This is a genomic window from Streptomyces goshikiensis (assembly GCF_014650555.1).
Classification (GTDB): domain Bacteria; phylum Actinomycetota; class Actinomycetes; order Streptomycetales; family Streptomycetaceae; genus Streptomyces; species Streptomyces goshikiensis.
The window spans coordinates 227,410-454,372 of sequence record NZ_BMVE01000004.1 but is presented as its reverse complement, the minus strand read 5'-3'; the positions used below and the strand labels follow the sequence as shown (position 1 = coordinate 454,372).

At 72.4% G+C, this 226,963-nt stretch carries 208 protein-coding genes, 4 tRNA genes and 5 pseudogenes (2 of these 217 running past the window's edge); 121 read left to right on the top strand and 96 right to left on the bottom strand.

Annotated elements, in window-relative coordinates; all coding sequences use genetic code 11:
* Window positions 1-47, bottom strand: the 5' portion of a protein-coding gene (locus IE248_RS15420) for an aspartate aminotransferase family protein (protein ID WP_073797881.1). Its footprint begins 1,306 nt before the window's first position; 47 of the gene's 1,353 nt are visible here — the first part of the coding sequence; its start codon is at window positions 45-47; its stop codon lies off the left edge, out of view.
* 200 nt (window positions 48-247) lie between these two features.
* Between IE248_RS15420 and IE248_RS15415 the strand changes: the two genes are divergently transcribed.
* From IE248_RS15415 to IE248_RS15405, 3 genes are all read left to right on the top strand, one after another.
* Entirely contained in the window at window positions 248-883 is a 636-nt protein-coding gene (locus IE248_RS15415; RefSeq protein ID WP_190030975.1) for a DJ-1/PfpI family protein, read from the top strand.
* Window positions 876-1,352 carry a MarR family winged helix-turn-helix transcriptional regulator gene (locus IE248_RS15410; protein ID WP_190030974.1) on the top strand — a complete coding sequence of 159 codons (477 nt, stop codon included), beginning with the start codon at window positions 876-878 and terminating at the stop codon, window positions 1,350-1,352. Before IE248_RS15415 ends, IE248_RS15410 begins: the two co-directional genes overlap by 8 nt.
* 657 nt (window positions 1,353-2,009) lie before the next feature.
* On the top strand, window positions 2,010-2,408 hold the full coding sequence (locus IE248_RS15405; protein WP_073797879.1) for a nuclear transport factor 2 family protein: 399 nt from the start codon (window positions 2,010-2,012) through the stop codon (window positions 2,406-2,408).
* Between the two features lie 7 nt (window positions 2,409-2,415).
* On the opposite strand, the gene IE248_RS15400 is transcribed toward IE248_RS15405, so the two are convergent.
* A complete protein-coding gene (locus IE248_RS15400; protein ID WP_073797878.1) occupies window positions 2,416-2,919 on the bottom strand; it encodes an HIT family protein in 504 nt (167 codons plus the stop codon).
* Between the two features lie 177 nt (window positions 2,920-3,096).
* Between IE248_RS15400 and IE248_RS15395 the strand changes: the two genes are divergently transcribed.
* From IE248_RS15395 to IE248_RS15365, 7 genes are all read left to right on the top strand, one after another.
* Window positions 3,097-4,050: an alpha/beta hydrolase gene (locus IE248_RS15395; protein ID WP_190030973.1), complete on the top strand. Its 954-nt coding sequence runs from the start codon at window positions 3,097-3,099 to the stop codon at window positions 4,048-4,050.
* Entirely contained in the window at window positions 4,043-5,257 is a 1,215-nt protein-coding gene (locus tag IE248_RS15390) for an acyltransferase family protein (protein ID WP_190030972.1), read from the top strand. Before IE248_RS15395 ends, IE248_RS15390 begins: the two co-directional genes overlap by 8 nt.
* Before the next feature lie 22 nt (window positions 5,258-5,279).
* Window positions 5,280-6,611 (top strand): sensor histidine kinase, encoded by a 1,332-nt coding sequence (locus IE248_RS15385; protein WP_229895333.1) that lies wholly within the window; start codon window positions 5,280-5,282, stop codon window positions 6,609-6,611.
* Window positions 6,608-7,279 carry a response regulator gene (locus tag IE248_RS15380; protein ID WP_190030970.1) on the top strand — a complete coding sequence of 224 codons (672 nt, stop codon included), beginning with the start codon at window positions 6,608-6,610 and terminating at the stop codon, window positions 7,277-7,279. The genes IE248_RS15385 and IE248_RS15380 overlap by 4 nt, the downstream gene beginning before the upstream one ends.
* Before the next feature lie 136 nt (window positions 7,280-7,415).
* Window positions 7,416-8,708, top strand: coding sequence for a sensor histidine kinase (locus IE248_RS15375; RefSeq protein WP_078899720.1), 1,293 nt, complete (start codon window positions 7,416-7,418; stop codon window positions 8,706-8,708).
* Window positions 8,705-9,364, top strand: coding sequence for a response regulator (locus tag IE248_RS15370; RefSeq protein WP_037797930.1), 660 nt, complete (start codon window positions 8,705-8,707; stop codon window positions 9,362-9,364). Before IE248_RS15375 ends, IE248_RS15370 begins: the two co-directional genes overlap by 4 nt.
* Before the next feature lie 63 nt (window positions 9,365-9,427).
* Window positions 9,428-10,630 carry a cytochrome P450 gene (locus IE248_RS15365; protein ID WP_190030969.1) on the top strand — a complete coding sequence of 401 codons (1,203 nt, stop codon included), beginning with the start codon at window positions 9,428-9,430 and terminating at the stop codon, window positions 10,628-10,630.
* 34 nt (window positions 10,631-10,664) lie between these two features.
* On the opposite strand, the gene IE248_RS15360 is transcribed toward IE248_RS15365, so the two are convergent.
* Together IE248_RS15360 and IE248_RS15355 are read right to left on the bottom strand one after the other, a co-directional pair.
* Window positions 10,665-12,257 carry an ABC transporter permease gene (locus IE248_RS15360; protein WP_190030968.1) on the bottom strand — a complete coding sequence of 531 codons (1,593 nt, stop codon included), beginning with the start codon at window positions 12,255-12,257 and terminating at the stop codon, window positions 10,665-10,667.
* A complete protein-coding gene (locus IE248_RS15355; protein WP_190030967.1) occupies window positions 12,254-13,150 on the bottom strand; it encodes an ABC transporter ATP-binding protein in 897 nt (298 codons plus the stop codon). Before IE248_RS15355 ends, IE248_RS15360 begins: the two co-directional genes overlap by 4 nt.
* Window positions 13,151-13,225: 75 nt before the next feature.
* On the opposite strand from IE248_RS15355, the gene IE248_RS15350 reads away from it, so the two are divergent.
* Window positions 13,226-13,705, top strand: a complete 480-nt coding sequence (locus IE248_RS15350; RefSeq protein ID WP_047961074.1) for a GbsR/MarR family transcriptional regulator — start codon at window positions 13,226-13,228, stop codon at window positions 13,703-13,705.
* A 106-nt stretch (window positions 13,706-13,811) separates the two neighbouring features.
* Here IE248_RS15350 and IE248_RS15345 read toward each other — a convergent pair whose 3' ends face one another.
* Window positions 13,812-14,603 (bottom strand): diacylglycerol kinase family protein, encoded by a 792-nt coding sequence (locus tag IE248_RS15345; RefSeq protein WP_037793147.1) that lies wholly within the window; start codon window positions 14,601-14,603, stop codon window positions 13,812-13,814.
* Between the two features lie 184 nt (window positions 14,604-14,787).
* On the opposite strand from IE248_RS15345, the gene IE248_RS15340 reads away from it, so the two are divergent.
* Together IE248_RS15340 and IE248_RS15335 are read left to right on the top strand one after the other, a co-directional pair.
* A complete protein-coding gene (locus tag IE248_RS15340; protein WP_008741383.1) occupies window positions 14,788-16,071 on the top strand; it encodes an adenylosuccinate synthase in 1,284 nt (427 codons plus the stop codon).
* Between the two features lie 279 nt (window positions 16,072-16,350).
* On the top strand, window positions 16,351-17,622 hold the full coding sequence (locus tag IE248_RS15335; RefSeq protein ID WP_190030966.1) for a hypothetical protein: 1,272 nt from the start codon (window positions 16,351-16,353) through the stop codon (window positions 17,620-17,622).
* Window positions 17,623-17,700: 78 nt separating this feature from the next.
* On the opposite strand, the gene IE248_RS15330 is transcribed toward IE248_RS15335, so the two are convergent.
* Window positions 17,701-18,117, bottom strand: coding sequence for a hypothetical protein (locus tag IE248_RS15330; RefSeq protein ID WP_190030965.1), 417 nt, complete (start codon window positions 18,115-18,117; stop codon window positions 17,701-17,703).
* Window positions 18,118-18,539: 422 nt separating this feature from the next.
* Here IE248_RS15330 and IE248_RS15325 point away from each other — a divergent pair, with 422 nt between their 5' ends.
* Both IE248_RS15325 and IE248_RS15320 read left to right on the top strand, forming a co-directional pair.
* Window positions 18,540-19,277: a GntR family transcriptional regulator gene (locus tag IE248_RS15325; RefSeq protein ID WP_190030964.1), complete on the top strand. Its 738-nt coding sequence runs from the start codon at window positions 18,540-18,542 to the stop codon at window positions 19,275-19,277.
* Complete coding sequence (locus IE248_RS15320) at window positions 19,274-20,491, top strand: MFS transporter (RefSeq protein WP_190030963.1); 1,218 nt, start codon at window positions 19,274-19,276, stop codon at window positions 20,489-20,491. The genes IE248_RS15325 and IE248_RS15320 overlap by 4 nt, the downstream gene beginning before the upstream one ends.
* A 23-nt stretch (window positions 20,492-20,514) precedes the next feature.
* On the opposite strand, the gene IE248_RS37380 is transcribed toward IE248_RS15320, so the two are convergent.
* From IE248_RS37380 to IE248_RS15285, 6 genes are all read right to left on the bottom strand, one after another.
* Entirely contained in the window at window positions 20,515-20,880 is a 366-nt protein-coding gene (locus tag IE248_RS37380) for a hypothetical protein (protein ID WP_073774206.1), read from the bottom strand.
* Between the two features lie 387 nt (window positions 20,881-21,267).
* Complete coding sequence (locus tag IE248_RS15310; protein ID WP_073774205.1) at window positions 21,268-21,504, bottom strand: DUF397 domain-containing protein; 237 nt, start codon at window positions 21,502-21,504, stop codon at window positions 21,268-21,270.
* Window positions 21,504-22,337 (bottom strand): helix-turn-helix domain-containing protein, encoded by an 834-nt coding sequence (locus tag IE248_RS15305; RefSeq protein ID WP_190030962.1) that lies wholly within the window; start codon window positions 22,335-22,337, stop codon window positions 21,504-21,506. The genes IE248_RS15310 and IE248_RS15305 overlap by 1 nt, the downstream gene beginning before the upstream one ends.
* A gap of 530 nt (window positions 22,338-22,867) precedes the next feature.
* Window positions 22,868-23,758, bottom strand: coding sequence for an alpha/beta hydrolase family protein (locus IE248_RS15295; protein ID WP_037793150.1), 891 nt, complete (start codon window positions 23,756-23,758; stop codon window positions 22,868-22,870).
* 234 nt (window positions 23,759-23,992) lie between these two features.
* Window positions 23,993-25,198 (bottom strand): kynureninase, encoded by a 1,206-nt coding sequence (kynU, locus tag IE248_RS15290; protein WP_073797864.1) that lies wholly within the window; start codon window positions 25,196-25,198, stop codon window positions 23,993-23,995.
* Complete coding sequence (locus tag IE248_RS15285) at window positions 25,191-26,036, bottom strand: tryptophan 2,3-dioxygenase family protein (protein ID WP_008741393.1); 846 nt, start codon at window positions 26,034-26,036, stop codon at window positions 25,191-25,193. Before IE248_RS15285 ends, kynU begins: the two co-directional genes overlap by 8 nt.
* A gap of 246 nt (window positions 26,037-26,282) precedes the next feature.
* On the opposite strand from IE248_RS15285, the gene IE248_RS15280 reads away from it, so the two are divergent.
* Together IE248_RS15280 and IE248_RS15275 are read left to right on the top strand one after the other, a co-directional pair.
* The gene (locus IE248_RS15280; RefSeq protein ID WP_008741394.1) at window positions 26,283-26,702 is read left to right on the top strand and encodes a DUF3151 domain-containing protein; all 420 of its coding nucleotides are present in this window, start codon (window positions 26,283-26,285) and stop codon (window positions 26,700-26,702) included.
* Window positions 26,703-26,831: 129 nt separating this feature from the next.
* Window positions 26,832-28,013, top strand: a complete 1,182-nt coding sequence (locus IE248_RS15275; RefSeq protein WP_434093855.1) for an IS701 family transposase — start codon at window positions 26,832-26,834, stop codon at window positions 28,011-28,013.
* Between the two features lie 143 nt (window positions 28,014-28,156).
* Here IE248_RS15275 and IE248_RS15270 read toward each other — a convergent pair whose 3' ends face one another.
* From IE248_RS15270 to IE248_RS15230, 9 genes are all read right to left on the bottom strand, one after another.
* A complete protein-coding gene (locus IE248_RS15270; protein WP_190030960.1) occupies window positions 28,157-29,932 on the bottom strand; it encodes a helix-turn-helix domain-containing protein in 1,776 nt (591 codons plus the stop codon).
* A gap of 46 nt (window positions 29,933-29,978) precedes the next feature.
* Window positions 29,979-30,671 (bottom strand): AfsR/SARP family transcriptional regulator, encoded by a 693-nt coding sequence (locus tag IE248_RS15265; protein WP_073797860.1) that lies wholly within the window; start codon window positions 30,669-30,671, stop codon window positions 29,979-29,981.
* Between the two features lie 90 nt (window positions 30,672-30,761).
* Window positions 30,762-31,472 (bottom strand): ScbR family autoregulator-binding transcription factor, encoded by a 711-nt coding sequence (locus IE248_RS15260; RefSeq protein WP_073797859.1) that lies wholly within the window; start codon window positions 31,470-31,472, stop codon window positions 30,762-30,764.
* Between the two features lie 186 nt (window positions 31,473-31,658).
* The gene (fbaA, locus tag IE248_RS15255; protein ID WP_008741395.1) at window positions 31,659-32,690 is read right to left on the bottom strand and encodes a class II fructose-bisphosphate aldolase; all 1,032 of its coding nucleotides are present in this window, start codon (window positions 32,688-32,690) and stop codon (window positions 31,659-31,661) included.
* Window positions 32,691-32,872: 182 nt separating this feature from the next.
* Window positions 32,873-33,412, bottom strand: a complete 540-nt coding sequence (gene pyrE, locus IE248_RS15250) for an orotate phosphoribosyltransferase (protein ID WP_037797925.1) — start codon at window positions 33,410-33,412, stop codon at window positions 32,873-32,875.
* A gap of 21 nt (window positions 33,413-33,433) precedes the next feature.
* On the bottom strand, window positions 33,434-34,219 hold the full coding sequence (locus tag IE248_RS15245) for an aldose epimerase family protein (protein ID WP_037797923.1): 786 nt from the start codon (window positions 34,217-34,219) through the stop codon (window positions 33,434-33,436).
* Window positions 34,220-34,250: 31 nt separating this feature from the next.
* Window positions 34,251-35,078, bottom strand: coding sequence for an SRPBCC domain-containing protein (locus tag IE248_RS15240; RefSeq protein ID WP_190030959.1), 828 nt, complete (start codon window positions 35,076-35,078; stop codon window positions 34,251-34,253).
* A gap of 102 nt (window positions 35,079-35,180) precedes the next feature.
* Window positions 35,181-36,824: a polyamine aminopropyltransferase gene (locus IE248_RS15235; protein ID WP_229895332.1), complete on the bottom strand. Its 1,644-nt coding sequence runs from the start codon at window positions 36,822-36,824 to the stop codon at window positions 35,181-35,183.
* Window positions 36,825-36,949: 125 nt separating this feature from the next.
* On the bottom strand, window positions 36,950-37,492 hold the full coding sequence (locus IE248_RS15230; RefSeq protein ID WP_073774192.1) for a DUF2617 family protein: 543 nt from the start codon (window positions 37,490-37,492) through the stop codon (window positions 36,950-36,952).
* Window positions 37,493-38,181: 689 nt separating this feature from the next.
* On the opposite strand from IE248_RS15230, the gene IE248_RS15225 reads away from it, so the two are divergent.
* Both IE248_RS15225 and IE248_RS15220 read left to right on the top strand, forming a co-directional pair.
* Complete coding sequence (locus tag IE248_RS15225) at window positions 38,182-39,369, top strand: pyridoxal phosphate-dependent aminotransferase (RefSeq protein ID WP_190030958.1); 1,188 nt, start codon at window positions 38,182-38,184, stop codon at window positions 39,367-39,369.
* Window positions 39,366-40,493, top strand: a complete 1,128-nt coding sequence (locus IE248_RS15220; protein ID WP_124289099.1) for a putative hexosyltransferase — start codon at window positions 39,366-39,368, stop codon at window positions 40,491-40,493. Before IE248_RS15225 ends, IE248_RS15220 begins: the two co-directional genes overlap by 4 nt.
* 10 nt (window positions 40,494-40,503) lie before the next feature.
* Here IE248_RS15220 and IE248_RS15215 read toward each other — a convergent pair whose 3' ends face one another.
* From IE248_RS15215 to clpB, 4 genes are all read right to left on the bottom strand, one after another.
* Complete coding sequence (locus IE248_RS15215) at window positions 40,504-41,055, bottom strand: type III secretion system chaperone family protein (RefSeq protein ID WP_008741403.1); 552 nt, start codon at window positions 41,053-41,055, stop codon at window positions 40,504-40,506.
* Between the two features lie 100 nt (window positions 41,056-41,155).
* A complete protein-coding gene (locus IE248_RS15210; RefSeq protein WP_190030957.1) occupies window positions 41,156-41,755 on the bottom strand; it encodes an RloB family protein in 600 nt (199 codons plus the stop codon).
* The gene (locus IE248_RS15205) at window positions 41,730-42,977 is read right to left on the bottom strand and encodes an AAA family ATPase (RefSeq protein ID WP_190030956.1); all 1,248 of its coding nucleotides are present in this window, start codon (window positions 42,975-42,977) and stop codon (window positions 41,730-41,732) included. Before IE248_RS15205 ends, IE248_RS15210 begins: the two co-directional genes overlap by 26 nt.
* Before the next feature lie 142 nt (window positions 42,978-43,119).
* Window positions 43,120-45,705, bottom strand: a complete 2,586-nt coding sequence (clpB, locus tag IE248_RS15200; protein ID WP_190031036.1) for an ATP-dependent chaperone ClpB — start codon at window positions 45,703-45,705, stop codon at window positions 43,120-43,122.
* A gap of 126 nt (window positions 45,706-45,831) precedes the next feature.
* On the opposite strand from clpB, the gene IE248_RS15195 reads away from it, so the two are divergent.
* Window positions 45,832-46,263: a pyridoxamine 5'-phosphate oxidase family protein gene (locus tag IE248_RS15195; RefSeq protein WP_037793156.1), complete on the top strand. Its 432-nt coding sequence runs from the start codon at window positions 45,832-45,834 to the stop codon at window positions 46,261-46,263.
* A 142-nt stretch (window positions 46,264-46,405) separates the two neighbouring features.
* On the opposite strand, the gene IE248_RS15190 is transcribed toward IE248_RS15195, so the two are convergent.
* Together IE248_RS15190 and IE248_RS15185 are read right to left on the bottom strand one after the other, a co-directional pair.
* Complete coding sequence (locus tag IE248_RS15190; protein WP_037793158.1) at window positions 46,406-46,720, bottom strand: Rieske (2Fe-2S) protein; 315 nt, start codon at window positions 46,718-46,720, stop codon at window positions 46,406-46,408.
* Entirely contained in the window at window positions 46,720-46,977 is a 258-nt protein-coding gene (locus tag IE248_RS15185) for a hypothetical protein (RefSeq protein ID WP_190030955.1), read from the bottom strand. The genes IE248_RS15190 and IE248_RS15185 overlap by 1 nt, the downstream gene beginning before the upstream one ends.
* 102 nt (window positions 46,978-47,079) lie before the next feature.
* Here IE248_RS15185 and IE248_RS15180 point away from each other — a divergent pair, with 102 nt between their 5' ends.
* A complete protein-coding gene (locus IE248_RS15180; protein WP_008741410.1) occupies window positions 47,080-48,108 on the top strand; it encodes a regulatory protein in 1,029 nt (342 codons plus the stop codon).
* A 105-nt stretch (window positions 48,109-48,213) separates the two neighbouring features.
* Here the strand turns inward: IE248_RS15180 and IE248_RS15175 are convergent, their stop codons facing one another.
* Genes IE248_RS15175 through dnaK form a run of 4 tightly spaced genes read right to left on the bottom strand, consistent with a single transcriptional unit; the run spans window position 48,214 to window position 52,440 of the window.
* Window positions 48,214-48,678, bottom strand: a complete 465-nt coding sequence (locus IE248_RS15175) for a heat shock protein transcriptional repressor HspR (RefSeq protein WP_008741411.1) — start codon at window positions 48,676-48,678, stop codon at window positions 48,214-48,216.
* A 1-nt stretch (window position 48,679) separates the two neighbouring features.
* Window positions 48,680-49,870: a molecular chaperone DnaJ gene (gene dnaJ, locus IE248_RS15170; RefSeq protein WP_008741412.1), complete on the bottom strand. Its 1,191-nt coding sequence runs from the start codon at window positions 49,868-49,870 to the stop codon at window positions 48,680-48,682.
* 39 nt (window positions 49,871-49,909) lie between these two features.
* Complete coding sequence (gene grpE, locus IE248_RS15165; RefSeq protein ID WP_008741413.1) at window positions 49,910-50,596, bottom strand: nucleotide exchange factor GrpE; 687 nt, start codon at window positions 50,594-50,596, stop codon at window positions 49,910-49,912.
* Window positions 50,596-52,440, bottom strand: a complete 1,845-nt coding sequence (gene dnaK / locus IE248_RS15160; protein ID WP_008741414.1) for a molecular chaperone DnaK — start codon at window positions 52,438-52,440, stop codon at window positions 50,596-50,598. The genes grpE and dnaK overlap by 1 nt, the downstream gene beginning before the upstream one ends.
* A gap of 229 nt (window positions 52,441-52,669) precedes the next feature.
* Here dnaK and IE248_RS15155 point away from each other — a divergent pair, with 229 nt between their 5' ends.
* Window positions 52,670-53,257 (top strand): sugar transferase, encoded by a 588-nt coding sequence (locus IE248_RS15155; RefSeq protein WP_073797855.1) that lies wholly within the window; start codon window positions 52,670-52,672, stop codon window positions 53,255-53,257.
* A 119-nt stretch (window positions 53,258-53,376) separates the two neighbouring features.
* A pseudogene (locus tag IE248_RS15150) lies at window positions 53,377-55,584 on the top strand ((Fe-S)-binding protein); the annotation flags it as partial.
* Window positions 55,585-56,287: 703 nt separating this feature from the next.
* Here IE248_RS15150 and IE248_RS15145 read toward each other — a convergent pair.
* Window positions 56,288-57,004 carry a hypothetical protein gene (locus tag IE248_RS15145; RefSeq protein ID WP_190030953.1) on the bottom strand — a complete coding sequence of 239 codons (717 nt, stop codon included), beginning with the start codon at window positions 57,002-57,004 and terminating at the stop codon, window positions 56,288-56,290.
* A 262-nt stretch (window positions 57,005-57,266) separates the two neighbouring features.
* Here IE248_RS15145 and IE248_RS15140 point away from each other — a divergent pair, with 262 nt between their 5' ends.
* Window positions 57,267-58,190 (top strand): Yip1 family protein, encoded by a 924-nt coding sequence (locus IE248_RS15140; RefSeq protein ID WP_190030952.1) that lies wholly within the window; start codon window positions 57,267-57,269, stop codon window positions 58,188-58,190.
* 112 nt (window positions 58,191-58,302) lie between these two features.
* Here IE248_RS15140 and IE248_RS15135 read toward each other — a convergent pair whose 3' ends face one another.
* Both IE248_RS15135 and dcd read right to left on the bottom strand, forming a co-directional pair.
* Window positions 58,303-58,803 carry a phosphoribosyltransferase gene (locus IE248_RS15135; protein ID WP_008741418.1) on the bottom strand — a complete coding sequence of 167 codons (501 nt, stop codon included), beginning with the start codon at window positions 58,801-58,803 and terminating at the stop codon, window positions 58,303-58,305.
* Complete coding sequence (dcd, locus tag IE248_RS15130) at window positions 58,800-59,387, bottom strand: dCTP deaminase (protein WP_008741419.1); 588 nt, start codon at window positions 59,385-59,387, stop codon at window positions 58,800-58,802. Before dcd ends, IE248_RS15135 begins: the two co-directional genes overlap by 4 nt.
* A 454-nt stretch (window positions 59,388-59,841) precedes the next feature.
* Here dcd and IE248_RS15125 point away from each other — a divergent pair.
* A tRNA-Gly gene (locus tag IE248_RS15125) sits at window positions 59,842-59,912 on the top strand.
* 162 nt (window positions 59,913-60,074) lie between these two features.
* Here the strand turns inward: IE248_RS15125 and IE248_RS37370 are convergent.
* Window positions 60,075-60,599, bottom strand: coding sequence for a DDE-type integrase/transposase/recombinase (locus tag IE248_RS37370; RefSeq protein ID WP_229895331.1), 525 nt, complete (start codon window positions 60,597-60,599; stop codon window positions 60,075-60,077).
* Between the two features lie 560 nt (window positions 60,600-61,159).
* Here IE248_RS37370 and IE248_RS15115 point away from each other — a divergent pair.
* The 11 genes from IE248_RS15115 (at window position 61,160) to IE248_RS15065 (ending at window position 74,084) form a co-directional block, all read left to right on the top strand.
* Entirely contained in the window at window positions 61,160-61,492 is a 333-nt protein-coding gene (locus IE248_RS15115; RefSeq protein WP_190030951.1) for a hypothetical protein, read from the top strand.
* Between the two features lie 19 nt (window positions 61,493-61,511).
* Complete coding sequence (locus IE248_RS15110; RefSeq protein ID WP_190030950.1) at window positions 61,512-61,826, top strand: pore-forming ESAT-6 family protein; 315 nt, start codon at window positions 61,512-61,514, stop codon at window positions 61,824-61,826.
* 43 nt (window positions 61,827-61,869) lie between these two features.
* The gene (locus IE248_RS15105; protein ID WP_190030949.1) at window positions 61,870-62,253 is read left to right on the top strand and encodes a DUF6507 family protein; all 384 of its coding nucleotides are present in this window, start codon (window positions 61,870-61,872) and stop codon (window positions 62,251-62,253) included.
* Window positions 62,250-64,592 (top strand): EndoU domain-containing protein, encoded by a 2,343-nt coding sequence (locus IE248_RS15100; RefSeq protein ID WP_190030948.1) that lies wholly within the window; start codon window positions 62,250-62,252, stop codon window positions 64,590-64,592. The genes IE248_RS15105 and IE248_RS15100 overlap by 4 nt, the downstream gene beginning before the upstream one ends.
* 23 nt (window positions 64,593-64,615) lie before the next feature.
* Complete coding sequence (locus tag IE248_RS15095; protein ID WP_190030947.1) at window positions 64,616-65,035, top strand: hypothetical protein; 420 nt, start codon at window positions 64,616-64,618, stop codon at window positions 65,033-65,035.
* 48 nt (window positions 65,036-65,083) lie between these two features.
* Complete coding sequence (locus tag IE248_RS15090) at window positions 65,084-65,311, top strand: pentapeptide repeat-containing protein (RefSeq protein ID WP_350875071.1); 228 nt, start codon at window positions 65,084-65,086, stop codon at window positions 65,309-65,311.
* A gap of 391 nt (window positions 65,312-65,702) precedes the next feature.
* Complete coding sequence (locus IE248_RS15085; RefSeq protein WP_190030945.1) at window positions 65,703-66,068, top strand: hypothetical protein; 366 nt, start codon at window positions 65,703-65,705, stop codon at window positions 66,066-66,068.
* 13 nt (window positions 66,069-66,081) lie between these two features.
* Window positions 66,082-67,494 (top strand): type VII secretion integral membrane protein EccD, encoded by a 1,413-nt coding sequence (gene eccD / locus IE248_RS15080; protein WP_190030944.1) that lies wholly within the window; start codon window positions 66,082-66,084, stop codon window positions 67,492-67,494.
* Between the two features lie 17 nt (window positions 67,495-67,511).
* Window positions 67,512-68,642, top strand: coding sequence for a MinD/ParA family ATP-binding protein (locus tag IE248_RS15075; RefSeq protein WP_190030943.1), 1,131 nt, complete (start codon window positions 67,512-67,514; stop codon window positions 68,640-68,642).
* Entirely contained in the window at window positions 68,639-72,640 is a 4,002-nt protein-coding gene (eccCa, locus tag IE248_RS15070; protein ID WP_190030942.1) for a type VII secretion protein EccCa, read from the top strand. Before IE248_RS15075 ends, eccCa begins: the two co-directional genes overlap by 4 nt.
* Before the next feature lie 16 nt (window positions 72,641-72,656).
* Window positions 72,657-74,084: a DUF6177 family protein gene (locus tag IE248_RS15065; RefSeq protein ID WP_190030941.1), complete on the top strand. Its 1,428-nt coding sequence runs from the start codon at window positions 72,657-72,659 to the stop codon at window positions 74,082-74,084.
* Window positions 74,085-74,087: 3 nt separating this feature from the next.
* Here IE248_RS15065 and IE248_RS38690 read toward each other — a convergent pair.
* From IE248_RS38690 to IE248_RS15055, 3 genes and pseudogenes are all read right to left on the bottom strand, one after another.
* Window positions 74,088-74,343 (bottom strand): annotated as a pseudogene (locus IE248_RS38690) (IS701 family transposase); the annotation flags it as partial.
* Between the two features lie 272 nt (window positions 74,344-74,615).
* The gene (locus IE248_RS15060) at window positions 74,616-75,095 is read right to left on the bottom strand and encodes a hypothetical protein (protein WP_190030940.1); all 480 of its coding nucleotides are present in this window, start codon (window positions 75,093-75,095) and stop codon (window positions 74,616-74,618) included.
* Between the two features lie 330 nt (window positions 75,096-75,425).
* On the bottom strand, window positions 75,426-75,629 hold the full coding sequence (locus IE248_RS15055; RefSeq protein ID WP_073797835.1) for a DUF6243 family protein: 204 nt from the start codon (window positions 75,627-75,629) through the stop codon (window positions 75,426-75,428).
* Between the two features lie 265 nt (window positions 75,630-75,894).
* On the opposite strand from IE248_RS15055, the gene IE248_RS15050 reads away from it, so the two are divergent.
* The 12 genes from IE248_RS15050 (at window position 75,895) to IE248_RS14995 (ending at window position 89,202) form a co-directional block, all read left to right on the top strand.
* Window positions 75,895-76,737, top strand: coding sequence for a CAP domain-containing protein (locus tag IE248_RS15050; protein ID WP_190030939.1), 843 nt, complete (start codon window positions 75,895-75,897; stop codon window positions 76,735-76,737).
* A gap of 126 nt (window positions 76,738-76,863) precedes the next feature.
* The gene (locus tag IE248_RS15045) at window positions 76,864-77,529 is read left to right on the top strand and encodes a molybdopterin-dependent oxidoreductase (protein WP_229895354.1); all 666 of its coding nucleotides are present in this window, start codon (window positions 76,864-76,866) and stop codon (window positions 77,527-77,529) included.
* A complete protein-coding gene (locus IE248_RS15040) occupies window positions 77,471-78,151 on the top strand; it encodes a cytochrome b/b6 domain-containing protein (RefSeq protein ID WP_190030937.1) in 681 nt (226 codons plus the stop codon). The genes IE248_RS15045 and IE248_RS15040 overlap by 59 nt, the downstream gene beginning before the upstream one ends.
* Before the next feature lie 106 nt (window positions 78,152-78,257).
* Window positions 78,258-78,842, top strand: a complete 585-nt coding sequence (locus IE248_RS15035; protein ID WP_073797831.1) for an LURP-one-related family protein — start codon at window positions 78,258-78,260, stop codon at window positions 78,840-78,842.
* 165 nt (window positions 78,843-79,007) lie between these two features.
* Window positions 79,008-79,190 (top strand): hypothetical protein, encoded by a 183-nt coding sequence (locus IE248_RS15030; protein ID WP_037793209.1) that lies wholly within the window; start codon window positions 79,008-79,010, stop codon window positions 79,188-79,190.
* Between the two features lie 146 nt (window positions 79,191-79,336).
* On the top strand, window positions 79,337-80,599 hold the full coding sequence (locus IE248_RS15025) for a lanthionine synthetase LanC family protein (protein ID WP_190030936.1): 1,263 nt from the start codon (window positions 79,337-79,339) through the stop codon (window positions 80,597-80,599).
* A 64-nt stretch (window positions 80,600-80,663) separates the two neighbouring features.
* A complete protein-coding gene (locus IE248_RS15020; protein WP_190030935.1) occupies window positions 80,664-83,906 on the top strand; it encodes a lantibiotic dehydratase in 3,243 nt (1,080 codons plus the stop codon).
* Window positions 83,903-85,780 (top strand): ABC transporter ATP-binding protein, encoded by a 1,878-nt coding sequence (locus tag IE248_RS38175; RefSeq protein WP_190030934.1) that lies wholly within the window; start codon window positions 83,903-83,905, stop codon window positions 85,778-85,780. Before IE248_RS15020 ends, IE248_RS38175 begins: the two co-directional genes overlap by 4 nt.
* Before the next feature lie 68 nt (window positions 85,781-85,848).
* Window positions 85,849-86,892, top strand: coding sequence for an LLM class flavin-dependent oxidoreductase (locus IE248_RS15010; protein ID WP_229895329.1), 1,044 nt, complete (start codon window positions 85,849-85,851; stop codon window positions 86,890-86,892).
* 62 nt (window positions 86,893-86,954) lie between these two features.
* Entirely contained in the window at window positions 86,955-87,356 is a 402-nt protein-coding gene (locus IE248_RS15005) for a hypothetical protein (RefSeq protein ID WP_037797913.1), read from the top strand.
* A gap of 149 nt (window positions 87,357-87,505) precedes the next feature.
* A complete protein-coding gene (locus tag IE248_RS15000; RefSeq protein ID WP_229895328.1) occupies window positions 87,506-88,336 on the top strand; it encodes a response regulator in 831 nt (276 codons plus the stop codon).
* A gap of 98 nt (window positions 88,337-88,434) precedes the next feature.
* Window positions 88,435-89,202: a class I SAM-dependent methyltransferase gene (locus IE248_RS14995; protein ID WP_190030931.1), complete on the top strand. Its 768-nt coding sequence runs from the start codon at window positions 88,435-88,437 to the stop codon at window positions 89,200-89,202.
* Window positions 89,203-89,213: 11 nt separating this feature from the next.
* On the opposite strand, the pseudogene IE248_RS38565 reads toward IE248_RS14995, so the two are convergent.
* The 4 genes and pseudogenes from IE248_RS38565 to IE248_RS14980 form a co-directional block, all read right to left on the bottom strand.
* Window positions 89,214-89,792 (bottom strand): annotated as a pseudogene (locus tag IE248_RS38565) (sensor histidine kinase); the annotation flags it as partial.
* Window positions 89,793-90,458: 666 nt separating this feature from the next.
* A complete protein-coding gene (locus tag IE248_RS14990) occupies window positions 90,459-91,325 on the bottom strand; it encodes an immunity 49 family protein (protein ID WP_190030930.1) in 867 nt (288 codons plus the stop codon).
* A gap of 20 nt (window positions 91,326-91,345) precedes the next feature.
* Complete coding sequence (locus tag IE248_RS14985; RefSeq protein ID WP_190031035.1) at window positions 91,346-92,200, bottom strand: immunity 49 family protein; 855 nt, start codon at window positions 92,198-92,200, stop codon at window positions 91,346-91,348.
* Window positions 92,201-92,239: 39 nt separating this feature from the next.
* Complete coding sequence (locus IE248_RS14980) at window positions 92,240-93,748, bottom strand: alpha/beta hydrolase (protein WP_190030929.1); 1,509 nt, start codon at window positions 93,746-93,748, stop codon at window positions 92,240-92,242.
* Window positions 93,749-94,197: 449 nt separating this feature from the next.
* Here IE248_RS14980 and IE248_RS14975 point away from each other — a divergent pair, with 449 nt between their 5' ends.
* Window positions 94,198-95,370 (top strand): IS701 family transposase, encoded by a 1,173-nt coding sequence (locus IE248_RS14975; protein WP_229895326.1) that lies wholly within the window; start codon window positions 94,198-94,200, stop codon window positions 95,368-95,370.
* Here the strand turns inward: IE248_RS14975 and IE248_RS14970 are convergent.
* Window positions 95,346-97,259 carry a helix-turn-helix domain-containing protein gene (locus IE248_RS14970; RefSeq protein WP_037797910.1) on the bottom strand — a complete coding sequence of 638 codons (1,914 nt, stop codon included), beginning with the start codon at window positions 97,257-97,259 and terminating at the stop codon, window positions 95,346-95,348. The genes IE248_RS14975 and IE248_RS14970 overlap by 25 nt on opposite strands.
* Window positions 97,260-97,589: 330 nt before the next feature.
* Here IE248_RS14970 and IE248_RS14965 point away from each other — a divergent pair, with 330 nt between their 5' ends.
* On the top strand, window positions 97,590-98,270 hold the full coding sequence (locus IE248_RS14965; protein ID WP_229895325.1) for a methyltransferase domain-containing protein: 681 nt from the start codon (window positions 97,590-97,592) through the stop codon (window positions 98,268-98,270).
* Window positions 98,271-98,297: 27 nt separating this feature from the next.
* Window positions 98,298-100,556, top strand: a complete 2,259-nt coding sequence (gene pabB, locus IE248_RS14960) for an aminodeoxychorismate synthase component I (protein WP_190030927.1) — start codon at window positions 98,298-98,300, stop codon at window positions 100,554-100,556.
* 53 nt (window positions 100,557-100,609) lie between these two features.
* On the opposite strand, the gene IE248_RS14955 is transcribed toward pabB, so the two are convergent.
* Window positions 100,610-101,581, bottom strand: coding sequence for a transaldolase family protein (locus tag IE248_RS14955; RefSeq protein ID WP_190030926.1), 972 nt, complete (start codon window positions 101,579-101,581; stop codon window positions 100,610-100,612).
* A gap of 235 nt (window positions 101,582-101,816) precedes the next feature.
* Between IE248_RS14955 and IE248_RS14950 the strand changes: the two genes are divergently transcribed.
* From IE248_RS14950 to IE248_RS14895, 13 genes and pseudogenes are all read left to right on the top strand, one after another.
* Window positions 101,817-102,983, top strand: a complete 1,167-nt coding sequence (locus IE248_RS14950; RefSeq protein WP_190030925.1) for a 3-deoxy-7-phosphoheptulonate synthase — start codon at window positions 101,817-101,819, stop codon at window positions 102,981-102,983.
* A 17-nt stretch (window positions 102,984-103,000) separates the two neighbouring features.
* A complete protein-coding gene (locus IE248_RS14945; protein ID WP_073797820.1) occupies window positions 103,001-103,771 on the top strand; it encodes a 2,3-dihydro-2,3-dihydroxybenzoate dehydrogenase in 771 nt (256 codons plus the stop codon).
* A 46-nt stretch (window positions 103,772-103,817) separates the two neighbouring features.
* Window positions 103,818-104,462, top strand: coding sequence for an isochorismatase family protein (locus IE248_RS14940; RefSeq protein WP_100581245.1), 645 nt, complete (start codon window positions 103,818-103,820; stop codon window positions 104,460-104,462).
* Window positions 104,459-106,348: an anthranilate synthase family protein gene (locus IE248_RS14935; RefSeq protein WP_073797818.1), complete on the top strand. Its 1,890-nt coding sequence runs from the start codon at window positions 104,459-104,461 to the stop codon at window positions 106,346-106,348. The genes IE248_RS14940 and IE248_RS14935 overlap by 4 nt, the downstream gene beginning before the upstream one ends.
* The gene (locus IE248_RS14930) at window positions 106,345-106,692 is read left to right on the top strand and encodes a hypothetical protein (RefSeq protein WP_073797817.1); all 348 of its coding nucleotides are present in this window, start codon (window positions 106,345-106,347) and stop codon (window positions 106,690-106,692) included. The genes IE248_RS14935 and IE248_RS14930 overlap by 4 nt, the downstream gene beginning before the upstream one ends.
* A 272-nt stretch (window positions 106,693-106,964) precedes the next feature.
* On the top strand, window positions 106,965-108,251 hold the full coding sequence (gene aroA / locus IE248_RS14925; RefSeq protein WP_190031034.1) for a 3-phosphoshikimate 1-carboxyvinyltransferase: 1,287 nt from the start codon (window positions 106,965-106,967) through the stop codon (window positions 108,249-108,251).
* Window positions 108,252-108,257: 6 nt separating this feature from the next.
* Window positions 108,258-109,439: a 3-hydroxybenzoate 6-monooxygenase gene (locus IE248_RS14920; RefSeq protein ID WP_190030924.1), complete on the top strand. Its 1,182-nt coding sequence runs from the start codon at window positions 108,258-108,260 to the stop codon at window positions 109,437-109,439.
* Window positions 109,436-110,113: an SDR family NAD(P)-dependent oxidoreductase gene (locus tag IE248_RS14915; RefSeq protein WP_190030923.1), complete on the top strand. Its 678-nt coding sequence runs from the start codon at window positions 109,436-109,438 to the stop codon at window positions 110,111-110,113. Before IE248_RS14920 ends, IE248_RS14915 begins: the two co-directional genes overlap by 4 nt.
* A 22-nt stretch (window positions 110,114-110,135) precedes the next feature.
* Window positions 110,136-111,320, top strand: a complete 1,185-nt coding sequence (gene aroC / locus IE248_RS14910; protein WP_190031033.1) for a chorismate synthase — start codon at window positions 110,136-110,138, stop codon at window positions 111,318-111,320.
* Complete coding sequence (locus tag IE248_RS14905) at window positions 111,317-111,850, top strand: shikimate kinase (RefSeq protein WP_229895324.1); 534 nt, start codon at window positions 111,317-111,319, stop codon at window positions 111,848-111,850. Before aroC ends, IE248_RS14905 begins: the two co-directional genes overlap by 4 nt.
* Window positions 111,847-112,956, top strand: a pseudogene (gene aroB, locus IE248_RS14900) (3-dehydroquinate synthase); the annotation flags it as partial. The gene IE248_RS14905 and the pseudogene aroB, both read left to right, overlap by 4 nt.
* On the top strand, window positions 112,930-113,415 hold the full coding sequence (gene aroQ / locus IE248_RS37350) for a type II 3-dehydroquinate dehydratase (protein WP_229895352.1): 486 nt from the start codon (window positions 112,930-112,932) through the stop codon (window positions 113,413-113,415). The pseudogene aroB and the gene aroQ, both read left to right, overlap by 27 nt.
* Window positions 113,416-113,484: 69 nt before the next feature.
* Window positions 113,485-114,561, top strand: a complete 1,077-nt coding sequence (locus IE248_RS14895) for a CE1758 family FMN-dependent luciferase-like monooxygenase (protein WP_190030921.1) — start codon at window positions 113,485-113,487, stop codon at window positions 114,559-114,561.
* A gap of 88 nt (window positions 114,562-114,649) precedes the next feature.
* Here the strand turns inward: IE248_RS14895 and IE248_RS14890 are convergent, their stop codons facing one another.
* Complete coding sequence (locus IE248_RS14890; protein ID WP_073797812.1) at window positions 114,650-115,057, bottom strand: SHOCT domain-containing protein; 408 nt, start codon at window positions 115,055-115,057, stop codon at window positions 114,650-114,652.
* Between the two features lie 397 nt (window positions 115,058-115,454).
* On the opposite strand from IE248_RS14890, the gene IE248_RS14885 reads away from it, so the two are divergent.
* The 3 genes from IE248_RS14885 (at window position 115,455) to pucL (ending at window position 119,070) form a co-directional block, all read left to right on the top strand.
* Window positions 115,455-116,333 carry a SigB/SigF/SigG family RNA polymerase sigma factor gene (locus IE248_RS14885; RefSeq protein WP_229895323.1) on the top strand — a complete coding sequence of 293 codons (879 nt, stop codon included), beginning with the start codon at window positions 115,455-115,457 and terminating at the stop codon, window positions 116,331-116,333.
* 197 nt (window positions 116,334-116,530) lie between these two features.
* The gene (locus IE248_RS14880; RefSeq protein WP_100581249.1) at window positions 116,531-117,883 is read left to right on the top strand and encodes an aspartate aminotransferase family protein; all 1,353 of its coding nucleotides are present in this window, start codon (window positions 116,531-116,533) and stop codon (window positions 117,881-117,883) included.
* A gap of 269 nt (window positions 117,884-118,152) precedes the next feature.
* On the top strand, window positions 118,153-119,070 hold the full coding sequence (pucL, locus tag IE248_RS14875) for a factor-independent urate hydroxylase (protein ID WP_073797807.1): 918 nt from the start codon (window positions 118,153-118,155) through the stop codon (window positions 119,068-119,070).
* A 3-nt stretch (window positions 119,071-119,073) separates the two neighbouring features.
* Here the strand turns inward: pucL and IE248_RS14870 are convergent, their stop codons facing one another.
* Window positions 119,074-119,532 (bottom strand): histidine phosphatase family protein, encoded by a 459-nt coding sequence (locus IE248_RS14870; protein WP_229895322.1) that lies wholly within the window; start codon window positions 119,530-119,532, stop codon window positions 119,074-119,076.
* A gap of 252 nt (window positions 119,533-119,784) precedes the next feature.
* Here IE248_RS14870 and IE248_RS14865 point away from each other — a divergent pair, with 252 nt between their 5' ends.
* The 7 genes from IE248_RS14865 (at window position 119,785) to IE248_RS14835 (ending at window position 123,877) form a co-directional block, all read left to right on the top strand.
* Window positions 119,785-120,000, top strand: a complete 216-nt coding sequence (locus tag IE248_RS14865) for a CbtB domain-containing protein (RefSeq protein ID WP_037792220.1) — start codon at window positions 119,785-119,787, stop codon at window positions 119,998-120,000.
* Between the two features lie 56 nt (window positions 120,001-120,056).
* The gene (locus IE248_RS14860; RefSeq protein ID WP_073797805.1) at window positions 120,057-120,806 is read left to right on the top strand and encodes a CbtA family protein; all 750 of its coding nucleotides are present in this window, start codon (window positions 120,057-120,059) and stop codon (window positions 120,804-120,806) included.
* 21 nt (window positions 120,807-120,827) lie between these two features.
* On the top strand, window positions 120,828-121,073 hold the full coding sequence (locus IE248_RS14855) for a hypothetical protein (protein ID WP_008740095.1): 246 nt from the start codon (window positions 120,828-120,830) through the stop codon (window positions 121,071-121,073).
* Window positions 121,074-121,145: 72 nt separating this feature from the next.
* Window positions 121,146-122,207: a PucR family transcriptional regulator gene (locus tag IE248_RS14850; protein WP_190030920.1), complete on the top strand. Its 1,062-nt coding sequence runs from the start codon at window positions 121,146-121,148 to the stop codon at window positions 122,205-122,207.
* Between the two features lie 210 nt (window positions 122,208-122,417).
* A complete protein-coding gene (locus tag IE248_RS14845; protein WP_190030919.1) occupies window positions 122,418-123,140 on the top strand; it encodes a class F sortase in 723 nt (240 codons plus the stop codon).
* A gap of 112 nt (window positions 123,141-123,252) precedes the next feature.
* Window positions 123,253-123,615 (top strand): hypothetical protein, encoded by a 363-nt coding sequence (locus IE248_RS14840; protein WP_124289077.1) that lies wholly within the window; start codon window positions 123,253-123,255, stop codon window positions 123,613-123,615.
* A 58-nt stretch (window positions 123,616-123,673) separates the two neighbouring features.
* Window positions 123,674-123,877 carry a hypothetical protein gene (locus tag IE248_RS14835; protein ID WP_037797901.1) on the top strand — a complete coding sequence of 68 codons (204 nt, stop codon included), beginning with the start codon at window positions 123,674-123,676 and terminating at the stop codon, window positions 123,875-123,877.
* 87 nt (window positions 123,878-123,964) lie between these two features.
* On the opposite strand, the gene IE248_RS14830 is transcribed toward IE248_RS14835, so the two are convergent.
* The gene (locus tag IE248_RS14830; protein WP_037792218.1) at window positions 123,965-124,375 is read right to left on the bottom strand and encodes a hypothetical protein; all 411 of its coding nucleotides are present in this window, start codon (window positions 124,373-124,375) and stop codon (window positions 123,965-123,967) included.
* A 183-nt stretch (window positions 124,376-124,558) separates the two neighbouring features.
* On the opposite strand from IE248_RS14830, the gene IE248_RS14825 reads away from it, so the two are divergent.
* The 4 genes from IE248_RS14825 (at window position 124,559) to IE248_RS14810 (ending at window position 129,569) form a co-directional block, all read left to right on the top strand.
* Complete coding sequence (locus tag IE248_RS14825; RefSeq protein WP_229895321.1) at window positions 124,559-125,386, top strand: hypothetical protein; 828 nt, start codon at window positions 124,559-124,561, stop codon at window positions 125,384-125,386.
* A gap of 73 nt (window positions 125,387-125,459) precedes the next feature.
* Window positions 125,460-127,466 carry an FUSC family protein gene (locus IE248_RS14820; RefSeq protein ID WP_190030918.1) on the top strand — a complete coding sequence of 669 codons (2,007 nt, stop codon included), beginning with the start codon at window positions 125,460-125,462 and terminating at the stop codon, window positions 127,464-127,466.
* A 118-nt stretch (window positions 127,467-127,584) separates the two neighbouring features.
* A complete protein-coding gene (locus IE248_RS14815) occupies window positions 127,585-128,295 on the top strand; it encodes a hypothetical protein (protein ID WP_229895320.1) in 711 nt (236 codons plus the stop codon).
* A 14-nt stretch (window positions 128,296-128,309) separates the two neighbouring features.
* Window positions 128,310-129,569: a sensor histidine kinase gene (locus tag IE248_RS14810; protein WP_037792215.1), complete on the top strand. Its 1,260-nt coding sequence runs from the start codon at window positions 128,310-128,312 to the stop codon at window positions 129,567-129,569.
* 81 nt (window positions 129,570-129,650) lie between these two features.
* Here the strand turns inward: IE248_RS14810 and IE248_RS14805 are convergent, their stop codons facing one another.
* Window positions 129,651-131,741, bottom strand: a complete 2,091-nt coding sequence (locus IE248_RS14805; RefSeq protein ID WP_073797799.1) for a PhoX family protein — start codon at window positions 131,739-131,741, stop codon at window positions 129,651-129,653.
* Between the two features lie 407 nt (window positions 131,742-132,148).
* Between IE248_RS14805 and IE248_RS14800 the strand changes: the two genes are divergently transcribed.
* Window positions 132,149-133,684, top strand: a complete 1,536-nt coding sequence (locus tag IE248_RS14800) for a VWA domain-containing protein (protein ID WP_229895319.1) — start codon at window positions 132,149-132,151, stop codon at window positions 133,682-133,684.
* A 94-nt stretch (window positions 133,685-133,778) separates the two neighbouring features.
* Here the strand turns inward: IE248_RS14800 and aspS are convergent, their stop codons facing one another.
* Window positions 133,779-135,605, bottom strand: a complete 1,827-nt coding sequence (aspS, locus tag IE248_RS14795; RefSeq protein ID WP_008740074.1) for an aspartate--tRNA ligase — start codon at window positions 135,603-135,605, stop codon at window positions 133,779-133,781.
* Between the two features lie 218 nt (window positions 135,606-135,823).
* Here aspS and IE248_RS14790 point away from each other — a divergent pair, with 218 nt between their 5' ends.
* Window positions 135,824-138,004, top strand: coding sequence for an ATP-binding SpoIIE family protein phosphatase (locus IE248_RS14790; protein WP_073797796.1), 2,181 nt, complete (start codon window positions 135,824-135,826; stop codon window positions 138,002-138,004).
* 120 nt (window positions 138,005-138,124) lie between these two features.
* Entirely contained in the window at window positions 138,125-139,189 is a 1,065-nt protein-coding gene (locus IE248_RS14785) for an AI-2E family transporter (RefSeq protein WP_037792213.1), read from the top strand.
* Window positions 139,190-139,204: 15 nt separating this feature from the next.
* On the opposite strand, the gene IE248_RS14780 is transcribed toward IE248_RS14785, so the two are convergent.
* Window positions 139,205-140,167, bottom strand: a complete 963-nt coding sequence (locus tag IE248_RS14780; RefSeq protein ID WP_008740071.1) for a pirin family protein — start codon at window positions 140,165-140,167, stop codon at window positions 139,205-139,207.
* A 173-nt stretch (window positions 140,168-140,340) separates the two neighbouring features.
* Entirely contained in the window at window positions 140,341-140,805 is a 465-nt protein-coding gene (locus IE248_RS14775; protein ID WP_008740070.1) for an SseB family protein, read from the bottom strand.
* Window positions 140,806-140,991: 186 nt separating this feature from the next.
* On the opposite strand from IE248_RS14775, the gene IE248_RS14770 reads away from it, so the two are divergent.
* The 4 genes from IE248_RS14770 (at window position 140,992) to IE248_RS14755 (ending at window position 145,564) form a co-directional block, all read left to right on the top strand.
* On the top strand, window positions 140,992-142,818 hold the full coding sequence (locus IE248_RS14770; RefSeq protein WP_008740069.1) for an acyl-CoA dehydrogenase: 1,827 nt from the start codon (window positions 140,992-140,994) through the stop codon (window positions 142,816-142,818).
* A gap of 136 nt (window positions 142,819-142,954) precedes the next feature.
* Window positions 142,955-143,692 carry a hypothetical protein gene (locus tag IE248_RS14765; protein ID WP_073773937.1) on the top strand — a complete coding sequence of 246 codons (738 nt, stop codon included), beginning with the start codon at window positions 142,955-142,957 and terminating at the stop codon, window positions 143,690-143,692.
* Between the two features lie 102 nt (window positions 143,693-143,794).
* Window positions 143,795-145,087: a M18 family aminopeptidase gene (locus tag IE248_RS14760; RefSeq protein WP_073773938.1), complete on the top strand. Its 1,293-nt coding sequence runs from the start codon at window positions 143,795-143,797 to the stop codon at window positions 145,085-145,087.
* Window positions 145,088-145,276: 189 nt separating this feature from the next.
* Window positions 145,277-145,564: a hypothetical protein gene (locus IE248_RS14755; protein WP_073797794.1), complete on the top strand. Its 288-nt coding sequence runs from the start codon at window positions 145,277-145,279 to the stop codon at window positions 145,562-145,564.
* A gap of 30 nt (window positions 145,565-145,594) precedes the next feature.
* On the opposite strand, the gene IE248_RS14750 is transcribed toward IE248_RS14755, so the two are convergent.
* Window positions 145,595-147,418 carry an NHL domain-containing thioredoxin family protein gene (locus tag IE248_RS14750; protein ID WP_190030916.1) on the bottom strand — a complete coding sequence of 608 codons (1,824 nt, stop codon included), beginning with the start codon at window positions 147,416-147,418 and terminating at the stop codon, window positions 145,595-145,597.
* Between the two features lie 102 nt (window positions 147,419-147,520).
* Here IE248_RS14750 and IE248_RS14745 point away from each other — a divergent pair, with 102 nt between their 5' ends.
* Window positions 147,521-148,075, top strand: coding sequence for a Uma2 family endonuclease (locus IE248_RS14745; protein WP_008740062.1), 555 nt, complete (start codon window positions 147,521-147,523; stop codon window positions 148,073-148,075).
* Here IE248_RS14745 and IE248_RS14740 read toward each other — a convergent pair.
* Together IE248_RS14740 and IE248_RS14735 are read right to left on the bottom strand one after the other, a co-directional pair.
* Window positions 148,072-148,596 carry a DUF4240 domain-containing protein gene (locus IE248_RS14740; protein ID WP_037792205.1) on the bottom strand — a complete coding sequence of 175 codons (525 nt, stop codon included), beginning with the start codon at window positions 148,594-148,596 and terminating at the stop codon, window positions 148,072-148,074. The genes IE248_RS14745 and IE248_RS14740 overlap by 4 nt on opposite strands.
* A gap of 30 nt (window positions 148,597-148,626) precedes the next feature.
* A complete protein-coding gene (locus IE248_RS14735; protein WP_008740060.1) occupies window positions 148,627-149,433 on the bottom strand; it encodes a hypothetical protein in 807 nt (268 codons plus the stop codon).
* Between the two features lie 32 nt (window positions 149,434-149,465).
* Between IE248_RS14735 and IE248_RS14730 the strand changes: the two genes are divergently transcribed.
* Entirely contained in the window at window positions 149,466-149,984 is a 519-nt protein-coding gene (locus IE248_RS14730) for an LURP-one-related/scramblase family protein (RefSeq protein ID WP_008740059.1), read from the top strand.
* Here IE248_RS14730 and IE248_RS14725 read toward each other — a convergent pair.
* Window positions 149,956-150,267 carry a hypothetical protein gene (locus IE248_RS14725; RefSeq protein WP_037799757.1) on the bottom strand — a complete coding sequence of 104 codons (312 nt, stop codon included), beginning with the start codon at window positions 150,265-150,267 and terminating at the stop codon, window positions 149,956-149,958. The genes IE248_RS14730 and IE248_RS14725 overlap by 29 nt on opposite strands.
* Before the next feature lie 178 nt (window positions 150,268-150,445).
* A complete protein-coding gene (locus IE248_RS14720) occupies window positions 150,446-151,225 on the bottom strand; it encodes a carbon-nitrogen family hydrolase (RefSeq protein WP_008740056.1) in 780 nt (259 codons plus the stop codon).
* 137 nt (window positions 151,226-151,362) lie between these two features.
* Here IE248_RS14720 and IE248_RS14715 point away from each other — a divergent pair, with 137 nt between their 5' ends.
* Window positions 151,363-152,187, top strand: coding sequence for a maleylpyruvate isomerase family mycothiol-dependent enzyme (locus IE248_RS14715; protein WP_008740055.1), 825 nt, complete (start codon window positions 151,363-151,365; stop codon window positions 152,185-152,187).
* On the opposite strand, the gene IE248_RS14710 is transcribed toward IE248_RS14715, so the two are convergent.
* From IE248_RS14710 to IE248_RS14695, 4 genes are all read right to left on the bottom strand, one after another.
* Window positions 152,162-153,514 carry an MFS transporter gene (locus tag IE248_RS14710; RefSeq protein ID WP_190030915.1) on the bottom strand — a complete coding sequence of 451 codons (1,353 nt, stop codon included), beginning with the start codon at window positions 153,512-153,514 and terminating at the stop codon, window positions 152,162-152,164. The genes IE248_RS14715 and IE248_RS14710 overlap by 26 nt on opposite strands.
* Window positions 153,511-154,170, bottom strand: coding sequence for a GntR family transcriptional regulator (locus IE248_RS14705; RefSeq protein WP_190030914.1), 660 nt, complete (start codon window positions 154,168-154,170; stop codon window positions 153,511-153,513). Before IE248_RS14705 ends, IE248_RS14710 begins: the two co-directional genes overlap by 4 nt.
* A gap of 71 nt (window positions 154,171-154,241) precedes the next feature.
* The gene (locus IE248_RS14700; RefSeq protein ID WP_190030913.1) at window positions 154,242-154,544 is read right to left on the bottom strand and encodes a hypothetical protein; all 303 of its coding nucleotides are present in this window, start codon (window positions 154,542-154,544) and stop codon (window positions 154,242-154,244) included.
* Window positions 154,545-154,564: 20 nt separating this feature from the next.
* On the bottom strand, window positions 154,565-156,454 hold the full coding sequence (locus tag IE248_RS14695) for a C1 family peptidase (RefSeq protein ID WP_190030912.1): 1,890 nt from the start codon (window positions 156,452-156,454) through the stop codon (window positions 154,565-154,567).
* Window positions 156,455-156,750: 296 nt separating this feature from the next.
* On the opposite strand from IE248_RS14695, the gene IE248_RS14690 reads away from it, so the two are divergent.
* From IE248_RS14690 to IE248_RS14680, 3 genes are all read left to right on the top strand, one after another.
* The gene (locus IE248_RS14690; protein ID WP_008740046.1) at window positions 156,751-157,512 is read left to right on the top strand and encodes an SDR family NAD(P)-dependent oxidoreductase; all 762 of its coding nucleotides are present in this window, start codon (window positions 156,751-156,753) and stop codon (window positions 157,510-157,512) included.
* Between the two features lie 132 nt (window positions 157,513-157,644).
* On the top strand, window positions 157,645-158,874 hold the full coding sequence (locus IE248_RS14685) for a DUF1266 domain-containing protein (RefSeq protein WP_073797789.1): 1,230 nt from the start codon (window positions 157,645-157,647) through the stop codon (window positions 158,872-158,874).
* 85 nt (window positions 158,875-158,959) lie between these two features.
* Window positions 158,960-159,376 carry a PPOX class F420-dependent oxidoreductase gene (locus IE248_RS14680; RefSeq protein WP_037792198.1) on the top strand — a complete coding sequence of 139 codons (417 nt, stop codon included), beginning with the start codon at window positions 158,960-158,962 and terminating at the stop codon, window positions 159,374-159,376.
* 10 nt (window positions 159,377-159,386) lie between these two features.
* On the opposite strand, the gene IE248_RS14675 is transcribed toward IE248_RS14680, so the two are convergent.
* The 5 genes from IE248_RS14675 to pdhA (IE248_RS14655) form a co-directional block, all read right to left on the bottom strand.
* Window positions 159,387-160,157: a hypothetical protein gene (locus IE248_RS14675; protein WP_190030911.1), complete on the bottom strand. Its 771-nt coding sequence runs from the start codon at window positions 160,155-160,157 to the stop codon at window positions 159,387-159,389.
* A gap of 42 nt (window positions 160,158-160,199) precedes the next feature.
* Window positions 160,200-161,138, bottom strand: coding sequence for a GNAT family N-acetyltransferase (locus IE248_RS14670; protein WP_008740039.1), 939 nt, complete (start codon window positions 161,136-161,138; stop codon window positions 160,200-160,202).
* Window positions 161,139-161,285: 147 nt separating this feature from the next.
* Complete coding sequence (locus tag IE248_RS14665; protein WP_190030910.1) at window positions 161,286-162,752, bottom strand: dihydrolipoamide acetyltransferase family protein; 1,467 nt, start codon at window positions 162,750-162,752, stop codon at window positions 161,286-161,288.
* 12 nt (window positions 162,753-162,764) lie between these two features.
* Window positions 162,765-163,745, bottom strand: coding sequence for an alpha-ketoacid dehydrogenase subunit beta (locus IE248_RS14660; RefSeq protein WP_008740035.1), 981 nt, complete (start codon window positions 163,743-163,745; stop codon window positions 162,765-162,767).
* Window positions 163,745-164,938, bottom strand: coding sequence for a pyruvate dehydrogenase (acetyl-transferring) E1 component subunit alpha (gene pdhA / locus IE248_RS14655; protein WP_037792186.1), 1,194 nt, complete (start codon window positions 164,936-164,938; stop codon window positions 163,745-163,747). The genes IE248_RS14660 and pdhA (IE248_RS14655) overlap by 1 nt, the downstream gene beginning before the upstream one ends.
* Window positions 164,939-165,263: 325 nt before the next feature.
* On the opposite strand from pdhA (IE248_RS14655), the gene IE248_RS14650 reads away from it, so the two are divergent.
* Both IE248_RS14650 and IE248_RS14645 read left to right on the top strand, forming a co-directional pair.
* A complete protein-coding gene (locus IE248_RS14650; protein WP_008740031.1) occupies window positions 165,264-165,923 on the top strand; it encodes a response regulator in 660 nt (219 codons plus the stop codon).
* Window positions 165,924-166,008: 85 nt separating this feature from the next.
* Entirely contained in the window at window positions 166,009-166,437 is a 429-nt protein-coding gene (locus IE248_RS14645) for a pyridoxamine 5'-phosphate oxidase family protein (RefSeq protein WP_100581422.1), read from the top strand.
* A gap of 98 nt (window positions 166,438-166,535) precedes the next feature.
* Here the strand turns inward: IE248_RS14645 and IE248_RS14640 are convergent, their stop codons facing one another.
* Window positions 166,536-168,254, bottom strand: a complete 1,719-nt coding sequence (locus tag IE248_RS14640; protein ID WP_190030909.1) for a protein kinase domain-containing protein — start codon at window positions 168,252-168,254, stop codon at window positions 166,536-166,538.
* A gap of 241 nt (window positions 168,255-168,495) precedes the next feature.
* On the opposite strand from IE248_RS14640, the gene IE248_RS14635 reads away from it, so the two are divergent.
* The 10 genes from IE248_RS14635 to IE248_RS14590 all read left to right on the top strand — a co-directional run bounded on the left by IE248_RS14635 (window position 168,496) and on the right by IE248_RS14590 (window position 180,468).
* The gene (locus IE248_RS14635; protein ID WP_190030908.1) at window positions 168,496-170,172 is read left to right on the top strand and encodes a protein kinase domain-containing protein; all 1,677 of its coding nucleotides are present in this window, start codon (window positions 168,496-168,498) and stop codon (window positions 170,170-170,172) included.
* A 159-nt stretch (window positions 170,173-170,331) separates the two neighbouring features.
* The gene (locus IE248_RS14630) at window positions 170,332-170,919 is read left to right on the top strand and encodes a hypothetical protein (protein ID WP_190030907.1); all 588 of its coding nucleotides are present in this window, start codon (window positions 170,332-170,334) and stop codon (window positions 170,917-170,919) included.
* Between the two features lie 140 nt (window positions 170,920-171,059).
* On the top strand, window positions 171,060-171,716 hold the full coding sequence (locus tag IE248_RS14625) for a PadR family transcriptional regulator (protein WP_100581269.1): 657 nt from the start codon (window positions 171,060-171,062) through the stop codon (window positions 171,714-171,716).
* 25 nt (window positions 171,717-171,741) lie between these two features.
* The gene (locus IE248_RS14620; RefSeq protein WP_008740019.1) at window positions 171,742-172,473 is read left to right on the top strand and encodes an ABC transporter ATP-binding protein; all 732 of its coding nucleotides are present in this window, start codon (window positions 171,742-171,744) and stop codon (window positions 172,471-172,473) included.
* 101 nt (window positions 172,474-172,574) lie between these two features.
* Window positions 172,575-175,331, top strand: a complete 2,757-nt coding sequence (locus IE248_RS14615; RefSeq protein WP_229895351.1) for an ABC transporter permease — start codon at window positions 172,575-172,577, stop codon at window positions 175,329-175,331.
* 82 nt (window positions 175,332-175,413) lie between these two features.
* Window positions 175,414-175,950, top strand: a complete 537-nt coding sequence (locus IE248_RS14610) for a bacterial proteasome activator family protein (RefSeq protein WP_008740015.1) — start codon at window positions 175,414-175,416, stop codon at window positions 175,948-175,950.
* Between the two features lie 193 nt (window positions 175,951-176,143).
* Window positions 176,144-177,031, top strand: coding sequence for an NTP transferase domain-containing protein (locus IE248_RS14605; protein ID WP_190030905.1), 888 nt, complete (start codon window positions 176,144-176,146; stop codon window positions 177,029-177,031).
* Entirely contained in the window at window positions 177,028-178,374 is a 1,347-nt protein-coding gene (locus IE248_RS14600; protein ID WP_229895318.1) for a molybdopterin molybdotransferase MoeA, read from the top strand. The genes IE248_RS14605 and IE248_RS14600 overlap by 4 nt, the downstream gene beginning before the upstream one ends.
* Window positions 178,362-179,462: a potassium channel family protein gene (locus IE248_RS14595; protein ID WP_037792181.1), complete on the top strand. Its 1,101-nt coding sequence runs from the start codon at window positions 178,362-178,364 to the stop codon at window positions 179,460-179,462. The genes IE248_RS14600 and IE248_RS14595 overlap by 13 nt, the downstream gene beginning before the upstream one ends.
* Window positions 179,463-179,490: 28 nt before the next feature.
* The gene (locus IE248_RS14590; RefSeq protein WP_073797780.1) at window positions 179,491-180,468 is read left to right on the top strand and encodes an NAD(P)H-quinone oxidoreductase; all 978 of its coding nucleotides are present in this window, start codon (window positions 179,491-179,493) and stop codon (window positions 180,466-180,468) included.
* 102 nt (window positions 180,469-180,570) lie between these two features.
* Here the strand turns inward: IE248_RS14590 and IE248_RS14585 are convergent, their stop codons facing one another.
* From IE248_RS14585 to pdhA (IE248_RS14575), 3 genes are read right to left on the bottom strand one after another with little or no spacing between them, the layout of a single operon-like run.
* A complete protein-coding gene (locus IE248_RS14585) occupies window positions 180,571-181,890 on the bottom strand; it encodes a dihydrolipoamide acetyltransferase family protein (protein WP_190030904.1) in 1,320 nt (439 codons plus the stop codon).
* Window positions 181,890-182,858 (bottom strand): alpha-ketoacid dehydrogenase subunit beta, encoded by a 969-nt coding sequence (locus tag IE248_RS14580; RefSeq protein WP_047961063.1) that lies wholly within the window; start codon window positions 182,856-182,858, stop codon window positions 181,890-181,892. Before IE248_RS14580 ends, IE248_RS14585 begins: the two co-directional genes overlap by 1 nt.
* Window positions 182,859-182,896: 38 nt before the next feature.
* Complete coding sequence (gene pdhA, locus IE248_RS14575) at window positions 182,897-184,030, bottom strand: pyruvate dehydrogenase (acetyl-transferring) E1 component subunit alpha (protein WP_073774137.1); 1,134 nt, start codon at window positions 184,028-184,030, stop codon at window positions 182,897-182,899.
* A 177-nt stretch (window positions 184,031-184,207) separates the two neighbouring features.
* Here pdhA (IE248_RS14575) and IE248_RS14570 point away from each other — a divergent pair, with 177 nt between their 5' ends.
* Window positions 184,208-184,762 carry an Lrp/AsnC family transcriptional regulator gene (locus tag IE248_RS14570; RefSeq protein WP_373301517.1) on the top strand — a complete coding sequence of 185 codons (555 nt, stop codon included), beginning with the start codon at window positions 184,208-184,210 and terminating at the stop codon, window positions 184,760-184,762.
* A 132-nt stretch (window positions 184,763-184,894) separates the two neighbouring features.
* Here IE248_RS14570 and IE248_RS14565 read toward each other — a convergent pair whose 3' ends face one another.
* Both IE248_RS14565 and IE248_RS14560 read right to left on the bottom strand, forming a co-directional pair.
* On the bottom strand, window positions 184,895-185,482 hold the full coding sequence (locus IE248_RS14565; RefSeq protein ID WP_008740000.1) for a TetR/AcrR family transcriptional regulator: 588 nt from the start codon (window positions 185,480-185,482) through the stop codon (window positions 184,895-184,897).
* A complete protein-coding gene (locus tag IE248_RS14560) occupies window positions 185,479-186,993 on the bottom strand; it encodes a 3-hydroxyacyl-CoA dehydrogenase (protein WP_073797778.1) in 1,515 nt (504 codons plus the stop codon). The genes IE248_RS14565 and IE248_RS14560 overlap by 4 nt, the downstream gene beginning before the upstream one ends.
* Window positions 186,994-187,160: 167 nt before the next feature.
* Here IE248_RS14560 and paaN point away from each other — a divergent pair, with 167 nt between their 5' ends.
* On the top strand, window positions 187,161-188,843 hold the full coding sequence (gene paaN, locus IE248_RS14555; RefSeq protein ID WP_037797894.1) for a phenylacetic acid degradation protein PaaN: 1,683 nt from the start codon (window positions 187,161-187,163) through the stop codon (window positions 188,841-188,843).
* Between the two features lie 7 nt (window positions 188,844-188,850).
* Here the strand turns inward: paaN and IE248_RS14550 are convergent, their stop codons facing one another.
* The 3 genes from IE248_RS14550 to IE248_RS14540 form a co-directional block, all read right to left on the bottom strand.
* Window positions 188,851-189,597 carry a TrmH family RNA methyltransferase gene (locus IE248_RS14550; RefSeq protein ID WP_190030903.1) on the bottom strand — a complete coding sequence of 249 codons (747 nt, stop codon included), beginning with the start codon at window positions 189,595-189,597 and terminating at the stop codon, window positions 188,851-188,853.
* A gap of 362 nt (window positions 189,598-189,959) precedes the next feature.
* Entirely contained in the window at window positions 189,960-191,189 is a 1,230-nt protein-coding gene (locus IE248_RS14545) for an HTTM domain-containing protein (protein WP_373301516.1), read from the bottom strand.
* Window positions 191,177-191,860: a DUF5819 family protein gene (locus IE248_RS14540; protein WP_308438146.1), complete on the bottom strand. Its 684-nt coding sequence runs from the start codon at window positions 191,858-191,860 to the stop codon at window positions 191,177-191,179. Before IE248_RS14540 ends, IE248_RS14545 begins: the two co-directional genes overlap by 13 nt.
* 147 nt (window positions 191,861-192,007) lie before the next feature.
* Between IE248_RS14540 and paaA the strand changes: the two genes are divergently transcribed.
* The 6 genes from paaA to IE248_RS14510 all read left to right on the top strand — a co-directional run bounded on the left by paaA (window position 192,008) and on the right by IE248_RS14510 (window position 196,981).
* Window positions 192,008-193,057 (top strand): 1,2-phenylacetyl-CoA epoxidase subunit PaaA, encoded by a 1,050-nt coding sequence (paaA, locus tag IE248_RS14535; protein ID WP_037792177.1) that lies wholly within the window; start codon window positions 192,008-192,010, stop codon window positions 193,055-193,057.
* Window positions 193,054-193,338, top strand: a complete 285-nt coding sequence (gene paaB / locus IE248_RS14530) for a 1,2-phenylacetyl-CoA epoxidase subunit PaaB (protein WP_008739989.1) — start codon at window positions 193,054-193,056, stop codon at window positions 193,336-193,338. The genes paaA and paaB overlap by 4 nt, the downstream gene beginning before the upstream one ends.
* Complete coding sequence (gene paaC, locus IE248_RS14525; RefSeq protein ID WP_008739988.1) at window positions 193,335-194,069, top strand: 1,2-phenylacetyl-CoA epoxidase subunit PaaC; 735 nt, start codon at window positions 193,335-193,337, stop codon at window positions 194,067-194,069. Before paaB ends, paaC begins: the two co-directional genes overlap by 4 nt.
* A 17-nt stretch (window positions 194,070-194,086) precedes the next feature.
* A complete protein-coding gene (paaD, locus tag IE248_RS14520; RefSeq protein WP_073797996.1) occupies window positions 194,087-194,572 on the top strand; it encodes a 1,2-phenylacetyl-CoA epoxidase subunit PaaD in 486 nt (161 codons plus the stop codon).
* Window positions 194,573-195,718: a 2Fe-2S iron-sulfur cluster-binding protein gene (locus IE248_RS14515; protein WP_078489051.1), complete on the top strand. Its 1,146-nt coding sequence runs from the start codon at window positions 194,573-194,575 to the stop codon at window positions 195,716-195,718. It abuts the gene before it with no gap.
* Between the two features lie 120 nt (window positions 195,719-195,838).
* Window positions 195,839-196,981, top strand: coding sequence for an acyl-CoA dehydrogenase family protein (locus IE248_RS14510; protein WP_190030902.1), 1,143 nt, complete (start codon window positions 195,839-195,841; stop codon window positions 196,979-196,981).
* A gap of 7 nt (window positions 196,982-196,988) precedes the next feature.
* Here the strand turns inward: IE248_RS14510 and IE248_RS14505 are convergent, their stop codons facing one another.
* From IE248_RS14505 to IE248_RS14480, 6 genes are all read right to left on the bottom strand, one after another.
* Window positions 196,989-197,333 carry a rhodanese-like domain-containing protein gene (locus tag IE248_RS14505; protein WP_008739982.1) on the bottom strand — a complete coding sequence of 115 codons (345 nt, stop codon included), beginning with the start codon at window positions 197,331-197,333 and terminating at the stop codon, window positions 196,989-196,991.
* A 249-nt stretch (window positions 197,334-197,582) separates the two neighbouring features.
* Entirely contained in the window at window positions 197,583-198,392 is an 810-nt protein-coding gene (locus IE248_RS14500; protein ID WP_100581277.1) for a J domain-containing protein, read from the bottom strand.
* 92 nt (window positions 198,393-198,484) lie between these two features.
* Window positions 198,485-199,921 (bottom strand): DUF2252 domain-containing protein, encoded by a 1,437-nt coding sequence (locus tag IE248_RS14495; RefSeq protein WP_073797994.1) that lies wholly within the window; start codon window positions 199,919-199,921, stop codon window positions 198,485-198,487.
* A 69-nt stretch (window positions 199,922-199,990) separates the two neighbouring features.
* The gene (locus IE248_RS14490) at window positions 199,991-200,638 is read right to left on the bottom strand and encodes a response regulator (protein WP_164496114.1); all 648 of its coding nucleotides are present in this window, start codon (window positions 200,636-200,638) and stop codon (window positions 199,991-199,993) included.
* 20 nt (window positions 200,639-200,658) lie between these two features.
* Complete coding sequence (locus tag IE248_RS14485; RefSeq protein WP_229895317.1) at window positions 200,659-202,341, bottom strand: sensor histidine kinase; 1,683 nt, start codon at window positions 202,339-202,341, stop codon at window positions 200,659-200,661.
* Between the two features lie 277 nt (window positions 202,342-202,618).
* Window positions 202,619-202,701 (bottom strand) — tRNA-Leu (locus tag IE248_RS14480).
* A gap of 293 nt (window positions 202,702-202,994) precedes the next feature.
* On the opposite strand from IE248_RS14480, the gene IE248_RS14475 reads away from it, so the two are divergent.
* The 6 genes from IE248_RS14475 to pknB all read left to right on the top strand — a co-directional run bounded on the left by IE248_RS14475 (window position 202,995) and on the right by pknB (window position 211,074).
* Window positions 202,995-203,816, top strand: a complete 822-nt coding sequence (locus tag IE248_RS14475) for an FHA domain-containing protein (RefSeq protein WP_100581278.1) — start codon at window positions 202,995-202,997, stop codon at window positions 203,814-203,816.
* A 10-nt stretch (window positions 203,817-203,826) separates the two neighbouring features.
* Entirely contained in the window at window positions 203,827-204,333 is a 507-nt protein-coding gene (locus IE248_RS14470; RefSeq protein WP_100581279.1) for an FHA domain-containing protein FhaB/FipA, read from the top strand.
* Window positions 204,334-204,471: 138 nt separating this feature from the next.
* A complete protein-coding gene (locus tag IE248_RS14465; protein WP_229895316.1) occupies window positions 204,472-205,941 on the top strand; it encodes a PP2C family protein-serine/threonine phosphatase in 1,470 nt (489 codons plus the stop codon).
* Window positions 205,942-205,972: 31 nt separating this feature from the next.
* Window positions 205,973-207,397, top strand: a complete 1,425-nt coding sequence (locus tag IE248_RS14460) for an FtsW/RodA/SpoVE family cell cycle protein (RefSeq protein ID WP_008739962.1) — start codon at window positions 205,973-205,975, stop codon at window positions 207,395-207,397.
* Entirely contained in the window at window positions 207,394-208,863 is a 1,470-nt protein-coding gene (locus IE248_RS14455) for a peptidoglycan D,D-transpeptidase FtsI family protein (protein WP_073797770.1), read from the top strand. The genes IE248_RS14460 and IE248_RS14455 overlap by 4 nt, the downstream gene beginning before the upstream one ends.
* 183 nt (window positions 208,864-209,046) lie before the next feature.
* Entirely contained in the window at window positions 209,047-211,074 is a 2,028-nt protein-coding gene (pknB, locus tag IE248_RS14450; protein WP_073797769.1) for a Stk1 family PASTA domain-containing Ser/Thr kinase, read from the top strand.
* Window positions 211,075-211,282: 208 nt separating this feature from the next.
* Here pknB and IE248_RS14445 read toward each other — a convergent pair whose 3' ends face one another.
* The 6 genes and pseudogenes from IE248_RS14445 to IE248_RS14420 all read right to left on the bottom strand — a co-directional run bounded on the left by IE248_RS14445 (window position 211,283) and on the right by IE248_RS14420 (window position 215,258).
* Complete coding sequence (locus IE248_RS14445) at window positions 211,283-212,011, bottom strand: class E sortase (RefSeq protein ID WP_008739958.1); 729 nt, start codon at window positions 212,009-212,011, stop codon at window positions 211,283-211,285.
* Between the two features lie 13 nt (window positions 212,012-212,024).
* Window positions 212,025-212,882, bottom strand: a pseudogene (locus tag IE248_RS14440) (class E sortase); the annotation flags it as partial.
* Window positions 212,837-213,475 (bottom strand): aminodeoxychorismate/anthranilate synthase component II, encoded by a 639-nt coding sequence (locus IE248_RS14435; RefSeq protein ID WP_073797768.1) that lies wholly within the window; start codon window positions 213,473-213,475, stop codon window positions 212,837-212,839. The gene IE248_RS14435 and the pseudogene IE248_RS14440, both read right to left, overlap by 46 nt.
* The gene (locus IE248_RS14430; RefSeq protein WP_037797887.1) at window positions 213,472-213,648 is read right to left on the bottom strand and encodes a hypothetical protein; all 177 of its coding nucleotides are present in this window, start codon (window positions 213,646-213,648) and stop codon (window positions 213,472-213,474) included. Before IE248_RS14430 ends, IE248_RS14435 begins: the two co-directional genes overlap by 4 nt.
* Before the next feature lie 91 nt (window positions 213,649-213,739).
* On the bottom strand, window positions 213,740-214,513 hold the full coding sequence (locus IE248_RS14425) for a class E sortase (protein ID WP_190030901.1): 774 nt from the start codon (window positions 214,511-214,513) through the stop codon (window positions 213,740-213,742).
* The gene (locus tag IE248_RS14420; protein ID WP_037797885.1) at window positions 214,470-215,258 is read right to left on the bottom strand and encodes a DUF881 domain-containing protein; all 789 of its coding nucleotides are present in this window, start codon (window positions 215,256-215,258) and stop codon (window positions 214,470-214,472) included. Before IE248_RS14420 ends, IE248_RS14425 begins: the two co-directional genes overlap by 44 nt.
* Window positions 215,259-215,349: 91 nt before the next feature.
* On the opposite strand from IE248_RS14420, the gene crgA reads away from it, so the two are divergent.
* Window positions 215,350-215,604, top strand: coding sequence for a cell division protein CrgA (crgA, locus tag IE248_RS14415; protein WP_037797883.1), 255 nt, complete (start codon window positions 215,350-215,352; stop codon window positions 215,602-215,604).
* Window positions 215,605-215,733: 129 nt separating this feature from the next.
* On the opposite strand, the gene IE248_RS14410 is transcribed toward crgA, so the two are convergent.
* Window positions 215,734-216,606, bottom strand: a complete 873-nt coding sequence (locus tag IE248_RS14410) for a rhomboid family intramembrane serine protease (RefSeq protein WP_190030900.1) — start codon at window positions 216,604-216,606, stop codon at window positions 215,734-215,736.
* A gap of 119 nt (window positions 216,607-216,725) precedes the next feature.
* A complete protein-coding gene (locus IE248_RS14405; protein WP_100581283.1) occupies window positions 216,726-217,253 on the bottom strand; it encodes a peptidylprolyl isomerase in 528 nt (175 codons plus the stop codon).
* Window positions 217,254-217,429: 176 nt separating this feature from the next.
* Here IE248_RS14405 and IE248_RS14400 point away from each other — a divergent pair, with 176 nt between their 5' ends.
* Window positions 217,430-218,116: a DUF5324 family protein gene (locus tag IE248_RS14400; protein ID WP_037799739.1), complete on the top strand. Its 687-nt coding sequence runs from the start codon at window positions 217,430-217,432 to the stop codon at window positions 218,114-218,116.
* Between the two features lie 65 nt (window positions 218,117-218,181).
* Here the strand turns inward: IE248_RS14400 and IE248_RS14395 are convergent, their stop codons facing one another.
* Both IE248_RS14395 and IE248_RS14390 read right to left on the bottom strand, forming a co-directional pair.
* Window positions 218,182-218,730 carry a LysM peptidoglycan-binding domain-containing protein gene (locus tag IE248_RS14395; protein ID WP_229895314.1) on the bottom strand — a complete coding sequence of 183 codons (549 nt, stop codon included), beginning with the start codon at window positions 218,728-218,730 and terminating at the stop codon, window positions 218,182-218,184.
* Between the two features lie 281 nt (window positions 218,731-219,011).
* Window positions 219,012-219,084: transfer RNA gene (locus tag IE248_RS14390), tRNA-Ala, on the bottom strand.
* Between the two features lie 161 nt (window positions 219,085-219,245).
* On the opposite strand from IE248_RS14390, the gene IE248_RS14385 reads away from it, so the two are divergent.
* The gene (locus tag IE248_RS14385; protein ID WP_008743899.1) at window positions 219,246-219,794 is read left to right on the top strand and encodes a transcriptional regulator; all 549 of its coding nucleotides are present in this window, start codon (window positions 219,246-219,248) and stop codon (window positions 219,792-219,794) included.
* A 38-nt stretch (window positions 219,795-219,832) separates the two neighbouring features.
* Window positions 219,833-221,083, top strand: coding sequence for a serine/threonine-protein kinase (locus tag IE248_RS14380; RefSeq protein ID WP_190030899.1), 1,251 nt, complete (start codon window positions 219,833-219,835; stop codon window positions 221,081-221,083).
* Between the two features lie 38 nt (window positions 221,084-221,121).
* Here IE248_RS14380 and IE248_RS14375 read toward each other — a convergent pair whose 3' ends face one another.
* From IE248_RS14375 to gyrB, 6 genes are all read right to left on the bottom strand, one after another.
* On the bottom strand, window positions 221,122-222,447 hold the full coding sequence (locus IE248_RS14375) for a hypothetical protein (RefSeq protein WP_229895313.1): 1,326 nt from the start codon (window positions 222,445-222,447) through the stop codon (window positions 221,122-221,124).
* A 149-nt stretch (window positions 222,448-222,596) separates the two neighbouring features.
* Window positions 222,597-222,731 (bottom strand): DLW-39 family protein, encoded by a 135-nt coding sequence (locus IE248_RS37345; RefSeq protein WP_208809277.1) that lies wholly within the window; start codon window positions 222,729-222,731, stop codon window positions 222,597-222,599.
* A 236-nt stretch (window positions 222,732-222,967) separates the two neighbouring features.
* Window positions 222,968-223,041 (bottom strand) — tRNA-Ile (locus IE248_RS14365).
* A gap of 95 nt (window positions 223,042-223,136) precedes the next feature.
* On the bottom strand, window positions 223,137-223,889 hold the full coding sequence (locus tag IE248_RS14360; protein ID WP_073773989.1) for a DUF3566 domain-containing protein: 753 nt from the start codon (window positions 223,887-223,889) through the stop codon (window positions 223,137-223,139).
* Between the two features lie 2 nt (window positions 223,890-223,891).
* Window positions 223,892-226,537 (bottom strand): DNA gyrase subunit A, encoded by a 2,646-nt coding sequence (gene gyrA / locus IE248_RS14355; protein WP_037797878.1) that lies wholly within the window; start codon window positions 226,535-226,537, stop codon window positions 223,892-223,894.
* A gap of 40 nt (window positions 226,538-226,577) precedes the next feature.
* Window positions 226,578-226,963, bottom strand: the 3' end of a protein-coding gene (gene gyrB / locus IE248_RS14350; protein ID WP_037795420.1) for a DNA topoisomerase (ATP-hydrolyzing) subunit B. The gene runs 1,678 nt beyond the window's last position; the window shows 386 of its 2,064 coding nt (coding positions 1,679-2,064); its start codon lies beyond the right edge, outside the window; it ends in the stop codon at window positions 226,578-226,580.

Here is a 226,963-nt window from a genome sequence, read left to right as displayed (position 1 = left end):
GCGCGGTCTGCGGCCTTGACGGTCGCGCCAGTGACATGAGGGGTCATGCCGTCACGCTAGAAGTGCGCAGGTGGGGAGTGATATCGGCGGACTGTATGCGGGTCGGGGACCACCCTCGGCACTCTGTCCGCCCGCGCGGCGCCGTACCCGGGGTATGCCCGACCATTGACAGCATCCTGCCGAAATGACAGTCTTCTGTCATAAGAACAGCAGTGGCAGAGCGAGAGCGACTCCGGAGGCGAGCACCATGAGCGAGACCCCGACCCCGCGCAAACCCGTCCACCTCGCGGTCTACGACACGTATGCGGACTGGGAGACCGGCCACACCACCGCGCACCTCACCCAGCGCGGCCACACGATCCGTACGGTCGGCTCCGCCGCCGGAGCGCCGGTCACCACCATGGGCGGCGTCCGCGTCCTGCCCGACCTGGCCCTGGCGGACCTGCGCCCCGGGGACTCCTCCCTGCTGATCCTGACGGGCGCCTCGCTGTGGGACACCGGCGAGGACCTGGCGCCGTTCGCGGCGAAGGCCGGGGAGTTCCTGGCGGCCGGGGTGCCGGTCGCCGCGATCTGCGGGGCGACGGCCGGCCTGGCCAGGGCGGGCCTGCTGGACGGCCGTGCGCACACCAGCGGCGCCTCCTTCTACCTCGCCGGGCAGCCCGGATACGGGGGCGCGGAGAGGTACGTCGAGGCCGACGCGGTCACCGACGGCGACCTGATCACGGCGGGCCCGACGGAACCGGTCGCGTTCGCCCGGGAGGTCTTCGCGCGCCTGGGCGTCTACGGGCCGGAGGTCCTGGACGCGTGGTTCCGGCTCTTCCACGACTCGGACGCGAGCGCGTACCCGGTCCTGATGGCGGCGGCGGAATCCGGCGATGCCTGAGCCGCTGACCCTGCGCGAGAAGCAGGACCTGCTGAGCCGGACGGCCCTCGGGGTGTTCCGGCTGAACGGCCAGTTCCTCGCCGTGTCCGAGGAACTGGCCAAACCGGCGGGCCTGACGGCGGCCCGCTGGCAGGTCCTGGGGGCGGTCCTCACGGAGCCGCTGCCGGTGGCGGGCATCGCCCGGGCCATGGGCATCACCCGGCAGAGCGTCCAGCGCATCGCCGACCTGCTGGCGGCGCAGGGGCTGGCCGAGTACGTCCCGAACCCGGCGCACCGGCGCGCCAAGCTCCTGCGCCCGACGGCGGAGGGCCGCGCCGCGATCGCCCGCATCACCCCGGGCCACGCCACCCTCGCCACCCGCCTCGCGGCCGAACTGGGCGAAGAGGCCTTCGCCCAAACCGCCGAAGCCCTGTCCCGCCTAACGGCGGCCCTGGACACCCTGCACGCCCAGACACCCCCCAGCGCTTAAGGCGCCCCCACCCAACCCGACCGCCCCCTCAGCCCCGCCGCCCCGCCCAGCCCCGCCGGCGTTTGAGGCGCGGGGCCCCGGGGGCCGGCCCCCGCAACGGCGCCGCACCGACACCCCCACCCCGACGGCCCCACCCAGCCCGGCCGCCCCACCCAGCCCCGCCGGCGTTTGAGGCGCGGGGGCCCGGGGGCTGGCCCCCGCAACGGCGCCGCACCGGCACACCCTCCCAGCCCCGCCGGCGCTTGAGGCGCGGGGCCCCGGGGGCTGGCCCCCGCAACGGCGCCGCACCGGCACACCCGGCCACGCCCCCGGCGAAGGCCCGGTCAGATCCAGCCACCCGGCGGAGCCACAGGCAACCTTCGTCCCACCCCCGCCGTCTTCCCCCACCGGAGCCCCGCCCACCGCACTCCGCCGTGGAGGAACCCGCATGGAACCACCGCCCCGCAACCGGCCCCCGACCGCCACGACCGTGTTCCTCCTCCTCGTGGCCCTGGTCGTCGCCGTCGCCGCCTGCGGCTCCGTCTACGCCGTCATGACCGGCAAGCAGACCCGCCGGGGCCCCCTCCCCCCGCGGCCCCCCAGCCCATTTGTGTCGAAGTCAATAAGCCTGCAAGCAAAGCTTGTTGCGTCGAGCGGCCCCATCGCACACTGCCGCACATGGAGCCGTTGAACGTAGTGGCACAACTGTGGGAGCGGATCGAGGCACACGACTGGGACGGCGTGGCCAAGCTCATCGCCGAGGACGCCGTCATCGAATGGCCCGTGAGCGGCGAACGCATCGTCGGCCGCGCCAACTTCATCGCCGTGAACAGCGACGACTGTTACGCGTACACGGACGAACGACAACCCGTCGAGCTGCTCCGCATCCTCGCGGACGGAGACCTCGTCGTCACCGAGGTCGAGATACCTCAGGACCACGTCGTCTACCGGGCCGTCTCCCTCTGGACGGTGCGCGACGGAGAGATCGTCGCGGCCAGGGAGTACTGGACCAGCCCCGGCCAGGACCCGGCCCCCCGCTGGCGCGCGGGCCACGTCGAACCGCTGGTGGCGGACTGACGCGTGCTCACGCGGCCGGGCCGGCGGCTTCCCGGCCGGCGAGCAGGTCGAGCTCCTCCCCGATGGCGGCGCGCAGCGCGTCGTGGCGGGGGGCCAGCGCGTGCCGCTCGCCGCGCCAGTACTCCTCCTCCCCGTACCGCCACACCGGCAGCCGGACGAGGTCGGCGGGCTCCCAGTCGTAGCGGGGCCATACGTGGGCGTGGAGGTAGGGGTCGGTGTTGCCCAGGATCTCGATGTTGACCCGCCGGAAGGCCGGGTCGAGGCGCGCGCAGGCGCGCTCGACGGCCTCGGCGAGCCGTTCCGTGTCGGTGAGGTACGCGAGCCTGCGCGGCCGGGGCAGGTCCGAGAGCCGGGTGACGGCGGGGTCGTCGGTCAGGAGGACCGAGTACCCGGGCAGGAACTGCCGGTCGCCGATCGCGGCGAATCCCGCGTCGAGGCGGCGCATGACGGTGGGGTTCTCGCCCCGGTGCGCGCTGCCGATGCGGTCGCGGCGCCAGTCGGTGTCGATCATTCGGGGACCCTAGCCGAACGCGCCCCGGGCGCCGGTGTTCTGACTCTCAGGTAGCCCTTGTGATACCTGAGAGCTACGGCCAAAGGCGGCTCCGCAGCGTGACGCCGAAGAGGGGGCCGGATTCATAACTTCGGTACCAGAGCAGGACGCCCCTCTGGACCGAAGGAACAACACACCATGACCCGTGCCCGCTTGCACCGCACCCTTCTGGCCGGTCTCGTCGCCGCGGCCGTCGCGTTCCCTCTGTCCGCCGCCGCCTCTTCCCCCAACGCTCCGGCTCCCCAGCCCGTTTCCTTCGCCGCGCACACCGCGCCCCAGGTCCGGTACGCCGAGAACCTCGCGGGCCTCGGCGAGGCGGAGCGAATGGCGCGGGAGGCGGGGCGTACGGGCCGGGCGGCGAAGCTGCGGGAGATGGCGCAGGGCACGCCCGGGGCGTCGCAGGCGCCGCGTTTCCTCTCCTTCGACGGGCGGGGGAAGGGCCGCGCCGTCGAGGTGTTCGGCGATCTGGAGTCCGCCGACCGGGTGACCGTCCTGGTGCCCGGGTCGGACACCACCCTGGACACCTACCAGAGGTTCCGTGCCGGGGCCGTCGCCCTTCAGCAGCGCCTCCAGGCCGAGCACGCCCGCTCCGCCGTGGTCGCCTGGCTCGGGTACGACACCCCCGGCACGGTCAGCGCCACGGTCCTGACGACCGGCCGCGCCGATGAGGCGGCCTCCGCACTGGCGCCCTTCCTGGACGGGTTGGGGGAGTTCACCCCGGCCGGGGCCCGGATATCGGTGTTGTGCCACTCCTACGGTTCGGTGGTCTGCGCCCGGACGGCGACGGGGCCCGAGGTCACCGACATGGTCCTGTTCGGGAGCCCGGGGACCGGGTCCGGCGCCGCCGGCGAGCTGCCGACCGGCGCCCGCATATGGGCGGGGCGGGGCAGCGGTGACTGGATCGGTGGCGTCCCGCACGTCCGGGTCGCCGGGGTCGGCTTCGGCACCGATCCCGTGGATCCCGCCTTCGGGGCCCGTGTGTTCGCCGCCGGGAGCGCCGGGCACAGCGACTACCTCAAGCCGGGCACCACGTCCCTCGACAGCCTGGCCCGGATCGTCCTCGGCACCGCCGCGGAGGCCTCCCATGCGTGAACTCCGTGCCCGCTGGTCCGCGCTCGCGGGCCGGGTGGAGGCCGCCACCCCGGCCGGGCGGGACCGCTCGGTGGACGCACTGCGGGCCCTGGCGATCCTCGGGGTGGTGCTGGGCCACTGGCTGGTCACCGCGCTGACCACCGCCAACGGCGGCCTGAGCACCACCAGTCCGCTGGAGCACATGAGCGTGCTGGCGCCCCTGTCGTGGGTGCTCCAGACCCTGGCGGTGTTCTTCCTCGTCGGCGGCCATGTCGGGGCGCGGAGCCTCGCGTCGGCGCGGGAGCGCGGGGTCTCGTACGGCGCGTGGGTGGGGCAGCGGCTGAGCCGGCTGTTCCGTCCGGTGGCAGCGGTGCTCGCGCTGTGGGCCGTCACGGCGGGGGCGATGCTGCTCGGCGGGGTCGAGCTGAACACCGTGCTGACGCTGCTGAAGCTGGTGCTGTCCCCGCTGTGGTTCCTGCTGGTGTTCGCGGCGCTGACCGCGGCCACCCCGCTGGTGTCGCGCCTGCCCGCGGTGGCGCCGCTGGCGGTGGTGGCCGGGGTCGACGCGTGGCGGTTCGGCTTCGGCGGCGGCCCCGAGTGGCTCGGCTGGGTCAATGTGGCCGCGGGCTGGCTCGTCCCCTACACGCTGGGGGCCGCCTGGTCGCGCGGGGCGTTCGCCCGGCGCACCCCGGCCGCGCTGCTGCTCGGCGGGGGCGCGGCCGCGACGGCCGCGCTGATCCTGTGGGGCGGGTACCCGGCGTCCATGGTGGGTGTCCCCGGGGCCGCGATGTCGAACCTGAACCCGCCGACGCTGGCCGCGGTGGCGTTCGGCCTCGCCCAGTGCGGGCTGGCCCTGCTGGTGCGCGAGCCGCTGGCCCGGGCCATGCGCCGGCCGGGGGCCTGGGCGAAGGTGGCCCTGGTGAACCTGTCCGCCATGACGATCTTCCTGTGGCACCAGACCGCCATGATGGCCGTCACCGCGCTGGGACTGCTGGCGCCCTTCGATCTGCCCGGCCTGCACACCGTGCCCGACTCCCTCGGCTGGACAGCCGCCCGGCTGCTGTGGCTTCCGGTGTTCGCGGCCGCGCTGGCGGTCTGCTGGGCCGCGTTCCGCACGTACGAGCAGGGCGCCCGGCGCCCGAATCCGGCCCGCGCCACCGCCGTTCCCGCCGCTCCCGCCGTTCCCCGCCCCCGGGCGGGGTCCGTAAAGGAGATCAACCGTGTCTAGGAGCCGCCTTAGCCTGGACGGCGTGAAACAGCTGAGCGAGCCCCCCGCCCCCGTCGAAGAACGCACGGTCCGGCGGGTGGTGCCCCGGGAGCTGTTCACCCTGGGGCGCGATCCGCTGCCGAGGATGTCCCGGCCGCGCTGGCTGGCCTGGCTGCCGCATGTGCTCCTCGGCTACGCGGCCATCCCCTGCGGTGTTCTGACGGGGATGCAGCTGAATGACCATTACGGGGTCCTCGGTGCGGGCGTGCTCGGGCTGTCGCTGCTGACCTCCGCATCCGTCCTGCTCAGCATGTTCCGGCCGATCGCCGCCTGGTGGCTCGGTCTCGTCACCGCCGCCCTCATCGCCTGGGCCGTCCACGGGCACGTCGGTCAGGCGCAGTCCTGGCCCTGGACGCCCGCCGGGCCGTTCACGTTCGCGCCGCTGGTCCTGATGGTCGCCCTGCGGGTGCCGCCCCGGGTGACCGTCTGGGTCATCGGGATCACGCTGCTCCTCTCCGGGCTGGCCGAGGCCGTCCTCAGGCCGCCGCAGAGCCAGACGATGATCGCCGCGGCCACCCTCGTCCTCGGGTTCGTGGGGATCCTCGGCTACGCCCTGCGGGCCACCCGGCTGGCCCGCGGCAAGCTCGTCGAGCAGGAAACCCTCACCGAGGAGGAGCGGGCCCGGCGGACCCTGCTGGAGGAACGCAGCCGCATCGCCCGCGAACTGCACGACGTGGTCGCCCACCACATGTCGGTGATCTCCATTCAGGCGCAGGTCGCCCCGCACCTGGTGGAGAACCCGTCCGAGGAACTCAAGGAGAACCTGACGGGCATCCGGGAGAACGCCCTGGAGGCCCTGACCGAACTGCGCCGCGTCCTCGGCGTGCTGCGCTCCGAGCAGCCCGACGATCCGGCGAACCCCCACCACCCGCAGCCCACCCTCGCCGAGCTGGACGGCCTCGTCGACAACGTGCGCGGCGCCGGGCTGGATGTCACCACGACGATCGCCGGCATCCGGCGGCCGCTGACCCCGGGCGTCGAGCTCACCGCGTACCGGATCGTGCAGGAGGCGCTGAGCAACTGCCTGCGCCACGCGCCCGGCTCGCGGGCGGAGGTCGGCCTGGCGTACGGGCCGCGCGATCTGCACCTGTGCGTCGCCAACAGCGCTCCGACCCGGCCGGCCCCGCCCTCGCAGGGTGCGGGGCACGGGCTGCTCGGGATGCGCGAGCGGGCGGGCATGCTGGGGGGCGAGCTGGCCGCCGGCCCGCGCCCCGACGGTGGTTACGAGGTGTCCGCCGTCCTCCCGATGGACCCCCGGACGGATCCCCTTGGCGGCGCCCCCGGCTCCTCCCCCGACCTGAAGAAGGACGCATGAGCACCCCGATCAAGGTGATGATCGCCGACGACCAGATGATGGTCCGGCAGGGCTTCACCGTGCTCCTCAACGCCCAGCCCGACATCGAGGTGGTCGGTCAGGCCGTGGACGGGGCCGACGCGGTGGCGAAGGTCGCCGAGCTCGCCCCGGATGTGGTCCTGATGGACATCCGCATGCCCGGCATGGGCGGCATCGAGGCCACCGCCGTCATCACCGGCGACCCGGCCGGCGCCGTGAAGGTGCTGGTGCTGACCACCTTCGATCTCGACGAGTACGTCTACGAGGCGCTGCGCGCCGGGGCCTCCGGGTTCCTGCTCAAGGACGCGTCGGCCGACCAGCTCGCGGAGGCGGTGCGGGTGGTGGCGGCCGGCGAGGCGCTGCTGTCGCCGAACATCACCAAGCGGCTCATCACCGAGTTCTCCCGGATGGGGGCGCCTCGGGGGCCGTCGAAGGCGAAGCTCGGGGAGCTGACCGAGCGGGAGACGGAGGTGCTGTCGCTGATCGCCCAGGGCCTGTCCAACGCGGAGATCGCGCGGCATCTGATCGTGGCCGAGCAGACGGTGAAGACGCATGTGGGGCGGATCCTGGTGAAGCTGGGTCTGCGGGACCGCACCCAGGCGGCGGTGTTCGCGTACGAGACGGGTCTGGTCCGTCCGGCGGGGTACTGAACGGACCTCGTAGTACTTGAGGGGGATCCGGGGAAATCAGCATCAGCGGCGACGCGGACGACGGGGCGGCCGACCTACGGTTCTGTATGTGAGCGAGACGACCACCGGGGGGACAGCCCGGACACCGGAATTCAGAATGGCTTCGGGGTTGCTGAAGACCCTGCGCCGTGACCTCATCGACGACGCTTTCGCCTTCCGGCCGCTGCCGCAGGCGGTGGCCCGGGGGCCGCTCCTGCGGCTGCTCCCCAAGGGGATACGCCGGAAGGCGGGATGGGCCCCGCATGCCGTGGTGGTCGCGATGGCCGCCATCGCCTTCATGGCGACGGCGACCACGCAGTACACCTTCCTCGGTGATCTGGGCCGGATCCTGACGGGGCTGGTGGCGGCCGTTCCGGTCCTGATGACCCTGGTCCGGCCGATCGCCGCGTGGTGGGCGGCGGTGGCGATGACCCTGCTGCTGGGCGTGCTGGCCGGCCCGTCGCTGACCTGGCCGTGGACTCCGGGCGCCTTCTTCTCGTACATCGCGGTCCTGATCCTGGTGACGCTGCGGACCGGGCCGCGGGTGGCGGGATGGATGTGGTCGCTCACCACGGTGTTCGGCGTTTCCTTCTCGCTGCTGATCGGCAGCCGGTACGACTCCAGCTTCGGGCCGATGTTCGTGGTGTCGGCGATCGCCGTGGCCATCGCGAGCAGCATCCAGATCCGGCGGCACGCGAAGGCGGAGGTCTCCGCGCAGCAGGAGGTGACGGCCGTCGAGCGCGACCGGCGGACGCTGCTGGAGGAGCGCACGACGATCGCCCGCGAGCTGCACGATGTGGTCGCGCACCACATGTCGGTGGTGGCGATCCAGGCGGAGGCCGCGCCGTACCGGGTGAAGAACCCGCCGCCGGAGCTGGAGGCGGCGTTCGTCACCATCCGGGAGAACGCGGTCTCGGCGCTGACGGAGCTGCGGCGGGTGCTGGGCGTGGTGCGCTCGGCGGACTACGAGGCGCCGGACGCCCCGCAGCCGACGCTGGCCTCGCTGGACGGGCTGCTGGCCAATGTTCGGGAGACCGGGCTGGAGGTGGAGAAGACGGTGACGGGTTCGGTGCGGGAGCTGCCGCAGGGCGTGGAGCTGTCGGCGTACCGGATCATCCAGGAGGCCCTGAGCAACACCCTGCGGCACGCGCCGGGGGCGGCGGCCGGGGTGGAGGTGTCGTACGTGCTGGGCGGTCTGGGGATACGGATCGTCAACGGCCCGCCGACCGGGGATGTGCGGCCCTCGCCGGGCGCGGGGCACGGGATCACGGGGATGCGGGAGCGGGTGGCGATGCTGGAGGGGGAGATGACGGCCGGGGAGTCGGCGTCCGGCGGATATGAGGTCGCGGTGTTCATACCGGTCCGCAGCCGGCCGGAGTCCCAGGACGAGCCGGCGGAGGCGGCGCGATGACGATCAGAGTGCTGATCGTGGACGACCAGATGATGGTCCGCGAAGGCTTCTCGGTGCTGCTGAACGCGATGGACGGCATCGAGGTGGTGGGCGAGGCGGTCGACGGCCGCCAGGCCATCGCCCAGGTCGCGGCGCTGGAGCCGGATGTGGTGCTGATGGACATCCGGATGCCGGAGATGAACGGGCTGGAGGCGACGCGGGAGATCGTGGCCGCCGACACGGACGCGAAGGTGCTGGTCCTGACGACCTTCGACCTCGACGAGTACGTGTACCAGGCCCTGCGGGCCGGGGCCTCCGGGTTCCTGCTGAAGGACGCCTCGGCCCGGCAGCTGGCCGAGGGGGTGCGGGTGGTGGCTTCCGGGGAGGCGCTGCTGGCGCCCTCGGTGACCAAGCGGCTGATCTCCGAGTTCTCGAAGCTGTCGGAGGCGCCGAAGCTGGCGGATCCGGCGAGTGTGGGGGAGTTGACCGAGCGGGAGACGGAGGTGCTGGTGCTGATCGCGCAGGGGCTGTCCAACGCGGAGATAGCGGACCGGCTCATCGTCGCGGAGTCCACGATCAAGACGCATGTGAGCCGGATCCTGGTGAAGCTGGGCCTGCGCGACCGCACCCAGGCGGCGGTATTCGCCTACGAGACCCGGCTGGTGACGCCGACGTAGCCGCTCCGGGCCGTCCGGGCCGGGAACCCGCCCCTGACCCTCCGTCGCGTTTAAGGTGCCGGGATGGGCTTTGATCCGTGGGATGCCGCTTTCGTCGCCGATCCGTACCCCGCCTACCGGGAGTTGCGTGAGCAAGGGCGAGCCATCTGGTCGGAGGCGACCGGCCAGTGGCTGGTGCCGCACTACGCCGATGTGAACGCGCTGCTGCGCGATCGCCGGCTCGGCCGGACGTACCTGCACCGCTTCACCCATGAGGAGTTCGGACGCGAGGCGCCGCCCCCGGCGCACGAGCCGTTCCACGTCCTCAACGGGAACGGGCTGCTGGACCTGGAGGATCCGGCGCACGCGCGGGTCCGGCGGCTGGTGGCGAAGGCGTTCACCCCGCGCACCGTGGAGCAACTCGTCCCCTCCGTAAGGCGGATGGCCGGGAAGCTGGCGGCGGGGCTGCTCGCGGACGGCGGCGGGGACCTGCTGACCGCGGTCGCCGAACCGCTGCCGGTGGCGGTGATCGCGGAGCTGCTGGGGGTGCCGGAGTCCGACCGGGGGCCGCTGCGGCCGTGGTCGGCGGACATCTGCGGGATGTTCGAGCTGCGGCCGGACGAGGAGACGGCGCGCCGGGCGGTCCGGGCGAGCGTGGAGTTCAGCGACTACCTGCGCGCGCTGATCGCCGAGCGCCGGGAGCGCCCCGGCAGCGATTTGATCTCCGGACTGATCGCCGCCCACGATGAGGAGGGCCGCCTCAGCGAGCAGGAGATGATCTCCACCTGTGTGCTCCTGCTGAACGCCGGACACGAGGCCACGGTCAATACGACCGTCAACGGCTGGTGGACGCTCTTCCGCCATCCGGACCGGCTGGCGGACCTCAGGCGGAATCCCGAAAAGTTGTCCACAGCTGTGGATGAACTTTTGCGTTACGACACTCCGCTCCAGATGTTCGAGCGCTGGGTGCTCGACGACATCGAGATCGGGGGCGTCACGATCCCGCGCGGGGCCGAGGTCGCGCTGCTCTTCGGCTCCGCCAACCGGGACCCCGCGCGGTTCACCGACCCGGACACGCTGGACCTCGTACGGGCCGACAACCCGCACCTGTCGTTCGGGGCCGGGATCCACTACTGCCTGGGGGCTCCGCTCGCGCGGCGCGAGCTGGAGGCCTCCTTCGGGGCGCTGCTGGCGGACGGGCTCCCGCCACTGCGGCTCGTACGGGAGCCGCAGTGGCGGGAGGGGTATGTGATCCGGGGTCTGGAGGAGCTGCTCGTCGAGTTCTAGCGGGGCCGGCGACCCGCCGGGGCCCCGCGCCGTCCTAGGCGGCCAGGTCCCGGCGGCGCAGGGCGGTCAGAGCCGCCGCCAGCAGGGCCGCCGCCAGCGCCGTCAGGGCGACGAAGGGCGCCCAGGACGGGTCCTGACCGCCCGGCAGCTTCGGCAGGTGGGCGAAGGGCGACAGGTCCAGCACCGCCTGAGGGAGGTTCAGCGCCGGTCCGACCCAGCCCAGGGCCAGCGCGGCGCCCGCCACCGCCCAGGCGGCGACCGCGAACCGCGGGACCGCGCCGTGCAGCAGGGCAGCCAGGGCTCCGATGACCCACACCGCCGGCAGCTGTCCGAGGGTCGCGGCGACCGCCCCGCCGATGTCCTCACCGTGGCCGATGCCCAGCCCGAGCCCGGCCAGCAGCAGGATCAGCGCCGACCCGCCGAAGGCGACGGCCAGATGGCCGCCGGCCCAGCGCAGCCGCCCGACGGCGTTCGCGAGCAGCGGTTCCGCGCGCTGCCCCGACTCTTCGGCGCTCAGGCGCAGTACGGCCGAGACGATGTAGAGGGCGGCGACCATGGCGAGCATCCCGGCCATGGTGGCGAGGAAGGCGTCCGCGAGCACACCCTGACCGGCCTGACCGGCCTGACCGCCCATCCGTTCGATGATCTCCCGGGTCCTGGCGTTGTCGCCGACCAGCTCGGTCGCACCGTCCGTCATCCCGCCGAACACCACGCCCGCGGCCAGGAATCCGAGGCTCCAGCCGAGCAGGGCGCCGCGCTGGAGCCGCCAGGCGAGCGCCCCGGCCGAGCCGAGCCGCCCCCGCGCCGGGCCCGGCCGGGCAGGCAGGAAGCTCATGCCCACGTCCCGGCGGGCCGCCAGGGCGTACGCGGCCACCAGCTGCGCCGCCGAGGCCGCCGCGAACAGGGCGAGCACCCACCAGCGTTCGGCCGCGAAGGCCCGTACGTGTTCCAGCCAGCCGAGCGGCGAGATCCAGGTCAGCGCCGAGCCGCCGTCGGGCGCGCCCGCGTCACCGGCGGCGCGCAGCACGAACGCCGCGCCGATGAACGCCCCGGTGAGCCCCTTCGCGAGCCGCGCGCTCTCGGTGAGCTGCGCCGCGATGGCGGCCAGGGCGGCGAACAGCATGCCGGTGGCGCCTATGCCGAGCCCGAGGGCGAGCGCACCGGCCGCGCCGCGTCCGGCGAGGCCGGCGGTGACGAGCAGGGCGGCCGCCGCGTTGGCGGTCAGAGCGGCGAGGAGCGCGGCCGTCAGCGGGGCGCGTCGGCCCACCATGGCCGCGGAGAGCAGTTCCTGACGGCCCGACTCCTCCTCCTCGCGGGTGTGCCGGACCACGATGACCAGGCTCATGACACCGGCGAGCAGCCCGGCGAAGACCCCGCCGCGCCAGGCGGTCAGGGCGCCGATCGAATCGCCGAAGACCGGGCCGTACAGGGCGCGCAGCGAGCCGTTGGCGGTCATCGTGGCGAGCAGGCGCTCCCGCTCGGCGGCCGTCCCGTACACCGATTCGAGGGAGCCGGGCAGGCTCAGCACCAGCATCGCCACGACCAGGATCCAGACCGGCGCCATGACGCGGTCGCGGCGCAGTGCGAGGCGCAACAGGGCGCCGGTTCCCGCCAGTTGGGTGTTCATCGCACCGCACCCGGGTTCGCGTAGTGCCGCAGGAAGAGCTCCTCCAGGGTCGGCGGGGACGAGGTCAGCGACCGGACGCCCGACTGGGCGAGGGAGCGCAGTACGGCGTCGAGCTTGTCGGTGTCGGCCTGGAGGCTGATCCTCGGCCCCCGGACCTCCACTTCGTGCACGCCCGGCAGCTGGGCGATCGCGCCCGGCGGGCCGGCGAGTTCGGCGCTGATCGACGTACGGGTGAGGTGGCGCAGCTCGGCGAGGGTGCCGCTCTCGACGGTGCGGCCCTTGCGGATGATGCTGACCCGGTCGCAGAGGGCCTCGACCTCGCTGAGGATGTGCGAGCTGAGCAGGATGGTGCGCCCGGCGGCGCGGGCTTCGCTCACGCAGCCCCGGAAGACCTCTTCCATCAGCGGGTCGAGGCCCGAGGTGGGCTCGTCGAGGATGAGCAGCTCGACATCGGACGCGAAGGCTGCGACGAGGGCGACCTTCTGCCGGTTGCCCTTGGAGTAGGTGCGGCCCTTCTTGGTCGGGTCGAGTTCGAACCGCTCGGTCAGCTCGGCCCGGCGGTCGCGGTCGAGGCCGCCGCGCAGCCGCCCGTAGAGGTCGATGACCTCGCCGCCGGAGAGGTTGCGCCAGAGGGTGACGTCTCCTGGGACGTACGCGACGCGCCGGTGGAGCGCGACGGCGTCGGCCCAGGGGTCGCCGCCGAGCAGCTCCGCGGTACCGGAGTCGGCGCGCAGCAGGCCGAGCAGGACCCGGATGGCGGTGGACTTGCCGGCGCCGTTGGGTCCGAGGAAGCCGTGCACCTGGCCCGTGGCGACGGAGAGGTCGAGACCGTCCAGTGCGTGGGTGCGGCCGAACGCCTTGTGGAGGCCGGCAACGCGGATCGCCTTCGTCATGCCCTTGAACGTACGCTACTTTCACAAACTTGTGAAGCTCGGAAATCGCGTAAAGTCGGGAGGGTGGCGGACGACATGGATGTACGGAACGAGGAAGCGGTCTCCCGCTTCGTGGAGCGGTTCGCCGCGCAGCTGACCGAGGCGGGCATGCAGCGCATGGCGGCCCGGGTCTTCGCGCAGTTGCTCGCGAGCGACGGCGGCGCGATGACCTCGGCGGAACTGAGCGAGGCGCTCCGGATCAGCCCGGCGGCGGTGTCGGGGGCGGTGGCGTACCTGACGCAGGTCACCATGGTCAGCCGCGAGCGCGAGCCGGGCTCGCGGCGCGACCGGTACGTGCTGCACAACGAGCTCTGGTACGAGACGTTCACCCGGCGGGACCAGGCGCTGACCCTGTTCGAGAAGACCCTCCGCGACGGCGCGGCCGGCCTCGGCGCGGACTCGCCGGCGGGGGCGCGGATGACCGAGACGGCGGCGTTCTTCGCGTTCCTGCAGGACGAGATGCACGGAATGATGGCCCGCTGGCGCGCCCACCGCGCCACGCTCGACCTCCCCTGACCGCCCGCTGCCGCTCGCGCCCCCCATCGGCGGCGCGAGCGGCAGCGGCAGCGGCAGCGGCAGCGGCAGCGGCAGCGGCAGCGGCAGCGGCAGCAGCGGGCGACCGTCAGCGGGGCAGGGTCAGGCTCCAGGCGGCTCCCCGCAGGGTCCAGGTACGGCGGCGGATGGGCCCCGTCGCGGCCTGGTCGGCGCGGTAGCGGAAGTCCGACCCCGACACCGTCACCGTGGCGGCCCGCTCCGTCACCCGGCGGGCGCCGGACAGCCGGATCACGACCTCCGCCAGCCCGCCCGGCTCCCGCGTCGTCACCGACAGGTCCTCGACCTCGTGGTCCACGTCCGCCAGGACCGCCCCGTCCGCCTCGACCCGCAGCCGGTGCGCCACGCGCACGGTCGGCCCCCCGGCGGGCGACAGCAGCGTGCGCAGCAGCGACCGCCGCACCGTGCGCGACCCGAGCGGCAGGACCCGCAGCCCGCCCAGGACCACGCCGTCGCTGTCGTCCACGAGCAGGTCCCGCGGGTGCGCGACGCCGTCCAGGGCGGCCCGCGCCGCCATGACGGCCGACAGCGGCACGCCGAGCGACCGGGCCAGCCCCAGCGAGCCGACCGGACCGACGGGGATCAGCGACAGCGCCTCCTCCCCCGACAGGTCACGCGATCGGTGCAACAGCGTCACAGCCCGTACCAGCGCTCCGTCGTCCCCCACGATCACGGGCCTGCGATGGCCCCGGCGGGCGAGGGCCCGCGCGAATTCCTCCGGCGAGTCGGGCAGGCAGATCTTCGCCGCCGCCCCGGCTGACAACACATCCTTCGCGATCCGCACAGACTCGCCGTCCAAACGGCGGGCGACCGGGTCGACGAGCACGAGCAGGCCGCCGACCGGCGCGCCCGCATGGCTCATGGTGGGCTCTGGAGCCGACACCTCGGTCCTTCCTCGGGTAGCATCTTTGTGCAAGAGGCCCTTGCGCTATTGCGCCAGGGCCTTCGTCTATTCCGGGGTACCGGTCCGACGGCTCAGCCTGCGGTGTACATCGTCGTACGCCCCCTGACCTTGGACATGCCCCATCCGGAAGAGGTGTACGCCTGTGCCCGCTCTTGTGCTGCTCGGAGCTCAGTGGGGTGACGAGGGCAAGGGAAAGGCCACCGACCTGCTCGGTGGATCCGTTGACTATGTGGTGCGCTACCAGGGCGGCAACAATGCCGGCCACACGGTTGTCGTAGGCGACCAGAAGTACGCACTGCACCTTCTCCCTTCCGGCATCCTCTCCCCCGGATGCACCCCGGTCATCGGCAACGGTGTCGTGGTCGACCCGGCCGTACTGCTGTCGGAGCTCCGTGGGCTCAATGACCGCGGAATCGACACCTCCAAGCTGCTCATCAGCGGTAACGCGCACCTCATTACGCCGTACAACGTGACGCTGGACAAGGTCGGCGAGCGATTCCTCGGCAAGCGCAAGATCGGCACCACCGGTCGCGGCATCGGCCCGACCTACGCGGACAAGATCAACCGCGTCGGCATCCGCGTCCAGGACCTGTACGACGAGTCGATCCTCATCCAGAAGGTCGAGGCGGCGCTGGAGGGCAAGAACCAGCTGCTCGCGAAGCTGTACAACCGCCGCGCGATCGAGGCCGGCGCGATCGTCGAGGAGATGCTCCAGTACGCGGAGCAGATCAAGCCGTACGTCGCCGACACCACCCTGATCCTCAACAACGCGCTCGACGAGGACAAGGTCGTGCTCTTCGAGGGCGGCCAGGGCACGCTCCTCGACGTCGACCACGGCACGTACCCCTTCGTCACCTCGTCGAACCCGACCGCGGGCGGCGCCTGCACCGGTACCGGCGTCGGCCCGACGAAGATCAGCCGCGTCATCGGCATCCTCAAGGCCTACACCACGCGCGTCGGCGCGGGCCCGTTCCCGACCGAGCTGTTCGACCAGGACGGCGAGGACCTGCGCCGCATCGGTGGCGAGCGCGGTGTCACCACCGGCCGTGACCGCCGCTGCGGCTGGTTCGACGCCCCGATCGCCCGCTACGCGACCCGCGTGAACGGCCTGACGGACTTCTTCCTCACCAAGCTCGACGTGCTGACCGGCTGGGAGCAGATCCCGGTCTGCGTCGCGTACGAGATCGACGGCAAGCGCGTCGAGGAGCTCCCGTACTCGCAGACCGACTTCCACCACGCGAAGCCGATCTACGAAAACCTGCCCGGCTGGTCCGAGGACATCACCAAGGCCAAGACGTTCTCGGACCTCCCGAAGAACGCCCAGGCCTACGTGAAGGCCCTGGAGGAGATGTCGGGCGCCCCGATCTCCGCGATCGGCGTCGGCCCCGGCCGGACCGAGACGATCGAGATCAACTCGTTCCTGTAGGACGACCCGGCGGTCAGGTGAAGGGGCGGGGCGCACATGCGCCCCGCCCCTTCGCTGTTGCCGTTCGGTGACAGAGAGCGGATGGTTCCAAGATCGCCGGTGGGCGAGGATGAGCACATCGCAGCAGCCCGGGGGAAGAACGAGAACACCGGCCGAGAGCGACATCCCGCACCACCCGGCCGCTCGGCCGCACCTTCTCTTTCTCTCTTCCGCTTCGCTGCGCCCGCGGCCCGCCGCCGTCCGCCGCAAGCCCTCGTCGATTCCTTGGGGGAGTCCGCCATGTCCGCTCGCACCGCCATCACCGCCACCGCAGTCGTCGCCGCCGTCGCCGGTACGGTCCTGATGCCGCTGTCGGCCTACGCCGCGCCGGCCACGGGCGGCGCCCCCGCGCTGCGGATCGAGCTGGGCGCCCCGGTCCCGAGCGGCCCGCTCACCCGCGGCGGTGCGACCGAGAGCTTCGACCTCACGGTCACCAACCCCGGCGACAAGGCGGCCCCGTTCCACCCCTGGCTCCTCGGCAACCTCGGCAGCCCGATCGCGCTCAAGAAGACCGACGTCGTCTTCAAGGTGGACGAGATCAACGCGCCGGACACCGCGTCCTTCATCGGGCAGCAGGACGGCGGCTGGCAGGGCGTGTTCCACCCGGCGGGCAAGAGCCTCTCGGCCGGCTTCGAGGTCCCGGCGGGCGGCAAGCTGAAATGGAAGGTCACCGTGGGGCTCGGCAAGGGCTACCCGGTCAACAGCGACGCGTTCGAGCTGCGCGCCAACACCACCTCCCACGAGCTGGCACCGGACGGCCAGGCCTCCCTCACCCTCAAGGCGGCCCCGGCGACGGGCCCGGCCGCCAAGCTGTCGACCCACTTCGAGGACAACGGCTCCTGCGACGGCGCGAAGGACGCGAGCCTGTGCAAGCAGCTGAACCTCTGGTACCGGCACGAGGGCGTCGCGTTCAGCTCCGACCTCGTCACCCGCCTGACGGTGAAGTTCCCGAGCGACGTCAAGAACCCCGACACCCAGGTGCGCGTGATGGTCGGCGGCAAGTGGACCGACGTCCACCCCGACCGCAACGGCGACTTCATGCTGCCGAAGATGCCGAAGGACTTCGACGGCGTGTCGGCGGACACGTTCGCCCTCCAGGTCAAGCTCGGCCCCAAGACGCAGATCACCCGGCCCACCCTCGTCACCCTGCAGGCGGGCGTCGCCCTGGACGAGAAGAAGGTCGAGTACATCTCCACCACCGCCACGGACTTCAAGCTGGCCCCCGCCAAGCAGGCCACCACCAAGCCCGAGCAGCCGAAGACGGAGCAGTCCAAGCCCGCCAAGCCGGCCGGCTCCACCACCACTCAGGTGTCCCAGACCGCCTCCTCCTCCGCCGTCACCCCGGTCACCGCGCCCGCGGGCGGCACCCCGCAGGCCTCGGGCTCCCTCGCGCACACCGGCTCCGACTCGAACACCGGCCTCTACGCCGGCCTGGCCGCCGTCCTCGTCGCCCTCGGCGGCGCGGCCGCCTGGCTCGGCGCCCGCCGCCGCGGCGGCGCCACCCGCGCCTGACGTACGCGGAAGGGGCCCGGCACACGTGGTGCGTCCACGCTGTGTGCCGGGCCCCTTCGTCGTACCGGGGTCCCGGCGCTACGGAAGATCGGCCCGCCCGAGCCACCCCGGCCGCTCGGGAACACCGGCGTCCCAGGGCAGGGGCTCCGGCTCCGGTACGGGCTCGGGTGCGGGTACGGGCTCGGGTGCCGGCTCCGGGGCGGGGGCCGGGGCCGGGGCCGCGCTGTCGTACAGCTGCTCCGCCACGGTGAAGCGGCAGTGGAAGACGTCCCACATCCCGTCCAGCACCAGCAGGAAGCCCTCGCCCTGCTGGTACAGCACCCGCCGCTTCACGTTCGCGGGATGCGCGGGCTCGAAGGCCTCGGCGCGCCGGCGCAGCTCCGCGAACGCCTCGTCCCGCGTTCCGTCCACGTGCCCCAGTACCCCGGCGGACCACATCCGCCCGGTACGGCCGTATCCGAGATTCTGCTCGACGAGCAGCCCCCACCTGGCCATGCGTCCCCCTTCGCCGGTGCCCGGAAGGTCATTGTGCCGGGCGGGTCCGGGCGGCCGGATTCACCCGAACGGGATCAAGCAGCCGAGGTGTTGGGGCCGCCCGCCGGCCAAGGGTGTTCACCGGTCCGACCCGTCCCGTCAAGGGCGCTCGCTGCGCTCGCGTCGCTTCGCGATGGCCTTCGGCCACCCTTGACCGGCCGCGCCGGCCCGGCAGGCACAAACGCCTGGCGGACGGCCCCAACGAAAGGACGCCCAGGGGGTTCCGTTCCTCCTGACCGGGACCTCGTCATGTGCCCGGAAGCCGCGGGGCGCACGGGCTCGGAGCGTATTTCTACTCCAGCAGCTTTTTGCAGGTGGAGTAGCTTGCCAACGCCCCTGGAAATGACCGGCTGCCGCAGAGCAGGACGATCGGAGGACCATCGATGCCGCGAGAGGCGCCGTACCTCGCCGTGGCCGACGTCCTGCGCGCGCGGATCCTCGCGGGAGAGTGGGAGATCGGGGAGCGGCTGCCGTCCCGGGCGCGGCTCGCCGTGGAGTACGGGGTCGGGCGCAACGTCATGCAGAGGGCCGTGGACCGTCTGATCATCGACGGTCTCCTCGAAGGACGCGCCGGCTCGGGCACCTACCTCCGCATGCCGCGAGAGCGCCTGCGGCTGGTCCGCTCGCGGCACCACGAACGGCAGGACAGGAGGGAGCGGGGCAGGGCCGACGCCTGGGACTCACACAGCCAGGTGCGCGTCCCGGCCCCCGAGACGATCGCCGAGCGGCTCGCGATCAGTTCCGGGGACCTCTGCGTCCACACGCACTACGAGTTCCTCGCCGAGGGGCAGCCCGTCCAGCTCTCCGCGTCCTGGGAGCCGATGGCCATCACGGACGGAACGCCGATCGTGCTGCCCGAGCAGGGGCCCCTGGCAGGAAAGGGGGTGGTCGAGCGCATGCGTTCCATCGGGGTGGTCATCTCGACCGTGGTCGAGGTGCCGCGCCCGGCCCGTGCCACCCCAAGACAAGCGAACCTCCTGGGGATCAGCGTGGGGGACCTCGTGCTCCAGATCGAGCGAACCATCTTCGACACCGACGGACGCCCGGTGGAAACGGCCGACATGGTCATTCCGGACGCGCGCCGGGAAGTGGTCTACGAGTTCGGAGTCGGCCTTCCATGAGGCTCGGACTCTTACGCGATCGGGATTTCGGGCGGTTGTCCGCCGCCACGGCGCTCGGCCAGCTGGGCGACCGCGTCATCTTCCTGGCCCTGCCCCTGGTCGCCATCGCCGCATTGCGCGCCGACGAGTTCCACGTGGGACTGCTGACCGCGATGACCTCGGCGGGATCGCTCCTGGTCGGATTGCCCGCAGGCGCATGGGTGGACCGCATGCGGAAGCGATCGGTGATGATCACCACCGACCTCGCTCGCGCGCTGCTCCTCCTGACGGTTCCGGTGGCGTCCGCGGCCGGCATTCTGACCATCTGGTGGCTCTATGCCATTGCCCTGGTCCACGGAGTACTGACCGTCTTCTTCGACGTCGCGTACGTCAGCTGTCTCCCGCACGTGGTGGGACGCGGCCGTCTCGTACAGGGAAACGCGAAACTGTCCGCCATACGCTCGGTGACCAGCATCAGCGGGCCGACGGCGGCAGGACCGCTGATCAGCCTGGTGGGGGCGCCTGCGACGCTCTTGGTGAGTTCGGCCGGGATGGCCATGTCGGGGCTGCTCGCGATCACCATGCGCACACGCGAACAGAAGCCGGAGCCGAGTGAGCGGCCTCAATTGGTACGGGAGATCAAGGAGGGCCTGAAATTCACCCTCCAGCACCCTTCCCTACGAGCGATTCTGGCGGGGGACGCGATATTCAGCCTCTCCCTGGCCATGTACCAGACCATGCTGCTGGTCTTTCTGGACCGGGAGATCGGCCTCCAGCCCTCCGGCATCGGCCTCGTCTTCTCGGGAATGGGCTGCGGTGCGCTGCTGGGCTCGCTCCTGGCAACCAGACTCGCCAAGCGGGTCGGGCCGGGCCCGGTCATCTGGATGGCACCGCTGATCACCTGCCCCTTGACCGCACTCATGCCCTTGGCCCGAGCCGACTGGAGCGTATGTGCGGCCGCCATCGGGCTCGCGGCGCTTTCACTGGGCGGAGTCGTCCGCGTGGTGGCCCAATCAAGCCTCCAACAGGCCCTGACACCGGATCGACTTCTCGGCCGGATGAGCGCAACAGCCCGCTTCTTCTCCTGGGGCGGCATTCCCCTCGGCGGCCTTCTGGGCGGCATCTCGGGCTCTGCGATCGGAGCGGCGGGCACCTTGTGGATCGGCGCGGCGGGCATGACGCTGAGCGCCCTCCCCACCTTCCTGTCACCGCTACGAAGGCCGCCCCGGCCGTAGTCACGGCCGGGGCGGCGGGGGTGTCAGTGGACCGAGACGACCTGGTAGTCGCCCCAGCTCTGGGTGGTGTTGATCCAGGCGTTCTTGTAGTAGAACCGCCCGCCACCGCAGTTGGCGTACGAGTACGCGGTGACGTCCACGCTGTTCTTCCACCACCAGCCACCCAGCGGGGTGGAGTTACCAGGGCTGATGTTGAAGCAGTGGCCCACGTACGAGCCGTTCTGGTTGGTGCCCCCGATGTACACCGACCTGGCGCGCCCGGAGGCGTCGTCGATCTGGATCTGCTGCCCGTTCGTACCGGCGAAGGCCGACCCGGTGCCGGCGATCAGGCCGGCGCCCGCCACCGCGACGGTCACGGCTGCGGTCGCCATCTTCCTGCGGATCTGCATACTCGTCCCCCTGAACTCAGGCGCACTCTCGGGCGCCTTGTTGATCATGTGCAGGAGCAACTTTCTCCCGCCGACCGATGCCGTCGCAAGCCGAGCCGTCGACGGAATCGTCCCGATTCCGTCCCCGCTCTGTGACAGCCCTCGGCCGGGCGCCGCAGCGCGGCGGGTGAGGGAGGCGCGGACCGTGGCGCGAACCGGTGTGCCGCCCCGCCGCCCTCCCCCCGGGGGGCCGGACAGTCTGTGGCATTTCGGGGCGGGCCGGCCGGTCAAGGGTGGCCGAAGGCCATCGCGAAGCGACGCGAGCGCAGCGAGCGCCCTTGAGGGGCCGGCCCGGCCCGAGAGGACACTCGGACTGACCGGCTCCCCGGGGGCCCCTTCCCATCCCGCCTAGCGGGCGGCCCACCCGGCGAAGTCCGCCCAGGCCGTGGGCGCTACCGCGAAGGCGGGGCCGAGGTTCTTGGAGTCCCGCACGTGAATGGCGTGCGGACAGGTCGCCACCTCGACGCAGTCGGCTCCGCCGCTCGGGCTGTAGCTCGACTTGCGCCACTCGTAGGCGACTTCGATGCAGTCAGCGCCGCCGCTGTCGCTGTAGCTCGACTTGAACCATTGCAGGGTGCCGCTCATTACTCTTCTCCCGCCAACCGCTCGATGAGGCCCAGCGACTCGTCTGGACTGAGGGCCTGCGCCAGGATCTTTGCATACCGCCGGCAGTAGCCGCTTACCTTTGCCGGGTGGCTGATCAACAGGCTTTCCTCCTGGGGCTCCATGTAGACCACCCGGGTGTGGTCAGGCGTTTCCACCAGTTTCATCTCGCCGTAGAGACCGGCGTGTTCCCCACACCGCCCCTTGTCGAGGGCCAGCACCTGCAACGTGACGTTCCGGCGCCGCGCACAGCTGATGAGGTGCAGCAGCTGCTCGCGCATGATGGCTCGGTTGCCGACCACCCGGTGCAGGACGGACTCCTCGATGACGAGCTCGATGTGCGGTAGCGGCGCCCGGTCAAGGAGGGCCTGCCGGGCCATCCGGGCGGCGACCAGTTCGTCGATCCGCTGGTCCGACAGCGGTGGATAGCCACCACCGATCAGCGCGCGGGCGTACGCCTCGGTCTGGAACAGCCCGTCGATGACGAGCGTGACGTACGAGGAGATGCTGACCGCTCTCTGCTCCAGCATGGCGTAGTCCTTGAACTGCGACGGGTACTTGTCCAGCAGGACCAACTCGCGCGCCACCTCGAAGACACCGAGCCCATCACCGATGACGGCTTCGAGCTTGATCAGCATCTCGTCGCTCGCCGGCTGCGCCCCCGTCTCCAGTGCGCTGATCGCCGCCGCCGAGTAGCCGAGCATCGCACCCAGCTCTTTCTGAGTCAGCCTCTCCCGCTCGCGGAACACCTTCGCCAAGTGGGACACCAGACGTGTCGCCCCACCCGCCGACTCCTTGTTGGCCGCCTTCGCCACAGGCCCACCTCACTCAACCGGACACAACCAGACACAACCGATTCGCGGCACAGACCTACCGATTCGGCGGTAGAGGCCGACCCCTGGAAAACGGTAGACCTGAACCTTCAAGCTGGTCCCATGAACACCGAAAGTCACCGCCGCGCGGTCCCCAACTCCTTCTCCCCCAGCTGGGTTCCGGCCACCGGGATCGGAATTCGCAAGGCAGGAGTGCTATTTGACGCCCTACGCGTGGACGGTGACACCGGACGGGATCTCGCCGATCTGCTCGTCACCCTCACGGGCGGTGACCCCGGCCCGATCCTCACGCAGAGCAACGGCCGCAGGCCGGTCTACTTCCTGATCCCCGTCGGCAGCGCCGCGTACCGGATCTGGCCGCCCGGATTCACCCGGCTGGCCTCCGGGCCCCGCCGGTCCACGTACATCCCCATCCCCGCCCTCGACGGCTCCTGGCCCCTGGCCTGGCGGTGCAGGCCGACCTCCGAGGACCGCTTCGTGCACGCCCTGCTCCTGCACCGCGCCGCCGGGCTCTACCAGGCCAGCTGCGAGATCTCCTCCGAGACCACCGCGCACGCGTCCGCCGCCGGGTCGATCAGCGGGAAGTGCCCGACCCCGTCCAGCAACGTCAACCCGACCAGCTCGCCCGCCTGAGCCGCGGCCGCGACGTACGACTCCGCCACCCGCTCCGGGACCACGATGTCGTCCCGCCCCTGCACCAGGGCCGTCGCGATCCCGGTCGGCAGCAGCGCCGCCGGGTCCGCGTACGGCAGCCGCCCCGCGAAGTACTCCTTGCCACCCAGCAACTGGGCCGACGCCCCGCCGCACACGCCCAGGTCCTCCGCCACCGCGAAGTCCGCGATGGGAGCCAGCGCCACCACGCCGCGCAGCCGCGGCGGGGAAGGCAGCCTCCAGCCGGACGGAGCGTCGGCCGGCAGGACGTGCCGGGCGGCCGCCCACAGGGCGAGGTGGCCGCCCGCCGAGTGGCCCGTCACCACGACCCGGCGTACGTCCGCCTGCGGCAGCGCGCTCTCCGCCAGCCCGGGGAGCGCGTCCATCGCGGCGGCCACGTCGTCGAAGGTCTCGGGCCAGCGCCCGGCCACCGGGCCCTCGCCCCGCTGGCGCGGCAGGGAACTCCCGCGCCGGTACTCGACATTGGCGACGGCGAAACCCCGCCGGGCCAGGAAATCCGCGAAGGGAGTCACGTGCTGCCGGTCGTACGGGGCCCGCCAGGCGCCGCCGTGCAGGAGGACCACCAGCGGGGCCGACCCCATGGCGTGCGTGGTGTCGCCGCGCGGGGCGTAGAAGTCCACCACCTGGTCGGGATGCTCCCCGTACGCGACGCTCGCGTCGGGCTCGACCGGCGGATGGGCGAAGGCCGAGGCCGCCTCGGCGGCGTCCCGTTCGACTGCGGGGTCCGTCATCGGCTCGACCTCTCGGTAACGCGTGGCACAAGGGTGGGACAAGGGAGGCCGGGGCACCGGGGGACACGGGTTCCGGTGTCCCGGCAGAGCGGGACCGTATCAGGCCGGAACCCGCCACTCCGGGGCCGACCGAGCGGGTTCACGCCCCCCGGGCCGGGCGCGGACGGACGCGGGCGGAGCCGGAGGCCCCGCCCGCGCCGGAATCACCCGGTGAGGTGACGTTTCGCCGCTACGTCACCCGAAAACGTGACCCAGTGTCCGCGCGGCACGCTCCACGTCCGCGAAACCGACGTAGAGCGGGGTGAAGCCGAAGCGCAGGACGTCCGGCGCCCGGAAGTCCCCGACGACGCCGCGCGCGATCAGCTCGCGCATGATCTCCGCCGCGTTCTCGGTGCGCAGCGAGACCTGGCTGCCGCGGTGGGCGTGCTCGGCCGGCGTGACCGCCTGGACCTTGCCCTCCGGGACGTACGCCGCGACGCATTCGAGGAAGAAGTCGGTCAGGGCCAGGGACTTCGCCCGGACCTGCTCGACCGAGACGCCGTCCCACGCGTCGAGCGCGGCCTCCAGAGCCAGCATCGAGAGGATGTCGGGCGTCCCGACCCGCCCCCGGACCGCGCCGTCGGCCGGGGTGTAGCCCGGGGTCATCGCGAAGGGCTCCGCGTGACCGTTCCAGCCGGGGAGCGGGGAGTCGAAGGCGGCCTGGTGACGGGCCGCGATGTACAGGTACGCCGGGGAGCCGGGTCCGCCGTTGAGGTACTTGTACGTACAGCCCACCGCGAGGTCGACCTGGTGCTCGTCGAGCCCGACCGGCAGGGCCCCGGCGCTGTGGCAGAGGTCCCAGACGGTGATGGCGCCGGTCGCCCGGGCCGCCCGGGTGAGGGCGGGGAGGTCGTGCAGGCGGCCGGTGCGGTAGTCGACGTGGTTGAGCAGGACGACGGCGGTGTCCTCGTCCATCTCCTCGGCGGCGGTGGCCGGGTCGACCGGGACGACGCGCAGGCCGGTCATCCGGGCGGCCGACGCGGCGATGTAGCCGTCGGTGGGGAAGGTGTTCGCGTCGACCAGCATCCGCGTGCGGCCGGGCGGGGCGAGCCGGGCCGCGCCGACGAGCGCCTTGAAGAGGTTGACGCTGGTGGAGTCGCCCACGACCGTCTGGCCGGGGGCCGCGCCGATGAGGGGGCTCAGCTTGTCACCGATGCGTTCGGGGGCGGTCCACCAGTTGCTCTCGTCCCAGGAGCGGATGAGGAGCTCGCCCCACTGACGGTGCACGACATCGGCCGTGACGGCCGCGACGCCGGCCGGGAGCGCGCCGAGCGAGTTGCCGTCCAGGTAGACGAGGCCCTCCGGGAGCGCGAAGCGGTCGCGGAGCTTGGCCAGGTCGTCGGTGGTGTCGAGGTGCGCCGCCCGCTGCCGGAGCGCGGGCAGGGCCGCGGCGTCAGACATAGCTGCGCGCCGTCCACAGCTCGGGGAAGACGTTCTTCTGCGCCCGCTTCTCCAGCCAGGTCACGCCCGCCGAGCCGCCCGTGCCCGTCTTCGCGCCCATCGCGCGGCGGGTCGCGACCAGGTGGTCGTTGCGCCAGCGCCAGACGAGCTCGGCGACGTCGGTGAGGACCTCGCCGAGGCGGTGCAGGTCGAGCTCGGCTTCCGGCTCCGCGTACAGGGCGGTCCAGGCGGCCTCGACCCGCGGGGACGGCTCGTAGCGCTGGGAGAGGTCGCGGTCCAGGACCTCCGCCGGGACGTCGTGGCCGCGGCGGGCGAGGAGGCGCAGGACCTCGTCGTAGAGGCTGGGCTCCTGGATGGCCTTCTCCAGCTCCGCGTGGACGCGGGGCGCGCCGCGGTGCGGGACGAGCATGGACGCCGACTTCTCGCCGAGCAGGAACTCCATCCGGCGGTACATCGCGGACTGGAAACCGGAACCTTCGCCGAGGGCGGCGCGGTACTGGTTGAACTGGCCGGGGGTGAGCTGGGCGAGCGGGCGCCAGGAGGCGTTGAGGGCTTCCAGTTCACGGAGGGAACGTTTCAGCGCATCCATCGCCACCTGCACGCGGTCCTCGCGCAGCGCCTTGGCGGCGGTTTCCCATTCGTGGACGATGACCGTGAACCACAGCTCCATGACCTGGGTCGTCACCAGGAAGACCATCTCGCCCGGGTCGTCGGAGCGGAGGTGCTGGAGGTGGGTGAGGACATCCGCCTGGACGTAGTCCTCGTACGGGGTCGTGCCATCGAAGTCGAGGTTCGGGGTACCCGAACCGGCTCCGGAGGCATCAAGGTTTTGCGACATCGCTGTCTCCTCGACACGTGCTTCCGGGTAGCGGTCCGCTCCTTCCGGTTGGGTAAGTGGAGCCCCGGTCCCCTGCCCGCATCATAAACACGACCGGGCTGCGCCCTCTAGAGCGCTTTCACGGGGTTGCGACGTACGACACGCCGACTGACCTCGGAAACCTTGATCACCTCGCGGCATCCGGGCGGGGTCCGGGCGGGGTTGCGAGCGGGGTTCCGGGCCCGGGCCGCCTGGCAGACTGGCGCCATGAACAGTCACAGGAACCTGCTGGGCGGACCGGACCCGACGTACCTCCAGGAGAATGAAGAGGCGTACGCCCTCTTCGGCGAGAAGTCCGGCGCGCCGGCCGAGGTCGCCGCCGCCTTCCCCACCTTCTCCCTCGCCTGGGCCGCGCTGGCCGACGAGGCCTTCGAGGGCGGTCGCGTGGTCGAGTCCTACGCGTACGCCCGTACCGGCTACCACCGCGGGCTGGACTCGCTGCGCCGCGCCGGCTGGAAGGGCCACGGCCCGATCCCGTGGTCGCACGAGGCCAACCGGGGCTTCCTGCGCTGCCTGGCGGCCCTGGGCCGCGCGGCCGGGACGATCAACGAGACCGAAGAGTCCGAGCGGTGCTGGCAGTTCCTGAAGGACAGCAGCGAAGAGGCGTACGCCGAGCTCAAGGGCTAGCGGACGGGCCCGCGCCCCCTTCCCCGGCCGGGAAGGGGGTGTGCGCGGCGCACCACCCGGTGGGGGAGGGTGGTGTCCGGCGCACCTCCCGGGGGCGGGGGGCCACGGCCGAATGTGGGTGGCGTGACCATCACCGCCACCGCCGCCACCGCCCCCACCACCAGCGCCGCCGCCGCCGACCGACGGACCTCCTCGGCCGGTGAGATCGCCGACGAGCTGTGCGCCGTGGTGTGTGACTCCCTGCGGCGCCGGGACCAGCGGGAGAAGGCCCGGCGGTACGTGCGCGGGCTGCTGTCCACACCCGGCCGCAAGTCGTTCCGGAACATGGCGGGGGACATCAGCGGCACCGCCTCCGAGCAGAGCCTGCACCACTTCGTCACCGGCTCCACCTGGGCGTGGCAGCCGGTGCGGGCCGCGCTGGCCGGATGCCTGGAGGCGGCGGCGGGGCCGCCCCCGGCGTGGGTGGCGCAGCCGATGGCCATTCCCCGGAGCGGGGCGCACTCGGTGGGAGTGGAGCACCGGTTCGATCCGCACCGGGAGCGGATGTTCCGGGGGCAGCAGGCGTTCGGGACGTGGTTCACCTCGGCCGGGGTGGTCACGCCGGTGGGCTGGGAGCTGCTGCTGCCGGGGAGTTCGTACGAGGAGAGCGCGGTGGGCGCGGTGCTGGCCACCGTACGGCGGGCCGGTGGGGCGGCGGCGCGGCCGGTGGTGCTGGACATCCGGGGGATCGGGACGCGCTCCACCATGAACCGGTTCGCGGAGGCCGGGGTGCCGGTGGTCGCGCGGGTGGCGGCCGGCGTCGGTGCGGGTGCCGGTGCCGGTGCGGGTGCCGGGAACCGGTTCCTGGTGCGGGACGCCGCCGTGCCGGGGTTCGGGGGCGGGGAACGGGGCCCGGCGGAGATCCTGCGGTCGGTGAAGGCGCTGGGGACGCCGGTGGAGTGGACCGACGCGGGGGGCGCGGCGCGGTCGTCGTGGGCGGTGGGGGTGCGGGTGATGATGCCTGATCCCGCGGTGGCGCGCAGGCGGGAGCTGCTGCTGGTCGGGGAGTGGGGGGCCGGGGCCGGCGGCCCGGCGGCGGAGCTGGTGGGGATGTGGGTCACGGACCTGGTGCGGATGCCGGTGGGGGCGGTGGTCCGGCTGACGAAGGGCGGGCTGCGGGTCGAGGCGGTGGCCGGCGCCAGCGGGCGGGCGGTGGGACTGCGGGACTACTCCGGGCGGGGGCTGGGGGGATGGCACAGGCACGTGACGCTGGCGTCGGTCGCCCACGCCGCCGTTGCCCTGGCCGGGCTGGAACGGGACCCCCGCGCGTAGCCCGCGCCCGGGCCTTCACACGCCGGACCGGCTGGAACGTGACCCCCGCGCGAGGCCCGTCCCGGGTCCTCATACGCCGGACCTGGGGCGCCGCCCCGGGCCCGCGCCTCACGGGCCGGCGAGGCCGGAGTGGTCGGGGCGAGTCAGTCGTCCGCGGGGGTGGTGCGGCGGGAGTGGAGGGAGGTGCGGGCTTTGTGGAGGCGGAGGGACATCTGGAGTTCGAGGGCGCGGGAGGGCTTCTGCCAGTCGGGGCCGAGGAGTTCCGCGATGCGTTCCAGACGCCGCCAGACGGTGTTGGGGTGCACGTGCAGCGCCTCCGCGGCGTGCGTCGGGCTGCCGCCCGAGGCGAAGTACGCGCTGAGGGTGGCCGTCAGTTCCGTGAGGCGCTCCGCGTCGTACTCCAGGACCGGCCCGATCGTCGAGGCGATGTACCCCTCCACGTCGTGGTCGGCCGACAGCAGCAGCCCGAGGAAGCCCAGTTCCCGCGGCGACGCGGTGCCCCCGGCGCCGCCGAGCGCGGTCAGCGCGTCCAGGCAGCGGACCGCCTCCGCGTACACCCGCGCCACCTGGCCGGCGCCCGCCGCCGGGCCCGCCGCGCCCGCGGACACCGCGTGTCCGAGGAGCGGCGACAGGTCGGCCGAGACGGCGCGCGCCGCGGCCGAGGCGTCGTCGCCCGGGAGCACCAGCACGATGCGGCCCCGGCGGACGCCCTTGAGCCCGCCCATCCGGTAGGCGTACGAGGAGGCCCAGGCCACCGCCTTGCCCAGTTCGCCGCCCTCCGGCCGGGCCACCACGACGACGTGGGGCCGGTCGAGGTCGATGCCGAGCCGCCGGGTGCGCTCCAGCAGGTGCAGGTCGGTGGAGTGCGGCCGCTCCAGCAGGTCGGTCAGCAGTTCGTCGTGGACCGGCCCTTCCGCGGCGGCCGTTCCGCGCTGGATCAGCATCAGCGAGGCCACGGACTGCGCGGCCAGCTGCAACAGCCGTACGTCCTCGTCGGTGAGCGGCGCCGACGCGCTGAGCAGCAGGACGCCCAGCACTTCCGCGCCCGCCAGCACCGGCGCCAGCCACAGCTCCCCCGGCAGTCCGACCGGGCGCCGGTCGGCGAGGGCCTGGAGGCCCGCCTTGGAGACGGACTCCTCGTCGAGGTCGGGCAGTTCGCCGGTCACCGTCAGCGGCCGCCCGCCCGGATCCCGTACCTGGAGCACGCCGTCCAGCGCGTCGGCGGTGGCCCGCGCGACCGTCGCGAGGCCGGCCCCGTCCAGGACCAGCCCGGCCAGCCGGGCGTGGCACTCCCACAGGTACCGGACCCGGGTGAGCGCGGTGTGGGTGCGCGAGCCGAACCGCTCCAGCTCGATGACCTCGTCCCGGGTCTGCTCCAGCAGCCGGGCCTTCTCGATGGCGATGGACGCCAGGTCGGCGAGGGAGAGCAGCGCGGCGATCTCCTCGGAGGTGAACTTCCGTACGGAGCGCTCGGCTCCGTAGAGCGCCCCGAGGGAGGAGTCGCCGTGCCGCAGCGGGACGGCGACGATCGCGCGCAGTCCCTCGGCGCGGACCACGGTGTCGATGCCCACGCCGTGCGGAATGCCCTCGTCGGTGAGGTAGTCGGCGGTCCAGACGGGTGCGCGGCGTTCCTGGGCGAGGCTGCCCAGGCCGCGGCCGGTGCCGAGTTCGAGGCCCACGTTGAGCGCGCGGGTCTCGCCTTCCGAGGTGCGTACGTACGCCGTGCCGTCGGGCCGGGCCTCGGCGACCCAGGCCATGTCGAAGCCGAGCAGACGGCGGGCCCGCCGGGTGATCATGCGGAGCAGGCCGTCGAGGTCGTACGGGGAGGTCAGGTCGTGCACCGTGTCCACGAGGGCGGCGAGCGTGCCCTCGCGGTGCCGGTCGAGGGCGGCGTCCGCCGCGCAGCCGTTGTCGCTCATGCCCTGCCCCCCGTCTGACCAGCTCTTTTCAGTCAGATGTCCGAAACTAGGCGGCTGGCTGCGGAGCGTCAAACCAGGGGCCGGAGCCGGCGCGGGCCTCGGCGCGCCGCAGCGCCGCCAGGTAGGTGCCGTCGGGGCGTTCACGGGCGCCCTGGGAGGAGATCAGGAGGGCGAGTTCCCGGCGCAGTTCCCGCCCGCGGCCGAGGGCGAGTTCGGCCTCGACCCACTGGCCGAGCACGGAGACGCGGCTGGCGTCGAGGGCGGCGATCCGGCCGCCGAGCCAGGTGCCCGCGGGGATGCCGTCGAGGGCGGGGCCGGTCCACAGACCGAGGGCGCGGCGCAGCCGGCGGGCCGCCTGCTCGTGGTCGCCCCGGCTCATGGCGCGGTAGCCGGCGCCCGCTTCGCGTTCGAACTCGTGGAGGTCGGAGCGGCCGCCGCCACTGTCGAGAAAATACCCGCCGGGCCGTTCGGACAGCACCGATTCGGGAGTACGTACCGAATCGGGGCCCAGGACCTCCGCGAAACGCTCGCGCAGGCGGCGGACTCCGGCCTGGAGGGCCGCGTGGGTGTGCCCGGGCGGGGCGGAGTGGGCCAGTTCGGCGGCGAGGACGGTCACCGGGACGACCCGGTCGGGATGGGCCGCCAGGACGGCCAGCACGTGCCGGGACTCGGGCGTGGGCGGCACGATGGGCATGCCGTTCTCGGTGACCCGGGGTGCTCCGAGTACGTCAATGTCCACAGTCTTCTCCCTGGGCAGGGTCGCGTCGCCGCCGCTAAAAAATAATACCCAGAAGGATTTTATTGTGAACCCTGCGCGACCTTCCTCCGGTCACTCCCCCGGCGACGGCGCCGGGACGCCCGTCGGACAGCCTGCGTCGCAGGGGTGGAGGGCCTGCGGCCCGTACAGCGCCCGAGCCCCGCGCCCGCCCGCGGTGTCCAGCCGGATCGCCACGGCCGGGACCACGACGCTCGGCATCACGTGCGTGTAGAGCGCCGCCACCTGCTCGTCCAGGTCCAGTCCGAGCACCTGGGACATCATGTTCAGCCCCGCGTACGCGCCGACGATCAGCCGTGCCGGCACCACCGGGTCCACGTTCGGCAGCAGCTCGCCGCGCGCCTTGGCCTCCGACAGCACGGCGACGTGCAGGTCGGTCCACGTCCGGTACGGACCCGCGTGGTCCAGGGCGGCCCGGCCGGCCTTCTCCAGCGTGAGCCGGGCACTGGCCCGCATCAGCACGGAGTGCCGCAGCCGGTGGCAGAAGACCATGCCGAAGTCCACGAACTCCTGCGCCTTGTACTCCTGCGCCGGGGGCACCGGCTCCTCCTGGGTCTGCGCGTCGATGACCGCCTGCGCCAGGTCGTCCTTGGAGTCGAAGTGGAAGTACAGCGCGCCCTTGGTGACGTTCGCGAGGTTGACGATGTCGGAGAGCTTCGCCGCGTCGTACCCGTGCTCCTCGAACACCACGGCCGCCGCGTTCAGGATCGCCCGGCGGGTGCGGACCGCCCGTTCCTGCTTGACCTGGGCTCGTTCTGTCTTCATCGCGCGGCGCCTCTCCTGCCCCCGGCCATTACATTCTCTCGGGTATGTTCTTTTGCCAAGCAAGATATCAGGACAAGCGGAAGGGGCCCGCAGGTCCTTGACGGACGTGCGGGCCCCTTCGGGCAGCCCGGCGGGCGGGCGGCCGGACAGCCTCACGGCGCGGGCGGCGCGAACCGCCCGCGGCGCTTACTTCAGCTTGGTACCGGTGGAACGCAGGTTGGCGCAGGCCTCGGCGACACGGACGGCCATGCCCGCCTCGGCGGCCTTGCCCCAGGTGCGGGGGTCGTACTTCGACTTGGTGCCGACCTCGCCGTCGACCTTCAGGACGCCGGCGTAGTTGGAGAACATGTGGTCGACGACCGGGCGGGTGAAGGCGTACTGGGTGTCGGTGTCGAGGTTCATCTTCACGACGCCGTTCTCCAGCGCGGTGGCGATCTCCTCGGCCGAGGAGCCCGAACCGCCGTGGAAGACGAAGTCGAACGGCTGGCTGCCGGCAGCCTGGCCGTACTTCTCGCTCACACCGGCCTGGAGGTCCTTGAGGAGCTCGGGGCGCAGGACGACATTGCCCGGCTTGTAGACGCCGTGCACGTTGCCGAAGGAGGCGGCCAGCAGGTAGCGGCCCTTCTCGCCCAGACCCAGGGCCTCGGCGGTGCGGATCGCGTCGTCGACGGTGGTGTACAGCTCGTCGTTGATCTCGTGGCTGACGCCGTCCTCCTCGCCGCCGGTCGGGGTGATCTCGACCTCAAGGATGATCTTGGCGGCGACGGCCTTGGCGAGCAGCTCCTGGCCGATGGCCAGGTTGTCGGCCAGGGTCTCGGCGGAGCCGTCCCACATGTGCGACTGGAAGAGCGGGTTCAGACCGCGGGCCACGCGCTCGGCGGAGATGTCGAGCAGCGGGCGGACGTAGCCGTCCAGCTTGTCCTTGGGGCAGTGGTCCGTGTGCAGCGCGACCGTGATGTCGTACTTGGCGGCCACGATGTGGGCGAACTCGGCCAGGGCTACGGCGCCGGTGACCATGTCCTTGTTGTGCTGGCCACCCAGGAACTCCGCACCACCGGTGGAGATCTGGATGATGCCGTCGCTCTCGGCCTCCGCGAAGCCCCGCAGTGCGGCGTGCAGGGTCTGGGACGAGGTCACATTGATGGCCGGGTAGGCGAACTTGCCTGCCTTCGCCCGGTCGAGCATCTCGTTGTAGACCTCGGGGGTTGCGATGGGCATCTGTCCGCTCCTTGGATGTGCGGGGAGTGTGCTTATTGCGGGCCCTGACCTGGGGGCGACGTCATCGTCGGCTCCATCTTTCCAGACTCAGCCCCTCACTCCACCCCCCTGTCCACCCCGCATGGCGCGAACCGGGCGGGGTGTTTCACGTGAAACACCCCGCCCGGTGGGAAAAGCGCAGGTCAGGAGAGGCCCAGGTCCTCAAGGAGGTAGCCGGTGAGGTAGGGCAGGCCCGCCTCGGCGATGGCCCCGGCCGCGCCCCGGTCCACGATCGTCGCGACCGCGACGACCTCGCCGCCGGCCTCCCGGACCGCCTCGACGGCGGTCAGCGGGGAACCGCCGGTGGTGGAGGTGTCCTCGACGACCAGGCAGCGCTTGCCCTTGACGTCGGTGCCCTCGATCCGGCGCTGCATGCCGTGCGCCTTCTGCGCCTTGCGGACCACGAAGGCGTCCAGGCGCTGCCCGCGGGCGGCCGAGGCGTGCAGCATCGAGGTCGCCACCGGGTCGGCGCCCAGCGTGAGGCCGCCGACGCAGTCGAAGTCGAGGTCGGAGGTCAGGTCGAGCATGACCTGACCGACCAGCGGGGCCGCCTCGCCGTCGAGGGTGATCCGGCGGAGGTCGATGTAGTAGTCCGCCTCCCGCCCGGAGGAGAGGGTCACCTTGCCGTGTACGACGGCCTTGTCCTTGATCTGCTGCAGCAGCGCATCCCGTACTTCACTCATGGGCCTGAGCTTAATTGCGCCCTAGCCCAGCCGCCGCCAGGTCCACGTGGTGGAGATCTCCAGGGGGTCCACGGGGGTGACCAGCCGGGGCAGGCTGTTGAGGCCGTTCGGCGGGCCGGACTGGGGCTCCACGCAGACGGCCTCGGGCTGCTCGTCGTAGATGACGACCCATTCGTCGCGGCTGCGGACCTTCAGCTCCAGCGCGCCGGGCCAGGTGAGGGTGACGTCCACGCCGTGCGGCATCCCGAAGCAGTCGTCCCAGGGGCCGGGCTTGGGGTCGATGCGGCGCCCGGTGGGGATGTGGTCCTCGCCCCTCTCCTCCTGCCATTCGGCCTGGAAGTCGAGGCGCGCGTCCTCGCCGGTGCCGAGGTTGCGGCGGAACCAGGGGTGCCAGCCCGCCTGCGCCGGGAAGGAGTCGCCGTACGTCTCGATGCCCATGGAGAGCGTGGCGCCGTCGGGGGTCAGCTCGACGCTCTGGGTGACCCGGCCGGGCCACGGCCACGGGGCGGCGAGGTCGTAGACGAACGCCGCCTCGGTGTCGCTGGCGCGCACCCGGCGCCAGGGGTGCTCGCGGCCGAACCCGTGGATGGAGTGCGGGCCGTTGTTGAGCGGGAGTTCATGGACGACCCCGCCGTCCCGGAACCGGCCGCCCGCGGTGCGTCCGCACCACGGGACCATCGGGAAGGCGCCGAAGTCCGGGCCCTGGCGCAGCAGCTCGGTCCCGTCGACGCGCAGGCTGCTGATCCGGCAGCCGTTGTCCTGGTCGATGGTCAGCTCGGCCCCGCCGGCCGTCAGTTGCGTACTCATGTGATCGAGATTAGGGCCTGTACGGCCCCGTTCAGTGGCGGCGGCGCAGGGCGCGGCCCAGGACGACCGCCGAGGCCACGGCGAGGGCCGCGGCCGGGGCCAGCCAGCGCAGGTTCTGGCCGGCGGAGGTGGAGGCGGGCGCGGGGACCGGGGCGTAGCGGCCGCGCGGGGGTGCGTGGTCCACCTCCTCGGCGCTGCGGCCGATCATGGTGCGGCGGGCGTGGGCGGCCTCGGCCGGCGGGCGCGGGGCGGCGAGCTCCTCGATCTCCCCCTCCAGGAAGGGATCCAGGGCCGGCGGCGGCACCTCGGCCTCGAACACGGAGGCGACGACCTCGCCGACGTCCCCGGGATCACCGTCCGCGGCGTCCGCGGCGTCCGCGGCGTCCGCGGCGTCCGCGGCCTCCTCCGCCTCGGCGACGGGATCGCTCAGCACCGCCGCGGCCGCCAGGTGCTCGGCGGCGCGGTCCAGGAAGCGGCGTACGGCGGTCACGGTCGCCTCGGGGGCGAAGGAGGCTGCCCGCCCGTCGGCGGTGGCACCGGCGGTGAAGTCCAGCCGGGACCCGTCCCCCTCCGTGGTCAGCCGCAGCACCACGGAGAGCTTCACGGTCCCGCTGCCCCGGATCTCGGTGCCCTCGCCGTCGACGGCGAACACGTCCGGCTGCCTCTCGGTGATGCTCAGGGCCCCCCGGTAGGTCACGGTGTTCCCGCCGACGCGCACCTTCAGCCGGCCCGACAGCGGCCCGGACTCGGCGTCGGCGTCCTGCTGGAGCCCCGGCACGCAGCGGGCGACCCGGGCGGGATCGCGCAGCACGGCGCGGAGGCTGTCGGCCGGTACCGGAACGAACACCTGATGCTCCATGCGGCCGAGCCTACCGACGAGTCACGCCTGCGCGCCCGGTCCGGCGCGAACCTCTTCGCGCCGGCCGCCCCGGGCGGCCGCCCGGACCGGGGCTCCGGGGGCTCAGGAGTAGCGCGGGTGCGGCAGCGTCGACGGCGGCAGCCCCGGGATCCTGCTGCGTTCCGCGTCACGGGCCGCGTCCCGCAGCGATCCGGTGGACAGCGAGCGCAGCCCGGGGGTGTCCCGGTCCACCCGCAGGGGCGGGGCCCCCTCGTGCGCGGCCAGGACGAAGCCCCAGTCCTGCGGCGGCGCGCCCCTGGAGCCCTGCGCCCGGTCCGGCCCGGCGGCGAAGCCGGAGAGGCGGCCGCCGGCGCTGTACGGGACGGTCCGCAGCCCGGCCGCGCGCAGCGTCGACTCGACGGTCCAGTAGGTCCGGGGCCGGGTCGCGAGGGGCCCCGCGTGCACCGCGAGGCGGCCGCCGGGGCTGAGGGCCCGCGCGGCCAGCCCGTAGAACTCCTGGGAGTACAGCTTCGTGCTGGGGGTGATGCCGGGGTCGGGGAGGTCGGAGACGATGACGTCGAACCGGCCGTGCGCGGCGGGCCCGCGCAGCCAGCGGAACGCGTCCTGCGTGACGACCCCGAGGCGGGGGTCCTCGTACGCCCGGCCGTTGAGCGCGGACAGCATCGGGTCGGTGCGCGCGAGCCGGACCACGCCGGGGTCGATCTCGACGACGGTGACCGAGGTGACGTCCGGGTAGCGCAGCACCTCGCGGGCGGCGAGGCCGTCGCCGCCGCCGAGGACGAGGACCCGGGCGTGCGGGCCGGTCATCGCGGGGTGGACGAGGGCCTCGTGGTAGCGGTACTCGTCGTAGCCGCTGACCCGCAGCCGCCCGTCGAGGAACAGGTCGAGGGAGCGCGGGGAGCCGCTGGAGGGTCCGGTGAGGACGAGTTCCTGTACGCCGGTCTGGACGGCGACCCGCACCTCCCCGCCGTAGACGGCGCGGCGGGCGACCCGCTCGAAGTCGTCGGCCAGCACGGTGGCCGAGCAGAGCGCGGCGAGCACGGTGAGGTTCACGGCGATCAGCAGCCAGCGGCAGCGCCGGCTGAGGTCGTGGCGGAACAGCCACAGCACGAGCCCGCCGCCGACGACCACGTTGATCCCGCCGGTGAGCATGGCGCCGGTGAGCTGGCCGAGCACCGGCAGCAGCAGGAACGGGAAGGCGAGCCCGCCGACGAGGGCGCCCACGTAGTCGGCGGCGAAGAGGTCGGCGACGGCCCCGCCCGCGTCCTGCCGGCGGATCCGCTGGATGAGGACCATCAGCAGCGGGATCTCGGCGCCGATGAGCACCCCGATGGCGAAGGAGAAGGCGACGAGGGCGGGCTGTGACTCCCCCAGCCAGGCGAAGCTCGCGTACAGGGCCATGGCGGAGAGCCCGCCGAGCAGTGCGAGCCCGGCCTCGATGGCGCCGAAGCCGAGCGCGGGGCGGTGTCTGAGCCGCTTGGCGAGCAGCGAGCCGACTCCCATGGCGAAGACCATGACGGAGAGCACCACGGACGCCTGGGTGACGGAGTCTCCGATGAGGTACGAGCCGAGGGCGAGCAGCTCCAGTTCGTAGACGAGCCCGCAGGCGGCACAGATGAACACGGTGGCCAGGACGAGGAGTCGGCCGGTCCGGGGCCGTACGGGCAGGGCGGCCGCCGGGACGGTCGGGGCGCCCCGCGATTCCGGCGCCGGGAGCACCCCGCCGGGGGCGGAACGGTCGATCATGTGGGGAACCGTACGTCACCACCCACCCACACCCGGTCACCCACATGGGTGCAAGTGGCGCACCGTTTAGACCAGTTGGCGTACCCACGACGGCCTTTTCACGCCCCCGGCCCCGGGCCCCGCCGCTACCGCGCGGCCGGCGCCAGGGAGTCGGCCGGCGCGCCCGTCCGTACGCCCACCCGGGTGCGGGTGGCGACCAACTGGCCCTCCTGCGGGTACGCGTGCCAGGTCCGCCAGCGCACCTGCCCCTCGTGACGCTGCGCGAGCAGGGCGGTGAAGGCGTGCGGGCTGCCGGGGAAGGTTCCGGCGAGCCCGTTCGGGTGATCCGCGACGAGGGCCAGCAGCTCCTGGGCGCGCCCGGCGAAGGAGCCGCTCGACAGCTTCTCGACGCGGGCGGCGAACTCGTACTCCCAGTCGCCCAGTCGCTTGGCGACGCCGAGCGGCAGCGGCGTACTGCTGCCGGGCATACAGGCGACCGTCTCCGAGCAGAGCACCTCGCCCTCCTCCAGGAGCACCTGGTGGGAGGCTCCGAGCAGGCGCAACTCCACCTTCGCGCCCGCGAGATCGAGGTTCAGCACGGCCAGGGCGGGCAGCCGCTCCCGTCCCAGGGCCCAGGCGAGATCGGCGGCACGCGTGTCGGTATAGGTGGTCTGGAGGGTCGTGAGCATGAGTCGGCTCCGCAAACGCGCGAGGGAGATGGGCCGGGGCCCGCCAGCGGTAGTCAACGGGTGGGGGGGAACCCGGCACGGGTCCACAGGAAGTCCAGGAAGGTCCGAGGACTGGTCTACTCAACCGAGGGAATCATGAAAGGCACGGCGCTCACAGCGTTTTTACCCAACTTGAAGGGGTTTACATCCCCCCGGGGGCTACACAGTTCACGTGTTCAACCACACCCCCGCGGACATGAGGACGCCCGACGGGATGTGTGCCCGCCGGGCGCCCTTTCACACGGTCCCGGGCTGCCCCGTGTCAGCTGGAACCGCAGCCCCCGCCGCCGCACGACGAAGACGATCCCCCGCAGGACGACGACGAGCCGCAGGAAGAGGACGATCCGCAGGAGGACACCCACGTTCCGCCGTCCGAGTTACTGCGGCGGCCCCGGCTCGCACCGGAACTCACACCGGAACCGGACCGCAACCCGCGGCCGGACGACCCCTTGCTCCGGGATCCCACGGCCACGAGACAGACGACGACCACCACACTTACGAAGATCACGACGGCCAGCAGCATCTGCTCGCCCCTCTCTCACGCCCCGGTCCCCCGGGGAGCGGGATCCCCGCGTCCCGCGTGAGGTGGGGATGCCCACGGGCCATCCGCGCGAAAGCACACTTGAGCAACTCCAGAGGTTCGGCCCAGGATGGCGCCCATGAGCGCACCCGCGGGCAACGACCGCCCCTTCCTCAACCGCCGCCTCGCCGCATTCGGTACGACGATCTTCGCGGAGATGTCGGCGCTGGCCGCCCGCACCGGGTCGATCAACCTCGGCCAGGGCTTCCCGGACACCGACGGCCCGGCCGAGATCGCCGAGGCCGCCTCCCGCGCGGTCCTGGCCGGCCTCGGCAACCAGTACCCGCCCGGCGCCGGCGTCCCCGAGCTGCGCACCGCGATCGCCGCCCACCAACAGCGCTTCTACGGCCTGTCCTACGACCCCGACACCGAGGTCCTGGTCACCGCGGGCGCCACCGAGGCCATCGCCGCCGCCCTGCTGGCCCTCCTCGAACCGGGCGACGAGGTCATCGCCCTCGAACCCTTCTACGACTCCTACGCGGCCTGCATCGCCATGGCCGGCGCCGTCCGCGTCCCCCTCACCCTGCGCGCCCCGGACTTCCGCCCCGACCTCGACGCGCTGCGCGACGCCATCACCCCGCGCACCCGGCTGCTGCTGCTCAACACCCCCCACAACCCGACGGGCACCGTCCTGACCCCGGCCGAACTCGCGGGGATCGCCGAACTCGCCGTCCGCCACGACCTGCTCGTCATCACCGACGAGGTGTACGAACACCTCGTCTTCGAGGGCTCCCACACCCCGCTGGCCTCGCTGCCCGGCATGCGGGAGCGGACGGTGACGATCTCCAGCGCGGGCAAGACGTACTCCTTCACCGGCTGGAAGGTCGGCTGGATCACCTCCACGCCCGAGCTGGTCGCCGCCGTCCGCTCCGTCAAGCAGTTCCTGACCTACGTCTCCTCCGGCCCCTTCCAGTACGCCGTCGCCGAGGCCCTCGGCCTCCCCGACTCCTACTACGAGGGCCTGCGCGCCGACCTCGCCGCCAAACGCGACCTGCTCTCCGACGGCCTCGCCGCGGCCGGCTTCCAGGTCTACCGCCCCCAGGGCACCTACTTCGTCACCACCGACATCGCGCCCCTCGGCGAGAGCGACGGCATCGCCTTCTGCCGCGCCCTGCCCGAGCGCTGCGGGGTCGTCGCCATCCCCAACCAGGTCTTCTACGACGACAAGTCCGCCGGGGCCACCCAGGTGCGCTGGGCGTTCTGCAAGAAGACCGAGGTACTGCGCGAGGCCGTCGACCGGCTGCGACGGCTGGCGTGACCACCGTCTCCGTACGGGCGGTCGGCACGGCCACGCCCGCTGCCTTCCGCGCGCTCGGGGTGTTCGCCGCGGTGCGCGGCGGCGGGGTGCTGGTGCTCGCCGCCGGCGCGTGGTGGGCCGGCAAGAGCCCGGTCAAGGTCCTCGGCGGATCCTGGGACTCCGTCTGGTACCTCCACATCGCCGCCCACGGCTACGGGCGCACCCAGATGTGGCCCGTCACCGGCTCCGTACAGAGCGACTACGCCTTCTTCCCGCTCTACCCCTACCTGGTGGGGCTGGCCGGCGGCACCCCCGCCGCCGCGCTGCTGGTCGCCTGGACGGCCGCCGCGCTCGCCGCCGTCGGCGTGTACAAGATCGGGGAGCGGCTGCTCGGGCCGCGGGGCGGGCTGCTGCTGGTGGCGCTGTGGGCGGTGCTGCCGCACTCGGTGGTGCTGACCCTCGGGTACACGGAGGCGCTGCTGACCGCGCTGGCCGCCTGGAGCCTGTACGCCGTGCTGACCGGGAGGTGGCTGTGGGCGGCGGGGCTGGCGATACTCGCCGGGCTGACCAGGCCGACCGGGATCGCGGTGGCCGCGGCCGTCTCCGTCATGGCCTTCCACGAGGTGCTGCTGCGAAGATCCCGGGCACCCGAGGTCTGGGCGGCCGGGGTGCTCGCGCCGGCGGGCTGGGCCGCGTACGTCGTGGCGGTGGGGGTGCGCACCGGGGATCCGCTCGGCGGCTACTTCGAGGTGCAGAGCCGGTGGGGCTCCCGCTTCGACTTCGGCGGCGGCGCGCTGCGCTCGGCGGAGAAGGTGCTCACCGGCGGGAACGTCCCCCTGGCCACCACCGCGACCGTGTTCGTCCTTGCCGCGGCGGGACTGCTGGCGATCCTGCTGGCCCTGGACCGGATGCCGCTCCCGGTGCTCGTGTACACGGGGGTCCTGATGGTGATCACCTACGGCGGCGCCGGGTTCTTCGAGTCCAAGCCGCGCTTCCTGGTCCCCGCGTTCCCGCTGCTGCTCCCGGTGGCGGCCGTCATGGCGAGAGCCCGGCACGGCACCGCGGTGATGCTCACCGCGGGGCTGGCCGGGCTCTCCTACGGCTACGGGGTGTACCTGCTCCTCGTCGCCAAAGTACCGCTGTGACGGGTGACGGCTAGTTGGTGGCTTCGCCGTCGTCGTCACCCTTGTCGTCGCCGTCGGCGGAGTCGACGTCCTGCTCCAGGCCGAGCTGCTCCACGAGCCACTTGTCGAACTCGATGGACGCGCGGACCCAGCTGACCGTGGAGGAGACGAAGTGCTCCAGGCTGACGCCGGTGCCGATCAGCATCTGCGCCTCGCCGATCAGACGGACGGAACCGTCGTCGTGCGTGTGGCTGTAGACCTTCGGCCACAGGGTGCGGCGGTTCCAGTCGTCGATCGACTCAAGGAGCTGCGGCTTCTCGTCGATCTTGTGCGGGCGGTCGTAGAAGGTCCGCACGGAGAAGACCTGCTGCTCGTCTTCGCCGCGGAACATGAAGTACGTGCGGAAATCCTCCCACGGCGCCGCGAGGTCGCCCTCGTCGTCGACGACGTACTTGAGCTCCATCTGGTCCAGGAGCTGCTTCACCAGGTCCTGGTCGGGGACGACGGGGCCCGCCGGTCCTGTGGCCTGCGGATCGGGCTGCTGCCCTCCGAAGTTCGGAATCGAGGCCGGGTCGATGCTCACCGTGTACTTCCCTTCGTGCGGATGACGTCATCCTCCCCCATCGCTCCTACCCCGTGTCCACCCCCGCACCTACGATCCGCTCCGGGCGGACAGGATCAGGTCAGGGAGCGTCCGGGCGTGTCATGCGGTTCGTCAGCCGCCACACGCCTGACGACGGGTTTCGTGCGTGGTCCTCTCCCGTCGGGTCAAGGCGCTCGGCGCGTTCCGCGGCCGCCTTCAGGCCCTGCCGGTACGCGGCGAAGTCGACCCGGGTCTTGTCGTACGCGGGGACGTGCTTCCGCAGGAGCGGCAGCAGTTTCTTGTACGTTTCGACGTGCACCCGGTGATCCGCGAAGTGCAGGAGCAGCCACACCTCGAAGCACGGGTTCGACACGGCGACCTTGATTCCGGCGCGGCGGGCCTGGGTGACGGCCTCGTCGACATCCGGGAACTGATCGACGTCGAAGACGCACCAGACCTCGTCGTAGCCGTCCGCGAGATCTCGCTGACCGATCGTGTAGGCGACCAGCTGGGTGGGCGAACACGCCTTGCCCAGCACCTTCACCGCCACTGCCGGGTTGCGCAGATGATCGCGCAGCCCTTGCAGGTACTGGCGTTCCGTCTCCTTGCTGCCGCAGACGATCAGCAGCGTGCGCGCCGACGGCCGGACCGGACCCCGCCGGCGCCCCGATCCCTCACGCGGAAACCGCCTCGCCGCCATGTGCCCCCCAGTACTTCCTGAGCATGTCCTCGAACGCCGTCTCCGGGAGGAGCGGTACCGCGCCGTAGCTGCCCGCCAGGTAGCGGCGTTCGAAGTTCTCGCCCTTCCTCGGCTTGAAATCGCTGAGCGGGTACAGCTCGGCCGCCCCCGTGGCGGGGGCCTTCTCGACGAACCACACCTGGTCGCGCGACAGCACCTGCTCCCCCAGCATCGTTCCGAGGAGCGACGCGTCGTGGGTGGTGAAGATCAGCTGGGCTCCGCGCGGGTTCAGCTCGGGGTTCTGGAAGAGCGAGATGAGCTTGGCGGTCAGCATGGGGTGCAGGCTGATGTCGATCTCGTCCACCCACACCGCTTGCCCTGCCAACACCGCCGAGAGCCCCGTGCTCACCAGGTTGAGCCAGGTTTTGGTGCCCGCCGATTCGGCTTCCACGGGGAGGACGAACTCCTCGCCGTCCACCACATGGACGAACTCCAGCGACCGCGATGCCGCCGATCGCAGGTGCGCCGACAGCCGTGGGCGGAGTTCGTCCTCGGGGAACGTGGCCCCGGGTCGCTCCTGGCCCTCCCGGATCTCATGGACCCCGAGGTCCGCTGCCGCCAGGACCTCCGAGCCGATGGGAAGGCCCCGATCGGCAAAGGACTGATAGAGGGAGGCGGCCATCGCTCCGGCTACCGAGTGGACCAGCACCTGTCGGGTCGAGTCGTCGACGACGAAGGGGCCGGTGAGACAGGTCCACAGCCGGCTCAGCTCGGTGTGCGAGGACTGGGCCGCAGCCGAGAGGTAGAGGCTGTTCGGCCGCAGGATGCGCTCCGCGGCGACCTTGCCGCCGCCCAGCGTCGCCCCGTACGTCATGGCCATCGCGGAACGCTCGAAGAGAACGCGCCTGCGGGCCTTGGGATAGCTGTACAGCCATTCCTCGACGATCTCGCGGTCGGTCACGCTGAAGCCGTAGGCGTAGCGGACACCGCCCAGCAGGACGTCGGCGGCGTAGGTCGAGACCTCGTCGCGGCTGGTGTGGTCGAGCAGGAAGGGGCGCCTGGGAACCGGGGCGCCGGGCAGCCACCGGGCCTGCGACTGCTGGACCGCCTTCTGGAAGAAGGCGTACGCGTCGATGAGGGTCGATTTCCCCGACGCGTTCGCCCCGTAGACGGCCACCACCGGAACCGCCGGCCGGTCGTCCGCGTACGACGGGACGAAATTGAGTTCCTGGGGTTCACGCAAGGAACCGTGGTTCGCCACGCGGAAGCTCAACAGCATCCGTAACGCACCTCCCAGAGCCTTGTGAGCATGTGAATTCCCGTTTCACGCGTGAGACAACCATAGCCACGTTGTTTCACGCGTGAAACGGATCACGCCCGAACGCTCAGAGGGCCTTGCCGACCAGGAGGTCCTCGCCGGCCACGGCGACGCGGACGGTGTCGCCGTCCTTGACCTCGCCGGAGAGGATCTCCTTGGCCAGCCGGTCGCCGATCGCCGTCTGGATCAGGCGGCGCAGCGGGCGGGCGCCGTAGGCGGGGTCGTTGCCCTTGTCCGCGAGCCAGGCCAGGGCGTCGGGGGTGACGTCCAGGGTCAGGCGGCGGGCGGCCAGCCGCCTGGCGAGGGAGCCGATCTGGAGCTCGGCGATGTGCGCCAGCTCGTCCCGGGTCAGGGCGGAGAAGACCACGAGGTCGTCGAGGCGGTTGAGGAACTCGGGCTTGAAGGAGGCCCTGACCACCTCCAGGACCCTGGCCTTCTTGTCCTGGTCCGAGGTGGCCGGGTCCGTCAGGAACTGGCTGCCCAGGTTGGAGGTCAGGATCAGGATGGTGTTGCGGAAGTCCACGGTGCGGCCCTGGCCGTCCGTGAGGCGGCCGTCGTCGAGGACCTGGAGCAGGATGTCGAAGACCTCGGGGTGGGCCTTCTCCACCTCGTCCAGCAGCACCACGCTGTACGGGCGGCGCCGGACGGCCTCGGTGAGCTGGCCGCCCTCCTCGTAGCCCACGTACCCGGGCGGGGCGCCGACCAGCCGGGCCACGCTGTGCTTCTCGGAGTACTCCGACATGTCGATGCGGACCATGGCCCGCTCGTCGTCGAAGAGGAAGTCCGCGAGGGCCTTCGCCAGCTCCGTCTTGCCGACGCCCGTGGGGCCCAGGAAGAGGAAGGAGCCCGTCGGGCGGTCCGGGTCGGCGATGCCGGCCCGGGTGCGGCGCACGGCGTCGGAGACGGCCCGTACGGCCTCTTGCTGGCCGATCAGGCGGCGGCCCAGCTCGTCCTCCATGCGCAGCAGCTTCTGCGTCTCGCCCTCCAGGAGGCGGCCCGCCGGGATGCCCGTCCAGGCGCCCACCACGTCCGCGATGTCGTCGGGGCCGACCTCGTCCTTGACCATCGTCCCCTTGGAGGCCTCGGCCTCGGCCTCGGTGGCCTCCTCCAGCTCGCGCTCCAGCTCGGGGATCTCCCCGTAGAGCAGCTTGGAGGCGGCGTCGAAGTCGCCGTCGCGCTGGGCGCGCTCGGCCTGCCCGCGCAGGTCGTCGAGGCGCTCCTTGAGCTCTCCGACCCGGTTGAGGGACTGCTTCTCCTTCTCCCAGCGGGCGGTCAGGCCGCGCAGGTCCTCCTCCTTGTCCGCGAGGTCCTTGCGCAGCTTGTCGAGGCGCTCCAGCGAGGCAGGGTCGGACTCGTTCTTCAGCGCCAGCTCCTCCATGCGCAGGCGGTCCACGGCGCGCTGGAGCTCGTCGATCTCCAGCGGGGAGGAGTCGATCTCCATGCGCAGCCGGGACGCGGCCTCGTCGACGAGGTCGATGGCCTTGTCGGGGAGGAACCGGGAGGTGATGTACCGGTCGGAGAGGGTGGCCGCGGCGACGAGCGCGCTGTCGTTGATGACGACCTTGTGGTGCGCCTCGTACCGGCCCTTGAGGCCGCGCAGGATCGCGATGGTGTCCTCGACGCTCGGCTCCGCCACCAGCACCTGCTGGAAGCGGCGCTCCAGCGCGGGGTCCTTCTCGATGCGCTCGCGGTACTCGTCGAGGGTGGTCGCGCCGACCATCCGCAGCTCGCCTCGGGCCAGCATGGGCTTGAGCATGTTGCCCGCGTCCATGGCGGAGTCCCCGCCGGCGCCCGCGCCGACGACGGTGTGGAGCTCGTCGATGAAGGTGATGATCTGGCCGTCGCTCGACTTGATCTCGGCGAGGACGGTCTTCAGGCGCTCCTCGAACTCGCCGCGGTACTTGGCGCCCGCGACCATCGCGCCGAGGTCGAGGGAGACCAGCCGCTTGTTCTTCAGGGATTCGGGGACGTCGCCCTTGACGATGCGCTGGGCCAGGCCCTCGACGACGGCCGTCTTGCCGACGCCGGGCTCGCCGATGAGCACCGGGTTGTTCTTCGTACGCCGGGAGAGGACCTGGACGACGCGCCGGATCTCCTGGTCGCGGCCGATGACCGGGTCGAGCTTGCCCTCGCGGGCGGCGGCCGTGAAGTCCGTGCCGAACTTCTCCAGGGCCTTGTACTGGCCCTCGGGGTCGGGGCTGGTCACCCGCCGGCCTCCTCGTGCGTTCTGGAAGGCGGCCAGCAGCTTCGCGGCGGTCGCGCCCTCGGCGGAAAGGACCTCACCGGCCGCCGCGCCCTTGGCGGCGAGGGCGATGAGGAGGTGTTCGGTGGACAGGTACTCGTCGCCGAGCTTCCCGGCCTGCGCGTCGGCCTCGGCGAGTACGGCGAGGAGGTCGCGGGTGGCCTGCGGGGGCGCGACGGTGGAGCCGGTGACGCTGGGCAGGGCGGCGACGAGCCGCTCCGCGCCGTCGCGCACGGCGGCCTGGTCGGCCTCGGTGGCGGCGAGCAGATCGGTGATGTTCTCGTTGTCCTGGCCGGCGAGCAGGGCCAGGAGCAGGTGTGCGGGGGTCAGGTCCGCGTTCCCGTCCTTGACGGCCCTGCTGGTGGCCGCGTTGAGCGCGTCCCGGCTCCTGTTGGTCAGCTCGGCATCCACCTGCGACGTCTCCTCTCCGTACGGTTCGTGCGTCCTGCGCATGCATCCTGCACGCACTCTGCTATGGGCAACCTGTATAAAGTTGAGTCTATTCCACTCAAGGCTGTCGCACGTACGCTTCGGCGCATGCGTGTTTCGAACCCAGGTCATGACGTACTCAACCCGACGCCGGAGTACCTCGCCTTCTGGCGGGAGCGGCACGTCTGCACGCTGACCACCCCGAGGCCCGACGGAAGCCCGCACGTGGTGCCGGTCGGCGTGACGTACGACCCCGGGGCCGGGCTCGCGCGGGTGATCAGCAACAAGCACAGCAAGAAGGTCCGCAACGTCCTGGCGGCGATGGAGAGCGCCCCGGGCGGCTCGGCGCGGGTCGCGGTCTGCCAGATGGAGGGGCGCCGCTGGGCGACGCTGGAGGGGCGCGCGGTGGTCCGTACGGACGAGGCCTCGGTCGCCGAGGCGGTGGCGCGCTACGCCGAGCGGTACGGGCGGGTGCCGTCGCCGAACCCGGACCGGGTCGTCGTGGAGATCACCCTGGACCGGGCCATGGGGCGGGCCTGACCGGGCGGAAAAGGATCACGATTAATTGTCCGGTTCAACCACTGGACGCGGACATCACAGCGGCGCCATCGTGGTCAGGTCCACGATGGCGCCGCTGTGTGGGGGTAGCGCCTGAGCGATCTGCAACGACGGGGGAATCGCGTCAGGCACTGCGGGGGGTGGCGGTGGTGATGTCCGGTTCGAAAAGCTGGTGGTCGCGCTGATCGAGATTGACGAAGACCATGCCGTACCGGACCTCGCAGCGGACGGGCTGCGGCGCGCCGCGGGGGCGGCGCAGACAGCGGTAGGCGCGGACGTCTTCGTCTTCCTCGCGCACGACGACGATCGGCTGGCCGAACAGGGTGACCATCAGCGAATCTCCGGCGTGGGGGATCGCCGTGGCCAGGTCTATGAACTGCCATCCGGACCGGTACGCCGAGGCCATTTCGCGCCGGAAGTCACGGTCGTCGGGGGTCATCAGACGGCCTTCACGGGCGCGGCGTTCCAACCACTGTCCGGCTCACCGGCCGGCTTGGCGTTCCAACCGCTGTCCGACTTCTTGAATGTCGGCACGATGTTCCAACCGCTGTCCGACTCCCCTGCCGGCGTGGTGTTCCAACCGCTGTCACTGGCCAGAGCGCTCCCCGCATCACCATTGACGACGCTGACTGCCCCAAAGACCGCGACAGCGGAGAAAACAACGGCAAGCGCCGAGCGAAGCATTCTCTTGTACATGGTCGGCTTCGTCCTCACTTGATGGAATCCTCTCCCCCGCACGTCAGACCATGGCTCATTCAGGCACGTTACGGCCACAGGGACGATGCATCATGTTCTTGCATGTTCAGGACCCTGGGGGGTGGAGATTTGCCCATAAACTACACAAACCCGACACATCCCCACCCCGTCACGGCCATGTGCGACGAGGGGGCACGCCTGTACGCGGCGGCGCTGAGCACCGGCCGGGTACCCAGGGGCGAAGTGGCAAACGCTCCCTGCCTGCTCGAATTCGGTCTGCTGCGGCCCGACCCGGATGACGCGAACCAGCTCCGCGCGGTTCCCCCGTCCGTCGCTCTGGCCCAACGTCTCCATCCACTCGAACGTGAGATCCAGGACCGCAGACGCACCGCCATCGACCTCACCGATGCATTCGAGCCTTTCCTCGCCATCAGCGCCCAGAGCCCGGCGAACACCCACGCCATCACCGTGCTGGAGGGGTTCGACCAGATCAACGCCGCCCTGGACCTCGCCACCGCCGAGTGCCACACCGAGATGCTGACCGTCCAGCCGGGTGGCGCCCGGCCGTCGTTCGTCCTCAGTGAGGCCCTGGAGCGCGACGCCCCGCTGATCGACCGGGGCGTGAGCATCCGGACCCTCTACCAGCACACCGCGCGCCACAGCCAGGGCACCCTCGCCTATGTGGACCGCATTTCCACCGGGAAGGTTGAGATCCGCACGCTGGAGGAGCTGATCGAGCGCCTCATCATCTTCGACCGGACCGTCGCCTTCATCCCCGTCAGCGAAGACCGGCGGGTGGCACTGGAACTCCGCCATCCGGGGCTCGTCCAGTATCTCATCAAGGTCTTCGAGCAACTCTGGCGGCGTGCGGTGCCGTTGCGCGACGAGGTGACGTACACGCACATGCCCGAGGGCATCTCCGGCGTGCAGCGCTCCATCGCGCAGCTCCTCATCGAGGGGCACGTGGACGAGGCCATCGCGCGCCGGCTGGGGATGAACGTACGGACCTGCCGGGCGCACATCGCCAAGCTGGCCACCGCGCTGGGGAGCGGCAGCCGGGCGCAGCTGGGCTACCTCATCGCCCAGTCGGGGATCCTGCACGGGGACCCGTCACAGCTGCCGAAGTGCTGACCGGCTGACGGGGCGCCCCCGTGCGTACGCGCCGAAGGCCCCGCCCGGGATTCCGGGCGGGGCCTTCGGTACGTCCAGGGCCGCGGGGGCCGCGGTGTCAGTCCGTCAGTCCGTCGGGCGCTTGGGGCGCCAGACGACGAGCGCGTTGCCCGGCACCGGCGGCTGGTACGGAACCAGGTCCCGGCGGTACGAGGCGTGCACCTGGGCCTCGCGGGCCCGCAGGGTGGCGGCGGCGCCGTCCACGGTGGCGGCCAGTTCGGCCACGCGCTGCTGGAGGGCGGCCACCTGGTTCTCCAGCTCGATGATGCGCTTGATGCCCGCCAGGTTGATGCCCTCGTCCTGGGACAGCGCCTGCACCGTGCGGAGCAGCTCGATGTCCCGGGCCGAGTAGCGCCGGCCGCGGCCGGCCGTCCGGTCCGGGGAGACCAGGCCGAGGCGGTCGTACTGGCGGAGGGTCTGCGGGTGCAGGCCGGAGAGCTGGGCGGCCACCGAGATCACGTAGACCGGGGTCTCGTCGGTGAGTTCATAAGCCCCGTTGCCGAAACGGGGCTGTCTGCGGCGGCCGTCCATCTCATGCTCCCTTCGCGGACTCGAACAGCGCGGCGCGCGGGTCTTCCGACTCGGTCGCGACGCGGTACATCTCCAGCGCCTCGCGCGCCTTGTCCGACAGCTCCGCCGGCACGGCCACCTCGACCGTCACCAGCAGGTCGCCGCGGGTGCCGTCCTTGCGGACCGCGCCCTTGCCGCGGGCCCGCATCGTCCGGCCGTTGGGGGTGCCCGGCGGCAGCTTCAGCGTCACCGACGGGCCGTTCAGGGTCGGGACCCTGATCTCGGCGCCGAGGGCGGCCTCCGCGAAGTCCACCGGGACCGTCACCGTCAGGTTGTCGCCCTTGCGGCCGAACACCGGGTGCGTGTCCACGTGGACCACCACGTAGAGGTCGCCCGCGGGGCCGCCGCGCTCGCCCGGAGTGCCCTTGCCGCGCAGCCGGATCCGCTGGCCGTCGGAGACGCCCGCCGGGATCCGGACCTGCATGGTGCGGGAGCTGCGGGCGCGGCCGCTGCCCTTGCAGACGTCGCAGGGGTTCTCCGCGATCAGACCGCGGCCCTTGCAGTCCGCGCAGGGGTCGGTCAGCGAGAAGCCGCCGCCGCTGCCGCGCGAGACCTGGCCGGTGCCGACGCAGGTCGGGCACACCCGGGGGGTGCCGTTCTTGTCGCCGGTGCCCGAACAGGCCTTGCAGGGAGCCTGGGAGGACATCCGGAGCGGGACGGTCGCCCCGTCCACCGCCTCCGTGAAGGAGAGCGTGACCTCGGACTCGATGTCCTGGCCGCGGCGCGGCTGGACACGGGCTCCCGGGCCGGCGCCGGCGCCGCCGCGGTTGAACAGGCCGCCGAACACATCGCCCAGGCCGCCGCCGAAGCCGCCGCCCGCGCCGCCGCCGCCCGGCTGCTGACCGCCGAAGAGGTCGCCGAGGTCGAAGTTGAACGAGCCGCCGCCCCCGCCCGGCCCGGGGCGGAAGCCACCGTTGCCGAACAGGGCGCGCGCCTCGTCGTACTCCTTGCGCTTCTTGGCGTCGCCGAGGATGTCGTTCGCCTCGGAGATCTCCTTGAAGCGCTCTTCCGCCGAGGCGTCGCCCTTGTTGGCGTCCGGGTGGAACTCGCGGGCGAGCTTCCGGTACGCCTTCTTGATCTCGGCCTCGGTGGCGTCCTTCGGGACACCGAGGACCTTGTAGTAGTCCTTCTCGACGAAGTCCTTCGTGCTCATCCCCGGTGGCCCTCCTCTCGTTCCTCTACGTGTACCGCGTCAGCCCTTTTCGGGGGCATCCGTGTCCTTGTCGGACGGTGCTTCGCCCTCCGAGGACTCGGACTTGGCGGCCGGGGCCGCACCCGGCTGGGGCTCGGCCACCGCGACCCGCGCGGGGCGGATCGTACGCTCGCCGATCCGGTACCCCGGCTGCAGGATCGCCACGCAGGTGTCCTCGGTGACGTCCGGCGCGTACGAGTGCATCAGGGCCTCGTGGATCGTCGGGTCGAAGGGCTCGCCCTCCTTGCCGAACTGCTGGAGGCCCATCTTGGCCGCGGCCGTCTCCAGCGATTCGGCCACCGACTTGAAGCCGCCGACCAGCTCGCCATGATCCCGCGCGCGGCCGATGTCGTCCAGGGTCGGGAGCAGTTCCGTCAGGAGCTTCGCGACCGCGACCTCCTGGACGGCGATGCGGTCCCGCTCCACACGGCGGCGGTAGTTCTGGTACTCCGCCTGGAGCCGCTGGAGGTCCGCGGTGCGCTCGCCGAGCGCGGTACGGGCCTGGTCGAGCTGCGCCAGAAGGGCGGCCTCGCGGCCGGTGTCCTGTGCTGCTGCGGAGTCCCCGGCCGGGGCCGCCGCCTCCTCCTCGGAGGAGTCGGCGGCCTTCTTCGGCTCGGCGGCGTCGTCAGGCGTGGCGCCGGCGGGGACTTCGGGCTTCTCCTCGAAGCCCGGGGTCTCCTCCGACATCAGGCAGCGCCGCCCTTCGGCTTCTCGTCGTCGACGATCTCGGCGTCCACCACGTCGTCGTCGGCCTTCGCCTGCTGGCCCTCACCGGCGCCACCGGCGGCCTGGGCGGCCTGGGCGTCGGCGTAGATGGCCTGGCCGAGCTTCTGGCTGACGGCGCCGAGCTTCTCGGTCGCGGTGCGGATCTCGGCCGCGTCGTCACCCTTGAGCTTTTCCTTCAGCTCGGTGATCGCGGTCTCGACCTCGGTCTTGACCTCGGCCGGAACCTTCTCCGCGTTCTCCGCGAGGAACTTCTCCGTCTGGTAGACGAGCTGCTCGCCCTGGTTGCGGGACTCGGCGGCCTCCTTGCGGCGCAGGTCCTCGTCCGCGTACTGCTCCGCCTCCTGGCGCATGCGGTCGACCTCGTCCTTGCCGAGCGAGGAGCCGCCGGTGACGGTCATCTTCTGCTCCTTGCCCGTGCCAAGGTCCTTGGCCGTGACGTGCATGATGCCGTTCGCGTCGATGTCGAAGGAGACCTCGATCTGCGGGACGCCACGCGGGGCCGGCGGCAGGCCGGTCAGCTCGAACATGCCGAGCTTCTTGTTGTACGCCGCGATCTCGCGCTCGCCCTGGTAGACCTGGATCTGCACGGACGGCTGGTTGTCCTCGGCCGTCGTGAAGATCTCGGACCGCTTGGTCGGGATCGTGGTGTTGCGCTCGATGAGCTTGGTCATGATGCCGCCCTTGGTCTCGATGCCGAGGGACAGCGGGGTCACGTCGAGGAGCAGGACGTCCTTGACCTCACCCTTGAGCACACCGGCCTGGAGGGTGGCGCCGATGGCGACGACCTCGTCCGGGTTGACGCCCTTGTTGGCGTCCTGACCGCCGGTGAGCTCCTTGACGAGCTCGGCGACGGCCGGCATGCGGGTGGAGCCGCCGACCAGGACCACGTGGTCGATCTCGGACAGCTGGATGCCGGCGTCCTTGATGACGTTGTGGAACGGGGTCTTGCAACGGTCCAGGAGGTCGGCCGTCAGCTGCTGGAACTGGGCGCGCGTGAGCTTCTCGTCCAGGTGCAGCGGGCCCTCGGCGGAAGCCGTGATGTAGGGCAGGTTGATCGTGGTCTCCGTGGAGGAGGACAGCTCGATCTTCGCCTTCTCGGCGGCCTCGCGCAGGCGCTGGAGCGCCATCTTGTCCTTGGAGAGGTCCACGCCGTGACCGCCCAGGAACTGCTTCACCAGGTAGTCCACGACGCGCTGGTCCCAGTCGTCACCACCGAGGTGGTTGTCACCGTTGGTCGCCTTGACCTCGACGACGCCGTCGCCGATCTCCAGGAGCGACACGTCGAAGGTGCCGCCACCGAGGTCGAAGACCAGGATGGTCTGGTCGTCCTTGTCGAGGCCGTAGGCCAGCGCGGCGGCCGTCGGCTCGTTGACGATGCGCAGGACGTTCAGGCCCGCGATCTCGCCGGCCTCCTTCGTCGCCTGACGCTCGGAGTCGTTGAAGTAGGCCGGGACGGTGATGACCGCGTCCGTGACCTTCTCGCCCAGGTACGCCTCGGCGTCGCGCTTCAGCTTCTGCAGGATGAAGGCGCTCATCTGCTGCGGGTTGAAGTCCTTGCCATCCAGGTTGATCTTCCAGTCAGTGCCCATGTGGCGCTTGACGGAGCGGATGGTCCGGTCCACGTTCGTGACCGCCTGGCGCTTGGCCACCTCGCCGACGAGGACCTCGCCGTTCTTGGCGAAGGCGACGACGGACGGCGTGGTCCTGGCGCCCTCGGCGTTGGTGATGACGGTGGGCTCGCCGCCTTCGAGAACGCTGACGACGGAGTTCGTGGTGCCCAGGTCGATGCCGACCGCACGTGCCATTTCAATTCCTCCAGCTGACTTGAGTGCAACGGACTCAACCATGCCGCAAGGCGGCGCGTGCGTCAACAGAGGTGAGCCTAAGGGGCTCAACTTTTACACCAGTCTTACGCTCATCCGAGTGACGGCCCGGGCTCCGGCGGGGCCCCGGGCGGGGCCGAGCGGGCGATGCTCGACGGCCCCCGCTGCGCGGCACCGCCCAGCCGCCGAAGGCGCACGGCACGGTGCGTGCATGCCGCTGCCGTCCTTCGCACCACCCGCAATCCGGCGCCTCGCCCCCACCCTGCGGCCGCCGCGTCTCCCCGCCTGCCCGGCGAAGCGGGTCGTAGACCTGCTGGGGGCAGTGCCGCTGGCCGCGCTGGCCGCGCTGCCGCTGCTGGTGATCGCCGCGCTGCTGTGCGCCGGCCAGGGCGGGCGGGCCTTCGTACGGGAGCCGGCGGCGGGTCTCGGGGGACGGCCTTTCCGCACCTGGCGACTGCGGACGGACGCGGGGGCGGGGTGGCTGGGGACGGCGGTGGAGCGCTGCGCCCTGGACGCGCTGCCGCAGCTGCTCAACGTGCTCCGAGGGGAGATGTCACTGGTCGGGCCGCGCCCGGGGCCGGGTACGGACCGCCCGGACCGGCTCCTCGTAAAGCCTGGAATGACCGGGTTGTGGCAGGTGAGCGCACGCTCAGACCTCCCCTGGGAGGAAATGGCCCTCCTGGACCGGCACTATGTGGAGAGCCACTGGCTGGGGATGGATCTCGCGATCCTGGCCCAGACCCCCCGGGCGGCCCGTAGGCACAGGTCCGCACGGGGCGGCACCGGGCGGCCCGCATAGGCAAGCCTGAGCGACACAGATCACCGCGCGCTCAGCTACATTGCGGCGTCGGGAATGGGTAACCTCAAGCCTTGACTGAATAAGTTACCGCTTAGTAATGCCGCCCGAGGAGCCCCTCCATGCAACTCGCCGCGATCATCGTGTCGCTGGTCCTGACCGTGGTCGGCGTCGCGCTGCTCGCCCGAGCCGTGGCGCAGATCTACCGGTTCGTGAAGCTCGGTCAGCCCGTGCCGGCAGGCAGCCGCACGGACGACCCCAAGGCCCGAACGATCACCCTGGTCCGGGAGTTCCTCGGACACAGCCGCATGAACCGCTGGGGCATCGTCGGCTTCGCGCACTGGTTCGTCGCGATCGGCTTCCTGACGCTGCCTCCGACGCTGCTGCAGGCGTACGGGCAGCTCTTCCAGGCCGACTGGGTGCTGCCGATCGTCGGGAACTTCCTGCCGTTCGAGCTGTACATCGAGTTCATCGGGATCATGACGATCCTCGGCATCGCCGTGCTGATCGCCATCCGCCTGCTCTCGCTGCCCTCCCGGGCGGGCCGCAAGTCGCGCTTCACGGGCTCCAAGGCCTGGCAGGCGTACTTCGTCGAGTACGTGATCCTCACCATCGGCCTCGCGATCCTGTGCCTGCGCGGCCTTGAGGGCGCGATCCACCACGTCGACTCGTACGAGCCCGCGTACTTCGTCTCGTACCCGCTGGTGCTGGCCTTCAAGGGGCTCTCGCTCGGCGCGCTGCAGAACGCCATCTACTTCACCGCGATGGTCAAGATCGGCGTCTCGCTGATCTGGATGATCGTCGTCTCGCTGAACACCAACATGGGTGTCGCCTGGCACCGCTTCCTCGGCTTCCCGAACATCTGGTTCAAGCGGAACGCGGACGGCGCCACGGCGCTGGGCGCCCTCCAGCCGATGACCAGCGGCGGCAAGGAGATCGACTTCGAGGAGCCGGGCGAGGACGACGTCTTCGGCGTCTCCCAGGTCGAGCAGTTCTCCTGGAAGGGCATCCTCGACTTCTCCACCTGCACCGAGTGCGGCCGCTGCCAGTCGCAGTGCCCGGCCTGGAACACGGGCAAGCCGCTGTCCCCGAAGCTGCTCGTCATGTCGCTGCGCGACCACGCGCACGCCAAGGCGCCGTACCTGCTCGCGGGCGGCGGCAAGGACATGGAGGGCAACGAGAAGGCCACGGCGGAGCAGCTCGCGAACGTCCCGGCGGCGGCCCTGGCGGAGGCGGAGCGCCCGCTCATCGGCACCGCCGAGGAGAACGGCGTCATCGACCCCGACGTGCTGTGGTCCTGCACCACCTGCGGCGCGTGCGTGGAGCAGTGCCCGGTCGACATCGAGCACATCGACCACATCGTCGACATGCGGCGCTACCAGGTGATGATCGAGAGCGCGTTCCCGTCGGAGGCGGGCACGATGCTCAAGAACCTGGAGAAGAAGGGCAACCCCTGGGGCCTCGCGAAGAAGCAGCGGGTGGAGTGGACGAAGGAGGTCGACTTCGAGGTCCCGATCATCGGGAAGGACGCGGAGGACCTCTCCGAGTTCGACTACCTGTACTGGGTCGGCTGCGCGGGCGCGCTGGAGGACCGCGCGAAGAAGACCACGAAGGCCTTCGCCGAGCTCCTCAACATCGCGGGCGTCAAGTTCGCGATCATGGGCGGCGACGAGAAGTGCACCGGTGACTCCCCGCGCCGCCTGGGCAACGAGCCGCTGTTCCAGCAGCTGGCCCAGGAGAACGTGGCGATGCTGAACATGGCGTTCGGCGAGGACGACGAGGACGAGTCGACGCGCAAGCCGAAGTCGGCGAAGCGGATCGTCTCCACCTGCCCGCACTGCTTCAACACCATCGCGAACGAGTACCCGCAGCTGGGCGGCGAGTACGAGGTCATCCACCACACGCAGCTGCTCCAGCACCTGATCGACGAGGGCCGGCTGCTGCCGGTGACGCCGGTCGACGGGCTGATCACGTACCACGACCCCTGCTACCTGGGCCGCCACAACAAGGTCTACACGCCGCCGCGCGAGATCATGTCGGCCGTGCCGGGGCTGCGCCAGCAGGAGATGCACCGCCACAAGGAGCGGGGCTTCTGCTGCGGCGCGGGTGGCGCGCGCATGTGGATGGAAGAGCGCATCGGCAAGCGCATCAACAACGAGCGCGTCGACGAGGCCCTGTCCCTGAACCCGGACATCGTCTCCACCGCGTGCCCGTTCTGCCTGGTGATGCTGACGGACTCGGTCAACGGCAAGAAGAACGACGGCAAGGCGAAGGAACACGTCCAGGTCGTCGACGTGGCCCAGCTGCTCCTGGAGTCGGTGAAGAACCCGGAGGCGGAGGCGGCGGCGCTGGCCCTGGCCGAGGCGGAAGCCGAGGCGGCGGCCCTGGCCGAGGCGGAAGCGAAGGCGGCAGCCCTGGCCGAGGCAGAAGCGAAGGCCAAGGCGAAGGCGGAAGCCGAGGCGGCCGCGAAGGCGAAGGCCGAAGCGGAAGCCGAGGCGGCTGCGGCAGCCGCTGCTGCGGAGGCGGAGGCGGCGGAAGCCCCCGCAGCCCCGCAGGCCGACGCTGCGACTGAGGCTGCGCCCGAGGCCCAGGCGGAGCCGAAGGACGACGCAGCGGCCGAGGCCGAGGCTGCGCCCAAGGCTGAGGCTGCGGCCGAGCCGAAGACAAGCCCCGAGGCCCAGCCGGAGCCGAAGGCGGCCGACACCGACGCGGAGCCGAAGGCCACCGCTGAGGCCGAGCCGAAGGCGACCACCGAGGCTGAGCCGAAGGCGACCACCGAGGCGGAGCCGAAGGGCGACGCTGAGGCCGGCAGCGCGGCCGAGGCCGAGCCGAAGGGCGACGTCACGGCTGATGGCGAGGCCAAGAAGGCCGAGGCTTCGGAGGAGTCGGGCGCCAAGTAGGCGCTGGTCAGAACGCCGGAACGGCCGGTCCCCGTCAGGGGGCCGGCCGTTCCGCGTTTGCGGGGGCCTGGGGGCTCGCCCCCAGTTTCGGGAAGGGGCGGGGTGGGGGATGGGCCCCGCGCAGCGGCCAGACCTACCGCAGCCCACCGGCGCCCGACCCGGCCCGGGCCCCGGCCCCCGCCCCCACCCCGTACGCCTCGACCAGCTTCCCGCTCCCGAAGTCGTACACCCAGCTGCTCCCGCCACCCCGCCCGTCGATGACGACGAACTTCACCCGCTCCCCGTCCCGGACGATCTTGTACGTCCAGCCGTCGTGCACCGCGCTCGGGTGCCTCAGGTCGATCGCCCCCAGCACCTCGCCGTCCGGCAGGGAGATGACCGCCCGCTCGCCCCCCGCCCCCGCCCCGTCGGCGGCCAGCTTCGCGATCCGCCCGTCGGGCATGACGACCCGTACCGGCGCCGGCGCAACCGCCTTCGCCTTCACCTTCGGCCGGGACTTCTCCCCGCCCTCCATCCACGACGTCACACCGCCGTTCGGCTGGAGCACGACACGCAGCCCGTCGCTCCGCCCGTACGCCACGCCGCCACCCCGGCTGACCAGCGTGTCCAGCTTCGTGGACCCGGCGAATATGTCGGCCTCGAAGCGGTTCGGACCGGTCTTGTAGACCTTGGCGACCGCCCCGTCGGCCAGCCTCACGACCACCGGCGCCCCCGGCGCTACCGCCCCCACCCCCGCCGACGAGTCGGCGAACGCGGACCCCACCGGCACGGCGAGAACGGCGGCCGCCCCCACCACAACGGCGGCGGTACGGAGGGTCGTGCGGCAGGGGGTACGGCGAGTGCTGCGCATGGTGGGGGCTCTCCTCGTTCTCGGTCGTCACTCCGCGACGGCGACGCGGCATCGACGAAGCTACGTGTCCGATATCTACGTATTCCGTCGGCAATGTAACGAACCGCCGCAGACTGCCCCGCAGCCATGTAAACCCGGCACCCCACCGGCCGGGGGTTCTCCCCCCGGGGATCCCCTAAGGGATGTCACAGGTCGGCCGCAAAGGCCCCCGGTTCCGGCCGCCCGTCCCCCGGCTCCCGCCGGACCAGGTACTTTCGATCACGTGGCTGGATTCAGGATCGGACGCGGCCGGGACAACAACCGCACCCCGCAACAACCTTCGCGGCAGCAGCCGTACGGTCAGCAGCAACCGCCGCAGGCGCCGTACGGTCAGCAGCCCTACCCGCCCGCCGGGTCGCCCCCGCAGCAGCAGTGGCCCCAGCAGGCCGCCGCCGGGGGCCACGGCGAGCCCGAGTACTTCGACCCGTACGGGCAGCAGCAGCAACCGCCGCCGTACGCGGGCCAGGGCGGCCAGGGCGGCGGCCAGGGCGGCTCGTACGCGGACAACCCGGGCTACACCCAGGCCTTCGCCATCGGCGAGGACCCGTACGGCCAGGCCGCGACGTACCACGCGGGCGCCGGCGCGGCCCCTGCCGGCCCGACCGGACCGCGGCTGCCCTGGAAGGAGCTCCTGCGCGGCATCGTGATGCGGCCGGGGCCGACGTTCTTCCAGATGCGCGACTACGCGGTCTGGGGCCCGGCGCTGACCGTGACGTTCCTCTACGGCCTGCTCGCGGTCTTCGGCCTCGACGACGCCCGCGACGACGCGATCAAGGCGACGCTCGCCAACGCCGTCCCGATCGTCCTCTCCACCGGCGTGGCCTTCGTCATCTGCGGACTGCTCCTCGGCGCGGTCACGCACACCCTGGCCCGCCAGCTGGGCGGCGACGGCGCGTGGCAGCCGACCGTGGGCCTGTCCATGCTGGTCATGTCCATCACGGACGCCCCGCGCCTGCTCTTCGCCGTGTTCCTCGGCGGCGACAACATGGTCGTCCAGGTGCTCGGCTGGCTGACGTGGCTGGCCGCCGGCGCCCTGTTCACCTCCCTGGTCAGCAAGTCGCACGACCTGCCGTGGCCGAAGGCGCTGGGCGCCTCCGCCATCCAGCTGATCGCCCTGCTGTCGATCATCAAGCTGGGCACGATCTAGCCGTACGCACTCGTACGCACCCGTACGCGCCCGCACGCACGAGAAGGGGCCCGCTCCGCACACCAGGCGGACCGGGCCCCTCCTCACGCAACAGGATCGGGGTCAGACGGGGTCAGGCGTCGAGAACCTGCCCCTCCCTCCGCACCACCGGCGGCTCGACCGACCAGGGGAAGTTGATCCACTCGTCGGTCTTCTTCCACACGTACTCGCACTGCACGAGCGAGTGCGACTTCTCGTAGATGACCGCGGACCGCACCTCGGCAACGTGACCGAGGCAGAAGTCGTGCACCAGCTTGAGCGTCTTGCCGGTGTCGGCGACGTCGTCGGCGATCAGGACCTTCTTGTCGGTGAAGTCGATCGCCTCGGGGACCGGCGCAAGCATGACCGGCATCTCCAGGGTGGTGCCCACGCCGGTGTAGAACTCCACGTTCACGAGGTGGATGTTCTTGCAGTCCAGCGCGTACGCCAGACCGCCGGCCACGAACACGCCGCCGCGGGCGATGCTCAGGATGATGTCGGGCTCGTAGCCGTCGTCGGCGATGGTCTGCGCCAGCTCGCGGACGGCGCGCCCGAAGCCCTCGTAGGTCAGGTTCTCGCGTACTGCGTCGCTCATGCCTCGTGCCTCACCTGGGTGCGGTGGAAGTTCTGGAAGGAGCGCGAGGCGGTCGGCCCGCGCTGCCCCTGGTACCTGGATCCGTACCGCTCGCTGCCGTACGGGAACTCCGCGGGCGAGCTGAGCCGGAACATGCAGAGCTGCCCGATCTTCATGCCCGGCCAGAGCTTGATCGGCAGGGTGGCGAGGTTCGACAGCTCCAGGGTCACGTGCCCGGAGAACCCGGGGTCGATGAACCCGGCGGTCGAGTGCGTCACCAGACCGAGGCGCCCGAGGCTGGACTTCCCCTCCAGGCGGGAGGCGATGTCGTCGGGCAGCGAGATGACCTCGTACGTCGAGGCGAGCACGAACTCGCCCGGGTGGAGGATGAACGCCTCGTCACCCTCGGGCTCGACCATGCGGGTCAGGTCCGGCTGCTCGACGGCGGGGTCGATGTGGGCATAGCGGTGGTTCTCGAACACCCGGAAGTACCGGTCGAGACGCACATCGATACTGGAGGGCTGCACCATCGATTCCTCGAACGGGTCGATGCGAACCCGTCCGCCGTCGATCTCGGCCCGGATGTCTTTGTCAGAGAGAAGCACGTCCCGAGGATACGCAGAGCGCGCGAGCCACCCCCAATCGGAGCGGAACCCGCGCGCCTCCGTCTAGCGCTTCACGCCACCCACGGGCACGGCCTGCCGCAGCCGCGCGCACCGCGGACACCGCAGCAACCGCCCGGGCCCGATCCGACCGGGGCCGAGCTGCTGGAGCGGAAACGAGGCGGTGCTGAATACATGCCCTTCGGCACAACGGACGACGGTGTGCTCCATCGAGTCCCTTTCCCCTGAAGCCTTACTGCGCAACGAATCGCCACATTAGGGGATGAACAGGACCCACCCAAGCCGCCGCTCCGAACCCGTACGTTACGCCCCAACTCCCGCCCCCACACGCCTTGCTGTACCCCACACACGACAACGACCCCGCGGCAAATACGCCGGGGGTCGATCATGGGGTAGAGTGTGCAACGCTAAGGCTCCAGGCAACTGGACCGCCTGCGCGGATGTAGTTTAATGGTAGAACATGAGCTTCCCAAGCTTATAGCGCGGGTTCGATTCCCGTCATCCGCTCTTTCACGAAGGCCCAGGTCACCGACCTGGGCCTTCGTCGTTGTCTAGACCTCTCACGGTTGGCCGCGCCCTCCGGGTGTCCCAAGTACCGCGAACGCCCTGACCGGAGGCTGTTTGGTGCGCCACATGGCCAGGCTGACACCTCGAATCGCGAGACGCATCTCAAGTGTCAATCCCCTCGTTTCGTGGAGACCTTCCTGTGCAGCCAGTTCCTCGGCGAGGCCGGCCCGGTAGTCGCGTCCGTAGTCGATCGGGCTCTTCCAGCCGCACACGCTGTGTAGCCGTCTTACGTTGTAGGAGTCGGTGACCCAGGTCGCGCTCCTGATCCGGACCCTCGGGCCGGGTGGTGAACGTGCGCCGATGGACGGACTCGACCTTCAGGACGCTGGTGAAGGCCTCGCTGACGGCGTTGCCGAAGCACGATCCGACGCGGCCCATGGACTGGGCGACGCCCAGCTTGCGGCAGGCACGCCGGAACCTCCGCGAGGTGAATTCGCTGCCGCGGTCGCTGTGGAAGATCACGCCGCGGACGTCCCCTCCGCGGGTCGCCGCAGCCATGTGCGGCGCGGCGGCGACCAGGTCGGCTACGCGGTGGGCGCCCATCGCGTAGCCGAGCAGGCGGCGGGAGAACAGATCGATGACCTTGACCAGGCAGAGCTTCCCCCCACCGGTGACGATCTCCGTCATATCGCCCGCCCAGACCAGGTCGGGCTCCTCGGCGGTGAAGTCCCGGCGGACGTGGTCCGCACTCGCCGCCCGCTTCCCGGGCGGTCAGCCCCCGCCGGTGGCGGACCTTCCGGGCGATGAGCCCGAGCTCGGCCACCAGACTTGGCGAACTCCTCCTTCACCGCCTCCTTCAGCCGCTGACGGCGCATCTCCCGTCCGGTGGGTTTGCGGCTGCGGTGCTTGTAGAACCACGACTCGCTCACGCCCAGGGCGCGACAGGCCACGCGGTGCGGTATCCCGTGCTCGGTCCTCTGGTCACCGATCGCCCCGACGGCGGCCGCCGGGTCAGCCACGGCTACTTCACCCACACGACCACGCAGCGTTTGAGGACATCACGCTCCATCGCCAAACGTGTGACAGTGACGGCTGATTCAGCGACGAATGCCACTACTCGGCAACAGACAAGGAGATGTGACTTCCAATCACTTTGCAAACGACAACGCCAGGTTGATAGACATGGAACGCCGGTACGAACCATGGGTGTTCGAGTGGCTTGTTGTGAGAGGTGCGGGGGTGAGCGCGTGAAGTTCGACATGGGTAACACGGCGTTGTCGGGGCTGAAGTCTCGGACGCAGGGTTCGACTGAGGATCTCGGTGGTCTGATCCGGCAGCTGATTTCCGCTGCCGCGCCGTTGGAGGGCAAGTTCCACGGTTCGGGCAAGGTGGCCTTCGACCAGTTCAAGGAGCACTCGGACGAGGTGACGGCCGCGCTGAACAGTGCGCTGCGCTCGATCCTGGGTGGTCAGTCGGGGATGGACACGTCGTTCGGTCAGGGTGACCAGGAGTCGGCGGACAACGCGAAGCAGCAGATGGCGGCGGCGAACTTCGACGCGGCTCGTTTCTCGGGCCGCTAGGCAGACGGGGGTAGTTGACATGGGTGGAACGGGTTCGGACCGGCGTAGCTACGACCTCGGCGCCTCGACCGAGGTTCAGGGGTCGCTGGACGGCATCATCGGCCGGCTGGAGACGGTGCTGCGCGAGCGCGAGTCGGCGGTGAAGGCTGCGATGGCCGACTTCCAGGCCGACGGCGTGTCGGACGAGTACCACGGCAAGGAGCTGCGCTGGGACAAGGCGGCCGCCGAGGTCCGCGCGATCATCGCACTGCTGCGTTCGACGATGACGAAGAACGACGGCACCGCGCGCCAGACGCTGACCAGGGCCAAGGCCGCGGTCGACGCCATCGGCTGACGCCGGGGCACGGGAAGAAACGTCTTACGAAACGGGGGACATCGTGTCCAATTGGGACATCAAGCCGGATGGCGTTCGTGGGGTCCTCAGCAAGACCGCAGAGGCCGGGGGCAAGTTCGAGGACGAGTTCACGGCGTACGGCGACGGCTTGGTGGGCGCGGCGACGTGGGCGGGCACGATGGTTCTGGGCGGGACCGAGCTCCCCAAGGGGGGTGCGTTCGGTCCCGTGGCCCAGGCGTTGCAGGAGTTCCAGCAGCGCACGGAGAACGATGTGAAATTCCTTCCGGTCCGGACGGCGAAGTCCATCACCGGGGCGCGCCTGGCCACTGAGGAGTACCTCAAGGGCGACCTGCAGATGGCGAAGAACAAGCAGGAGGAGTACTCCAAGGCTCCGACTCCGGAAGAGATGAAGGACCCCAAGAAGTGATCGACCTGGGGAAGATACCGACCTTCACGGGCAACCTGGAGACTTTGGAGAAGCATGCGACGTCGCTGAAGACGACCGCCTCCGGCATTCGCGGTACGGGCAGGGACGTTCACAACGCGTTTCAGGCGTTGGATCCGGTCTACGACGCCCCCGAGCAGGAGGAGTTGCTCAACTCGACGACTCCGGTGCGGGACAAGGCGGATGAGTTCGCGAAGAAGCTGGAGTCCGTCAGTGGTGCCCTGACGAGCTTCGCGTCTACCGCCCGTCCGCTGGTGAACAAGATGAAGCAGCTCCGCGAGGACGCGGAGAAGTTCGTCGCGGACAACAAGGACGATGACGACTGGCAGCAGGACCAGGGCAAGATCGACGAGAACGCGCGTCTCGTCCGTGAGGTCGGTACGACGTGGGTGGCGTTCCAGGGCGTCGAGCGTGACGCGGCCAACAAGATCACCTCATTGGTGGGTGGTACGCATTTCGTCGTCGACGACGGTTCACACAAGGCCGGTATGTACGGCTTCAAGGAAAGCGACGTCAAGGATGCCAAGGAAACGCCTTGGGGGACGGTCGACGAGCGTGAGTACACGGGTCTGCGGGCTGCGTGGGAGTGGACGAAGGACAATGTCGGCGGTGCGCTGAAGGGGTTCTTCGTCGACGGTGTCCTGGGCACGCTCAAGGGCCTGGGCAGCATGGTCAACGTGTTCGACTGGGACAAGTTCAAGAAGACCTGGTCGGGCATCGGTGATGTCCTCGCCGGTGTCAGCGGCTACATCATCACGCCGTACGACTGGGTGTTCGACAAGACGTTCGGCCCACAGGACCACACTGACCGTGAACGCCAGAAGGCGGCCCTGCGCAACTTCGGCAAGTCGTTGGTCGCGTGGGACGAGTGGGGCAAGGACCCCTCGCGGGCGGTCGGGACGGTGCTGTTCAACGCACTGACCATCGGCTCGGGCTCCCTCCTCAAGCTCGGCAGGGCCGGGAAGCTGGGTGTGGGCGCGGAGGCCGCGACCATGCTGGGCAAGGCAGGCGCGCTCGTCGACCCGATGACCTACCTCGGCAAGACGACAAGTGTCGTCAAGCTCAAGGTCGGCGACTTCATGGAGGGCCTCAAGGCCAGCCAGGCGGGTGTGGACGACATGGCCCGCAACATGCCGACCGGGACCGCGCCGCACCCGGTCGAGGTGCCCGCGGCTCCCGGCCGTTCGGGGGAGCCGGCCTCGGCTCCGTCCCATTCGGGCGAGACGCCCCCCGGCCGCGAGTACGTCGACCACGCGGGCAACAAACGCGTCATCGGCGATGACGGGTACATCAGGGACGAACACGGCAACGTCGTTCGCGACACCGAACCCGTCAGGGAGCCGCACAAGGACGACCTGCCCAACGTCAAGGAGCACGAGACCGCGCCGGTCAAGGAAGAGGCGAAGGTCCTCGAAGGCGCGGGCGGCCCCAGCCGCGTGGAGAACGCGGCTGGCCACCCCGTCGGCTCGGCACACCCGGGCGGCGGATCCCACCCGACGGGTGGCGGCGGTACTCACAGCACGCCGCAGATGGGAGGGCACGCCGAGGGATCCCCGGCCGCCCACGCCGCGCCCCAGGGCGATGGGCAGGGTCCCTCGTCCGGTGCCGGGCACAGCGCGCCGCACACGGGTTCCGGTGGCGGCCATGGCACTGCCGGTGGCGGGGGCCACCAGCCCGGGCACGCCGCTGACAGCGCTTCCGGCGGGCACCACCCCGGCGGTTCCGGTCACGGCGGTGACCCCCATGACCCTGCGGGTCATGGCCACTCGCCGCAGGACCCTGCCGACCCCGGCACGGGTCAGCCGGACACGGGTTCCGGTTCGGGTCATGGCGGGGACACGTCCACCCCTCATCAGGATCCGCCGAAGGCGGAAGAGCTTCCTCCACTGCCGAAGGGCGGTCGTATCCCCGAGCACACCTTCGAGCACGTACTGCAGGGTGAGCTCAAGTACGATCGCAATGGCAACCCCAAGGTCACCGGATACCATTTCCGGCCCGGTGGCCGTGACCTCGACCCCTACATGGTGAAGGTCCCGAAGATCATAGAGATCGATCACAAGACGGGACTGACCACGGGCAATGTGTGGATGCGTGATCCGCGCACCGGGTTGATGGTGATGAAGCGGGCCAAGACGACCTTCTTCCCCCCGGGCTGGACGGAGAATCAGGTCAGGCGCGCCATGGAAAAATCCTTCGAGAACGCCCGCGTGGTCGACCCCGCCACCAACAAGTGGCGTGGGGACTGGAAGGGCATCACGTTTGAAGGCTACTTTGACCCGATCACGGGTGACGCGAAGACCATTTATCCGCTGATGCCGTAGCAGGAAATCAGGAGAACAGAGCAGTGATTCGCACTCAGTACTACGTCCAGGACGCGTTCAGGGCACCGTCCTTCTCCGGTCCTGCCGAGCTGAATATCCTGGGCCAGTGGGTGACGGCCGACCTCCAGCTCGTGCCGCTGTCCATCCTGGAAGCGATCGACCTGGTGACCGAGGCCAAGACCAACCCGGGCTTCGCGCCCGAGGACCTGGACGGAAACGCGCACACCGCCACCATCAGCCCGCAGGGCGTGAGAGTGGAGAACCACTACGTCGAACATGTCCAAGGTGACTACACCCTCGACGACGCGTTCCGCGTGCTGGTCGACTTCTGGGACTACTGCTGCCAGGCGCATCCCGAAAAGGTCGACTCACGCCGCCGTGAGTACGCCGCGGAGCACGGTCGCGACCCACTGGCCGGAATCCGCGACTTCCTCGGGGCGTGAGCTACCCGTGAGCCGCCCGGGCCGGTCGCGACCGCAGTTGGCTCAGCGGTGACGGATGGTGCGCGGATCGAGGATGCCGACATGGTCAAGGCCTCGCTGCACGGGATCGACGCGTCGGGAGCGAGCTTCAGAGGAACAAGGATCAAGGGGGCCTCGCTCTTCCGCGTCGATTTGAGGGGAGCAGACCTGCCTCCCCCCGCACGTTGGGCTATGCCGTCACCATTGTCTTTCGCGCCGAGGGCCCGGAGGTCCGGCGATTCGGCTCGTACCTGCTGACGGTTGGCGACGCAGCACGCCGCGCGAAGGTCCGTGAGGCACTGGGCCAGGAACGGCGGTGAGTTTCTCGGAGACCGAGGTCTTCCGGGGTCCGGTCACCTCCGGCCGGTGAACTGCCTCCCGGCCACGGGTGGATCGTCGGCGCGCTTTGCATTCCCCCGGTGAGAGTTGATAGTTATGGCGCCCGGTGCGTGTCATGACCGCGCCGTTCCATGGTGCAGTGATCGATTCGGGGACTTTTGTGGCCGCTGGGCCGCAACAGCAGTCATTTGCGGCGCAACAGCCGTTGCAGCAGCCCGGTTCTCCGGTGTCCCGGCTGCTGTTCATGGCCTTTCGGACCGCCCGGGGTTCGTAGGTCCACACCGGCTCGTGGAGCCCGGCTGATCGGGGAATGATGGCGAAGGATTACGACAGTCAGCTGCTGGAGTCGGTGTCGGTACGGCGCCGACGCATGCGCGATGCCCTGCTGTACGGGGCGCAGCGGGCCCGCCGGACGGCGGACGAGAAGCTCGGCAGGATATTCGCGGGCATCGCCATTGCGGCGCTTCTGTGCGCCGGTTGTGTGGGGTGGTCTTTCATCCAGCACACCCTGGCCAAGCAGAAAGAGCAGCAGAGACAGCAACAGCAGCGCTATACACCGCAGTTGACGTCACCATCGTCGCCGTCACCATCGAAGGCGCCTTCGCCATCCCCCTCGAAGACGAAAACGCCGAACAATTCGAAAGGAACACACAAAGTGACGGAGTCGGCCCAGTGATAGGTTCTGCCGCGTGGTGAGCGCGGGGGCCAAACAGCGTACGGAATTGAGCAGGATCACACTCGTCGGCGACCGCCGGCGCGTGGATCTCGTGCTGCCCGCGGACGAGCCCATCGGGCGGCTCTTGCCCGATGTCCTGCGGCTGTTGGGCGACAAGGTCGGCGAGCGCCCGGCCGCCCGGCATCTGATCACCGCTGAGGGAACGGTTCTACCGCAGGACGGGACCCTCGCCGATGCCGCCGTGCCCGACGGCGCTGTGCTCCGGCTCGTCCGCGTGCACGACGCGCCCTCCGCGCCCGTCGTGCACGACGTCACCGACGAGCTCGCCGAGGACCTGGACGTACGCGCGTGGCGCTGGCGCTCCGAGGCCCGGCGGTGGACCGCGGGCCTGGCGACGATCGTGCTGGCCGTGACCGCTGCCGTGCTCGCGCGCAGCAGCCACGGCGCGGCCCCGGTGGCGGCCGCTCTCGCGGTGTCGGCCGTGCTCGTCGCGGCCGTCGGCGCGGTCGCGGCCCGGATCGGCATCCGGGCCGGTCGGTCCGCGCAGGCGGGGGGCCAGGCGGGAGGCCGGGCGGAAGGCCAGGCAGCGCGCGACCTCGGCACCACCCTCCTGATGACCGGTGGCGTGCTCGGCGTGTTCGCCGCGTGGACCGCCGCCGACGCGCACGCCTGGTCCGGGCCGGCACGGCTCGCCGCCGTGGCCGGCGCGCTCACCGTGACACTCGCGCTCCTCGGGCTGTTCTCGCAGCTCGGCAGGGGCGGTCTGATCGGCGCCGGAGCCGTCGCCGTCACCACCGGAGCGTGGGAGGCAATCGCGGGATTCCAGGCCGACCCGGCGCGCCTCGGCTCCGTCATGGCCGTCGTCTCCCTCGTCGCCCTCGGCCTGCTGCCCCGCCTCGCGCTGATGGCGGCCGGGCTCACCGGACTCGACGACCGCCGCTCGGGCGGTGCCTCCGTCAGCCGCCACGAGGTCGAGACCGCCCTGGCCGCCACCCACCGCGGGCTGGTCCTGGCCACGGTCGCCGTCGCCGTGTCCGCCATGGCCGGCGGGCTGCTGGCCGTCACCTCGCCCTCGTGGTGGACGGTCCTGCTCGCGTCCGTGACGGTGGTCGTGCTGCTCTCCCGCTCGCGCGCCTTCCCCTTGGTCGCCGAGGTCGTCACGCTGCTGGCCGCCGCCCTGGTGCTGCTCGTCCGCCTCGTGATGCTGTGGATGGACCACGTCCCCGGCACCCCGGCCGGTCCGCCGGCCGCGCTCTGCGGGGTGGCGATCGTGCCGCTCGCCGTGCTGTCGGTCCGGCTGCCGGAACACGTCGGCGTCCGGCTGCGGCGCGCCGTGGACCTCGTCGAGACCATCGGCGTGATCGCACTGTTCCCGCTCGCGGTCGGGGTGTTCGGCGTCTACGTACGTCTGCTCCACCAGTTCTGAACTCCAGGAGAGACCGCATGCCCCAGGACGACTGGCAGGGCGACCTACTGCGCGACCTACGCAACCTCACCAATGACTCCGGCGAACCGGGACCGCCCGGGGAGCAGGCCGGCCGGCCCCCGACCGCATCCGCCCACGCACCTTCGCAGGCCAATGCACCGGGGCCGGCCGCCGCCGACACCCACCTGGCGCCCGCGCCCGCCCCCAGGCCCCTGCCCACGCCCGTCACCTTGGAGCTCCCGCTCCCCGACGAGCTGGTCAAGGGCAGGCCGCTCAGCGGCGACTCCGCCGCGAAGCGGACCTCCCGCTCGCTGCGCCGGCTCGTCGGTTCCTCCGCCAGCCGCGAGGTGGAGGAGGCGACCCGCGTCGCGCAGGCGCTGCAGCAGCCGCTCACCACCGGCCGGCAGATCGTCGTCACCAGCATCCGCGGCGGCGCGGGCAAGACCACCGTCGCCGCGCTGCTCGGCCACACCTACGCGCACTACCGCCAGGACCCCGTGCTGATGCTGGAGGCCGACCCGGCACTGGGCACCCTCCCGGCCAGGCTCGGCGTCACCAAGGTGCGCTGGACGACAAGTGACGTCGCGCAGCTCATCGACCCGTCGATGCAGCTCACCGACGTCGTCGGCTACCTCATCCAGCTGCCCGACCGGGGCTGGCTGCTGCCCGGCAGCCAGGGCCGCGTGGGCAACCGGCTGGAACTGGACGAGTACCGCACGGTGATGGTCGCGCTGCGCCGCTACTTCGGCGTCACCGTCGTTGACTGCGACACCCTCCCGAGCGAGCTGTCCCGCACCGCCTTGTCGGCGGCCCAGGCCCGCGTGCTGGTCACCCCCGCCACCGCCGAGGGCATCACTGGTACCCGATCGGTGCTGGACTGGATGGCGTCGCTGTCGCGATCCCGGATGCTGGAGAGGACCGTGGTCGTCGTCTCCCCGTCGTCCCCGCACATGACCCTCGATGCCACCGCGGCGCGAGAGCACCTCCAGCTCGACGGCGTGAAGGTACTGATGCTCCCGTACGACCGGCACCTCGCCACCGGTGGCCCGATCCGCACCGACCTGCTCGGCCAGGTCACGCGCGAGGCCGTCACCGAGCTTGCCGCCGAAGTCCTCACCCGAGCCATGAGCAGGCAAAGCAACCGATGACCACCCGCATAGTCCACCGCCCCGCCCGCACCACCCGGCCGCTGCACACCCCCGAGGCGCGCACCATCGAGCCGCCGCCCAACCTGCCCGAGGGCAAGACCGGCGGCGCCCTGCACACCCTCATGCCCATTGCCGGCGTGATGAGTTCGGTCGTGATGATGACGATGGTGCGCAACAGCCAGTTCGCCGGACTCGGCGCGATCGTGCTCCTCGTCACCGTCATCGGCTCGGTCGGCATGCTGCTGTCCCAGCGGGGCAAGGCCCAGCGCACCCGGCGCCGGCAGCGCGAGCGCTACCTGGAGTACCTGGAGGAGCTCCGCGAGGAGCTGGGCGCCGAGGAGCGCGAGCGCCGCGAGACGGCCCGGGTCCTCGACCCGCCGCCCGAGGCGCTCTACGACATCGTGCGCGACCCCGCGCGGCTGTGGGAGCGGCGCCGCCGCGACAGCGACTTCCTGCGGGTGCGCGTGGGCACCGGTCGGATGCCCGTACGCCCCCTGGTCGTCGGCGAGCAGGGCGGCAGTGTCCTCACCCCGCCCGACCGGTTCATGCTCAACGAGGCCGGGGCGCTGACGAATCGATTCTCCACAGCCACCGACCTGCCCCTGACCATCCCCCTCGACCGCGCCGGCAACGTCAGCGTCATCGGCGACCGCGAAGGCGTCCTGCGCGTCGTACGCGCCCTGCTCACGCAGACCGCGGTCGCCCACGCCCCCGACGACGTCGCCCTCGCCCTCGCCTGCCCCGGCGACCGCATGACCGACTGGGCCTGGGTCAAGTGGCTGCCCCACATCCTCGACCCCGACGAGCACGACGGGCCCGTCAGCGCCCGCCGCATCGCCCCGGCGCTGGCCCCACTCGCCCGGCTCATGCACCGGGACCTGCGCGCCCGCGCCTCCTACGCCGCCGAGGTGCGGCGCGGCCTTTCCGGCAAGGACGCGCTGGAGATGACCGACCGGCTGCTGATCGTCAGCGACGAGTACGGTGACGACGCGCGCGAGCTGCCCCGCCCCGACGAGGCCGTGAGCCTGCGGGACATGGGCGTCACCGTGCTGCACCTGGTGGCCGAGCGGGTGCATGAGCCCGGCCAGGTCTCCCTGCGCATCACCGTCGACGGCGACCGGGTCCACATCGATGACCTGCGCCCCTCCGAGCCCGTCACCGCCGACGGCACAGCCGACCAGGCCACCGCCCCCGGCGCCGAGGGCCTGGCCCGCCTGCTGGCCCCGCTGAGGCTGTCCCCCGAGTCCCTCGTCGACGCCCCGCTCTCCGGCCCCGTCGCCTTCGCCGAGATGCTCGGCGTCGAGGACCCGGCCGCCCTGGACGTCAAGGAACTGTGGCGGCCCCGCAGCGAACGCGCCTTCCTGCGCGTACCGATCGGCATCAGCGACTCCCGCCAGCCGGTCCTGCTCGACCTGAAGGAATCCTCCGAACTCGGCATGGGCCCGCACGGCCTGTGCGTCGGCGCCACCGGCTCGGGCAAGAGCGAGCTGCTGCGCACGCTGGTGCTGGCGCTCGTCGCCTCGCACCCGCCGGAGGACCTCGCCATGGTCCTCGTCGACTACAAGGGCGGTGCCACCTTCGCCCCCTTCGCCGGCCTGCCGCACGTCGCCGGCGTCATCACCAACCTCGAGAACCAGGCCGGTCTCGTCGAGCGCGTCCACTCCTCCCTCGCCGGCGAGGTGAAGCGCCGCCAGCAGGTCCTCAAGGACGCCGGCAACATCGCCGACATCGGGCACTACGCCGCGCTGCGCGAGACCCGCCCCGACCTCGACCCGCTGCCGCACCTCTTCGTCGTCATCGACGAGTTCGGCGAACTCCTCACCGCCAAACCCGATTTCATCGACCTGTTCCTGTCCATCGGCCGCATCGGCCGCTCCATCGGCGTCCACCTGCTGCTCTCCAGCCAGCGCATCGAGGGCGGCAAGCTCAAGGGCCTGGACACGTACCTCTCGTACCGGCTCGGCCTGCGCACCTTCTCCGCCGACGAGTCCCGTACGGTGCTGGACACCACCGACGCCTTCCACCTGCCGCCCATCCCCGGATTCGGCTACCTCAAGGTCGACACCAGCGCGTACGAGCGGTTCAAGGCCAGCTTCGTCTCCGGCCCCTACCACGGCCCGGTCGCCCGGGACGCCGAAGCGGGCCCGGCCGTACACCCCTACCCGGAGTTCAACACCCTCGGCGAGCCCGAGACGGGCCCCGGCGAGGGCCAGCCGGCCATGCGCCACCGCAACCCCGGGCCGACCGTCATGTCCGTCGTCGTCGACCAACTCCGCGACGCGGCCCGGCCCACCCGTGCCATCTGGCTGCCGCCGCTGCCCCGGGTCATCGCCCTGGACACCTCCGCAGGTCCGCTCCGGGCCGGCGAGCGCGGCATCCAGCTGGCCGTCCGGCCGGGCCCGCTCAAGGTGCCGCTCGGCCTCCTCGACGACCCGGCCAAGCAGTGGCAGGGGCAGTGGGTCCTCGACCTCACCGTCGCCGGCGGCCACGCCGCCGTCATCGGCGGCCCCCAGTCCGGCAAGACCACCCTGCTGCGCACGCTGGCACTGTCCCTCGCCATGACGCACACGCCGCGCGAGGTCGGCATCTACGGCCTCGACCTCATCGGCGGCGGCCTCGCCGCCCTGACCGGGCTCCCGCACGTCGGCGGCATCGCCGGCCGCGCCGACCGCGAACGCGCCGCCCGTACGGTCGAGGAGATCCGCGGCATGCTCGCCGACCGCGAGGAGCTGTTCCGCGAACACGGCATCGACTCCGTCGAGCGGCTGCGCGAACTGCGCGCCGAAGGCCGGCTCCCCGAGCTGTCCTCGACCGAGATCGTGCTCCTCGTCGACGGCTTCGGCGCCCTGCGCGATGACTTCGACGAGATCGAGGACGCGGTCACCGACCTGCTCAAGCGCGGTGGCGGCTATGGCATCCACGTCGTCGCGGGCATGCTGCGCTGGAACGACGTCCGCATCGCCACCCAGTCCCTGTTCGGCACCCGCGTCGAGCTGCGCCTGAACGACCCCGGCGACTCCAGCATCGACCGCAAGCTCGCCGAGACCCTGGCCCCGGACGAGAAGGGCCGCGTCCTGACCGACGGCAAGCTCTTCGCCCAGACGGCGCTGCCCCGCATCGACTCCCTGGCCTCGACCTCCGAGCTGGGCCCGGCCGTCGAACAGGCGGCCCTGGCGATCCGCTCGTCCTGGTCCGGCGACGGCGCCCAGCGGATCAGGGTGCTGCCCACCCGCATCCCCGCCGCCGCCCTGCCGTCCGTGACGGCCGAACCCAACCGGGTGCCGCTCGGACTGGACCAGACGGCCCTCGCGCCCGTCCTGCTCGACCTGTTCAAGCGCGACCAGCACCTGATCATCCTGGGCGACAGCGAGTGCGGGAAGACCAACCTGCTGCGCCTGGTCACCCAAGGGCTCATGGACCGCTACTCCGACGAGGAGATCGTCTTCGCGGTCATGGACCCGCGCCGGGGCCTGCGCAGGCTGGTCCCCGAGGAGTACCGCGGCGGTTACGCCCACAACTCACGGCTGTGCGGCGCGCTGGCCACCGGTATCGCCACCGAGCTCGAGAAACGCATGCCCGAGGACCTCGCCGCCCAGGACGCCCTCGCGTCCGGCACTTGGTACTCGGGTCCGCGCATCGTCATCCTCATCGACGACTACGACGTCCTCACCAGCGGCGGCCAGCAACCGCTCGCGCCGTTCGTGCCGTTCATCCCCTCCGCGCAGGACATAGGCCTGCACTTCGTCGTCACCCGCAGGGTGGCGGGAGCCTCGCGGGCGCTGTACGAGCCGTTCATGATGACGCTCCGTGAGAGCGGTACGACGGCGGTCGTCATGACCGGCGACCGGCAGGAGGGCCAGCTGTTCCCCGGCGTGTACGCGAACAGCCAGCCGCCCGGGCGCGGCACGCTCGTACGCCGGGGCGAGCCGACCCGGCTGGTCCAGACAGCGCTCGCCGCCGCGGACGGCGACACCGAAACTCCGGCCGACCACGTATGACCAGGGGGAACACCGTATGACCAAGGACGTGATCGCACTTACCGAGCGCATGCCGGACGCCCTGAGCATCCTGGCGGGCCTGCTGGCCGGCGGCCCAGACCTGACGATCGGGACCACCGGCGAGGGCGCCGTGATCCAGCTGTGCGACGCCGAGGGCCGGCCGCTCGTCTCGATCGAGGCGCCGCTGATGCTCCAGGTGCCGGGCGAGGCGGCCCGGCTGCTGGGGCCCGGCGCCGAGCCGTCCGGCGACGGCCCGGCGTGGTGGATCGAGGCCCGCGCCACCACGGGCCTCCCCCAGGCAGAGCAGCTTGCGGGTGCCTTCGCGGCCCGTCTGACCATGCTTCTGGGCGGCCGGGTCTGGCCGCCGGACGCCCCCGGCACCATCGGTGCGGCACGCCCGGTCGACGTCGCGGGCATCACTGCCGTACCCGTACCCGCCGCTGCCCAGCCGGCCGTCGACATGCTCACCGACGAGGCCGCCGTCGTCCTCCAGGACCGCCCGGTCGTTCCCATGACGAGCTGGCTCTCCGAGGCGTTGCGGGCCACCGTGGAGAGCGACCGGTCCCTGCAGATCGTCACCCCGCCGCACTGCCGGCTCTCCCTGCCCACCCGCATGCTGCTGCAGTCCCTGCCCTCGCGCTGGGTGGTGCAGGACGAGCGGTGCGGCTACTACGACGGGCTGACCGGCGCGGTGCTGCGCTGGCAGGACGGCGCCTTCTGCCCGGACCGGGACGAGAGCGGTGAGACCCCGGTGGCGGACGCGTTCACCGAGGTCCGGCCCACCGGCGAGCGTCAGCTCATCGTCTCCTTCCGTACCCTGCACCCGCCGGAGGCGGACCTCGTCCTCGGCGGTGGGCTGGAAGCCGCTTACCGGGCGCTGACCGGCAGCCCGCCGGCCGGCTGGGGGACTTCGGAGCCGGCCGGTCTGACCTGGTCGCGGCGGCAGCTGACCGACCTGGCGTACGAGCGCGCCCCCCAGTCCACCTGGACGGTGGTCGTCGGCACCCCGGACCGGCCCGCCGTCGCCACCCTGCGCGTGATCCGCACGGCGGAGGGGGTGGAGGAGGACGTCACCCTCACGGTGGGCTACGGCCTCGGTGAGCAGCTGCCCCTGGAGGCGCTGCCGGAGCTGGCCGGCGAGCTGGTGACCCGGCACGGGCTGAAGACCATGATCTGCCAGCTGCGCGAGGCGCGCCGGGACCTGAGCGCCCCGCCCCGCTTCGAGCACCCACCGCTGCCGTACGCCTTCGTACTGGGCCCCGCGGAGGTCCGGGAGGCAGGGCGCGACACCGCGAGCAGGACGCCGCTGCGGGAACGCCCGGTGCAGCTGGGCCCCAGCGCCCGGCCGGGCTACTACTACGCGCTCGGCGACGGCGAGACCGCCGAGAGCTGGACCGCCCTCGAACAGCTCGTACGTCATCTGCGCGGGGCGCCGCCCCTCTAGCGGTGGTTTGCCGGCCTCACGGGGTCCGCCGGGCCGGGGCAGGTCGGTGGCCAGGTACCAGGTGCTGTGTGCGGGGAGGGTGGCCGGGTCGGTGGTGGCCACGACCAGGCGGACGTTGCCGTCAGGGCCCCACCGACCGAGGGGCTGCCCACCACGTTTCGGCATGTCCGTCCCGGAACGTCCTCTCGACACCGGTCCAGTCGCCGGGGTTATCAGGGTCTGCACAGGTCAGGGCGTGTGCGGCGTCGACGGGTGTGAACTCCTTTGGCCTCGATCACGCAGAGAGCGTGGCCCCGTGTCGCGGTGGCAACGCTCACCCGCTTCGATTCCCGTCGTCCGCTCTTGAACGAAGGCCTAGGTCAACGACCTGGGCCTTCTTCGTTACCCAGTCCCGCTCGGGCCTCGCGCACCATCCCTGACGAGGGCGGCGGCCACCTCCTTCTGTAGGAGCTCGGCCGGTGTCTCGGGGGGCATCGGGCCGTGGGGGCACGACAGCGCCTCGTACCCACCGGCGAGGACGGGAGAAGTTCTCTAGGAGGAGGTGTCTGCGGCGGTGTCGGTCATCCGGGCGGCGGTCGGGCCGGGCTCGGGAATTGGGGTTCGTGGATCGTCGATGTCGAGTTCGATCTCCAGCCCCGAGGTCGAGCTGAAGGTGGCAACGTTTCCTGACAGTCGAATCCGGTCGAACGGATTCGACTCCGTGAAGAACATCGCCCAAGTTAGCGCGCGGTCAACGGTCAGGCGTGCGATGAATCCTTCCGACCCGTGCGAACCCTCGCCGCCCCACAGCAGCCCCTTTTCTCCCAGGTCTACGGCGGCAAGCCCATCGACCGAGGACACCCACGACGGGTCGCCTTCCAGCGTTCCAGCGAGATCGAAAGGGGTTAGCACCGTGAAACCCGTCGGTGCGGCGGAGTCGAGGGCGACATCGTAGGAGTGCCCGTTGGCATAGTGGAGTGCGTCCTTGATGGGCAGCTCGAAGTCTCCCCATAGGCGTTCGATCGCGGTCATTTGTTCTTGCGTCTCCCGTTACGCATGTGCTCCGGCCTCTCCTTGACCCGTTCTTCGGGCGTACCGTCCGGGTCCGTGACGATCGTCCCCCGTGTCCGGCTGTATCGGGTTCCCGGGGCAGTACCGCTTCCGCGTTGGCCGCGCGGAGCAGGGCGTCGCTCGCGTGGTGTGGGCGTAGGGGAGTGGTGATGGCGGCCGGGCGTCCCGGTGCGTGCGTGGAGCGGCGTCGGAGGCGGCTTCCGCAGTCGGGCGGCTGGGGCGGGGGTGCGCGTGACGCGGAAGGGCCCGGAGCGGGGGTGCGGTCCGGGACCTGGGGGTGGCGGGGGTGGGTCAGGTTTGGGTGGGGGTGTTGGGCTGCTCGGGTGCGGCGGTCTTCTCGCGCATTTTGCGTATCAGCTCCGCCTTCTGGTCGGCGGCGCCCTTGCGGTCGAGGTTGCGGTGCGGGCCGTTGTTCTGGCGTTCGGCGCGGGACAGCTTCTTGCGCTGGCCGCCGCCCTGGCCCACGGGGTTGTTGATGTTCTTGCTGTCGGTCATGGGTTCTCCCGGTAACTGTGGAGTGATCTACGGATTCATGGGTGGGGGGCGGGCGCGGCGACGTCGAAGGGCGTCAGCGGGGGCCCGTCACGCCCCACGCTCGTAAATCGGCGTCTGGAAGAACATGACAAAGACGTTACCCGGTTCCGTCGGGGCCGCGCACCAAGTCGTTCGCCGGTCCTGGCGAGGAAGGTGTTATCTCCGCGGGGCCCGGGAGTCTCCCTCTGTGTCAGGCCAGGTGGGCCGTCGGCTTCGAGGAGATGCGATGCAGGATCACGACCGTGAGGACCGGCTCGGGCGGGTGGGCCGGGGGCACCGGAAGCGGCGGCGCAAGGCGCCGGTGCTCGCGGCGGCGGCCGCCGTGGTACTGCTCGCCGGGGGCGGGGGTGCCTACGCGCTCCTGTCCGGTGCGGCGCCTGAGCGGACAGCGGTCGCTGTAGCGGGGGCGCCCTCCGCGCCCTCCGCGCCCTCCGCGCTCGCCGGTCGGCCGGATCCCGTGGTGGGGGGTGGTGCGGTGCCGGCTCCCACCAGCACCGGGACCGTCTCCAGCAGTCCTCGCCCCGTTGCCTCCGTCACTGCCACCCCGGCGGCAACCCGCCCGAGGGCCTCCGCGTCGGCCTCCGCGCACGCGCGCCCTTCCAAGGCCGCCGCGTCGCCGGCGAGCGGGCCGGCGGGGCCGGACCCCAAGGTGCCCGGGGACCGTACCTCCACGCAGGACGTCCGGACCGCCCAGTCGCTGTCCCTGCAGCTGCTCAACGCCGAGCGGGCCGCCGTCGGCCGGCCCCCGCTCGCGCTCAGGCAGGACCTCAGCGACTTCGCCCGCAAGTGGGCCGAGCACATGCGGACGAGCGGGTTCTCCCACTCCTCCTCCGAGGAACGCGCCTACCTGAAGACCGGCACGCGGACCTGGACCGGCGAGAACATCGTCTGGTTCAGCGACGCCTCGATGACCGCCCAGGAAGCCGCCGAGAAGTTCCAGTCGATGTGGCGCCACAGCCCCGGCCACTACAAGGCGCAGGTCAGTCCGGACTTCACCGAGGTCGGCGTGGGCCTCCATCACGACTCCTCGGGCTGGTGGGGCGTGCACAACTTCTCCGACGGCAGGTGATGACGGAAGTCTGACGTCACGGCGGTTTCGCTGGTCATCCGTGGCGCGCGGTGTTCGACTCGGGGCGTGACGACAGACCATCCCGACAGCGAGGGCGCCCCCGTCGGACGCCGTGTGGTGCTCGGCATGCTCGGGCTCGGCGCCGGGGGGCTCGTCGCCGCGCCGTACGTGCAGCGCGGGACGGAGGCCCTGCTCGGGGCCGCCTCGGACACGGACCCCACCGGCCTCACCGGGCTGCTCCCCAACGGGGGCGGGTTCCGCTACTACTCCGTCGCCTCCTCCGTGCCGCGGCGGCCCGAGGGCGACTACCGGCTCACCGTGGACGGGCTCGTCGAGCGCCCCGCGACGTACGGCCTCGACGCGCTGCGCGCGCTGCCGCAGACCCGTGTCGTACGGGACGTGCAGTGCGTGACCGGCTGGCGCGTGCCCGCGACCGCCTTCTCCGGCGTGAGGCTGTCGCTCCTGCTGGACGCCGCCGGGGTGCGTCCCGGGGCCCGGGCGATCCGCTTCACCTGCTTCGACGGCGCGTACAGCGAGAGCCTCACCCTCCCGCAGGCCCGGCGCGACGACGTCCTCGTCTGCCTGCGGATGCGGGACGAGCCCGTCAGCCACGCGCACGGCGGCCCGGTCCGGCTCTACGTCGCTCCGATGTACTTCTACAAGTCGGCGAAATGGATCTCCGGGATCACCGTCACCTCCGAGGTGCGCCCCGGCTACTGGGAGGAGCGCGGCTATGACGTCGACGCCTGGGTCGGCCGGTCCAACGGCCGCGGCGACGCCCCCACCGTCTGAACCGGGCGCGCGGGTACGGAGGTTCAGCCGGGCCGAGCGCTGGACGCACCGTACGACGGCCGCTCTGGTGCTGCTGTGCGTGGCGACCGCGGCCGCCCTGTACGTACCGCAGGTCGCCGAACTCGTCGGGCGTCGGGAGCTCGTCGTGACCGTGCACGAATGGGCCGGGATCCTGTTGCCCGCGCCCTTCCTGCTCGGGCTCGGATCCCCGGCGTTCCGGGCCGATCTGCGCAGGCTGAACCGCTTCGGGCCGCACGACCGGACGTGGCTGCGCGCGGCCCGGCGACGCGATCGCCGGCGCGCGTCCCGGCCCGCGGGGAAGTTCAACGCCGGGCAGAAGCTCTACGCGTCGTGGATCGCGGGCGCCGCCTTGGTGATGCTGGCGACCGGGCTGCTGATGTGGTTCACGCACCTGGCGCCGCTGGTGTGGCGCACCAGCGCCACCTTCGTGCACGACTGGCTGGCCCTGGCGATCGGAGTGGTGCTGGCCGGGCACATCGGACGGGCGCTCGCCGATCCGGAGGCGCGCCGGGGCATGCGCACCGGGTCGGTCGCGCGGTCCTGGGCGGCGCGGGAGCATCCGCTGTGGCTGGACGCCGGATCCGGCCGGGGTGACGGATAGGGCGGGGCCGGGCGCCGGTCGGCGGGGGTGTACCCGCCGGTCGGCGGGGGTGCGTTCCGCCCTCAGGCGTAGGGAGGGGGAACCCCGGGCTGCCTAGGGTTCCCGTATGGAGCACCTGAACGAATATCTGATGACCCAGAAGATCACCCCGCTGGTCAACCGCTACACGGTCACGACGCCGGACGGCGGGCAGGTCCTCGCGTTCGCCGAGCAGAAGCGGCTCGCGCTGAAGGAGGAACTGACCCTCTGGAGCGGCGAGGACCGGACCCGCCGGCTCGGGGGGTTCAAGGCCCGGCAGGTCATCGACTTCGGGGCCACGTACGACGTCAGCCGGCCCGACGGGGCGACGATCGGCACGTTCCGCAAGGACGTCAAGGCGTCCCTCATACGCTCCACCTGGCACCTGACGCAGGGGGACGAGGCCGCCGCGGTCGGCAAGGAACGGCGGCTCGGGGTCGCCCTCGCGCGGCGCGGGTGGGAGCTGCTCGACCTCGTCGTCCCCGTGATCCCCGTACCGCCGGTGCCGTTCGTCTACCACTTCGACTTCGTGCGGGAGGACAAGCCCGTCCTGTCCGTCGAGCGGAAGTGGGGCATCCGGGACCGCTACGTGATCCGCGTCCAGGACCCCTCGCTCGACCGGGTCCTCGCCCTGTGCATGGCCGTCGGACTGGACGCCCTCCAGTCCCGCTGACCGGCGGTCCCACGGCCGCCGAACGGCGGGGTGGGAAAAGGAAATTCGGCGGGTACTGCCGTCTCGCGCCCGTCGGTAATTTCATTTCCGGGCCGCCACCGGAACGCCTTCCGGTGTTCCGACACGGGGGGCGGCCCCTTGTGTGAGATGAAAGGTGCAGTACCGATGGACGAGTTCCACCTCGACGCCCGCGTGACCGTTTCCGCCGACCCGGCCGAGACCCAGCTGTCCCCCGCCGCGAGCATCGCCTCGCGCATCGTCAGCAAGGCCGTCGTGAAGCAGACGATCAAGCAGACGATCAAGATGACCGCGGCCTGCGCCGCCGTCCGTACGAACGGCAAGTGCTGACCACACCAACGCCGTTCGCGTCGAGTGGTGGGTTCCCCGGCCGTTTCCCGGCCGGGGGGCCTCCCCCGAGGGGCCTCCTCCGAGGATCCGCTCCGGCGCCCCATGCACCGCACGTACCGCACGTACCGAAGCCCGCTAGGCCATCCATGACCGTCGTACCGCCCCTTCCGGCCGGGCTCGCCGCCCGGGCCGAGGCCGTGGCCGGCCTGATCGCCGAGCGCCTCGACACCCCGGCGCGCGCCGACGCCGCCGCCGTACGCGCCGCCCGCCAGAGCGACGTGTCCTTCTGGGCCGGTGCCTCCCTCAGCGAGGGGCACGCCGGCCTCGCCCTCCTGCACCGGCACGCCGCCGGGCGGGAGGAGGGGCAGGGCCGCGCCCGCGCCTTCACTCGGGCCGCTTTCGCCGCCACCGGGCAGAGCCCGCTGCACCACCCCGGTCTGTTCGACGGGACCGCCGGGCTCGCCTTCGCCCTCCAGGACGTGTCCCGCGACGAGCCGCGCTTCCTCCCCAGTCTCGGGCGGCTCCACGAACAGCTGGCCCGGCAGGTGATCGACGCCGACTGGCCGAGGGTGCCCGGCGCCGTCGCCGACCACCACTACGACCTGGTGTACGGAGCCGCCGGGATCGCCGTACAGCTCTGTGCGGCCGCGCCCGCGACCCCGCTCGTCGAGGAGGCCCTGGAGCGGTGCCTGCGCCACCTCGTGTGGGTGGCCGCCGACGGGAACTGGGCCGTGGGCGGCCGGCTCGACACCGGCATGGCGCACGGCGCCGCCGGGATCGCGGCCGCCCTCGCCGCCGCGTGGCGCCGGGACCGGCGGGTGCCGGGGCAGCGCGCCGCCATGGAGGAGCTGACCGGGTGGCTGCTGGCCGTCGGCGACGGTGGCACGGGACCCGGACGCGGCGGGAGCGGCGCGGGCGTGGCGGGCGGTGCGGGCGGGCTGCGGTGGTCGCGGGTCGTGCCGGCCGACGGCGGCGAGACCGCGCCCGCCTGGTGCCACGGCACCGGGGGCGTCGCCGCCGGGCTGCTAGCCGTCGCCCGCGCGACCGGCGATCCGGGCCTGGAGGCGCGGGCGTTCGCCGCGCTCGACGGGCTGCTCGACCGGGTCGCCGACGGGGACGTACCGCGCTCGCCGACCGTGTGCCACGGGCTCGCCGGGATCGCCGCGCTCGCCCACGAGTTCGCCGCGCACGGCAGCGCCGGGGCCGCCCGGGCCCTGCCGGGCCTCACCCTGCGGCTGGTGGACGCCGCCGACCCCGGGCTGCCGCTGCTCTACCGCGACCACGAGACCACCGGGCACGTCGTCGACAACCCCGGGCTGCTCACGGGAGCCGCCGGCATCGCGCTCACCCTGCGCGCCCTGGCCACCGGCCACCGGCCCGGCTGGTGGAGCGTGCTGTTCCCCCGGTGAGCCGGACCGCCCTTACCGCCCCGACCCTTCCCTTCCCGAGACCCGCAAGGAACCGACCCGCCCCATGCAGCGGTACCACGCCCTCGACTTCCACCTCCTGCGCGCGCCGGCCCTGCCCGTCGGCGTCTGGCGGGACGCCCTCGACGGGGCCGACCGCGAGCGCACCCGGGCCCGGCTGCTGCGCGCCCTCGCCGACGACCCCCGGGTCCGGCACGGGCTCGTCGCCGCCGGGAGCGGGCTGCTCGACGGGCTGGCGAAGCTCGACGGCTCGGCGCCGGGGTCGGGCTCAGGTTCCGGTTCGGGTTCCGGTTCCGGTTCCGGCAAGGAGGCGCGGCGGGTGCACTCCCGCGCCCTGCGCTACCTCACCCGGATGAGCACCCGCCCCACCCCCTTCGGCGCCTTCTCCGGCGTCGCCCTCGGCACCTTCGGGGACACCACCACCGCCCGCCTCGGCGCCACCGCGCTCGGCGAGGCCCACGTACGGGCCGACACGGCCTGGCTGCTCGCCCTGGTGCAGCGCCTGGAGGAGGACCCGCAGTCGCTGGCCCGGCTCGGGGTGTCCGTCAACGCCATGGCCCACCGGGTGGGCGACCGGCTCGTGCTGCCCTCCTCCGGAGTGCACGGCGACGCCTCCGACCGCCGCGCCGTACGCGTCCGCCACACCGCCCCCCTCGCCCGGATCCGCGCGCTCGCCCCGCCCGCCGCGCCGGTCCCGTACGCCACTCTGGTCACCGAGCTGGCCGAGGAGTTCCCCGCGGCCGGCCGGGAGCGGATCAGCGCGTTCGTCGCCGAGCTGGTCGGGCTGGGGCTGCTCGTCACCGACCTGCGGCCGCCCGTCACCGAGCCGCGCCCCGAGGCGTACGTCCTCGACCGGCTCACCGCCGCCGGAGTCGACCACCCGGCGGTGGCCGCGCTCCGCGAGATCGTCGGGCTGACCGGCCGCGCGCCGTACGGCGACACCGACGCCCTCCGCCGGCTCCGCGCCGCCCAGCGGGCCCTCGTACCCCTCCACAAGGGCCAGCCGTCGCAGGTGGACTCCGCCCTCGACCTCGCCGCGCCCGCCCTGAACCGGCAGATCGCCGCCGAGGTAGCCGAGGCCGTCGGCTGCCTGGCCGAGCTGGGCCGGGCCGCGCCCGCCGGGTACGACCACCTCGGCGCGTACCACCAGGCGTTCATGGAGCGGTACGGCTCCGACGCGCTCGTCCCCGTCCTCGACCTGCTCGGCGCCGAACGCGGCCTGGACGCGCCGGGCGGCTACCTGACCCCGCCGCGCGCCATGGCCCTGAACCAGCCCGTCGCCGAGGACGACCCGCACACCGCCCGGGCGCTCGTCGCCCTCGCGGCCGACGCGTGGCGGCGCGGCGCCGGCGAGGTCGAGCTGACCGACGAGGTGCTCCGCCGGCTGCTGCCCCCGGACGCCGCGAACGCCGCGAACGCCGCGAACTCAGCGGGCCTTTCCGGGCGCCCCGACTGCCCGGGCCTCGACGCGTACGTCCAGATCGCGGCGGACGGCCCCGAGGCCATCGACCGGGGCGAGTGGCGGGCCGTCCTCAACCCCGACGGCCTCGGCGAGGGCGGTCGCACCTTCGGCCGGTTCGGCCACCTGCTCGGCGCGGACGCCACCGATCGGCTGCGCGCCTACGCCCGCGCCCGCGAGGCCCTGGAACCGGACGTCGTCGTCGCCGAACTGGCGTACCTGCCCGCCAACGGGCGCGGCGCGAACGTGGCGATCCGGCCGGCGGTGCACGCGTACGAGATCCCGGTCAACGTCGCGCCGACGGCCGCCCCGGAGCAGGTCATCGACCTCGCCGACATCCACGTCGGCGCGGCCGACGAGGGCCTGCGCCTCTACTCGGCGCGGCTCGGGCGCGAACTCGTCGTCGTCCAGAACCACATGCTCAGCCCGTACGGCGCGCCCAACGTCTGCCGCTTCCTGCTGGAGGTCTCCCGGGCCCGGTACGCCACCCCCGCCGGTTTCGGCTGGGGCCCCGTCGAGGGCGCCCCGCACCTGCCGCGCGTCGTGCGCGGCCGGGTCGTCGTACGCGCCGCCGAGTGGAACCTGTACCCGGCGGGGGCGCAGGCCGCCCCCGCGGCGGGCGGGCCGGTGCCGGTGCCGCGTTCGGCGGACGAGGTGGCCCGCTGGCGGCGCGACTGGGGGGTGCCCCGGTACGTCTACCTCGCGGACGACGACAACCGGCTGCTCCTCGACCTCGACCATCCGCTCTGCGTGGACGAACTCCTCGCCGAGCTGGGCGGCGGGGCCGGCTCCGGCTCCGGCCGGGTCACCCTCCACGAGGCGCTGCCCGGTCCGGACTCCGCTTGGCTGCGGGACGGGTCGGGGCGCGGCCACCTCTCGGAGGTCGTCATCCCGCTGATCGCCACCGGGGCCCGGGAGGCCGCCCGGGAGAGCGGCCCTGGCCTCGCCCCCGAGGAGATCCGGCGCAAGGCCGCGCCCTCGGCGCACCCCGCCCATCTGCCCGGCTCCTCGTGGTCGTACCTCAAGCTGTACGCGGCCCGGGACCTCCACGACGAGATCGCAGCGACCGAACTCCCCGCCCTGCTACCCCAGTTGCGGGAAGCGGGCGCCGATCCGGACCGGTGGTTCTACATCCGGTACGCCGACCCCGACGCCCACCTGCGCATCCGCGTCCGTACGGCGGCGCCCGCCGCGGCCCTGCCCGCGCTGCTCGCCTGGGGCGAGGGGCTGGTCCGGCGCGGTCTCGCCGAGCGCCTCGAAGTGGCCACCTACCACCCGGAGATCAGCCGTTACGGCGGCCCGGCCGTCCACGACGCCGTCGAGGAGCTCTTCGCCGCGAACTCGGACGTCTCCTGCCGGCTGCTGCGCCTCCTGTGGGACGAGGAGGAGCCCGGCCTGGAACCCGAGGCCGTGGTCATCGCCGCCGTGGACGCGCTCTACGCCCAGTGGGGGCTCGGCATCCGCGAGCGGCTGGCCGCCATGCCCCGCCCCGCGCAGGACACGGAGGCCCGCGAGCGGTACCGCAAGGACCGCGACTACCTGTGCGAACTGCTCCAGCCCTGGGAGCGCCGGCCGCACCCGCTCGGCCGCGCCCACCACGAACGGCTGGCCGCCGTCCTCGACGCGCAGGCCCCGGCCGTACGCCGCGCCGCGCTGGCCGTCGCCCGGGCGGAGGCCGCCGGGACCCTGTGGGGCGGCCGGGACGCCATCCTGGCGAGCCTCGCGCACATGCAGGTGAACCGGCTGCTGCCGATGGACCGGCCCGCCGAGAACCGCTGCTACCTGGTGTGGGGCCACGTACTGAACTGCCTGCGCGGGAGGCCCCAGTGAGCGCCGAGCAGACGCAGACGCAGACGCAGGCGCAGACACACCGCCGGCTCTCCCGGGACCTGCGCTACTGGTGGCTGGTGCTGCGCTCCTTCCGGGGGCTCAGCCCGCTGCGGGTGAGCGCCCTGACGCTGCTCACCCTGCTGACCGCCGCCGTCCCCGCCGCCGGGATCTGGCTCACCGCCGACGCGGTGCAGGCCGTCGCCGACGCCGTCGAGGGCGTTCCGGGCGCCGGTGACCGGCTCACCCGGGCCGCCGCCGGGCTGGTCGCGGTCGCGGTCGGCGAGCACGTCCTGTCGTCGGTCGCGCAGTACCTGAACTCCCTGCTCCAGCTGGAGTTCGGGGCCGCGATCGGCGAGCAGGTCATGGTCAAGGGCACCCGGATGGACCTCGGCTCGTACGAGGACCCCGAGGCCTACGACCGGCTGCAGCGCGCCCTGCGCGAGAGCGGCGGCGGCACGGCCTTCGAGGTGTTCGAGGAGATGCTGCGCACGCTCACCTCGCTGGCGTCGCTCGTGATGGTCAGCTCGGTGCTGTTCTCGTGGAACGCCTGGCTCGCGGTCGTCATCCTGCTCGCCCCGGTGCCCGCGCTCGCCGCGCACATCGTGTTCAGCAAGGAGGGGTACGCCGTCGAGTACCACCGCGCGCAGGACCGCCGCCGGGCCTTCTACTACCAGGACCTGACGACGACGGACTCCTCCTACAAGGAGGTGAAGCTGTACCAGCTCGGCCCGTACCTCGTGGACCGCTACCGGGCGCTGGTCCAGGAGTTCTTCCGGGTGGACCGGGGCCTGGCGCGGCGCCGGCACGGCTGGTCGGCGGTCCTGGGGCTGGTCAGCGTGGCCGGTTCGGCCGGGGCCCTGGTCTTCGCCCTCAAGTCGACCGTCTCGACGGGCCGCCTCGGCGAGCTCGCCGGCTACCTCCAGGCGCTCGGCGCCGTGCACGTGGCAGCCGGCGGGCTGCTGCTCGGCGTCGCCACCCTCTACCAGAACACCCTGTTCACCGGGAACCTCTTCGACTACCTCTCACTGCCCGAGGGGAGCGTCACCGGCGGCACCCGGCCGTTCCCGCGGCGCCTCACCCACGGCATCGAGTTCCAGGACGTCACCTTCCGCTACCCGGGCACCGAGACCGTCGCCCTGGACCGCTTCAGCTGCTTCGTCCCCGCCGGCACCTGCTGCGCGCTCGTCGGCGCGAACGGCGCCGGCAAGAGCACGGTCGTCAAGCTGCTGACCAGGCTCTACGAGCCCACCTCGGGCCGGATCCTCATCGACGGGGTGCCGATCGAGGAGTACGACACCACCGACCTCCAGCGCAACATCGGCGTCGTCTTCCAGGACTTCATCCGCTACGAGATGCCGGTCCGCCACAACATCGGCTTCGGGCGGGTCGAGGAGCTCGACGACACCGACCGCATCCGCGCGGCCGCCGCGGCGAGCGGCGCCGACGCGTTCGTCGACGGGTTCGAGGCGACGTACGACACCGTGCTGGGCCGGCACTTCGAGGGCGGCCGGCAGCTGTCCGGCGGGCAGTGGCAGAAGATCGCGCTGGCCCGGGCGTTCCTGCGGGACGCGCCGATCGCGATCCTCGACGAGCCGACCGCCGCGATCGACCCGGAGGCGGAGGCGGACATCTTCGGCCGCCTGCGGACGATCTGCTCCCGGGCCACCTCGCTGGTGGTCTCGCACCGGTTCTCGACCGTCCGGGTCGCGGACAAGATCCTCGTGCTGGACGGCGGCTCGCTCATCGAGGAGGGCACGCACGGGGAACTCCTGGCCCTCGGAGGAACGTACGCCCGGCTCTTCCGGCTCCAGGCCGACGCGTACCTGACGCCGTCGGGTGCGGGGCCCGCCGAACGGTCCGGGGACCTCGTATGACCGCGCCCCCGAGCCCGAGCCCGAGCCCGAGCCCGACCACGACCCCGATGTCCAAGGAGAGGATCCCCGTGACGCCCGCGCCGCCCGTGATGACGCCGCTGTCCCTGATGTACCCGCTGATGGCCTCCGACCTCGACGAGCTCGCCGCCTTCGGCGAGACCGTACGGGACCTGGCGCTGGAGCGCCTGTACCTGGGCCAGTCGCTGGTCGTCGACACCCACCAGGCGTTCGCCCACCTCGCGGGACGCGGCATCCGGGTGCCCGCCGGGACCAGCGTCGCGCTGACCGCGCTGCGCCACCCCCTGGACGCGGCCGTGCAGGCGCGGTCCGTGGCGCTGCTGACCGGGCGGCCGGTGGTGGCCGGGTTCGGCGCCGGGGACCCGGACTTCGTGGCGGCGCTGCGCGGGGAGCCGTACGAGAGCCCGCTCACGGCCGTCGCCGAGTACCTGTCCGTGGTGCGGCGGCTGCTGGACGGCGAGGCGGTCGAGGACTTCCGGGGGCGCTACGTACGGCTCGACGGCGGACCCCTGCCGCTGCCGCACACGGCGGCGGCCGCGCCCTGCCCGCGGGTGTCACTCGGCGTGGGCGTGCTGCGGCCGCGGATGGCGCACACGGCGGGGCAGATCGCGGACGTGGCGATCACGCTGCTGACCCCGGCCGGTCACCTGAGGGAGGCGATCGTGCCGGCTCTGGCGAGGGGCGCCGGGTCGCGCGGGCGGCCGGTGCCGGGGGTGACGGCGATCGTGCCGTGCGCGGTGCGCAGGCCGGGCCGCGATCCCAGGAAGCTGGCGTTCGCCGCGCACGCACCGCACTTGAGCGGGGAGCACTACGCGGCCATGCTGCGCTCGGCCGGGCTCGACGTGGACGTGTCGGATCCGTGGGCGGGCGCGGGCGCGCTGGTCGACGGCGGTGTCTTCGCGTACGGGACACCTGAGGAGGTCGCCGCCCAACTCACCGGTTACGGTGAGGCGGGGGCGACGGAGATCGCGCTGAGCTGCGCCGGGGTCCTGCTGACCGAGGGCCCCGAGGCGGCACTGGCCGACGTACGGGCCATCGTCGAGGCGGTACGCGACCGGGCGGGGCGGCCCGCACCGGTGACCCGTATCCCATGACCCGTGACCCGTGTCCGCCCGTGTCATCCCCGAGTCGTCTGAGTTGAGGAGCGAACGATCACATGCTGCTGCTGGAATTCGCGCTGCATTCCCTGATGGACCTGACGCTGTGGATAGGCGGCAAGGGCCTCGACCGGGCCCGCTGCGCGCGCCGCGTCGCCGCGTTCCGGCGCGGCGAACCGGTGACGCTGCGGTGCCGTTACCGTACGGGCGCCGCCGCCGGCCGGGCGAGCGGGATGCAGCCCGGGAAGCTCACGCTGGGGCGCTCCGGAGCGGTCCTGGACGGCCCCGGGGCCAGCGCGCTGCGGCTGGCCGGGCCGGCCGTGGCGGCGACCGGCGGTGGCCGCGGCGGAACGGCCCTGACCTGCACGACCGCGCAGGGTGAGAAGGCCGAACTGCTGGTCCTGACCTGGGATTCCGCGATGGTCGCGCTCATCGAGGAGTCGATCGAAGCGGGCGCCTGAGCAGGCTGCGGCAGCGCTTCCCCTGGGCGGTACCTCGCCTTCCCCCCAGCCGCACCCCTGGACTTCAACCCCATTTCACCCGGTTGATACCTTGGCCGAAGTGCGGCCAAACGGGGTGGCCGCCACAAGGGGGCGTGATGATCCGCGTAATGATTGTCGACGACGAAGTCCTGCTGCGCTCGTGCATGCAGCGCATTCTGGAGAGCGAACCGGACATCGACGTTCCGGTCGCCTGTGACGGCCCGGCCGCGCTGGGGGCGATCGAACTCCACCGTCCGGACGTGGTGTTGCTCGACCTGCGCATGCCGGAGGTGGACGGCTTCGCCGTCCTGGCCGGTCTCGGCGCGCTGACGGATCCGCCGGCCGTGGCGATCCTGACGACGTTCCTGGCCGACGAGGACATCGCGGCCGCGCTGGGCTCCGGGGCCAAGGGCTTCCTGCTCAAGGACGCGACGCCGCAGGAACTCGTCCACGCGGTACGGGTGCTGGCCTCCGGCGGCACGGTGCTGTCGCCGCAGGCGGCCCGGATCGTGGTGGGCGGCTACCTCGGCACCGGGCCGTCGTACGGGGGCGGCCCGTCATACGGGGGCGGGCCCTCGTACCTCAGCGGCGGCCCGGGGTACGACGAGCCGGACCCGGGGCTGAGCGCCGGCCTGGACGCCGGCCTGGACCCGGGTCTGGACGCCGGGCTGGAAGCCCGCCTGGATTCGCTCACCGACCGGGAGCGCCAGGTGCTGGACCTGCTCGCGGGGGGCCTGACCAACGCCGACATCGGCCGCCGGCTGCTGCTGAGCGCGTCCACGACCAAGGAGCACGTCAGCGCCATCCTGGCCAAGCTGGGCCTGACCAACCGCGTACAGGCCGCCGTGGTCGCGACCCATCGCGCCACGCACCGCACCGGCCACCGCACCACTTACCGCGCCGCGCCCCCTCCGGGCCGGCCGCGGCCGCCGGCCCTGGCCGGCACCGGCACCCGCTGAGGCGCGGCCGAGGTCCCGTGGGCCGGGGCCGGGCGGCGGCGGGGCCGGCCCCGTACCGACCGTGCCCCACCGGCACCCCGTTTGGAGTGAGCGCCCGCATGACCACGACCCTCGGCAACGCCCTGTACGACCAGAAGCTGGCGAGCGTGTACGACCGCATGTACCCGATCGGCCACGACACCGAGCAGGCGGTCGCGTTCGTCGCGGCACTCACCCCGCCCGGCGGCAGCGTCCTCGAACTGGGCGTCGGCACCGGCCGGATCGCCGTACCGCTCGCCGGGGACGGCTTCACGGTGCACGGGATCGACGGCTCCGAGCCCATGCTCGCCGAGCTGCGCGCGCGGGATCCGCAGGGCACGGTGACCACGCGGCTCGGCGACTTCACGCGGGAGGGCACGGGGCGGACCTTCGACACCGTGACCCTGGTGCTGAACACGTTCTTCGTGGCCGTCACCAAGGAGCAGCAGGTCGGCTGCCTGCGGCTGGCCCGCGAGCAGCTGGCTCCCGGCGGCCGCTTCGTACTGGAGGCCTTCGACCCGGCCCCGTACCACCACATGGAGAAGCCGGACCACTCCATGCGCCACCTCGACGAGCGGTCGATCATGCTGGACACGCTGACCGTGGACCGCTCGCAGCAGCTCATGCTGTCGACCCACACGATCATCGACGGCGGCGCCCCGGAGACCCGGGAGCACCTGCTGCGCTACGCCTTCCCCTTCGAGATCGACCTGCTGGCCGAGCTGTCGGGGCTGCGGCTGGTGGAGCGTACGGAGGACTGGGCGGGCACCCCGTACACCTCGTCGAGCCTGCGGCACGTATCGGTGTACGAGGCGGATCCGGACTCCCCCTGGGGCGACTGCCGCTGACCGAGCGGCAGTTCGGCGCGGACGGCGAAGCCGCCGTCCGCGGTGGCGCCCGCGCGGAAGGTGCCGCCGACGAGGGCGGTGCGCTCGGCCAGGCCGGTGAGGCCGAAGCCGCCACCGGCGCCGCCGGCGGGAGGGTCCGGGACGGGACCGTTGCGGACCTCGACGAGGAGGGCGTCGCCGGTGGCGGACGGCCCGACGCGGATGTCGATGCGGGAACCGGGGGCGTACTTGCGGACGTTGGTCAGGGCCTCCTGCACGGTGCGGTACGCGGCCTGCTCGACCTCCGGGCCGCAGCCGCGGCCGTCGGGGAGGCCGAGGTCGAGGTCGAGGACCGCGTCCAGCCGGGCCTCGCGGACCAGCTCGCCCAGGTTGGCCAGCCGGGCGGAGTCACCCTCGTCGCCCCGGCCGGCGGCGTGGCGCAGGACGCCGACGATGTCGCGCAGCTCCGCCAGGGCGTCGGCGCTGTGGCGGCGTATGGTCTCGGCGTCCTCGCGGACCGTGTCGTCGGGGGCGGTGCTCCACAGCGCCCCGGACTGGGCGGCGATGAGGCCGAGGTGGTACGAGACGGTGTCGTGCATCTCGCGGGCCATCCGCGTGCGCTCCCGGGCGACGGCCCGCTCGGCCTCCAGGCGCCGGCCGCGCGCCTGCGACGCGGACAGCTCGGCGACGTGGGCCCGCAGCTCGGACCGGGTCCGGGCGAGCAGGCCCAGACCGGCGGGGCCGAGGCTGAACATGAGCGCCACCTGGACGACGATCAGGTGGTCGCTCCAGGTCATGGCCGCGGCCCCGACGGTGTAGCCGGCCCACAGCGTCGCCGCGAACAGCGCCGCCCCGGCGCCCACGACCACCCGGCGGCGGACGGCGCAGGAGGCGACGGTGTACATGGCCGCCATGGGCGCGAGCCACAGGAACCCGGTGGCCATCGACGGCAGCGTCGCCAGCAGCACCGTCACGGGCAGCCGGCGCCGCAGCATGAGCGCGATCAGCGCGGGCGGACACACGAGCGCGGCGGTCCGGTCGAGCTGCCCGTGCAGCGTGAGCAGCTCCAGGGCGGCCACGGCGGTGATGAGCACGTCCCCGGCCAGCGCACTGCGCGGCCATCCCCCGGACGCGCGCGGTGCTGCCGTGACGGTTCCGGACGTGGCCGTGCTCATGTGGTGTTCCCTCATGTCTCACAGGTCTGGGGCCGCTGCTTGCCTCTCGCAGTATCCCCGAGCCCCCTGACAACCACGGCCCGCACCCATCAGGGAAAAGGCCTAGGCGTCCACTTCGCCGACCCAGCCGAATTCCAGCAGTTCTTTCGGCAGGTATGCGGACTCGACTTCGATCGGCATGCCGGCATCGCGGGCCATGCAGGCAATGGCGAGCGGCCCGAGCGCGACGAGCCCCTCACCACTCCTCGAACGGGCATCGTTGGCCGTCCAGTACTCCTTGTGCCAGGTGAGCGCCTCGACCAGAGCCTCATTGAACAAGGTGTTGTCACGCGTCACATAGCGGTAGAAGAGGTTGATCGGCGGATAGAGGATCTTCAGCATCAGTTCCTTGCCGGCGATCCGTACGTTCGCGGGATCCGTGCCGTCGACAGCCCGGACGAGCGTCTCCCAGGTCTCCTGACGGCCGAACCAGTGGTTCTGGATCGTCTCGATCCACGCATAGAGGTAGTCGTCGAACTCCGCGCCGGAAGCGCGCAGGAAGTCGAGCGGAACCTGCACGAGCTGCTGCACCCGGTCGTTCTCGCGGCAGATCGCGGCCAGGTAGAAGGAGGTGATCCAGTTCCCGGCGTGCAGGTACTCCTGCGGGCCGGTCGCCGGCAGCTCCCGCTCCTCCCCGTTGACCCCGATCCGGCAGGTGACGGTGCCCTCGGTGGCCCGGCCCGCCGCGAACAGCGCGGATCCGGCCTGCATGGCGAGGATCCACGCCTCCCAGGTCGTGAACCGGTCCGCGACGGGGTCGGCGAGACAGTGCCACTTCGCTGCGGCCAGCGCGAGCGTGAGCGCGTCGTACCGGTCGTCCTCGGAGGTCGCGAGCCCCGCGAGCGCCTCCTCGGCACTCTCGACGACCGGCGCCATGGCCTCCGCGACGTTGTCCGTGGCGAACTCGTGGCGGGCAATACGCGCAGCCATGCGCCCATCCTCAGAGCTGATCAAGTGGGAAATTCTCCCAGCCAGCCGTGCTCAAGAAGGTACTTGGGTACGAAATCCGACTCCACGCCGATCGGGAGCTTCCCATCGTAGGCCAGGCACGCCATGGCGAGCGGCCCCAGGGCCACCGCGCCGTCGATGTCCGCCGCGCGCTCCTCGTTCCGGGTCCAATACGCCCTGTGCAGGTTCAAAGCCTCCACCAGGGCCGGGCTGAAGCCCTCTTCATGGCCCCGCACGAAGTGACGGAAGAGGTTGATCGGCGGGTACAACAGCCCCTGGAGCATGTCGCGCGGAACGGTGTGCGCCACTTCGGGATCGGACGTTTCGATCGCCGCGATGAGCTTCTCCACCAGGCCCGCCCCGCGGAGCCAGTACGTCCGCTGGGCATCCACCCAGTGGTAGAAGAACTCCTCGTACTCGCCCCCGGGTGAACGCAACTGCTCCAGCGGAATCCGGCACAGCTGCGTCATCCGTTCCTGCTCACGGCAGATGACGGACAGCCAGAACGCCAGCAGCCAGTTCCCGGCATCGGCGTACGGCTGCGGACCGATCACGGGGATGGTCCGCACTCTCCCGTTGATGCGGCACTCCACCGTTCCCTCGCTCGCACCGGTCACGGCGAACAGCGCGGTGCCCAGCTGCATCGCGTTGACCGTCGCTGCCCAGGTCTCCAGGTTCGCCGCTTCCGGGTCGGCCACGCAGTGGGCCTGGAGGGCGAGAAGAGCAGTACTGAACGCGAAGTCGATCGAGTCCGCAGATGTTTCAAGGCGGTCGATGTGGCCGGCCACTTGCTTGCTCAGCCGCTCGGCGAACGCGGCGGCATCGGGCCCGGCCACGATGTGGCGGGCGACAGTCATGGTCACGGAAGTCCCCCTGCCGATGATCCTACGCCGGTGTCAGGGGGCGCAGTAGGTGTCCTGGTGGGGGCGGGTGCCTGTGGTCAGGTAGTGGGTCACGGCGCGGTCGCCGCAGGTGTTGGTGCCCGCGAGGTAGACGCCGTGGCCGCCGTGGTCGACGGTGACCAGGCGGGCGCGGTCGCCGAGGGCACGGCGCATCTTCAGCGCGCCGAAGTACGGGGTGGAGGGGTCCCGGAGGTTCTGGATCATCAGGATGTTGGACGGGCCCCGGTCGGTGATCCGGGTCGGTTCCTCCCGCGGCCGGTCCTTCCAGAAGGAGCACGGGGTGACGTTCACCGGCATCCCCGCCGTCAGGGGGTGCGCGGCCCGGTCCGCGGCGACGGCCTCCTCGTACCCGGCGGCGCCCTGCGGCCAGCGCACGTCGTTGCAGATCACGCCGACCATGACGGCCGCGTCGGTGTCCGGCAGCGGCCGGGCCAGCTCGGGCGGGAGCGTCGGCCGGGCCGCCGGGTCCTGGGCCGCGCGGACCAGCCGGGCCAGCCCCGGGAAGAGGGCGTCGCCGTAGAGGGCGTTCTGGAGCGCCTGGCGGAGCCCGTTGCCGGTCAGCGGGGTGCCCGCGACGTCGGATTCCTTCGGCTCCCGGTCCAGTCGCGCGGCGAGTTCCAGGAACAGCGGCTCGACCTGTTCGGGGTGTTCGGCCAGGCGCAGGCCCTCGGCGTCCCGGGCCGGGTCGGCCGCCCAGGCCGCGAAGTCCGGGAAGCGGTCGTCGGCGCCCTGGGACATGTTCGCGAGCCAGCCGCGGGCCAGGCGCCGCGGGTCGGGGTCGCCGCTGCTGTCCAGGACCCAGCGGTCGGTGCGGTCGGGGTAGGTCTGCGCGTACACGGCGCCCACGTAGGTGCCGTACGAGACGCCCCACGCGGACAGCTTCCGCTCGCCCAGCGCCTGCCGGAAGCGGTCGATGTCGCGGACCTCGTTGGCCGTGGTGAAGCTGCGCAGCACCGGGCCCCCCTCGCGGGCGCAGGCGTCGGCGATCCGGCGGGCCCGGGCGGCGTTCTCTGCGGTCTCCCCGTCGGGGCCGGCCCAGGAGCGGAGGGTGACCAGCCACCGGTCCGCCGGGTCCAGGCCGCAGCTCGCCTTGGTGGAGCCGCCGACGCCGCGCGGGTCCAGGGCGACGATGTCGTAGGCGCCCGCCAGCTCCCGGGACAGGGCGTTCCCCTTCTGGGTCAGGCGCTGGACGCCGGAGCCGCCCGGGCCGCCGGGGATCACCAGCAGGGTGCCGCGCCGCGCGGCGGGCCGGTCGCTGCGCAGCCGGGACACGGCGAGCGTGATCCGGGGGCCGTCCGGGTCCGCGTAGTCGAGCGGTACGGGGAGCTCGGCGCATTCCTGGGCGGCGGGGCCACCGGGCCGGGCGCACGGCTTCCACTCCAGGGAGGACGCCGGGGCGCCGGGCGCCGCCCGGGCGAGCGGGGCGCCGGCGCCGGTGAGGGCCGTGGCGACGGAGACGACGGACAGGGCGAGGAGAGCGGCCTTGCGGCGGTAAGTAGGCATGCCCACATCGTTGTTGAGTGGTCGTCAGCCGCCCAACCGGCTGCCCCCAGACGGGCGCCGGGGGTTAGCCCCACCCGAGCCCCCACCCGAGCCCCCACCCCACCTACGACCACCCGCGACCGCCCCCGCGGGCGGGTGCGCGTGACCTGCCGCGCGGTGGCGGGGCCACCCTCCGCGGGGTCCGCGGGTGTGGTCCCGCCACCGCCCGGCGCCGGATCCGGCGGCCGGGCCGCCCGGGGCCACTCTCCGGGGCGTCCGCGCAGGCGGGCGGGGGCGTACGGACCGCCCGGCGCGGTCCGGCCCGCGTTCCCCGCGGGGGGTCCGGGTGGCCGGACGCCCGCTCGTCCGCCCAGGTGTGTGACCGGCGCACCTGGGCAAGCCACCGCCCCGGACAGCACGGTGGAGACCCGTGGAAACAGCGGGGCGACGGCACGACGTACGGGGGATACATGGAGATGCAGCTCGTCTACGAGGAGCAGGTCGGCCACCGGGTTCCGGACGACGCCCTCGGCCGGCTGTGCGCGGAGATCTTCGCACCGCTGCCGCGCAGCGACCAGCGGCGCAAGGGCGAGCTGTACCTGCGCGGGCTGCTGTCCGCGGGCGGCCGCAAGTCCATGCGGAACATCGCCACCCACGTCGGAGACCGCGCGGCCGAGCAGAGCCTGCACCACTTCATCTCGTCCTCCACCTGGGACTGGGGTCCCGTGCGCGCCACCCTCGCCCGCTACCTGGAGCGTTCGCTGCGCCCCCGGGCCTGGGTGGTGCACCCGGTGGTCATACCGAAGGCGGGCCGCCACTCGGTGGGCGTCGCGCGCCGGTTCGTGCCCAGCCTCGGCCAGGTCGTCAACAGCCAGGAGGCGTTCGGGGTGTGGGCCGCCAACGAGGAGACGAGCAGCCCCGTCAACTGGCGGCTCATGCTCTGCGAGGACTGGCGGGACACCGACCGGCTCGGCCCCGCCCCGCTGCCGCAGGACGCGCACCTCGCCGCGACCCCCCTGGAGTGCGTGACCGGCGCCCTGGCCGAGGTGCGGACCTGGACGGGCGGCGGCAGCCCGCGCCCGGTCGTCGTCGACCTCCCGGACATCAGCCCGACGGCCCTGGCCCGCTCCCTCGGCGTCGCCCGGCTGCCGTACCTGGCCTCCGTACGGGGCACCACGGCGGTGGCCCCCGCGACCCCGGCCGTCCTCGGCAACGACAGCCGCCCGACCTCCGCGCACCAGCTGCTGCGGATGGTACGGACGCTGCGCCGCCCGGTGACCTGGTCCGACCCCGGGGGCCTGGCGAGCCGGACGAGCCTGGTCGCCGGCGTCCAGGTGCGGCTGCCGGGGGTGCAGCGGCCGCTGCTGCTGCTCGGCGAGTGGACGGGCACCAACGGCTGGCCGCGGCAGTGCTGGATCACCGACATGACCGACGTGCCGTGGGGCGCGCTGCTGCGCCTGGCGAAGCTCACCCACCGCGTCGAGACCGACTTCGCGGAGGTGGCGACCCGCGTCGGCATCGTGGACTTCGAGGGCCGCTCCTTCGGCGGCTGGCACCGGCACACCACGCTCGCCTCCGCCGCGCACGCGCTGTCCAGCGAGTACCGCGACCAGCGGCCTCAGCCGATGGCGTGGCCGGCCTGATCGTGGCGCCGGCTGAGCAGCGCGCGGCGCGTGCGCTGCATCTGGAGCGCCAGCTGCACCTCCAGCGCCTGGGCGGGTTCCAGCCAGTCGGGGCCCAGGAGTTCGCTGATCCGCTCCAGGCGCCGGGAGACGGTGTTGGGGTGCACGTGCAGGCTCTCGGCCGCGCGCGTCGGGCTGCCGGCCGAGGCGAAGTACGCCTCCAGGGTGCGGGCGAGCTCGGTGCGCTGCTGGGCGTCGTACTCCAGGACGGGCCCGATGGTGCTGTTGATGAACTGGCCCGTGTTGGGGCTGTCGGAGAGCAGCAGTCCGAGGAACCCCAGCTCGCGCGGGGAGGCCGTACCGCCGGTGCCGCCGAGCGCGGTGAGGGCGTCAAGGCAGCAGCGGGCCTCCTGGTACGTGCCGCTGATGCCGGTCAGGTCCTTGACCGGGCCGGCCGTGCCCACGGTCACCGGGTGCCCCAGGGCCGTCGACAGCTCGTCGGAGACGGCGCGGGCCGCCGCGCCCGCGTCGGTTCCGGGCAGCATCAGGACGATGCAGCCGCCCTCGACGCTCTTGAGGCCCGACAGCTGATGGGCGTACGAGGACGCCCAGATGACCGCCCGGCCCAGCGAGCCGCCCTCGGGGCGGGCGACGATCACCACGTGCGGGCCGTTCAGGTCGACCCCGAGGCGCCGGGCGCGTTCGGCGAGTTTGGCGGCCGAACCGTTGCCCTTGAGCAGGTCGTTGAAGAGTTCGTCGCGCACCTGGCCCTCGGCGGCGGCCGCGCTGCGCTGCATCAGCAGCACCAGGGCGGTGACCTGGGCCACCGTCACGAGGAGCTGGTTCCAGTACGCGGCGTCGGCCTTGGCCTCGGTGCGCGCGCCCGGGGCGAGCAGCAGCGTGCCGAGCATCTCCTGGCCGGCGACGGCCGGGACGATCCAGGCGCCGCCCGCCGAGGTGACCGGGCGGCGCTCGGTGTGGGCGTCCAGGCTGGCGACGCGGATCTCGGCCTCGTCCAGGGCGGGGAACTCGCCGCTGGTGTAGAGGTCCCGGCCGGCCTGGTCCCGTATCAGCACGGGCCCGCCGAGCAGGACGGCCGCCTCGCCGGCGAGGGCGGGCAGCCCGCCGCCCTCCAGGACCACGTCGATCAGCTCGCCGTGGACGCGGCGCAGATGGTGTTCGGCGGCGGAGGAGCTCATGGCCCGGGAGGTGTTGAGCTCCAGGCCGGCCACCTCGTTGCGGACCTGGTCCAGCAGCCGGGTCTTCTCGATGGCCACGGCGGCGAGGTCGGCGAGCGAGCTCATCAGCGAGAGCTCGTCGGGGTCGAAGTGCCGGATGCCGCGACCGGCGACGTACAGGTTGCCGAGCTCGGTGTCCTCCTGGCGCAGCGGGATCGCCATCAGGGCGTGCAGGCCCTCGGCGCGCACCACGTCGTCGATGGGCTCGGAGTGGAGGAAGCTCTCGTCCCGGAGGTAGTCGGCCGTCCAGAACGGCGCGGAGCGCTGCTGGGCCTGCCGGCCGACGCCGCCGCCCATCGGGACGCCGAAACCCACGGTGATCGCGGAGGTGTGGCCGTCGGCGGCGCGGACGTACGAGACGCCCTCGTCGAAGGCGTGGAACGTCACCCAGGACATGTCGAGCCCCAGCAGCAGCCGGGCCCGCCGGGTGATCACCTTGAGCAGGGTGTCCAGGTTGTACGGGAGGGTCAGGTCCCGGGCGGTGTCGACCAGCGCGCTCAGCCCGGCCTCGCGCTGCTGGCGGCGGGCGAACAGGGACCGGATGCTCAGCGAAAGGTCCTTCGCCCTGGTCAGCCGGGCGATCTCGATCTCGTCCGCGCCGGCTTCACGAGCCGAGCGGACCAGCCGCTCGAACTCTTCCGTGTGCGCCTCCCGAGCCAGCAGCTCCAGCATTTCGGACACTTCGGCGTATGGCTTTCGGCCTTCCGGCATCAAACGGCCCCCCTCAAGGCACATCCCGTCATTCCCCCGTCGCGAACGTAGTGCGGTCCTGCTGCGGAGGTCAACAATCCGCAAAAGGAAGACTGGCAGGTCAGTTGGGGCGGAGTGTGCCTGGGGCACCACCCGCTGTGACCGATGCTGTTGCCGGACCACCTTCTGGCGGAAGGCCTTCCCGCGTTAAACCTTTGGGGCGGCGCCGGTTTCGGACGCCGCACCGACGTTTGTGACGGGGGTCCGATGACGCAGGTCCAGAGTTTCGAACGATCCATCCACCGCAGCCGTATGTCCTTGACGCGGCCCGACCGGCCGAAGCTCTTCACGATGTGCGGACGGGAGTGGGATCTGCTGGATGAGGTGTTCGCGCCCGTATTCTCCCCGTCCACCGGTATCGCGCTGGAATTCCTCGGACTGAACGAGCCCACCACCGCGCGGCCTGCCGGTTCTTTCCTGGAAATCGGCTGTGGCTCGGGAGTTACCACGGTAATGGCGGCACTGGCCGGATTTGATCGGGTGGTCGGATCCGACATCAGCCCCCGCGCGGTGGAGAACACGGCCGTCAACGCCGAGCGCCACGGGGTGGGCGACCGGCTCAGCGCGGTCCACAGCGATCTGTTCTCCGGCCTGGCCGAGAACGATCGGTTCGACACCGTCTTCTGGAGCTCCAACTACGTGATGGCACCCGACTCGTACGAGTACGAGTCGGTCCACGAGCGCGCCTACGTCGACACCGGCTACCGCGCCCACCGCCGCTACCTGGAGCAGGCCCCGCACTGGCTGACGCCCACCGGTTCGGCGCTGCTGCACTTCAGCGACCGCGGCGACCTGCCCGCGCTGCACCGGATCGCCGACGAGACCGGCCGCGAGCTGCGGACGCTGCGCAGCGAGCGGGTGCGCGAGGGCGAGTACGGACAGGACATGGTCGAGCACATGCTGATCGAGATCCGGCCCGCCCGCGGGCGGTAGCGGACGCGCGTCAACCAGGGGGGATTCATGCGCACGCTTCTGATCGACAACCACGACTCTTTCACCTACAACCTCTTCCACCAGATCACCGAGGCGGGCGGCCGCGAGCCCGAGGTCGTCAGCAACGACGACCCGCTCTGGACGCCGCGCCGGCTGGCGGAGTTCGACAGCGTCATCGTCTCGCCGGGGCCGGGGACCCCCGCGCGCGACGCCGACCTCGGGATCTCCCGGGAGGTCATCGAGCACGGCGGGCTGCCGCTGCTCGGGATCTGCCTCGGGCACCAGGCGATCGGCCTGCTCCACGGCGCCCGGGTGGGGCGCACGCCGGAGCCGATGCATGGCCGGATCTCGCCGGTATTGCACGACGGAGAGGGCCTGTTCAGCGGGATTCCGTCTCCGCTGGAGGTGGTCCGCTACCACTCGCTCGCGGTGAGCGATCTGCCCGCCGAGCTGGAGGCCACGGCCTGGACCCCGGACGGGGTACTGATGGGTTTGCGCCACCGGGACCGGCCGATGTGGGGCGTGCAGTTCCACCCCGAGTCGATCAGCGCGCGGCACGGCGTGGCCCTGCTGCGGAACTTCGCCGAGCTGAGCGGCCGCCTGCGGCGCCCGTCCCGCCGCCGCGCCGCCCCGGTGACCCCGGCGGCGCCGGCCGCTCCGGCGGCGCCGGCCGCGCCGGTGGCCGCCGCCGCACCCGTCGGCGTACGTCCGGGCGTACGGGACGACGTGCGGGTCGGGCTGCCCTCCGGCGCGCGCCGGCTCCGGGTCCTCGTCGAGGAGCTGCCCACCCGCTGGGACGACGAGGCCGCCTACGACCGTCTCTTCCGCGGCAACCCGTACGCCTTCTGGCTCGACAGCAGCCGCCCCGACTCCGGCGACGGCCGCTTCTCGGTGATGGGCGACGCGACGGGCCCGCTCGCCCGGGTGGCCCGCGCCGACGTGTGGAGCGGCACCGTCCGGGTGGACTCGGCGACCGGCACCGAGATCAGCGCGGGCCCCTTCCTCGACTGGATCGACCAGGACCTGCGCTCCCTCGACACCGAGGTCCCCGAGCTGCCCTTCGACTTCGCGCTCGGCTGGACCGGCTACCTCGGCTACGAGCTGAAGGCCGAGTGCGGCGGCGAGCTCGCCCACCAGTCCGAGGACCCCGACGCGGCGATGGTCTTCGCCGATCGGGCCCTCGTCCTCGACCACGCCACCGGGACCAGCTACCTGCTGGCACTGGCCGAGCGGTCCGCCGACGACGCCGGCCCCGACGCCGGCCCCGACGCCGGCCCCGCCGGCCCCGCCGGCCCCGCCTCGGAGGCCGCCGCCCGCGACCGGCTGACCGCCATGGCCGCCGGGCTGGAGCACCTCTCCGGCCTCCCCCGGCCCCGCCCCGCCGCCACCCCGCCGGCGGCCGCCCCCGTCCTGCCCGGCGAGATCCGGCTGCGCCACGACCGCGACGCGTACCTGCGGCTCGTCGACGCCTGCCAGGAGGAGATCGCGGCCGGCGAGACCTACGAGGTCTGCCTCACCAACCTGGCCGAGGTCCGCGGCCGCATGGACCCGTGGGCCGGCTACCTGCACCTGCGCCGCACCAGCCCGGCCCCCTTCGGCGCCCTGCTCCAGTTCGACGGCCTCGGCGTGCTGAGCACCTCGCCCGAGCGGTTCCTGCGCGTCGGCCGCGACGGGCTCGTCGAGTCCAGGCCCATCAAGGGCACCCGGCCGCGCGGCGCCACCCCCGCCGAGGACGAGGCCCTCGTCGCGGACCTGCTCACCGACGAGAAGGACCACGCCGAGAACCTGATGATCGTCGACCTGGTCCGCAACGACCTCGGGCGCTGCGCCGAGCCCGGCTCCGTCGAGGCCACGGACGTCTTCCGCGTCGAGACCAACGCCCACGCCCACCAGCTGGTGAGCACCGTACGGGCCCGGCTGCGCGCCGGCCTGGGCGCCGTCGACTGCGTACGGGCCGCCTTCCCCGGCGGGTCCATGACGGGCGCGCCCAAGGAGCGGACGATGCGGATCATCGACCGGCTCGAAGGGGGGCCGCGCGGGGTCTACTCCGGGGCCATCGGCTACTTCTCGCTCTCCGGGGCGGCCGACCTCAGCATCGTCATCCGTACCGCCCTCGTCACCGAGGACAAGGTCCGCTACGGCGTGGGCGGGGCCGTCATCGCCCTCTCCGACGCCGAGGCCGAGTTCGAGGAGACCGCCGTCAAGGCCGGCGCCCTGCTCTCCCTGACCGGCGGCCCCTTCCCCGGCCGCCGCCGCACGCAGCAGCCGGCGAAGGCCGAGGCCTGACCGGCCCGGGGTCCTGACCGGTCGGGTCCTGACCGGCCCGGGGCCCCGCCCGGTCAGGACCGCAGGGTCCAGGCCCGCTGGAGGCGGTCCAGTTCGCCCGCCTCCAGCTCCAGGGCCACCTCGCCGATCCGGATCCCCAGCCCGTCGAGCGCGTCCAGCGCCCGGTGGGCTTCCGCGTGCGCGTTCAGCAGGGTGTCCCCGCGCAGCTGCTCGGTCGCGGCAGCCGCCTCCAGGACCTTCCGGGTGGCGGCCAGCCCCGTGTTCCACCCCACCAGCGAGCTGACGTGCCGGGGCCGCACCTCGGTCCACAGCAGCCCCGGCGGCGTCGCCCCGGCCGCCCGCAGGACCCGCCACCACTCGCCTTCGAGCCGCTTCTCGCGTGCCCGGTACAGCAGCCGGGCCACCGCCAGCGCGGCCGTGTCGCGGGCCCCGGCGACCGCCGCGCCCCGCAGCGGCAGGGCCGCGAGCCGGGAGTTGACCTCCGCGTCGAGCATCCCGACCGGCACCGAGGTCACGGCCGAGATCCGCCGGAGCCGCAGGCCCCGCGAGAGCGCCCGCTCCATCCCGGACAGATAGGCCGCGAGCACCTGCTCGTACCGCTCCGCGCTGAAAATCAGGTCCGCGTCCACGCTGATGCCCAGGGAGAGGCATTCCTCCAGTGCGACGAGCCCGGCGCGGGTCGCCGGAATGCGTACGAGCAGATTCGGGCGCCCCACCTCGTCGTGAACGGAACGCGCGGCCGACACCAGGGACTCCGCGTCGTGCACGAGCCAGGGATCGACCGGAACGGAAACCCGGCCCTCCCCGCCGCCGCTTTCCACGAAGGCATTCCACAACGCGTCGCACGCCCGGCGGACGGTGCCCGGATCGAGAACGGGCGCCACGGCGCCGTGCAGGAGTTCCGTCGTCGCGGAATGGGACGGGCGATCCGGAAGGAATTCCTCCCCGGTGGCCGCGACCAGCCAGGGCGAAACCCCTTCGGAAGCAAGCCGCTTGAGCAGCCTGACGGCCGGTTGACTCAGCATGCCGCGAGCGTAGGAGGGCGTTTCAATCATGAACAGAATACGAACGGGTCCTTGTCAGGTCGGCCCAATTCATACGCTCTCCGAGGGATTCCACCGCATTTTCACGCCACTGAACGTGACTTGACCAAGTGACCCCCACCTGACGAAGTGGCGCGCCGCCGGTGGTTCGCCGCTCCGGCCGCTTCCCAGACTCCTCGTGCATCCACGTCGGCAGGTTCGCATCGGGAGGTACCACGTGCACGACAACGCACTCTGGAGATCGCTAGCCGCGGGCCAGCAGCCGCACTGGCCCGATCAGGCCAGTCTGGACGACGTACGCGGCTCACTCTCGGCCGCTCCCGCCCTCGTCCGCGGCGAGGACGTGCGCGCCCTGCGCGCCCTGCTCGCCCAGGCCGCCGCCGGGGACGTCCAGATCGTCCAGAGCGGGGACTGCGCCGAGGACCCCGCCGAATCCACCCGGGGCCACGTGGCGCGCAAGGCCGCGCTCCTGGATTCGCTCGCGGCCGTCATGAAGTCCCGTTCCTTCAAGCCCGTGCTGCGCGTGGGCCGGCTCGCCGGCCAGTTCGGCAAGCCGCGCTCCAGCCCGACCGAGATCGTGGCCGGCGTGGAACTGCCGGTCTACCGGGGCCACATGGTCAACAGCCCCGAGCCCGACCCCGTCCTGCGCCGCCCCGACCCGGGCCGGCTCTACGAGGGCTACCGCGCGGCCCGCGACATCATGGAGCTGCTCGGCTGGTACGGCACCTCGGCCCGCAGCGCCGCCGAGCCGCCCGTGTGGACCAGCCACGAGGCCCTGCTGCTCGACTACGAGGGCCCGATGCTGCGCACCGAACCCGACGGCAGCACCCTGCTGACCTCGACGCACTGGCCGTGGATCGGCGAGCGCACCCGCGAGCTCGACGGCGCGCACGTCGCGTTCTTCGCCGAGCTGGCCAACCCGGTCGCCACCAAGGTCGGCCCGAAGACCACCCCCGAGCAGCTGCTGGCCCTGTGCGAGCGGCTCGACCCGCAGCGGGAGCCGGGCCGGCTGACGCTGATCTCCCGCATGGGCGCCGGAACGGCCGCCGAGCGGCTGCCGGGGCTGGCCCGCGCGGTGAGCGACGCCGGATACCCGGTGATCTGGATGTGCGACCCGATGCACGGCAACACGGTGAGCGCGGGCGGCTACAAGACCCGGTTCATCGAGACCGTCGTCCGCGAGGTCGAGGAGTTCCAGGCCTCCGTCAACGACAACGGCGGCGTCGCCGCCGGACTGCACCTGGAGACCACCCCCGACCCGGTGCACGAATGCGTCGCGAACGCCTCACGGGTCGGCGAACTGGGCGAGAAGTACACCAGTTTCTGCGACCCGCGCCTCAACCCGGAGCAGGCCGTCGAGGTCGCCTCCGCCTGGCGCGGCTGAGAAGGGATCGAACGATCATGCAAGGAAAGACCGCTCTGGTCACCGGCGCCGCCGGCGGCATCGGCGAGGCCGTCGTCCGCGCGCTCGCGTCCCGCGGGGTCCGGGTCGCCGCGGTCGACCTGAACGCCGACCGGCTGCGCGAGGCCGCCAAGGCCGCCGTCGAGGACGGGCTGGACGTCACCGCGTTCCCCGCCGACGTCACCCTCAGCACCGAGGTCGACGAGGTGGTGGCCGAGGTCGAATCCGCCCTCGGCCCCATCGACTACCTCGTCAACGCGGCCGGCGTGCTGCGCATGGGCCCGGCCCGCTCCCTCAGCGACGAGGAATGGGCCGTCACCTTCGCCGTCAACACCACCGGCGTGTTCTTCATGTCGCGCGCCGTCGTCAACCGCATGGTGGCGCGCGAGAGCGGCGCCCTGGTGACCGTCGCCTCCAACGCCGCGGGCACGGCCCGCGCCGAGATGTCCGCGTACGCCGCCTCCAAGGCCGCCGCGACCATGTTCACCAAGTGCCTCGGCCTGGAGATCGCCAAGTACGGCATCCGCGCCAACCTCGTGGCGCCGGGCTCCACCGACACCCCGATGCTGACCTCGATGTGGGAGGACGACTCCCACGCGCGGGTCTCCATCGAGGGCAACCCCGAGACCTTCCGGGTCGGGATCCCGCTGGGCAAGCTGGCCCAGCCGCAGGACGTCGCCGACGCCGTCGTCTTCCTGCTCTCCGACGAGGCCTCGCACATCACGATGCACGACCTCACAGTGGACGGCGGTGCGGCGCTCGGTGTCTGAATCCGGAACACCCCCCAGGTACATCCCCGCGATCGACGCGTATCCGATGCCGGCCGAGGGCGACCTGCCCACCGGGCCGGCGAACTGGACGGTCGACCCGGACCGCGCGGTCCTGCTCCTGCACGACATGCAGGAGTTCTTCCTCGCACCCTTCCCGGCGGGCGAACAGCCCGTCACCGACCTGGTGGCGCACGCCGCCCTGCTCCGCGACCGCTGCGCCGCCCTCGGCATCCCGGTCGCCTACACCGCGCAGCCCGGCGGCATGACCCCGCGCCAGCGCGGGCTGCTGAAGGACTTCTGGGGCCCCGGCATGAAGCCGAGCCCCGAACACCGCCGGGTCGTGGCACCGGTGGCGCCCGCCGAGGGCGACTGGGTGTTCACCAAGTGGCGCTACAGCGCCTTCCACCACACCGACCTGCTGGAACGCATGCGGGCCGCCGGGCGCGACCAGCTGATCGTCATCGGCGTGTACGCGCACGTCGGCGTGCTGATGACCTGCGTGGACGCCTTCAGCAACGACATCCGGACCTTTCTCGTCGGCGATGCCATCGCCGACTTCAGCTGGGCCGACCACCGCATGGCCCTTGAGTACGCGGCGGCCCGCTGCGCGACCCTCACCTCCACCAAGGCGCTGCTCGGCGCCCTCCCGGAACCCGGGACGGCCGCGGACGGCGCGAAGGAGCGCTCATGACGGACGACCTGCTGGGCAGGGTGCTGGGCGAGCTGCCCGGGGCCTTCGCCCTCGTGCACCGGCCCGAGAGCACCGGCGCCGACCAGATCGACCTGTACGTAGGCGAGATCGCCGAAGTCCCCACGCTGGCCGGCATCCCGCTCCCGCAGCGCACCGGCCCGGCCGCCGACGGCCGCGCCCGTCAGGACGTACTGGCCCTCGTGCCGTACCGGCAGATCGCCGAACGCGGCTACGAGGCACCCGACGACGGGGCCCCGCTGCTCGCGATGACCATCGCCGAGCAGCGGACCCTGCCGCTGGCCGAGGTGCTGTGGCGGATCCCCAACGCGCCCGTGCACCTGGAGCCGGGCGGCGGCTTCGACATCGACGACGAGGCCTACGCGGCCACCGTCCGCAAGGTCATCGCCGACGAGATCGGCACCGGCGCGGGCGCCAACTTCGTCATGAAGCGCTCCTTCGTCGCCGACATCTCCGACTACGGCGTGGACTCGGCGCTGCGCTTCTTCCGCCGCCTCCTGGAGCGGGAGCAGGGCGCGTACTGGACGTTCATCGTCCACACCGGCGAGCGCACCCTCGTCGGCGCCTCCCCCGAGCGGCACGTCAGCGTCACCCGCGGCCGGGCCGTGATGAACCCCATCAGCGGCACCTACCGCTACCCGGCCTCCGGCCCCACCCTCTCCGGCGTCCTCGACTTCCTCGCCGACACCAAGGAGTGCGACGAGCTGTACATGGTCGTCGACGAGGAACTGAAGATGATGGCCCGGATCTGCGAGAGCGGCGGCCGCGTCGTCGGCCCCTACCTCAAGGAGATGGCCCGCCTCGCGCACACCGAGTACTTCATCGAGGGCCGCACCGACCGCGACCCGCGCGAGGTCCTGCACGAGACCCTGTTCGCGCCGACGGTCACCGGCTCCCCGCTGGAGAGCGCCAGCCAGGTGATCAAGCGGTACGAGCCCGGCGGCCGCGGCTACTACAGCGGCGTGCTCGCGCTCATCGGCCAGGACGGCGAGGGGGAGCGCACCCTGGACTCCGCGATCCTCATCCGCACCGCCGACATCGACTCCGGCGGCCGCATGGAGATCGGCGTGGGCGCCACCCTGGTCCGCAACTCCGACCCGCTCTCCGAGGTCGCCGAGACCCGCGCCAAGGCGGCCGGCCTGCTGGCCGTCCTCGGCGAGAGCGGCCCGGCCCGGTTCGCCGACCACCCCGGCGTCCGCGCCGCGCTCGGCAAGCGCAACGAGACCATCTCCGCGTTCTGGCTGGCCGACGACGCCACCCGGGAGGACCCGCTGCCCGGACTCGTCGGCCGCAAGGTGCTCATCGTCGACGCCGAGGACACCTTCACCGCGATGATCGAGCACCTGCTGCGCTCCTTCGGCGCGGAGGTGACCGTCCGCCGCTTCGACGAGCCGTACGCCTTCGAGCCTTACGACCTCGTCGTCATGGGCCCCGGCCCCGGCGATCCGCGCGACTGCGACCACCCGAAGATCGCGCACCTGCGGGAGGCCGTCGACACCCTGCTCCGGCAGGAACGGCCCTTCCTGGCCGTCTGCCTGAGCCACCAGGTGCTCAGCGCGCGGCTCGGCCTCGAACTGGTCCGCCGCGAACAGCCCAACCAGGGCGTGCAGCGCGAGATCGACCTGTTCGGGCGGCGCGAACGCGTCGGCTTCTACAACACGTTCGCCTCGCGCAGCGACAGCGAGAAGGCCGACAGCGACGTCGGCGTGATCGAGATCAGCCGGGACCCGGAGACCGGCGAGGTGCACGCCCTGCGCGGCTGGGGCTTCCGCTCCATGCAGTTCCACCCGGAGGCGGTCCTCACCGAGGACGGCCCGCGCATCGTCGGGGAGGCCCTCACCGGGCTGCTCCGGGAGCGTGCCCGGTGAAGGCCGCCGTCGTCTGGTGGGACCTGGCGGGATCGGGCCAGAGCATCGAGTCGCTGCGCGCGTTCCTGCGGGACGAGGCCGTCGACCGGTTCGCCGGGATCGAGGGCCTGCGGCTGAAGTTCTGGATCGCCGACCCGGAGACCGAGCGGTGGGGCGCGGTGCTCCTGTGGGAGTCCGCCGAGGCCGCCGCCGCGCCGCTGCCGGCCCGCGCGGCGGAGCTCATCGGCCGTCCTCCCGTCCAGCGCACCCTCTTCGACGTGGAGGCCACCGTCGAGGGCCTCTTCACCCGGCCCGGGCTGTCCGGCCTGGGCCTGGCCCTCTCGCCGGCCGGCGCCGCGTCCTGATCCGCCGGGCCCCGCCCGCCGCCGCCCGCGCCGGGGCCCGGCGGGCGGGGCGGGCGGGCCGGGCTCGGGTTCGGGCTCGGGCTCGGGGCGGCCGGGCGTTGTGACGCAGTGCCGGGCACCTGACGAAGTGCCCGGCGGGCGCTGCCCGCCGCCGGGCGGCCCGTTGCAGGGTGGTCATCGCCGCTCCCACCACCACCCGTACATCCCCCCCTCCCACCAAGGAGCACCACGCCGTGCGCACCCCCTCGCAAAGGACCGACGGCCTCGCCCCGCTGACCGCGCGGGTGCCCGGCTCCAAGAGCATCACCAACCGGGCCCTGCTGCTGGCCGCCGCGGCCACCGGGGTCACCCGGCTGCGGGCGCCCCTGGTCAGCGACGACACCCTCGCCTTCCGCACCGCGCTCACCGGCCTCGGCGTCCGCATCACCGAGACCGGCGACGCCTGGGAGGTCACCGGCACCGGCCGCGGCCCCGTCGCCGCCACCAACGCCACCGATGCCGACGACGCCGGCGCCGACGCCCGCGTGTGGTGCGCCGACGCCGGCACCGCCGCCCGCTTCCTGCCGCCGTTCGCCGCCACCGGCAAGGGCCGGTTCGTCTTCGACGGCACCGACCAGCTCCGCGCCCGCCCGCTGCGCCCCCTCGCCGACGCCCTGACCGCCCTGGGCGCCGAGGTGAGCACCGGACCCGGCGGCGCGCTGCCGCTCACCGTCACCGCCGACGGGCTGACCGGCGGGGACATCACCCTCGACTCCTCCTTCAGCAGCCAGTACCTCACCGGACTGCTGCTGTCGGCCCCCCTGATGAGCGCCCCGCTGACCGTCCGCGCCCGGAGCCTGGTCAGCCGCCCGTACATCGACATGACGCTCGCCCTGATGCGCCACTTCGGGGCCCTCACCGAGGAACACGGCGACGGCGCCATCACCGTGTACCCCGGCGGCTACACCGCCGCCGACCTCACCATCGAGCCCGACGCCTCCACCGCCTCCTACTTCTTCGCGGCGGCCGCCGTCACCGGGCGCAGCGTCACCGTCCCCGGCCTCGGCACCGGCAGCTCCCAGGGCGACCTCGGCTTCGTCGAGGTACTGCGCCGCACCGGAGCCGAGGTGGAGATCACCGCATCCGCGACCACCGTCACCGGCCGCCCCGACGGGCGCCTCACCGGCGGCTTCGACGTGGACATGGGCAACATCTCCGACACCTTCATGACGCTCGCGGCCATCGCCCCGCTCGCGGACGGCCCCGTCACCGTCACCGGCATCGGGCACGCCCGCCTCAAGGAGTCCGACCGGATCGGGGCCGTCGCCCGCAACCTGCGCGCCCTCGGCATCCACACCGAGGAGGGCCCGGAGCGGATCACCGTCCACCCCGGCGCCCCCCGGCCCGCCGAGATCGCCTGCCACCGCGACCACCGGATCGCGATGGCCTTCTCCGTCCTCGGCCTGCGCACCGGAGGCATCACTCTCGACGACCCGGCCTGCGTGGCCAAGACCTTCCCCGGCTTCCACGACGAACTGCGCCGGCTCTTCCCCGGCGCCGCGACACCACAAGGGATCTGAACCACGATGGCGAACATACTCATCGCCGGTGGCGGCATCGGCGGACTCGCGGCGGCCCTCGGCATCGCCGGTCACGGCCACCGGGTGACCGTCCTGGAACGCCGGAACGACTTCACCGAACTCGGCGCCGGCATCCAGCTCGGCCCCAACGCCTTCCACGCCCTCGACCTGCTCGGCGTCGGCGCCCAGGTCCGCTCCCGGGCCGTGTACATCGACGAACTGCGCTTCATGGACGGCACCACCGGCGAGCGCGTCGCCTCCATGCCGCTGACCGGCGAATACCGCGCCCGGTTCGGCAACCCGTACGCCGTCGTACAGCGCTCCGACGTGTACGAGCCGCTGCTGGAGGGCTGCCGCGCCCACCCGCTGATCCGGCTGCGCGGGACCAGCCCGGTCGTCTCGTACGAGAACGGCGGCCGCGGCCCGGACCGGGTGAGCGCCGTCCTCGCGAGCGGTGAGCGGATCACCGGCGACGCGCTCATCGGCGCCGACGGCATCCGCTCGGCCGTACGCCGCAGGCTGGTCCGCGACGGCGAGCCGCGGGTCTCCGGGCACACCATCTACCGCTCGGTGATCCCGATGGAGCTGGTGCCCCAGGAGCTGCGGTGGAACACCGTGACGCTGTGGGCGGGGCCCAAGTGGCACTTCGTCCACTACCCGATCGGCGGCGGCGCGTTCCTGAACCTGGCCGCGACCCGCGACGACGCGGCGCGGGAGGCCGTCGTCGGCCGGCCGGCCGCCCGCGCGCACGTGCTGGACGAGTTCCCGGAGCTGGGCGACACCGCCCGGCGGCTGCTGGAGCTCGGCCGGGACTGGAAGGCCTGGGTGCTGTGCGACCGCGACCCGGTCGACGTGTGGACGGACGGCCGGGTGGCGCTCCTGGGCGACGCCGCGCACCCGATGCTCCAGTACGCGGCGCAGGGCGCCTGCCAGGCCCTGGAGGACGCGGTGGTGATCGCCGACGCGCTGGACTGCGCCGCGGAGGACTTCGTACAGCGCCTGGAGAAGTACGGGGCGGAGCGCCGCGAACGCACCGCGCGGACCCAGCTGGTGGCCCGGGAGATGGGGCGTCAGCTCTACCACCCGGCGGGCGAGGAAGCGCGCGCACGCAACGCGATGCTGTCGGGCCTGACGGCCGGCGAGATGTACGACAAGGTCGCCTGGCTGCACGGCGAGAAGCTCCGGTGACGGCCACCGGACGTTTCGCCGGCCGGGTCGCGCTGGTCTGCGGCCCCGGTGACGGCGTCAGCCGGGCCACGGCGCTCGCGTTCGCCCGCGAGGGCGCGGCCGTGCTCGTCGCCGGACCGGACGGCGAGCGGCTGGCCGGGACGGCCCTGCTGGTCCGTGACGCGGGCGGGCAGGCGGCTTCCGTCGTGGCGGACGTGGTGCGCGACGGCTCGGACGCCGCCGCCCGGATGGTGGCGGCGGCGGTGGAGCGGTTCGGCGTCCCGGACTTCGTGTTCAACGACGCGAGCGTCACCGGTCCGCGGGACCCCGGCAACGGCACCGAGACCGGGACCGGGCGCGTCGAGGTCGACTGGGCGGCGGCCTTCGCCGCCCACCTCACCGGCCTGTTCACGGCGATGCGGCACGAGCTCGCCCCGATGACGGCGCTCGGCCGCGGCGTCATCGTGAACACCGTCCGCGCCACGGCGTGCACCGAGCGGCTCATCGGCCCGGGTGCGTACGCCGGTTACTCGGCAGCGCTGGCCACGCTGACCGCCACCGCCGCCCACGAGTCCGCGGCGCTGGGCGTCCGGATCTCCCTGGCCGGCTCCCGGACCGGCTCCGGCTCCGGCTCCGGCTCCGACAAGGAGCTCGCGGAGCAGGTGCTGCTGCTGTGCGCCGACGAGAACGACTGACGACAAGGAGCTGTGCGAAGTGCTGAGCAGGTTGCGTTGGCTGACCGCCGGAGAGTCCCACGGGCCGGCGCTGGTCGCCGTCCTGGAGGGGCTTCCGGCCGGGGTCCCGGTCACCACCGAGCTGGTGGCCGGCCACCTGGCCCGGCGCCGGCTCGGCTACGGCCGCGGTGCCCGGATGAAGTTCGAGCAGGACGTCGTCACCTTCCAGGGCGGGGTCCGGCACGGGCTCTCCCTCGGCTCCCCCGTCGCGGTCACCGTGGGCAACAGCGAGTGGCCGAAGTGGGAGACCGTGATGTCGGCCGACCCGGTCGACCCCTCGCTGCTCAAGGACACCGGCCGCAACGCCCCGCTGACGCGCCCGCGACCCGGTCACGCCGACCTCGCCGGGATGCAGAAGTACGGCTTCGACGAGGCCCGCCCGGTCCTGGAGCGCGCCAGCGCCCGCGAGACCGCGGCCCGGGTGGCCCTGGGCGCGGTGGCCCGGTCCTTCCTGAAGGAGGTCGCGGGCGTCGAGATCGTCTCGCACGTGGTCGAGCTGGCCGCCGCGAAGGCCCCGTACGGCGTCTACCCCACCCCCGCCGATGTGGAGGCCCTGGATGCGGATCCGGTGCGCTGCCTGGACGCCGACGCGTCGAAGGCGATGGTCGCGGAGATCGACCAGGCCCACAAGGACGGCGACACCCTCGGCGGCGTGGTGGAGGTGCTGGCGTACGGACTCCCCGTCGGCCTCGGCTCGCACGTCCACTGGGACCGGCGACTGGACGCCCGGCTGGCCGCTGCGCTGATGGGCATCCAGGCGATCAAGGGCGTCGAGGTCGGCGACGGCTTCGGGCTGGCCCGCGTCCCCGGTTCGCGGGCGCATGACGAGATCGTCTCCACCCCCGAGGGGATCCGGCGGACCTCCGGCCGCTCCGGCGGTACCGAGGGCGGTCTGACCACCGGTGAACTGCTGCGCGTGCGGGCCGCGATGAAGCCCATCGCGACCGTGCCGAAGGCCCTCGCGACCGTGGACGTCGTGACCGGCGAGGCGGCTGCCGCCCACCACCAGCGCTCCGACGTCTGCGCCGTCCCGGCCGCCGGCATCGTCGCCGAGGCCATGGTCGCCCTCGTACTGGCCGACGCCGTGATCGAGAAGTTCGGCGGCGACTCGGTCGGGGAGACCCGCCGCAACGTCCGCTCCTACCTCGAACACCTGCGCATCCGGTGAACCGAGGCCCGCTGATCGTCCTGGTCGGCCCGATGGGCGTCGGCAAGTCCACGGTGGGCGCGCTGCTCGCCGAACGCCTCGGCGTCCCCTTCCTCGACACCGACCAGGACGTGGTGCACCGGACCGGCCGCTCGGTCGCCGAGATCGTCACCGAGGACGGCGAGCCGCGCTTCCGCGAGCTGGAACACGAGGCGGTGGCCCGCGCCGTCGCCGGGTTCCCGGGGGTCCTCGCCCTCGGCGGCGGAGCCGTCGGGCACGGGGGCAGCCGCGCCCTGCTGGCCGGGCTGCCGGTGATCTTCCTCGACGTGGACCTCGCGGAGGCCATGCGGCGGATCGGCTCGGACACCGGCCGCCCGCTGCTGGCGGCGGACCCCGAGCGGCGCTGGCAGGAGCTCCAGGACGAGCGCCGCGCGCTGTACCTGGAGGTCGCGCGGTTCGTCGTACGGACGGACGGGCGCACCCCCGAGCAGGTCGCACGGACCGTCGCGGCGGCCGTGGCAGTGGACACCGAAGGAGGAGTGACGGCATGAGCGGCCCCACCGGGCAGCGGAGCACGACACGCGTCCGGGTCGGCGCCGGCCCGGGCACCGAGCCCTACGAGGTGCTGGTCGGCCGGGGAGTCCTCGCCGACCGGGACGGGCTGCACCGGCTGATCGGGCCGCGCGCCCGCCGCGTCGCGATCCTGCACCCGCGGGCGCTGACGGACACCGCCGACGCGCTGCGCGCCCGGGCCGAGGAGCTCGGCTACGAGACGCTCGCCCTGCGGGTCCCGGACGCCGAGGCGGCGAAGACCGCCGCGGTGGCGGCGGACTGCTGGGAGGCGCTCGGCCGCGCCGGGTTCACCCGTACCGACGTGGTGATCGGCGTGGGCGGCGGGGCGACCACCGACCTGGCGGGCTTCGTCGCGGCGTCCTGGCTGCGCGGGGTGCGCTGGATCGCCGTCCCGACGACCGTGCTGGCCATGGTGGACGCGGCGGTCGGCGGGAAGACCGGCATCAACACCGCCGAGGGCAAGAACCTCGTCGGCGCCTTCCACCCGCCGGCCGGGGTGCTCTGCGACCTCGCGGCGCTGGACACGCTGCCCGAGGACGACCACGTCAGCGGCCTCGCCGAGATCATCAAGGCGGGCTTCATCGCCGACCCGGTGATCCTCGACCTGATCGAGGCCGACCCGGCGGGCGCGCGCACCCCCTCCGGGACCCACCTCGCCGAGCTGATCGTGCGGTCCGTCCGGGTCAAGGCCGACGTGGTCTCGGGCGACCTCAGGGAGGCCGGCCCGCGCGAGGTCCTCAACTACGGCCACACCCTGGCGCACGCCATCGAGAAGAACGAGGGCTACACCTGGCGGCACGGCGAGGCCGTCGCGGTGGGCCTGGTCTTCGCCGCCGAACTCGCCCGTCTGGACGGCCGGCTGTCGGCCGACGAGGTGCGGCGCCACCGCGAGGTCCTGAGCTCGGTGGGCCTGCCCACCGGCTACCGGGGCGACCGCTGGGCGGCGCTGCTGGACACCATGCGGCTGGACAAGAAGACGCGCGGCGCCACGCTCCGCTTCATCGTCCTCGACGGGACCGGCCGGCCCGCCGTCCTCGCGGACCCGGCGCCCGAGCTGCTGGCGGCCGCCCACGCGGCGATCGCCCTGCCGCACACCGGCGCAGCCGCCCCGGATCCCCGGCCGGTACTGGTCCTCAACGGCCCCAACCTGGGCCGCCTCGGCTCGCGCGAACCGGGGATCTACGGGACCACCACGTACGCGGGACTCGTCGAGGAGTGCCGGACCCTGGGCAGGGAACTCGGGCTCGACGTGGACGTGCGCCAGACCGACGACGAGGGCCAGCTGGTGCGCTGGCTCCACGAGGCGGCGGACCGCGAGGTGCCCGTCGTACTGAACCCGGCGGCGTTCACCCACTACTCGTACGCGGTGCGGGACGCGGTGGCGCAGCGCACGGCGCAGCTGATCGAGGTCCACCTCTCCCAGCCGCACGCCCGCGAGCCGTTCCGGCACCACTCGGTGGTCTCCGCCGTCGCCGGCGGCACCATCGCCGGGCTGGGCATCGGCTCGTACCGGCTGGCCCTGCACGCGATCGCGGCGGGCTGACCGCCGCACGCCCGCACCCACCCCCACCGCACCTCACCGCACCTCGCCGCAGGAGAACAGGAACAGGCAATGACGGCAGTACAGTTCGGCATCTTCACGATCGGGGACGTCACGGTCGATCCGGTCAGCGGCCGCAGGCCGACCGAGAACGAGCGCATCCGCATGATGACCGCGATGGCCCTGAAGGCGGAGGAGGTCGGGCTCGACGTCTTCGCGACCGGCGAGCACCACAACCCGCCGTTCGTGCCCTCGGCCCCTCCCGTGCTCCTCGCGAACCTCGCGGCGCGCACGGAGCGGCTGCTCCTGTCCACCTCCACGACCCTGATCACCACCAACGACCCGGTGAAGATCGCCGAGGACTACGCGCTGGTCCAGCACCTGGCCGAGGGCCGGCTGGACCTGATGACGGGCCGCGGCAACACGCCGTCCGTCTACCCCTGGTTCGGGCAGGACCACCGCGACGCGATCCCGCTCGCCGCCGAGAACTACGCGCTCCTGCACACCCTGTGGCGGCGGGAGCGGGTGACCTGGCAGGGCGAGTTCCGCACGCCGTTGCAGAACTTCACGTCCACGCCGCGCCCGCTGGACGGCGTACCGCCCTTCGTCTGGCACGGTTCGGTGCGCTCGCCGGAGGTCGCCGAGAAGGCCGCCTTCTACGGGGACGGGTTCTTCGTCAACAACATCTTCGCGCCCACCGGCCACTACAAGCCACTGGTCGAGTTCTACCGCGAGCGGTACGCACACCACGGGCACGGCGCCCCGGAGCAGGCCGTCGTGGGCCTCGGCGGCCAGACGTTCATCAAGCCGCGCTCGCAGGACGCGATCAACGGGTTCCGCCCGTACTACAACAACTCCCCCGTCTACGGCGGCGGTCCCGCCCTGGAGGAGGTCGCCGCGCGGACCCCGCTGACCGTCGGCAGTCCGCAGCACGCCATCGAGAAGACGCTGGAGTTCCGCGAGATCTACGGGGACTACCAGCGCCAGCTCTTCCACGTGGACCACGGCGGGATGCCGCTGGAGGCGGCGCTGGAGCAGATCGAGATCCTGGGCACCGAGGTGGTCCCGGTGCTGCGCAAGGAGATGGAGTCCATCCGGCGCCCGGGCGTTCCCGACGCCCCCGTCCACCCGGCGGTGCCCCGCGACTGAGCGCGCGGCGGGCGCGGCGCGCCCGGGGGTACGGCCCGGGGCCGGTCCGGGTGCCGGGGGGCATCCGGACCGGCCCGGGCCGTACCGGTCAGGCGAGCAGCTTCTGCTTGGCCTGCTGGAACTCCTCCTCGGTGAGCACGCCCTTCGCCTTGAGCTGCGAGAGCCGCTCCAGCTCCTCGGTCGGCGAAGCGGACTTGGCCGTCTCGCGGATGTAGGAGTTGAAGGCCTGCTGCTGTTCCTGCGCCTGCTTGAACTCCCGCTTGCCCATGTCCCGGCCCCGGACGATCACGTAGACCAGTGCGCCGAGGAAGGGGATGAGGATGATGAACAGGAGCCAGAGCGCCTTGATCCAGCCGTTCATCTCGTGGTCGCGGAAGATGTCCACGATGATCCGGAACAACAGGATCAACCACAGGACCCAGAGGAAGATCCACATCACGGTCCAGAACGCACCCAGTACCGGGTAGTCGTAGGCCAGATAGACAGAACTGTCCATCGCTGCACTCCTGCCGCTCGTTTCCTCGCTTGGGCGTCAGCCGACGGGATCACCATCGCAGCGAGCATGCAAGATCGCCACCGGACGCCCCCGGGGCCGTGCGGGGACCGGGCGCGCGGCCCGTCCGGGGCCCGCGGGCGGCGGTGACGGCCCGAGCCCTCGGCCGGCGTCCGGCTCTGGCCGCTGCCGCGGATCGCGGCCCGCCTCGCAGCGGTGAGCCGCCTCGCGGAGGCGGTCCGCCAGACCGTGGGAACGGCGTCTGACCTGCGCGAACGCACCCCCGGCGGGGTCCGCCTCGGAATCCGGCCGGGTACGGCGGGGCCAGGCCGGGTATATCCCCCTGGACAGCGCGACGACGGCCCCAGCCCGGGACCACCCGTCGGAGGAGCGCAGAGCGATGAACCGAACAGACCTCACAGCCGTCGACACCGGCGAAGCCAGGGCCCTGTCCGCGACTCTGTTCCGCAGACTCGCCGAGCTGCACGAGGGCTCGCCGGAGTACTCGTACGTCCGCAACACCCTCGTCGAGCTCAACCTCAGCCTCGTGCGCTACGCCGCCCGCCGGTTCCGCGCGCGGAGCGAGCCGATGGAGGACATAGTCCAGGTCGGGACGATCGGCCTGATCAAGGCCATCAACCGGTTCGACCCCGGCCGCGGGGTGGAATTCACCTCGTTCGCGATGCCCACGATCACCGGCGAGATCAAGAGGTTCTTCCGCGACACCAGCTGGGCCGTCAAGGTCCCCCGCAGGCTCCAGGAGCTGCGGATCGACGCCGCCAAGGCGCACGACGCCCTGGAACAGGACCTCGGCCGTCCCCCGTCGGACGTCGAGCTGGCCGGGCGGCTGCACGTGAGCCCCGAGGAGCTCGCCGAGGGCCAGAAGGCGGCGCACGGCTACTCCGCGCGCTCCCTGGACGCGCCCTCCCAGGAGGAGGGCGACCTCGCCTCGTACTCGGGCGCGCCCGCGATCGGCGAGGAGGAGCCCGCGTACGACCGGATCGAGTGCCTGGAGTCCCTCAAGCCGATCCTGGCCGCCCTGCCCGACCGCGAGCGCACCCTGCTCTCGCTGCGGTTCGGGCAGGAGCTGACGCAGGCCGAGATCGGCGACCGGCTGGGGCTGTCCCAGATGCACGTCTCCCGGCTGCTCAGCCGGACGCTGGCGCGGCTGCGCACCGGTCTGCTCACCGACCCGGAGCACGAGGACCCGCCGGAACCGGACTCCGAGGCCGCTGAGAGCGCGGAGGCGGGCGCCGCCGCTCCGGTGGCGCACCGCTGACCTGACGCGAGCGCGCGGGGCTCCTCTCCGCCGCTCCCCTCGTGGCGGCGGGGAGAAGCCGGGCGCGGCTCCTGCGCGACGCTAGGACGCCCCCGCGGGCCTTCGCCAACCGGGATCGCGGGATCCGTCAGGTCGGCGCCGCGCGGCCGTCGTCCCGCCCGCCCGCTGTCCACATATTGGACAATTATCCTCAGCATATGAACGCAGAAGCCGCTGCCTCCCTCGCCGGCGTCAAAGACGCCGACCGCAAGCATGTCTTCCACTCCTGGTCGGCCCAGGAGCTCATCGACCCGCTCGCCGTGGCCGGGGCCGCAGGTTCGTACTTCTGGGACTACGAAGGCAAGCGCTACCTCGACTTCTCCAGCGCCCTCGTCTACACGAACATCGGCTACCAGCACCCCAAGGTCGCCGCGGCCATCGCGGAGCAGGCCGGGAAGCTGTGCACCGTCGCCCCCGGCTTCGCCGTGGACGTCCGCTCCGAGGCCGCCCGGCTGATCGCCGAACGCACCCCCGGCGACCTCGACAAGATCTTCTTCACCAACGCCGGCGCCGAGGCCGTCGAGAACGCCGTCCGCATGGCCCGCCTGCACACCGGCCGCCCCAAGGTGCTCTCCGCGTACCGCTCGTACCACGGCGCCACGTCCACCGCGATCAACCTGACCGGCGACGCCCGCCGCTTCGGCAACGACACCGCGACCGCCGGGGTCGTCCGCTTCTGGGGCCCGTACCTGTACCGCTCGCCCTTCCACGCCACCACCGAGGCCGAGGAGTGCGCCCGCGCCCTCACCCACCTCGAAGACACCATCGTCTTCGAGGGCCCTCAGTCCATCGCCGCGATCATCCTGGAGACCGTCGGCGGGGCCCCGGGCGTGCTCGTGCCCCCGGCCGGCTATCTGGCGGGGGTCCGCGAGCTCTGCGACCGCTTCGGGATCGTCTTCGTCCTGGACGAGGTCATGGTCGGCTTCGGGCGCACCGGCACCTGGTTCGCCGCCGACAACTGGGAGGTCACCCCCGACCTCATCTGCTTCGCCAAGGGCGTGACCAGCGGATACGTCCCGCTCGGGGGCGTCGCCATCTCGGCCGCCATCGCCGAGACCTTCGCCCGGCGGCCCTACCCGGGCGGGCTCACGTACTCCGGGCACGTACTGGCCTGCGCCGCCGCCGTCGCGACGATCAACGTGATGGAGGAGGAGGGCGTCGTCGCCCAGTCCGCCCGCACCGGCGCGGAACTGCTGGGTCCGGGCCTGCGCGCGCTCGCGGAGCGCCACCCCTCGGTCGGCGAGGTCCGGGGGCTCGGCACGTTCTGGGCGCTGGAGCTCGTACGGAACCGGGAGACGCGCGAGCCGCTCGTCCCGTACAACGCGGCGGGCGCCGACAACGCGCCGATGGCGGAGTTCGCGGCCGCCTGCAAGAAGGGCGGCCTGTGGCCGCTGGTCGCCGGGAACCGCCTGCACGTCGCGCCGGCCTGCACCATCACGCCGCAGGACGTCGCCAAGGGCCTGGAGATCCTCGACGGGGCCCTGACGGCCGCGGACGCGCACGTGGTCTGACCGGGCCGCTCTGTGCGGTCGCCCAAGCCGCGGGTGCGGGTATTCGGATGTTCCGTGCGGGGGAGATCGCGCCCCGCGCGTGCTGCAATCCGTGGAGCGGTACCGAGCAGCACCTACGGACCGGGATGCACGTCAGTCCCGGGGCGGCCCCCGGAGGGGGCCGAACGGCGGGGAGCGGGACGTCCTTCTCACGGGCGGGCGCTGGACGCCGGGCGTACGGGATCCGAACGACCGGACTCCGTGTTCCCGAGAACCCGAAGGAAGACACCATGAGCAAGCACGTCCTGGCCCAGAACCAGTACGGCAAGGCCGAGAACCGCATCGTCAAGGTCACCCGCAAGGGCGGCGACGGTTCGTGGCACGAGATCCGCGACCTCAACGTCTCCGTCGCGCTCCGCGGCGAGTTCCGCGACGTGCACCTGACCGGCGACAACGCCAACTGCCTGCCGACCGACACCACCAAGAACACGGTGTACGCCTTCGGCAAGGAGCACGGCATCGACTCCCCCGAGGCCTTCGGCATCCTGCTGGCCAGGCACTTCGTCTCCTCGCAGGCGCCGATCCGCGAGGCGCAGATCCGCATCGAGGAGTACGTGTGGGACCGCATCCCGGTCCCCACGCGCAAGGAGCAGCACTCCTTCGTCCGCAAGGGCCAGGAGGTGCGCACCGCGCAGATCACCTACAGCGAGACGACCGGCCTCCAGGTCATCTCGGGGCTGAAGGACCTGACGGTGATGAACTCGACGAACTCCGAGTTCCACGGGTACATCAAGGACGGGTACACGACGCTCCAGGAGGCGTACGACCGCATCCTGGCGACCAAGGTCACCGCGCGCTGGGCGCACTCGGCGCTCGCCGCGGAGGACACCTCGTACGACTGGGACCGGGCGTACGGGAAGGTCCGCAAGAACATGCTGGAGGCGTTCGCGGAGACGTACTCCTACTCGCTCCAGCAGACCCTGAACCAGATGGCCGAGCGGGTCCTGGACCACTGCCCCAGGGTCAACGAGGTGCGCCTCAACCTCCCCAACAAGCACCACTTCCTCGTCGACCTGGAGCCCTTCGGCCTGAAGAACGACAACGAGGTGTACTTCGCGGCGGACCGGATGTACGGCCTGATCGAGGGCACGATCCACCGGGACGGCGTACGGCCGGTGATCGCCACGAGCGACTGGATCGTCGCGTAACTCCTAGGGCTGCTGCGGCTGTCCGACGAGGAGGTTCCAGCGCCCGGCGCGCCCGGTCAGGGCCGTCTCCGTGCCGGGCCGTACGTCGAGCCGCCAGAACGCCGCAGCCGGCAGCTCCAGGGCGTGCACCACGGCCGCCCGTACGACGGCCTGCTCGACCACCGCGCGGTGCGTACCGGGGGCCAGCCCGGCCAGGTGCGCGCCGACGCGCGCGGTCAGCGCGGCCACGGACTCCCCGCCCGGCGGCGCGTACGAGGGGTCCGTGAGCCAGCGCCGGATCCCCTCCGGGTCCTCGGCGGCCACCTCGTCCAGGGTCCGCCCGGCCCAGGCCCCGGTGTCCACGCCGCGCAGCCCGTCGTGACCCGGGCACGGCTGCCCGTGTCCGAACCGCCCCTGGCGGGCGGCCGGGCCGAGCGGGGGCGTGACGAGACGGACGCGTACGGAGGAGGCAGTCGCAGACATGGGGGGAGCGTAGAGGGCGCACCGGCAGCGCGCTCGCGGCGTGAGACGGGGGACACACGCCGTGGTGTTCAGGCCACCCGCGCGGTACGGTCTCGGACGACATGACGAAGGCATGACGGAAGTTCCGGTGAGATTCCGGCACGGTCGCGCCACTGTGAAACCTCCCGCACGTCCGGGGAGGTGAAGTCAGACCCGCCACCTTCGTCAAGAGCACCACTGACCGGGACGCGTGTTCCCCCTGGAGGTTCTGCCATGGCCCACTCCGCCGTGCCCACGACGGCTCCCGCCGCCATCTCCCCGATCTCGCTGAAGGAACTGGCCCCCTGGGCCCTGTTCGTCGGGGTCCTCATGCTCGTCCTGCTGTACCTCGTCGGCGCCGAACAGGGCGCCACCGCCGTCTTCCAGGGCGACACCATCCACGAGTGGATGCACGACGGCCGCCACCTGCTCGGCTTCCCCTGCCACTGATCCCGACTCGACCCCCGCTCTCCCCCGAGTCTGCTTCCGCAAGGGAACCGAAAGACATGAACCAGATCTCCCCCAGAGTCCTGCTCATCCGGGGCATGCTGGCCGGCCTGGCCGCCGGCGTGGCCGCCTTCCTCGTCGCGTACCTCCTGGGCGAGTCCAAGGTGGACGCGGCGATCGCCATCGAGGAGGCCGGCGCCCACGACCACGGTGACGAGATGGCCCCGGTCAGCCGGGCCCTCCAGGCCACGGCCGGTCTCGGCACCGGCACCCTGCTCTACGGAGTCGCGATCGGCGGCATCGCCGCGCTCGTGTTCTGCTACGCCCTCGGCCGGGTCGGCCGCTTCGGGCCGCGGGCCACGGCGCTGCTGGTCTCCGGCGGGCTGTTCCTCACCGTCAACCTGGTGCCGTTCCTCAAGTACCCCTCCAACCCGCCGGCCGTGGGCGACCCCGACACGGTCGTCCAGCGGACCACCCTGTTCGTTCTGATGATCGCGCTCAGCGTGCTCCTCGCGGCGGGCGCGCTGATCCTGGGCCGCAGGCTGGCCCCGGGGCTCGGCAACTGGAACGCCTCGATCGTCGCCTCGCTCGCGTTCGTCGCGGCGATCGGGCTGGCCTACGCGCTGCTGCCCGGCATCAACGAGGTCCCGAAGGGCTTCCCGGCCGCCCTGGTCTGGGAGTTCCGCATCACGACCCTGACCATCCAGGTCGCGCTCTGGGCGACTTTCGGCCTGGCTTTCGGTTATCTAGCCGAACGTGCCCTTGTGCCGGGTGCCACGGCCAAGAAGGCTGTGCAGCCGACGGGTTGACGTGACGAGGGGCCGGAGCAGATGCAGACCGAGATCTCCGCTTGGCGAGGCTGGACGGGCGCCGCACCGTTCTGGCTGAACTCGGTCCTCCTGCTCCTGGCCCCTTTCACCGCCGTGACCCTGCTCGCCCAGATCGGCGTCATCACGGCCCTGGCGGCCCTCGGCGGCCTGGCCCGCCAGCTCTGGTTCGGCGACTACGGCCACCCGGCCGTCCATCTCTGCGGCGCCCTGATGGGCGCGGCCACGGTCGCCGTCGTCGTGGCCTGATCTCCCCCGTTTTTCGGCCCGCCCCGGACCGCCGGGGAGAATGGGGCTTTTGGGCGAGACTCAGGGGCTGGTGTGGCGGCAGGGCAGGGGATACCCGAGGAGTACGTGGCCGGGTTCGTCCGGATCCTCGACGGTGTGACGGCGTCCGGGCGCCGGGCCGGGCGGGACGAGCTCGACGAACGGCGTACGTGCGGCGAGAAGGCCGCCGAGGCCGGGTACGGGCTGCGCTCCCTGGTCGGCGCGCACCTCGCCGCCACCCGGGCGGCGCTCGGCGGGAGGATCACCCCCGACCATGTGATGGCCGCCGTGGAACAGGCCGTCGACGCCTTCGCCGAGGGCCACGAGCGGGCCCAGCGGCTCGCGGTGCGCCAGGAGGAGGCCGCCCGGCGGGAGTTCATCGACGACCTGCTGCTCGGCCGCAGCGACCTCGGGCGGCTCAGCGAACGCGCGGCCCGCTTCGGCCTGCACCTGGCGCACGCCCACGCGGTGGCCGTGGCCCGCGGACCGGAGCCGTACGAGGACACCGGCCGGGCCATCAGACGCGTGGAGGCCGCGCTGACCGGGCGGTTCGGCGACCGCTCCGTCCTCCTCTCCACGAAGGACGGGCTGCTCGTCTGCGTCGCGTCGGGCGACGAGGACGACGTCCTGGACGCCTTCGCCACACAGGCGCGCGCGGCGTCCGACGACTGCGGGCTCGTCGCGATCGGCCGCCCCCACCCGGGCGCGGGCGGCGTCGTCACCTCCTACGAGGAGGCCCGCGGCGCCCTCGACCTCGCGGACCGGCTCGGTTTCGAGGGCCCCGTGTTGCGCGCCGCCGACCTGCTGGTCTTCCCGGTCCTGGCGCGGGACCGGGCGGCGATGGCCGATCTGGTGCTGAGCGTGCTGGGGCCGCTGCGCGCCGGCCGCGGCGGGCCCCGGCCGCTGCTGGACACCCTGACCGCGTACTTCGACTCCGGTTGCGTGGGCGCCGAGGCGGCCCGGCGGCTGAACCTGAGCGTGCGGGCCCTGACGTACCGGCTGGAGCGCATCCACCGGCTGACGGGGACCGATCCGGGCGACCCCGTGCAGCGGTACACCCTGCAGACGGCGGTGATCGGCGCCCGCCTGCTGGACTGGCCGGAGCGCCCGCTCTAGCGGCTCCTCACCCTTTCGGCGGTACGCCCGCGATCCCTCGGAGCAGGACGCCCACACCCTCCGCGACCTGCCGCGACGTCAGAAACCCGGCACGACTCACCGGTGACGTCCCCCCGGTCCTGAGCGTTTGCCGATGTGCGGATGGGCAGAGGAAAGGTCCACTGCTCACAGGACCCGGCCGAGCGGGCCGGACGACCAGGAGGGAATGCCATGCCCCGCGCCAAGTGGGTCGTCGGTGGGCTGACGGTCGCTCTGCTCTGCACCGGTGTAGGGATGTTGCGCGGTACGGAGGGTGCCGCGCCGGCGGCCACCACCACCGACGCGCTGCCCTCGCACGCGCTGGGCCTGTCCGGGCACCGGCGTCTGGTCCGCCAGCTGGAGCAGGCCGGCGAGCACGCGCCCGGCAAGGGGGCCCGGCCCGCGCGGAGCGGAGTGGCGCCGCTGCACTCGGCGCGACCGCTGCGGCTGCGGATCCCGAGCCTGGGCGTGGACGTACCGCTGGAGCCGCCGGCCGGCCGCCGGGAAGGACCCGGGGGAGGACACGGGAGCGGGGCGGACGGATCCGGGGCCGGATCCGGGGCGGGTACCGGGACCGGGGCGGACACCGGGGTCACCTGGGACGCCGACCGCCCGACGCCGGGGGCGGCCGGAATCGCCGTCGTCACCGGGAACGGGCTGCGCCTCGCCGGGCTGCGGCGCGGGGCCACCATCGAGATCGCCCGCGCGGACCACCGTACGGCCGTGTTCACCGTGGAGCGGATCTCGCCCGCCGAGGCCCGGGGCGGCGGGGAGGATCCGGCAGGGCCCGGCGCCGGGCCGGTGCCCGCCGGCAGGTCCCGGTCCGCACCCGGCCACCGGCGCGCCGGGCTGCGCCTGCTGAGCGGCGAGAGCGCGGTCCTGGCGCGCCTCACCGGGCGCCACCGCACCGGCTGAGGTGGCGCCACGCGGACCCCGCTCAGCCGAGGGGGGTGTCTTCCTCCCCCGGTCGGGGGACGAACGCGGCCCCGGCGGAGAGCCTCCCGGCGCGGCGGGGCACAGAGCGGGCATGAGCGGCGCGCGGTGCGCCCGGCACACCCGGGCGTTGATGGCCAGGGCCCTGACGGTGGCCTGTGTCGTCCTGCTGTGCGTCTTCGGTGCCGGCCCCGCCGCCACCACGGTCGCGGACTCCCGACCGGCGTCCTCCAGCGCCCCGGCCGAGCCCTCCGAGAGCCCCTCCGATCCGGCCGCGGACCCCGAAGTGCGGGTCGCGGTACGGACGGCCGCGCGCGGGCTGCCGGGTGCGCGGCAACTACCGCGGGCGGTGTTTCACGTGAAACACCCGGACGGGCCCACCCGGGTGGCCCCGGCCGGGACGGCGGAACCGGCGCTGTCCGGGCGGACGGTGCGGAGTGTGGTCCTGCGCTGCTGAGCGGGCCGAGCAGCAGCGCGTACCCCCCACCCCCCCCTCGAACACGTGAGGTTCCGCCATGCCCATCGACCCGTACGCCGCCCTGAACGCGATGATCCGCGCCGAGGCCGCCCGCTTCGCCCCGCCGGTCCGCACGGCCGAAGCCCCGGCGGCGAGCAGCCCGGCCGCCCGCGAGTGCGGGCCGGTCAGCGAGCCCCGCGCCGAGTCCGGCCCGTCCGAGAGCGAACGCCGGCAGGCAGCCTCCGCCGACTCGGCCGCGTAACCGCACACCCGGGCGGGAACCGCCGCGTGCCTGGGGCGCGCGGACGGTTCCCGCCCGGCCGGTGGTACGGCGCGCGGACCCCGCTCGTCAGGGCTCGCGCATGTGGAACCGGTAGAAGGCTCCCGCCCCGACGGCGAGACCGACCGCGAGGGCGATCACCACGGAGCGGAAGATGGACTGCCCGCTGAGGCTGTACAGGTAGCCCATGGCGATCGCCGCGAACGCGCCGTACGCGGCGGCGCGCAGCTCCGCGAGCATCCTGGTGCCCATCCGGTCGAGGCCGAACAGGCAGGCGGCGAAGATGACGCCGCACAGGATGCCGTAGAAGACGTTGCCCGCCGTGACGGGACCCTTGTCGCGTTCGAGGAAGGCAGTCCAGAGCCCGTAGAAGAGTCCGAGGACCAGCGGGCCCGCGAAGGAGAACGCGTTCACGTGCTTCGCGTGGTCGGTCAGGCTCTGCCGGTACCGCTGCGAGGCGGTGGGTGCCGCATGTGCCATGACGGGCTCCTCTCTCCCATCCTCCAGGGCACACCCGCCGCCCCCGACCGGCAACTGGATCACCCGCCGGGGCCACCGTTCCCGGCGTCGTTCCCGGCGCGGTTCCCGGCGCTCCGGGGCCGGTACCACCCGCCCGCAGCAACACCGCTCGCGCCCGGCGCCCCGCCGCCTTTCCCTGGTGACGTGCGCACCTTCCTGTCGGCGGTACTCATCACGCTCGTGGCCCTCCTCGTGCCCGCGAGCGCCGTCGCGTACTGGGCCGACCGCGAGCTGGGTGACGCCGACCGCTACACCGCCGCCATGTCGCCGCTCGCGGGCGACCCGGCCGTACAGGGCGTCGTCGTCACCCAGGTCACCCGCGCGCTCTCCGGGCAGATCGACGCGGGCCCCTTCCAGGGCGGGGTGGACGCCCTGCTCGGCGAGGCCCTGCGCTCCTTCGCCGGGACCCCCGCCTACCGCACCGCCTGGGACGCGGCGAACCGGGCCGCGCACGCCGCGTTCCTCGACGCCCTCACCACCGGTCACGGGGACGCGGTCACCATCGACCTCGCGCCCGTCACGGCCCAGGTCAAGGGGGAACTCGTCGCCGACGGGGTGCCCTTCGCCGACCGCATCCCGGTGAGCCACATATCGGTCAAAGTCATGGAGTACGACGATCTCGGCGCGCTCCGGAAGGGTTTCCGCATGCTCCAGGTCGCCGGTGTCTGGCTTCCCGTGCTGACCGTGGTGCTGGCCGCGACGGCGATCGCCGTCGCCGTCCGGCGCCGCCGGGCCGTGATGGCCACCGGCCTCGGTGTCGCCGCCGGGGCGGTACTGCTGTGGATCGCGGTGTACGTCTGCCGCCGGCTCACCCTGGACGACCTGCCCTCCGACATCGACCCGCGGGCCGCCGAGGCGGTGTACGACGCCCTCACCGCGTTCCTGCGCACCGCGGCCTGGGTGATCCTCGCCATCGGGCTCGCGGCCGCTCTCGCCGCATGGGTTGTCGGCCGCGTGCGCCGCACCCCATAAGCTCGGAACGTACCGAGAGCTCCGCACTACACCCCAGAAGAACCGATTCGCGAGTGGCGGCACGGAAACGGGAATGACCACCGAACGACGCACCGAGCACATACCGTCCGGGCGATCCCGGCACCATCCGCTCGCCCCGCCCGACTGGCTGCTCAAGGCACTCCGGCCGAGCAGCGCCCCCGTCCCCTGGGCGGCCGCCGCGCGCGCGGGCGTCGCGCTGGCCGCACCGCTGGCCGTCGGCTTCGCCCTGGACGAGCCCGAGTACGGCGCGCTCGTCTCCATGGGAGCCCTGTCCGGGGTCATCAGCGACACCGCCGACGCCTACCGGATGCGGGTCCTGCACATCGCCGTACCGCAGCTGTTCGGCGCGGTCGGCGTCGCGCTGGGCACCCTGGTGTTCGGGCACGGCTGGGTCGCCGTCGGCGTCGTCACCGTGATCGCCCTCGTGTCCGGGATGATCTCCTCGATCGGCACGGTCGCCTCCGTGTCCGGACTGCTGCTCCTGCTCAACGCCGTCGTCGGAGCCGGACTGCCGCTGCCCAGGCCCTGGTGGACGGCGCCGCTGCTGCTCAGCGCGGGCGGCCTGTTCGTCCTCGCCCTCAGCCTGCTGGGCTGGCCGCTGCGCGGGCGGCAGCCGGAGCGGGCCGCCGTCGCCACCACCTACCGGGCGCTCGCCGACACCCTGGAGGCCGCCGGCGGCCCCGCCTACGAGGAGCGCCGCCAGCAGGTCACCCACGCCCTGAACCAGGCCTACGACCTGGTGCTGGGCCGCCGGGCCCGGGTGCACGGGCGCAGCCCGACGCTGGTGCGCCTGCTGGCCCAGCTCAACGTGGTGATCCCGCTGGTGGAGGCCGCGCCCGCCGCGCACCTGCGGGGCCGGCCGCTGCCGCCCGAGATCCCGGCGGCCGTACGGGAGCTGGCGACGGCCGTGGAGAACGGCCGCACGGGGACGCCCGCGCTGTCGCTGCCCCCGGCGCACAGCCCGGCGGAGCGGGCCATCGACGCCGCGCTGCGGCACGCCGCGACCATCGTCCTGCTGGCCGAACCGGACCCGTTCAACGTGGACGACCGGCTGGGCCGGCCCGCCGCGCTGCGGGTGCGGGCCCGGCGGGCCGTGCGCGACATGATGCTGTCCGGGGCCTCCTGGCGGTACGGGCTGCGGCTCGCGCTGTGCATCGGGCTGGCGCAGATCCTGGTCTCGGTGGTGGCGATCGAGCGGTCCTACTGGGTCGCGCTGACCGTCACCTTCGTCCTCAAGCCCGACTTCGGTTCGGTGTTCTCGCGGGCCGTGCTGCGCGCGGTGGGCACCGCGGGCGGGCTGGTCGTGGCGGCCGCCGTGCTGGCCGAGGTGCCGCGCGGCTGGTGGGACGTGCCGGTGATGATGGTGCTCGGGGCGCTGATCCCGGTGTTCTCCGCCAAGGGGTACGCCTTCCAGACCGCCGCGATCACCCCGGTGATCCTGCTGCTGTCGGACCTGCTCAACCACCAGGGCTTCGACCTGATCCGGCCCCGGCTGCTGGACAGCCTGATCGGCTGCGCCATCACCCTGGTCGCGGGCTATCTGCTGTGGCCCGAAAGCTGGAGCACCCGGATCGGGGACCGGCTCGCCGACACCGTGGACGACGCCGCCCGGTACGTGGAGCGGGCGTTCGGCGTCGTACAGCCCGACACCGAGGGCGGACGGCAGGCGGCGCGGACCGCGCGGCTCCAGGCCCGGCGCCGGATCTACCGGGACCTGTCGGGCGTGCGGAGCGAGTTCCAGCGGGCGCTGACCGAGCCGCCGCCGACCGGGGCACGGGCCGCCGCCTGGTGGCCGCTGGTGGTGGCCGTGGAGCGGATCGTGGACGCGACGACCGCCGCCCGGGTCCGGGTCAACCACGGGGCGCGGGAGCCCGGTGCGGGCGAGGTGAGCGCCGTGGTCACCGAGCTCCGCGGCCTGGCGGAAGGGGTCCGCAGCAGCCGGGTCCCGGCGCCCGCCCGCACCCCGCCGCCGGCCGGGGCCGAGGACGACGCCTCCGTCCTGGCCCCGGTGCGCCACGAGATCGCGGCGGCCCGCGCGATCACCGCCCCCGCCGGCTGACCCCGGCGGGCCCGCGCCGGGCCGGGCCCCGTCGTCGCGGTGGCGCCAGGATCCCGGGCCGTCCCCCGAACGGCCCTGAGCCCGGGCCCACCGGGCCGGGGCGGGAGAGCATCGGGGCATGCGGCTCCCCCTGCCCCGCGTCCTGGCCGTACCGGTCCTGGCCGCCGCCCTCGCGGCGGCGGCCGGCTGCGCCGACGTGGAGGGGCTGCACGACGAGGGCGATCTGGGCACGGTGCGCGCCCCGCAGACCCTGTGGCAGGACATCCACCCCGACCCGCCGCCCGCGGGCCAGGATCCGGGCACGGCCGCCGTGGTCCCCGGCCTGGACAAGGTGCCCGGGGCCGACATGCGGGACGCCAACGCCCTGGAGGTGCTCCGGGCCGACCTCACCTCCTCCGCCCGGCAGGACGGCGGCACCGGCCGGCTGGTCGACCCCCGGGCCGTCCAGCGGCTCACGCTCTGCGACCGGAGCGAGGACGGCGGCCCGGAGTGCCCCGTGCGCCCCGCCGTCCTGCGGGACGTGACCGGCAACGGCAAGGAGGAGCTGATCACCGCCCTGGACCTCGACGGGCGGCTGAGCGAACTGCGCGTCTACACCGTCCGGGACGACGGGGTGATCACCCGGATCCTGTCCCGGCGCGCCGTACTGGAGGGCGTGGAGGTCGCCGCCGAGCACCTCGCGGTGCGCGAACCGACCTCCAATCCGGATGAGGTCGCCGTCTCCGACTACGTCTGGGACCCCGACGCCGGGGTCATGAACCTCTCCCAGCTCACCCTCGACACCTGCCACACCGACGGCTCCGGCTCCTGTGACCCGGGCAAGGGCTGAGGAGGCGGCCGCCGATGCGGGTGACGAGCAGTCTGCGCTGGAAGATCGCCCTGACCACCACGGCGGTGTGCTGCGCCGTCGCCGCCGTACTAGGGATCCTCGTGCACAACGTGGTCGCCCGGCAGATCGTCGGGGAGGTCCGCAAGGACGCCGACCGGGAACTGGACCACGCCCTCGGCCACTACCAGTACGGCACCACGCACGGCGATGTGAACAGCTCCCTGAACCCGCCCGGCCTCCCGCCGCCGCTGCGCGCCCTCGTCGCGAGGGGACTGACCGGCAGCATGGTCGGCGAGCGGGCGGGCAAACCCGTCATGTGGGCCGCCGGCCCCGCCGACGACCAGGCCCTCGCCGTCTGGATCCCCTACGAGAGCACCCGCACCCGGCTGCGCGACATCGACACCGCCATCCTGGCCTCCTCGCTGCTCGCGGCCGGAGTGGTGGCCCTGGCCGGCCTGTTCCTCGCCAACCGGATCAGCCGCCGCCTCGCCAGGACCGCCGCCGTGGCCCGCCGGATCAGCGCCGGGGACCTCGACGCCCGCGTGGGCCTGCCGGAGGAGGGCCAGGACCCGCGCCGCCCGCGCTACCGGGACGAGGTACGGGACGTGGCGCAGGCCCTCGACTCGATGGCCGCGTCGCTCCAGAAGCGGCTGGAGGCCGAGAAGCGCTTCACGGCGGACGTGGCGCACGAGCTGCGCACCCCGCTCACGGGCTCCCTGGCCGCGGCGGCCCTGCTGCCGGAGGGCCGCCCCAAGGAGATGATCAACGACCGGCTCAAGGCACTGCACCTGCTGACCGAGGACCTGCTGGAGATCTCCCGGCTGGACTCCGGTGTGGAGCAGGCCGACCTCGCCCGTGTGGAACTCGGCCGGGCGGTGCGGCGGGCCGTCACCGCCACCGGGCTGTCGGCGGAGGTCGAGGTGGTGCGGGACGCGGTGGTCCTCACCGACCGGCGGCGCCTGGACCGCATCCTGACCAACCTGCTGGTCAACGCGGACAAACACGGCCGCCCGCCGATCGAGGTGACGGTCGAGGGCCCGGTGGTGGCGGTCCGCGACCACGGCCCCGGCTACCCGTCCCAGCTGATCGAGCAGGGCCCGCAGCGCTTCCGCACCGGGGATCCCGGGCGCGGCCGCGGCCACGGGCTCGGCCTGACCATCGTCGTCGGCCAGGCGGCGGTCCTGGACATCACCCTGACCTTCGCCAACGCCCCGGACGGGGGCGCGGTGACCACCCTCCGCCTCCCCGTCGGCCGGTTGACAGACGGCAGTTGAACGCCGACGGGCCGTGTTTCACGTGAAACATCCACGCAGAACACGGCCCGCCGGGGTGGTTCAAGCGGTCAACTCGACTGCTCAGACACCGATGTTCTTGCCGTCCTTGCGCCAGACGGAGACGACCGCGGGGCGGACGATCTTGCCGGGGCCGTCGGGCCACACCGACTGCGGCTTCTCGACGGACGCGCCGTCGATCTCGCCCGGGTGCTGGACCGACACCAGGACGCGCCGGTCCTGGATCAGCGGGCCACAGGTCTCGGCGCCGCGCGGCACGGTCAGGAACTGCTTCAGCTCACCGCGGCGCTCACCGGCGGTCGCGACACCGAACAGGCCGTCGTGCGAGCCGAGCTGGTTGCCGTCGGTGGCGATCCACAGGTTGCCGTGCGGGTCGAAGGCCACGTTGTCCGGGCAGGAGATCGGGCTGACCTTGTCCTTCGGGAAGCCCGCGAAGAAGGTGGCCGGGTCGTTCGGGTCACCGGCGACCAGGAAGAGGCGCCAGGCGAAGCCGTCGCCCGCCGGGTCGTCGAAGTTCTCGGCGAGCTCCAGGATCTGGCCGTGCTTGTTCTGGTTGCGCGGGTTGGGCTCGGTGGCGCCTTCCTTGCCGGGCTTGCCGCGGTCGGTGTTGTTGGTCAGCGCGATGTAGACGCGGCCCGTGCGCGGGGAGGGCTCGACGTCCTCGGGGCGGTCCATCTTCGTGGCGCCCACCTTGTCGGCGGCCTGGCGCGTGAAGACGTAGACCTCCTCGGCGGTCATGCCCTCGACGTGCGAGACGTTCCCGGTGGCGAGCTTGATCCAGACGCCGGAGCCGTCGAACTGGCCGTCGGAGGGCAGCTTGCCGGTGCCGTCGATCTCGGCGGCCGGGGAGTCACCGGTCAGCTTGGCCACGTAGAGCGTGCCCTCGTCGAGCAGCGTGAGGTTGTGCTGCTTCGCGGCGCGCGAGTCGCCCTTCTTCATCTGCTTCGACGAGACGAACTTGTAGAAGTAGTCGAAGCGCTCGTCATCGCCCATGTAGACGACCGGACGGCCGTCCTCGGTCAGGCGGGGCTGCGCGGCCTCGTGCTTGAAGCGGCCGAGCGCGGTGCGCTTGCGCGGGACGGAGTTCGGGTCGTACGGGTCGAGCTCGACGACCCAGCCGAAGCGGTGCGACTCGTTGGGCTCCTGGACGCAGTCGAAGCGCTTGTCGAACCGCTCCCACTTGCGCTCGGTGGCGCCGGCGGTCACGCCGTAGCGCTTGAGGCGGGCCGCCTCGGTGGGGTCGGTGACCGCACCGGCGTTGCCGAAGTACTGGTTGAAGTTCTCCTCGCCGTGGAGGGTGGTGCCCCACGGGGTGGTGCCGCCGGCGCAGTTGTTCAGCGTGCCGAGCACCTTGGTTCCGGTGCTGTCGACGGAGGTCTTCAGCAGCGCGGAGCCGGCGGCCGGGCCGGTCAGCTTGAACTCGCTGGTCGCGGTCAGCCGGCGGTTGAGCTGGTGGCGGGTGACCGCGGTGAGCTTGCCGCTGCGGTGGTCCTCCTGGACGACGACCACGGACAGGCCGTGCGCGGCCCAGGCGATCTCGACCTGCTCGCGGGTCGGGTTGGCCGGGTCGTAGCCCTTGAACATGAGGTTCTCGTCCGTGTACTCGTGGTTGGCCACGAGGAGCTGGCGACGCTCGTAGTCGTCGCCGTACGGGAGGAGGCTCAGGAAGTCGTTGTTGTAGCCGAACTGACCGGCCTGTGCGGCGGCGGTCTGCTTGTCGGGGTTGAACCCGGGGGCGCCCTTGACGATCGGCTCGCCCCAGCGGATGACCACGTTCTGCTCGTAGCCCTCGGGGATGCTGACCTGGTCGGCGGTGTTCGGCGCGACCGGCTTGAAGCGGAGGCCGCGGGCACCGTCGGAGCCGGCGGCACCCTTGGCGGCGGCCTGGGCGTCGGCGGAGGGGACGGCGCTGGCGGAGGATCCGTCGCCACCGAGGGTGATCGCGGAACCCGCGGCGGTGGCGACCGTCACGACGGCGGCGGAGCGCAGCATGGAGCGTCGGGAGTAGGCGCGGGCTATGACATCGCCGACGTACTCGTTGTCGCTGGTGTTGGGCACCTCGTGGAAGCAGGCGTCACCACAGCGGTAGCGGCAGGTGAGGGCGGAACGGCCGCCCCCATGCTGGTTGCCGATGAACGGCAGGAGCTTGCGCACGAGTGTCCTCCGAGTAGCTGCGTGGGCGCCGACAACGTGTCGGTACGAATCCAGCCGTGACGGTAGGCGTGGGTTGCGCCGATGCGGCGGCGCCGGGGTGAACGATGGGTGAACCCGGCACGTCGGTGCGGAAGTTCGGGACCGCCTTGTGCGTGGGTGGGCGCCGGACGCCACGAAAGGCGCCCCTGCCGAAGTTCCAGCCACGGGGCCGATAACCTTACGTGTCCACTCTGGGCAGGGATCTACCGCACAGTACGGACAAATTGACGCACGCACTCATGCGAAAGGCCTGGCCCATGGGTATTCGGAGCTTGTTGCGCAAGGTGTTCGGACGATCCGCGGAACCTGTTCCGCAGACTACGGACGCCACTTCGGCGGCTGTCCCGAGCCAGGCGGAACGCACCCCAATGGAAGCGGCCCACGAACTTGTGGCGGCGTCCTTCGACAGCCCGACGGTCCCGCCGCAGTCGGCTCCGCGCGACCGTGAGCCGGGCACCCTCCTGACCGGCGGCGGCGCCGGCGCCCCGGCCCCGGACCCCACGGTCCCGGAGGCCCGCCGCCCTTCGCCCCCGGCACCGCCCACCACCCCGGCGCCCCCCGCCGAGGCCGACCTTGCCGAGCCGGAACCGGAAGCCGCCGCAACCGCTCCCGCCGAAGCGGAACCGGAGGCCACCGCTGCCGAGCCGCCCGCCGCGGCGGAGCCGGAGGCGGCCGTAACCGCCCCCGAGGCGGAGCCGGTGGCAGCCGCGCCGCAGGCCGAGACCGTCCCCGAGGCTCCGGCCGAAGACCAGGACACTCCCGCCGAAGCGGAACCGCTGGCCACCATTGCCGAGCCGGCGCCGCAGGCGCAGGAGGCGGCCGAGACCGTCGCCGAAACCCCGGCCGAAGGCCAGGACACCCCTGCCGAAGCGGAACCGGTAGCCATCGTTGTCGAGCCGACGCCGCAGGCGCAGGACGAGGCACCGGCCGAGCCGGAGCCGGAGGCCGCTGTAGCCGCCCCCGAGGCGGAGCCGGTGGCAGCCGCGCCGCAGGCCGAGACCGTCGCCGAGGCGCCGGCCGAAGGCCAGGACACCCCCGGCGAAGCGGAATCGGTAGCCACCGTTGCCGAGCCGGCGCCACAGACGCAGGACGAAGCACCGGCCGAGCCGGAGGCGGCCGCGCCGCAGGCGCAGGAGGCGGCTGAGACCGTCGCCGAGGCTCCCGCCGAGGCGGAGCCGGTGGCCGCCGAGGCAGACGTCGCCGCGCCCGAAGCGGAGGCAGTCGCAGAGCCGGTGGCCGTGCGGGGGGCCGCTGTGGCGGCGGCTGTGGTGAAGCGGGAGGCCGCCGGGGTCGCGGGAGCGTACAGGGCGGCGGGGCAGGTGCTGCGCGCCAAGGGGAAGACCGGCGCGCGCGCCAAGGTCTACCTCGTGCTGGACCGCTCCGGGTCGATGCGGCCGTTCTACAAGGACGGCAGCGCCCAGTTCCTCGCCGACCACACCCTGGCCCTCGCCGCGCACCTCGACGCCGACGCGACCGTGCACACCGTGTTCTTCTCCACGGACGTGGACGGCACCGCCGAGCTGACCCTCGGCTCGCACGACGCCGCCTGGGCCGAGGCCCGTCACGCCGAGCTCGGCCGCATGGGCCGCACGAGCTACCACGTGGCCGTGGAGGCCGTCCTGGAGCACTACCGCAAGGACGGCGGCACCGGCCCGGCCCTGGTCGTGTTCCAGACGGACGGCGCGCCCGACAACCGCCAGCCCGCCCGTCAGGCGATCATCGACGCCGCCGCCACCGCACCGGACGTCCACTGGCAGTTCGTCGCGTTCGGCGACCACGAGAACAAGGCCTTCGACTTCCTGCGCAAGCTGGACGCCGGGAACGCCGGCTTCTTCCACGCCGGCCCGGCCCCGGCCACGCTGACCCCGGCCGCCCTCCTCAAGGGCCTGCTGCAGTCCTACTGAGCACCCGGCACGGCAAACGGCACGGCAAACGGCGGCGCCCCCTCTCCCATCCGGGAGAGGGGGCGCCGCCTTCGTACGACGGGACGGGCCCGGATCAGCCGCGCGGCGACCCGGCGTCGGGGTGGACGGCCTCGCTGACCGGCTTCGCGTCCGCCGCCTTCGTCTCGACCGGCTTGCGCAGCGCGATGTTCAGCTCGCGCAGGCGGGTCTCCTCCAGCACCGTCGGCGCGCCCATCATCAGGTCCTGCGCGTTGCCGTTCAGCGGGAACGCGATGGTCTCGCGGATGTTCGGCTCATCGGCCAGCAGCATCACGATGCGGTCCACGCCCGGGGCGATGCCACCGTGCGGCGGGGCGCCCAGGCGGAACGCGCGCAGCATGCCCGCGAACTCGCGCTCGACGGTCTCCGCCTCGTAGCCCGCGATCTCGAAGGCCTTCAGCATGACCTCGGGCTCGTGGTTGCGGATGGCGCCGGAGGACAGCTCGATGCCGTTGCAGACGATGTCGTACTGCCAGGCCAGGATGTCGAGCGGGTCCTTCTCCTCCAGGTCCTTCATGCCGCCCTGCGGCATGGAGAAGGGGTTGTGGGAGAAGTCGATCTTGCCCGTCTCCTCGTCCTTCTCGTACATCGGGAAGTCGACGATCCAGCAGAAGCGGAAGACGTTCTCCTCGAACTGGCCCGCGCGCTTGGCCGCCTCGACGCGGACGCCGGACATGATCTTGGAGACCTCGTCGAACTCGCCGGCGCCGAAGAACACCGCGTGCCCGGCCGCCAGGCCCAGGCGCTCGGTGAGGACCTTGACGTTCTCCTCGGTGAGGAACTTGGCGATCGGACCGGTCAGGCCGCCGTCCTCGCCCACGCGGACCCAGGCCAGGCCCTTGGCGCCCAGCGAGATCGCGTACTCGCCGAGGCCGTCGAAGAACTTGCGCGGCTGCGCGGCGGTGTCCGGGACGGCCAGCGCGCGCACGTGCTTGCCGGCGAACGCCTTGAACTCCGAGCCCTCGAACACGTCGGTGATGTCGACGAGCTCCAGCTTGGCGCGCAGGTCGGGCTTGTCGTTGCCGTACTTCAGCATCGACTCGCGGAACGGGATCCGCGGGAAGGGGGAGGTGACCTCGCGGCCCGCCCCGAACTCGGTGAAGAGCTCGGTCATCAGGCGCTCGATCGGCTGGAAGACGTCCTCCTGCTCGACGAAGGACATCTCCACGTCGAGCTGGTAGAACTCGCCCGGCGAACGGTCGGCGCGGGCGTCCTCGTCGCGGAAGCAGGGCGCGATCTGGAAGTAGCGGTCGAAGCCGGAGATCATCAGCAGCTGCTTGAACTGCTGCGGCGCCTGCGGCAGGGCGTAGAACTTGCCCGGGTTCAGACGGGACGGGACGACGAAGTCACGGGCGCCCTCGGGGGAGGTCGCGGTGAGGATCGGGGTCGCCATCTCGTTGAAGCCGAGGGCCACCATCTTGGAGCGGATCGACGCGATGACGGCCGAGCGCAGCATGATGTTGCGGTGCATGCGCTCGCGGCGCAGGTCGAGGAAGCGGTACTCCAGGCGCCGCTCCTCGTTCACACCGTCGTCGGTGTTGATGGTGAAGGGCAGCGGGGCGGAGGCGCCGAGCACCTCGACCTCGGAGACCTCGATCTCGACCTCGCCGCTGGGCAGCTCAGGGTTGACGTTGTCCGCGCCGCGGGAGACGACCTTGCCGTCGATGCGGACGACGGTCTCCTTGGTGACGCTGCTCAGGGCCTCGTTCGCGGCGGTGCCGGGGCGGGCGACGAGCTGCGTGATGCCGTAGTGGTCACGGAGATCGATGAAGAGGATGCCGCCCAGGTCTCGACGATTGTGCAGCCAGCCGCTCAGCCGGACGTCGGCGCCGACGTCAGAGGCTCGGAGCTCGCCGCACGTGTGGGACCTGTACCGATGCATCAGTCATCCAGTTCTTCGCGATACCAGGGTGGATTCAACCCTGCCAGGTTACCGCCCGAGCCGGGACCGGGACGGGCACGGCCGGAGCACCCCCCGAACGGGACCCCGCGGGCACCCGCCGGACTCCCCTCGGGCACCCGCCGGGCACCCACCGCGCCCGGCACCACGGCGCGCACCACGGCGGGCACGACACCGGTACGACCTGTAAAGATGACCGGGTGCGCACCGAGGACGTCCTGGCAGCCATCGCGACGGGCCTGTGGCGCTGGGACAACGCCTCCGGGACGGTCAGCCTCGACGGCGTGGCCGCCCGGCTCCTCGGGCTGCCCGCCGAGCCCGTCACCCTCCCCGAGGTATCCGTCCGGTCCCGGTTCCACCCGGTCGACTGGAACGAGATCAACGGCATCGTCACCCTCGCGGTCGCCGAGGACACCCTCGCCGAGGCCCGCCTGCGGATCATGGACGAGGACGGCCGGGTGCTGCGCACCGTGCGCAGCCGCTCGAAGGCGCTGGAGAACCACGGCCCGGACGGCCGCGTGGACTACGAGCTGATCGGCACCATCCAGGAGATCGCCGAGCCCCAGCCCGGCACCACCGCCGTGCACACCCCGATCACCGGCGACTGGCGGCGCTCCCGCGAGGCCTTCCTGCTCGACGCGGGCCGCGCGCTCGCCGAGGCCCGGTCCACCGCCGAGGTGCTGCGGGTGGCCGCCTCGCTGTCCATGCCCGGGTTCAGCCCCGACGGGCTGGCCGTCTTCGGGATGACCGGCGACCGGCTGGCGGTCATCGGGCACCACGGGCACGACCCCGGTGACGACGGCCCCTTCGCGCGGATGCGGCTGGACACGGACTATCCGGCGGCCGAGGTGGTCCGTACCGGGCGGGCGATCTACCTCCCCAGCCCCGAGGAGTACAAACGGCGCTTCCCGGCCACCTGGCCGCTCGCCCAGGGCTTCGGCCGGGGCTCCTGGGCGTTCCTCCCGCTGATCGTGGCCGGGCGCACCCTGGGCGCCTGGATGGCCGCGTTCAAGCACCCGGTGACCTTCTCCCCGGACGAGCGGTCCGTGCTGACCACGGTGGCCCGGATGCTGGCCCAGGCCCTCCAGCGCGCCGGCGTGGCCGAATCCGAGCGGGAACTCACCACCGGCCTCCAGCGGTCGATGATGCCGCAGCTCGGCCCCGACATCCCCGGCATGACCATCGCCGCGCGGTACGTCCCGACCGGCGGCGGCCTCCAGGTCGGCGGCGACTGGTACGACATGATCCCGCTGCCCTCGGGCCGGTTCGCGCTGGTCATCGGGGACGTGCAGGGCCACGACGTCCGGGCGGCGGGCCTGATGGGGCAGCTCCGGATCGCCGTCCGCGCGTACGCCTCCGAGGGCCACCGGCCCGATGCCGTGCTCTCCCGCGCCTCCCGCTTCCTCGCCGGGCTGTGCTCCTCCCAGGAGCGCGACCGGAGCGGGAGCCGGGGCCGGGGCGGCGAGGACCCCGACCCCTTCGAGGACGCGGACTTCCAGAGCCCCCGCTTCGCCACCTGCCTCTACGTGGAGTGCGACCCGCGGACGGGCGTGCTGGAGGTGGCCCGCGCCGGCCACCCCGACCCCGCCGTGCGGATGACGGACGGCACGGTCCTGATGCGGCCCACCGCGGGCGGGCTCCCGCTCGGGATCGTCCCGGACACCGACTACCCCACCACCCGGTTCGCCCTCGAACCCGGCGAGACGATGATGCTGTGCACCGACGGGCTCATCGAGACCGGCGGCCACGACCTCGACACGGGCTGGGCGCGGCTGCGCGCGATCTTGGAGTCGGAGGCCCACGACGGCGGCGAGGACCTGGAGGAACTGGCCGACCTGCTGGTCCAGGCGGTGCACGGGCCCTCCTCGCACCACACCACCGGCCCGCTGGCCGACCGGCGCGAGGACGACATAGCCGTCGTCCTGCTCCACCGCGAGGGCGCGGACCGCGGCCGCGGCGCCCCGGTGGCGCACCCGGCCCGCCCGGCCCGGCGCACCATGCTGACCGTCGCCCAGGCGGAGCCCGAGCGGATCGCGGGCGCCCGGCACCAGGTCCGGGAGCTGCTGCACGACTGGGCGGACGCGGACCAGGTCGACTCGGCCGTGCTGATGGTCTCCGAGATGGTGACGAACGTCCTCGTGCACACGGACGGGGACGCGGCCCTCGTCGCCGAGGCGGTGGGCGAACTCGGCGCCCGGCGGCTGCGCGTCGAGGTCGCCGACGCCAGCGACGAACTCCCGCACAAGCGGCACCCGGGGGAGATGGCGTCGAGCGGGCGCGGGGTGCTGCTGATGGAGATGCTCGCGGACGACTGGGGCGTGGACCCGCGCGGCGAGGGCAAGTCGATCTGGTTCGAGCTGCACGAACGCGCCGGGCAGTAGCGCGGAGGCGACGGCCGAAGCCGGGGCGGACGCGACGGCCGAGGCGGGGCCGGCCCGCAACGCCCTTCCGGGCCGTACGCGTTCGGGGAGCCGTGGCGGCCGCCGTGGTTGGATGACCGGATGTTCAGCTCCCTGCTCCCCGAGCCCGTGCGCAGGCTCGCCGCCTGGTGTGCCGTCGTCCTGCTGGTGACCGGCGTGGCCGCCGTCGGCGTCTGGCTGTGCGTCACCTTCCAGGCCGCCGTCACCCCGGCGCTGCTCGCGCTGCTCGGGGCGGCCCTGCTCGGGCCGATGCACCGGCGGCTGGTGCGGATGGGGGTCAGCCGCTCCCTCGCCGCCGCGCTGACCTGCCTGGCGGTGGTGGCCGTCGTCGGCGGGGCCACGTACGTCGTCGTGGGCGCGCTGATCGACACCGGCGACCAGATCGTCAGCGCCCTCGTCCGCGCCGGCCAGGACCTCGCCGAGCACTTCGGGGCCGCCGGGACCTCGCTGCAGGACCTGGCGTCCAACGCCAAGGAGCTGCTCGCCAAGTTCGGCGGCACCGCCGCCTCCGGCGTGATCACCGGCATCAGCGTGGTGGGGGAGATGATCGCGACCGCGATCCTGGCGCTGGTGCTGATCTTCTTCTTCCTGCGGGACTCCCACCGCATCGCCGGCGCCCTGCGCGCGCTCGGCCCGCGCAGCGCCGCCGACACCGTCGAGGCGATGGCCCGGCGGGCGTTCCTGGCCGTCGAGGGCTTCATGCGCGGGACCACCTTCGTGGCCCTGATCGACGCCGTGTTCATCACGGCCGCCCTGCTGGCGCTGCGCGTACCGGGCGCGCTCGGGCTGGGCGCGCTGGTGTTCATCACCGCCTACATCCCGTACCTCGGCGCCATCCTGTCCGGCGCGGTCGCGGTGCTGGTCGCCCTCGCCGACCGGGGCTGGGTCATCGGGCTGTGGGTGCTGGGTGTGGTGCTGGCCGTGCAGATGCTGGAGGGGTACGTGCTCCAGCCGCTGATCCAGAGCCGGACCGTGCAGATGCATCCGGCCGTGGTCATGCTGGCGATCACCGTGGGGGCGAGCGTCGCCGGGATCCTGGGCATGCTGCTCGCCGTGCCGATGACCGCCGCCGCGTTCGGGGTGGCCTCGGAGCTGCGGGCCCGGTACGGGGCGCCCGGTCAGGCGCCCGCCGGACCCGCGGGCTGACGGCCGCCGCCGCCCCTACTTCTTGCGCTCCGTCGTCGGGATGGTCCCGAGCTTGCCGGCCTGGAAGTCGTCGAAGGCCTGCTGGAGTTCGTGCCGGCTGTTCATCACGAACGGCCCGTAGTGCGCCATCGGCTCCCGGATCGGGCGGCCGCCGAGGACGATGACCTCCAGGTCCGGGGCGTTGGAGTCCTGCGACTCGTCCGCGCGGACGGTCAGCGAACCGCCCTCGCCGAACACCGCCGTCTGGCCGGTGTGGATCGGCCGCCGGTCGGCGCCGACGCTGCCGCGCCCGGCCATGACGTAGACGAGGGCGTTGAAGTCCTCGCGCCACGGCAGGGTGACCTGTGCGCCCGGTGTGACGGTCGCGTGGATCATCGTGATCGGCGTGTGGGTGATGCCGGGGCCCTCGTGCCCGTCCAGCTCGCCGGCGATGACCCGGAGCAGGGCGCCGCCGTCGGGGGTGGACAGCAGCTGGACCTTGCCGCCGCCGATGTCCTGGTAGCGCGGGGGCATCATCTTGTCGGAGGCGGGGAGGTTCACCCACAGCTGGAGGCCGTGGAAGAGCCCGCCGCTGACGACGAGGGACTCCGGCGGGGCCTCTATGTGCAAAAGCCCTGATCCGGCAGTCATCCACTGGGTGTCGCCGCCGTTGATGACGCCGCCGCCGCCGTTGCTGTCCTGGTGGACGAAGGTTCCGTCGATCAGGTAGGTGACGGTCTCGAAGCCCCGGTGCGGGTGCCACGGGGTTCCCTTGGGCTCGCCCGGCGCGTACTCCACCTCGCCCATCTGGTCCATCATGATGAACGGGTCGAGGTACTGGTAGTTGATCCCGGCGAACGCGCGGCGCACCGGGAATCCCTCGCCCTCGAAACCACCGGGGGCGGTCGTGACGGCCAGCACCTTGCGGGCGGCGGTCTCCTGGGCCGGTTCCGCGACGCGGGGGAGCGTCAACGGGTTCTCCACAGTCACTGCAGGCATGGTCGGAACCTCCTTCTGCGTCGAGTTTAGTTGAAACCCGAACTTTCTGCCACCCCTCAGAACAGCGCGCCCCGCGAAGTCATTCCCGGCCGTTCCCGCCCCGCACGAAGAAGCCCGCCCCCGCCGCTGAAGGAAGCGGCGGGGGCGGGCTCATGCGGCTCGGCGCCGAACGTCTAGCCGTACATCCGGCGCATGGCGTAGTCGACCATCTGCTCGACCGCCTTCGCGTCGAACACCATCCGGTGGTCGCCCTCCATGTCGAGGACGAAGCCGTACCCGGTCGGGAGCAGGTCGATCACCTCGGCGCCCGTGATCACGAAGTACTTGGACTCCTTGCCGGCGTACCGGCGGAGCTCCTTCAGCGTGGTGAACATCGGGATCACCGGCTGCTGCGTGTTGTGCAGCGCGAGGAAGCCCGGCGTGTCGCCCCGCGGGCAGTAGACCTTCGACGTCGCGAAGATCTGCTGGAAGTCCTCGGCGGACAGCGACCCGGTCGTGAAGGCCCGCACCGCGTCGGCGAGCGACGGCGGCGAGGGCTCGGGGTAGAGCGGCTGCTCGCCGTACCCGCCGGCCATCTGCTGCGGGGCGGCGTACTGCTGCTGCTGCCCCGCGCTCACGTTCTGGTCGTAGCCGTACATGGGGCGAAGCCTACCGAGCGGCCCCGGGCCCCCGGGCACGCGTTCCGGCCACTTCCGGCCGCGCTTGACGCTGGTCACAGTCACCAGTGAGGGGTTGCGTCTTATTACCGACGGGTAGCATCATGACATTACCGATTGGTATGTACGAGGAACCCTGTCTCCCCGAGCCTTAACGGAGCCGTCGCCATGGGGCACTACAAGTCGAATCTCCGCGACATCGAGTTCAACCTCTTCGAGGTGCTCGGCCGCGACAAGCTGTACGGCACCGGCCCGTTCGGTGAGATGGACACCGAGACCGCCAAGACGATCCTCAGCGAGATGACCAAGCTCTCGGAGAACGAGCTGGCCGCCTCCTTCGAGGACGCCGACCGCACCCCGCCGGTCTTCGACCCGGCCACGAACACCGCGCCCGTCCCGGCGTCCTTCAAGAAGAGCTACAAGGCCTTCATGGACTCCGAGTACTGGCGTCTGGGCCTGCCCGAGGAGATCGGCGGCACCACCTCGCCCCGCTCCCTGATCTGGGCGTTCGCCGAGACGATCCTGGGTGCGAACCCGGCCGTCTGGATGTACTCCTCCGGCCCGGCCTTCGCCGGCATCCTCTACGAAGAGGGCAACGAGGCGCAGAAGAAGGTCGCCGAGATCGCGGTCGAGAAGCGCTGGGGCTCCACCATGGTGCTGACCGAGCCGGACGCCGGTTCGGACGTCGGCGCCGGCCGCACCAAGGCCGTCCAGCAGGCCGACGGCTCCTGGCACATCGAGGGCGTGAAGCGCTTCATCACCTCCGGTGAGCACGACATGGAGGAGAACATCCTCCACTACGTCCTCGCGCGCCCCGAGGGCCACGGCCCGGGCACCAAGGGCCTGTCGCTCTTCCTCGTCCCGAAGTTCCACTTCGACTGGGAGACCGGCGAGCTGGGCGAGCGCAACGGCGTGTACGCGACGAACGTCGAGCACAAGATGGGCCTCAAGGCCTCCAACACGTGCGAGATGACCTTCGGCGACCAGCACCCCGCCAAGGGCTGGCTGATCGGTGACAAGCACGACGGCATCCGCCAGATGTTCATGATCATCGAGTTCGCCCGCATGATGGTCGGCACGAAGGCCATCGCCACGCTCTCCACCGGCTACCTCAACGCGCTGGAGTACGCCAAGGAGCGCGTGCAGGGCCCGGACCTGGCCAACTTCATGGACAAGACCGCGCCCAAGGTCACCATCACGCACCACCCCGACGTGCGCCGCTCGCTCATGACGCAGAAGGCCTACGCCGAGGGCATGCGCGCCCTCGTGCTGTACACCGCCTCCGTCCAGGACGAGATCCAGCTCAAGCAGGCCGCGGGCGAGGACGCCTCCGCCGAGATCGGCCTGAACGACCTGCTCCTGCCGATCGTGAAGGGCTACGGCTCGGAGCGCTCGTACGAGCAGCTCGCCCAGTCGCTGCAGACCTTCGGCGGTTCCGGTTACCTCCAGGAATACCCGATCGAGCAGTACATCCGGGACGCCAAGATCGACACCCTCTACGAGGGCACCACGGCGATCCAGGGCCAGGACTTCTTCTTCCGGAAGATCGTCCGCGACCAGGGTGCCTCGCTGAACGTCCTCTCCGAGACGATCAAGAAGTTCCTGGCCGAGGCCGTCGGCGGCGAGGAGCTGGCCGGTGCCCGCGACGCGCTCGCCAAGGCCGCCGTGGACCTGGAGGCCATCGTCGGCCAGATGATCGTCGACCTCACCGCCACCGGCGAGGACGTCAAGAACATCTACAAGGTCGGCCAGAACACCACCCGCCTGCTGATGGCGTCCGGCGACGTGGTCGTCGGATACCTGCTGCTCAAGGGCGCGGCCGTGGCCGCCGAGAAGCTGGCCGGCGCCTCCGCGAAGGACGTGCCCTTCTACACCGGCAAGATCGCCGCCGCGAAGTTCTTCGCGTCCCAGATCCTGCCGAACGTCTCGGTCGCCCGCGCGCTCGCCGAGTCGGTCGACAACTCCCTGATGGAGCTCGACGAGGCCGCCTTCTAGGCCGCACCGCCCAGCCCGTCACGCACGCCGGCGGCCGGACCTCCGTACGGGGGGTCCGGCCGCCGCCGCGTTGTGGCCCCGGGCCGCGAGGCCGCCGCGTTCCCGTCTTGTCGGTCGTTCATGGCACGCTCGTAGCATGAGTCCACAGGATCAGCACGGCAGCAGGGGGTACTCCGTCCCCACCGGGCGGCCGTACGCCCTCAAGGAGCTGCAGGCGGGCCTGGGCAGCCTCGGCGACCACCTGCGCGAGCTGTACGACGGCTCCCACCCCGCCGAGTACGAGGGCATCGCCGACGCCCTCTACACCGCGTTCCAGACCGCCGCCGGGCTCGCTCCCGCCAAGAGCTACACCGGCTGCCCCGAGCACCCCAACGGCGCCCTGGACCCCGAGGCACCCGACGGCTGGGGCCGCTGCCTGATCTGCAACGACCGCCGCCGCCTCGGCCTGCGCTCCCGGGGCGGCCGCCCGGCGGCCGCCGCCCCGCCCGCCGGGGAGCAGCGCAGGCTGGGCTACCCCGTCCCCGAGCCCCCGTACACGCACGAGGTGCTGCGGGCGCAGCTGCGCACCGTCGAGGACCGCCGCTTCCACCTGAGCATCTCCTCCCCCGCCGAGGACTTCGTCCGGCTCGCGGACGATCTGCACCGCGCGTTCATCGTGGCCCGCGAACTGTCCCGGCCGCGCAACGCCTCCGGCTGCTCCGAGCACCCCGGCGCCCCCATCGACCCGGACGCGCCCCCCGGTGAGGGCTGTATCTTCTGCGCCGGACGCAAAAGGCGCGCGCAGCGCCCGGCGCAGACCCCCGAGATGCTCCCGCGCATCAAGCGGGGCGAGCGCCGTCAGTTGCAGCGCAGATTCGAGCGTCCGCCGGGCTGAGAGCGAGGGGCCCGCGGGGCCGAACCCCGCACGCGGCCCCGACCCTGGGCTATCCGCCGCAGTCCGGCCATGGCGAACACGACCGTCGTTAAGGTGAACCACATGAGCTCTCCCGCCCGCTTCGACCGCGGCCACACCGACGATCTGATGACCTTTTTGGCGGCCAGTCCGTCGCCGTACCACGCCGTGGCCAATGCGGCCGAGCGGCTGGAAAAGGCAGGCTTCAGGCAGTTGTCGGAAACGGACGCCTGGGACGCGGGGACCGGTGGCAAGTTCGTCCTCCGCGGGGGCGCGCTCATCGCGTGGTACGTGCCGGAAGGCGCCCGCGCGCACACCCCGTTCCGCATCGTCGGCGCGCACACCGACTCCCCCAACCTGCGCGTGAAGCCGCTTCCCGACACGGGCTCGCAGGGCTGGCGGCAGATCGCCGTCGAGGTCTACGGCGGCACCCTGCTCAACACCTGGCTGGACCGGGACCTGGGGCTGGCCGGGCGGCTGACCCTGCGCGACGGCACCGAGCGCCTGGTGAACGTGGACCGCGCGCTGCTGCGCGTACCCCAACTCGCCGTGCACCTGGACCGGTCGGCGAACTCCGATGGCCTGAAGCTCGACAAGCAGCGGCACATGCAGCCGATCTGGGGTCTGGGCGACGTACAGGAGGGCGACCTGATCGCATTCCTGGAGGAGGAAGAGGGCCTGCCGCAGGGCTCGGTGGCCGGCTGGGACCTGATGGTGCACTCCATCGAGCCGCCGTCGTACCTGGGGCGGGACCGCGAGCTGGTGGCCGGCCCGCGGATGGACAACCTGGTGTCGGTGCACGCGGGCATCGCGGCGCTGGCGGCCGTCTCGGCCTCCGAGGGCCTGGAGTACATCCCGGTGCTGGCGGCGTTCGACCACGAGGAGAACGGCTCGCAGTCCGACACCGGGGCGGACGGGCCGCTCCTGGGGAACGTGCTGGAACGTTCAGTCTTCTCGCGCGGCGGCTCGTACGAGGACCGCGCGCGGGCCTTCGCCGGCACCATCTGCCTGTCCTCCGACACCGGGCACGCCGTGCACCCCAACTACCCGGAGCGGCACGACCCGACGCACCACCCGCGCGCCAACGGCGGCCCGATCCTGAAGGTCAACGTCAACCAGCGGTACGCGACGGACGGCACCGGGCGCGCGGTGTTCGCGGCCGCCTGCGAGCGGGCCGGGGTGCCGTGGCAGACGTTCGTCTCCAACAACTCGATGCCGTGCGGGACCACGATCGGCCCGATCACGGCGGCCCGGCACGGGATCCACACCGTGGACATCGGCGTGGCGATCCTCTCGATGCACAGCGCCCGGGAGCTGTGCGGGGCGGACGACCCGTACCTGCTGGCGAACGCGCTGGTGGCGTTCCTGCGGGGCTGACGGCCGGCGCCGCCGGGCGGGCGGCGCGGGCGGGGTGCGGGGGCCGGTGGGGTGCTCTAGCGTCGGAAGGGCGAGGGTGACCGCAGCGCGAGCCGGCCGCCCCCCGGAGTGCCGGCTCCGCGTCGCCCCCGCCCGCGGTCCGGCCCGCCCGCGGACCGCGTGACCGACCGTGAGAGCAGGTGCATCCGCATGCGTCCGTCGGCCCGTATCCCCGGCATCCTGGCCGGTCTGGTCCTCGCCACCGGCGGCATCGTCTTCGCCGCCCCGGCCGCCACCGCCGCGACCGCCGCCGCCCCCACCAGCGTCCAGGACTGCGAGAAGTACATCGCGCAGCACAGCAGCAAGAAGGGGACGGCCGGCATCGGCCAGGCCTGTTACGAGGGCTCGATCGGCAACCAGACCAGCTGCGCCGCGAGCCTGACGGCCGTCGGCATCTCCGCGAACGTCGCGAGCGGCGCCTGCCGCGCCGCCCACTAGGGCCTGTCGGCCGTCCCTTCCGCGCTGGTCCTAGCCGTCCATGCCGGCGAGGACCAGCGGGAGCCGGGTCGCGCCGGAGGCGGTCACCGACACCGGGACGCCCCAGTCCTGCTGGTGGACGTGGCAGGCCGGGTACTCGTTGTCCGGGTCGTCGTCGCAGGACGCCGCCATCGCGGAGACGTGCAGCACGCCCTCGGTGAGCTCCGGGTTGAGCGCCAGCTCGCGGAACAGGTCCGTCCCGGCGCCCTCCCCGCCCAGCAGCAGTTCCGGCGGCGTCGAGGACACCAGCAGCCGCGTCGAGGGCCCGTACCGGGTGTCGAGCTTCTGGCCGCTCGGCGCCTGGAAGACCACGTCGAGACGGAGCGTGCCCGCGGCGACCTCGGTCGCGGCGCGCTGCGTGCGGTGCGCGACCGCGTCGACCCGGACCGCCTCCTCGGGCAGCCGCAGCCGGGTCAGCCGGTGCCGGGCGGACTCGACGACGACGATGTCGTTCCCGGCGAGCACCGCGTCGCTGGGCTCGCGCAGATCGGTGGCGAGCGTGGTGACCTGGCCGGTCGCCGGATCGAAGCGGCGCAGCGCGTGGTTGTACGTGTCGCACACCGCGACCGAGCCGTCGGGCAGGGCGGTCACCCCGAGCGGGTGCTGGAGCAGCGCCTGGCCCGCGTCGCCGTCGCGGTGGCCGAAGTCGAAGAGCCCGGTGCCGACGGCGGAGGTGACGACGTAGCCCTCGCCGTCGGGGGCCGCTTCGAGGTACCGCAGGGCGCTGGTCTCGGGGTCGGCGACCCACAGCCGGTCCTCGGTGGCCGCGAGCCCGGACGGCTGCGCGAACCAGGCCTCGGCGGCGGGCCCGTCCACCAGGCCCTCGTTCGTGGTGCCGGCGGCGACCTCCACGGTCCGGGTCTGCGGGTCCCAGGTCCACAGCTGGTGCACGCCGGCCATGGCGATCCACACCTTGCCCTGCCACCAGGCCACGTCCCACGGCGAGGACAGGTCGACCTCCAGCGCGGGGCCGGAGGTCGGCGAGCCCTGCCACCACTGCCGCCCGGTCCCGGCGACGGTCTCGACGGAGCCGGTGGCCGGGTCGAAGCGGCGCAGCGCGTGGTTGACGGTGTCGGCGACGACGACGGACCCGTCGGGCAGCAGCGCCAGCCCCTGCGGCTCGCTGAAGGCGTCCGGCCCGAAGCCGCGCTCCCCGCTGCCGATGCGGCGTACGACGCTCTCCGCGTCGGCGGCGAGCTCCACCAGCTGGTGCCGGGTCGAGTCCGACACCAGGAAGTTCCCGGACGGCAGCAGGAGCGCCTTCCCGGGGAACCGCAGGTCGGTCGCGACCGCCTCGGGCGCCACGTACGGCCCGTCCCCGCGCCGCAGGGTCCCCTTGGTCTCGTGCTCGGCCTCCAGCTCCGCCACGAGCCGCGCGAGGGCGTGGGCGTGCCCCTCACCGGCGTGCTGCGCGACGATGTAACCCTCGGGGTCGATCACGACGAGCGTCGGCCAGGCCCGTACGGCGTACTGCTTCCAGGTCGCGAGCTTCGGGTCGTCCAGCACCGGGTGGTGCACCTCGTACCGCTCGACGGCATCGACGACGGCCGCGTGCTCGGCCTCGTGCACGAACTTCGGGGAGTGCACACCGATGATCACGACGGTGTCGCGGTGCTTCTCCTCCAGCTCGCGCAGCTCGTCGAGGACGTGCAGGCAGTTGATGCAGCAGAAGGTCCAGAAGTCCAGGATGACGATCCGCCCTCGCAGGTCGGCGAGGGTCAGATCCTTCCCGCCCGTATTGAGCCAGCCCCCCTCGCCGATCAGCTCGGGGGCACGGACACGGGCACGTCGGGGCGCGGACGCGGCAGAAGTCATGGCTCAAGGGTGCCACCCCCCGGCATATGCACCCGCAGGGGTGACGACGCGGCGCGCAGCCCCGTGCGACGCTGGCCCCAGGCAGCGAAGGAGGCGCCCGGTATGACCACCGCGCACGACTACAGCTACGGCATCGACCCCGAGCACGCCCTGAAGTACGCGATCCAGCACCACAGCGGGGACCGCACGGAGATCGTCGAAGGGGTCATCACCAACATGACACCGAGCTGGGCCCATGAGCGGGCGGCGAAGCTCATCCGCCGCCAGATCGAGACCCGGGTGGACGAACTCGGCTGTGTCGAGGGTTCGGGCAATCTCGATCTCCCCAGGTCGCCGAACTGGTACGTACCGGACATCGCCGTGGTCCCCGATGAGCTCGCGGACGGCGGCGGGGCGCTGCTCCCCGACCAGACCCTGCTGATCGTCGAGGTGACGTCGGAGTCGAACGCCGAGACCGACCGGGTGGTCAAGCGCAAGCGGTACGCCGAGTACGGCGCCCCCCTCTACCTGCTGGTCGACCGGATGGACAAGACCGTCACCCTGTTCGCCGGGCCCGGGCGGCTCGGCTACACCGAGGTCGACGGGCCGCACCCCTTCGGGACTCCGGTCCGGCTTCCGGAGCCCTTCGGGATCGACCTCGACACCAGCGGGCTCTAGGCGTCGAACAGGGCGCTCAGGCGGGGGAGGCGGGCGGCGGTCTCCGCGGCGTCGTCGAAGTCGAAGGACCAGGCCGGGTCCAGCTCCGGGTAGCTGATCGTGAAGGAGTCGGCCGGGAGTTCGCGGCCCGTGGCGGCCTCGTGGGCCCTCCAGGCGATCGAGAGGGCCGACTCGTCCCACAGCTCCACGCCCTCGGTGGCGGCCTCGCGGACCGCCGGGTGGTCGGCGAGGGAGTCCGGGTCCGCCAGGGCGGCGGTGAAGGCCGCCTCGCCCTGGGTGAGGAGCCAGCCGCGGAAGTAGTCGAAGCCGTCGTCGGAGCAGCCCCCGTTGATCAGGTAGGCGGCGGCCCAGAGCGGGGCGCGGTACGACTCCGCCAGCAGGTCCCACAGCACCTGCTGGGCGGCGGCTATCTCCCGCTCCGGTCGCAGCGCGAGGAGCCCGGCCGCCCGCGCTGCCACCTCATCGGCTGCCGCGTCCGCGCGCGCCGTCTCGATCAGCTTCCAGAACGTCTGCTTGTCCATGGGTGCAGAGCCTGGCACCCCGGTCTGACATCAGGCCTTCAGGAAGGCGAACAGGGACTGCGCGAGGGCCGTGACGAAGCCGTCGCGGACCTCCGGCGCGACCAGGTCCAGCGACAGGTACGGGTTGAGGTCCTCCAGCTCCACCAGCAGCAGCTCGCCCGACGGCGCCCGGCAGGCGTCCACGCGCTGGATGCCGTGCGCGAGGGTGTTCCACCCGATGAAGGCGCGGGCGAAGTCCAGGTCGGCGGGCGTGGGCTCGTACGGGGTCAGCTCCCAGCGGCGGGCCGGGTCCGGGGCGTACAGCGCGTACTGGAAGGCGTCGTCGACGAAGTAGAAGGACACCTCGTACGCGAAGTCGACGCGCGGCTGGATCAGGATCTCCCCGGCCGCCCCCTGCGGGCGGTCGGTGAAGGTGAGGCCGATGGAGTCCGCGCCCCGCTTGGGCTTGACCGCGTAGGTGGGGACCGACGGGAGCAGGCCGAGGTCGGCCGGGTCGTCCACCGTCGGGATCACCGGGTAGCCGGCGGCCGTCAGGTCGAGCAGGTACTGCTTGCCCGCCATGTCGCCGCGGCCCGTGAGCGGGTTGTAGACGCGGGTCCCGGCGGCGAGCGCGGCGGCGCGGAAGGCGTCGTGGTCCTGCTGGTAGTGCAGGACCGGGCCGCTGTTGCGGACGACGACGGCGTCGAAGCCCAGCGCCAGCATGGCCCGGGCGTCCCGGGGGTGGCACAGGGCGAGGCCGAAGTGCTCGCGCAGCCGGGACGTGAGGAATATGTCCTCGTCGCCGTAGCGGCGGCCGCGCGCAGGGTAGGCCAGGTCGGTCACGTAGAGGAGAGGCATGGCCGCAACCTATCGCGGGCAGCGATCAGCGCATGAAATACCTCGTACGGGACAAAGTGCTGGCCATCGGCGACGACTACTGGATCGAGGACGAGGAGGGCCGGCACGCCTTCCTCGTCGACGGGAAGGCGCTGCGGGTCCGCGACACCCTGGAGCTGAAGGCTCCCGACGGCCGGATCCTGATCACCCTGCGGGAGAAGCTGTTCAGCCTCCGCGACGCGATGACGCTGGAGCGGGACGAGCGCCGGCTCGCCGTGATCCGGCGCAAGCGGCTCTCGCTGCTGCGCGACCACTTCCGCGTGACCCTGGTCGAGGGGACCGAGCTCGATGTCAGCGGCCGGATCCTGGAGCGCGAGTTCAAGGTCGAGTACGAGGGCGAGCTGCTCGCGCTGGTCTCCCGCCAGTGGTACCGGATCCGGGAGACCTACGCCGTGGACGTGATCCGGGAGGAGGCGGACGCGGCGCTGCTCGTCGCCGTCGCCGTGTGCGTGATCCGGATGACGGAGAAGGAGCGCGAGGACCTCAGCCCCGGTGGTGTTCCCGGGCCGTGAGCTGGCCCTGGACGTAGGCGTCCGTCTCCGGCGCGTACGGGCCGCCGTGGTCGAAGAGCAGGTCGGTGATGCGCTGCCACTCCGCGACCGCCGCCCGGACGGAGGCGTCGGCCGAGGCCAGGTCGCCGGCCTCGGCCAGGGCCGCCTCCAGGGCCCGCACCGTCTGGTGGTGCGTCAGGCCGGCGGCTTCGCCGCGCACCCGCTCCCGGGCCGCGATCTCCCCGGCCAGCGGCTCGTGCGGCTCCAGGGCGGCCGCCACCGCGACCTCGGTCTCCTCGCTCACGGCGTACCCGCTTCCCTCGTCACGGCCCTGCGGCCCCACGGCCACGGGCTCCCGGCCCCACAGTCCGGTCGGCTGCGGCCCTTCGTGGCTGCGGCCCTTCGTGGCTGCGGCCCTTCGTGGCTGCGGCCCTTCGTGTACCCGGCGGCGCCGGTCCCAACCCGGGGCCCGGACGGCCTGCTCAGCGCCGCAGCCGGCGGTCCTTCAGCGCCGGGAACTGCTCCCGGGTCTCGGCGACCTTACCCGGGTCCAGTTCCACCGTCAGGACGTCCTCGCCCGGGCCCGCCTGCGCGAGGATCTCGCCCCAGGGGTCGACCACGAGGCTGTGCCCGGCCTGCTCGACGCCCGCGTGGGTGCCCGCCAGCCCGCAGGACAGGACGTAGCACTGGTCCTCCACCGCCCGCGCGCGGCTGAGCAGGGTCCAGTGGGCCAGCCGCCGGGCCGGCCAGCCCGCGGCCACCACCATCGTGGTCGCCCCGGCGTCCACCAGGCCCCGGAACAGCTCCGGGAAGCGCAGGTCGTAGCAGGTGGCCAGGCCCAGGGTCTGCTCCGGCAGGGCCACCGTCGTCAGGGTGTCGCCGGGCGACATCAGCACCGCCTCGCCCTGGTCGAAGCCGAACCGGTGGATCTTGCGGTAGGTCGCCGCCAGTTCGCCCTCCGGGGAGAGCACGAGGGCCGTGTTGTAGAGGGAGCCGTCGCCCGCCCGCTCCACGAACGAGCCCGCGTGCAGCCACACCCCGGCGTCGCGCGCGGCCCGGGCCATTTCCTGGCAGGTGGGGCCGTCCAGCGGCTCGGCCTCGGTCTCGAACTGCTCGTAGGCGAAGGCGCCCACCGTCCACAGCTCGGGCAGCACGACGAGGTCGGAAGCGGACTGCTCCCGTACGAGGTCGGCGACGCGGGAGCGCCGGGAGGCCACCGACTCCCCTTCGTTCACCGCGATTTGAATCAGCGAGGCGCGCACACTACCACCGTCCTGGCAAGAGGGATGTCAACTCGGGCCTACGATCGTCACACGAAAGCACTGCCGGGGTGCTCACCGGCAGCGTAGTTTTGGGAATAGTCCACAACGCGCCACTGAACAGCACGCGAGGGGTCCCGTTGACCGTCCATCCCAGCCTTCAGCCCTATGCCGACGCGTGGACCCATTCCATCGAGGCGATATCCGAGCTGGTCCTCCCGCTCCCCGAGGGCGAGTGGAACCGGGCGACCCCCTGCCCCGGCTGGTCCGTCCGTGACGTGGTGTCACACATCATCGGTATCGAGTGTGAACAGCTCGGCGACCCCCGGCCGATCCACACGCTGCCCCGGGACCTGCGGCACGTGGTGGACGAGTTCACCCGGTACATGGAGGTGCAGGTTGACGTCCGCCGGCACCACACCGCGCCCGAGATGACCTCGGAGCTGGAGTACACCGTCATCCGGCGCGCGCGGCAGCTGCGGGGCGAGAAGCGGGATCCGGCCACGATGGTGCGCGGGCCGCTGGGCGAGCAGGTGACCCTGGAGCAGGCGCTGCGGCTGCGGGCCTATGACGTGTGGGTGCACGAGCAGGACCTGCGGGCCGCGCTGGGCGCACCGGGGAACTGGGACGCGCCGGGGGCGTTCATCGCGCGGGACGTGCTGCTGGAGGGGCTGGCCAAGGTGGTCGCCAAGCGGGCCGGCGCCCCGGCGAACTCGGCGGTCGTCCTGGACGTGCACGGCCCGGTGGAGTTCATGCGGACGGTACGGGTCGACGCGCAGGGGCGCGGAACCCTGGACATGGCGCCCTCCCTCGGCCCGGCGGTGACGCTGACCATGGACTGGGAGACGTACGTCCGGCTGGCGGCGGGCCGGGTCCGGCCGCGCGTCGTGGCCGACCGGGTGAAGGCCGAGGGCGACCCCGCGCTCGCCGAGGCGATCCTCACGCACTTCGCCGTGACCCCGTAGCGGTCCGGCCGAGCCCCGCCGCGCTCGTGGCGGTGGCGCCGGTCCGCAGCGCGCCCAGGTGTTCCCGCTCGCGGGCGAGGGCGCGGCCCCGCAGCCGCAGGATCCGGGCGGTGCCCAGCGCCTGAAGGACGAACACCGAGGAGAACGCCACCCGGTAGTCGTCACCGGTCGCGTCGAGCAGCAGCCCCACCGCCAGCAGCGTCGTCATCGTGGCGATGAAACCGCCCATGTTGGTGATCCCGGAAGCCGTCCCCTGACGCTCCGCCGGATTCGCCGGGCGGGCGAAGTCGAAGCCGATCATCGACGCCGGACCGCAGGTCCCCAGCACCACGCACAGCGCGACCAGCAGCCCCAACGGGGCGCGGTCCCCCGGGTAGACCAGCACCGAGGCCCACAGCAGGGCCGTCAGGGCGACCGTGCCCAGCGCCAGCGGCAGCCGCGCCGACTGCCGGCGGCCCACCAGCTGCCCGTAGAGCAGGCCGCAGCACATGTGCGAGACCACCACGAGCGTCAGCAGAGCGCCGGCCGCGGTCCGCGACAGCCCCTGCGCCTCGACCAGGAACGGCATTCCCCACAGCAGCAGGAACACCATCGCCGGGAACTGCGTCGTGAAGTGCACCCACAGCCCCAGCCGGGTGCCCGGCTCCCGCCAGGACTCCGCGATCTGGCGGCGTACGAACCCGCCCGTGCCGCGCGGCCGGGGCGCCGGCTCGTGGCCCTCGGGCTGGTCCCGCAGGAACAGCGTCAGCGGCACCAGCACCACCAGCCCCGCGACCGCGCTCCCGGCGAACGCCGGAACCCAGCCGGCCCCGTGCAGTACGGGCGCCAGCACCAGCGTCGAGACCAGGTTGCCCGCCATCCCGACCAGCCCGGCCAGCTGCGCCATCACCGGGGCCCGCCGGGCCGGGAACCACCGGGTGCCCAGCCGGAGCACCGAGATGAAGGTCATGGCGTCACCACAGCCCAGCAGGGCGCGGGCCGCCAGCGCCATCCCGTACGTCGGGGACAGCGCGAAGCCGATCTGGCCCGCGGTGAACAGCACCGCGCCCAGCGTCAGCACCTTCTTCGTGCCGAGCCGGTCCACCATCAGGCCGACGGGTATCTGCATCCCGGCGTAGACCAGCAGCTGGAGCAGGGAGAACACGGACAGCGCCGAGGCGTTCACGTGGAAGCGGTCCGCCGCCTCCAGTCCGGCCACGCCCAGGCTGGTACGGAAGATCACCGCGACGAAGTAGACGCAGACGCCGATCGACCAGACGGCCACGGCCTTCCGCCCGCCCTCGGGATCCCCCGGCGCGGCCGCCGTCGCGCCCGCCGCCCGGCTCATCGGGCCGTCCCCCGCACCAGCGCCTCGACCCGGCCCACGTGCGCCCGTACCGCGGCGGCCGCCGTCTCCGCGTCCCCGGCGCGCAGCGCGTCCAGGATCTCGGTGTGCTCGGTCAACGACCGTTCGATCCGGTCGGGGTGCGCGTGCAGCAGCGCCACGCCCATCCGCAGCTGCCGGTCGCGGAGCTGGTCGTAGAGGCGGCACAGGATCTGGTTTCCGGCGGCGCGCACGATCTCCGCGTGGAAGCCCCGGTCGGCGGCCATCACGGCGGCGAGGTCGCCCGCGGCGGCGTGCCGGCGCTGCTCCTCGACCAGCGTGGCGAGCCGGTCCAGCAGGCCGGGCGGCGAGGGGAGGGCCCTGCGCACCGTGAACTCCTCGACCAGCAGCCGGGTTTCGATCACATCGGCGATCTCCTGCGCGGAGACCGGCAGGACCAGCGCGCCCTTCTTCGGGTACAGCTTCAGCAGCCCCTCGGTCTCCAGGCGCAGCAGCGCCTCGCGCACCGGAGTGCGGGACACCCCGACGGCCTCGGCGAGTTCGCCCTCGGTGAGGAGGACGCCGCCTTCGTAACGGCGGTCGAGGACGCCCCGCTTGACGTGGGCGTAGACGCGTTCGGCGGCGGTGGGGGCGGTCTGCGCCGCGGCGGGGGATGGCATGCGCACAGGATAGATACAACAGGGGTGCATCCGGGCGCCGGGTCCACCATCCGGACGCGCCGCGACCGGGCCTAGGACGTCACCCGCACGTCCAGGACGAACTCGTCGTACGGGGCCTCCTCCGGGTAGGGCGGCCGGACCTGCGCGAAGCGGATGCGGGCCCGCCCGCCCGGACGGCGGCCCCGGACCAGGTACGTCCGCTCCACCGGCGCGCCCGGCGCCGCCCCGGCCGGGGCCGGGCCGCCCTCGGCCACCGCGACCGCGTCGACGTCACCGCTCACCTGCCAGATCCACACGTACCCGCGCGCCCCGCGTCCGGTGAGCCGCAGTTCGTACCCCTCGCCGGCCCGCAGCGCGACCTCCCGCACCTCCATCCGTACGGCCCCTTCCCTCCTCAGGCGGGGCCGATCACCGGCCCCTCGTGCCAGCCCTCGCCGTCGCGCCACCAGTGCTGGAGGCGGCGGTCCGTGCGCAGGACGATGACCTCCAGGTTGAACCCGAAGCTGCCCTGGAGCATCCCGGCGACGGCGAGCGCGTCGTGCCCGAAGACCGCGCTCCGCCGCCAGGGCGAGCCGCCCGCGTTCCCGCGCCACCAGTGCTCGATCCGCCCGCCGCCGGCGACCGCGCACAGCTCGTAGTTCCCGGCGGTGTCCTCGTCCACGGCCCCGTACTGCCCCTCGATCAGGCAGGGCGCCGAGGTGATCCCGCTGCCGAAGACCTCCCCGGCGCGCCAGGCGAAGCCGTTCGGGTCGTCCCGCCACCACAGCTGCATCCGCCCGTCCGTGCGGGTGGCGACGAGGTCGAGGTGGCGGGAGCGGGTCTGGACGAGCGCGGGCCCGTAGTGGGCGATGCCGGACCCGAACCGGCCGCCGTCGTTCCAGGTCCAGGGGGCGCCGTTGATCCGCCACCAGTGGTTCAGCCGGCCGTCGGCGGTCCGGACGACCACCTCGAAGTTGCCCGGCTTGCCGTAGTCGCTCTGGATGAACGCCGGGGTCGAGCCGATCGCCGCGTCCCCGGGGCCGAAGACCCCGCCGTCGCGCCAGGCACCGCCGGACTGCTCGTAGTACCAGTGCCGCAGCCGCCCGTCCGTGGTCACGTGCAGGGACTCCATGTTCCGGTTGTACGTGCTCCCGGTGAAGGCCGGCTGCCCGGACGCGTCGGTCGCGTAGGTGGCCGCGCGGGCCCACGCGAAGGGCGCGTCGCCCTCGCGCCACCAGTGCCGCAGCCGGCCCCCGCCGGCCGTCGCGGACATCTCGAAGTTGCGGTGGGCGCGGCCGTTGCCGCTCTCGTAGACGCTGCCCGCGTGCAGCCTGCGCTTGGTCCACGGGTCGATGTTGGTGCCGCGCAGACCGCACTTGGCCCAGTGGTCGATGTTGACCTCGCCGTACCCGATCCGGCCGAAGCCGCCGACGTGGTAGCCCGTCCCCCAGGAGTTCTTGAACAGCCAGCAGCCCGCGGCGTCGTCGTAGCCGACGACCAGCACGCAGTGGCCGCCCGCGAGCCGGTCGTCGGTCCGGTGGTAGACCCCGGAGCCCAGGGCGAAGAAGTCGTCGTAGACGTCGAAGCAGGCGGTCAGCGGACCGACGGTGTCCAGCCACACCTTCTGCTGCTCCACGTCGCCCAGCCGGACGTACTCGGTGATCCGGACGGTCCGCCCGGACCGGTCCCAGCTCGGCGTGTACTCCGCGCGCCAGGCGTCGCGCCGGTCGGCGGGCAGCCCCTCGGGCGGCGTGCCGTAGGGCCAGCAGTCCGGGTCGGCGAGACCGCCGTTGGCCTGGATCCAGTCCAGCGCCGTCTCGGGGTTGCTGCCCTGGCCGCAGCTGAACCGCAGGCCGTCGTGGACGTCGCCCTCGGAGCGCCGCGCCCAGACGTCGTGCTCGATGCGGGCCATCGACTCCACGAGGCCGGCCGCCCCGAACGCCCAGCAGGAGCCGCAAGGGTTCTGGTCCTTCACCTTGGTGATCCAGGGCCAGCCCCAGCGGGCGCGCCAGTCCACGGCGGCCGGCCGCGCCGTCCCCGCCACCCCCTCGGCGGCGGGCAGCAGCCCGTGCGCCGCCCTGCGCCGGGTGAGGTGCGGATTGCCGCTGGGCCGCCCGATCAGCCCCCGCAGGTCGACCGGCCCCACCTCGCTCGCCTCCGTCAGGTTCGCCCCCGGCTCCAGGCCCAGCGAGGGGCGCGGCAGGGGGTCGTCGTCCGCGAGGTGCTCGCTGACCGACCACCTCGCCCGCTGCCGCGCGAGCCGTGCCCGCAGCTCCCCCGCCGTCCGGACGTACTCCTGTGGCATTGGCCCCCCATGCGCGATCGCCCGTACGGATGCGAGCGAGATCCGGGAGCGTCCACCTGCCGCCGGGGCCCGTCAAGGGGGTCCGGGCGGTCGCGCGGTGGCACGGGGGTCGTACGGCCGCCCCCGTACCTGACGAAGTCTCCCGGCTCTGACGAAGTCCCCCGGCGGGCTTCGCGGCGGGCCGGGACGCCGTGTGAGGCTCCGGGGACGGGAGCGGGACGGCCGGTCGCTCCACCTGCGCACCGCTCCAGCCCCCCACACCGCCACACCATTCGATTGATTGAGGAGTTCCCGACATGACGAACCGTTTCGCGGACAAGGTCGTACTGGTCACCGGCGCCGGCGCGGGCATCGGCCGGGCCAGCGCCCTGGCCTTCGCCCGTGAGGGTGCCACCGTCGTGGCCTCCGGGGTCCGCCCCGAGTCGATCGCCGAGACCGTCCGGCTCATCGAGGAGGAGGGCGGCAAGGCGAGCGCCGTCACCGCCGACGTCAGCAAGCCCGAGGACATGGCCGCCCTGGTCGAGACGGTGGTGCGCGAGCACGGCGCGCTGCACATCGCGCACAACAACGCCGGCATCTTCACCAAGCCCAGCCCGGTCGGCGACATCGACCTGGACACCTGGAAGAAGACCTTCGACGTGAACCTGAACGGCACGCTCCACGCGATGCAGCAGGAGATCGTCCACATGCGGGCCAACGGCGGCGGCGTCATCGTCAACACCTCCTCCAACATCGGGTACCACGGCCGCCGTCCGGGCCTGGCCGCCTACGCCACCTCCAAGGCCGCCGTCAGCACGCTGACCCGCATCGCCGCCCTCGACCACATCAAGGACGGCATCCGCATCAACTCGGTGAGCCCGGGCGCCACCGACACCACGATGTCCTTCCGCCCGGGCGAGGACGAGGCCGCCCGCGCCGAGCGCCTCGCCGGCGTCGTCCCGCTCGGCCGCGTCGGCAGCACCGACGAGGTCGTCGCCGCGGTGCTGTGGCTGGCCTCGGAGGAGGCGGGCTTCGTCGTCGGCCACGACCTGGTCGCCGACGGCGGCGTCACCGCGTAACGCCGCCCGCACGCCGCTCAGTACGCACCGGGGCGCCCGGCCGGACCTTCCCCCGGCCGGGCGCCCGGCCGTACGCGGGGGCCGGACGCGGGGGCCGGACACCCGCCCGAGGGCCCCGGCTAGGGTTTCCGCATGGGGACCTGGACCGCGCCGAGCGCCATAGAACGACAGCTGGACGATGCCAGGGCGGCGGGGAACTGGCCCGCCTTCCTCGACGCCCTCGCGCTCGCCGAGCTGTTCGTCCCGCAGTCCCGCGCCTACCAGGACGCGCACCCCACCCGGCTGCGCCTGGAGCCCGCCTACTTCCCGCAGGTCCGCGCCCGGGCGTACGCCGTGTTCACCGCCGGGATGCTGCCCGTCCCCACGCCCGAGCTGGTCTTCGAGCGCCAGGACCTGGCCTGGTTCGCCGACCACGTCCCGGCCGACGGCGCGGCGTACCTGGCCGTCAATCCCGGGACCCCCTTCGAGGTGTTCCTGCCCGCCTCCCCCGCCCACCGCGCCACCTGGGACGCCCACTACCGCAACAAGCCGCGCTACGCCGGCCTGGAGACGGACAAGGTGCACGCCCTCCACGTCGGCGGCCCCCTGCACGGCCCCGTCGCCTTCGGGCTGGCCTGCGGCGCGCACCTCTCCGTCCGGAACGGGATGTTCTGGAACTCCCTCGCCTACCACGGCGACGGCTACACGAGGGAGCGCGAGAAGCTCGACAAGTGGTGGGGCGTCACCACCCGCGAGGACTGGCTGTCCACCACCCGTCAGCTGCTCGGCGCCGAGATGGTCAGCCCCGTCTGGGAGTACGCGCTGCGCGTGCGCCGCTCCCTCGCCCAGGACTTCGCGGGCGCGGTGGACACGGAGCACTGGCGCCACGCGGCCGAGTACAGCCTGCGCGCCGGCGCCCGCAGGGCCGCCGAACCGCGGCTCACCCCCGAGGGCGTCACGACGGCCGCGCCCCGGCCCGCCGCCGAGGTGGAGGGGGAGATCGCGGGCGTACGGCGGCTGATCGGCCGGATCGCCCGCTACGAGCAGCGGTTCCGGGCCGACGGACTGCTCGGCGAGGGCCGGTTCGTGCGCTCCGTGGAGGCCTGGGACTACGGGCGGGCCTCGCAGATGGCCCGCTGGGGGCTCGGCGCCCGGTTCGGGACGATCGCGGAGACCGAGGACGCCGTGGTCCGCGCCGGAGAGGCCTGCCGGCTGGCGTACCGGTCCTGGGAGGACCTGTCCGCCGGGTTCGTCCTGGGGCGCTGCCTGCACTTCGACGAGGAGGAGTTCGGGCACTGGTACGGGGACATGGTCACCGTGCACCGGGAGCTGACGAGCGACCCCGGCAGCCCGTGGCTGAACCTCCCGTGGTCGCGGACCTGACGAACTCTCCCCCGGACCTCGCGTAGTCGGATCCGGCACCGGAAAGGACCGGTACCGGCCGTGCGGGACAACTAGCCTGCTGCTCATGACTGTTGAGATGAACGACACCGTGCGCAAGCTCCTGGACGCCCCGCACCCGGCGGTCCTCACCACCCTCAACCCCGACGGCGGGCCGCAGAGTTCGGTGGTCTGGGTGATCCGCGAGGGCACCGACCTGTTGGTGTCCACCGAGCGCGGCCGCCGCAAGGAGCTCAACCTCCTGCGGGACGGGCGGGCCGGCCTGACCGTCTTCGACCTGGCCAACCCCTTCCTCTACGTGGAGATCCGCGGCACCGCCACCCTGACCGAGGACGCCGGCCGGGCGGTCACCGTCCGCATCGCCGAGAAGTACCTGGGCCCGGGCGGCGGCGAGGAGTACGCGAACGCCCCGGCGGAGAACGTCCGGGTGATCGTGCGCATCACCCCGGACAAGGTGCTCGGCAACGCGGCGAAGGCGGGCTAGGGGCTACGGGCTACGGAAGCCGCGGGCGGACGGCCGTCCAGGCGTCGACCGCCCGGGCGAGGGCGTCGCCGTCCGGCAGGTGCGGGCGCACCAGGGCCATCCAGGGCAGCAGGTTCTTGATGCGCCGCAGGTGCCGGATGCGCTCCCGCGGCAGGTCCCGCCAGGTGCGGGCCGCCGCGGCCGCCTGCGCCGGCGTCAGGTCGATCAGGGCCAGCAGCTCCCGGCACAGCGCGGCCGGGTCCCCGCCGGCGTCCGGGCCCGGGCCGAACCGGTCGATCAGGTAGCCCCGTACGGCGGCCAGCTCCGCGCCCCGCACCAGCGGGTCCGCGCCGGTCGCCGCGGCGCCGCGCCGGGTCGCGGCCAGCGCCACCCGGCCCCAGCGCAGCCGGGTCCCGTCCGGCAGCGCGTCGTCCTGCATCCGCCCCGCGGCCAGGCTGCGCAGGGCCGGCGGCAGCGGCTCCTCCAGCAGCGGGGGGTCGGTGGCCAGCCAGGCCTCCAGGTCCTCCAGGGCGTGCCCGGCGGGCGGTACGGCCGTCAGCACCTGCCCCCGGCTGAGCAGCGCGACCATCGGCCCGGTGAGGTGGGCGCGCGCCGCGTGCGGGGGGTCGACGAACTCCGCCGGGCGCCCCCACATCTCGATCCGGGTCAGGCCGAGCCGGAGGCCGCCGGCGACGTACACCTGCCCGGCGCGGGCGATCCCGCCGATGACGCGGACGATGCACACCCCGCCCGTGACGTCGGCCTCCTCGACGGAGTACACCTGCAACTCGGCGATGGGCAACCCCGGCCCCCTCTCTCCGGGCAGGAGGCTACCGCGCGCGCGTCAGGCCTGCGACGGCTGTTCCAGGACCAGGCGGATCTGCGTGACCTCGTAGCCCGCGCGGTCGAAGGCGGCGGCCATCGGGGCGTTCACGGTGTCCGTGGTCGCGGTGACGCGCTGGGCGCCGGCGGCCGCGTGGAAGCGGGTGATCTCGGCGAGCACCTCGTCGATCAGGCCCTTGCCGCGCTGCTCCGGGACGACGCCGAGGTATCCGACGTTGCGGTGGTAGGGGGTCGCGGAGGGGATCGCCAGACCGGCGAGGGTGCCGTCCGGGAGGTGGGCGAGCCGCCACCAGGAGCGCTCGCCGGGGCAGTCGAGGTAGAACTCCATGTCCTCGCGGGCCAGTTCCTCCGCGTCCATCGAGCGGAGTTCGTTCTGCGTGGCCACGTCGAGGCTGCCCTGCGACAGCCGGACGAACGCGTCGAGGAACTCCTCGTCGCCGGCCTCGCGGAAGACGAGCCGCCCGGTGGGCTCGGCGGTGCCGGCGGCCGGGGTCCACTCGTAGCGCAGCCGCTCGATCTCCCGCGTCAGGCCCACCGCGTACGCGGCCTCCTGCCGCCACGCGAGGGCGGCGGCGAACTCGGGGCGGGTCCGCCAGTCGCCGGGCAGCGAGACGTTGTAGAGCGGCAGGGTCCCGAAGGCCTCGTGCCCGGCGGCGAGCAGCCCGGCGGCGAGCGCGCCGGGGTCCGGGGCGCCGGCGCGGACCTGGAGGCAGTCGAGCGCGACGGGCCGCTCGCTGTCGGCGCGGCCCCACCACAGGGCGCGGGCGAGGATCTCGCCCTCCTCGTCCTCGGCGAACCAGATCCACTCGGGCCGGAACCGGTTCTCCGCGAGTTCCTCGCGGATCGCCTCGGCGGTGAGCGCCTCGACGGGCTCGTCGCCCTCGTAGGCGAGGGCGCGGTCGAGGTCGGCGGGGTCTGCGGCCGCACAGCGGAAGATCATGCGCTGATGATCACACGGGGCAACCCCCCTGGCCAGGGGTTTTGGCCGGCCCGTCGCCGTGCGCGCGGGTCCCGCTCACGGCCGATGGCCGGCCTCCCGGGTGGGGGAGACCGGCCATCGGCGCGGCGCGTGCCGTCGTACCGGGGGCTAGGCCCAGGTGACCAGGCGGCGCGGGTGCTCCAGGACGGCCGCGATGTCGGCCAGGAAGCGGGAGCCGAGCTCGCCGTCGATCAGACGGTGGTCGAAGGACAGCGCCAGGGTGGTGACCTGGCGCGGCTTGACCTTGCCCTTGTGGACCCACGGCTGGAGCTTGATCGCTCCGACCGCCAGGATCGCGGACTCGCCCGGGTTCAGGATCGGCGTACCGGTGTCGACGCCGAAGACGCCGACGTTGGTGAGGGTGAGGGTGCCGTTCTGCATGTCCGCCGGGGAGGTCTTGCCGTCGCGGGCGGTGGCGACCAGATCCGACAGGGACTCGGACAGCTCGCGCAGCGTCTTGGCGTGGGCGTCCTTGATGTTCGGGACGATCAGCCCGCGCGGGGTCGCCGCGGCGATGCCCAGGTTGACGTAGTGCTTGAGCACGATCTCCTGGGCCGCCTCGTCCCAGGACGCGTTGACGTCCGGGTTGCGGCGGATGGCCACCAGGACCGCCTTGGCGATCAGGAGCAGCGGGTTGATCCGCAGACCGGCGAGGTCCGGGTCCTCCTTGAGCTCCTGGACCAGCTTCATCGTCCGGGTCACGTCGAAGGTGATGAACTCGGTGACGTGCGGGGCGGTGAAGGCGGAGCCGACCATGGCCTGCGCGGTGACCTTGCGGACGCCCTTGACCGGGATGCGGGTCTCGCGCCCGGTCTGGGCCGGGGCGGCCTGGGGCGCGACCTCGGCCGGAGCCTGGACCGGCGCGGGGGCCGCGGCGGCCGGGGCCGCCACCTGCGGGGCGATCGCCGCGGCGGCCGCGGCGTGCACGTCCTCGCGGGTCACGACGCCGCCGTCCCCGGTGGGGACGACCGTGGCCAGGTCGATGCCGAGGTCCTTGGCGAGCTTGCGCACCGGCGGCTTGGCCAGTGCGCGGGCCGCGCCGGCGGCGGCCGGGGCGGCCGTGCCGTTCTGCGCGGCCGCGGCCACGAGCTGCGCGGCCGCGGGCTGCGCGGGAACGACGGCCGGGGCCGCCGTGCCGTTCTGCGCGGCCACGTCACCGGCCGCCTTGCGCGGACGGCGCTTCGTGGAGGCCTGGGAGACGCCGTAGCCCACCAGTACGGGCTGGCGCGCGGCGGCGGCCGGCTCCTCGGCCTGCGCCGGAGCCGGAGCGGCGGCGGGGGCTGCGGCGGCGACCGTGGCGGGCACCTCGGCCGCGGCCGCCTCCTCGCCGGCGGGACTGGTCTGGACGGAGATGATCACCTGGCCGACGTCGACCGTGGTGCCCTCCTCGAAGAGCAGCGCGTGCACGACGCCGTCGAAGGGGATCGGCAGCTCGACGGCCGCCTTCGCCGTCTCGACCTCGCACACGACCTGCCCGTCGGTGACGGTGTCACCCGGCTGGACGAACCACTTGAGGATCTCGGCCTCGGTGAGGCCCTCGCCCACGTCGGGCATCTTGAATTCGCGGATGGTCATGAACGTGGCTCCTCAGTACGCCAGCGAGCGGTCGACGGCGTCGAGCACCCTGTCCAGGCCCGGCAGGTACTCGTCCTCCAGGCGGGCCGGCGGGTACGGGGCGTGGAAACCGCCCACGCGCAGCACCGGCGCCTCCAGGTGGTAGAAGCACCGCTCCGTGATGCGGGCGGCGATCTCCGCGCCCGTGCCCAGGAACACCGGCGCCTCGTGGACGACCACGAGCCGGCGGGTCTTCTCCACCGAGGCCTGCAGCCCGTCGAAGTCGATCGGGGACATCGAGCGCAGGTCCACGACCTCCACCGACTTGCCCTCCTCGGCCGCGGCGGCCGCCGCCTCCAGGCAGACCTTCACCATCGGGCCGTACGCGGCCAGCGTGATGTCCGCGCCCTCGCGGGCCACCCGCGAGGCGTGCAGCGCGTCCGGGATGGCCTCGACGTCGACGTCGGCCTTGTCCCAGTAGCGCCGCTTCGGCTCGAAGAAGATCACCGGGTCGTCGCTGAGGATCGCCTGCTGGAGCATCCAGTAGGCGTCGCTCGCGTTCGAGGGCGAGACCACCTTGAGGCCCGGGACGTGCGCGAACAGCGCCTCGGGGGACTCCGAGTGGTGCTCCACCGCGCCGATGCCGCCCGCGTACGGGATGCGGACGACGACGGGCAGCTTGATCTTGCCCAGGGCCCGCGCGTGCATCTTCGCGAGCTGCGTGACGATCTGGTCGTAGGCGGGGAAGACGAACCCGTCGAACTGGATCTCCACGACCGGCCGGTAGCCGCGCAGCGCGAGGCCGATGGCGGTGCCGACGATGCCCGACTCGGCGAGCGGGGTGTCGATGACCCGCTCCTCGCCGAAGTCCTTCTGCAGACCGTCGGTGATGCGGAAGACACCGCCCAGCTTGCCGACGTCCTCGCCCATGATCAGGACCTTCGGGTCCGTCTCCAGGGCCTTGCGCAGCGACTCGTTGAGCGCCTTCGCGATCGACATCTTCTCGACAGCCATCAGTGACCCTCCTCGAAGGACGCGAGGTAGGCGGCGAACTGGGCGCGCTCCTCGTCGACGAGCGCGTGCCCGTCCGCGTAGACGTTCTCGAAGATCGCCATGGTGTCGGGGTCGGGCATGGCGCGCACGACCTCGCGCACCCGCTTGCCCAGCGTCTCGCTCTCCGCCTCCAGGCCCTCGAAGAAGGCCTCGTCGGCGCCGCCGGTCGCCAGCAGGTGGGCCTTCAGGCGCAGGATCGGGTCCTTGGCCTCCCACGCCGCCGTCTCCTCGTCCCGCCGGTACTTCGTCGGGTCGTCGGAGGTGGTGTGCGCGCCCATGCGGTACGTGTACGCCTCGACCAGGGTCGGGCCCTCGCCGCGGCGGGCGCGCTCCAGCGCCCAGCGGGTCACGGCCAGACAGGCCAGGACGTCGTTGCCGTCGACGCGGACGCCCGGGAAGCCGAAGCCCTGCGCGCGCTGGTACAGCGGCACGCGCATCTGGCGCTCGGTCGGCTCGGAGATCGCCCACTGGTTGTTCTGGCAGAAGAACACCACGGGGGAGTTGTAGACGGCCGAGAAGGTGAACGCCTCGGCCACGTCGCCCTGGCTGGAGGCACCGTCGCCGAAGTAGGCGATGACCGCCGAGTCGGCGCCGTCCTTGGCCACACCCATCGCGTAACCGGTCGCGTGCAGCGTCTGCGAGCCGATCACGATCGTGTACAGGTGGAAGTTGTTGATCGTGGGGTCCCAGCCGCCGTGGTTCACACCGCGGAACATGCCGAGCAGGTTGGTCGGGTCGACGCCACGGCACCAGGCCACACCGTGCTCACGGTAGGTCGGGAAGACGTAGTCGTCGTCGCGCAGCGCCCGGCCGGAGCCGATCTGCGCGGCCTCCTGGCCCAGGAGCGAGGCCCACAGGCCCAGCTCGCCCTGGCGCTGCAGGGCGGTCGCCTCGCCGTCGAAACGGCGGGTCAGGACCATGTCGCGGTAGAGCCCGCGCAGGTCCTCGGTGGTGATGTCGGCGACGAAGGGGGCGAACTCCGCGTTCTCGGCGGATTCGACCCGCTCCCCCTCGGGCGTCAGCAGCTGTACGAGCTGGGGCTCGGCGTTCTGCGCGGTGGCGGCGGCGGCCTTGGCGGCGCTGGCCGCGCCTGCCGCCCGCTTGGTGCCGCTGCTGCGTCGCGGCTTGCGCGCGGCAGTGCTCTCCACGGTCACGTGTGCTCCTCCGTCGGTCCGGCACCCGGGTTCTCCGGGGTCCAGTGCGGCTCACCTGTATCCGTACCCGCCCACGGGGTGGGTGCGCGGCCCGTACGGGATTCAGGCGTGACAGGTGCCCCGGCGAGTGCCCTGCGCAATGCACGTTACCCAGTGCTTCGCATGACTGCGAAACCTCACTTGACCTGGGTTTTTGCTTGGATTTCCAAGTAAATCCGAGGAAGCGGGAACAAGCACTGGTCACAGCCTTGCAGGGGGCCGGAACAACGGCACGTTATCCCGGGTAACCCCGGCAGGGAAGGGGTGAGTGTGTGAAACTGACTCCGTGCGCGAAAACGGAAAAATCAAGGTATTCCTCTTGGACGACCACGAAGTGGTCCGTCGCGGCGTCCACGAGCTCCTGTCGGTGGAGGACGACATCGAGATCGTCGGCGAGGCGGGTACCACGGCGGACGCGCTGGTCCGGATCCCCGCCACGCGCCCCGACGTGGCCGTCCTGGACGTGCGCCTGCCGGACGGCAGCGGGGTGGAGGTGTGCCGGGAGGTCCGCTCCCAGGACGAGGACATCAAGTGCCTGATGCTGACCTCCTTCGCGGACGACGAGGCCCTGTTCGACGCCATCATGGCCGGGGCCTCGGGCTACGTGCTCAAGGCGATCCGCGGCAATGAACTCCTGAACGCCGTACGGGACGTGGCGGCCGGCAAGTCCCTGCTCGACCCCGTCGCGACCGCCCGGGTGCTGGAGCGGCTGCGTGACGGCAAGAACGGCAAGGGTGACGACCGGCTCGCCAATCTGACCGACCAGGAGCGCAAGATCCTCGACCTGATCGGCGAGGGCCTGACGAACCGCGTCATCGGCGAGCGGCTGCACCTGGCCGAGAAGACCATCAAGAACTACGTCTCCAGCCTGCTGTCCAAACTGGGGATGGAGCGCCGCTCCCAGGCCGCCGCGTACGTGGCCCGCCTCCAGGCCGAGAAGCGCTGATACCGGCCGATTCGGGACCAACGTCCTCGATCATCGGGGCGTGATCCCCTTCCCTGGCGGAGGGCGGTCACCGAGAGTGGACGGCATGTCCACAGAGGAACTCCACGCGATCGAACTGCTGCGGCGCGTGCCGTACGGCCGGGTCGCCACCAGTCTGCGCGCTCTGCCCTTTCTCGCCCCGGCCCGCCACATCGTGGCCGGGCACGCGGTGGTGCTGCGGATGCACGCCGGTTTCGGCCACCACCAGGCGTGCAACGGCAGCGTGGTGTCCTACGGCGCCGACAACTTCAATTCCGGGGACGCACGGCTGTGGTCGGTCCAGTTCACCGGCACCGCCAGGATCGTCGAACCGACCACCGCCGAGGTGGCGCTTTTCGGTCCGGGACCGCATTTCGTGGACGGCGCGGCCTTCGACCCCGTCCACCTGCGAATCGAGCCGCAGTTCGTGACCGTCCACACGCTGGCCGGTAATGAGGCCCGGCAGGAGCGCCGCTTTCAGCACGCCGTCCTATGACCTTCTGATGAGCCTCTGATCAGCTGATATCACTGTGCGCATACGGAAAGGGCCGGGCGGAATTACTACTTCCGCCCGGCCCTTTCCGTACGTACGCGCTACTCGTTCTCGGTTCCTCCGCCACCACCGGCACCGGCCACGGTGCCGGTGCCGCCGGGACCACCGGCGCCGCCGGCCCCACCGGCACCGCCGCCGGGACCGCCGGTGTTGCCGCCGATGGTCGTGGGCGGCGTCGGCTTCGTCGGCGGCGTGGACGAGCCCGTCGACGGCTTCGGCGAGGTCGACTTCGAAGCCGAGGGGGAACCCGACGGCGAGCTCGACGGGCTGTAGCTCGGCGAGGACTTGCTGCGGCTCGGGCTCGGCTGGTAGCTGCCCTCGTACGAGCGCGAGTTCTCCGGAGTCTTGTGCTGCTGCTCGGTCTCCGGCGTGCTCGGGGTGCTCTCCTGGCTGCCCTCGCTGCTCTTCTTCGAGGGGGTCACGGCGGTGGTTCCACCGCTGCCGCCCTTCTGGCTGTTCGAGCCCACGTTGCTGACGGCGTACGCCACACCGCCCGCGATCGCGATGACCGCGAGCACGGCGAACAGCCACATCTTCCAGCGGCCGTTGCCCCGGCGGTCGTCGTAGCCGTCGTAACCGCCGTGGCCGCCGTGGCCGCCGTGGCCACCCTGACCGCCGCCGCCCTGGCCACCGCCGTGGCCGCCGCCGCCCGGGAAGGCCGAGCCGTCGTCCGGATTCAGCGGCGGCACCATCGGCTTCTGGAACTGCGAGGTCGTGGCGTGCGAGGGGTACTGCTGCTGGCCGCCCGTCCCGCTCACCGGCATCGCCGCGGTCGGGGCGGCGCCGCCCCGGCCGTGCGGCAGCGCCATGGTGACCGGACCGGTGTTCCAGGTGCCGGTGTTCGGCCCCTGGTCCTGGAGCATCTGGAGCGCGTACTGGACGAGCCCGCGCATCTCCTCGGCGCTCTGGAACCGGTCGTCCGGGTCCTTGGCCAGCGACCGCATCACCAGGCCGTCGAGCTCCGCCGGGATGCTCGCGCCCTCCGGCAGCTGCGAGGGCGGCACCGGGGCGTCCTGGACGTGCTGGTAGACCACCGACAGCGGGGTCTCACCGGTGAAGGGGGGCCGCAGCGCGAGCAGTTCGTACAGCAGGCAGCCGGTCGCGTACAGGTCGCTGCGGTGGTCCACGGCCTTGCCGAGGGCCTGCTCCGGCGACAGGTACTGCGGAGTGCCCATGACCATGCCGGTCTGAGTCATCGTCGACTGCGCGCCGTGCAGGGCGCGCGCGATGCCGAAGTCCATCACCTTCACCGCGCCGGTGTTGGTGATGATGACGTTGGCGGGCTTGATGTCGCGGTGCACGATGCCGTGCTGGTGCGAGTAGGCGAGCGCTTCGAGCACGCCCGACACGATGATGAGCGCCTGGTCGGGCCCCGGCGCCTCCGCGCTGAGCAGCAGCTCGCGGATGGTCAGGCCCTCGACGAGCTCCATCACGATGTACGGGACGACGTTCGGGCCGACCCGGTCCTCGCCCGAGTCGTACACGGCGACGACGGCGTGGTGGTTCAGGCCGGCGACCGACTGTGCCTCACGGGTGAAGCGCGCCTTGGAGACCGGGTCCTCTGCGAGGTCGGCCCGCAGCAGCTTCACGGCGACGGTGCGCCCGAGCCGGACGTCCTCGGCCGCGAACACCTCGGCCATGCCGCCGCGGCCCAGTCTGTGGGTCAGCCGGTAACGGCCGTCCCCCACCAGGCCGCCCGCGCCCCAGTGCTCAGGACCGTCGGCCATCCCGGCGCCGTTTCCCTCGGGTTCGGGTGCCATCAGTCCTCGCCGTCGTCTCTCTCGTCCGCGCTCGCGGTGGGCCCTGCGTCAAGGGCCTTTTCGGGGTTCTGCGGTGAACGCTACAGCCTCGCAACCGCTCACCGTTCGGACAATGGCGCGCGGTGGCCTTGTGGTCACGGAACGCGTACCCGGCTTGACGTGTGCTTGCCCTCCGGCAGACTGGGCGCGACATGCGCTCAGCCAGACGCGTAGGGACACATCCCGAGGGGAAGCAACAGTCATGAGCCAGGACGGCACTCAGGGCCGGTACGCAGGCGGCTCCCTGGCCGGTGGCCGTTACCAGCTAAGGGATTTGCTCGGCGAGGGCGGCATGGCGTCCGTCTACCTCGCGTACGACTCCGCACTGGACCGCCAGGTCGCCATCAAGACCCTGCACAGCGAACTCGGCCGGGAGGCGTCGTTCCGCGAGCGGTTCCGTCGTGAGGCCCAGGCTGTTGCCAAACTGTCGCACACGAACATCGTCTCGGTATTCGATACGGGCGAGGGCGACCTCGACGGCGCGCTGATGCCGTACATCGTCATGGAGTACGTCGAGGGCAAGCCGCTCGGCTCCGTCCTGCAGTCCGATGTGACCCAGTACGGGGCGATGCCGGCGGAGAAGGCGCTGAAGGTGACGGCCGACGTGCTGGCCGCGCTGGAGACCAGCCACGAGATGGGCCTGGTCCACCGCGACATCAAGCCCGGCAACGTGATGATGACCAAGCGCGGCGTGGTCAAGGTGATGGACTTCGGCATCGCCCGCGCGATGCAGTCCGGCGTCACCTCGATGACGCAGACCGGCATGGTCGTCGGCACCCCGCAGTACCTGTCGCCCGAGCAGGCTCTGGGGCGCGCCGTGGACGCCCGCTCCGACCTGTACTCGGTCGGCATCATGCTGTTCCAGCTGCTGACGGGGCGGCTGCCCTTCGAGGCGGACTCTCCGCTGGCCATCGCGTACGCGCACGTCCAGGAGGAGCCGGTCGCCCCGTCCTCCATCAACCGGTCGGTGAGCCCGGCGATGGACGCGCTGGTGGCGCGGTCCCTGAAGAAGAACCCGAACGAGCGCTTCCCGACGGCCGAGGCCATGCGGGACGAGGTCGTGCGGGTCCTGTCGGCCGGTCAGACCGGTGCCCCGGCGATCGTCCCGGGCTCCGGGCCCGTGAGCAGCGGCGCCGGCGTCAGCTCGGCCGTGTTCCCGCCGGTGGAGTCCGGGTTCCGGTCGCCGCCGCCGCAGGCGCTCCAGCAGCCGTACCAGGCGCCGCACGCCCCGGCGCCGTCCCCGTACGCGCCGCAGCAGGGGCAGCAGCAGCACGCGCAGGGCGGGTACGCCTACCCGCAGCCGCACACGCCGCCGCCCGGTCAGCAGCACCAGCAGCAGTTCGGCGCGCAGACCCCGCCGCCGTACACGATCTCGCCGGCCACGCCCCAGGCCTCCTCCGGGGGCTCGGGCGGCGCCGGCGGTGGCGGCAAGCGCAACACTCCGGTGGTCGTGGGCGCGATCGCGGTGGCCCTGATCGCGATCGGCGGTCTGATCTGGGCGGTCGCGAACAACGGCGACGACAAGGGCGGGAACCAGGCCGGTCCGGACAGCTCTTCCGCCGCCTCGGCTTCGGCGTCGGCCAAGGCCGGTCACAAGGGACCGGACCGCTCGCGCCTGATCGAGGACGCGAAGTGCAAGAACCCGACCAAGTACTACAACGACGCGACCAAGTACACGGCGCCCGACTTCCGCTACAAGGACATCCTCTCGGTGAAGGCCTGTATCCAGGCCGCCGGCTGGAAGTACAAGGTCGTGGAGAAGGACGAGGCCGTGTACGGCCAGGACATCGTCCTGGAGCAGAACCCGGCGGCGCTGGACAAGGTCGACAAGGAAGGCACCGAGTTCACGCTGACGGTGTCGACCGGCAACCCCGAGTAGGAGCCGTTCGCGGTAGATCCAGGACTCCGGCATCCCGGGCCGCCCTGATGGGCTGCCCGGGATGCCGCTTTTGCCCCACCATGTAAGCCTGAGCGAAACATCGCGGTTTGCCCCGGACCAGGCGTCCGGGGAGGCCCTCAGGGACGGGAGGGGCATCCCGTGGCTCATCGTCCGCGCGCGCCGCACTGGCTGGCCTCGGCCGTGCTGGCGGCCGCCGTGCTCGCGCCCGTGACCGCCTGCGCCGTCGCGCCCGGCGCCCCGGGGCGGATCGCCCTGTCCCCCGCCTCACCGTTCGGCGCGGCGGCGTTCGCCCCGGTGCCCGGAGCGGGCGCGCCCGACGACGGCGGGCCCGTGGGCGACGTACCGCGGGGGGCCTACGAGGAGCTCGCCGGCAGTGTCGCCGGCGCCGGGCGGGAGCGGCCCGGGTGGCCCGTGGCCGAGCCCGCCAACCCCGAGACGGTGCTCGCCTCCCGGCCGCTGCGGCTGCGGCCGCGCCAGGAACCCGCCGAACCGCCGCAGCTGCCGCCGACGGCGCCGTCCCGGCCGTCCGCGCCGCCGGCGCGCCCGGTACGGCCCGTCGTACCGAGCCCGTCACCGGAGCCGTACCGCCCGGCCTTCGCCCAGGGGACCGAGCCGAACGGGCGGGCCGCCGATCTGGCCGCGCACATCCTGCCGCTCGGCACCGGACTCGCCCTGATGGGGCTGGGTCTGGGCTTCATGGGGATGCGGCTGCGGCGCGGGCCGTAGGCGGTGCCGGACGGGGCCGCAGGGGGTGTCACAGGGGTGCCGGAGGGGGCCGTGCGGCGGAGGGGGCGGCGGGCATCCCCCTTGGGATGTACGCCCGAGGGTGGTTGTGAGAGAGGGCATACTCGGTATACATACTGAGTATGTCGATCCGCCACGGCCTTCTGGCCCTACTGGAACGGGGCCCTCGGTACGGCTCCCAGCTGCGTACCGAGTTCGAATCCCGCACCGGCTCCACCTGGCCGCTCAACGTCGGGCAGGTGTACACCACCCTCGCCCGTCTGGAGCGCGACGGACTCGTCGCCCCCGACGGCGAGGACCCCGCCGGGCACACCCTCTACGCCATCACCGATCCGGGACGCGCCGAACTCCGGCAGTGGTACGAACGCCCCGTCGACCGCACCAACCCGCCCCGCGACGAGCTGTCCATCAAGCTCGCCATGGCCGTGGGCGCCCCCGGCGTGGACATCCGCGCCGTCATCCAGTCCCAGCGCCACGCCACGATCAAGGCGATGCAGGACTACACCCGGCTCAAGGCGCAGGCACTCGCCGAGATCGAGAGCGGCCGCTCCGGCGAACGCGACGACCTGGCGTGGCTGCTCGTCGTGGAACAGCTCATCTTCCAGACCGAGGCCGAGGCCCGCTGGCTCGACCACTGCGAGTCCCGGCTCGTACGGCTCGCCGGCCCGGCCGACCGGGGAGCCGAGCCCACACCGTCCCAGGCCACCACCACCGCCACGGCCACCGCTTCCGCCGCCGCCACCGACCTGCCCCGTCGCGCCCGCACGCGCCGAGGCTGAACCACCGCCCCAGGGGGGACCTTTCATGCCCGACCAGCCCGTATTGCAGTTGGACAAGCTCGTCCGCACCCATGGCAGCGGAGCCACCGAGGTACACGCCCTGCGCGGTATCGACCTGTCCGTGTACCCCGGCGAACTCGTCGCCGTCATGGGCCCCTCCGGGTCCGGAAAGTCCACGCTGCTCACCCTCGCCGGCGGCCTCGACAGCCCCAGCAGCGGCCGGGTGCTCGTCGAAGGCACCGACATCACCACCGCGAGCCGCAAGGAACTGGCCGCGCTGCGCCGCCGCAGCATCGGCTACGTCTTCCAGGACTACAACCTGATCCCGGCCCTCACCGCCGCCGAGAACGTGGCCCTACCCCGCGAACTCGACGGGATATCCGCCCGCAAGGCCCGCGTCTCCGCGCTCGCCGCCCTGGAGGAGATGGGCCTCGGCCACCTCGCCGACCGGTTCCCCGACGAGATGTCCGGCGGCCAGCAGCAGCGCGTGGCCATCGCCCGCGCCCTGGTCGGCGACCGCCGCCTGGTGCTCGCCGACGAACCCACCGGGGCCCTCGACTCCGAGACCGGTGAGTCCGTCCTCGCCCTGCTGCGTTCCCGCTGCGACGCGGGCGCCGCCGGCGTCCTCGTCACGCACGAGCCGCGGTTCGCCGCCTGGGCCGATCGCGTGGTGTTCCTGCGCGACGGCAGCGTCGTCGACGAGACCCTGCGCAGCGGGGCCGACTCGCTGCTCTCGGGGCAGGCGGCCGGCCAGTGAGCTCATCCCCCCGAGGCTGGTACCACTCCTGGGTCGCGGCGATCCGGATCGCCCGCCGCGACGCCTGGCGGGCCAAGGGCCGCAGCGCCCTCGTCCTCTCGATGATCGCCCTGCCGATCGTCGGCGTGAGCGCCGCCGACCTCACCCTGCGCAGCGCCGAGCTCTCCACCGAGCAGAAGCTGGAGCGCGTCCTCGGCGCCGCCGACGCCAAGCTGACCACCGGCTGGGTCACGGGCCCGCTCTACCAGCAGCCCGACGGCTCGGACTACGCGCCGGTCGGCGGATACGAGAACTACCACTCCTCCTCCCGGACCGAGGACCCGAACGTGCTGGCCGCCGCGCTCCCGGCGGGCGCCCGGTCCCTGAAGGACAGCATCGGCCACGCCAAGGTCCACACCACGCACGGGCTGCTCGACACCCAGCTGCGCGAACTGGACACCCACAGCCCGCTGGTCAAGGGACTGCTGACGCTGGACCGCGGCCGGCTTCCCGAGAAGGCGGGCGAGGTCATCGCCACCCAGTCCTTCCTGACGGACTCCGGGTACTTCGTCGGGTCGACCGTGACCCCCCGCGGCTCGACGGCCTCGTACAAGGTCGTCGGCGCGTACGAACTGCCCGACGCGCTCAAGCAGTCGCAGCTCATCGCCGTGCCCGGGAGCCTCCTCGAACCGCTGGAGAAGACCCTGACGGCCGCCGGGAACCCGGGGCTTCGGCCTGAGCACAGCTACCTGGTCAAGGTCGGCCGCGACGGTTTCACGTGGAACATGATGAAGGAGACCAACGCCAAGGGCGTCCTGGTCACCTCCCGTGCCGTGTGGCTCGACCCGCCCGCCGACTCCGAGGTGCCGCTGTACCGGCAGGAGTCCAAGAACGCGTACGGCTCCAGCAGCTCGATGCAGGCGACCGAACTGGCCATTCTGGCCACCGTGGTGGGCCTCGCCATGCTGGAGATCTGCCTGCTGGCCGGACCCGCCTTCGCGGTGGGCGCCCGCCGCTCCCGCCGCCAGCTCGGCCTGGTCGGCGCCAACGGCGGCGACCGCCGGCACATCCGGGCCATCGTGCTGTCGGGCGGCCTGGTCATCGGCGCCGCGTCCGCCGTCATCGGCACCGTCATCGGCGTGGCCCTGACCTTCGGGCTCCGGCCGGTGCTGGAGGCTCAGATCGGCAGCCGCTTCGGCGACTTCGACATCCGGCCGCTGGAGCTCCTCGGCATCGGGCTGCTCGCCGTCCTGACCGGGCTGCTGGCCGCCATCGCCCCGGCCGTCACCGCCTCGCGGCAGACGGTGCTGGCCTCGCTCACCGGCCGCCGCGGCGTCCGCCGGGCCAGCCGGGTGCTGCCCGTCATCGGCCTGGTCGCCATCGGCGGCGGCGTCTCGATCGCCCTGTTCGGCACCGTCTCCCAGATGGGCTCCGTGGTCGTCGCCGGCGGCAGCGCCCTCGCCGAGCTGGGCATCGTCGCCCTCACCCCGGTGCTGGTCGGCCTGTTCGGGCGGATCGGGCGGTGGCTGCCGCTGTCGCCCCGGCTCGCGCTGCGCGACGCCGTGCGCAACCGGGGACGTACGGCCCCCGCCGTGGCCGCCGTACTGGCCGCCGTCGCCGGGACCGTCGCCATCGCCACGTTCCAGCACAGCGACGACCTCCAGCGGCGGCACGAGTACGTCGCCACCCTGCCGTTCGGCACCGGACTGGCGCAGGTCACCGAGAACTCCGGGCACAAGGAAGTGCCCGCCGTGCGACAGGCACTGGCCCGGGAGCTCCCGCTGGCCGTCCGGGCCGATGTGGACCGGCTCGTCGTCGGCAAGCCCGGCTGTGACTCCTGGTCGGACGAGCCCGGCTGCGGCCGCGCCGAGATCATCACCCCGAAGGACCAGCGCTGCCCGCTCTGGGAGGCGGAGAACGGCCCCGCTTCCTTCACCACCGAGCAGCAGCGGACCCTGCGCAACGACTGGCGGTGCGAGGAGGACCGCCTCGGCGTCGCGGTCTCCACCGTCGTCGCGGACGAGAAGCTGCTGACCGTCCTCGGCATCGGCGACCCCGCGGCGGCCGCGGCGCTCAAGTCCGGCAAGGCCGTCTCCTTCGACAAGAAGATCGTGAAGGACGGCAAGGTCACCCTCCGGCTGGTCACCGACAACAAGGCCGCCTCGGCCCTCGCGGAGAAGAACCAGGACCCGCCCGGGGAGGACAAGGTCCTCGCCGCCTACCAGGCGCCCGCCACGGCCAAGGGCTACGGCCTGCACCTCGTGCTGCCGCCCGCCACCGCCAAGACGGCGGGGCTGACCACCGCGCCCTTCGGCTCGTACTTCACCCTCGACGGCAAGGCCAGCTCCGAGCAGCGGCAGAAGTTGGACGGGACGCTCGACACGATGGGCGTGGAGACCGAGGTCAGCATCGAGGAGGGCTACAAGGCCAACAACTCCCTGGTGATGCTCGCCCTGGCCGTCTTCGCGGGCCTGGTCACCATCGGCGCGGCCGGTATCGCCACCGGGCTGGCCCAGGCGGACGCCGAGGCCGATCTGAAGACCCTGGCGGCCGTCGGGGCGCCCCCGCGGGTGCGGCGGACGCTGAGCGGCTTCCAATGCGGTGTGGTGGCCCTGATGGGCGTCGTCCTGGGCTCGGCGGCCGGAATCCTGCCGGCGGTCGGGCTGCGGCTCACCGCGCGGCGGGAAGCCCAGTCCCTGTACGAGACCGGGATCGCCCAGGGGCACATCGGCAAGTCGGAACTCGCGCCCTACGTCCCCATCTCGGTGCCGTGGGAGACCCTGGGCGGCCTGCTCGTCCTGGTCCCGCTGGGCGCGGCGCTGCTGGCCGCACTGGTCACCAAGTCGAGCGGCGCCCTGGCGCGGCGCGCGGCGGGCTGATCCCCGTGCCCCCGTACAGGGTGGATCACGCCTGTACGGGGGCACACCGTGTGAGAGCGAAGGTGTGCGAGAGAATGGCGGCATGGAGATGCCGAGGAGTGAACGGTCGCAGGACAGTCCCCCGCACGTCCTGATCGTGGGACAGGACGGGACGGCGGTCGGCGGCGCCGATGACGAGTCGCGCGAGGTCCCGGTGACGGAGATGGTCGAACAGCCCGCCAAGGTCATGCGGATCGGCAGCATGATCAAGCAACTCCTGGAAGAGGTACGTGCCGCTCCTCTCGACGAGGCGAGCCGGGTCCGGCTCAAGGACATCCACGCCGCGTCGGTGAAGGAGCTGGAGGACGGCCTGGCACCCGAATTGGTCGAAGAACTGGAACGCCTTTCCCTCCCGTTCACGGAGGAGGCCATTCCGTCCGAGGCGGAACTGCGCATCGCGCAGGCCCAGTTGGTCGGATGGCTGGAGGGGCTCTTCCACGGCATCCAAACAGCCCTGTTCGCGCAGCAGATGGCGGCGCGGGCCCAGCTCGAACAGATGCGCCGCGCGCTCCCGCCCGGCGCCTCCCACGAAGACGAAGAGGGCCCCCACGGAGCCATCCGCTCCGGCCCGTACCTCTAACCTCCACCCCGGCCCGGACCGCCCACGGCGCTCCGGGCCTTCCCCTGTCCGGGCCCGTGTGGGGGCCAGTGCGCGGCCCTGTGCCGGACCGGCCGAACGGGGCGTGGGCGGGGCACGAGCGAGCGGCGCGGGCGTGCGCGAACCGGCTGTGATCGGGCAGCCGCGCAGGGGGCACGGCGGCATACCCTGACCTATGATCTTCGACGCAGTCATCCTGGCCGGGGGCGGCGCGCATCGCCTCGGAGGGGTGGACAAACCCGCCCTGTCCGTCGGTGCCCGCGCCCTCCTCGACCGCGTCCTCGACGCCTGCCCCGACGCCCGGACCACCGTGGTCGTCGGCGACCGCCGTCCCACCGCCCGCCCGGTCCGCTGGACCCGCGAGACGCCCCCCGGCGGTGGCCCCCTCGCCGCGCTCGGCGCCGGGCTCCACGAGACCACCGCGCCCCTGGTCCTCGTCCTCTCCGCCGACCTCCCGTTCCTCGACCGGCCGACCGTCCGGGCCCTCCTGGACGCCGCGGACGGCGACGACAACGGCGACGGCGCCGTCCTCCGCGACCCCGACGGCCGCGACCAGCCCCTCGTGGCCGCCTACCGCGCGGAAGCGCTGCGCCGCGAGATCGCCCTCCTCGCCACCGAACACGGCTCCCTGCGAGACCTCCCCCTCCGCGCCCTCACCGCCGAGCTGGAACCGACCCCGGTCAGCGTCACCGAGCGCGCGCCCCTCGCCTCGTTCGACTGCGACACCTGGGAGGATCTCGCCGCCGCCCGCGCCCGCATCAGGGAGCATGGGAACGTGCTGGACGAATGGATGACCGCAGTCAAGAACGAGCTGGGCATCGACGTCGCCGTCGACACCAAGACCCTCCTCGACCTCGCCCGTGACGCCGCCCACGGTGTCGCCCGGCCCGCCGCCCCGCTGACCACCTTCCTGGTCGGCTACGCGGCCGCCCGGGCGGCCGCGTCCGGCGCCGACCCCGCCCAGGCCGTCGCCGAGGCCTCCCGCAAGGCCGCCGACCTGGCCCTGCGCTGGGCCGCCGAGGCCGAGGCCGACGCCGATGCCCAGAAGGGCGGCTCCGGATGACCCCGATCGACGCTGACGCCAACGCCGACGCCGGCCGCCCGGCCCCCGCCACCGCCGAACAGGCCCTCGACGAGGCCCTCGCCCTGGTCAGCCGCGCCGCCCCCGCCACCACCGGCGCCCCCGGCGGGACCGGGCAGCGCTCCGTCCCCTGGCTCCGCGCCCGGGAGATCGCCGCGTACGCCGGCTCCGGCGTCCGTGCCCGCACCCACCGGGCGTCCCTCGCCGACGCCCTCGGCGAGGTACTGGCCGCGCCCCTCGACGCCCTCACCGACCTGCCGTCCTTCGACACCTCCGCCATGGACGGCTGGGCCGTCTCCGGCCCCGGGCCCTGGACCGTCCGCCCCGGCGGCGGGGTCCTCGCCGGTTCCGACCGGCCCGCGCCCCTCGCCGACGGCCAGGCCGTACGGATCGCCACCGGTGCCCGGATCCCCTCCGACACCACCGCCGTGATCCGCAGCGAGCACTGCCACGAGGCCGGCTCCCAGCTGTTCGCCGAGCGGCCCGTCAGCACCGGCCAGGACATCCGCCCGCGCGGCCAGGAGTGCCGCTCAGGTGACCTGCTGCTGCCCGCCGGCTCCCTCGTGACGCCGGCCGTGCTCGGCCTCGCCGCCGCCGCCGGCTACGACGAGCTGCCCACCCGCCGCCGCCCCCGCGTGGAGATCCTGGTGCTCGGCGACGAGCTGCTCACCGAGGGACTCCCGCACGACGGCCTGATCCGGGACGCCCTCAGCCCGATGCTCGGCCCCTGGCTCACCCGCCTCGGCGCCGAGGTCACCGGCACCCGGCGGCTCGGCGACGACCCCGCCGGAGCGGAGGCCCTCTTCGAGGCCGTCACCGGCTCCGAGGCCGATCTGATCGTCACCACCGGCGGCACCGCCTCCGGCCCCGTCGACCACGTCCACCCCGTACTGGAGCGGGCCGGCGCCGAGCTGCTCGTCGACGGGGTCGCCGTGCGCCCGGGACACCCGATGCTGCTCGCCCGGCTCGGGGACCGAGCCGACGGCCGCCACCTCGTGGGCCTGCCCGGCAATCCGCTCGCCGCCGTCTCCGGGCTGCTGACCCTCGCCGACCCGCTGCTGCGCGCGCTCGCCGGCCGACGCCGGCGCCCCCGCTACACCGCTCCCGTGCGGGACGACGTACCCGGCCACCCGGAGGACACCCGGCTCGTCCCCGTGCTGCTGAGCGACGAGCACGCGGTACCGCTGCGCTACCACGGCCCGGCGATGCTGCGCGGCGTGGCCGCCGCCGACGCGCTGGCCGTCGTACCGCCGCACGGCGCACGGGCCGGGCAGGACCTGGAAATTCTCGATCTGCCCTGGGTGGCGGGGGGATGTTTCACGTGAAACTTGAGGGCTCGGACGCGATGGCGCGGGACGCGGACGAGAAGCTCGCCGCACGGCGCGTCAAAATGCCCAAGCGCGTGGTGGAGAAGCCACTGCGGCAGGTGACCAAGCGTCTGCTGATGGCCCTGTTCGTGATGTTCCTGACGGTGATGCTCGTCTGGGTGGACCGCAGCGGCTACCACGACAACGCCAACGGGTCGGTGGACTTCCTCGACTGCGTCTACTACGCCACCGTGACCCTGTCGACGACGGGTTACGGCGACATCGTCCCGTACAGCGACAGCGCGCGGCTGATCAACATCCTGCTGATCACGCCGCTGCGCGTGCTGTTCCTGATCATCCTGGTCGGTACCACCCTGGAAGTGCTCACGGAGCGGACCCGGGAGGAGTGGCGGCTGAACCGCTGGAGGAAGAACTTGCGTGACCACACGGTCGTCGTCGGCTTCGGCACCAAGGGCCGCTCGGCCCTGCACACGCTGCTGGCCACCGGCCTCCGAAAGGAGCAGGTCGTCATCGTGGACCCGAGCGCCAAGGTGATCGACATCGCCAACGCGGAGGGCTTCACGGGAGTGGTGGGCGACGCCACCCGCTCCGATGTCCTGCTGCGCGCCGAGCTCCAGAAGGCCCGTCAGATCGTCATCGCCACCCAGCGCGACGACACGGCGGTCCTGGTCACGCTGACGGCGCGCCAGCTCAACCGGGGCGCGAAGATCGTCGCGGCGGTCCGCGAGGAGGAGAACGCGCCGCTGCTGAAGCAGTCCGGCGCGGACGCGGTCATCACCAGCGCGAGCGCCGCCGGCCGGCTGCTGGGCCTGTCGGTGCTCAGCCCGAGCGCGGGCACCGTGATGGAGGACCTCATCCACCAGGGCAGTGGCCTCGACCTGGTCGAACGGCCCGCCAAGAAGGCCGAGGTCGGCAAGTCGGTGCGGGAGACCAGCGATCTGGTGGTCAGCGTGCTGCGCGGGCACCGGCTGCTGGCGTACGACGATCCGCACGCGAGCCCGATCCAGGCGACGGACCGTCTGATCACGATCGTCCGCGCCGCCCCGCCGACGTCCTCGCCGGTGACACTGGGGTCTGCTGAATAGCGACCGGAGTTGGCGTAACCTCCGGGCCATGCATGCGATCACCATCGAACAGCCCGGCGGTCCCGAGGCACTCGTCTGGGCCGAGGTACCCGATCCGGTGGCGGGCGAGGGGGAGGTGCTCGTCGAGGTCGCGGCGAGCGCCGTGAACCGCGCCGACATCCTTCAGCGGCAGGGTTTCTACGATCCGCCGCCGGGCAGCTCGCGCCATCCCGGGCTGGAGTGCTCGGGCCGGATCGTCGCGATCGGCCCCGGTGTCTCCGGCTGGGCGGTCGGCGACGAAGTGTGCGCGCTGCTGGCCGGCGGCGGGTACGCGGAGCGGGTGGCCGTCCCGGCGGGCCAGCTGCTGCCGGTGCCGGAGGGCGTGGACCTGGTGACGGCGGCCGCGCTGCCGGAGGTGGTGTGCACGGTCTGGTCGAACATTTTCATGATCGCGCAGCTGCGCCCGGGGGAGACCGTGCTGGTGCACGGCGGCTCCAGCGGCATCGGCACGATGGCCATCCAGCTGGCCAAGGCGATCGGCGCCAAGGTGGCGGTCACGGCGGGCGGCCCGGAGAAGCTCGCGCGCTGCCGGGAGCTGGGCGCGGACGTCCTGATCGACTACCGCGAGCAGGACTTCGTGGCGGAACTGCGGGCCGCGACGGACGGCGCCGGGGCCGATGTGATCCTCGACATCGTCGGGGCGAAGTACCTGGGCCGGAACCTGGACGCGCTGGCCGTGAACGGCCGGCTCGCGGTGATCGGCCTCCAGGGCGGGGTGAAGGGCGAGCTCAACCTGGGCGCGCTGCTGGCGAAGCGGGCGGCGATCACCGCCACCTCGCTGCGGGCGCGGCCGCTGGGCGAGAAGGCGGCCATCGTCGCGGCGGTACGGGAGCACGTCTGGCCCCTGGTCTCGACGGGCCGCGTCGCCCCGGTCGTCCACGCGGCGTTCCCGATGCGGGACGCCGCCGAGGCCCACCGCGTCATGGAGTCGAGCTCCCACGTGGGCAAGCTGCTGCTGACCGTGTGACCCGCTGACCGGTCCGGACCGGACCTGACCGGACCGGATCCCCGCGCCGTCCGTGGCGGTGCGGGGACCCGGTGGACGGGCTCCGGTCGGGCCGGGGTCCGCTCAGAGGGAGCGGAGCAGAACCGCCGGGGATTCGACGCAGTCGGCCACGTAGCGCAGGAAACCGCCCGCCGCGCCGCCGTCGCACACCCGGTGGTCGAAGGTCAGCGACAGCTGGACGACCTTGCGGACCGCCAGCTGCCCCTCGTGGACCCACGGCTTGTCGACGATCCGGCCCACGCCGAGCATCGCGGCCTCGGGGTGGTTGATGATCGGCGTGGAGCCGTCCACCCCGAACACCCCGTAGTTGTTCAGGGTGAACGTCCCGCCGGTCAGATCGGCGGGCGCCAGCTTCCCCGTCCGGGCGAGCTCCGTCAGCCGCCCGAACTCCGCCGACAGCGATTCCGGGCTGCGCGACTGGGCGTCGCGGACCACCGGGACCACCAGGCCCCGCTCGGTCTGCGCGGCGAAGCCCAGGTGCACCGACGGGAGCCGGACGATCTCGTTCGCCGCCAGGTCCACCGTGGAGTTCAGCTCCGGGTAGCGGGCGAGCGCGGCCGTGCAGATCCGGGCGAGCAGCGCGAGCACCGAGATCTTGGGGCCCGCGGCGGCGTTCATCGCCGCCCGCGCCGCCATCAGCTCCGTCGCGTCCGCGTCGACCCAGCAGGTGGCCTCCGGGATCTCCCGGCGGCTGCGCGACAGCTTCTCCGCGACGGCCCCGCGGAGCCCCTTGAGCGGGATCCGCGTCGCCCCCTCGGGCGCCGCGACCGGGGTGGCTGCGACCTGGGCGGCCGGGGCCGGCGCCCGCAGGGCCGCCTCCACGTCCGCCCGCAGGATCAGGCCCTCGGGGCCCGATCCGCGCAGCGCGCGCAGGTCCACCCCGTTGTCCCGGGCCAGCTTCCGCACCAGCGGCGAGATCACCGGCACCGGCCCGGAGGCCTGCGCCGGAGCCGCCGGGGCCGGAGCCGCCACGGCCGCCACCGCCGCGACGGGGGCCGCCACGGCAGCCGCGGCCATCGCCGCGGGCCGCGCGACCCGCTTGCGACGCGCCGGCCGGGAGTGGTCCGTACCGTAGCCGACCAGGACGTTCCCCGAGCCCGAGGACTCGGCGACGGCGGCCGGCTCCGGCTCGCTCCCCGCTCCCACCGCGACGGTGATCAGCGGGGCGCCGACGGGAAGTTCCGTGCCCTCCTCCCCGAAACGGGCGGTGACGACACCGCCGTAGGGGCACGGAACCTCCACCATCGCCTTGGCCGTTTCGACCTCGACGACCGGCTGGTCCACCTCGACCACGTCGCCCACGGCGACCAGCCAGCGGACGATCTCGGCCTCGGTGAGTCCTTCCCCGAGGTCGGGCAGCTTGAATTCCATGACCTGCGGCATCAGTTCTCCCACTGCAGGCGCGCCACGGTGTCCAGGATCCGGTCCACACCGGGCAGATGGTGCTTCTCCAGCATCGGCGGCGGATACGGGATGTCGAAGCCCGTCACGCGCAGCACCGGCGCCTCCAGGTGGTGGAAGCACTTCTCCTGGATGCGGGCGACGAGCTCCGCGCCCGGCCCGCCGAAGCCGTTGGCCTCGTGGACCACCACGGCGCGCCCGGTGCGGCGCACCGACGCCACGACCGTGTCCTCGTCGAACGGGACCAGCGAGCGCAGGTCCACGACCTCCAGGTCCCAGCCCTCCTCACGGGCCGCCTCGGCCGCCTCCAGGCACACCGGCAGCGAGGGCCCGTAGGTGATCAGCGTCGCGCTCGTGCCCGCCCGGCGGACCAGTGCGTTGCCGATGCCGGGCACGGGCGCGGGGCTGTCCGGGTTCCAGTCGGCCTTCGACCAGTACAGCCGCTTCGGCTCCAGGAACACCACCGGGTCGTCGCTCGCGATCGACTCGCGCAGCAGCCCGTACGCGTCCTCCACCGTCGCCGGGGTCACCACGTGCAGCCCGGGGGTCGCCACGTAGTAGGCCTCGGAGGAGTCGCTGTGGTGCTCCACGCCGCCGATCCCGCCGCCGTACGGCACCCGGATCGTGATGGGGAGGGGCATCGCGCCCCGCGTGCGGTTGCGCATCTTGGCGACGTGCGAGATCAGCTGCTCGAACGCCGGGTAGGCGAACGCGTCGAACTGCATCTCGACGACCGGCCGCAGCCCGTACATGGCCATGCCGACCGCGGCGCCGAGGATGCCGGCCTCCGCGAGCGGGGTGTCCGTACAGCGGTCCTCGCCGAATTCCTTCGCCAGGCCGTCCGTGATGCGGAAGACGCCGCCGAGGGTGCCGACGTCCTCGCCCATGACGTGGACCGTGGGGTCCTCGGCCATGGCGTCGCGCATCGCGCGGCCCAGCGCCTGCGCCATCGTCGCCGGCTTGGCGACCCGCTTCTGCGCCACCGTGCTCACTGCTCCTCCGCTTCGAGCTCGGCGCGCAGCATCTCCGCCTGCTCGCGCAGCCGGCCGGTCTGCCGCGCGTAGACGTGTTCGAACAGGTCCATCGGGTCCAGCACGGGCTCGGCGTTCATCCGCTCGCGCAGCGACGCCGCCATCAGCTCGGCGGCGTCCTTGGCGTCCTGGATGCCCGCGTCGTCCAGCAGGCCGCGCGCCGTGAGCTCGCGCTCCAGCAACTGCACCGGGTCGTGCGCCTTCCACGCCTCGACCTCGGCGTCACCGCGGTAGCGGGTCGCGTCGTCGGCGTTGGTGTGGGCCTCGATCCGGTAGGTGACCGCCTCGATCAGGGTCGGGCCGCCGCCGGAGCGGGCCCGCTGGACCGCCTCGGACAGCACCTCGTGCATCGCGGCCACGTCGTTGCCGTCGACCAGCCGGCCCGGCATCCCGTATCCGACGGCCTTGTGGGCCAGCGTCGGGGCGGCGGTCTGCTTGGCGAGCGGGACGGAGATCGCGAAGCCGTTGTTCTGGACCAGGAAGACCACCGGGGCCTGCCAGACGGCCGCGAAGTTCAGCGCCTCGTGGAAGTCGCCCTCGCTGGTGCCGCCGTCGCCGACCATGGCGAGCGCGACCACGTCGTCCCCGCGCAGCCGGGCGGCGTGCGCCAGGCCCACCGCGTGCGGCAGCTGGGTGGCGAGCGGGGTGGACAGCGGGGCTATCCGGTGCTCCCGCGGGTCGTACCCGGTGTGCCAGTCGCCGCGCAGCAGCGTCAGGGCCTGTACGGGGTCCAGCCCGCGCGCCACGGCCGCGAGGGTGTCGCGGTAGGACGGGAAGAGCCAGTCCTGCTCCTCCAGGACCAGCGCGGCGGCGATCTCGCAGGCCTCCTGCCCGACCGTGGACGGGTAGACGGCCAGGCGGCCCTGCCGGGTCAGCGCGGTGGCCTGGGCGTTGTAGCGGCGGCCCCTGACCAGCTCGGCGTAGCACCGGCGCATCAGCTCGGGGTCGAGCCCCTCGGCCGCCGGAGTGCCCAGCACCCGGTACGGCTCCGGGTCCGGGAGCAGCGGGGCGGCATCCGTACGCGGACTCCAGGCGGGCGGCGGGGTCGATCGGTGGGACGCACCGGCACCGGGCAGCTCTTGGACCGTCATGGCGGCGTACACCTCCTCGTGGGAAGCGGGCAGGGGCGCACCGGGTGTGAGGCGCCTCACCAACCGATTGTTCGGTTGTCTGCGCAATTTGGCTACAGGCGGCTCCAGGCTGTGGACAAAGTGGCGCCGGGGCCCTGGGATGGGTGCAGGACGTCCAGGAGAGGGAGGCAGTGGGCAATGCCGGATGAACAAATGGCCGGAACGGGTTCCGCACCGGTCCCACCGGGGGGTGCCCCCACGGGCCCTCAGGTCCCACCGCGCCCACTGGATCCGATCGACCGGTCGATCATGAGATTGCTCCAGGCGGACGGCCGCGCCTCGATACGGTCGGTGGCCGAGCAGGTGCACGTGTCGCGGGCGAACGCCTACGCCCGGATCAACCGGCTGATCGACGACGGGGTCATCCGGGGCTTCACCGCCCGGGTCAACCACGAGCGCGCGGGGCAGGGCGCATCGGCGTACATCACCCTGAAGATCGTCCAGAACTCCTGGCGGACGGTGCGCGAAAAGCTCCGGGAGCTGCCGGGCGCGGCGCACATCGCGCTGGTCAGCGGGGATTTCGACGTCCTGCTGCTGGTCCACACGCCGGACAACAGGACCCTGCGCGAGCTGGTCCTGACCCGCCTCCAGTCCATCCCGGAGGTACTGTCCACGCGCACGCTGCTGGTGTTCGAGGAAACGGACCTGCTGGCCCCGGGGCCGCCCGCGGGACCGACGGTCACGGAGGACTAGACCCCGCTCCCTGATCCGGCCTGATCCGAAAGACAGGCCCTAGGCCGTCCGGGTCACGGCGGGCGCGGCGCGGGCCGAAGCGACCGCCGGGGCCGTGGCGGCCGGCGCGGCCACCGCAGCCGACCGCTGCGGCTAGCGCGAGGTGCGCAGCCCCTCGAAGGCCATGTGGACGACCGCGTCTGCGAGCTGGGCGTGGTCCGCGCCGGGGTGCGGGCGGTACCACTCGACCAGCGAGTTCACCATGCCGAACAGCAGGCGGGTCGCGAGCCGGATGTCCACGTCCGCCCGCAGGTCCCCGTCGGCCGCGGCGGCCTTCAGCAGGTCCGCCACCTGGTGGTCGAACTCGCGCCGCCGCTCCAGCGCCCAGCGCTCGGTGCGGGTGTTGCCGCGCACCCGCAGCAGCAGCGTCACGTACGGGAGCTCGGCGAGCAGCACCTCCACGGTGCGCCGCGTGACGTACTCGACCCGCTCGACCGCCCGGCCGCGCACCGCCCCGGGCTCCTCCAGGACGGCGAAGAGCCCGTCGAGCGCCCGGCTGACCGCGCGCCGCAGCAGCTCCTCCTTGCCGGCCACGTGGTGGTAGATCGAGGACTTGGAGATCCCTGCCGCCTTGGACAGGTGCTCCATCGAGGTGCCGTCGTAACCGCGCTCGTTGAAGACCTGGACCGCGACGGTCAGCAGCGTCTCCGGGGTGTACGTGTCCCGCCTGACGGTGGTCATTCCGTTTCCTCCCCCTCGTCCCCGGCCGCGTAGCCCAGCCGGAACAGCGCCAGGGAGGGCGCGTACCGCCCGCCCGGGCAGCGTTCGTTCAGGTGGTGCAGCAGGTCGTACGCCCAGTCCTGGCCGAGCCGCTCGTGCCATTCGGACGGACCCAGCGGGTAGTTGACGCCGAGCCGCATCGCGGTGTCGATGTCCTGCGCCGTGGCGACCCCGCGCGCGACGGCGTCGGCGGTGAGGTCGATCAGCATCGCGACGGTCCGGGCGACGATCATGCCGGGGACGTCGCCGATGACGGAGACCTGCTTGCCGAGCTTCTGGAACAGCCCGATCGCCTCGGCCAGGGTCCGCTCGCTGGTGTCCTCGCTGGCCGAGAGCGCGATCCGGGTGGCGCCCCGGTAGTCGAGCGCGAGGTCGAAGTAGACGACGTCGGCGAACTCGACCGAGGTCTTGCCGTCCGCGAGGACGAGCTGGCCCTCGCCGGGCAGCTGGATGTACGGGCCTCCGTGCTCGGTCGCGGTCACCGCGATCCCGGCCTCCTCAAGGAGGTCGGCCAGGTCCGCCGCCGGGCCGAGGTCGCCGACGACGGTGACCTTGTCCGGGGCCGCCTCGGGGCCCGCGGTGTGCGGGGCGGGCAGCTGCGCGTCCGGGCCGTACGGGAACCAGCCGTGCCCCGACTTGCGGCCGAGGCGGCCCGACTGGACCAGCCGGCGCTGCGCGAGCGACGGGGTGAACTTCGGGCTCCGGAAGAACGAGTCCCACACCGAGCGGGTGACGGCCTCGTTCACGTCCTGCCCGATCAGGTCGGTCAGCTGGAACGGGCCCATCTTGAAGCCGCCGCTCTCGCGGAGCACGGCATCGATGGTGGCCGGATCGGCGCCCTGCTCCTCGTACACCGAGAAGGCCTCGGCGTAGAAGGGGCGGGCGATCCGGTTGACGATGAAGCCGGGGGTGTCGGCGCAGCGGACGGGCGTCTTGCCCCAGCCCAGCACGGTGGCGTGGGCGCGGGCGGCGGCGGCCTCGTCGGTCGCGAAACCGCTGACCACCTCGACGAGGGGGAGCAGCGGGGCCGGGTTGAAGAAGTGCAGGCCGAGGAAGCGGCCGGGGTGCGCGAGACCGGCTGCGAGCTCGGTGACGGAGAGGGAGGAGGTGTTGGTGGCCAGCAGCGCGTCCGGCGAAACCACCTCTTCGAGCGCCGCGAAGAGCGCGCGCTTGACGGTGACGTCCTCGACGACGGCCTCGATGACGAGGGCGGCGTCCGCGAGGTCCTCCAGCTCGCCGGCCGGCGCGATCCGGCCGGCCGCGTCCTCGGCCTCGGCGCGGTCCAGGCGGCCCTTCGCGGCCATCCGCTCGACCCGGTCCTGCACGATCCCGGCGCCGTCGGCGGCGAGCGCGGGGTTGATGTCGTAGAGCAGCACGCGGTGACCTGCGAGGAGGGCGACCTGGGCGATGCCCTGCCCCATGGTGCCGGCGCCGACGACCGCCACTGTGCGGGACCGCTCGATTGCTGTCATGACCCGATCCTCCCGCACCGACTTATCCACAGGTCTGCCGGGCCCTCTTGTCCCGACCGATCGTTCGGTTACTCTAACTCCAGTCTGCTCTTCTTCACCCGCCCCTGCCTGATCTCAGTCTGCGAACCAGCCTGATCTTGCCCGGCTCAACGAGGAGTTGGTCCCTGATGGCCGCCGCGCTCACCGTCCCCCAGCTGTCCGCCAAGCACCGGCCCACCCTGGAACAGGCGCTGGCCGCCATCCGAAGCCGCGCCTACTGGTCCCCGCACCCCGAGCACCCCAAGGCCTACGGGGAGACCGCCCCGGCCGACGGCCTCGCCGCCTTCGAAGCCGTGCGCGGCACCCGCTTCGACCTCGGCCAGCCCGGTACGGACGGCTGGGCCGGCGCCGAGGTGTCCCCGTTCGGCCCGGAGCTGGGCGTCGAGTACCCGCACGTCGACCCGGACGTGCTGCTGCCCGCGATGAAGGCTGGCATGGGCGCCTGGCGCGACGCCGGACCCGAGGCCCGCGCCCTGGTCTGCATCGAGATCCTGGCCCGCATCGGCGCGCGGACGCACGAGTTCGCGCACGCGGTCATGCACACCAGCGGCCAGGCGTTCATGATGGCGTTCCAGGCCGGCGGCCCGCACGCGCAGGACCGTGGCCTGGAGGCCGTGGCCTACGCGTACGAGGAGCAGACCCGGGTCCCGGGGCAGGCCGACTGGTCGAAGCCGCAGGGCAAGAAGGACCCGCTGGAGCTCGGCAAGACCTTCACGGCCGTGCCGCGCGGCATCGCGCTGATGATCGGCTGCAACACCTTCCCGACCTGGAACGGCTACCCGGGCCTGTTCGCCTCCCTGGCCACGGGCAACGCGGTGCTGGTCAAGCCGCACCCGCGCGCCGTGCTGCCGCTCGCGCTGACCGTGAAGGTGGCCCGCGAGGTCCTCGCCGAGGCCGGTTTCGACCCGAACCTGGTGGCGCTGGCCGTCGAGCGTCCGGGCGAGGGCATCGCCAAGACCCTCGCCGTCCGCCCCGAGATCAAGCTGATCGACTACACCGGCTCCACCGAGTTCGGCGACTGGCTGGAGACCAACGCCCGCCAGGCGCAGGTCTACACGGAGAAGGCCGGCGTCAACACGGTCGTCCTCGACTCGACCTCCGACTACAAGGGCATGCTGTCCAACCTGGCCTTCTCGCTCTCCCTGTACAGCGGCCAGATGTGCACGACCCCGCAGAACCTGCTGATCCCGCGCGAGGGCATCGCGACGGACGCGGGCCACAAGACGTACGACGAGGTCGTCGCCGACCTCGCGGCCTCGGTCGGGGGCCTGCTGGGCGACGACGCCCGGGCCAACGCGCTGCTGGGCGCGCTGGTCAACCCGGATGTGAAGGCCCGCCTGGAGGCGGCCGCCGCGCTGGGCGAGGTCGCGCTGGCCTCGCGCGAGGTCGTGAACCCGGAGTTCCCGGACGCGGTGGTCCGCACCCCGGTGATGGTGAAGCTGGACGCCGCGAAGCCGGACGACTCGGCCCCGTACCTCTCGGAGTGCTTCGGCCCGGTCTCCTTCGCGGTCGCCGTCGACTCCACGGCGGACGCCCTGGACCTGCTGCGCCGCACGGTGCGCGAGAAGGGCGCGATGACGGTCGGCGCCTACACCACCTCCCCGGACACCGAGCGGGCCATCGAGGAGGTCTGCCTGGAGGAGTCGGCGCAGCTGTCGCTGAACCTGACCGGCGGGGTGTTCGTCAACCAGACGGCGGCGTTCTCCGACTTCCACGGCTCGGGCGGCAACCCGGCGGCGAACGCCGCCCTGTGCGACGGCGCCTTCGTCGCGAACCGCTTCCGCGTGGTGGAAGTCCGCCGCCAGGCCTAGGAAGCGGCTAACCGGGGTGGGGCCCGCCCCAGTGGAAGAGGGTCATGGCCACGCTCGTGGCCAGGTTGTAGCTGGAGACCTGCGGCCGCATCGGCAGGGACACCAGATGATCGGCTCGGTCCCGCAGCTCGGGTGAGATCCCGTGCCGCTCCGAGCCGAAGGCGAGCAGGGCGTCGTCCGGGAGGGTGAGGGCACGGATGTCCTCGCCCTCCGGGTCGAGCGCGTACAGCGGCCCGGGGGGCAGGGTGTCGATCTCCACCCGGTCCACGGTGGTGGCGTAGTGCAGCCCGGCCCCGGCCCGGACCACGTTCGGGTGCCAGGGGTCGAGGTCGCCCCGGGTCACCACCCCGGTCGCCCCGAACCCGGCGGCGAGCCGGACCACGGCGCCGACGTTGCCGAGGTTGCGCGGGTTGTCGAGGACGACCACGGGCGCGCTGCGCGGCAGCCGCTCCAGCCTGGCCCTGCCCTGCTCCCGGTCGGGCCGCACGGCCAGCGCCGCCACCCCGGTGGGGTGCACCCGGGTCAGCAGCGCGCGCAGCTCCGCCGGGCGCACGAGCCGCCCCACCTCCGCCGCCACGTCCGGGGCCAGCTGCTCGGCCAGCGCCCGCACGGCATCGGGATCATCGGCGACGACGGCCCGCACATCCGCCCCGAACCGCAGGGCGTGCTTCAGCGCGTGGAACCCGTCGAGGAGCACCAGATCCCCCCGCCCGGCCCCCTCCCGCCACTCCCCAACCCCCAACTGCTCACTCATACCCCCGACCCTACGTCCCCCACCAGCAACGCCAGCCCCGCCGACAACCCCCACCGCACCGTCGGCCCCGTCGACAACTTCAGCCTCGCCGGCAACCCCGCACCGCCAATCAGGCTCCGCCGCCCCCGTCGGCAACTTCAGCCTCGCCGGCAACCCCGCACCGCCGATCACGCTCCGCCGCCCCCGTCGGCAACTTCAGCCTCGCCGGCGTTTGAGGCGCGGGGGTTCGGGGGCTGGCCCCCGACAACGGCGCCGCACCTGCACGGGGCCCGGGCGACGGAGCCGTGGGGTCCCCCGGACGGACCCGGGGGAGAAACGGTGAAAGGGCGGGGCGGGGAGAAGCCCGCGCAGCGGACCGGTGGTCAGCCCCCGCCGGGCCCCGCCTGCACCGGCACCGCCACTGGCACCACCTCGGCATCCGCCACCCCCGCCCCACCTCGGCGGCCCCGGCCCCGGCCAAGGCCGAGGCCAAGCCCCCGCCCCACCCGGCCGGAGGCCCCGGCCCCCAGCCACACCAAAAACCCCGTGGGCAAGAACACCGCATCGGCGGCGATCATCGCCATGGAAAAGAACGGCAACCCCAGCAGCACCGCGATCCCCGCATGCTCCAGCATCATCGCCGCCAGCAGCACGTTCTTGATCCGCCGGTTGAACAGCGTGAACGGAAACGCCACCTGCACCGCGACCGTCCCGTAGGACAGCAGCATCACCAGCACCCCGCTCCCCGCCAGCACCCCCGACAACGCCGGCCACGGCGTGAAGTAGTCCAGCCGGAGCGGGTAGTACAGCGCCGTCCCGTCCTGCCACCGCGAGCCCTGGATCTTGTACCAGCCCGCCGTCGCGTAGATCAGGCAGACCTCCGCCATGATCACCAGCATCCCCGCGTTGTGCAGCAGGTTCGCCAGGACGTCGAGGACCGCCCGCCCCTCACCCTCCGGTTCGTGGCGTTCGACCGTCCACCACAGCCCCAGCACCACCCACACCGCCGCGAAGGCGGCCAGCCATCCGGCCGTGAACCGCCCGCTGACCGCCCCGTACGCGAGGACCACGCCCAGCACGCCCCACAGCACGGGCCCGGCCACATCCCGCCCCGCCCCCGAGCCCGCGCGCAGCGCCGCGCGCCGCGCGTCCAGCGACCACACCCGCCCGCACCGCGTCAGCACCAGGTAGATCGCCATCAGGTGGATGACGTTGTCCCCGCCGTCCCCCATGAACACGCTGCGGTTCTGCAGCGACAGCACCCCGACCATGAACACCACGGCCGAGGTCCGCGTCCGCCAGCCCAGCATCAGCAGCACGCTCGCCAGCACGGACACGGCGTACACGAGCTCGAACCACAGCGTGGAGTCCGACCACATCAGGACGCTGAACGCCTCGTTCGAGTCCGTCAGCCGGTGCGCCAGGTCCCAGCTCCACGGCCCGTCGGGCCCGTACAGCTCCCGCCGGTGCGGGAATTCCCGCAGCAGGAAGAACAGCCAGGTCGCGGAGAACCCGATCCGGACCACCGCGCTCTGGTAAGGACCCAGCGCCTGCCCGGTGACCTTCGCCAGGCCCCGGCCCGCCGCGGCCCGGAGCCGTGTCACACCGTCCACCACGGCAGCTCCCGGTAGTAGGTCTGCGTGTCGGTCCGCTCCGTCGACCACGCCGGCGCGGGCACCGCCCGGGTCGCCGAGCGCAGCTGGATCCGTACGACACGGCCGTCCGCGCCGGCGCCACCGTCCGCGCCGAGCCGGGCCACCGCGATCCGCCGCAGGTACTCCTGCGACAGCGCGCCGCGCTCACCGCTCGGCTTCTCGTCCTCGTCGTGGGAGCCGGTGTAGAAGTCCCAGGCCCGCCGGAGCTCGTTCTGCTCGGTGTGGCTCGGCAGCAGGCTGTGCCGGATCGCCGCGCCGTCCTCGGCGGACAGGTCGCGCCAGGCTCCGGTGACCAGCCGGTCGTCATCCGTTCGTACCTGCGCGCGGGCCTCGACCGCGATGTTCTGCTGGAGCGGGTTGGGCGCGAAGAGCTTCCAGTTCTGTTCGAATTCGGGGTAGATCCAGCCGTCGATCATTCCCGCGTGCCGCTTGCTCAGCGTGTTCGAGGGGGCCACGTGCAGGAACACCAGGGCCAGGTGCCAGCAGGCCGCGACGGCCACGGCGCCCAGCGCCAGGGCCGTGACGACCCGGTACGGCGTGGACAGACCGGCGATCCCGGGCGCCCGGGGCGAGGGCGGCACATCCGCCGGAAGGGCCCCTTCCGCGCGCTCGCGCTCGTTCGAATCCATCCCGCCCCGATCATCCGGCGTCCACAGGGTTGCCCACAGAGGTTGACACCCTACGGGCCGCCGTCTCACCATTGAAGAGGACGAACCGAACGATCGGTCGGTCGGGTGGATCGACGGACGGCCGACAAACTCTGACAGGGGGCCGTGATGGTGGCAGTGACCCCGGAGACGGGGCCGAACGCGGCCCCCGGGACAGACGCCGGGCAGGCGGGCGCGCAGGACTCCGGCGTGCAAGAGCTGGGCATGCCGGACCTCGGCGCACAGCTCGCCGCGGCCTTCGACGCGGCCGTGGCGGCCGACGAGCGCGTGGAACCGCGCGACTGGATGCCCGAGGCGTACCGGGCCTCGCTGGTCCGCCAGATGGCCCAGCACGCGCACTCCGAGATCATCGGCATGCAGCCCGAGGCCAACTGGATCACCCGCGCGCCCTCGCTGCGCCGCAAGGCGATCCTGATGGCCAAGGTGCAGGACGAGGCCGGCCACGGCCTGTACCTGTACAGCGCCGCCGAGACCCTCGGCACCAGCCGCGACGAGCTCCTCGACAAGCTCCACTCCGGCAAGCAGAAGTACTCGTCGATCTTCAACTACCCCACCCTGACCTGGGCCGACGTGGGCGCGATCGGCTGGCTCGTGGACGGCGCGGCGATCACCAACCAGGTGCCGATCTGCCGCTGCTCCTACGGCCCGTACGCGCGCGCCATGGTCCGGATCTGCAAGGAGGAGTCCTTCCACCAGCGCCAGGGCTTCGAGCTCCTCATGGCCCTGTCCAAGGGCACCGAGGCGCAGCACGCCATGGCGCAGGACGCGGTGGACCGCTGGTGGTGGCCCTCGCTGATGATGTTCGGCCCGCCGGACGACGAATCGGCGCATTCGGCGCAGTCGATGGCCTGGCGGATCAAGCGCCACTCCAACGACGAGCTGCGCCAGCGCTTCGTCGACATCGCCGTCCCGCAGGCCGAGGCGCTGGGGCTGACCCTGCCCGACCCGGACCTGAAGTGGAACGAGGAGCGCGGGCAGCACGACTTCGGCGCGATCGACTGGGCGGAGTTCTGGGACGTGCTCAAGGGCAACGGCCCGTGCAACGACCAGCGCATCAACCAGCGGCGCGCCGCCCACGAGGAAGGCGCCTGGGTCCGCGAGGCGGCCGCGGCGTATGCCGAGAAGCACGTTCGTACGGAAAGCGAGGCACGGGTATGACGCAGAACTGGCCCCTGTGGGAGGTGTTCGTCCGCTCGCGGCGCGGCCTCTCGCACACGCATGCGGGAAGCCTGCACGCCCCGGACGCGGAGATGGCCCTGCGCAACGCCCGCGACCTGTACACCCGGCGCGGCGAGGGCATCTCGATCTGGGTCGTGCCCTCCACGGAGATCACCGCCTCCTCCCCGGACGAGCGGGACCCGTTCTTCGCCGCCTCCGCCGACAAGCCCTACCGGCACCCCACCTTCTACGAGATCCCCGAGGGGGTGCGCCACCTGTGACCAGCACCTCCGGCACCGATGTCGTCCGTACGGCAGCCGCCCTCGCCCTCGGGGACGACGCGCTGATCCTGTCCCACCGCCTCGGCGAGTGGGCCGGGCACGCGCCCGTCCTGGAGGAGGAGGTCGCGCTCGCCAACATCGCGCTCGACCTGCTCGGCCAGGCCCGCGTCCTGCTCTCCCTCGCGGGCGACGAGGACGAGCTGGCGTTCCTGCGCGAGGAGCGCGCCTTCCGCAACCTCCAGCTGGTGGAGCAGCCGAACGGCGACTTCGCCCACACCATCGCGCGACAGCTGTACTTCTCCTTCTACCAGCACGAGCTCTACGCGGAACTCGCCGCCGGTGACGGCCCGTTCGGGCCGCTCGCCGCGAAGGCCGTCAAGGAGACCGCGTACCACCGCGACCACGCCGAGCAGTGGACACTGCGCCTCGGCGACGGCACCGAGGAGAGCCGGCGCCGGATGCGCACCGCGCTCGACGCGCTGTGGAAGTTCACCGGCGAGATGTTCGCGCCCGTGGACGGGGTCGAGGTGGACTGGGCCGCCCTGGAGCAGCGCTGGCTGGCCTCGCTGACCGGTGTGCTGGACCGCGCCGGGCTCGCGCTGCCCGAGGGGCCCCGCACCGGGGCCTGGGCGGCGGGCGCCGGCCGCCAGGGCCTGCACACCGAGCCGTTCGGGCGGATGCTCGCCGAGATGCAGCACCTGCACCGCAGCCACCCGGGGGCGTCGTGGTGACCTTCGCCGACGCGGGCATGACCCGCCTGGAGGCGGAGCTGGCCGAGATCGCCGGCTCCGTCCCCGACCCGGAGCTGCCCGTGCTGACCCTCTCCGAGCTCGGCGTGATGCGCGGGGTGCGGATGCATGACGACGGGCACGCCGAGGTCACCCTCACCCCCACGTACACCGGCTGCCCGGCCATCGAGGCCATGTCCGCCGACATCGAGCGGGCGCTGATCGAGCACGGCATCCCCGAGGTGCGGGTTACCACCGTGCTCTCGCCCGCCTGGTCCACCGACGACATCAGCGCCGAGGGCCGCCGTAAGCTGGCCGAGTTCGGCATCGCCCCGCCGCGCCCGCACGCGGCGGGCGGGCCGGTCTCGCTCACCCTGTCGGTCCGGTGCCCCCACTGCGGATCGACGGACACCGAGCTGCTCAGCCGGTTCTCCTCCACCGCCTGCAAGGCGCTGCGCCGCTGCGTCGCCTGCCGCGAACCGTTCGACCACTTCAAGGAGCTGTAGATGGCTGCGACCTCGCCGTCCGCGCCGTCCGCCGCGCTGGTGAACCCGCGCCCCGCACGGCACGGCGCGTTCCACCCGCTCACCGTGGCGGCGGTCGACCGGCTCACCGACGACTCGGTGGCCCTGACCCTGGTCGTTCCCGAGGAGCTGCGCGCCGAGTACCGGCACGCGCCCGGCCAGCACCTGACCCTGCGCCGGACCGCCCCCGGCGGCGAGCAGGTCCGCCGCACCTACTCGATCTGCTCTCCCGCCCCCGAGCCGGACGGCCCGGGCCCCGCCCTGCTGCGGGTCGGGGTGCGGCTGGTGGAGGGCGGCGAGTTCTCCACGTTCGCGCACAAGGAGATCGCCGCCGGGGACACGCTGGACGTGATGGTCCCGGCCGGGCGGTTCGTGCTGGATCCGGCCGCCGCGCCGGCCACCGGGCACTACGCGGCGATCGTCGGCGGCAGCGGGATCACCCCGGTGCTGTCCATCGCCGCCACCTTGCTGCGGGCCCGGCCCGAGGCCCGGTTCTGCCTGGTGCGCAGCGACCGCTCGGCGGCGTCGACGATGTTCCTGGAGGAGGTCGCCGACCTCAAGGACCGCTACCCGGACCGTTTCCAGCTCGTCACGGTGCTCTCCCGCGAGGAGCAGGAGGCCGGGCTGCCGTCCGGGCGTCTCGACGAGGACCGGCTGGCGGAGCTGCTGCCCGCGCTGCTGCCGGTCTCCGAGGTGGCCGGCTGGTTCCTGTGCGGGCCGTACGGGCTGGTGCAGGGCGCGGAGCGGGCCCTGGGCGGGCTCGGTGTCGCCCGGTCCCGGGTCCATGAGGAAATCTTCCACGTCGAGGACACGGCGCCGCCGGCCCCCGTCGCCGCCTCGGACGCCGGTGCCCGCGGGCGCGTCACCGCCCGGCTCGACGGCCGCTCGGGCACCTGGCCGGTCCGGGACGGGGAATCCCTGCTGGACGCGGTGCTCCGCAACCGCGCGGACGCCCCGTACGCCTGCAAGGGCGGGGTGTGCGGCACCTGCCGGGCGTTCGTGGTCGCCGGCGAGGTCCGGATGGACCGCAACTTCGCGCTGGAGACGGAGGAGACGGAGGCCGGATTCGTGCTGGCCTGCCAGTCGCATCCGGTGACAGAGGAAGTGGAGATCGACTTCGACCGCTGAGGCCCGGCGTCCGCCGCCCGCGAGCCCCGCGCACTGGGCAATTCCGGGAACCTGTTCTATCTTGACGCTCCGTCAGATCCGAACGGGATCCGGGATCCGGTGCACGCGGGAGGACAGGCAGTGGACTTCACCTTCACCGAGGAACAGCAGGCCGCCGTCGAGGCGGCGAAGGCCGTGTTCGCGGATGTCGCGCCCGACAGCGTGCCCAGCCCGGCGCTCACCCCGGGGGCCGTGGCCGAGGAGTTCGACCGGCCCCTGTGGGCCAAGCTGGCCGCCTCCGACCTGCTGAGCCTGGTCCTCGCCGAGCGGCACGGCGGGGCCGGCCTCGACGCCGTCGCCCTGTGCCTGGTGCTGCGCGAGGCGGCGAGGGTACTGGCCCGGGTGCCCCTGCTGGAGCACTGCGCCACCGCGATGGCCGTCCAGGCCCACGGCAGCCCCGAACTGGCCGCCGCCCTGCTGCCCGGCGCCGGGCGCGGCGAGCTCGTCCTCACCGCCGCCGCCCACGGCCGCACCGGCCACGACCCCGCCGAACTCGCCGTCAGCGCCCGCCGCGAAGGCACCCGGTGGTCCCTGGACGGGGTGCAGACCTCCGTACCCTGGGCCCACAGCGCCGACTGGATCGCCGTCCCCGCCCACACCGGCGAAGGAGAGGCCGTCCTCGCGCTGGTCCCGCGCACCACCGAGGGGCTCACGCTCGCCGACCAGTACTCCACCAGCGGGGAGCGGCTCGCCGAACTCACCCTGGACGGCGTACGGGTGCCCGAGGCACACCTCATCGACACCCCCGGCGCCTGGGACCGGCTCCGCCAGCTCCTCGCCACCGGAACCTGCGCCCTGGCACTGGGACTCGGCGAGAGCGTGCTCGCCATGACGAGCCAGTACACCGGCAAGCGCGAGCAGTTCGGCTTTCCGGTGGCCACCTTCCAGGCCGTCGCCGTCCAGGCGGCCGACCGCTACATCGACCTGCGCGCCATGGAGGTGACCCTCTGGCAGGCCGCTTGGCGGCTCGACGCCACGACCGGGGGCGCCGGCGGACCGCTGCCGAGCGCGGGCGATGTCGCCGTCGCCAAGATCTGGGCCTCGGAGGGGGTACGCCGGGTCGTCCAGACCGCGCAGCACCTGCACGGCGGCTTCGGCGCCGACACCGACTACCCGCTGCACCGCTACCACGCCTGGGCCAAACAGCTGGAGCTCCAGCTCGGCCCGGCCGCGGCACACGAGGAGGCCCTGGGCGACCTGCTGGCCGCCCATCCCCTCGCGTGACGCCCCGCTAGAGCACGAAGGCCGGGTTCCCGCTGTCGGTCACCATCGGGCGCCCGGCGCTCTCCCACGCCTGCATGCCGCCGTCGATGTTCACGGCGTCGATCTCCTGGCGCACCAGGTACTGGGTCACCTGGGCGGAACGCCCGCCGACCCGGCACATCACATGGACGCGGCGGCCGTCCTCGACGGCCTCCGTCAGCTCACCGAAGCGGGCCACGAAGTCGCTCATCGGAATGTGCAGCGCACCCTCCACGTGCCCGGCCGCCCATTCGTCGTCCTCACGGACGTCCAGGACAAAGCCTTCGGAGGGCACCGCGGCGGCGTCCACCGAGGGAAGCGGTCCGAAGTTCATACGTCGCCTTCTCTCATCGCAGATCTGACCCTCAACCTATCCGAGCCCCGCCGACACATCGCCCACCTCCGGCCGGACCCGAGCCACATCCAGCCCCGCCGCCTTTCAGGCGCGGACCCGAGGCAAATCCAGCCCCGCCGGCGTTTGAGGCGCGGGGTCCGGGGCGGAGCCCCGGAAAGCCGGGCGCAGCCCGGGCCGCGTACGGGGCAGCGCCACACGGCCCGGCCCCCGGCCCGGCAGGGCTACGGCTTAGGCCAGCCCGGCCAGCTCCGCTTCCCGCTCGGACACCGTGGCCAGCAACTGCTCCGCGATCTCCTCCAGCAACCGGTCCGGATCCTCCGGCGCCATCCGCAGCATCGACCCGATCGCGCTGTCCTCCAGCTCCTTGGCCACCATCGCCAGCAGCTCCTTGCGCCGCGAGAGCCACTCCAGCCGCGCGTACAGCTCCTCGCTCTCGCTCGGCCCCGCCGCCTCCGGCGCCGGACCCTCGGCCCACTCCTGCACCAGCTCGCGCAGCAACCGCTCGTCGCCCCGCCCGTACGCCGCGTTGACCCGCGCGATGAACTCGTCGCGCCGCGTCCGCTCGGCCTCGTCCTGGGCGAGATCCGGATGCGCCTGGCGCACCAGCTCGCGGTAGAGCCGGCGCACCTCCTCCGACGGCCGCACCCGCTCCGGCGGCCGCACCGGCCGCTCGGTGAGCATCGCGCCCGCGTCGTCCGAGATCCCGTCGCTGTCGAGCCAGTCGTGGAAGAGCTCGTCCACCCCCGGCATCGGCATGACCAGCGAACGCGCCTCGCGGGCCCGCCGCAGATCCTCCGGATCACCGCTGCGCGCCGCCTTCGCCTCCGCGATCAGCGCGTCCAGTTCGTCGAGCCGCGAGTACATCGGCCCGAGCTTCTGGTGGTGCAGCCGGGAAAAGTTCTCGACCTCCACCCGGAAGGTCTCCACCGCGATCTCGAACTCGATCAGCGCCTGCTCGGCGGCCCGTACGGCCCGCTCCAGGCGTGCCTCGGGGCGCTCCTCGCCGGGGACCGTCTGTTCAGTCTGCTGCTCGCTCACCCGGCCAGCCTAAGGCCGGTCCGCCCGGGCCTGTGTTTCACGTGAAACACAGGCCCGGGACCGAGACCCGCGAAAGCCGGTCGGCAGGCGGCTCAGACCCCCGCCTCCGCCGCGATCCGGCCGCTCCGCACCGCCGCCACCAGATCCGCGTGGTCGGCCTCGCTCCGGTCCGCGTACGCAACGGCGAACGTGGCCATCGCCTCGTCCAGCTCGTCGTTCTTGCCGCAGTACCCGGCCAGGACCCGCGGATCGGCGCTGTGCGCGTGCGCCCGCGCCAGCAGCGCGCCGGTCATCCGCCCGTAGTCGTCGATCTGCTCGGGGGCCAGGGCCGCCGGGTCCACGCTGCCCTTGCGGTTGCGGAACTGGCGGACCTGGTAGGGCCGCCCCTGCACGGTGGTCCAGCCCAAAAGGATGTCGGAGACCACCTGCATCCGCTTCTGGCCGGCCACCACCCGCCGCCCCTCGTGCTCCTCCGGAGCGGAGGTGAACCCCAGGGCCGGCAGGTACGGCAGCAGAGCCGAGGGCCGGGCCTCCTTCACCTGGAGGACGAGCGGTTCGCCGCGGTGGTCCAGCAGCAGCACGACGTACGAGCGGGTGCCCACGCTCCCGGTGCCCACCACCCGGAAGGCCACGTCATGGATCGCGTACCGGGCCAGCAGCGGCAGCCGGTCCCCCTGGAGGGTCTCCAGGTACGGGCCCAGCGAGGCCGCCACGGCCGCCGCCTCGCCGTCGCCGACCCGGCGCAGCACCGGCAGGGCGTCCACGAAGCGCCGTACGCCGTCCGTACCGGCCTCGGTGGACTTGGCGGCGAACCGGGCGGAGGTGTTGTTGCGGGCCTTCTCCGAGACCCGCTCCAGCGTGCCCAGCAGGTCCCGGGCGTCGGTGTGCGAGACCAGTTCCTCGTCCGCGATGGCGTTCCACGCGTCGAGGGCGGGCAGCTTCGCCAGCAGCCGCATGGTCCGCCGGTAGGCGCCCACCGTGTCCAGCGCCGCCGCCCGGCAGGTGTCCTCGTCCGCGCCGGCCACCCGTCCGGCCAGCACCAGCGAGGTCGCCAGCCGCTTCAGGTCCCACTCCCAGGGACCGAACACGGTCTCGTCGAAGTCGTTGAGGTCGATGACGAGCCGCCCGCGCGCGTCCCCGTACAGGCCGAAGTTGGCCGCGTGCGCGTCACCGCAGATCTGCGCGCCCACCCCGGTCACCGGCCCGCCGGACAGATCGTGGGCCATCAGCCCGGCCGACCCGCGCAGGAAGGCGAACGGGTTCGCGGCCATCCGCCCCACCCGGATCGGCGCCAGCTCCGCGACCCGCCCGGCATTGGACTCCTCGACCGCGCGCACGGCGTCCGGCCGACCGGCGGGTGCCTCGAAGCCCGCGTGCGCCGCGCGCGGTACGCGCTCCCGCAGGGACTTGCCCGCCGCGCGGGCCGAACCGGAGACCGTCCGGGGTGCGAACCCCGCGACGGCGGGTATCCGCCCGCCCCCCGTCGTCCGGTCCGGCCCCGCCACCCGCTGCTCCGGTATCGCCACCATGCGCGCCGCCCCCACCCGTACCCGTCGTACTGTCCCGGCCAACATCATCAATTCCGGCCCGAACCGTATCTACAGGCCGGCGTCCCTGGCCAGCAGGGCCGCCTGTACGCGGTTCTCGCACCCCAGCTTCGCCAGGATCCGGCTGACGTACGTCTTCACGGTCGCCTCGCTCATGTGCAGCCGCCGGCCCGCGTCCGCGTTCGAGAGGCCCTCGCCCAGCAGCGCCAGCACCCCGCGCTCCCGCTCGCTCAGCTCCGCCACCCGGCGCCGGGCCGCCTCGCCGCGCCCCGCGGCCTGCCCCGAGGCCAGCTGGTCCACCACGTGCCGGGTCGCCGCCGGTGACAGGTAGGCGTCCCCGGCCGCGGCCGCCCGTACGGCGCCGATCAGCTCGCCCGGCGCCGAATCCTTCAGCAGGAACCCCGCGCCGCCCTGGCCGAGGGCCCGCAGCACGTTCTCCTTCTCCCCGAAGGTGGTCAGGATCAGCGCGCGCACCTCGGGCGCCGCCCGGCCCAGCTCGCCCAGGGCCGTCAGCCCGTCCATCACCGGCATCTGGATGTCCAGCAGCATCACGTCGGGCGCGTGCGCCCGCGCGAGCTCGACCGCTTCCCGGCCGTTCGCCGCCTCCGCGACGACCTCGATGTCCGGCGCCGAGGTCAGGATCATCCTGATCCCGGCCCGGATCAGCGGCTCATCGTCAGCGATCACCACTCGGACCACCCTGGCTGTCACCCGCGCTCCTACTGCTTGACCTCGTACGCCTGCTTGTCGACGAGCTTGCCGTCCGCGAAGCAGAACCGGAAAACCAGATCCTTGCCCAGATCCGACGGGCCGTCCGCCGCCAGGAACGCCAGGCATTCCGAGCCGGCCGGCCGCGTCGGCCCCTTGCGGTCGAGTCCCGAGGTCAGGACGGAGTCCCCGCTCGGCAGCCGGTCGCGGACCTCCTGCTCGGCGGTGCCGATCCGTACCGCGTCGTACTCCTCCCTGTCGATCATCCCGTCCTTGAACGAACCCACCATCAAGGCGATCGCGACCCCGAGCGCGACCAGCAACAGCACCCCCGCCGCGAACGCGATCCCGCAGCCCATCGCGACGCCACCGGCCCGGCTGCGGCTGGGTACGGTCAGCTCCCGGTCCACCGCCGCCCAGTCCATCGGCGGCGTGCCGTCCAGTACGTGCGGCCGCAGCCGCTGACCGAAGTCGTCCGCCGCGTCCTCCACCCCCGCCGGCTCGGCGCCGTACGGCAGCACCCCGGCCACCCGGAACCCGCCGTCCTCGGTCGGGCCCGCGTGCACCATGCCGCCCACCAGCCGGGCCCGCTCGCGCAGCCCCGTCAGGCCCTGCCCGCCCGAGACCACCTCGCCGGCGCCCGGCCCGGCCGCGGGCCCGTTGGCGATCTCCACCACCAGCGAGTCGTCCTCGTACCGCAGCTCCACCGCGATCGCCGCGCCCGGCGCGTGCTTGTACGCGTTCGTCAGCGCCTCCTGCACGATCCTGTACGCGGCGTGGTCGCAGGCCGCGACCAGCGGTCGGGGCTGCCCGGTCGTGGCCAGCCCGACGGGCGTGCCCGCGCCCCGCGCCGACTCCACGACCCCCGCGATCCCGGCCACCCCGCGCGCCGCGGGCTGCGCGGCCTCCTCCACCGGGACCGGCGCCGCCACCCCGTCCCGCAGGATCCCGACGACCTCGCGCAGCTCGTGCATCGCCGCCACCGACGCCTGCCGCAGTACGCCCACGGCCTCGCGCTGGCGGTCGGTGAGCTTCGGATCCACCTCCAGCGCCCCGGTGTGCACCGAGATCAGCGCCAGTTGGTGCCCCAGGCTGTCGTGCATGTCCTGGGCGATCCGCTGCCGCTCCAGCAGCCGGGCCTGCCCGGCGATCATCGCCCGCTCCCGCATCAGCTGCGCGTTGCGCTCCTGGAGCGCGCGCAGCAGCGTCCGGCGCTGCGACCAGTACCGGCTGGCCAGACCCGGCATGACGGTCGTCACGATGAACAGCAGCGTGGTGAACACGATCACCAGCAGCGGCCGCATCTCGGACTCGCTGACGACACCGAGGCCGACGGCCGCGACGCACGCCAGGCTGAAGACGGCCAGCGCCCGGCCCACCCCCTCGATCCGGCGCCCGGCCGACCAGCCGAGCAGGCCGGTCACCAGCAGCGCCCCGGGGAGGACCGCGCTCAGCGCCGAGCCCGCCACCAGCGTGGCCGCCGGCAGCCTGCGCCGCAGCAGCGTCAGCGCGACGACGAGCACGGCGCTGGCCAGCATCCGCACTCCGGAGCCCCGGTCGAGTTCCTCGACGCCGAGCCCCAGCACCGCCGCCACCGTCGCGAGCGCCAGGTCTCCCGCCAGCATCCGCCGGGTCCAGGGCTCGGGCCCTTTCAGCCAGTCCCAGCCCGCCCGCACCCTCGCCGTCGCATCCACGGGCCCGACCCTAGACACCCGCACCTGCCGACCGCCGCCCTCTTTCGTCGCGCCCGGCCCGACGAAAGTCGGACGGCCGACCCCCCGTCAACACCCCCCGCCCGAACAGATGTGGCCGGGATCACTCGACAACCCGCCCGGGGCGCAACGCCGCTGGAGCGCCGGGCGGGAGGCGGACAGGAGGCGGGCGGCGGTCCGGCCCCGAACTCACCGGACCCACAGGGGAAAACACGAAACGGCCGCCACCACTTTCGTGGTGACGACCGTCTCGTCGATGTGGGCGAGGGGGGATTTGAACCCCCACGTCCCGAAGGACACTGGCACCTGAAGCCAGCGCGTCTGCCGTTCCGCCACTCGCCCGAGCAGCGTCCCAGTGGTTCTTCCCTTGCGGGCCGTTCCCCTGGCGACATCGGAACATTAGCACGTCGGAGGGGGTGGATTCACATCGCTTTCCCCGCACCCCGCGCACCCGCCACGACGGGCCCCTCCCGCACTCCGCTCCCGGTGCGGGACACTGTCATCGGAGCGCCCCTACGATCCCTTGTGAGGACCAACACTCCTCGCCACAGGACCGATGGGGAACCAGCCGAATCCGCCACGCGTGGATACGATCAGTAAGCAGTACAGGGCGACAACGACGGAGGAGGTGCCCCATGGGAGTCCTGAAGCGGTTCGAGCAGCGACTCGAAGGTCTGGTGAACGGCACCTTCGCCAAAGTGTTCAAGTCCGAGGTCCAGCCGGTGGAGATCGCCGGCGCCCTCCAGCGGGAGTGCGACAACAACGCCACCATCTGGAACCGCGAGCGGACCGTCGTCCCGAACGACTTCATCGTGGAGCTCAGCACCGGCGACTACGAGCGCCTGAGCCCCTACTCCGGCCAGCTCGGCGACGAGCTCGCGGGCCTCGTCCGCGACTACGCCAAGCAGCAGCGCTACAGCTTCATGGGCCCGATCAAGGTCCACCTGGAGAAGGCCGACGACCTCGACACCGGTCTCTACCGGGTCCGTAGCCGTACGCTCGCCTCCAGCACCTCCCAGGCTCAGCCGCAGGCCCCCCAGGGCCAGCAGCAGCCCGGCGGCTACGGCTACCCCCCGGCCGCCGCTCCCCCCATGCCCGCGGCCCCGCCCCCCGGCGGAGCCGCACGCAGGCCCGCCCCCGGCGGACCCGCACCCGCACCACCCGGCGCCCCCGGCACGACGCGGCGCTGGATCGAGATCAATGGCACACGCCACCAGATCTCGCGCTCCACGCTCGTACTCGGCCGAAGCACCGAAGCCGACGTGCGGATCGACGACCCCGGCGTATCCCGCCGGCACTGTGAGATCCGGACCGGAACGCCTCCGACGATCCAGGATCTCGGGTCCACCAACGGCATCGTGGTGGACGGGCAGCACACCACCCGCGCTACGCTCCGCGACGGCTCGCGGATCGTCGTGGGCAGCACCACCATCATTTACCGGCAAGCCGAAGGGTGAAGCGGGGGCAATGTCAGAGCTGACCCTGACGGTCATGCGGTTGGGTTTCCTGGCCGTTCTGTGGCTGTTCGTCATCGTGGCCGTACAGGTCATCCGCAGCGACCTCTTCGGTACGCGCGTCACACAACGCGGCTCGCGCCGCGGCGGCGGCGGCGCCACCAGCGCGCCACAACAGGCGGGCGGCCGGCAGAGCGCGCCGCCACAGCAGCGCCAGCGCCGCGGAGCGCCCACCAAGCTCGTCGTCTCCGAGGGCACCCTCACGGGCACCACGGTGGCCCTGGCGGGCCAGACGATCACGCTCGGCCGGGCGCACGACTCGACCATCGTGCTGGACGACGACTACGCCTCCAGCCGCCATGCCAGGATCTATCCCGACCGTGACGGCCAGTGGATCGTCGAGGATCTCGGGTCCACCAACGGCACGTATCTCGACCGGACCCGGCTGACCACACCGACGCCCATTCCGCCGGGCGCCCCGATCCGCATCGGCAAGACCGTCATCGAGCTGCGGAAGTAGTACGAGAATGAGCGAGCGGAGCGAGCGAGCCGCGACGGTCCGTCCCATCCAGGACACGGACCCGCGCGCGCTCCCGACCGGAGGGTGGGCAGTGTGGCTCAAGACCGGTTGTACCCGGAGCCGACCGGCGAGGTGCGCATGAGTCTGTCCCTGCGGTTCGCCGCCGGATCGCACAAGGGCATGATCCGCGAGGGGAACGAGGACTCCGGCTACGCCGGCCCCCGTCTCCTCGCGATCGCCGACGGCATGGGCGGCCAGGCCGCCGGCGAAGTCGCCAGCTCCGAGGTGATTTCCACCCTGGTGCAGCTCGACGACGACGTCCCGGGCTCCGACATCCTCACCTCCCTCGCCACCGCCGTGCAGCGGGCCAACGACCAGCTGCGCGTCATGGTCGAGGAAGACCCCCAGCTCGAAGGCATGGGCACCACGCTCACCGCCCTCCTGTGGACCGGCCAGCGCCTCGGCCTCGTCCACGTCGGCGACTCCCGCGCCTACCTGCTGCGCGACGGCCTCCTCACCCAGATCACCCAGGACCACACCTGGGTGCAGCGCCTCGTCGACGAAGGCCGCATCACCGAAGAGGAAGCCACCACCCACCCCCAGCGCTCCCTGCTCATGCGGGCGCTCGGCAGCGGCGACACCGTCGAACCCGACCTCTCCATCCGCGAGGTCCGGGCCGGCGACCGCTACCTGATCTGTTCCGACGGGCTCTCCGGCGTCGTCTCCCACCAGACCCTGGAAGAGACCCTCGCCGACTACCACGGCCCCCACGAGACGGTTCAGGCCCTCATCCAGCTCGCCCTGCGCGGCGGCGGACCCGACAACATCACCTGCATCGTCGCCGACGTCCTGAGCACCGACAGCGGTGACACCCTCGCCGCCCAGCTGAACGACACCCCGGTGGTCGTCGGCGCGGTCGCCGAGAACCAGCACCAGCTCTTCGACGGCAACGCCATGCAGACCCCGGCCGGCCGGGCCTCGGGCCTGGGCCGCCAGGCCTCCCCGCCCGCCGGCTCCTTCGGCCCGCCCGGAAGCGGCGAGAACCCCGGCTACGGATTCCCCGAACAGAGCCAGGGCGGCGGCTACGGCGGAGGCGGCGGCTACGGCGACCCCGAGGCGAACTCCTTCGAGGGCGACCAGCGCTACGAGGACACGTACGACCACCCCCGCAGGCGGCGCGGCAAAGGCCGCAAGTGGACGACGCGTACGCTGCTCCTCCTGATCGTCGCCGGCGCCATCGGCGGCGGTCTCTACGGAGCGCACCGCTGGACGCAGACGCAGTACTACGTCGGCGTCAAGGGTGAGCACGTCGCGCTCTACCGGGGGATCAGCCAGAACCTCGGCTGGATCCACCTCAACCAGGTCGAGACGGACCACCCCGACATCGAGCTGAAGTACCTGCCACCGTTCAAGCGCAAGCAGGTCGAGGCCACCATCACCGAAAACAGCCTCGATGGCGCCCGCCAGAAGATCGACGAACTCGGCGTCCAGGTGTCCGCCTGCAAGAAGGACGAAGAACGCCGCAACGCCGAACCGCAGAACGCCCAGACACCCAGTTCCAGCCTGACTCCCGCGGAGCAAGCGCTGGTCGGCCTCTGCGGCAAGTAGACACCCGCGGGCACAGGGGGCCTGCCACACCATGAGCGTTGTCACCAATACGACCACCATCGGCGCCATCGAGCTGCCGAGCCGGCGGAACACCGAGCTCCTGCTGCTCGGCTTCGCCGTGGTCATCCCGATCTTCGCCTACGCCAACGTAGGCCTCGCGATCCACGGCGAGCTGCCGCCCGGCATGTTCCTCTACGGCCTCGGCCTGGGCGCGCTCGCCGGCGTCGCCCACCTCGTGGTGCGCCGCTACGCCAAGTACGCCGACCCGCTGCTGCTGCCGATCGCCACCCTGCTCAACGGCCTCGGCCTCGTTCTCATCTGGCGCCTCGACCAGTCCGAGCGCCTGCAGAACCTCGCCAAGCGCCAGTTCGGCCTCTTCACCGAGTCCGCCCCCCGGCAGATGCTCTACACGGCGCTCGCCATCGCCCTGTTCTCCGTCGTGCTGCTGGTCCTCAAGGACCACCGCGTGCTCCAGCGGTTCACGTACATCTCCATGGCCGCCGCGCTCGTCCTGCTGATCCTGCCCGTCGTCCCGGGCCTGGGCGCCGACGTCTTCGGCGCCAAGATCTGGATCAGCGTCGGCGGTTTCTCCATCCAGCCCGGTGAGTTCGCGAAGATCGTCATCGCCATCTTCTTCGCCGGCTACCTGATGGTGAAGCGCGACGCCCTGGCCCTCGCCAGCCGCCGCTTCATGGGCCTCTACCTGCCGCGTGGCCGCGACCTCGGCCCGATCCTCATGATCTGGGCGATGAGCCTGCTCGTCCTGGTCTTCGAGAACGACCTCGGCACCTCGCTGCTCTTCTTCGGCATGTTCGTGATCATGCTGTACGTGGCCACCGAGCGCACCAGCTGGATCGTCATCGGCCTCCTGATGAGCATCGGCGGCGCCGTCGTGGTCGGCGCCACCGCCAGCCACGTCAAGGCCCGTGTCACCGCCTGGCTCGACCCCTTCGACTGCTACAGCACCTCCGGCGCCTGCGAGCAGGTCGGGCAGTCGATCATGAGCTTCGGCTCCGGCGGCGTCCTCGGCGCCGGCTGGGGACAGGGCAACTCCGACCTCATCGGCTTCGCCGCCAACTCCGACTTCATCTTCTCCACCGTCGGCGAGGAACTCGGCCTCGCCGGGGTCATGGCCTTCCTGCTGCTCTACGGCCTGATCATCGAGCGCGGCGTCCGCACCGCCCTGGCCGCCCGGGACCCCTTCGGCAAGCTCTTCGCCATCGGCCTCTCCGGCGCCTTCGCGCTCCAGATCTTCGTCGTCGCCGGCGGAGTCATGGGCCTCATCCCCCTCACCGGCATGACGATGCCCTTCCTCGCGTCCGGCGGCTCCTCCGTCCTCGCGAACTGGGTGCTCATCGCCATCCTCATCCGGATCAGCGACACCGCACGCCGGCCTGCCCCGGCCCCCGCCCCGTCCCCCGACTCCGAGATGACACAGGTGGTCCGCCCGTCATGAACAAGCCCCTGCGCCGCATCTCGCTGTTCTGCGGGCTGCTCGTCCTCGCGCTGCTGGTCCGGACCAACTGGCTGCAGTACGTCCAGGCCGAGGAACTCAGCACGCGCAAGGAGAACCGCCGGGTCCAGATCGCCCAGTACGCCACCCAGCGCGGCAACATCATCGTCAAGGGCGGCGCCCCCATCACCGGCTCGGCCACCACCGACGGCAGTGACTACAAGTACAAGCGCACCTACACGGACGGCCCGCTCTGGGCCCCCGTGACCGGCTACGCCTCGCAGGCCTTCGGCTCCACCCAGCTCGAATCCCTCGAAGACGGCATCCTCACCGGCAACGACGACCGGCTCTTCTTCGACCGCACCGTCGGCATGTTCACCGGGGAGAAGAAGCAGGGCGGCAACGTCGTCACCACCCTGAACCCGGCCGCCCAGAAGGCCGCCTTCGAGAAGCTCGGCGACAAGGTCGGCGCGGTCGCCGCCATCGACCCGCGCACCGGCGCGATCCTGGCCCTGGTCAGCACCCCCTCGTACGACCCCTCCAGCTTCGCGGGCAACTCGAAGAACGACGAGAAGGCCTGGGTGTCCCTCAAGGACAGCCAGGACAAGAAGCTCGTCAACCGCGCCCTGCGCGAGACGTACCCGCCCGGCTCCACGTTCAAGGTGGTCACCGCCGCCGCCGCGCTGGAGAACAGCGTCGTCACCGACATCAACGCCCCGACGGACACCCCCGAGCCGTACATCCTCCCCGGCACCAAGACCCCGATGGTCAACCACGCCAGCGGGTGCGAGAAGGCCAGCCTCAACAAGGCGCTGGAGGTGTCCTGCAACTCCGTCTTCGCCAACGTCGGCGACAAGGTGGGGCGGGACAACATGGTGAAGACCGCCGAGAAGTTCGGCTTCAACGACGACAAGATCGACACCCCGGTCCGGGCCTTCTCCAGCGTCTACGACAAGACCATGAGCCGCGACGGCAACGCCCAGAGCTCCATCGGCCAGTTCAACACCGCCGCCACCCCGCTCCAGATGGCCATGGTCACCTCCGCGATCGCCAACGACGGCAAGCTGATGAAGCCGTACATGGTCGACCAGCTGACCGCGCCCAACCTCGACGTCATCGAGAAGCACGAGCCGCAGGAGATGAGCCGGCCCCTCTCCGCCGCGAACGCCCAGAAGCTCCAGCAGATGATGGTCAACGTCGTCGAGAAGGGCACCGGCGACAAGGCCAAGATCAAGGACGTCACCGTCGGCGGCAAGACCGGCACCGCCCAGCACGGCGAGAAGAACGCCAAGCGCCCCTACGCCTGGTTCATCTCCTACGCCGAGAACCCGGACGGCAGCTCGCCGGTCGCGGTCGCGGTCGTCGTCGAGGACAGCGACGCCAGCCGTGAGGACATCAGCGGCGGCGGTCTCGCGGCCCCGGTCGCCAAGGCGGTCATGGAGGCCGTACTCAAGAGCAACAAGGGCTGAACGACCCCACCGGAGTGATACGGGCCACAGAAGACGCCCGGATCGGAGCGTACTGTACCGGTCCGGTATCAGCCTGTGGCCGCGAACCGATCACCGACGATCGGCCGGTAGCCTTTGCGCGAACAGCACACCGCCGGACCACACGAGGGTGCGGTCGGGACTGACGGAGAGGGCTGCAACGTTATGGAAGAGCCGCGTCGCCTCGGCGGCCGGTACGAGCTGAGCCACGTGCTCGGCCGCGGTGGCATGGCCGAGGTCTACCTCGGTCACGACACCCGGCTCGGCCGTACCGTCGCCGTCAAGACCCTGCGCGCCGATCTCGCCCGCGACCCGTCCTTCCAGGCCCGGTTCCGGCGCGAGGCCCAGTCGGCCGCGTCGCTCAACCACCCGGCGATCGTCGCGGTCTACGACACCGGCGAGGACTACGTCGACAACATCTCCATCCCGTACATCGTGATGGAGTACGTCGACGGCTCCACCCTGCGCGAACTCCTGCACTCCGGCCGCAAGCTGCTGCCCGAGCGCACCCTGGAGATGACGACCGGCATCCTCCAGGCCCTGGAGTACTCGCACCGGGCGGGCATCGTCCACCGCGACATCAAGCCCGCCAACGTCATGCTGACCCGCACCGGCCAGGTCAAGGTCATGGACTTCGGCATCGCCCGCGCCATGGGCGACTCCGGCATGACCATGACGCAGACCGCCGCCGTCATCGGCACCGCCCAGTACCTCTCCCCGGAGCAGGCCAAGGGCGAGCAGGTCGACGCGCGGTCCGACCTCTACTCCGCCGGCTGCCTGCTCTACGAGCTCCTCAGCGTCCGGCCGCCGTTCATCGGCGACTCCCCGGTGGCCGTCGCCTACCAGCACGTACGGGAAGAGCCCCAGCCCCCGTCGAACTTCGACCCCGAGATCACGCCCGAGATGGACGCGATCGTGTTGAAGGCCCTGGTCAAGGACCCCGACTACCGCTACCAGTCCGCCGACGAGATGCGCGCCGACATCGAGGCCTGCCTCGACGGCCAGCCCGTCGCCGCGACCGCCTCGATGGGCGCCGCCGGATACGGCTACCCCGACCAGGGCGGCTACGGACACCAGGGCTACGACCAGCCCACCACCGCACTGCGCGCCACCGACTCCGGCGGCCAGACGTCGATGCTCCCGCCGATGCCCCCGGGCGACAACGGCTACGGGTACGGCGACCAGGGCGGTCACGGCGGCTACGACCAGGGCCACGGCCGGCGCCCGAAGAAGAGCCGGGCCTCGACGATCCTGCTGGTCCTCGCCGGCGTGCTCGTCCTCGTCGGCGCCATCCTGATCGGCCGCGCCGTCTTCAACGGCGGCGCCGACAACCGGCCCAACGTGCCGAAGCTGATCGGCGAAACGCTGGAGGCGGCCCAGGGCAACGCCAACAACGTGGGCCTCAAGGTGGTGAAGGAAGCCGAGGAGCCCTGCGACAGCCAGCCCAAGGGCAAGATCTGCTCGCAGAACCCGCAGCCCGACACCAAGCTCGACAAGGGCGAAGCGATCAAGGTCAAGATCTCCTCGGGCGCCCCCAAGGTGCCGGTGCTCGACGTCATCAACCTGACGTTCGACAACGCGGAGAAGACGCTCAAGGACAAGGGCTTCCAGGTCGAGCGCAAGACCCAGGAGTCCGAGCGCACCGCGGGGACGGTCCTCGACCAGAACCCCAAGGCCGGCACCGAGGCCGAGAAGAACTCGGTGATCACGCTGATCGTGGCCAAGGAGGTCTCGAAGACCGAGGTGCCCGACCTCACCGGGAAGACCAAGGAGGAGGCCGCCAAGCTGCTCCAGCAGGCGAACCTCAAGCTCGGCAGCACCACCGAGTCCGACGCTCCCGCCGGGACGGCGCCGAAGACGGTGTTCCAGCAGCAGTTCCCGCCCGGCGAGCAGCTCAAGCCGGGCAGCTCGGTCAGCATCACGGTCGCCAAGGCCGCGCAGACGACCGACGTCCCCAACCTGGCCGGCAAGACGGTGTCGCAGGCCCGGGGCATCCTGGCCGGCAAGGGCCTGACCTTCGGCGCGGTCGTCGCGGGCCCGGGTGACGAGAACGCGAAGGTCATCATCTCGGACCCGCCGGCCGGTACGCAGGTCCCGCCGGGCACCGTGGTGAACGTGACCACGATCGCCGGTGGCGGCGGTCAGCAGGACGGCGGCAACGGCTTCTTCGGCGGGCTCACCGGCCGCCGCTAGCCAGACGCGAAAGCCCGGCCCCTCGTACACGTACGAGGGGCCGGGCTTTTTGTCGTCCGGGCCCGGCGGGTTCGAGTGGGCTCCGGCGGGCTCAAGCGGGCCACGCGGGCCGCTGTGTGGCCGTCTGAGGCGTCACACGTGAAGCCTTGGCCATCGCCGCCCGGGGGTTCCGGTAACGCCCCACAGCGGCCTTCTGGCGGCTCCGGCGCTAGCGCAGCTCCGCCGGAGGGGTCCGCTTCGCGTCCACCTTCTCGGTCCGCACCAGCTCGCCCCACACGATGTAGCGGTACTTCGAGGTGTACACCGGCGTGCAGGTCGTCAGCGTGATGTACCGGCCCGGTGCCGTCTTGCCCGATTCCTTCGGGACCGCGGAGATCACGTCCACGTTGTACTTCGACGTCTGCCGCAGCTCCGCGAACACCTTGTAGACGTACCAGGTGTCCCGGGTCTCGAAGACGACCGCGTCGCCGTTCTTCACCTTGTCGATGTTGTGGAACTTCGCCCCGTGCCCGTCCCGGTGCGCCGCGAGCGAGAAGTTCCCCGACGCGTCCCACGGCAGCCCCGCCTTCACCGGCTCCGTGTAGTACCCCGCGACGCCGTCGTTCAGGACGTCCGGGGCCGTGCCCCGCTTGACCAGCACCTCGCCGTTGCGCATCGCCGGGACGTGCAGGAACCCGACCCCGCCCTGCGTGTCCAGCGCCCCCGGGGCGGCCTGCGCCCCCGCCGTGGGCGGCCGCGTCCACAGCTGGCGGACCTCGTCGCCCCGCGCCGACGCCTGCCGGTCCGCGAGGACGTTCGTCCACCACAGCGAGTACGCCACGAACAGCGCCAGCACCAGGCCCAGCGTGATCAGGAACTCGCCCAGCAGGCTCAGGAACCCCGCGAGCACGCTGCGGTTGCCGGTCGGTGCCGCGGCGCGGCGGCGGGAACGAGACACTGCGGATCCGTCCTTACGGGCTGGTCAGCGCGGGCGGGGCGCCCTGGCTGCGCGGGCGTTCATCGATCATCCTGCCCCACACGATCATCCGGAAGGTGCTCGTGAACTCCGGCGTGCAGGTCGTCAGCGTGATGTACCGGCCGGCCGACGTGAAGCCGGAACCCTGCGGCACCGGCTTCAGCACCGACACGTTCGACGGCGGGGTCTGCGGCAGCGCCGAGGTCATCTCGTACGTGTAGTACGCGTCCCGCGTCTCGACCACGATCGGGTCACCGGGCACCAGCCGGTTGATGAAACGGAACGGTTCGCCGTGGGTGTTGCGGTGCCCGGCCACCGCGAAGTTGCCCTGTTTGTCCGCCGGCATCGCCGTCTTCAGGGCGCCCTCGCCGTAGTGCCCGACCATCCCCTTGTCGAGCACCTTCGGCTTGCTGATCCCCTCGGCCACCGGAACCTTTACGTCCAGCTTCGGGATGTACAGGATCGCGAAGCCCTGCCCGGGCTCGAACGCCGTCACCGGCGGCGCGGCGGCCCCGTCCGGGGCCGGCTGCTCCCAGTCCTTGCGCAGCGAGCCCGCGGCCCCGTTCGCCGTCCGCTCCGCCAGGACGTTCGTGTACCAGAGCTGGTAGGCCACGAAGAGCAGCATCACCAGGCCCATCGTGATGAACAGCTCCCCGGCCAGCCGGCTGGCGACCACCAGCGGACCGCCCGAGCGCGGACGGCGCCGCCTCCGGCCGCCGCCGCGCCTGCGCGCGCGTTTCGCGGCCTCCTGCGCCGCCCTGCGCCGCGCGGCCCGGCCCTCGGCGGGCGCGGACGGCGCGAGGGCGGTCACGCGACGGCCTTGCCCACCACCGGGGCCAGCCCCACCGACCGCTCCACGGCTCCCGCGTCACCGCACCGCACCAGCCAGTTCGCGAGCATCCGGTGGCCCCACTCGGTCAGCACCGACTCGGGGTGGAACTGCACGCCCTCCACGTCGTGCTCCCGGTGCCGCAGCCCCATGATGATCCCGTCCTCGGTGCGCGCCGTGACCTCCAGCGCGTCCGGCAGGGTCCCGGGCTCGGCGGCGAGGGAGTGGTAGCGGGTCGCGGTGAAGGGCGAGGGCAGGCCCTCGAAGACGCCCCGGCCCTCGTGGACCACCGGCGAGGTCTTGCCGTGCAGCAGCTCGGGCGCCCGGCCCACGACACCTCCGTAGGCGACGGCCATCGACTGCATGCCGAGGCAGACGCCGAAGACCGGAACGCCGGTGTCCGCGCAGTGCCGGACCATGTCGACGCAGACGCCGGCCTCTTCCGGGGTGCCCGGTCCGGGCGAGAGGAGGACGCCGTCGAAACCGTCCTGCGCGTGTGCCAGCCCGACCTCGTCGTTGCGGAGCACCTCGCATTCGGCCCCGAGCTGGTAGAGGTACTGGACCAGGTTGAAGACAAAGCTGTCGTAGTTGTCGACAACCAGAATGCGCGCGCTCACGGAGTGGCTCCCGATCCCTCGTCCACCGTCACGTCGTTGAACGGAAGCAGGGGCTCCGCCCACGGGAAGACGTACTGGAAGAGCACGTACACCACCGCGAGGACCAGTACGAGGGAGATCAGCGCGCGCACCCACGCGTTGCCCGGCAGCTGCCGCCAGATCCAGCCGTACATGCCGTCTGCTTGCCTTCCGTTCCACGTTCGTCCCGCACACCGCGGGAGGCGGTACCGCAACAGACTAAAGGCAGCGGCCCCGCCCGGGGGGTCAGCTGCGCAATCCCTCCGGTCCGCCCCGTGCGACGGGCCGGGTCCCGGTCAGCTCCGCCCAGACGACCAGCCGGTGGCTGTGCCCCCATTCCGGATCGCAGGTCGTCAGCGTCAGGTACCGGCCGGGGACCGTGAACGGCGACCTGTCCGGCACCGGGTCGACCACCCCGGTCTCGGTCGGCAGGATCCGCAGCGGCCCGGCGCGGACGGTGTACGTGTACCAGCTCGTCGCGTCCTTGAGGATCACGGCGTCGCCCGGGCGCAGCTCGGGGAAGTCCTTGAAGGGGTCCCCGTACGTCCGCCGGTGTCCCGCCACGGAGAAGTTCCCGGCGGCGCCGAGGCGGGCCGTGCCCGCGTAGTGGCCGAGCCCCTTCTTCAGCAGCTCGGTGCCGGTGCCCTCCAGCACGGGCTTGTGCCAGTCGGCGCCGAAGCGCGGGACGTACATCTCGGCGAAGGCCCGGCCCGCGGGGTAGCCGGCGGGCGCCTCGGGCGACGCCTCGGCGCCGGGCGAGGCGGCGGGAGCGGGTACGGGTGTGGGTGCCGGACCGGGGGCCGGAGCCCGGGCCGCCGCCGACCAGCTGTCGCGCAGCCGCGCCAGCTCCCCGTCCATGGCCCGGTCGGCCTTGACCCCGGTCCACAGCAGGACGTACGCCACGAACAGCACGATCAGGGTGCCGACGGTCAGGCACGCCTCGCTGAACGTCCGTACCACCAGGCGCAGTACGGCGTCAGGGCGTGCTCGTCGCGGACGAGGGGACCACGGGCTTCGCATAGTGGAGGTCCACTGTGCCGGAGTACCCGGGCAGTGTCAGCGACCTGTGCTCGTCCACTTTCCAGCCGAGCCCGTACGCGTTGACGTACAGCTGGTAGTTCTGCAGCGCCGGGGAGGCCGCCAGGGCCTTGCGCAGCGCCGCCGGGTCGCCGACCGCGGACACCTTGTACGGGGGCGAGTAGACGCGGCCCTGGAGGATCAGGGTGTTGCCGACGCAGCGCACCGCGCTGGTGGCGATGAGCCGCTGGTCCATGACCTGGATGCCCTCGGCGCCGCCCTGCCAGAGGGCGTTCACCACCGCCTGGAGGTCCTGCTGGTGGATCACCAGGTCGTTGGGCTGCGGCTCGGGCACGTTGGGGATGCGGGCGGTGGCGTTCGGCGGGGCGTCGTTGAGCGTGACGGTCAGGCCCTTGCCGGTGAGCTCCTCGGTGCCGGACGCGGTGCGCAGGGCGGCGAGCTTGGCGTCCTCGGCCCTGGTGCTGCTGTCGCCGTGTTCGGCGAGGGCGTCCACCCGGCTGCGTACGGCCGCGGTGCTCTGCTCCAGCTGGGCGTTGTTCTGGCTGCGCTCGTGGATCACGTCGGACAGCTTCAGGAGGGACGTGTCCGTCCGGATGTTCGTACCCTTGGACGTGTTGAAGCTGGTGACGAAAATCAGGCCTGCCAAGGCGAAAACGGCGGCCGTCAGCAGCCGGGCCGGTCGCAGCCGGCGACGGGGACCCGCGGAGGAGTCGTCGGAATTGCTCAACGTACCCTTCTCCTTCAACGCCACAGGTCCACTACGCTAACGGACGCCCGGGGCAGGCAAGGTCCCCAGCGCATCGACAGGAGAGCCCCTCGTGCCGAAGTCACGTATCCGCAAGAAGGACGACTACACGCCGCCGCCGGCGAAGCAGGCGCAGACCATCAGGCTGACCAACCGCAGCTGGGTCGCCCCGGTCATGCTGGCCTTCTTCCTGATCGGCCTGGCCTGGATTGTCGTCTTCTACGTGACCGACACCCAGCTGCCGATCGAGGCGCTGGGCAATTGGAACATCGTGGTCGGTTTCGGATTCATCGCGGCGGGATTCGGCGTCTCCACGCAGTGGAAGTAAGCCCCCTGCCTTAGCGCAGCCGGGGCCTCCGCGAAAGCTCTCCCCATGAGTTATCCACAGCGTCATCCACACCTGAGGAAAAGACAGAAGATCTGTGGATAACTCTGTGGAGAGTTGACGCCGGTGTGATCAGGTGAGTGCGGCCGTCCGGGCCATTACCAGGGCGGCTGCCAGCAGGAACACCGCCACACAGGTTCCCCACTGGATGAGCGCGCGTCTGCGGCCCGTCGCCGGCCACAGCAGCCCGGCAGCGACCAGCGCACCGGTCACGAGGCCGCCCACATGGGCCTGCCAGGACACGCTCAGACCGCCGAACGGCACGAAGGTCAGCACCAGCATCAGTACGACCATCGTGATGACGGGCCGCATTTCGTACCGCAGCCGGCGCACCAGCACGACGGTCGCGCCGAGCAGACCGAAGACGGCCCCCGACGCGCCGAGCGTCGGAACGTACACCGGGGTCAGCAGATAGACGAGGGTGCTGCCGCCCAGCCCCGACAGCAGGTAGACGGCGAGGTACCGGGACCGGCCGAGGGCCGCCTCCAGCGGAGAGCCGATCACCCACAGGGCGAGCATGTTGCCGGCGATGTGCCACCACTGCACGTGCAGGAACACCGAGGTCAGCAGCCGGTAGTACTCGCCGGTGGAGACGCCTTGCACGGGGCCGCCGAGGTAGTCCACGTAGCGGCCGAGCAGCTCCCCCTGCACGACCAAGCCGGGGACGACGAAGCCCAGCAGGAACACCGCGGCGTTGATCCCGATCAGGACCTTGGTGACGAGGTGGGGATCGGCGGCGATCGCGCCGCCCGCGATGGTGCGCGGGACGCCGGCGGCCGGGCGGTGGCCGGTGCCGGAGCCCTCACGGACGCATTCGGGGCACTGGAAGCCGACCGAGGCGCTGATCATGCACTCCGGGCAGATGGGGCGTTCGCAGCGGGTACAGCGAATCCCCGTGTCGCGGTCCGGGTGGCGATAGCAGCCCGGGAGGCGGTCGGTGTCCATCGGTCCCCTCGATCAGAGGCGGGAGACAGGGATGCCCCGCCGGTCCATGTATCCAGGACGGACGGGCGGGGCGGAAAGGTTCCCGGGCGGGCGGGCGCTGCGGGAGGGCAGGCGGCTCGTCAGCGCCTCTCGATGACGACGGACTGGATGATCACGTCGTCGAGGGGCCGCTCGGTGCGCGGGTTCGTCCGGCCGCCGGCGATCGCGTCGACGATCTTCTGGCTGGCCTTGTCGGAGACCTCGCCGAAGATGGTGTGCTTGCGGGTCAGCCAGGCGGTGGGAGCGACGGTGATGAAGAACTGCGAGCCGTTGGTGCCCGGGCCCGCGTTGGCCATCGCGACCAGGTACGGCTTGGTGAAGGCCAGGTCGGGGTGGAACTCGTCGCCGAACTGGTAGCCGGGGCCGCCCGTGCCGTTCCCGAGCGGGTCGCCGCCCTGGATCATGAAGCCGGAGATGACACGGTGGAAGACGGTGCCGTCGTACAGCGGGTCCGTGGTCTTCTGGCCGTCCGTGGGACGCGTCCACTCACGGGCGCCGGTGGCCAGCTCGACGAAGTTGCGGACCGTCTTCGGCGCGAAGTTCTCCAAGAGCTCGAACTCGATGTCGCCGTGATTCGTCTTCAGGGTGGCGTAGAGCTTCTCGGCCACGGATCTGCCTTCCATAGTCATCACTGTCGGTTTCAGATACTCCCACGCTGCGCATCCAGGTACAGAGATTCGCCCACCCGGATGCCCTGTCGCGCATGCCTCTCGACAAGATGGCAGGCATGATCCGACAAAGGGTGGAAAGGTGAACTGTGTCCGCCACCGAGGAGGAGGATCCTGTGACCCGCAAGGACAGCGTGCGCCTGGCCGCCGAAAGCGCCAGGGACACCGTGAAGCACGCGGCGGAAGCGGTGGCGCCATACGCGGAAACCGCCAAGGGCGCTGCCGTGCACTACGCGCAGGAAGCGAACGAGCGGCTGGCGCCGATGGTGTCGCATGCGGCCCTGGAGGCCTCGCGGCACGCGCGTTCGACGTATGACACCCATCTGCATCCCCGGATGCAGGCCGCCCGCTCCTACGTGCCGCCGAACGTGGACCGGGCGGCGACGAAGGCGGTCCACGAGACGCGCCGCGCGGCCCGCCAGGCCGCCGAGTACACCCAGCCCCGTATCGAGAGCGCGATCGCCGCGGCCCAGCCGGTGGCGGAGGAGGCCGCGTCGCGGTCGGTGGCGACCGTGGCGGCGCTGCGCGGCCAGGTGACGGCCGATGAGGTGCGGCGGCTGGTACGGCGGCACGAGCGGCGGGCGCACCTGGCCCGGCTGGCCAAGGGCGTGGCCGTGGTCGGCCTGGTCGCGGGCGGCGTCTACCTCGCGTGGCGCTGGTGGGACCAGCAGTCGAACCCGGACTGGCTGGTCGAGCCGCCGGCGGCGACGGAACTGTCGGCGCAGGACTCCGAACCGGCCAACTTCGACGACGAGTTGGCGGACAAGGAGCGCGAGGCGCGGACGTCTTCGGACGACAGCTGACGACGCCATGCGGAAAGGGGCCCGGACCACGTCCGGGCCCCTTTCCGCATCAGTGCATCAGGGCATCAGTGGGGGAGGGTGAGGACCATCCCCGGCCGGATCAGGTCGGGGTTGGAGCCGATCACGCCCCGGTTCATGGCGTAGAGCTCGCGCCAGCGCGCCTCGTTGCCGAGTTCACGGCGGGCGATCTCGGAGAGCGAGTCACCCGTCCTGACGGTGTACGCGCGCTTCGCGGCGACCGGCGCCGCCGCGACGGACTTGTGCGCGGCGGAACCGGGGGTCGGCGTGTGGGGAGCGTGCATGGCCGGGGGAGGCGCCGGCCGGGTGCGCGCGACGGGGGGCTCGGGGGCCGCGGCGACGGACTTGTGCGCGGCGGAGCCGGGGGTGGGGGTGTGCGAAACGCGCCTCGGCGGCGCCGCGGCAGCCATCCGCTCGGCGGCGGCCTTGGTGGCCTCGGCGGCGTCCACGTACTTCCCGCCCATCGCGGAACCCGGGCCGGCGGCGACGGCCGGCGGCGCGGCGCCCTTCTCCTCCACCTGCTCCTTCGCCGTGTCGGCGGCCTCGTGCGCCTTCTTCTTGTCGGACTTCAGGAAGTCGAAGATTCCCATGGACATACGCCTCCGGCGGGCCGTGGCTTCCCGGTCTGGGTGCCTCTCCCCACTGTCGACCACGAACCCCCGGACGGCCCCACGACCGACCCATCCGAGCGACACCCAGGCCGCCGCGGTGATCGGCGCGGTCTCCCCGGGCGCCGCGGCGAATCCCTCACGGACCGCGGCCCGTTGGCCTTCACCCTCGGCGACGTCCTCGCCGCCGGACGCGGCAGCTGATGTTTCACGTGAAACACAAAAGGCCCCCTGACTGCGTTTCCGCAGGTCAGGGGACCTTTTTGCTGTGGAGCTTAGGAGATTCGAACTCCTGACATCTGCCTTGCAAAGGCAGCGCTCTACCAACTGAGCTAAAGCCCCGTGGAAGCGGACGCGACCGTCCCCCGGGAGGGATTGGCCGTTCCGCAGAACAGAGTACCGGGTGTACCCCCTCATCCCGCAAAATGATAGGGACTCCCGCCGTGCGACCACTCTCCGTAAGATGCTCGCGAGGTTCGCACCAGCGAAGGGGAGTAGTCAGAGTGGACGCAGTACAGCAAGAGGCCACGGCCAGAGCCAGAGAGCTTCAGCGCAGTTGGTACGGGGAGCCGCTGGGGGCGCTCTTCCGCCGGCTCATAGATGACCTCGGCCTGAACCAGGCTCGCCTCGCTGCCGTCCTCGGGCTGTCGGCGCCGATGCTGTCCCAGCTGATGAGCGGCCAGCGCGCCAAGATCGGGAACCCGGCCGTGGTCCAGCGGGTCCAGGCCCTCCAGGATCTCGCCGGCCAGGTCGCCGACGGGAGCGTCAGCGCGGTGGAGGCGACCGACCGGATGGACGAGATCAAGAAGACCCAGGGGGGTTCGGTCCTCAGCAACAGCGGTCAGACCGCCACGAGCAGCGGCGCGCCGACCGTCAAGCGGGTCGTCCGGGAGATCCAGTCGCTGCTGCGCTCGGTCTCCGCGGCCGGCGACATCATCGACGCCGCGGACACCCTCGCTCCCAGCCACCCCGAGCTGGCAGAGTTCCTCCGGGTGTACGGCGCCGGCCGCACCGCGGACGCGGTGGCCCACTACGAGGCGCACCAGAACTGACGCGCGGACGACGAGGGTGACGGGGGACGGGCGCAGCGATGGGTGAGATCTTCGCCGGTCGGTACGAGCTGGCCGATCCGATCGGGCGCGGCGGCGCCGGTGCCGTCTGGCGCGCCTGGGACCACCGGCGCCGTCGGTACGTCGCGGCGAAGGTGCTCCTGCAGAGCGACGCCCACACCCTGCTCCGGTTCGTCCGGGAGCAGGCGGTGCGGATCGACCACCCCCATGTGCTGGCCCCCGCCAGCTGGGCGGCGGACGACGACAAGGTCCTGTTCACCATGGACCTCGTCGCCGGCGGTTCCCTCGCCCATGTGATCGGGGATTACGGACCGTTGCCTCCGCGGTTCGTGTGCACCCTGCTCGACCAGCTGCTCTCGGGCCTGGCGGCCGTGCACGCCGAGGGGGTCGTCCACCGCGACATCAAACCGGCCAACATCCTGATGGAGGCCACCGGAACCGGGCGGCCGCACCTGCGGCTGTCCGACTTCGGCATCTCGATGCGCAAGGGCGAGCCCCGGCTCACCGAGACCGACTACGTGGTGGGCACCCCCGGCTATTTCGCCCCGGAGCAAATGCTGGGCGCCGAGCCCGACTTCCCGGCCGACCTCTTCGCCGTCGGGCTGGTCGCGCTCTACCTCCTGACGGGCAGCAAGCCCGATTCCCGGGCCCTGGTGGAGCACTACCTCGCCCACGGCACGCCCGGCGCGCCCGAGGGCGTCCCCGCGCCCCTGTGGGACGTCATCGCGAACCTCTTGCGTCCGGACCCCCAGAGCCGGTTCCGGACCGCCACAGGGGCCCGCAAGGCCCTTGCCGAGGCGGTGGAGCTGCTGCCCGTGTCCTCGCCGGACGAGTACCCGGTGGAGGTGTTCGACCAACTCGGTCCGCTCCCGGCCGGTTTCGGCCCCCAGGGACCGTCGAGCACCGACGCCGTCACCCCGCACTCGCCGACCATCGCCGCCCCGGCTCCGGCTCCGGCTACGACCCCGGCACCGGCTCCGGCCACCGTTCCGGCTGCGGCTCCAGCCACCGCTCCGGCGGTGGTCCCGGTGCCGGCCGCCGCCCCCGTTGCCGCGCCCGTCGGGTTCGGGCCGCCGCCGGCGTCGTACGGGCCCTCGCAGACGGGCAGCTTCCACCTCTCACCGCCGTCGCCCGCGTCTCCCCCGGCCCCGGCGGCACCGCCCGCCCGTCCCGGCGGGATCGCCCCGCCCGCGCCGCTGGTCACCGCCGCCTTCCTCGCGGCGGCGCTGCTCTGCTTCGCCGTCGGCGTCTGGGCGCTGACCCAGATGTAGCTCCGGACCGAGCGACGGGCGGGGCTACGGACGTGGGGCTACGGGGTCCCGCGCCCCCGCCGCGCGAGCAGGATCCACCCTCCCAGCACGAGCAGCAGCAGCGCCCCGGCGCCGAACCCGGCCCCGGCGACGACCCCCATCGCCGAGCGGTTCTCGGCGGCGTCGGCGGCCTCCGGCGCGGTCAGCCCGTCCCTGGCGGCGTTCCGCTCGTCGGCGCCCACCCCGAACCCGGCGGCGCTCAGGCTCTCCCCGTACGCGGGCGCCTTGGCCGCGTCCCCGCTCACCTGCACGCGCAGGGTCAGCGGAACCGGGGTCGCGTCCTCGGTGAACTCCGCGACCTTCCCGCCCAGGGTCACGGCCAGGTAGTACCAGCCGGCCAGCCGTGTCCCGCGTACCTCCGCGTCGCTCGAAAAGCGGTTCTCGTACGCCACGGGCGCCGTCTTCGGCAGGGTCACGCCCGCCTGCTTGCCGTCGTAGGAGGTCTCCTTGGAGTCCACCAGGGCGCGGTACGGGCTGTACAGCGCGACGGAGAGCCCGTTGGAGGCGGAGCCGTACTGCTTGGTCATGGCGGCCTTGGCGATCTCGGCGCTGAGCCCGAGCTGCTGCCCCCAGTCGACCGGGACCCGGTAGTAGCGGGTCTGCCCGGGGCGCAGGTCGTCGCGCCACACCCCGCTGCCCAGGGCCCGGGCGTCGTTGAACCCGGTGCCGCCGGTGCGGGCCACCGGATCGGTGCCGGGGAGCGCGGGGGAGGCGGAGGGCCAGACGCTGGGCGCGGTGGTCGGGGCGCTGCCGGCGCCGAGGCCCGGTTCGCGCTGGATCTTCAACTCGACGGGCCACGCCCGCTGGTCGGAGTCCTTGGCGGCGGTACGGGTGACCCGCGCGAAGTAGGTGCCCCGGCCCTGGCACTCGGCGTCCTCCTCCAGCCGCCGCACGGCCACGGCGCTGACGGGGACGGGGTCGTAACCGAAGCCGGCCCGGCCGGTGTTGTTCTGGCAGCGCCGCCCCTCGGTGGTGATGATCTCCACCTCGATGCCGTCGCCGTAGCCGACCTTGGCCCCCCGCGGCGGCTGGACCACGGCCGAGACGTACACGCTGGAGTTGTCGTCGAGGCCCAGCCGGTAGAGGCGCTCCCCGGGGCCGAGGGTGTCCGAGTAGACCCCGCCCACGTCCACGAGCGGGGCGTCCGCCGTGGTGGGCTTGCCCTCGACCTTCTTGGCGCCCTCGGCGGGCCGGTACGCCGACCCCGCCTGCGGGGACGGCTCGGCGGCGTACGCGGCATGAGCGCCGTACCCGCCCCCCGGCGACCCCAGGACGGCGACGGCCGCCGCCAGGGCCACCGCCCCGGCCGGCGCCGTGCGCGGCACCCGGTTCCGAACGCGCCCCCGACCCATCACGCCCACCCCGCATTTGCTAGCGCAAGCCAAATCCTTGCAAACCGCAAGTTTCCGTCACGGAACAGCACAAAGCCCCGGCCGCAGCGGCAACCGGGGCTCCATGAGATCAATCTCGGGTCTCACACACCGGAACCAGAAGGCACGGAGTCAGTTGCCTCCGTCCACAGGTCCTGCTCGGCGCGGTCCGCCTGGATCTGGCGGTACACGAGGAGCCCGCCGATGGCGGCCAGTGCGACCAGGAGCAGCTTCTTCACCGCGCGACCTCGTCTTTCGTTGACGTTGGGGACTTCTGGCGGCCAACAATACACACCGACCGATACCGATCGGTTACCTGGGAAGGCCCCGGCGGACCCCGGCCGCCACGGCACCCGCACGGCACCGGGCACGGCACCGGGCACGGCACCGGCACGACGCCCGTGAGCCGTCGGCCCGCCAACTGACCCAACGACAAAGACCCCCGGGCCGGTGGGCCTGGGGGTCTTCGACACTGTGGGGCTAACAGGATTTGAACCTGTGGCCTCATCCTTATCAGGGATGCGCTCTAACCAACTGAGCTATAGCCCCATCCGCGCTGCGCGCTGACTCCTGAAGATTAGCGCACAGACGCGGTCCCGCCAAAATCCGTTCCTGCCGGGCGTCCGCGCAGGTCAATCAGCAGGTCACTCGTCCTCGGCGAGCGTGAGCTCCACGCCGCCGACGAACCCTGCCGACAGGTTGTAGATGAACGCGCCCAGCGTCGCCAGCGCCGTCGCCAGCACCACGTCGATCACCGCGATCACCGACGTGAAGATCAGTACGCGCGGCAGCGACAGGAACGACTGCAGGTCGAAGCCGTTGCCCTCGTTCGACCCGGTGGCCTCGCTGATGGTGCCGCCGACGGTCGAGAAGACGCCCATGGCGTCCATGACCATCCACAGCACCGCCGACGCCACGATGGTGCAGACGCCGAGCGCGATCGACAGCAGGAAGCTGACCTTCATCACCGACCACGGGTCGGCCTTCGCCACCCGCAGCCGCGCCTTGCGCGTCCTGGGCGCCGTACGGACCGCCGTACGGGCCTTCTTCTGCGCCGCGGCGGCAGCGGCGGCCTCCGAGCCGCCCCGCGGCGCACCCGGGCCCGAAGGCGCCGTGTGAGCCTGCGACGGCTGGTACGGCTGTGCGCCGCCGCCCTGTTCCTTGCCCGCGGCCGCGCCCGAGCCGGCGGCGCCCGCCGCCGTGCCCGTGCCCGAACCCTTGCCCGCGCCCGCCTTCGAGCCGTTCTTCGACTTCGACTGCGACTGCGGTCCTCGGGTATCCGTCACCGTTGTCCCCCTGCCTTCGGCGGTGGTGTCCCCACCCTGGGAGTCCGCGGCGGGGCCACGGGCACCATCCGCTCCAGTCTTTGCCGGTCCGGCGCCCGTGGCTCCACTCACGCTTACTCCTCGTGCTCCCCAGCCGAAGGCGACGTGCCCCCGGCGGCCTCGGCGGCCTGTCCTTCGACTGCCGCCTCGGTCGTCTCGGTATCGATGTCGATGTCGTTCTCGTCGACCTCGTCAGCATCCTGACCGGCCTCGGCGTTGCGCGCGATACCCACCACGGCATCCCGCTTGCCCAGATTGATCAGCTGGACGCCCATGGTGTCACGGCCGGTCTCCCTGACTTCGTTGACGCGCGTACGGATCACACCACCGCCGAGCGTGATGGCGAGAATCTCGTCCGTTTCGTCCACGACCAGGGCCCCGACGAGCGACCCGCGGTCCTCCACGATCTTGGCGGCCTTGATGCCCAGACCACCACGGCCCTGGACGCGGTACTCGTCCACCGGGGTCCGCTTGGCGTAACCGCCGTCGGTCGCCGTGAAGACGAACGTACCGGGGCGCACCACGCTCATGGAGAGCAGCTCGTCCCCCTCGCGGAAGCTCATGCCCTTCACACCCGAGGTCGCGCGGCCCATCGGACGCAGCGCCTCGTCGGTGGCCGTGAAGCGGATCGACTGCGCCTTCTTGCTGATCAGCAGCAGGTCGTCCTCGGCGGACACCAGCTCGGCGCCGATCAGCTCGTCGGCAGCGCCGTCGGCGCCGTCGGCGCCGGTCTCCCGGAGGTTGATCGCGATCACGCCACCCGAACGGGGCGAGTCGTAGTCCTTGAGCGCCGTCTTCTTCACCAGGCCGCCCTTGGTGGCCAGGATCAGGTACGGAGCGGCCTCGTAGTCGCGGATCGCGAGGATCTGGGCGATCTTCTCGTCCGGCTGGAAGGCCAGCAGGTTCGCCACGTGCTGCCCGCGCGCATCACGCCCGGCGTCCGGGAGCTCGTACGCCTTGGAGCGGTAGACCCGGCCCTTGTTCGTGAAGAACAGCAGCCAGTGGTGCGTGGTCGAGACGAAGAAGTGGTCGACGAGGTCGTCCTGCTTCAGCTTCGTGCCGCGCACGCCCTTGCCGCCGCGCTTCTGCGAGCGGTAGTCCTCGGTCTTGGTGCGCTTGACGTAGCCGCCGTGCGTGATCGTGACGACGATGTCCTCTTCGGCGATCAGGTCCTCCATGGACATGTCGCCGTCGAAGGGCACCAGCTTGGAGCGCCGGTCGTCGCCGAACTTCTCGACGATCGCCGCCAGTTCCTCGCTGACGATCGAGCGCTGCCGCGACTCGGAGCGCAGGATCTCGTTGTACTCGTTGATCTTGGCCTGGAGCTCGTCGTGCTCGGCGACGATCTTCTGCCGCTCCAGCGCCGCCAGGCGCCGCAGCTGCATCTCCAGGATCGCGTTCGCCTGGATCTCGTCGATCTCCAGCAGGCCCATCAGGCCCTCGCGCGCGATCTCGACGGTGTTGCTGCGCCGGATCAGCGCGATGACCTCGTCGATCGCGTCCAGCGCCTTGAGCAGACCGCGCAGGATGTGCGCCCGCTCCTCCGCCTTGCGCAGGCGGAACTTCGTGCGCCGGACGATGACCTCGATCTGGTGCGTCACCCAGTGGCGGATGAACGCGTCGATCGACAGCGTGCGCGGCACGCCGTCCACCAGCGCCAGCATGTTCGCGCCGAAGTTCGTCTGCAGGTCGGTGTGCTTGTACAGGTTGTTCAGCACGACCTTCGCGACAGCGTCGCGCTTGAGCACGATCACCAGGCGCTGCCCCGTCCGCGACGAGGTCTCGTCGCGCACGTCGGCGATGCCGCCGATCTTGCCGTCCTTCACCAGGTCGGCGATCTTCTGCGCCAGGTTGTCCGGGTTGGTCTGGTACGGAAGCTCCGTCACCACCAGGCACTGGCGGTTCTGGATCTCCTCGACCTCGACCACCGCGCGCATCGTGATCGAGCCGCGCCCGGTCCGGTACGCCTCCTCGATGCCCTTGCGGCCCACGACCAGCGCGCCCGACGGGAAGTCGGGGCCCTTGATCCGCTCGATGAGCGCGTCCTGCAGCTCCTCGTGCGAGGCGTCCGGGTGCTCCAGCGCCCACTGGGCGCCGGCCGCGACCTCGCGCAGGTTGTGCGGCGGGATGTTGGTGGCCATACCGACGGCGATACCGGCGGAGCCGTTGACCAGCAGGTTCGGGAACCGCGCCGGCAGGACGGTCGGCTCCTGGTTGCGGCCGTCGTAGTTGTCCGTGAAGTCGACGGTCTCCTCGTCGATGTCCCGGAGCATCTCCATGGCCAGCGGCATCAACTTGCACTCGGTGTAGCGCATCGCGGCCGCCGGGTCGTTGCCCGGAGAGCCGAAGTTGCCGTTCGAGTCCACCAGCGGCATCCGCAGCGACCACGGCTGGGCCAGGCGGACCAGGGCGTCGTAGATCGAGGAGTCACCGTGCGGGTGGTAGGTGCCCATGACGTCACCGACGACACGGGCGCACTTGTAGAAGCCCTTCTCGGGCCGGTAGCCGCCGTCGTACATCGCGTACAGCACACGACGGTGGACCGGCTTGAGGCCGTCCCGTACGTCGGGCAGCGCGCGGGAGACGATGACGGACATCGCGTAGTCGAGGTAGGAGCGCTGCATCTCCGTCTCGAGCCCGACGGGCTCGATCCGCAGCACGGGCTGCTCCTCCGCGGCGTTCTCTGCGTTCTCGGCAGTGGGAGTGGTTTCGTCGGCCATTGCTGGTCAGAAATCCTTTCAGGCGGTCAGCTGAGCCGACTCAGATGTCGAGGAACCGAACGTCCTTGGCGTTGCGCTGGATGAAGGAGCGCCGCGCCTCGACGTCCTCACCCATCAGCACCGAGAACAGGTCGTCGGCCTGCGCGGCGTCGTCCAGGGTGACCTGGCCGAGCACGCGGTGGTCCACGTCCATGGTGGTGATGCGCAGTTCCTCGGCGTTCATCTCGCCCAGACCCTTGAAGCGCTGGATCGAGTCTTCCTTGATCCGCTTGCCGTTCTGCTTGCCGAGCTCGACCAGGGCGTCGCGCTCACGGTCCGAGTACGCGTACTCGAAGTCGTCCCGGCCCCACTTGATCTTGTACAGCGGCGGGCGCGACAGGTACACGTGACCCGCCTCGACCAGCGGCCGCATGAAGCGGAACAGGA

Coding starts and splice junctions, on each gene's coding strand:
- IE248_RS15415 (WP_190030975.1), top strand. CDS start 248: ATGAGCGAGACCCCGACCCCGCGCAAACCCGTCCACCTCGCGGTCTAC.
- IE248_RS15410 (WP_190030974.1), top strand. CDS start 876: ATGCCTGAGCCGCTGACCCTGCGCGAGAAGCAGGACCTGCTGAGCCGG.
- IE248_RS15405 (WP_073797879.1), top strand. CDS start 2,010: ATGGAGCCGTTGAACGTAGTGGCACAACTGTGGGAGCGGATCGAGGCA.
- IE248_RS15400 (WP_073797878.1), bottom strand. CDS start 2,919: ATGATCGACACCGACTGGCGCCGCGACCGCATCGGCAGCGCGCACCGG.
- IE248_RS15395 (WP_190030973.1), top strand. CDS start 3,097: ATGACCCGTGCCCGCTTGCACCGCACCCTTCTGGCCGGTCTCGTCGCC.
- IE248_RS15390 (WP_190030972.1), top strand. CDS start 4,043: ATGCGTGAACTCCGTGCCCGCTGGTCCGCGCTCGCGGGCCGGGTGGAG.
- IE248_RS15380 (WP_190030970.1), top strand. CDS start 6,608: ATGAGCACCCCGATCAAGGTGATGATCGCCGACGACCAGATGATGGTC.
- IE248_RS15375 (WP_078899720.1), top strand. CDS start 7,416: ATGGCTTCGGGGTTGCTGAAGACCCTGCGCCGTGACCTCATCGACGAC.
- IE248_RS15370 (WP_037797930.1), top strand. CDS start 8,705: ATGACGATCAGAGTGCTGATCGTGGACGACCAGATGATGGTCCGCGAA.
- IE248_RS15365 (WP_190030969.1), top strand. CDS start 9,428: ATGGGCTTTGATCCGTGGGATGCCGCTTTCGTCGCCGATCCGTACCCC.
- IE248_RS15360 (WP_190030968.1), bottom strand. CDS start 12,257: ATGAACACCCAACTGGCGGGAACCGGCGCCCTGTTGCGCCTCGCACTG.
- IE248_RS15355 (WP_190030967.1), bottom strand. CDS start 13,150: ATGACGAAGGCGATCCGCGTTGCCGGCCTCCACAAGGCGTTCGGCCGC.
- IE248_RS15350 (WP_047961074.1), top strand. CDS start 13,226: ATGGATGTACGGAACGAGGAAGCGGTCTCCCGCTTCGTGGAGCGGTTC.
- IE248_RS15345 (WP_037793147.1), bottom strand. CDS start 14,603: ATGAGCCATGCGGGCGCGCCGGTCGGCGGCCTGCTCGTGCTCGTCGAC.
- IE248_RS15335 (WP_190030966.1), top strand. CDS start 16,351: ATGTCCGCTCGCACCGCCATCACCGCCACCGCAGTCGTCGCCGCCGTC.
- IE248_RS15330 (WP_190030965.1), bottom strand. CDS start 18,117: ATGGCCAGGTGGGGGCTGCTCGTCGAGCAGAATCTCGGATACGGCCGT.
- IE248_RS15325 (WP_190030964.1), top strand. CDS start 18,540: ATGCCGCGAGAGGCGCCGTACCTCGCCGTGGCCGACGTCCTGCGCGCG.
- IE248_RS15320 (WP_190030963.1), top strand. CDS start 19,274: ATGAGGCTCGGACTCTTACGCGATCGGGATTTCGGGCGGTTGTCCGCC.
- IE248_RS37380 (WP_073774206.1), bottom strand. CDS start 20,880: ATGCAGATCCGCAGGAAGATGGCGACCGCAGCCGTGACCGTCGCGGTG.
- IE248_RS15310 (WP_073774205.1), bottom strand. CDS start 21,504: ATGAGCGGCACCCTGCAATGGTTCAAGTCGAGCTACAGCGACAGCGGC.
- IE248_RS15295 (WP_037793150.1), bottom strand. CDS start 23,758: ATGACGGACCCCGCAGTCGAACGGGACGCCGCCGAGGCGGCCTCGGCC.
- kynU (WP_073797864.1), bottom strand. CDS start 25,198: ATGTCTGACGCCGCGGCCCTGCCCGCGCTCCGGCAGCGGGCGGCGCAC.
- IE248_RS15285 (WP_008741393.1), bottom strand. CDS start 26,036: ATGTCGCAAAACCTTGATGCCTCCGGAGCCGGTTCGGGTACCCCGAAC.
- IE248_RS15280 (WP_008741394.1), top strand. CDS start 26,283: ATGAACAGTCACAGGAACCTGCTGGGCGGACCGGACCCGACGTACCTC.
- IE248_RS15270 (WP_190030960.1), bottom strand. CDS start 29,932: ATGAGCGACAACGGCTGCGCGGCGGACGCCGCCCTCGACCGGCACCGC.
- IE248_RS15260 (WP_073797859.1), bottom strand. CDS start 31,472: ATGAAGACAGAACGAGCCCAGGTCAAGCAGGAACGGGCGGTCCGCACC.
- fbaA (WP_008741395.1), bottom strand. CDS start 32,690: ATGCCCATCGCAACCCCCGAGGTCTACAACGAGATGCTCGACCGGGCG.
- pyrE (WP_037797925.1), bottom strand. CDS start 33,412: ATGAGTGAAGTACGGGATGCGCTGCTGCAGCAGATCAAGGACAAGGCC.
- IE248_RS15245 (WP_037797923.1), bottom strand. CDS start 34,219: ATGAGTACGCAACTGACGGCCGGCGGGGCCGAGCTGACCATCGACCAG.
- IE248_RS15240 (WP_190030959.1), bottom strand. CDS start 35,078: ATGGAGCATCAGGTGTTCGTTCCGGTACCGGCCGACAGCCTCCGCGCC.
- IE248_RS15235 (WP_229895332.1), bottom strand. CDS start 36,824: ATGATCGACCGTTCCGCCCCCGGCGGGGTGCTCCCGGCGCCGGAATCG.
- IE248_RS15230 (WP_073774192.1), bottom strand. CDS start 37,492: ATGCTCACGACCCTCCAGACCACCTATACCGACACGCGTGCCGCCGAT.
- IE248_RS15225 (WP_190030958.1), top strand. CDS start 38,182: ATGGCGCCCATGAGCGCACCCGCGGGCAACGACCGCCCCTTCCTCAAC.
- IE248_RS15210 (WP_190030957.1), bottom strand. CDS start 41,755: ATGGCGGCGAGGCGGTTTCCGCGTGAGGGATCGGGGCGCCGGCGGGGT.
- IE248_RS15195 (WP_037793156.1), top strand. CDS start 45,832: ATGCGTGTTTCGAACCCAGGTCATGACGTACTCAACCCGACGCCGGAG.
- IE248_RS15190 (WP_037793158.1), bottom strand. CDS start 46,720: ATGACCCCCGACGACCGTGACTTCCGGCGCGAAATGGCCTCGGCGTAC.
- IE248_RS15185 (WP_190030955.1), bottom strand. CDS start 46,977: ATGTACAAGAGAATGCTTCGCTCGGCGCTTGCCGTTGTTTTCTCCGCT.
- IE248_RS15180 (WP_008741410.1), top strand. CDS start 47,080: ATGTTCAGGACCCTGGGGGGTGGAGATTTGCCCATAAACTACACAAAC.
- IE248_RS15175 (WP_008741411.1), bottom strand. CDS start 48,678: ATGGACGGCCGCCGCAGACAGCCCCGTTTCGGCAACGGGGCTTATGAA.
- dnaJ (WP_008741412.1), bottom strand. CDS start 49,870: ATGAGCACGAAGGACTTCGTCGAGAAGGACTACTACAAGGTCCTCGGT.
- grpE (WP_008741413.1), bottom strand. CDS start 50,596: ATGTCGGAGGAGACCCCGGGCTTCGAGGAGAAGCCCGAAGTCCCCGCC.
- dnaK (WP_008741414.1), bottom strand. CDS start 52,440: ATGGCACGTGCGGTCGGCATCGACCTGGGCACCACGAACTCCGTCGTC.
- IE248_RS15155 (WP_073797855.1), top strand. CDS start 52,670: ATGCCGCTGCCGTCCTTCGCACCACCCGCAATCCGGCGCCTCGCCCCC.
- IE248_RS15145 (WP_190030953.1), bottom strand. CDS start 57,004: ATGCGCAGCACTCGCCGTACCCCCTGCCGCACGACCCTCCGTACCGCC.
- IE248_RS15135 (WP_008741418.1), bottom strand. CDS start 58,803: ATGAGCGACGCAGTACGCGAGAACCTGACCTACGAGGGCTTCGGGCGC.
- IE248_RS37370 (WP_229895331.1), bottom strand. CDS start 60,599: ATGACGGAGATCGTCACCGGTGGGGGGAAGCTCTGCCTGGTCAAGGTC.
- IE248_RS15110 (WP_190030950.1), top strand. CDS start 61,512: ATGGGTGGAACGGGTTCGGACCGGCGTAGCTACGACCTCGGCGCCTCG.
- IE248_RS15085 (WP_190030945.1), top strand. CDS start 65,703: ATGATGGCGAAGGATTACGACAGTCAGCTGCTGGAGTCGGTGTCGGTA.
- IE248_RS15075 (WP_190030943.1), top strand. CDS start 67,512: ATGCCCCAGGACGACTGGCAGGGCGACCTACTGCGCGACCTACGCAAC.
- eccCa (WP_190030942.1), top strand. CDS start 68,639: ATGACCACCCGCATAGTCCACCGCCCCGCCCGCACCACCCGGCCGCTG.
- IE248_RS15065 (WP_190030941.1), top strand. CDS start 72,657: ATGACCAAGGACGTGATCGCACTTACCGAGCGCATGCCGGACGCCCTG.
- IE248_RS15060 (WP_190030940.1), bottom strand. CDS start 75,095: ATGACCGCGATCGAACGCCTATGGGGAGACTTCGAGCTGCCCATCAAG.
- IE248_RS15055 (WP_073797835.1), bottom strand. CDS start 75,629: ATGACCGACAGCAAGAACATCAACAACCCCGTGGGCCAGGGCGGCGGC.
- IE248_RS15050 (WP_190030939.1), top strand. CDS start 75,895: ATGCAGGATCACGACCGTGAGGACCGGCTCGGGCGGGTGGGCCGGGGG.
- IE248_RS15045 (WP_229895354.1), top strand. CDS start 76,864: ATGCTCGGGCTCGGCGCCGGGGGGCTCGTCGCCGCGCCGTACGTGCAG.
- IE248_RS15040 (WP_190030937.1), top strand. CDS start 77,471: ATGACGTCGACGCCTGGGTCGGCCGGTCCAACGGCCGCGGCGACGCCC.
- IE248_RS15035 (WP_073797831.1), top strand. CDS start 78,258: ATGGAGCACCTGAACGAATATCTGATGACCCAGAAGATCACCCCGCTG.
- IE248_RS15030 (WP_037793209.1), top strand. CDS start 79,008: ATGGACGAGTTCCACCTCGACGCCCGCGTGACCGTTTCCGCCGACCCG.
- IE248_RS15025 (WP_190030936.1), top strand. CDS start 79,337: ATGACCGTCGTACCGCCCCTTCCGGCCGGGCTCGCCGCCCGGGCCGAG.
- IE248_RS15020 (WP_190030935.1), top strand. CDS start 80,664: ATGCAGCGGTACCACGCCCTCGACTTCCACCTCCTGCGCGCGCCGGCC.
- IE248_RS15005 (WP_037797913.1), top strand. CDS start 86,955: ATGCTGCTGCTGGAATTCGCGCTGCATTCCCTGATGGACCTGACGCTG.
- IE248_RS15000 (WP_229895328.1), top strand. CDS start 87,506: ATGATTGTCGACGACGAAGTCCTGCTGCGCTCGTGCATGCAGCGCATT.
- IE248_RS14995 (WP_190030931.1), top strand. CDS start 88,435: ATGACCACGACCCTCGGCAACGCCCTGTACGACCAGAAGCTGGCGAGC.
- IE248_RS14990 (WP_190030930.1), bottom strand. CDS start 91,325: ATGGCTGCGCGTATTGCCCGCCACGAGTTCGCCACGGACAACGTCGCG.
- IE248_RS14985 (WP_190031035.1), bottom strand. CDS start 92,200: ATGACTGTCGCCCGCCACATCGTGGCCGGGCCCGATGCCGCCGCGTTC.
- IE248_RS14980 (WP_190030929.1), bottom strand. CDS start 93,748: ATGCCTACTTACCGCCGCAAGGCCGCTCTCCTCGCCCTGTCCGTCGTC.
- IE248_RS14975 (WP_229895326.1), top strand. CDS start 94,198: ATGGAGATGCAGCTCGTCTACGAGGAGCAGGTCGGCCACCGGGTTCCG.
- IE248_RS14970 (WP_037797910.1), bottom strand. CDS start 97,259: ATGCTGGAGCTGCTGGCTCGGGAGGCGCACACGGAAGAGTTCGAGCGG.
- IE248_RS14965 (WP_229895325.1), top strand. CDS start 97,590: ATGTCCTTGACGCGGCCCGACCGGCCGAAGCTCTTCACGATGTGCGGA.
- pabB (WP_190030927.1), top strand. CDS start 98,298: ATGCGCACGCTTCTGATCGACAACCACGACTCTTTCACCTACAACCTC.
- IE248_RS14955 (WP_190030926.1), bottom strand. CDS start 101,581: ATGCTGAGTCAACCGGCCGTCAGGCTGCTCAAGCGGCTTGCTTCCGAA.
- IE248_RS14945 (WP_073797820.1), top strand. CDS start 103,001: ATGCAAGGAAAGACCGCTCTGGTCACCGGCGCCGCCGGCGGCATCGGC.
- IE248_RS14940 (WP_100581245.1), top strand. CDS start 103,818: ATGCCGGCCGAGGGCGACCTGCCCACCGGGCCGGCGAACTGGACGGTC.
- IE248_RS14935 (WP_073797818.1), top strand. CDS start 104,459: ATGACGGACGACCTGCTGGGCAGGGTGCTGGGCGAGCTGCCCGGGGCC.
- IE248_RS14920 (WP_190030924.1), top strand. CDS start 108,258: ATGGCGAACATACTCATCGCCGGTGGCGGCATCGGCGGACTCGCGGCG.
- IE248_RS14895 (WP_190030921.1), top strand. CDS start 113,485: ATGACGGCAGTACAGTTCGGCATCTTCACGATCGGGGACGTCACGGTC.
- IE248_RS14890 (WP_073797812.1), bottom strand. CDS start 115,057: ATGGACAGTTCTGTCTATCTGGCCTACGACTACCCGGTACTGGGTGCG.
- IE248_RS14885 (WP_229895323.1), top strand. CDS start 115,455: ATGAACCGAACAGACCTCACAGCCGTCGACACCGGCGAAGCCAGGGCC.
- IE248_RS14880 (WP_100581249.1), top strand. CDS start 116,531: ATGAACGCAGAAGCCGCTGCCTCCCTCGCCGGCGTCAAAGACGCCGAC.
- pucL (WP_073797807.1), top strand. CDS start 118,153: ATGAGCAAGCACGTCCTGGCCCAGAACCAGTACGGCAAGGCCGAGAAC.
- IE248_RS14870 (WP_229895322.1), bottom strand. CDS start 119,532: ATGTCTGCGACTGCCTCCTCCGTACGCGTCCGTCTCGTCACGCCCCCG.
- IE248_RS14865 (WP_037792220.1), top strand. CDS start 119,785: ATGGCCCACTCCGCCGTGCCCACGACGGCTCCCGCCGCCATCTCCCCG.
- IE248_RS14860 (WP_073797805.1), top strand. CDS start 120,057: ATGAACCAGATCTCCCCCAGAGTCCTGCTCATCCGGGGCATGCTGGCC.
- IE248_RS14855 (WP_008740095.1), top strand. CDS start 120,828: ATGCAGACCGAGATCTCCGCTTGGCGAGGCTGGACGGGCGCCGCACCG.
- IE248_RS14845 (WP_190030919.1), top strand. CDS start 122,418: ATGCCCCGCGCCAAGTGGGTCGTCGGTGGGCTGACGGTCGCTCTGCTC.
- IE248_RS14840 (WP_124289077.1), top strand. CDS start 123,253: ATGAGCGGCGCGCGGTGCGCCCGGCACACCCGGGCGTTGATGGCCAGG.
- IE248_RS14835 (WP_037797901.1), top strand. CDS start 123,674: ATGCCCATCGACCCGTACGCCGCCCTGAACGCGATGATCCGCGCCGAG.
- IE248_RS14830 (WP_037792218.1), bottom strand. CDS start 124,375: ATGGCACATGCGGCACCCACCGCCTCGCAGCGGTACCGGCAGAGCCTG.
- IE248_RS14820 (WP_190030918.1), top strand. CDS start 125,460: ATGACCACCGAACGACGCACCGAGCACATACCGTCCGGGCGATCCCGG.
- IE248_RS14815 (WP_229895320.1), top strand. CDS start 127,585: ATGCGGCTCCCCCTGCCCCGCGTCCTGGCCGTACCGGTCCTGGCCGCC.
- IE248_RS14810 (WP_037792215.1), top strand. CDS start 128,310: ATGCGGGTGACGAGCAGTCTGCGCTGGAAGATCGCCCTGACCACCACG.
- IE248_RS14800 (WP_229895319.1), top strand. CDS start 132,149: ATGGAAGCGGCCCACGAACTTGTGGCGGCGTCCTTCGACAGCCCGACG.
- aspS (WP_008740074.1), bottom strand. CDS start 135,605: ATGCATCGGTACAGGTCCCACACGTGCGGCGAGCTCCGAGCCTCTGAC.
- IE248_RS14785 (WP_037792213.1), top strand. CDS start 138,125: ATGTTCAGCTCCCTGCTCCCCGAGCCCGTGCGCAGGCTCGCCGCCTGG.
- IE248_RS14780 (WP_008740071.1), bottom strand. CDS start 140,167: ATGCCTGCAGTGACTGTGGAGAACCCGTTGACGCTCCCCCGCGTCGCG.
- IE248_RS14775 (WP_008740070.1), bottom strand. CDS start 140,805: ATGTACGGCTACGACCAGAACGTGAGCGCGGGGCAGCAGCAGCAGTAC.
- IE248_RS14770 (WP_008740069.1), top strand. CDS start 140,992: ATGGGGCACTACAAGTCGAATCTCCGCGACATCGAGTTCAACCTCTTC.
- IE248_RS14765 (WP_073773937.1), top strand. CDS start 142,955: ATGAGTCCACAGGATCAGCACGGCAGCAGGGGGTACTCCGTCCCCACC.
- IE248_RS14760 (WP_073773938.1), top strand. CDS start 143,795: ATGAGCTCTCCCGCCCGCTTCGACCGCGGCCACACCGACGATCTGATG.
- IE248_RS14755 (WP_073797794.1), top strand. CDS start 145,277: ATGCGTCCGTCGGCCCGTATCCCCGGCATCCTGGCCGGTCTGGTCCTC.
- IE248_RS14750 (WP_190030916.1), bottom strand. CDS start 147,418: ATGACTTCTGCCGCGTCCGCGCCCCGACGTGCCCGTGTCCGTGCCCCC.
- IE248_RS14745 (WP_008740062.1), top strand. CDS start 147,521: ATGACCACCGCGCACGACTACAGCTACGGCATCGACCCCGAGCACGCC.
- IE248_RS14740 (WP_037792205.1), bottom strand. CDS start 148,596: ATGGACAAGCAGACGTTCTGGAAGCTGATCGAGACGGCGCGCGCGGAC.
- IE248_RS14735 (WP_008740060.1), bottom strand. CDS start 149,433: ATGCCTCTCCTCTACGTGACCGACCTGGCCTACCCTGCGCGCGGCCGC.
- IE248_RS14730 (WP_008740059.1), top strand. CDS start 149,466: ATGAAATACCTCGTACGGGACAAAGTGCTGGCCATCGGCGACGACTAC.
- IE248_RS14710 (WP_190030915.1), bottom strand. CDS start 153,514: ATGAGCCGGGCGGCGGGCGCGACGGCGGCCGCGCCGGGGGATCCCGAG.
- IE248_RS14705 (WP_190030914.1), bottom strand. CDS start 154,170: ATGCCATCCCCCGCCGCGGCGCAGACCGCCCCCACCGCCGCCGAACGC.
- IE248_RS14700 (WP_190030913.1), bottom strand. CDS start 154,544: ATGGAGGTGCGGGAGGTCGCGCTGCGGGCCGGCGAGGGGTACGAACTG.
- IE248_RS14695 (WP_190030912.1), bottom strand. CDS start 156,454: ATGCCACAGGAGTACGTCCGGACGGCGGGGGAGCTGCGGGCACGGCTC.
- IE248_RS14690 (WP_008740046.1), top strand. CDS start 156,751: ATGACGAACCGTTTCGCGGACAAGGTCGTACTGGTCACCGGCGCCGGC.
- IE248_RS14685 (WP_073797789.1), top strand. CDS start 157,645: ATGGGGACCTGGACCGCGCCGAGCGCCATAGAACGACAGCTGGACGAT.
- IE248_RS14680 (WP_037792198.1), top strand. CDS start 158,960: ATGACTGTTGAGATGAACGACACCGTGCGCAAGCTCCTGGACGCCCCG.
- IE248_RS14670 (WP_008740039.1), bottom strand. CDS start 161,138: ATGATCTTCCGCTGTGCGGCCGCAGACCCCGCCGACCTCGACCGCGCC.
- IE248_RS14665 (WP_190030910.1), bottom strand. CDS start 162,752: ATGACCATCCGCGAATTCAAGATGCCCGACGTGGGCGAGGGCCTCACC.
- IE248_RS14660 (WP_008740035.1), bottom strand. CDS start 163,745: ATGGCTGTCGAGAAGATGTCGATCGCGAAGGCGCTCAACGAGTCGCTG.
- IE248_RS14645 (WP_100581422.1), top strand. CDS start 166,009: ATGTCCACAGAGGAACTCCACGCGATCGAACTGCTGCGGCGCGTGCCG.
- IE248_RS14640 (WP_190030909.1), bottom strand. CDS start 168,254: ATGGCACCCGAACCCGAGGGAAACGGCGCCGGGATGGCCGACGGTCCT.
- IE248_RS14635 (WP_190030908.1), top strand. CDS start 168,496: ATGAGCCAGGACGGCACTCAGGGCCGGTACGCAGGCGGCTCCCTGGCC.
- IE248_RS14625 (WP_100581269.1), top strand. CDS start 171,060: ATGTCGATCCGCCACGGCCTTCTGGCCCTACTGGAACGGGGCCCTCGG.
- IE248_RS14620 (WP_008740019.1), top strand. CDS start 171,742: ATGCCCGACCAGCCCGTATTGCAGTTGGACAAGCTCGTCCGCACCCAT.
- IE248_RS14615 (WP_229895351.1), top strand. CDS start 172,575: ATGATCGCCCTGCCGATCGTCGGCGTGAGCGCCGCCGACCTCACCCTG.
- IE248_RS14610 (WP_008740015.1), top strand. CDS start 175,414: ATGGAGATGCCGAGGAGTGAACGGTCGCAGGACAGTCCCCCGCACGTC.
- IE248_RS14605 (WP_190030905.1), top strand. CDS start 176,144: ATGATCTTCGACGCAGTCATCCTGGCCGGGGGCGGCGCGCATCGCCTC.
- IE248_RS14600 (WP_229895318.1), top strand. CDS start 177,028: ATGACCCCGATCGACGCTGACGCCAACGCCGACGCCGGCCGCCCGGCC.
- IE248_RS14595 (WP_037792181.1), top strand. CDS start 178,362: ATGTTTCACGTGAAACTTGAGGGCTCGGACGCGATGGCGCGGGACGCG.
- IE248_RS14590 (WP_073797780.1), top strand. CDS start 179,491: ATGCATGCGATCACCATCGAACAGCCCGGCGGTCCCGAGGCACTCGTC.
- IE248_RS14585 (WP_190030904.1), bottom strand. CDS start 181,890: ATGCCGCAGGTCATGGAATTCAAGCTGCCCGACCTCGGGGAAGGACTC.
- IE248_RS14580 (WP_047961063.1), bottom strand. CDS start 182,858: ATGGCGCAGGCGCTGGGCCGCGCGATGCGCGACGCCATGGCCGAGGAC.
- pdhA (WP_073774137.1), bottom strand. CDS start 184,030: ATGACGGTCCAAGAGCTGCCCGGTGCCGGTGCGTCCCACCGATCGACC.
- IE248_RS14570 (WP_373301517.1), top strand. CDS start 184,208: ATGCCGGATGAACAAATGGCCGGAACGGGTTCCGCACCGGTCCCACCG.
- IE248_RS14565 (WP_008740000.1), bottom strand. CDS start 185,482: ATGACCACCGTCAGGCGGGACACGTACACCCCGGAGACGCTGCTGACC.
- IE248_RS14560 (WP_073797778.1), bottom strand. CDS start 186,993: ATGACAGCAATCGAGCGGTCCCGCACAGTGGCGGTCGTCGGCGCCGGC.
- paaN (WP_037797894.1), top strand. CDS start 187,161: ATGGCCGCCGCGCTCACCGTCCCCCAGCTGTCCGCCAAGCACCGGCCC.
- IE248_RS14550 (WP_190030903.1), bottom strand. CDS start 189,597: ATGAGTGAGCAGTTGGGGGTTGGGGAGTGGCGGGAGGGGGCCGGGCGG.
- IE248_RS14540 (WP_308438146.1), bottom strand. CDS start 191,860: ATGGATTCGAACGAGCGCGAGCGCGCGGAAGGGGCCCTTCCGGCGGAT.
- paaA (WP_037792177.1), top strand. CDS start 192,008: ATGGTGGCAGTGACCCCGGAGACGGGGCCGAACGCGGCCCCCGGGACA.
- paaB (WP_008739989.1), top strand. CDS start 193,054: ATGACGCAGAACTGGCCCCTGTGGGAGGTGTTCGTCCGCTCGCGGCGC.
- paaD (WP_073797996.1), top strand. CDS start 194,087: ATGACCCGCCTGGAGGCGGAGCTGGCCGAGATCGCCGGCTCCGTCCCC.
- IE248_RS14515 (WP_078489051.1), top strand. CDS start 194,573: ATGGCTGCGACCTCGCCGTCCGCGCCGTCCGCCGCGCTGGTGAACCCG.
- IE248_RS14505 (WP_008739982.1), bottom strand. CDS start 197,333: ATGAACTTCGGACCGCTTCCCTCGGTGGACGCCGCCGCGGTGCCCTCC.
- IE248_RS14495 (WP_073797994.1), bottom strand. CDS start 199,921: ATGGTGGCGATACCGGAGCAGCGGGTGGCGGGGCCGGACCGGACGACG.
- IE248_RS14475 (WP_100581278.1), top strand. CDS start 202,995: ATGGGAGTCCTGAAGCGGTTCGAGCAGCGACTCGAAGGTCTGGTGAAC.
- IE248_RS14470 (WP_100581279.1), top strand. CDS start 203,827: ATGTCAGAGCTGACCCTGACGGTCATGCGGTTGGGTTTCCTGGCCGTT.
- IE248_RS14465 (WP_229895316.1), top strand. CDS start 204,472: ATGAGTCTGTCCCTGCGGTTCGCCGCCGGATCGCACAAGGGCATGATC.
- IE248_RS14460 (WP_008739962.1), top strand. CDS start 205,973: ATGAGCGTTGTCACCAATACGACCACCATCGGCGCCATCGAGCTGCCG.
- IE248_RS14455 (WP_073797770.1), top strand. CDS start 207,394: ATGAACAAGCCCCTGCGCCGCATCTCGCTGTTCTGCGGGCTGCTCGTC.
- pknB (WP_073797769.1), top strand. CDS start 209,047: ATGGAAGAGCCGCGTCGCCTCGGCGGCCGGTACGAGCTGAGCCACGTG.
- IE248_RS14430 (WP_037797887.1), bottom strand. CDS start 213,648: ATGTACGGCTGGATCTGGCGGCAGCTGCCGGGCAACGCGTGGGTGCGC.
- IE248_RS14425 (WP_190030901.1), bottom strand. CDS start 214,513: ATGCGAAGCCCGTGGTCCCCTCGTCCGCGACGAGCACGCCCTGACGCC.
- IE248_RS14410 (WP_190030900.1), bottom strand. CDS start 216,606: ATGGACACCGACCGCCTCCCGGGCTGCTATCGCCACCCGGACCGCGAC.
- IE248_RS14395 (WP_229895314.1), bottom strand. CDS start 218,730: ATGTCCATGGGAATCTTCGACTTCCTGAAGTCCGACAAGAAGAAGGCG.
- IE248_RS14380 (WP_190030899.1), top strand. CDS start 219,833: ATGGGTGAGATCTTCGCCGGTCGGTACGAGCTGGCCGATCCGATCGGG.
- gyrA (WP_037797878.1), bottom strand. CDS start 226,537: ATGGCCGACGAAACCACTCCCACTGCCGAGAACGCAGAGAACGCCGCG.